211 protein-coding genes, 2 tRNA genes and 3 pseudogenes (1 of these 216 cut by a window edge) are annotated in these 228,596 nt (G+C 65.2%); 115 read left to right on the forward strand and 101 right to left on the reverse strand.

The window, feature by feature from the left end:
• The first annotated feature begins 84 nt into the window (after nt 1–84).
• The 12 genes from tsaB (at nt 85) to J2R76_RS27000 (ending at nt 11,156) form a co-directional block, all read left to right on the forward strand.
• Nucleotides 85–780 (forward strand): tRNA (adenosine(37)-N6)-threonylcarbamoyltransferase complex dimerization subunit type 1 TsaB, encoded by a 696-nt coding sequence (gene tsaB, locus J2R76_RS26945; protein ID WP_168856636.1) that lies wholly within the window; start codon nt 85–87, stop codon nt 778–780.
• Nucleotides 777–1,262, forward strand: coding sequence for a ribosomal protein S18-alanine N-acetyltransferase (gene rimI / locus J2R76_RS26950; RefSeq protein WP_057015309.1), 486 nt, complete (start codon nt 777–779; stop codon nt 1,260–1,262). The genes tsaB and rimI overlap by 4 nt, the downstream gene beginning before the upstream one ends.
• A 77-nt stretch (nt 1,263–1,339) precedes the next feature.
• On the forward strand, nt 1,340–1,792 hold the full coding sequence (locus tag J2R76_RS26955; RefSeq protein WP_016840396.1) for a Fur family transcriptional regulator: 453 nt from the start codon (nt 1,340–1,342) through the stop codon (nt 1,790–1,792).
• Nucleotides 1,793–1,797: 5 nt separating this feature from the next.
• Nucleotides 1,798–2,478 carry an HAD family hydrolase gene (locus J2R76_RS26960; protein WP_057015308.1) on the forward strand — a complete coding sequence of 227 codons (681 nt, stop codon included), beginning with the start codon at nt 1,798–1,800 and terminating at the stop codon, nt 2,476–2,478.
• A gap of 204 nt (nt 2,479–2,682) precedes the next feature.
• Nucleotides 2,683–4,071 carry a tRNA (N6-isopentenyl adenosine(37)-C2)-methylthiotransferase MiaB gene (gene miaB / locus J2R76_RS26965; protein ID WP_253625198.1) on the forward strand — a complete coding sequence of 463 codons (1,389 nt, stop codon included), beginning with the start codon at nt 2,683–2,685 and terminating at the stop codon, nt 4,069–4,071.
• Nucleotides 4,072–4,076: 5 nt separating this feature from the next.
• The gene (locus tag J2R76_RS26970; RefSeq protein ID WP_375166537.1) at nt 4,077–5,147 is read left to right on the forward strand and encodes a PhoH family protein; all 1,071 of its coding nucleotides are present in this window, start codon (nt 4,077–4,079) and stop codon (nt 5,145–5,147) included.
• A gap of 68 nt (nt 5,148–5,215) precedes the next feature.
• Nucleotides 5,216–5,713, forward strand: a complete 498-nt coding sequence (gene ybeY, locus J2R76_RS26975) for an rRNA maturation RNase YbeY (RefSeq protein ID WP_057015306.1) — start codon at nt 5,216–5,218, stop codon at nt 5,711–5,713.
• 1 nt (nt 5,714) lies between these two features.
• The gene (locus J2R76_RS26980) at nt 5,715–6,827 is read left to right on the forward strand and encodes a hemolysin family protein (RefSeq protein ID WP_076824743.1); all 1,113 of its coding nucleotides are present in this window, start codon (nt 5,715–5,717) and stop codon (nt 6,825–6,827) included.
• Nucleotides 6,824–8,437, forward strand: a complete 1,614-nt coding sequence (gene lnt, locus J2R76_RS26985; RefSeq protein ID WP_057015304.1) for an apolipoprotein N-acyltransferase — start codon at nt 6,824–6,826, stop codon at nt 8,435–8,437. Before J2R76_RS26980 ends, lnt begins: the two co-directional genes overlap by 4 nt.
• Nucleotides 8,438–8,698: 261 nt before the next feature.
• Nucleotides 8,699–9,115, forward strand: a complete 417-nt coding sequence (locus tag J2R76_RS26990) for a helix-turn-helix domain-containing protein (RefSeq protein WP_028335515.1) — start codon at nt 8,699–8,701, stop codon at nt 9,113–9,115.
• Between the two features lie 179 nt (nt 9,116–9,294).
• On the forward strand, nt 9,295–10,419 hold the full coding sequence (locus J2R76_RS26995; RefSeq protein WP_057015302.1) for a M20 family metallopeptidase: 1,125 nt from the start codon (nt 9,295–9,297) through the stop codon (nt 10,417–10,419).
• The gene (locus J2R76_RS27000; RefSeq protein WP_057015301.1) at nt 10,416–11,156 is read left to right on the forward strand and encodes a tRNA (guanine(46)-N(7))-methyltransferase TrmB; all 741 of its coding nucleotides are present in this window, start codon (nt 10,416–10,418) and stop codon (nt 11,154–11,156) included. Before J2R76_RS26995 ends, J2R76_RS27000 begins: the two co-directional genes overlap by 4 nt.
• 90 nt (nt 11,157–11,246) lie before the next feature.
• On the opposite strand, the gene J2R76_RS27005 is transcribed toward J2R76_RS27000, so the two are convergent.
• The gene (locus tag J2R76_RS27005; protein ID WP_057015300.1) at nt 11,247–12,089 is read right to left on the reverse strand and encodes a phytanoyl-CoA dioxygenase family protein; all 843 of its coding nucleotides are present in this window, start codon (nt 12,087–12,089) and stop codon (nt 11,247–11,249) included.
• A gap of 265 nt (nt 12,090–12,354) precedes the next feature.
• Here J2R76_RS27005 and J2R76_RS27010 point away from each other — a divergent pair, with 265 nt between their 5' ends.
• Entirely contained in the window at nt 12,355–13,191 is an 837-nt protein-coding gene (locus J2R76_RS27010) for an IS5 family transposase (protein WP_253625200.1), read from the forward strand.
• A 50-nt stretch (nt 13,192–13,241) separates the two neighbouring features.
• Here J2R76_RS27010 and J2R76_RS27015 read toward each other — a convergent pair whose 3' ends face one another.
• Nucleotides 13,242–14,312, reverse strand: a complete 1,071-nt coding sequence (locus J2R76_RS27015) for a DUF2336 domain-containing protein (RefSeq protein ID WP_076824503.1) — start codon at nt 14,310–14,312, stop codon at nt 13,242–13,244.
• A 347-nt stretch (nt 14,313–14,659) separates the two neighbouring features.
• Here J2R76_RS27015 and rimP point away from each other — a divergent pair, with 347 nt between their 5' ends.
• The 11 genes from rimP (at nt 14,660) to J2R76_RS27070 (ending at nt 27,154) form a co-directional block, all read left to right on the forward strand.
• Nucleotides 14,660–15,448: a ribosome maturation factor RimP gene (gene rimP / locus J2R76_RS27020; protein ID WP_016840382.1), complete on the forward strand. Its 789-nt coding sequence runs from the start codon at nt 14,660–14,662 to the stop codon at nt 15,446–15,448.
• 3 nt (nt 15,449–15,451) lie between these two features.
• Nucleotides 15,452–17,068, forward strand: coding sequence for a transcription termination factor NusA (nusA, locus tag J2R76_RS27025; RefSeq protein ID WP_057015297.1), 1,617 nt, complete (start codon nt 15,452–15,454; stop codon nt 17,066–17,068).
• 15 nt (nt 17,069–17,083) lie between these two features.
• A complete protein-coding gene (locus tag J2R76_RS27030; protein WP_057015296.1) occupies nt 17,084–17,770 on the forward strand; it encodes an RNA-binding protein in 687 nt (228 codons plus the stop codon).
• 107 nt (nt 17,771–17,877) lie between these two features.
• Nucleotides 17,878–20,577: a translation initiation factor IF-2 gene (gene infB / locus J2R76_RS27035; RefSeq protein ID WP_253625201.1), complete on the forward strand. Its 2,700-nt coding sequence runs from the start codon at nt 17,878–17,880 to the stop codon at nt 20,575–20,577.
• A 174-nt stretch (nt 20,578–20,751) separates the two neighbouring features.
• A complete protein-coding gene (rbfA, locus tag J2R76_RS27040; protein WP_028343913.1) occupies nt 20,752–21,162 on the forward strand; it encodes a 30S ribosome-binding factor RbfA in 411 nt (136 codons plus the stop codon).
• The gene (truB, locus tag J2R76_RS27045; protein ID WP_253625202.1) at nt 21,162–22,271 is read left to right on the forward strand and encodes a tRNA pseudouridine(55) synthase TruB; all 1,110 of its coding nucleotides are present in this window, start codon (nt 21,162–21,164) and stop codon (nt 22,269–22,271) included. Before rbfA ends, truB begins: the two co-directional genes overlap by 1 nt.
• A 2-nt stretch (nt 22,272–22,273) precedes the next feature.
• Nucleotides 22,274–22,543: a 30S ribosomal protein S15 gene (gene rpsO, locus J2R76_RS27050; protein WP_016844725.1), complete on the forward strand. Its 270-nt coding sequence runs from the start codon at nt 22,274–22,276 to the stop codon at nt 22,541–22,543.
• A gap of 314 nt (nt 22,544–22,857) precedes the next feature.
• Nucleotides 22,858–25,020 carry a polyribonucleotide nucleotidyltransferase gene (gene pnp, locus J2R76_RS27055; protein ID WP_050383431.1) on the forward strand — a complete coding sequence of 721 codons (2,163 nt, stop codon included), beginning with the start codon at nt 22,858–22,860 and terminating at the stop codon, nt 25,018–25,020.
• A 206-nt stretch (nt 25,021–25,226) separates the two neighbouring features.
• Nucleotides 25,227–25,961, forward strand: a complete 735-nt coding sequence (locus J2R76_RS27060) for a superoxide dismutase (RefSeq protein ID WP_076824497.1) — start codon at nt 25,227–25,229, stop codon at nt 25,959–25,961.
• A 123-nt stretch (nt 25,962–26,084) separates the two neighbouring features.
• Nucleotides 26,085–26,561: a GNAT family N-acetyltransferase gene (locus J2R76_RS27065; protein WP_076824495.1), complete on the forward strand. Its 477-nt coding sequence runs from the start codon at nt 26,085–26,087 to the stop codon at nt 26,559–26,561.
• Nucleotides 26,558–27,154 (forward strand): glutathione S-transferase family protein, encoded by a 597-nt coding sequence (locus J2R76_RS27070; RefSeq protein ID WP_076824493.1) that lies wholly within the window; start codon nt 26,558–26,560, stop codon nt 27,152–27,154. The genes J2R76_RS27065 and J2R76_RS27070 overlap by 4 nt, the downstream gene beginning before the upstream one ends.
• Nucleotides 27,155–27,274: 120 nt before the next feature.
• On the opposite strand, the gene fabV is transcribed toward J2R76_RS27070, so the two are convergent.
• The 3 genes from fabV to fabA form a co-directional block, all read right to left on the reverse strand.
• On the reverse strand, nt 27,275–28,447 hold the full coding sequence (gene fabV, locus J2R76_RS27075; protein ID WP_057015291.1) for an enoyl-ACP reductase FabV: 1,173 nt from the start codon (nt 28,445–28,447) through the stop codon (nt 27,275–27,277).
• Between the two features lie 78 nt (nt 28,448–28,525).
• Nucleotides 28,526–29,749 carry a beta-ketoacyl-ACP synthase I gene (gene fabB, locus J2R76_RS27080; RefSeq protein ID WP_057015290.1) on the reverse strand — a complete coding sequence of 408 codons (1,224 nt, stop codon included), beginning with the start codon at nt 29,747–29,749 and terminating at the stop codon, nt 28,526–28,528.
• 43 nt (nt 29,750–29,792) lie between these two features.
• Nucleotides 29,793–30,314 carry a 3-hydroxyacyl-[acyl-carrier-protein] dehydratase FabA gene (fabA, locus tag J2R76_RS27085; protein WP_057015289.1) on the reverse strand — a complete coding sequence of 174 codons (522 nt, stop codon included), beginning with the start codon at nt 30,312–30,314 and terminating at the stop codon, nt 29,793–29,795.
• A gap of 327 nt (nt 30,315–30,641) precedes the next feature.
• On the opposite strand from fabA, the gene irrA reads away from it, so the two are divergent.
• Complete coding sequence (gene irrA / locus J2R76_RS27090; protein ID WP_026192029.1) at nt 30,642–31,133, forward strand: iron response transcriptional regulator IrrA; 492 nt, start codon at nt 30,642–30,644, stop codon at nt 31,131–31,133.
• A 72-nt stretch (nt 31,134–31,205) separates the two neighbouring features.
• Here the strand turns inward: irrA and J2R76_RS27095 are convergent, their stop codons facing one another.
• Nucleotides 31,206–31,733, reverse strand: a complete 528-nt coding sequence (locus J2R76_RS27095; RefSeq protein WP_076824741.1) for an SH3 domain-containing protein — start codon at nt 31,731–31,733, stop codon at nt 31,206–31,208.
• A 345-nt stretch (nt 31,734–32,078) separates the two neighbouring features.
• On the opposite strand from J2R76_RS27095, the gene J2R76_RS27100 reads away from it, so the two are divergent.
• Entirely contained in the window at nt 32,079–33,083 is a 1,005-nt protein-coding gene (locus tag J2R76_RS27100) for a D-glycerate dehydrogenase (protein ID WP_028335496.1), read from the forward strand.
• A 562-nt stretch (nt 33,084–33,645) separates the two neighbouring features.
• Here the strand turns inward: J2R76_RS27100 and J2R76_RS27105 are convergent.
• Together J2R76_RS27105 and J2R76_RS27110 are read right to left on the reverse strand one after the other, a co-directional pair.
• Nucleotides 33,646–34,670 (reverse strand): annotated as a pseudogene (locus tag J2R76_RS27105) (IS110 family transposase).
• Nucleotides 34,671–35,101: 431 nt separating this feature from the next.
• Nucleotides 35,102–36,013, reverse strand: a complete 912-nt coding sequence (locus J2R76_RS27110) for a LysR family transcriptional regulator (RefSeq protein WP_076833835.1) — start codon at nt 36,011–36,013, stop codon at nt 35,102–35,104.
• Between the two features lie 120 nt (nt 36,014–36,133).
• On the opposite strand from J2R76_RS27110, the gene J2R76_RS27115 reads away from it, so the two are divergent.
• Nucleotides 36,134–37,141 (forward strand): aldo/keto reductase, encoded by a 1,008-nt coding sequence (locus tag J2R76_RS27115; protein ID WP_076833833.1) that lies wholly within the window; start codon nt 36,134–36,136, stop codon nt 37,139–37,141.
• 9 nt (nt 37,142–37,150) lie between these two features.
• On the opposite strand, the gene J2R76_RS27120 is transcribed toward J2R76_RS27115, so the two are convergent.
• Nucleotides 37,151–37,954 carry a molybdopterin-synthase adenylyltransferase MoeB gene (locus J2R76_RS27120; protein WP_076833831.1) on the reverse strand — a complete coding sequence of 268 codons (804 nt, stop codon included), beginning with the start codon at nt 37,952–37,954 and terminating at the stop codon, nt 37,151–37,153.
• 224 nt (nt 37,955–38,178) lie between these two features.
• Here J2R76_RS27120 and J2R76_RS27125 point away from each other — a divergent pair, with 224 nt between their 5' ends.
• Nucleotides 38,179–39,552, forward strand: coding sequence for a serine protease (locus J2R76_RS27125; protein WP_076833829.1), 1,374 nt, complete (start codon nt 38,179–38,181; stop codon nt 39,550–39,552).
• A 156-nt stretch (nt 39,553–39,708) separates the two neighbouring features.
• Here J2R76_RS27125 and ggt read toward each other — a convergent pair whose 3' ends face one another.
• The 3 genes from ggt to mutM all read right to left on the reverse strand — a co-directional run bounded on the left by ggt (nt 39,709) and on the right by mutM (nt 42,983).
• A complete protein-coding gene (gene ggt / locus J2R76_RS27130; RefSeq protein WP_076833864.1) occupies nt 39,709–41,388 on the reverse strand; it encodes a gamma-glutamyltransferase in 1,680 nt (559 codons plus the stop codon).
• A 123-nt stretch (nt 41,389–41,511) separates the two neighbouring features.
• Complete coding sequence (locus tag J2R76_RS27135) at nt 41,512–42,075, reverse strand: GNAT family N-acetyltransferase (RefSeq protein ID WP_057020429.1); 564 nt, start codon at nt 42,073–42,075, stop codon at nt 41,512–41,514.
• Between the two features lie 2 nt (nt 42,076–42,077).
• Complete coding sequence (gene mutM / locus J2R76_RS27140; RefSeq protein ID WP_076833827.1) at nt 42,078–42,983, reverse strand: bifunctional DNA-formamidopyrimidine glycosylase/DNA-(apurinic or apyrimidinic site) lyase; 906 nt, start codon at nt 42,981–42,983, stop codon at nt 42,078–42,080.
• Between the two features lie 141 nt (nt 42,984–43,124).
• Here mutM and ubiE point away from each other — a divergent pair, with 141 nt between their 5' ends.
• From ubiE to J2R76_RS27180, 8 genes are all read left to right on the forward strand, one after another.
• The gene (ubiE, locus tag J2R76_RS27145) at nt 43,125–43,886 is read left to right on the forward strand and encodes a bifunctional demethylmenaquinone methyltransferase/2-methoxy-6-polyprenyl-1,4-benzoquinol methylase UbiE (protein ID WP_057020427.1); all 762 of its coding nucleotides are present in this window, start codon (nt 43,125–43,127) and stop codon (nt 43,884–43,886) included.
• Entirely contained in the window at nt 43,883–45,457 is a 1,575-nt protein-coding gene (gene ubiB, locus J2R76_RS27150; RefSeq protein WP_076833825.1) for a 2-polyprenylphenol 6-hydroxylase, read from the forward strand. Before ubiE ends, ubiB begins: the two co-directional genes overlap by 4 nt.
• Nucleotides 45,458–45,526: 69 nt before the next feature.
• A complete protein-coding gene (gene coaBC, locus J2R76_RS27155) occupies nt 45,527–46,993 on the forward strand; it encodes a bifunctional phosphopantothenoylcysteine decarboxylase/phosphopantothenate--cysteine ligase CoaBC (RefSeq protein WP_076833822.1) in 1,467 nt (488 codons plus the stop codon).
• A 51-nt stretch (nt 46,994–47,044) separates the two neighbouring features.
• Nucleotides 47,045–47,503, forward strand: a complete 459-nt coding sequence (gene dut / locus J2R76_RS27160) for a dUTP diphosphatase (RefSeq protein ID WP_076833820.1) — start codon at nt 47,045–47,047, stop codon at nt 47,501–47,503.
• A gap of 519 nt (nt 47,504–48,022) precedes the next feature.
• A complete protein-coding gene (locus tag J2R76_RS27165) occupies nt 48,023–50,533 on the forward strand; it encodes a PAS domain-containing sensor histidine kinase (protein ID WP_076833818.1) in 2,511 nt (836 codons plus the stop codon).
• Entirely contained in the window at nt 50,530–52,053 is a 1,524-nt protein-coding gene (tsaE, locus tag J2R76_RS27170) for a tRNA (adenosine(37)-N6)-threonylcarbamoyltransferase complex ATPase subunit type 1 TsaE (protein ID WP_076833817.1), read from the forward strand. Before J2R76_RS27165 ends, tsaE begins: the two co-directional genes overlap by 4 nt.
• An 87-nt stretch (nt 52,054–52,140) precedes the next feature.
• A complete protein-coding gene (locus tag J2R76_RS27175) occupies nt 52,141–52,461 on the forward strand; it encodes a PilZ domain-containing protein (RefSeq protein ID WP_028337556.1) in 321 nt (106 codons plus the stop codon).
• Between the two features lie 125 nt (nt 52,462–52,586).
• A complete protein-coding gene (locus J2R76_RS27180; RefSeq protein WP_057020444.1) occupies nt 52,587–53,309 on the forward strand; it encodes a nucleotidyltransferase family protein in 723 nt (240 codons plus the stop codon).
• Between the two features lie 12 nt (nt 53,310–53,321).
• Here the strand turns inward: J2R76_RS27180 and J2R76_RS27185 are convergent, their stop codons facing one another.
• Nucleotides 53,322–54,335: a DUF2891 domain-containing protein gene (locus J2R76_RS27185; protein WP_076833815.1), complete on the reverse strand. Its 1,014-nt coding sequence runs from the start codon at nt 54,333–54,335 to the stop codon at nt 53,322–53,324.
• The gene (locus tag J2R76_RS27190; RefSeq protein ID WP_244558982.1) at nt 54,332–55,255 is read right to left on the reverse strand and encodes a hypothetical protein; all 924 of its coding nucleotides are present in this window, start codon (nt 55,253–55,255) and stop codon (nt 54,332–54,334) included. The genes J2R76_RS27185 and J2R76_RS27190 overlap by 4 nt, the downstream gene beginning before the upstream one ends.
• 93 nt (nt 55,256–55,348) lie before the next feature.
• Here J2R76_RS27190 and J2R76_RS27195 point away from each other — a divergent pair, with 93 nt between their 5' ends.
• The 6 genes from J2R76_RS27195 (at nt 55,349) to J2R76_RS27220 (ending at nt 65,106) form a co-directional block, all read left to right on the forward strand.
• Entirely contained in the window at nt 55,349–56,269 is a 921-nt protein-coding gene (locus tag J2R76_RS27195) for a LysR family transcriptional regulator (RefSeq protein WP_076833811.1), read from the forward strand.
• An 80-nt stretch (nt 56,270–56,349) separates the two neighbouring features.
• Nucleotides 56,350–59,496 (forward strand): double-strand break repair protein AddB, encoded by a 3,147-nt coding sequence (gene addB / locus J2R76_RS27200; protein WP_076833810.1) that lies wholly within the window; start codon nt 56,350–56,352, stop codon nt 59,494–59,496.
• Nucleotides 59,490–62,966, forward strand: coding sequence for a double-strand break repair helicase AddA (gene addA / locus J2R76_RS27205; RefSeq protein WP_253625203.1), 3,477 nt, complete (start codon nt 59,490–59,492; stop codon nt 62,964–62,966). Before addB ends, addA begins: the two co-directional genes overlap by 7 nt.
• A 116-nt stretch (nt 62,967–63,082) precedes the next feature.
• The gene (trxA, locus tag J2R76_RS27210; RefSeq protein WP_016847387.1) at nt 63,083–63,403 is read left to right on the forward strand and encodes a thioredoxin; all 321 of its coding nucleotides are present in this window, start codon (nt 63,083–63,085) and stop codon (nt 63,401–63,403) included.
• Nucleotides 63,404–63,499: 96 nt separating this feature from the next.
• Entirely contained in the window at nt 63,500–64,564 is a 1,065-nt protein-coding gene (locus J2R76_RS27215; RefSeq protein WP_256521255.1) for an ATP-dependent DNA ligase, read from the forward strand.
• 83 nt (nt 64,565–64,647) lie between these two features.
• On the forward strand, nt 64,648–65,106 hold the full coding sequence (locus J2R76_RS27220) for a DUF2231 domain-containing protein (protein ID WP_076833804.1): 459 nt from the start codon (nt 64,648–64,650) through the stop codon (nt 65,104–65,106).
• Between the two features lie 5 nt (nt 65,107–65,111).
• On the opposite strand, the gene J2R76_RS27225 is transcribed toward J2R76_RS27220, so the two are convergent.
• The 13 genes from J2R76_RS27225 to aroA all read right to left on the reverse strand — a co-directional run bounded on the left by J2R76_RS27225 (nt 65,112) and on the right by aroA (nt 79,155).
• A complete protein-coding gene (locus J2R76_RS27225; protein ID WP_253625205.1) occupies nt 65,112–65,852 on the reverse strand; it encodes a metallophosphoesterase in 741 nt (246 codons plus the stop codon).
• Nucleotides 65,853–65,899: 47 nt separating this feature from the next.
• A complete protein-coding gene (locus J2R76_RS27230) occupies nt 65,900–67,144 on the reverse strand; it encodes a folylpolyglutamate synthase/dihydrofolate synthase family protein (protein ID WP_253626091.1) in 1,245 nt (414 codons plus the stop codon).
• A 95-nt stretch (nt 67,145–67,239) separates the two neighbouring features.
• Nucleotides 67,240–68,181, reverse strand: coding sequence for an acetyl-CoA carboxylase, carboxyltransferase subunit beta (gene accD, locus J2R76_RS27235; protein ID WP_057020415.1), 942 nt, complete (start codon nt 68,179–68,181; stop codon nt 67,240–67,242).
• 105 nt (nt 68,182–68,286) lie between these two features.
• Nucleotides 68,287–69,123 carry a tryptophan synthase subunit alpha gene (trpA, locus tag J2R76_RS27240; RefSeq protein ID WP_076833796.1) on the reverse strand — a complete coding sequence of 279 codons (837 nt, stop codon included), beginning with the start codon at nt 69,121–69,123 and terminating at the stop codon, nt 68,287–68,289.
• Entirely contained in the window at nt 69,120–70,337 is a 1,218-nt protein-coding gene (gene trpB, locus J2R76_RS27245) for a tryptophan synthase subunit beta (RefSeq protein WP_057020413.1), read from the reverse strand. Before trpB ends, trpA begins: the two co-directional genes overlap by 4 nt.
• A 120-nt stretch (nt 70,338–70,457) precedes the next feature.
• Nucleotides 70,458–71,159, reverse strand: coding sequence for a phosphoribosylanthranilate isomerase (locus tag J2R76_RS27250; protein WP_057020412.1), 702 nt, complete (start codon nt 71,157–71,159; stop codon nt 70,458–70,460).
• A 75-nt stretch (nt 71,160–71,234) separates the two neighbouring features.
• The gene (locus tag J2R76_RS27255; protein WP_253625206.1) at nt 71,235–71,621 is read right to left on the reverse strand and encodes a lipopolysaccharide assembly protein LapA domain-containing protein; all 387 of its coding nucleotides are present in this window, start codon (nt 71,619–71,621) and stop codon (nt 71,235–71,237) included.
• 84 nt (nt 71,622–71,705) lie between these two features.
• Nucleotides 71,706–72,035 carry an integration host factor subunit beta gene (locus tag J2R76_RS27260; RefSeq protein WP_016847379.1) on the reverse strand — a complete coding sequence of 110 codons (330 nt, stop codon included), beginning with the start codon at nt 72,033–72,035 and terminating at the stop codon, nt 71,706–71,708.
• Nucleotides 72,036–72,209: 174 nt separating this feature from the next.
• Nucleotides 72,210–73,187 carry a signal peptide peptidase SppA gene (sppA, locus tag J2R76_RS27265; RefSeq protein ID WP_168856666.1) on the reverse strand — a complete coding sequence of 326 codons (978 nt, stop codon included), beginning with the start codon at nt 73,185–73,187 and terminating at the stop codon, nt 72,210–72,212.
• A 648-nt stretch (nt 73,188–73,835) separates the two neighbouring features.
• Nucleotides 73,836–74,864, reverse strand: coding sequence for an IS110 family transposase (locus tag J2R76_RS27270; RefSeq protein ID WP_057016162.1), 1,029 nt, complete (start codon nt 74,862–74,864; stop codon nt 73,836–73,838).
• Between the two features lie 224 nt (nt 74,865–75,088).
• Nucleotides 75,089–76,798 (reverse strand): 30S ribosomal protein S1, encoded by a 1,710-nt coding sequence (rpsA, locus tag J2R76_RS27275; protein WP_028337539.1) that lies wholly within the window; start codon nt 76,796–76,798, stop codon nt 75,089–75,091.
• A 393-nt stretch (nt 76,799–77,191) separates the two neighbouring features.
• Entirely contained in the window at nt 77,192–77,821 is a 630-nt protein-coding gene (gene cmk, locus J2R76_RS27280) for a (d)CMP kinase (protein WP_057020410.1), read from the reverse strand.
• Entirely contained in the window at nt 77,818–79,155 is a 1,338-nt protein-coding gene (aroA, locus tag J2R76_RS27285) for a 3-phosphoshikimate 1-carboxyvinyltransferase (protein ID WP_253588355.1), read from the reverse strand. Before aroA ends, cmk begins: the two co-directional genes overlap by 4 nt.
• Nucleotides 79,156–79,300: 145 nt before the next feature.
• Between aroA and J2R76_RS27290 the strand changes: the two genes are divergently transcribed.
• The 3 genes from J2R76_RS27290 to J2R76_RS27300 all read left to right on the forward strand — a co-directional run bounded on the left by J2R76_RS27290 (nt 79,301) and on the right by J2R76_RS27300 (nt 80,234).
• Nucleotides 79,301–79,708: a TIGR02300 family protein gene (locus J2R76_RS27290; RefSeq protein WP_057020408.1), complete on the forward strand. Its 408-nt coding sequence runs from the start codon at nt 79,301–79,303 to the stop codon at nt 79,706–79,708.
• 95 nt (nt 79,709–79,803) lie between these two features.
• Nucleotides 79,804–79,879, forward strand: a tRNA-Ala gene (locus J2R76_RS27295).
• A 163-nt stretch (nt 79,880–80,042) separates the two neighbouring features.
• Nucleotides 80,043–80,234, forward strand: a complete 192-nt coding sequence (locus J2R76_RS27300; RefSeq protein WP_253625207.1) for a GIY-YIG nuclease family protein — start codon at nt 80,043–80,045, stop codon at nt 80,232–80,234.
• 54 nt (nt 80,235–80,288) lie between these two features.
• Here J2R76_RS27300 and J2R76_RS27305 read toward each other — a convergent pair whose 3' ends face one another.
• Nucleotides 80,289–80,750: a MarR family winged helix-turn-helix transcriptional regulator gene (locus J2R76_RS27305; protein WP_253625208.1), complete on the reverse strand. Its 462-nt coding sequence runs from the start codon at nt 80,748–80,750 to the stop codon at nt 80,289–80,291.
• A 168-nt stretch (nt 80,751–80,918) separates the two neighbouring features.
• Between J2R76_RS27305 and J2R76_RS27310 the strand changes: the two genes are divergently transcribed.
• From J2R76_RS27310 to J2R76_RS27345, 8 genes are all read left to right on the forward strand, one after another.
• Nucleotides 80,919–81,344, forward strand: coding sequence for an organic hydroperoxide resistance protein (locus tag J2R76_RS27310; RefSeq protein WP_212057979.1), 426 nt, complete (start codon nt 80,919–80,921; stop codon nt 81,342–81,344).
• Nucleotides 81,345–81,533: 189 nt separating this feature from the next.
• Nucleotides 81,534–82,739 carry a CaiB/BaiF CoA-transferase family protein gene (locus tag J2R76_RS27315; RefSeq protein WP_253625209.1) on the forward strand — a complete coding sequence of 402 codons (1,206 nt, stop codon included), beginning with the start codon at nt 81,534–81,536 and terminating at the stop codon, nt 82,737–82,739.
• 290 nt (nt 82,740–83,029) lie between these two features.
• Entirely contained in the window at nt 83,030–84,346 is a 1,317-nt protein-coding gene (gene ugpB, locus J2R76_RS27320) for a sn-glycerol-3-phosphate ABC transporter substrate-binding protein UgpB (RefSeq protein WP_076833789.1), read from the forward strand.
• Between the two features lie 163 nt (nt 84,347–84,509).
• On the forward strand, nt 84,510–85,391 hold the full coding sequence (ugpA, locus tag J2R76_RS27325; protein ID WP_229191596.1) for a sn-glycerol-3-phosphate ABC transporter permease UgpA: 882 nt from the start codon (nt 84,510–84,512) through the stop codon (nt 85,389–85,391).
• Nucleotides 85,391–86,239 (forward strand): sn-glycerol-3-phosphate ABC transporter permease UgpE, encoded by an 849-nt coding sequence (gene ugpE, locus J2R76_RS27330; RefSeq protein ID WP_253625210.1) that lies wholly within the window; start codon nt 85,391–85,393, stop codon nt 86,237–86,239. The genes ugpA and ugpE overlap by 1 nt, the downstream gene beginning before the upstream one ends.
• Entirely contained in the window at nt 86,239–87,321 is a 1,083-nt protein-coding gene (locus J2R76_RS27335) for a sn-glycerol-3-phosphate import ATP-binding protein UgpC (protein WP_057020403.1), read from the forward strand. The genes ugpE and J2R76_RS27335 overlap by 1 nt, the downstream gene beginning before the upstream one ends.
• A gap of 170 nt (nt 87,322–87,491) precedes the next feature.
• Nucleotides 87,492–87,917, forward strand: a complete 426-nt coding sequence (locus J2R76_RS27340) for an Hsp20 family protein (protein WP_057020402.1) — start codon at nt 87,492–87,494, stop codon at nt 87,915–87,917.
• Nucleotides 87,918–87,967: 50 nt separating this feature from the next.
• Nucleotides 87,968–88,237, forward strand: coding sequence for a DUF1150 domain-containing protein (locus J2R76_RS27345; protein WP_016843536.1), 270 nt, complete (start codon nt 87,968–87,970; stop codon nt 88,235–88,237).
• Nucleotides 88,238–88,316: 79 nt separating this feature from the next.
• Here the strand turns inward: J2R76_RS27345 and J2R76_RS27350 are convergent, their stop codons facing one another.
• Complete coding sequence (locus tag J2R76_RS27350; protein WP_057020400.1) at nt 88,317–88,664, reverse strand: DUF6665 family protein; 348 nt, start codon at nt 88,662–88,664, stop codon at nt 88,317–88,319.
• 261 nt (nt 88,665–88,925) lie between these two features.
• On the opposite strand from J2R76_RS27350, the gene J2R76_RS27355 reads away from it, so the two are divergent.
• On the forward strand, nt 88,926–89,483 hold the full coding sequence (locus J2R76_RS27355; RefSeq protein ID WP_253625211.1) for a cytochrome P460 family protein: 558 nt from the start codon (nt 88,926–88,928) through the stop codon (nt 89,481–89,483).
• 17 nt (nt 89,484–89,500) lie between these two features.
• On the opposite strand, the gene J2R76_RS27360 is transcribed toward J2R76_RS27355, so the two are convergent.
• From J2R76_RS27360 to J2R76_RS27370, 3 genes are all read right to left on the reverse strand, one after another.
• Nucleotides 89,501–91,030, reverse strand: a complete 1,530-nt coding sequence (locus tag J2R76_RS27360; protein WP_253625212.1) for an AMP-binding protein — start codon at nt 91,028–91,030, stop codon at nt 89,501–89,503.
• Between the two features lie 123 nt (nt 91,031–91,153).
• Nucleotides 91,154–92,284 carry a DUF5938 domain-containing protein gene (locus tag J2R76_RS27365; protein ID WP_092081095.1) on the reverse strand — a complete coding sequence of 377 codons (1,131 nt, stop codon included), beginning with the start codon at nt 92,282–92,284 and terminating at the stop codon, nt 91,154–91,156.
• Between the two features lie 36 nt (nt 92,285–92,320).
• Nucleotides 92,321–93,124 carry an SDR family NAD(P)-dependent oxidoreductase gene (locus J2R76_RS27370; protein WP_016843541.1) on the reverse strand — a complete coding sequence of 268 codons (804 nt, stop codon included), beginning with the start codon at nt 93,122–93,124 and terminating at the stop codon, nt 92,321–92,323.
• Between the two features lie 364 nt (nt 93,125–93,488).
• Here J2R76_RS27370 and J2R76_RS27375 point away from each other — a divergent pair, with 364 nt between their 5' ends.
• A complete protein-coding gene (locus J2R76_RS27375; protein ID WP_026192040.1) occupies nt 93,489–94,094 on the forward strand; it encodes a TetR/AcrR family transcriptional regulator in 606 nt (201 codons plus the stop codon).
• Between the two features lie 147 nt (nt 94,095–94,241).
• On the opposite strand, the gene J2R76_RS27380 is transcribed toward J2R76_RS27375, so the two are convergent.
• The 10 genes from J2R76_RS27380 to J2R76_RS27425 all read right to left on the reverse strand — a co-directional run bounded on the left by J2R76_RS27380 (nt 94,242) and on the right by J2R76_RS27425 (nt 104,787).
• Complete coding sequence (locus J2R76_RS27380; RefSeq protein WP_253625213.1) at nt 94,242–94,499, reverse strand: DUF86 domain-containing protein; 258 nt, start codon at nt 94,497–94,499, stop codon at nt 94,242–94,244.
• A gap of 35 nt (nt 94,500–94,534) precedes the next feature.
• Nucleotides 94,535–94,831: a nucleotidyltransferase family protein gene (locus J2R76_RS27385; protein WP_057020394.1), complete on the reverse strand. Its 297-nt coding sequence runs from the start codon at nt 94,829–94,831 to the stop codon at nt 94,535–94,537.
• 55 nt (nt 94,832–94,886) lie between these two features.
• Nucleotides 94,887–95,348: a PTS IIA-like nitrogen regulatory protein PtsN gene (ptsN, locus tag J2R76_RS27390; protein ID WP_016843543.1), complete on the reverse strand. Its 462-nt coding sequence runs from the start codon at nt 95,346–95,348 to the stop codon at nt 94,887–94,889.
• Nucleotides 95,349–95,579: 231 nt separating this feature from the next.
• A complete protein-coding gene (gene hpf / locus J2R76_RS27395; protein ID WP_028337939.1) occupies nt 95,580–96,179 on the reverse strand; it encodes a ribosome hibernation-promoting factor, HPF/YfiA family in 600 nt (199 codons plus the stop codon).
• 185 nt (nt 96,180–96,364) lie between these two features.
• A complete protein-coding gene (gene rpoN / locus J2R76_RS27400; RefSeq protein WP_253625214.1) occupies nt 96,365–98,020 on the reverse strand; it encodes an RNA polymerase factor sigma-54 in 1,656 nt (551 codons plus the stop codon).
• A gap of 205 nt (nt 98,021–98,225) precedes the next feature.
• Nucleotides 98,226–99,206 carry an LPS export ABC transporter ATP-binding protein gene (gene lptB, locus J2R76_RS27405; protein ID WP_253588365.1) on the reverse strand — a complete coding sequence of 327 codons (981 nt, stop codon included), beginning with the start codon at nt 99,204–99,206 and terminating at the stop codon, nt 98,226–98,228.
• Nucleotides 99,207–99,547: 341 nt separating this feature from the next.
• Nucleotides 99,548–100,279: an LptA/OstA family protein gene (locus tag J2R76_RS27410; RefSeq protein ID WP_057020392.1), complete on the reverse strand. Its 732-nt coding sequence runs from the start codon at nt 100,277–100,279 to the stop codon at nt 99,548–99,550.
• Complete coding sequence (gene lptC, locus J2R76_RS27415; protein ID WP_057020391.1) at nt 100,276–101,001, reverse strand: LPS export ABC transporter periplasmic protein LptC; 726 nt, start codon at nt 100,999–101,001, stop codon at nt 100,276–100,278. The genes J2R76_RS27410 and lptC overlap by 4 nt, the downstream gene beginning before the upstream one ends.
• Nucleotides 101,002–101,155: 154 nt before the next feature.
• Nucleotides 101,156–101,770, reverse strand: coding sequence for a ribonuclease D (locus J2R76_RS27420; protein WP_076833773.1), 615 nt, complete (start codon nt 101,768–101,770; stop codon nt 101,156–101,158).
• 233 nt (nt 101,771–102,003) lie between these two features.
• The gene (locus J2R76_RS27425; protein WP_253625215.1) at nt 102,004–104,787 is read right to left on the reverse strand and encodes an autotransporter outer membrane beta-barrel domain-containing protein; all 2,784 of its coding nucleotides are present in this window, start codon (nt 104,785–104,787) and stop codon (nt 102,004–102,006) included.
• Between the two features lie 444 nt (nt 104,788–105,231).
• Here J2R76_RS27425 and J2R76_RS27430 point away from each other — a divergent pair, with 444 nt between their 5' ends.
• Nucleotides 105,232–106,497, forward strand: a complete 1,266-nt coding sequence (locus J2R76_RS27430) for an MFS transporter (RefSeq protein WP_253625216.1) — start codon at nt 105,232–105,234, stop codon at nt 106,495–106,497.
• 39 nt (nt 106,498–106,536) lie between these two features.
• Here the strand turns inward: J2R76_RS27430 and J2R76_RS27435 are convergent.
• Nucleotides 106,537–107,747 (reverse strand): annotated as a pseudogene (locus tag J2R76_RS27435) (GNAT family N-acetyltransferase).
• A 255-nt stretch (nt 107,748–108,002) separates the two neighbouring features.
• Nucleotides 108,003–108,899: pseudogene (locus J2R76_RS27440) on the reverse strand (LysR family transcriptional regulator).
• 93 nt (nt 108,900–108,992) lie between these two features.
• Here J2R76_RS27440 and styA point away from each other — a divergent pair.
• From styA to J2R76_RS27455, 3 genes are all read left to right on the forward strand, one after another.
• Nucleotides 108,993–110,243, forward strand: a complete 1,251-nt coding sequence (gene styA, locus J2R76_RS27445; protein ID WP_057020386.1) for a styrene monooxygenase subunit StyA — start codon at nt 108,993–108,995, stop codon at nt 110,241–110,243.
• Between the two features lie 129 nt (nt 110,244–110,372).
• A complete protein-coding gene (locus J2R76_RS27450) occupies nt 110,373–110,900 on the forward strand; it encodes a flavin reductase family protein (RefSeq protein ID WP_076833763.1) in 528 nt (175 codons plus the stop codon).
• 147 nt (nt 110,901–111,047) lie between these two features.
• Nucleotides 111,048–111,263: a hypothetical protein gene (locus J2R76_RS27455; RefSeq protein ID WP_076833761.1), complete on the forward strand. Its 216-nt coding sequence runs from the start codon at nt 111,048–111,050 to the stop codon at nt 111,261–111,263.
• A 116-nt stretch (nt 111,264–111,379) separates the two neighbouring features.
• On the opposite strand, the gene J2R76_RS27460 is transcribed toward J2R76_RS27455, so the two are convergent.
• A tRNA-Leu gene (locus J2R76_RS27460) sits at nt 111,380–111,466 on the reverse strand.
• 146 nt (nt 111,467–111,612) lie between these two features.
• Here J2R76_RS27460 and J2R76_RS27465 point away from each other — a divergent pair.
• Entirely contained in the window at nt 111,613–112,581 is a 969-nt protein-coding gene (locus J2R76_RS27465; RefSeq protein ID WP_076833759.1) for a complex I NDUFA9 subunit family protein, read from the forward strand.
• Between the two features lie 269 nt (nt 112,582–112,850).
• Here the strand turns inward: J2R76_RS27465 and J2R76_RS27470 are convergent, their stop codons facing one another.
• A complete protein-coding gene (locus J2R76_RS27470) occupies nt 112,851–113,657 on the reverse strand; it encodes an undecaprenyl-diphosphate phosphatase (RefSeq protein ID WP_028341730.1) in 807 nt (268 codons plus the stop codon).
• Nucleotides 113,658–113,920: 263 nt separating this feature from the next.
• Here J2R76_RS27470 and J2R76_RS27475 point away from each other — a divergent pair, with 263 nt between their 5' ends.
• The 3 genes from J2R76_RS27475 to J2R76_RS27485 are packed head-to-tail and all read left to right on the forward strand — an operon-like array spanning nt 113,921 to nt 116,584.
• Nucleotides 113,921–114,613, forward strand: a complete 693-nt coding sequence (locus J2R76_RS27475) for a glutathione S-transferase family protein (RefSeq protein WP_057020382.1) — start codon at nt 113,921–113,923, stop codon at nt 114,611–114,613.
• A complete protein-coding gene (gene queG, locus J2R76_RS27480) occupies nt 114,562–115,752 on the forward strand; it encodes a tRNA epoxyqueuosine(34) reductase QueG (RefSeq protein ID WP_076833758.1) in 1,191 nt (396 codons plus the stop codon). Before J2R76_RS27475 ends, queG begins: the two co-directional genes overlap by 52 nt.
• A 34-nt stretch (nt 115,753–115,786) precedes the next feature.
• Complete coding sequence (locus J2R76_RS27485; RefSeq protein ID WP_057020380.1) at nt 115,787–116,584, forward strand: acyl-CoA thioesterase domain-containing protein; 798 nt, start codon at nt 115,787–115,789, stop codon at nt 116,582–116,584.
• Nucleotides 116,585–116,734: 150 nt separating this feature from the next.
• Here the strand turns inward: J2R76_RS27485 and J2R76_RS27490 are convergent, their stop codons facing one another.
• On the reverse strand, nt 116,735–117,202 hold the full coding sequence (locus J2R76_RS27490; protein ID WP_076833756.1) for a nuclear transport factor 2 family protein: 468 nt from the start codon (nt 117,200–117,202) through the stop codon (nt 116,735–116,737).
• 178 nt (nt 117,203–117,380) lie between these two features.
• On the reverse strand, nt 117,381–118,175 hold the full coding sequence (locus tag J2R76_RS27495) for a carboxylesterase (RefSeq protein WP_076833754.1): 795 nt from the start codon (nt 118,173–118,175) through the stop codon (nt 117,381–117,383).
• A gap of 228 nt (nt 118,176–118,403) precedes the next feature.
• On the opposite strand from J2R76_RS27495, the gene infC reads away from it, so the two are divergent.
• The 3 genes from infC (at nt 118,404) to rplT (ending at nt 120,010) form a co-directional block, all read left to right on the forward strand.
• The gene (gene infC / locus J2R76_RS27500; RefSeq protein WP_026192043.1) at nt 118,404–118,943 is read left to right on the forward strand and encodes a translation initiation factor IF-3; all 540 of its coding nucleotides are present in this window, start codon (nt 118,404–118,406) and stop codon (nt 118,941–118,943) included.
• Between the two features lie 432 nt (nt 118,944–119,375).
• The gene (gene rpmI / locus J2R76_RS27505; RefSeq protein WP_008539890.1) at nt 119,376–119,576 is read left to right on the forward strand and encodes a 50S ribosomal protein L35; all 201 of its coding nucleotides are present in this window, start codon (nt 119,376–119,378) and stop codon (nt 119,574–119,576) included.
• Between the two features lie 74 nt (nt 119,577–119,650).
• Nucleotides 119,651–120,010: a 50S ribosomal protein L20 gene (gene rplT, locus J2R76_RS27510; RefSeq protein ID WP_018269297.1), complete on the forward strand. Its 360-nt coding sequence runs from the start codon at nt 119,651–119,653 to the stop codon at nt 120,008–120,010.
• A 17-nt stretch (nt 120,011–120,027) separates the two neighbouring features.
• Here rplT and J2R76_RS27515 read toward each other — a convergent pair whose 3' ends face one another.
• On the reverse strand, nt 120,028–120,438 hold the full coding sequence (locus tag J2R76_RS27515) for a hypothetical protein (protein ID WP_057020377.1): 411 nt from the start codon (nt 120,436–120,438) through the stop codon (nt 120,028–120,030).
• 207 nt (nt 120,439–120,645) lie between these two features.
• Between J2R76_RS27515 and pheS the strand changes: the two genes are divergently transcribed.
• From pheS to J2R76_RS27535, 4 genes are all read left to right on the forward strand, one after another.
• Entirely contained in the window at nt 120,646–121,728 is a 1,083-nt protein-coding gene (gene pheS, locus J2R76_RS27520; RefSeq protein ID WP_253625217.1) for a phenylalanine--tRNA ligase subunit alpha, read from the forward strand.
• 163 nt (nt 121,729–121,891) lie between these two features.
• Nucleotides 121,892–124,300 carry a phenylalanine--tRNA ligase subunit beta gene (gene pheT / locus J2R76_RS27525; protein WP_076833752.1) on the forward strand — a complete coding sequence of 803 codons (2,409 nt, stop codon included), beginning with the start codon at nt 121,892–121,894 and terminating at the stop codon, nt 124,298–124,300.
• Nucleotides 124,301–124,515: 215 nt separating this feature from the next.
• Nucleotides 124,516–125,292, forward strand: coding sequence for a sulfite exporter TauE/SafE family protein (locus J2R76_RS27530; RefSeq protein WP_076833750.1), 777 nt, complete (start codon nt 124,516–124,518; stop codon nt 125,290–125,292).
• A gap of 35 nt (nt 125,293–125,327) precedes the next feature.
• Nucleotides 125,328–126,272: an MBL fold metallo-hydrolase gene (locus tag J2R76_RS27535; protein WP_076833748.1), complete on the forward strand. Its 945-nt coding sequence runs from the start codon at nt 125,328–125,330 to the stop codon at nt 126,270–126,272.
• A gap of 88 nt (nt 126,273–126,360) precedes the next feature.
• On the opposite strand, the gene J2R76_RS27540 is transcribed toward J2R76_RS27535, so the two are convergent.
• Nucleotides 126,361–127,605, reverse strand: coding sequence for an IS4 family transposase (locus tag J2R76_RS27540; protein ID WP_253626092.1), 1,245 nt, complete (start codon nt 127,603–127,605; stop codon nt 126,361–126,363).
• A 335-nt stretch (nt 127,606–127,940) separates the two neighbouring features.
• Nucleotides 127,941–129,350 carry an NAD(P)/FAD-dependent oxidoreductase gene (locus J2R76_RS27545; RefSeq protein ID WP_076833746.1) on the reverse strand — a complete coding sequence of 470 codons (1,410 nt, stop codon included), beginning with the start codon at nt 129,348–129,350 and terminating at the stop codon, nt 127,941–127,943.
• Between the two features lie 199 nt (nt 129,351–129,549).
• Here J2R76_RS27545 and J2R76_RS27550 point away from each other — a divergent pair, with 199 nt between their 5' ends.
• Nucleotides 129,550–130,431 (forward strand): YiiX/YebB-like N1pC/P60 family cysteine hydrolase, encoded by an 882-nt coding sequence (locus J2R76_RS27550; protein ID WP_057020373.1) that lies wholly within the window; start codon nt 129,550–129,552, stop codon nt 130,429–130,431.
• 3 nt (nt 130,432–130,434) lie between these two features.
• On the opposite strand, the gene J2R76_RS27555 is transcribed toward J2R76_RS27550, so the two are convergent.
• Nucleotides 130,435–132,639 carry a TonB-dependent receptor gene (locus J2R76_RS27555; RefSeq protein ID WP_244558981.1) on the reverse strand — a complete coding sequence of 735 codons (2,205 nt, stop codon included), beginning with the start codon at nt 132,637–132,639 and terminating at the stop codon, nt 130,435–130,437.
• 147 nt (nt 132,640–132,786) lie between these two features.
• Here J2R76_RS27555 and nikR point away from each other — a divergent pair, with 147 nt between their 5' ends.
• Complete coding sequence (gene nikR, locus J2R76_RS27560) at nt 132,787–133,224, forward strand: nickel-responsive transcriptional regulator NikR (RefSeq protein WP_076833744.1); 438 nt, start codon at nt 132,787–132,789, stop codon at nt 133,222–133,224.
• Between the two features lie 110 nt (nt 133,225–133,334).
• Here the strand turns inward: nikR and J2R76_RS27565 are convergent, their stop codons facing one another.
• Both J2R76_RS27565 and J2R76_RS27570 read right to left on the reverse strand, forming a co-directional pair.
• Nucleotides 133,335–134,282: a hydroxymethylglutaryl-CoA lyase gene (locus J2R76_RS27565; RefSeq protein WP_076833742.1), complete on the reverse strand. Its 948-nt coding sequence runs from the start codon at nt 134,280–134,282 to the stop codon at nt 133,335–133,337.
• A 7-nt stretch (nt 134,283–134,289) separates the two neighbouring features.
• Nucleotides 134,290–135,459: a CaiB/BaiF CoA-transferase family protein gene (locus J2R76_RS27570; RefSeq protein ID WP_253588376.1), complete on the reverse strand. Its 1,170-nt coding sequence runs from the start codon at nt 135,457–135,459 to the stop codon at nt 134,290–134,292.
• 170 nt (nt 135,460–135,629) lie between these two features.
• Here J2R76_RS27570 and J2R76_RS27575 point away from each other — a divergent pair, with 170 nt between their 5' ends.
• The 3 genes from J2R76_RS27575 (at nt 135,630) to J2R76_RS27585 (ending at nt 139,150) form a co-directional block, all read left to right on the forward strand.
• Complete coding sequence (locus tag J2R76_RS27575; protein ID WP_016840003.1) at nt 135,630–136,553, forward strand: LysR family transcriptional regulator; 924 nt, start codon at nt 135,630–135,632, stop codon at nt 136,551–136,553.
• Nucleotides 136,554–136,976: 423 nt separating this feature from the next.
• Nucleotides 136,977–138,293, forward strand: a complete 1,317-nt coding sequence (locus tag J2R76_RS27580) for an MFS transporter (RefSeq protein WP_253625218.1) — start codon at nt 136,977–136,979, stop codon at nt 138,291–138,293.
• 104 nt (nt 138,294–138,397) lie between these two features.
• Nucleotides 138,398–139,150, forward strand: coding sequence for a sulfate transporter family protein (locus tag J2R76_RS27585; protein ID WP_057020368.1), 753 nt, complete (start codon nt 138,398–138,400; stop codon nt 139,148–139,150).
• Here the strand turns inward: J2R76_RS27585 and J2R76_RS27590 are convergent.
• From J2R76_RS27590 to nth, 6 genes are all read right to left on the reverse strand, one after another.
• Complete coding sequence (locus J2R76_RS27590) at nt 139,147–140,712, reverse strand: DHA2 family efflux MFS transporter permease subunit (RefSeq protein ID WP_375166538.1); 1,566 nt, start codon at nt 140,710–140,712, stop codon at nt 139,147–139,149. The two genes, J2R76_RS27585 and J2R76_RS27590, sit on opposite strands and share 4 nt — an antisense overlap.
• The gene (locus J2R76_RS27595) at nt 140,709–141,221 is read right to left on the reverse strand and encodes an isoprenylcysteine carboxyl methyltransferase family protein (RefSeq protein WP_253625219.1); all 513 of its coding nucleotides are present in this window, start codon (nt 141,219–141,221) and stop codon (nt 140,709–140,711) included. The genes J2R76_RS27590 and J2R76_RS27595 overlap by 4 nt, the downstream gene beginning before the upstream one ends.
• Nucleotides 141,218–142,270 carry a type III polyketide synthase gene (locus J2R76_RS27600; RefSeq protein ID WP_253626094.1) on the reverse strand — a complete coding sequence of 351 codons (1,053 nt, stop codon included), beginning with the start codon at nt 142,268–142,270 and terminating at the stop codon, nt 141,218–141,220. Before J2R76_RS27600 ends, J2R76_RS27595 begins: the two co-directional genes overlap by 4 nt.
• A gap of 140 nt (nt 142,271–142,410) precedes the next feature.
• Nucleotides 142,411–144,039: an MFS transporter gene (locus J2R76_RS27605; RefSeq protein ID WP_253625220.1), complete on the reverse strand. Its 1,629-nt coding sequence runs from the start codon at nt 144,037–144,039 to the stop codon at nt 142,411–142,413.
• Nucleotides 144,026–145,171: an HlyD family efflux transporter periplasmic adaptor subunit gene (locus J2R76_RS27610; protein WP_253625221.1), complete on the reverse strand. Its 1,146-nt coding sequence runs from the start codon at nt 145,169–145,171 to the stop codon at nt 144,026–144,028. The genes J2R76_RS27605 and J2R76_RS27610 overlap by 14 nt, the downstream gene beginning before the upstream one ends.
• A 106-nt stretch (nt 145,172–145,277) precedes the next feature.
• The gene (nth, locus tag J2R76_RS27615; protein ID WP_253626095.1) at nt 145,278–146,063 is read right to left on the reverse strand and encodes an endonuclease III; all 786 of its coding nucleotides are present in this window, start codon (nt 146,061–146,063) and stop codon (nt 145,278–145,280) included.
• Between the two features lie 22 nt (nt 146,064–146,085).
• Between nth and J2R76_RS27620 the strand changes: the two genes are divergently transcribed.
• Together J2R76_RS27620 and J2R76_RS27625 are read left to right on the forward strand one after the other, a co-directional pair.
• Entirely contained in the window at nt 146,086–146,646 is a 561-nt protein-coding gene (locus J2R76_RS27620) for a DUF2244 domain-containing protein (RefSeq protein WP_244558980.1), read from the forward strand.
• Nucleotides 146,647–146,919: 273 nt separating this feature from the next.
• Complete coding sequence (locus J2R76_RS27625) at nt 146,920–147,816, forward strand: bifunctional helix-turn-helix domain-containing protein/methylated-DNA--[protein]-cysteine S-methyltransferase (RefSeq protein WP_076833729.1); 897 nt, start codon at nt 146,920–146,922, stop codon at nt 147,814–147,816.
• 124 nt (nt 147,817–147,940) lie between these two features.
• On the opposite strand, the gene J2R76_RS27630 is transcribed toward J2R76_RS27625, so the two are convergent.
• From J2R76_RS27630 to dnaK, 8 genes are all read right to left on the reverse strand, one after another.
• Complete coding sequence (locus J2R76_RS27630) at nt 147,941–148,564, reverse strand: 2,3-bisphosphoglycerate-dependent phosphoglycerate mutase (protein ID WP_076833727.1); 624 nt, start codon at nt 148,562–148,564, stop codon at nt 147,941–147,943.
• Nucleotides 148,565–148,611: 47 nt separating this feature from the next.
• Nucleotides 148,612–149,424, reverse strand: a complete 813-nt coding sequence (gene dapB, locus J2R76_RS27635; RefSeq protein WP_028341754.1) for a 4-hydroxy-tetrahydrodipicolinate reductase — start codon at nt 149,422–149,424, stop codon at nt 148,612–148,614.
• Nucleotides 149,425–149,495: 71 nt separating this feature from the next.
• A complete protein-coding gene (locus J2R76_RS27640) occupies nt 149,496–149,792 on the reverse strand; it encodes a DUF1330 domain-containing protein (RefSeq protein ID WP_076833726.1) in 297 nt (98 codons plus the stop codon).
• A gap of 21 nt (nt 149,793–149,813) precedes the next feature.
• On the reverse strand, nt 149,814–150,524 hold the full coding sequence (gene pyrF, locus J2R76_RS27645; RefSeq protein ID WP_057020362.1) for an orotidine-5'-phosphate decarboxylase: 711 nt from the start codon (nt 150,522–150,524) through the stop codon (nt 149,814–149,816).
• Between the two features lie 6 nt (nt 150,525–150,530).
• Nucleotides 150,531–151,109 (reverse strand): NADPH-dependent FMN reductase, encoded by a 579-nt coding sequence (locus J2R76_RS27650; protein WP_076833724.1) that lies wholly within the window; start codon nt 151,107–151,109, stop codon nt 150,531–150,533.
• 48 nt (nt 151,110–151,157) lie between these two features.
• Nucleotides 151,158–151,760, reverse strand: coding sequence for a class I SAM-dependent methyltransferase (locus J2R76_RS27655; protein WP_076833722.1), 603 nt, complete (start codon nt 151,758–151,760; stop codon nt 151,158–151,160).
• Between the two features lie 99 nt (nt 151,761–151,859).
• A complete protein-coding gene (gene dnaJ / locus J2R76_RS27660; RefSeq protein WP_050383491.1) occupies nt 151,860–152,987 on the reverse strand; it encodes a molecular chaperone DnaJ in 1,128 nt (375 codons plus the stop codon).
• A 172-nt stretch (nt 152,988–153,159) separates the two neighbouring features.
• Complete coding sequence (dnaK, locus tag J2R76_RS27665; RefSeq protein WP_028335770.1) at nt 153,160–155,061, reverse strand: molecular chaperone DnaK; 1,902 nt, start codon at nt 155,059–155,061, stop codon at nt 153,160–153,162.
• A gap of 566 nt (nt 155,062–155,627) precedes the next feature.
• Here dnaK and J2R76_RS27670 point away from each other — a divergent pair.
• From J2R76_RS27670 to J2R76_RS27685, 4 genes are all read left to right on the forward strand, one after another.
• On the forward strand, nt 155,628–156,563 hold the full coding sequence (locus J2R76_RS27670) for a hypothetical protein (RefSeq protein ID WP_057020358.1): 936 nt from the start codon (nt 155,628–155,630) through the stop codon (nt 156,561–156,563).
• A gap of 84 nt (nt 156,564–156,647) precedes the next feature.
• Nucleotides 156,648–157,358 carry a bifunctional nicotinamidase/pyrazinamidase gene (gene pncA / locus J2R76_RS27675; protein ID WP_057020357.1) on the forward strand — a complete coding sequence of 237 codons (711 nt, stop codon included), beginning with the start codon at nt 156,648–156,650 and terminating at the stop codon, nt 157,356–157,358.
• Nucleotides 157,359–157,380: 22 nt separating this feature from the next.
• Entirely contained in the window at nt 157,381–158,235 is an 855-nt protein-coding gene (locus J2R76_RS27680) for an AraC family transcriptional regulator (RefSeq protein ID WP_076833719.1), read from the forward strand.
• A 68-nt stretch (nt 158,236–158,303) separates the two neighbouring features.
• Entirely contained in the window at nt 158,304–158,729 is a 426-nt protein-coding gene (locus J2R76_RS27685; protein ID WP_076833716.1) for a VOC family protein, read from the forward strand.
• 48 nt (nt 158,730–158,777) lie between these two features.
• Here J2R76_RS27685 and grpE read toward each other — a convergent pair whose 3' ends face one another.
• Together grpE and hrcA are read right to left on the reverse strand one after the other, a co-directional pair.
• Complete coding sequence (gene grpE / locus J2R76_RS27690; protein WP_028341763.1) at nt 158,778–159,383, reverse strand: nucleotide exchange factor GrpE; 606 nt, start codon at nt 159,381–159,383, stop codon at nt 158,778–158,780.
• Nucleotides 159,384–159,548: 165 nt separating this feature from the next.
• Nucleotides 159,549–160,637 (reverse strand): heat-inducible transcriptional repressor HrcA, encoded by a 1,089-nt coding sequence (hrcA, locus tag J2R76_RS27695; RefSeq protein WP_076833714.1) that lies wholly within the window; start codon nt 160,635–160,637, stop codon nt 159,549–159,551.
• Nucleotides 160,638–160,819: 182 nt separating this feature from the next.
• Between hrcA and rph the strand changes: the two genes are divergently transcribed.
• Genes rph through hemW form a run of 3 tightly spaced genes read left to right on the forward strand, consistent with a single transcriptional unit; the run spans nt 160,820 to nt 163,324 of the window.
• Nucleotides 160,820–161,533 carry a ribonuclease PH gene (gene rph / locus J2R76_RS27700; protein ID WP_253625222.1) on the forward strand — a complete coding sequence of 238 codons (714 nt, stop codon included), beginning with the start codon at nt 160,820–160,822 and terminating at the stop codon, nt 161,531–161,533.
• A gap of 11 nt (nt 161,534–161,544) precedes the next feature.
• On the forward strand, nt 161,545–162,180 hold the full coding sequence (gene rdgB / locus J2R76_RS27705; RefSeq protein WP_057020354.1) for an RdgB/HAM1 family non-canonical purine NTP pyrophosphatase: 636 nt from the start codon (nt 161,545–161,547) through the stop codon (nt 162,178–162,180).
• Nucleotides 162,167–163,324 carry a radical SAM family heme chaperone HemW gene (hemW, locus tag J2R76_RS27710; RefSeq protein ID WP_057020353.1) on the forward strand — a complete coding sequence of 386 codons (1,158 nt, stop codon included), beginning with the start codon at nt 162,167–162,169 and terminating at the stop codon, nt 163,322–163,324. The genes rdgB and hemW overlap by 14 nt, the downstream gene beginning before the upstream one ends.
• 192 nt (nt 163,325–163,516) lie before the next feature.
• Here hemW and J2R76_RS27715 read toward each other — a convergent pair whose 3' ends face one another.
• Entirely contained in the window at nt 163,517–164,731 is a 1,215-nt protein-coding gene (locus tag J2R76_RS27715) for a penicillin-binding protein activator (protein ID WP_057020352.1), read from the reverse strand.
• Nucleotides 164,732–164,951: 220 nt separating this feature from the next.
• On the opposite strand from J2R76_RS27715, the gene rsmI reads away from it, so the two are divergent.
• From rsmI to J2R76_RS27735, 4 genes are all read left to right on the forward strand, one after another.
• Nucleotides 164,952–165,905 carry a 16S rRNA (cytidine(1402)-2'-O)-methyltransferase gene (rsmI, locus tag J2R76_RS27720; RefSeq protein ID WP_076833712.1) on the forward strand — a complete coding sequence of 318 codons (954 nt, stop codon included), beginning with the start codon at nt 164,952–164,954 and terminating at the stop codon, nt 165,903–165,905.
• A complete protein-coding gene (locus J2R76_RS27725; RefSeq protein WP_076833711.1) occupies nt 165,892–166,278 on the forward strand; it encodes a YraN family protein in 387 nt (128 codons plus the stop codon). Before rsmI ends, J2R76_RS27725 begins: the two co-directional genes overlap by 14 nt.
• 25 nt (nt 166,279–166,303) lie before the next feature.
• Complete coding sequence (gene gshB, locus J2R76_RS27730; RefSeq protein ID WP_076833709.1) at nt 166,304–167,251, forward strand: glutathione synthase; 948 nt, start codon at nt 166,304–166,306, stop codon at nt 167,249–167,251.
• 187 nt (nt 167,252–167,438) lie between these two features.
• On the forward strand, nt 167,439–168,410 hold the full coding sequence (locus J2R76_RS27735) for an MBL fold metallo-hydrolase (RefSeq protein WP_225642463.1): 972 nt from the start codon (nt 167,439–167,441) through the stop codon (nt 168,408–168,410).
• 95 nt (nt 168,411–168,505) lie between these two features.
• Here the strand turns inward: J2R76_RS27735 and fsrB are convergent, their stop codons facing one another.
• Both fsrB and J2R76_RS27745 read right to left on the reverse strand, forming a co-directional pair.
• Nucleotides 168,506–169,795: a siderophore utilization protein FsrB gene (gene fsrB, locus J2R76_RS27740; RefSeq protein ID WP_253625223.1), complete on the reverse strand. Its 1,290-nt coding sequence runs from the start codon at nt 169,793–169,795 to the stop codon at nt 168,506–168,508.
• A 26-nt stretch (nt 169,796–169,821) separates the two neighbouring features.
• On the reverse strand, nt 169,822–171,813 hold the full coding sequence (locus J2R76_RS27745) for a TonB-dependent siderophore receptor (RefSeq protein WP_076833705.1): 1,992 nt from the start codon (nt 171,811–171,813) through the stop codon (nt 169,822–169,824).
• A gap of 722 nt (nt 171,814–172,535) precedes the next feature.
• Here J2R76_RS27745 and J2R76_RS27750 point away from each other — a divergent pair.
• The 3 genes from J2R76_RS27750 (at nt 172,536) to J2R76_RS27760 (ending at nt 177,068) form a co-directional block, all read left to right on the forward strand.
• Complete coding sequence (locus tag J2R76_RS27750) at nt 172,536–174,074, forward strand: YifB family Mg chelatase-like AAA ATPase (protein WP_141339863.1); 1,539 nt, start codon at nt 172,536–172,538, stop codon at nt 174,072–174,074.
• Nucleotides 174,075–174,193: 119 nt separating this feature from the next.
• The gene (locus tag J2R76_RS27755) at nt 174,194–174,715 is read left to right on the forward strand and encodes a hypothetical protein (protein ID WP_076833695.1); all 522 of its coding nucleotides are present in this window, start codon (nt 174,194–174,196) and stop codon (nt 174,713–174,715) included.
• 103 nt (nt 174,716–174,818) lie between these two features.
• Nucleotides 174,819–177,068, forward strand: coding sequence for a PAS domain-containing hybrid sensor histidine kinase/response regulator (locus J2R76_RS27760; RefSeq protein WP_076833693.1), 2,250 nt, complete (start codon nt 174,819–174,821; stop codon nt 177,066–177,068).
• Nucleotides 177,069–177,241: 173 nt separating this feature from the next.
• Here the strand turns inward: J2R76_RS27760 and coaA are convergent, their stop codons facing one another.
• The 7 genes from coaA to hisB form a co-directional block, all read right to left on the reverse strand.
• Nucleotides 177,242–178,198, reverse strand: a complete 957-nt coding sequence (coaA, locus tag J2R76_RS27765) for a type I pantothenate kinase (protein ID WP_026192056.1) — start codon at nt 178,196–178,198, stop codon at nt 177,242–177,244.
• 35 nt (nt 178,199–178,233) lie between these two features.
• The gene (locus tag J2R76_RS27770; protein ID WP_028341982.1) at nt 178,234–178,557 is read right to left on the reverse strand and encodes a phosphoribosyl-ATP diphosphatase; all 324 of its coding nucleotides are present in this window, start codon (nt 178,555–178,557) and stop codon (nt 178,234–178,236) included.
• 150 nt (nt 178,558–178,707) lie between these two features.
• On the reverse strand, nt 178,708–179,484 hold the full coding sequence (gene hisF, locus J2R76_RS27775) for an imidazole glycerol phosphate synthase subunit HisF (protein ID WP_038382736.1): 777 nt from the start codon (nt 179,482–179,484) through the stop codon (nt 178,708–178,710).
• Between the two features lie 9 nt (nt 179,485–179,493).
• On the reverse strand, nt 179,494–180,222 hold the full coding sequence (hisA, locus tag J2R76_RS27780) for a 1-(5-phosphoribosyl)-5-[(5-phosphoribosylamino)methylideneamino]imidazole-4-carboxamide isomerase (RefSeq protein WP_076833848.1): 729 nt from the start codon (nt 180,220–180,222) through the stop codon (nt 179,494–179,496).
• Nucleotides 180,219–180,869 carry an imidazole glycerol phosphate synthase subunit HisH gene (gene hisH / locus J2R76_RS27785; protein ID WP_028341984.1) on the reverse strand — a complete coding sequence of 217 codons (651 nt, stop codon included), beginning with the start codon at nt 180,867–180,869 and terminating at the stop codon, nt 180,219–180,221. Before hisH ends, hisA begins: the two co-directional genes overlap by 4 nt.
• Nucleotides 180,866–181,396: a DUF2628 domain-containing protein gene (locus J2R76_RS27790; RefSeq protein WP_076833691.1), complete on the reverse strand. Its 531-nt coding sequence runs from the start codon at nt 181,394–181,396 to the stop codon at nt 180,866–180,868. The genes hisH and J2R76_RS27790 overlap by 4 nt, the downstream gene beginning before the upstream one ends.
• Before the next feature lie 86 nt (nt 181,397–181,482).
• Entirely contained in the window at nt 181,483–182,076 is a 594-nt protein-coding gene (gene hisB, locus J2R76_RS27795; RefSeq protein WP_016841476.1) for an imidazoleglycerol-phosphate dehydratase HisB, read from the reverse strand.
• 245 nt (nt 182,077–182,321) lie between these two features.
• Here hisB and hslV point away from each other — a divergent pair, with 245 nt between their 5' ends.
• The 5 genes from hslV to J2R76_RS27820 all read left to right on the forward strand — a co-directional run bounded on the left by hslV (nt 182,322) and on the right by J2R76_RS27820 (nt 186,608).
• Nucleotides 182,322–182,879: an ATP-dependent protease subunit HslV gene (gene hslV / locus J2R76_RS27800; protein ID WP_057020343.1), complete on the forward strand. Its 558-nt coding sequence runs from the start codon at nt 182,322–182,324 to the stop codon at nt 182,877–182,879.
• Nucleotides 182,880–182,881: 2 nt separating this feature from the next.
• Nucleotides 182,882–183,367 carry a GNAT family N-acetyltransferase gene (locus tag J2R76_RS27805; RefSeq protein WP_076833690.1) on the forward strand — a complete coding sequence of 162 codons (486 nt, stop codon included), beginning with the start codon at nt 182,882–182,884 and terminating at the stop codon, nt 183,365–183,367.
• Entirely contained in the window at nt 183,364–183,960 is a 597-nt protein-coding gene (locus tag J2R76_RS27810) for a DUF2585 domain-containing protein (RefSeq protein ID WP_076833688.1), read from the forward strand. Before J2R76_RS27805 ends, J2R76_RS27810 begins: the two co-directional genes overlap by 4 nt.
• Nucleotides 183,961–184,021: 61 nt before the next feature.
• On the forward strand, nt 184,022–185,326 hold the full coding sequence (hslU, locus tag J2R76_RS27815) for an ATP-dependent protease ATPase subunit HslU (protein WP_057020340.1): 1,305 nt from the start codon (nt 184,022–184,024) through the stop codon (nt 185,324–185,326).
• 157 nt (nt 185,327–185,483) lie between these two features.
• Nucleotides 185,484–186,608, forward strand: a complete 1,125-nt coding sequence (locus J2R76_RS27820; RefSeq protein WP_076833686.1) for a hypothetical protein — start codon at nt 185,484–185,486, stop codon at nt 186,606–186,608.
• A gap of 2 nt (nt 186,609–186,610) precedes the next feature.
• Here J2R76_RS27820 and J2R76_RS27825 read toward each other — a convergent pair whose 3' ends face one another.
• The 3 genes from J2R76_RS27825 to J2R76_RS27835 are packed head-to-tail and all read right to left on the reverse strand — an operon-like array spanning nt 186,611 to nt 189,499.
• Nucleotides 186,611–187,204, reverse strand: a complete 594-nt coding sequence (locus tag J2R76_RS27825) for a Smr/MutS family protein (protein WP_076833684.1) — start codon at nt 187,202–187,204, stop codon at nt 186,611–186,613.
• Nucleotides 187,201–188,817, reverse strand: a complete 1,617-nt coding sequence (locus J2R76_RS27830; protein WP_233285960.1) for a murein transglycosylase A — start codon at nt 188,815–188,817, stop codon at nt 187,201–187,203. The genes J2R76_RS27825 and J2R76_RS27830 overlap by 4 nt, the downstream gene beginning before the upstream one ends.
• A complete protein-coding gene (locus J2R76_RS27835) occupies nt 188,795–189,499 on the reverse strand; it encodes a Tim44/TimA family putative adaptor protein (RefSeq protein ID WP_076833679.1) in 705 nt (234 codons plus the stop codon). The genes J2R76_RS27830 and J2R76_RS27835 overlap by 23 nt, the downstream gene beginning before the upstream one ends.
• A gap of 411 nt (nt 189,500–189,910) precedes the next feature.
• Between J2R76_RS27835 and secB the strand changes: the two genes are divergently transcribed.
• A complete protein-coding gene (gene secB / locus J2R76_RS27840; RefSeq protein ID WP_069279084.1) occupies nt 189,911–190,399 on the forward strand; it encodes a protein-export chaperone SecB in 489 nt (162 codons plus the stop codon).
• A 167-nt stretch (nt 190,400–190,566) separates the two neighbouring features.
• Here the strand turns inward: secB and dnaQ are convergent, their stop codons facing one another.
• The 4 genes from dnaQ to J2R76_RS27860 are packed head-to-tail and all read right to left on the reverse strand — an operon-like array spanning nt 190,567 to nt 193,407.
• Nucleotides 190,567–191,292 carry a DNA polymerase III subunit epsilon gene (gene dnaQ / locus J2R76_RS27845; RefSeq protein ID WP_050383510.1) on the reverse strand — a complete coding sequence of 242 codons (726 nt, stop codon included), beginning with the start codon at nt 191,290–191,292 and terminating at the stop codon, nt 190,567–190,569.
• Between the two features lie 30 nt (nt 191,293–191,322).
• Complete coding sequence (gene coaE, locus J2R76_RS27850; protein ID WP_057020333.1) at nt 191,323–191,922, reverse strand: dephospho-CoA kinase; 600 nt, start codon at nt 191,920–191,922, stop codon at nt 191,323–191,325.
• A gap of 29 nt (nt 191,923–191,951) precedes the next feature.
• Nucleotides 191,952–192,560 (reverse strand): Maf family protein, encoded by a 609-nt coding sequence (locus J2R76_RS27855; protein WP_057020332.1) that lies wholly within the window; start codon nt 192,558–192,560, stop codon nt 191,952–191,954.
• 10 nt (nt 192,561–192,570) lie between these two features.
• On the reverse strand, nt 192,571–193,407 hold the full coding sequence (locus J2R76_RS27860; protein ID WP_016841463.1) for a pyruvate, water dikinase regulatory protein: 837 nt from the start codon (nt 193,405–193,407) through the stop codon (nt 192,571–192,573).
• Nucleotides 193,408–193,880: 473 nt separating this feature from the next.
• Here J2R76_RS27860 and hemJ point away from each other — a divergent pair, with 473 nt between their 5' ends.
• Together hemJ and rho are read left to right on the forward strand one after the other, a co-directional pair.
• Entirely contained in the window at nt 193,881–194,303 is a 423-nt protein-coding gene (gene hemJ / locus J2R76_RS27865) for a protoporphyrinogen oxidase HemJ (RefSeq protein ID WP_057020433.1), read from the forward strand.
• 252 nt (nt 194,304–194,555) lie between these two features.
• The gene (gene rho / locus J2R76_RS27870) at nt 194,556–195,821 is read left to right on the forward strand and encodes a transcription termination factor Rho (protein WP_021078151.1); all 1,266 of its coding nucleotides are present in this window, start codon (nt 194,556–194,558) and stop codon (nt 195,819–195,821) included.
• 160 nt (nt 195,822–195,981) lie between these two features.
• On the opposite strand, the gene J2R76_RS27875 is transcribed toward rho, so the two are convergent.
• Entirely contained in the window at nt 195,982–196,221 is a 240-nt protein-coding gene (locus J2R76_RS27875; protein ID WP_244558985.1) for a hypothetical protein, read from the reverse strand.
• On the opposite strand from J2R76_RS27875, the gene mnmE reads away from it, so the two are divergent.
• The 5 genes from mnmE to J2R76_RS27900 all read left to right on the forward strand — a co-directional run bounded on the left by mnmE (nt 196,121) and on the right by J2R76_RS27900 (nt 202,289).
• Entirely contained in the window at nt 196,121–197,446 is a 1,326-nt protein-coding gene (gene mnmE, locus J2R76_RS27880) for a tRNA uridine-5-carboxymethylaminomethyl(34) synthesis GTPase MnmE (protein ID WP_076833677.1), read from the forward strand. The two genes, J2R76_RS27875 and mnmE, sit on opposite strands and share 101 nt — an antisense overlap.
• 240 nt (nt 197,447–197,686) lie before the next feature.
• Nucleotides 197,687–199,570 (forward strand): tRNA uridine-5-carboxymethylaminomethyl(34) synthesis enzyme MnmG, encoded by a 1,884-nt coding sequence (mnmG, locus tag J2R76_RS27885; protein WP_076833675.1) that lies wholly within the window; start codon nt 197,687–197,689, stop codon nt 199,568–199,570.
• 135 nt (nt 199,571–199,705) lie between these two features.
• Complete coding sequence (rsmG, locus tag J2R76_RS27890; protein ID WP_194295419.1) at nt 199,706–200,371, forward strand: 16S rRNA (guanine(527)-N(7))-methyltransferase RsmG; 666 nt, start codon at nt 199,706–199,708, stop codon at nt 200,369–200,371.
• A 31-nt stretch (nt 200,372–200,402) separates the two neighbouring features.
• Nucleotides 200,403–201,254, forward strand: coding sequence for a ParA family protein (locus tag J2R76_RS27895; RefSeq protein WP_028335813.1), 852 nt, complete (start codon nt 200,403–200,405; stop codon nt 201,252–201,254).
• A gap of 144 nt (nt 201,255–201,398) precedes the next feature.
• Nucleotides 201,399–202,289, forward strand: coding sequence for a ParB/RepB/Spo0J family partition protein (locus J2R76_RS27900; RefSeq protein WP_057020329.1), 891 nt, complete (start codon nt 201,399–201,401; stop codon nt 202,287–202,289).
• 106 nt (nt 202,290–202,395) lie between these two features.
• Here the strand turns inward: J2R76_RS27900 and holA are convergent, their stop codons facing one another.
• The 4 genes from holA to J2R76_RS27920 form a co-directional block, all read right to left on the reverse strand.
• Entirely contained in the window at nt 202,396–203,427 is a 1,032-nt protein-coding gene (holA, locus tag J2R76_RS27905) for a DNA polymerase III subunit delta (RefSeq protein ID WP_057020328.1), read from the reverse strand.
• 115 nt (nt 203,428–203,542) lie between these two features.
• The gene (gene lptE, locus J2R76_RS27910; protein ID WP_076833672.1) at nt 203,543–204,100 is read right to left on the reverse strand and encodes an LPS assembly lipoprotein LptE; all 558 of its coding nucleotides are present in this window, start codon (nt 204,098–204,100) and stop codon (nt 203,543–203,545) included.
• A complete protein-coding gene (gene leuS / locus J2R76_RS27915) occupies nt 204,087–206,723 on the reverse strand; it encodes a leucine--tRNA ligase (RefSeq protein WP_076833671.1) in 2,637 nt (878 codons plus the stop codon). Before leuS ends, lptE begins: the two co-directional genes overlap by 14 nt.
• Before the next feature lie 353 nt (nt 206,724–207,076).
• Nucleotides 207,077–208,768 (reverse strand): diguanylate cyclase domain-containing protein, encoded by a 1,692-nt coding sequence (locus J2R76_RS27920; RefSeq protein WP_076833669.1) that lies wholly within the window; start codon nt 208,766–208,768, stop codon nt 207,077–207,079.
• A 109-nt stretch (nt 208,769–208,877) separates the two neighbouring features.
• Here J2R76_RS27920 and J2R76_RS27925 point away from each other — a divergent pair, with 109 nt between their 5' ends.
• The gene (locus tag J2R76_RS27925) at nt 208,878–209,582 is read left to right on the forward strand and encodes a YggS family pyridoxal phosphate-dependent enzyme (RefSeq protein WP_076833667.1); all 705 of its coding nucleotides are present in this window, start codon (nt 208,878–208,880) and stop codon (nt 209,580–209,582) included.
• A gap of 60 nt (nt 209,583–209,642) precedes the next feature.
• On the opposite strand, the gene J2R76_RS27930 is transcribed toward J2R76_RS27925, so the two are convergent.
• Together J2R76_RS27930 and J2R76_RS27935 are read right to left on the reverse strand one after the other, a co-directional pair.
• Entirely contained in the window at nt 209,643–210,428 is a 786-nt protein-coding gene (locus J2R76_RS27930; RefSeq protein ID WP_076833665.1) for a 2-keto-4-pentenoate hydratase, read from the reverse strand.
• Nucleotides 210,429–210,532: 104 nt separating this feature from the next.
• Entirely contained in the window at nt 210,533–211,072 is a 540-nt protein-coding gene (locus J2R76_RS27935) for a L,D-transpeptidase (RefSeq protein ID WP_076833664.1), read from the reverse strand.
• 241 nt (nt 211,073–211,313) lie between these two features.
• Between J2R76_RS27935 and J2R76_RS27940 the strand changes: the two genes are divergently transcribed.
• Together J2R76_RS27940 and J2R76_RS27945 are read left to right on the forward strand one after the other, a co-directional pair.
• Nucleotides 211,314–212,000, forward strand: a complete 687-nt coding sequence (locus J2R76_RS27940) for a response regulator transcription factor (RefSeq protein ID WP_016841446.1) — start codon at nt 211,314–211,316, stop codon at nt 211,998–212,000.
• Nucleotides 212,001–212,057: 57 nt separating this feature from the next.
• Nucleotides 212,058–212,498 (forward strand): cyclic nucleotide-binding domain-containing protein, encoded by a 441-nt coding sequence (locus tag J2R76_RS27945; RefSeq protein WP_076833662.1) that lies wholly within the window; start codon nt 212,058–212,060, stop codon nt 212,496–212,498.
• A gap of 177 nt (nt 212,499–212,675) precedes the next feature.
• On the opposite strand, the gene J2R76_RS27950 is transcribed toward J2R76_RS27945, so the two are convergent.
• From J2R76_RS27950 to J2R76_RS27965, 4 genes are all read right to left on the reverse strand, one after another.
• Nucleotides 212,676–213,491, reverse strand: a complete 816-nt coding sequence (locus J2R76_RS27950) for an exodeoxyribonuclease III (RefSeq protein WP_076833660.1) — start codon at nt 213,489–213,491, stop codon at nt 212,676–212,678.
• Nucleotides 213,492–213,737: 246 nt separating this feature from the next.
• Nucleotides 213,738–214,556 carry an outer membrane lipoprotein carrier protein LolA gene (locus J2R76_RS27955; RefSeq protein ID WP_028335823.1) on the reverse strand — a complete coding sequence of 273 codons (819 nt, stop codon included), beginning with the start codon at nt 214,554–214,556 and terminating at the stop codon, nt 213,738–213,740.
• 99 nt (nt 214,557–214,655) lie between these two features.
• Complete coding sequence (locus J2R76_RS27960; RefSeq protein WP_076833658.1) at nt 214,656–217,130, reverse strand: DNA translocase FtsK; 2,475 nt, start codon at nt 217,128–217,130, stop codon at nt 214,656–214,658.
• Between the two features lie 16 nt (nt 217,131–217,146).
• On the reverse strand, nt 217,147–218,373 hold the full coding sequence (locus J2R76_RS27965) for an aminotransferase class I/II-fold pyridoxal phosphate-dependent enzyme (RefSeq protein WP_253625224.1): 1,227 nt from the start codon (nt 218,371–218,373) through the stop codon (nt 217,147–217,149).
• Between the two features lie 179 nt (nt 218,374–218,552).
• On the opposite strand from J2R76_RS27965, the gene J2R76_RS27970 reads away from it, so the two are divergent.
• Nucleotides 218,553–218,852 carry an NUDIX domain-containing protein gene (locus J2R76_RS27970; protein WP_253625225.1) on the forward strand — a complete coding sequence of 100 codons (300 nt, stop codon included), beginning with the start codon at nt 218,553–218,555 and terminating at the stop codon, nt 218,850–218,852.
• Nucleotides 218,852–219,025, forward strand: coding sequence for a hypothetical protein (locus J2R76_RS27975; protein WP_253625226.1), 174 nt, complete (start codon nt 218,852–218,854; stop codon nt 219,023–219,025). The genes J2R76_RS27970 and J2R76_RS27975 overlap by 1 nt, the downstream gene beginning before the upstream one ends.
• A gap of 164 nt (nt 219,026–219,189) precedes the next feature.
• Here the strand turns inward: J2R76_RS27975 and J2R76_RS27980 are convergent, their stop codons facing one another.
• The 3 genes from J2R76_RS27980 to J2R76_RS27990 all read right to left on the reverse strand — a co-directional run bounded on the left by J2R76_RS27980 (nt 219,190) and on the right by J2R76_RS27990 (nt 221,620).
• Entirely contained in the window at nt 219,190–219,594 is a 405-nt protein-coding gene (locus J2R76_RS27980) for a GFA family protein (RefSeq protein ID WP_028342016.1), read from the reverse strand.
• A 199-nt stretch (nt 219,595–219,793) separates the two neighbouring features.
• The gene (locus J2R76_RS27985; RefSeq protein WP_057020316.1) at nt 219,794–221,242 is read right to left on the reverse strand and encodes an ammonium transporter; all 1,449 of its coding nucleotides are present in this window, start codon (nt 221,240–221,242) and stop codon (nt 219,794–219,796) included.
• A 39-nt stretch (nt 221,243–221,281) separates the two neighbouring features.
• Entirely contained in the window at nt 221,282–221,620 is a 339-nt protein-coding gene (locus J2R76_RS27990; RefSeq protein WP_024583097.1) for a P-II family nitrogen regulator, read from the reverse strand.
• A 658-nt stretch (nt 221,621–222,278) separates the two neighbouring features.
• Here J2R76_RS27990 and J2R76_RS27995 point away from each other — a divergent pair.
• The 6 genes from J2R76_RS27995 to J2R76_RS28020 all read left to right on the forward strand — a co-directional run.
• Nucleotides 222,279–222,524, forward strand: a complete 246-nt coding sequence (locus J2R76_RS27995; protein WP_057020315.1) for an acyl carrier protein — start codon at nt 222,279–222,281, stop codon at nt 222,522–222,524.
• Between the two features lie 4 nt (nt 222,525–222,528).
• Complete coding sequence (locus J2R76_RS28000; protein ID WP_253605675.1) at nt 222,529–223,731, forward strand: acyl-CoA dehydrogenase family protein; 1,203 nt, start codon at nt 222,529–222,531, stop codon at nt 223,729–223,731.
• 1 nt (nt 223,732) lies between these two features.
• Complete coding sequence (locus tag J2R76_RS28005) at nt 223,733–224,656, forward strand: amino acid--[acyl-carrier-protein] ligase (RefSeq protein WP_168856128.1); 924 nt, start codon at nt 223,733–223,735, stop codon at nt 224,654–224,656.
• Between the two features lies 1 nt (nt 224,657).
• On the forward strand, nt 224,658–225,656 hold the full coding sequence (locus J2R76_RS28010) for a DUF1839 family protein (RefSeq protein WP_253625227.1): 999 nt from the start codon (nt 224,658–224,660) through the stop codon (nt 225,654–225,656).
• A gap of 89 nt (nt 225,657–225,745) precedes the next feature.
• Nucleotides 225,746–228,211: a glycoside hydrolase family 2 protein gene (locus tag J2R76_RS28015; protein WP_375166582.1), complete on the forward strand. Its 2,466-nt coding sequence runs from the start codon at nt 225,746–225,748 to the stop codon at nt 228,209–228,211.
• Nucleotides 228,208–228,596: the beginning of an alpha/beta fold hydrolase gene (locus J2R76_RS28020; protein ID WP_253625229.1), read on the forward strand. It continues 1,417 nt past the right edge of the window; the window shows 389 of its 1,806 coding nt (coding positions 1–389); it begins with the start codon at nt 228,208–228,210; the stop codon falls past the right edge of the window. The genes J2R76_RS28015 and J2R76_RS28020 overlap by 4 nt, the downstream gene beginning before the upstream one ends.

Consider the following 228,596-nt stretch of genomic DNA (forward strand, 5'->3'; position numbering starts at 1 on the left):
GCGGCGAATGGCGAGTGGCGAATCGCGAATAGCATTCTCCTCTGGACCCCTGTTCGCCATTCCCTATTCGCCATTCGCCCTCCCATGATGATTCTCGCCATCGATACGGCGCTCGACGCCTGCTCCGCGGCGGTGCTCGACACCACCTCCGGCAATACAATCGCCATTGAATCGCAGGCGATGCAGCGCGGCCATGCCGAGGCGCTGATGCCGCTGATCGCTCGGGTGATGAAAGAGAGCGGCATCGGCTTCGCCGGGCTCGACCGCATCGCCGTCACCACCGGCCCCGGCAGTTTCACGGGCCTGCGCGTCGGCCTCTCGGCGGCGCGCGGCCTGGCGCTGGCCGCAGAAAAGCCGGTGGTCGGACTGTCGACGCTCGCCGCCTACGCTGCGCCTGTCGTCGCCGAGAATGGCGCGGCTGCGATCCTGTCGGCGATCGATGCGCGGCATGATCACGTCTATTTCCAGCTGGTCGGCGGCGACGGCAGTCCGATCATCAAGCCGAAGGTGGCGCCGATCGCGGAAGCGCTCGAGGCCTCCCAACACGGCGCGCTGCATCTGGTCGGCAACGCCGCCAATATCCTCGCCGAGCGCTGGCCCGCCGACGCCGCACCGCCGGTCAAGGTCGACCGGCAGCCCGCGCCCGATATTACCTGGGTCGCCTGGATCGGCGCGGCCGTGGATCCTGAAACCGCGCCGCCGCGGCCGTTCTATCTGCGCGCGCCCGACGCCAAGCCGCCGAAGGACCGGCTCGAAATCAGCACGCCGCGATCGACATGATCGGCTGGCTGTCACGATGGTGGGGCGGCGGTCCGCCCGCGGTCGAGCCCGCATCGCTGCGCGATGCGGCGCGACTCGCGCAATTGCACGGCGCGTCGTTTCATCGCGGCTGGGGCGAAGGCGAATTCGAGGCGATGCTGACCGAGCGCAACACGCTGGTGCACCGGCTGCGGCAGGGACGCAAGGTGATCGGCTTTGCCGTCTCGCGGATGGCGGCGGACGAAGCCGAAATTCTGTCGATTGCGATCGATTCCAATCAGCGCGGCCGCGGCCTGTCGCGCGACCTGCTGCTGACCCATCTCGGCCATCTTGCCGGCCGCGGCATCCGCACCATCTTCCTCGAGGTGGAAGAGAACAATCAGCCGGCGCGACGGCTCTATGAAAAGGCCGGATTCGGCGTGATCGGCCGCCGCGAACGCTACTACAAGCAGCCCGGCGGGGAACATTTGAACGCGCTTCTGATGCGGCGCGACTTGTCGTAACATCGGCGCGATGGCAGAACAGCGCCCTGCTCTGCCATCCAAGGCTCAAGGACTGGCCAAGGACCTACCAAGGACCCATGACGACGGTGAAAATCACGCCTGCGCAGAAGAATACCGGCATCGAGGCGCGCTGCGCCGCGACCGGCATGCGCATGACCGAACAGCGCCGTGTGATCGCACGCGTGCTGGCGGAGGCCATGGATCACCCTGACGTCGAGGAGCTCTACCGCCGCTGCGTGGCGGTCGACGACAAGATCTCGATCTCGACCGTCTACCGCACCGTCAAGCTGTTCGAGGATGCCGGCATCATCGAGCGCCACGACTTCCGCGAGGGCCGCGCGCGCTACGAGCAGATGCCCGAGAGCCATCACGACCACCTGATCAATCTGCGCGACGGCAAGGTGATCGAGTTCACCTCCGAGGAAATCGAGAAGCTGCAGGCCGAGATCGCGCGCAAGCTCGGCTACAAGCTGGTCGATCACCGTCTCGAGCTGTATTGCGTCCCGCTCGACGAAGACAGCAAGTCGTAAGCCGGGTGAGTTTCGACCTCGTCATCTTCGATTGCGACGGCGTGCTGGTCGACAGCGAGGTGATCTCCTGTCGCGCGCATGCGGAGACGCTGACGCGGCACGGCTTTCCGATTACACCCGACGGCGTGCTGAAGCGCTTCCTCGGCGTGTCCGACCGCGAGGCGCGGCGGATCGTCGAGAGCGAGATCGGCCGCGCGCTGCCCGAGACCTTCGAGGCCGAGGTCAAGCACGCGACGCTGAGCTTCTATGCCGACGATCTCAGCGCGATCGCGCATGTCGGCGAGGCGATCGCCGCGCTCGGCTTACCGAAATGCGTGGCGTCGAGCGGCACGCCGGAAAAGATCCATCACGGCTTGACCTGCGCCGGGCTCTACGACCAGCTCGCGCCGCATATTTTCTCCGCCACCCAGGTCAAGCGCGGCAAGCCGGCGCCCGATCTCTTCCTGTTCGCGGCGGCGCAGATGGGCGCCACCCCCGCGCGTTGCGTCGTGATCGAGGACAGCGTGGCCGGCGTCACCGGCGCCCGCGCCGCCGGGATGACCGTGCTCGGTTTTTACGGCGGCAGCCACTGCACGGCGGAACATGAGGGGATGCTGCGCCAGGCCGGCGCGGCCGTCACCTTCGCCGATATGCGGAAATTGCCCGATTTGATCGCCCGGGTGGGGGCCACGGCGAGCGCTGACTGACCCTGCGAGGTCATTCCGGGGCGCGACCGAAGGGAGCGAACCCGGAATCTCGAGATTCCCCGATGCGCAATTGCGCACCGGAGGTTCGATGCTGACGCATCGCCCCGGAATGACGTCCAGACCGCTGGATTTTCCCCGGTTTAAGCTATATTTCAGCCTCGGCGCCCCGATGGCGCCGTTTCCATTTTTCACTCTCAGGGTTCCATGACGACGCCGCGCAAGCTGCACATCAAGTCCTATGGCTGCCAGATGAATGTCTACGATGCGCAACGCATGGCGGACACGCTGGCCGGCGAGGGCTTTGTCGAGACCGCGAGCGCCGAAGACGCCGACCTCGTCATCCTCAACACTTGCCACATTCGCGAGAAGGCGTCGGAGAAAGTCTATTCCGAGCTCGGGCGGCTGCGCGTCGCCAAGGACGAGGCCGCGCGGGCGGGCCGCGAGATGAAGATCGCGGTCGCCGGCTGCGTCGCGCAGGCCGAAGGCGCAGAGATCATCCATCGCGCGCCGACCGTCGACATCGTGGTCGGGCCGCAGAGCTATCATCATCTGCCCGAGCTGTTGAAGCGCGCCAAGGCAAACGGCCGCGCGCTGGAAACGGAATTCCCGGTCGAGGACAAGTTCGGCTTCCTGCCGCAGCCGAAGCCGGATGCGATCCGCGCCCGCGGCATCTCCGCCTTCGTCACGGTGCAGGAAGGTTGCGACAAGTTCTGCACCTTCTGCGTGGTGCCCTACACGCGCGGCGCGGAAGTCTCGCGTCCGGTCGCCAGGATCATCGACGATGTGAAGCAGCTCGCCGACAATGGCGTGCGCGAATTCACGCTGATCGGACAGAACGTCAACGCCTATCACGGCGAAGGTTCCGACGGCCGCGTCTGGCCGCTCGGCAAATTGTTGCAGCGGCTGGCCACAATTCCCGGCGTCATGCGGCTGCGCTATTCGACCAGCCATCCGCGCGACGTCGACGACGCCCTGATTGCGGCACATCGCGATTTGCCCGAACTGATGCCGTTCGTGCACCTGCCGGTGCAATCCGGGGCGGACCGGATCCTTGCCGCCATGAACCGCAAACATACCGCCGACGACTACCGGCGCGTCATCGACCGGTTCCGCGCCGCGCGGCAAGACATTGCTTTTTCATCAGATTTTATCGTGGGCTTCCCCGGAGAGACCGCGGAAGAATTTTCAGCCACCCTCGCGCTTGTCACGCAAATCGGGTACGCTGCGGCGTATTCATTCAAGTATTCGCCACGGCCGGGCACGCCGGCGGCGGAGATGCGGGAGACAGTGTCAGCAGCCGAGATGGACGAGCGCTTGGGGCGGCTTCAGGAATTGATCGACAGCCAGCAATCGGCCTTCAACCGGGCTGCGATTGGCACAACGGTCGATGTGCTGTTCGAGCGCGCCGCGCGCAATCCGGGCCAGATCGTCGGCCGCACCGCCTATCTGCAGCCCGCCCATGTGATGGCATCGCCCGACATCATCGGCCAGGTCCTCCCGGTGAGGATCGACAGCCTCGAGCGCTACAGCCTGATCGGCGAGCTCGCGACGCGACCCGTGCCCGGCCTCATTTCGCAGACCATTGGAGCCTGAAATCCTTGCCCAAAAGCGCATCGGATTCGTCTTCGCTCGCTCCCAGCCGCAAACCTGACCGCGACATGCAAATGCCACCTGAGACCCGGCCCCCTGAAACTCAGGTCGTCATCGATTTCGACGACAACCGCGCGGCATCCGCGCTGGTCGGCCCCTACGGACAGAATCTGGCGCTGATCGAGCGGCGGCTCGGCGTCGTGGTCGATTCCCGCGGCAATCATCTCACCATCGCAGGCTCCCGCGACGGCTGCGACGCGGCGCGGCGCGTGCTGGAGACGCTCTACGCGCAGGCCGTCGAAGGACACGACCTCGATCAGGGCGAGGTCGAAGGCGCGATCCGCGCCGTGATCGCACAGGGCTCGCTGTTCGAATTCGACAACAAGACCGCCAAGCCGACCTTCGAGACCATCAATCTGCGCAAGCGTCCGGTGCGCGCCCGCACCGCGGCGCAGGATTCCTACATCCGCGCCCTGAAGCGGCATGAGCTGGTGTTCGGCATCGGCCCGGCCGGCACCGGCAAGACCTGGCTCGCGGTAGCCCATGCCGCGCAGCTGTTCGAGCGCAAGGAGGTCGATCGCATCATCCTGACGCGGCCCGCTGTCGAGGCCGGCGAGCGGCTCGGCTTCCTGCCCGGCGACCTCAAGGAGAAGGTCGATCCGTATCTGCGCCCGATCTATGACGCGCTGTACGATCTGATGGACGCCCGCGTCGTCGAGCGCGCGCTGCAGGGCAACGAGATCGAGATCGCCCCGCTCGCCTTCATGCGCGGCCGCACCCTGACCAATGCCGCCATCATCCTCGACGAGGCGCAGAACACCACGACGATGCAGATGAAGATGTTCCTGACGCGTCTCGGCGAGAACAGCCGGATGATCGTCACCGGCGACCCGTCGCAGGTCGACCTGCCGCATGGCCAGGCCTCGGGCCTCACGGAAGCCGTGAAGCTGCTCGACGGCGTCGAGGGCATCGCCCAGGTGCATTTCAAGGCCGAGGACGTCATCCGCCATGAATTGGTGGCGCGCATCGTGGCCGCCTATGAGGGATTGCCGCAAAAGCCGGTAAACGCCAGATCTTGAGACCAATAGCTTCGGCCGCGAGCCCGCACGATGCGGGATCCGGCCATAACGCAGATTTTGAAACCAACGTGTCCGCTTTTCCTGCCACCGAGGTTCTCGTCACCGCCGAATGCTGGCAGGCCGAGCCCAATGCCGACGCGGTGATCCACCGCGCCATCGAGGCTGCCGCTGAAATCGCCGATGCCGATGTCGCCGACGCCGAGCTTGCGGTGATGCTGACCGACGATGCCGGTATCCGCACGCTGAACGCCAACTGGCGCAGCATCGACAAGCCGACCAACGTGCTGTCGTTCCCGGCGCTGCAGCCCGAAGGCGCCGGCGGACCCGACGATGCCCCGCGCATGCTCGGCGATATCGCGATCGCCTATGAGACGACTCGGCGGGAAGCCGATGAAGAAGGGAAACCGTTCGACCATCATTTGAGCCATCTCGCGGTGCATGGCTTCCTGCACCTGATCGGTTACGACCACGAGAACGATGACGATGCCGAGGACATGGAGGCGCTCGAGCGCGAGGTCCTCTCTTCCCTCGGCATTCCCGACCCCTATGCGGATCGGACCGCCTGACATGCCGGATTCCGAACCGACCCACGACAACCCGCGCAACGTGAGCAACCTGCCCGCCGTGGTGCATGAGGGCGAGGTGCAGCGCCCGGCGGCCGAGGGCTGGCTGGTGCGCGCGATCCGCACCCTGTTCGGCTGGAAGGCCGGCTCGGTGCGCGACGATTTGCAGGTGGTGCTCGACGCCTCGACGCCCGACGATGTCGGCTTCTCGGCGATCGAGCGCACCATGCTGCGCAACATCCTGTCGCTGAACGAGCGGCGGATCGCCGACGTCATGGTGCATCGCGCCGACATCGTCGCGGTCAAGCGCGACATTCCGCTCGGCGAATTGATGAGCCTGTTCGAGAGCGCGGCGCATTCGCGGCTCGTCGTCTACAACGAAACCCTCGACGACCCCGAGGGCATGGTGCACATCCGCGACCTGCTCGCCTTCATGACCGCGAGAGCCCGCGTCACCGACGCGACCAAGACGAAGCGCAAGAAGCCGTTCCCGGCGGGGCTCGATCTGCGCAGCGTCGATCTCGCGCTGCCGCTGTCGGAAGCCAACATCATCCGCAAGCTGCTCTATATCCCGCCGTCGATGCGCGCGATCGACCTGCTGGCGCAGATGCAGGCCTCGCGGATCCATCTCGCTTTGGTGGTCGACGAATATGGCGGCACCGACGGACTGGTGTCGATCGAGGATATCGTCGAGCAGATCGTCGGCGAGATCGACGACGAGCACGATTCCGACGAGCCGCCGTCCATCGTGCGCCAGCCGGACAGCTCCTTCATCGCCGATGCGCGCGCCAGCCTCGACGATGTCCGCTCGGTGATCGGCGAGGATTTCGTGATCGGCGACGCCGGCGAGGAGGTCGAGACGCTCGGCGGCTACCTCGTATCGTTCGTCGGACGCCTGCCGGTGCGCGGCGAGGTGATTTCGGGACCCGGCAATTACGAGGTCGAGGTGCTCGACGCCGATCCGCGGCGGGTCAAGCGCGTGCGCATCAGCGCGCGCAAGGAACGGCCGACGCCGCGCAAGGAGCGCGAGCGGCGCCGCGAGCAGGCGCCGGACTCCGGAAACCCGCAGGCGAATGACAACCTGCCGCCGCCCGGCGAGGGAGCCGGTCCGCAGTGAGGCTGTCCGACAAGCTCCGATCGATCGGCCTTGCAATCATCCTGACCTGGGGATGGAAACGCGCCGTCCTCGCGCTCGCGGCCGGCGCGCTGTCTGCGCTGGCGATGGCGCCGTTCAACGCCTGGCCGGTTCTGTTTCTCACCTTTTCCATCGCGGTCTGGCTGATCGACGGCAGCGCGGCCGGCCGCTGGCGCGGTCTGCCTGCCGCGGCGCTGTCCGGCTTCTGGTTCGGCCTCGGCTATTTCGTGCCGGGACTGTACTGGATCGGCTACGCCTTCTTCGTCGATGCGGACACCTTCGCCTGGCTGACGCCGTTCGCGGTGCTCGGCCTGCCTGCCTATCTCGCTTTGTTCACCGCGTTCGGCTTCGCGCTGGCGCGGCTGATCTGGCCGCGCGACGCCTCGCGCGTGCTGGCGCTCGCGGTCAGCCTGACGATTTCGGAATGGCTGCGCGGCCATCTCCTCAGCGGCTTTCCGTGGAATGCGTTCGGCTACGCACTGACCGAGCCGCTGGCGCTGGCGCAGACCGCGTCGCTGATCGGGCTCTGGGGCATGACGTTCCTGGCCGTCGCGATCTTCGCAAGTCCGGCCGTGTTGATCGATGGCGCCTCGCGCGGCCGCAAGCCGTGGCGCGCGCCGGTGGCCGCGGTGCTGGTGCTGGCGGCGATGCTGGCGTTCGGCGTGGTCCGCCTCGCGCAGCAGCCGACCAGGTTGGTCGAGGGCGTCAAGCTGCGCATCATGCAGCCCGATCTGCAGCAGGACGCCAAGTTCAACTACTCCGCCAAGGCGGCGGTGATGCAGAAATATCTCACCCTGTCGGATCGCGCCTCCGGGCCGCACGCCACCGGCGTGAAGGATGCCACCATCCTGATCTGGCCGGAATCCGCGTTTCCGTTCTTCCTGACCAAGGAAGCCGACGCGATGGCGCAGATCGCCGACCTGCTGCCGAAGGGAACCGTGCTGATCACCGGCTCGGTGCGCGCGCCCGATCTGCCGCCCGGCGTCCGCGTGACGCGCGCCTATAATTCCATCTACGTCATCGACCACGACGGCAACGTGCTTGCGGTCTACGACAAGCTGCATCTTGTCCCGTTCGGAGAATATCTGCCGTTCCAGGACTGGATGGAGAAGCTCGGCTTCGTGCAGCTCACCAAGGTGCAGGGCGGCTACATTCCCGGCACGATTCGCCGGACGCTCGATATTCCGAATGCACCGCGCGCCCTGCCGCTGATCTGCTACGAGGCGATTTTTCCCGGCAATGTCGTGAGCCGCGACGACCGTCCCGGCTGGATCGTCAATGTCACCAATGACGGATGGTTCGGAATCTCGACCGGCCCTTACCAGCACCTGCAACAGGCCCGGCTGCGCACCATCGAGGAAGGCCTGCCGATGGTCCGCGCCGCCAATACGGGCATCTCGGCCGTGATCGACCCGGTTGGCCGGATCGTCGCACAACTCGGGCTCGGCATCGAAGGCGTGCTCGATGCCGGCCTGCCGGCGGCCATCGCGCCGACGATCTATGCGCGTGTCGGGAACGTCCCCGCCGCTGTGATTGTGATCACAGCCCTGGCGTTCGTGTTGCGGCGGCGGTTTGTGAGGCGAAAAGCCTGAGGGCCGCATATCGCCGGTTGTCGCGAACCCGAAAAAACGTCGAAATTTACCTCAGTATGATTCCACCAGTTGACAGATCGACCGTGCACTTCGCATTGTACGGGTCCACGCGAAATCACAAGCCAAGTCAGCCCCTTTGCGCAAATTGTCCGCATTTCGTCCCGATCCTCCTTGCAGGATTTGACGGCACCGGCGCCTGAGGCATACTCCACTTCCAACTTGCCTCATCCACGGGCGCGCAATCCCTTAGGAGAGTTGGAGATGTCCACCAAAGCGCCCAATCCTGTTGACAAATATGTCGGCAGCCGCGTCCGTATGCGACGCATCATGCTCGGCATGAGCCAGGAGAAACTGGGCGAGGCGCTAGGCCTGACGTTCCAGCAGGTGCAGAAATACGAGAAGGGCACCAACCGCGTCGGCGCCAGCCGGCTGCAGCAGATCTCCGAAATCCTGCAGGTGCCGGTCTCCTTCCTGTTCGACGGCGGCCCGAGCGGGGTCAAGACCGCCGACGGCTTCAGCGAGGGTGCCTCGCCGACCTACGTCTCCGATTTTCTGGCAACCGCCGAGGGCCTGGCCCTGACCCGCGCCTTCACGCGGATTGCGGACGCCAAGCTCCGCCGCAGCATCGTCGAACTTGTCGAGCAGATCGCGGCGCGCGAGGCGGCCGAGCAGGCCTGATTCAGCCATATCCGTTTGAGAGATCGTCAAATCTGGAATATGCCATTCCGGCGCGCGCCAACGCGATGAGCTCAGCTTGAGCATCATCGCGCTTGAGCGCCTCCTTTGAGCATGATTCCTGATCGTGCTTCGGCGCGTGCGCGCAATGACAAAGCGAACTCACAGGCGACGACAACAGCATGTCCAGCAATCCGTTCGAAACCGCCGTGATTCTCGACGGCATCCGCCGCTGGGTCGAGATCGAATCTCCGACCGAGCGGCCCGATCAGGTCAACAAGCTGGCTGATCTCGTCGCGTCGGGCTATCGCGACCTGCCGGCCACGGTGGAGCGCATTGCGGGACGCGACGGCTGCGGCGACCACCTGGTGACGCGCTCGTCCTGGGGCCAGGACGCGCCGGGCATCCTGGTGCTGAGCCATCTCGACACAGTTCATCCGATGGGATTCATCGAACGGTTACCATTCAAGGTCGACGGCGACAGCGCCTTCGGCCCCGGCATCTACGACATGAAGGGCGGAGCCTACCTCGCCCATCATGCGTTCAGGCAGGTCTGCGCCGACGGCGCGCGCCCGCCGCTCGGCATCACCCAGCTCTACGTATCGGACGAGGAGATCGGCAGCCCGACCTCGCGGGCGCTGATCGAGGCCGAGGGCCGCAAGGCGAAATACGTGCTGGTGACCGAGCCGGCGCGCGACGGCGGCAAGATCGTCACCGGACGCAAGGGCGTTGCGCGTTTCGACGTGTTCATCAAGGGCGCGCCGGCCCATGCCGGCACGCGCCCCGAGGACGGCCGCAGCGCGATCCGGGAGCTCGGCAATGTGATCCAGGCGCTGGAGGCGATGAACGACCTGAAGCGCGGCGTCACCGTCAATGTCGGCGTCGTCCGCGGCGGCACCAAGCCGAACGTGATCGCCGAGGAGGCCTATGCGGAAGTCGACATGCGCGTGCCGACGATGGCCGACGCCGACGAGCTGGTGCCGAGGATCCTCGGAATCACCTCACGCACCGAGGGCGTCAGCGTGAAGATATCGGGCGAATTGAACCGTCCGCCCTATGAGAAAAGCAACGCCGGCGCCGCGCTCTACGAGCACGCCAAGGGGCTGGCCGCCGAGCTCGGCTTCGAGCTGGTGGATGTGTTCACCGGTGGCGGCTCCGACGGCAATTTCACCGCGCCACACACGGCGACCCTCGACGGCCTCGGCGTCGACGGCAAGGGCGCGCATACCCATTACGAGCAGCTCTACATCTCGTCGATCGAGCCGCGCGCGCGGCTGCTCCACCGTCTCTATCAAACGCTGCGATGACACCGGCTCCAGGCGACCGCGGCGATCGCGATTCCCCCGACGACGGCGCGATGGCGCATGCGCGCGGCTCGTTCTTCGGACGGCGCAAGGGCCACAAGCTGCGCCCGCATCAGGCCGACCTGATCGACACTCTGCTGCCGCATCTGGCGGTCGACATCTCGGCGCCCGCGCCCGAGGCGCTGACCGAGTTGTTCGATGACGGCATCGAGAATGTCAGGCTCGAGATCGGCTTCGGCGGCGGCGAGCATCTGATCGCGGAGGCACAGGCCTTTCCGGCCACGGGCTTCATCGGCTGCGAGCCCTATGTCAACGGCATGGCGAAGATCCTGACTCAGATCGAGGCGCTGAATATCGGCAATATCCGCCTGTTCGCCGGCGACGCGGCCGAACTGCTGGCCTGGGCGCCGACGCGTTCGCTTGCGCGCATCGACCTGATCCATCCCGATCCCTGGCCGAAGCGGCGGCACTGGAAGCGGCGCTTCGTGCAGGATGCGACGGTCGCTGCGATGACACGATTGCTGCCGCCGGGCGGCGAATTCCGCTTCGTCAGCGACATCGACGACTATTGCGCCTGGACGCTGGCGCATCTGATGCGCTCGCCCGACTTCGCCTGGCTCGCCGAGCGCGCGATCGACTGGCAGCAGCCGTGGCCGAACTACACAATGACGCGCTACGGCGCCAAGGCCGAGCGCGAAGGGCGCAAGGCGGCGTATTTGAGGTTCAAGCGCTTGCCTTGACGCCGTCATTCCGGGGCGTGCGAAGCACGAACCCGGAATCTCGAGGTTCCGGGTTCAATGCTTCGCATCGCCCCGGAATGACGGATATCTTCACGCCTGCCCCGCCAGCCGCGCCTTCCTGACGTCGGTCGCCTCCCACACCATCCGCTTGCCGCGCTCGCGGCCGAGCAGCTCGATCGGATCGTGATTGTCGATGTGGCCGAACTGGCCCTTGTAGACGCTGTAGCCGCACAATTCCTGCAGCCGGCGCGGAAAGCGAGCCGCGGTCTCGCGCGGAATGCCGAGCTGCAGGTTCTCCTGCTGCCGCATCCAGCCCCAGCAATAGGCGCAGGAGAAGGCAAAGCGCCTGGCGTCGCTGCTGTTGGCGCCGCCGCCATGCCACAGCGCGCTGTCGAACAGCATCACGCTGCCGGCCGGCATGGTCGCGGTGACCGCGTCGTACTCCTTGCCGTATTCGGGCGACAAATCGAATTTGTGGCTGCGCGGGATGATCCGCGTCGCGCCGTTATCTTCGCGGAAATCGGACAGCGCCCAGATCGCATTGATCGTGATCGGAATGTGCGGCCGCGGCAACGGGATCAATTGGGTGTCTTCGTGAATCGGCTGCGCTTCCTGGCCGGGCCCGAGCACCAGCGAGCAGAACGACGACAGCAGGCATTCCCTGTCCAGCACGCGTTCGACCACCGGCAGCACGTTGTCATGCAGCGGCACCTCCCAGAACAGATCGTCATAGGTCAGGAGGTTGTTGATGCGCAGCGTCTTGAAGCCTTCGAACGACGTCCTGGCAGGTGCGAGATTGTGCTCGCTCTCGATTCTCAGCACCGCCGCCTTCAACCCCTCGACCAGGTCGGGCGAGGCGGCGCGCTCGATCACGGTGTATCCGTCGTCGCGGATCCGCGCGGCGTGCGTTTGGATGTCGGCGTCCGTCAGCATGGCAATCTCCCTGTTGGCGCTGTGTCGCGCCTTGCGGAAAGCATAGCGGAACGATTTTGGGTTTGGGAAGTGTGCACGATGATCCGTCATGCTGAGGAGGCCGCAAAGCGGCCGTCTCGAAGCACGACGGCCCGGCTGCAACAGCGTGGCCGTGCATCCTTCGAGACGCGGCTGCGGCGCTCCTCAGAGCCTGACTGAAAAATGGGTGAGTGATCTCAGTGGGGTGTGATTCCATCGGATTTGCAAAGATTCGAGGGAGAGCACGATGCCCTGGACCAAGATCACTCGGGAGCAATATCGGCGGGACGATCTGCGTTATGCAAGCGATATGACCGATGCGGAGTGGGCGGTGATCAGACGCCTGTTGCCGCGAGCGAACCGGCGCGGCCGGCCGCGTAAGACGGAGCTGCGTCGTGTGATCGAAGCGATCCTCTATATCGTTTCGACCGGCTGCCAGTGGCGGGCGTTGCCGCAGGAGTTCCCGCCCTATTCGACGGTGCAGGGCTATTTTTATAGATGGCGGGATACAGGCCGGTGGCAGAGGATTGTCAGCGTGCTTGTCCGACGGGCGCGAAAAAAGCTTGGACGGACACCGAAGCCGACGGCAGCCGTGATCGACAGTCAAAGTGCGCCAACCACGCAAGCTGGCGGACCGCGCGGCTACGATGCAGGCAAGCGCATCTACGGCCGCAAGCGGCATATCGTGACGGATACCAATGGCCTCCTCCTTGGGGTTCATGTTCATCCGGCCAACGTTCAGGACTGCCATGGCGCCGTACCGCTGCTGAAGAACGTGCGAATGAACTTCCCCCGGCTGCGCCACGTCTTTGCCGACCGGGTCTACCGCGGAAATCAACTCCTCGACGCGCTCTCAGACTGCGGTCCATGGACTGTCGAGATCGTCGAGCGGCCTCAAGGCGTCAAAGGCTTCCAGCTTCTGCCGAGGCGGTGGGTGGTTGAACGCACATTCGCTTGGTTCGGCAGATGCCGCCGCCTCGCCAAGGACTTCGAGGCGACGGTGGCAACCGAAGCTGCCTGGCTGCTGATTGCACACATCAGGCTCCTGACCCGCAGACTCGCGGCTGCAGCTAAGGTTGGGTGATTTATGAGTCAGACTCTCAGGATGACGGAGCCAAGAGCAGTTAGCGTGAACTAGCGCGACTTCCAGAACTCCACGACGCGCTGCGCCGTCGAGGGCATCAGGCGCACGAAATTCACCCGCGCACCTTCGATATCGGCAGGAGACGGCACGCGGTTCGGCCCGAGCCGCATCAGGATCAGGGCGCGCACGGTCGGCCATTCGAAGCCGATCGTCTTGCTGGCGATCAGGATCGGATCGTAACGGTCGCCGGAGATCAGGCGATCGAGCGTGACGATTTTCACGCCGGCCATCGCGGCGAGCGCCGCCACGCATTCCTCATATTTGAAGGCCTTTGCGAAGCCGGCCACCGCGGCCTCGTTCAATTCGCCGGCGCGATGCAGTGCCAGGATGGCGCGCTGCGCGGCCGTGAAATCGCGGCCCTCGACCTGAACGATCACGCCCTCGATCTCGGTCATCGCCAGCTTGATCTCGGCTTGGCGTTCCGGCTTGGCGACGGCATGCAGACGGCGGCGGATCACGTCGATCGAGCCGGCGAGCAGGCCCTTCAGATGCTCGGGCGGAAGATCATCGCGGCGGCCGATCCGCAGCGTCAGCACGCCGTCCTGGCTGGCGCGTTGCACGAGCGTCGTGAAGGAGGCGTCCGAGAACGCCGCGCCCGCATTGCCGGCCGCGCATCGGATGACGTCGCGATCGCCGCGTCGGACGAGGACGTCGGTCAGCGCAGTCGAGAGCTTCGATCGCTCGGCCATCGCGAGCAGATGGCCCTGGCCCTTGGCATTGGCGATCTCGACCAGCACCTTTTCGTCAATCACCGGCGATCGGCGCAGCAGCGGCCCCGCGATCGCGACCTCGTCGTCGCGGGCGAGCTGCCCGACCAGATGCCGCGGCGCGTTGGCGAGCAGCGCGAGCCGTTCGGCGAGATCGACCCGCGCGGCAAGCTCGGCATGCGGGACCAGGCTGGTCAGCACCCCGTCGAACAGGTCGATATGGTCGGGACGGAAGCTCGCGGCGCCCTGCAGGAACAGCTCGCCGAGCCGCCGCGCGGCCTCGGCGCGGCGCTTGGGGTCGCCGCGGCGAACGATATCGTCGAGTTCCGGGATCAGCGCAGGGGCTGTCGTCATGGGCCTTGTCCAACCGGCGACTTCTGCCGATTTTCGGCAATCTATGGTCTCGTTCGTAAACGGAGGGTTAGATCAATCCGGCATCCGGAGAGCCGTAAAATCGCCTCCCGCCGGACCCGGGGGCCTTGCCGGACCCGGGCAAAAGAGCTATATCCAGCGCAACTTATGGTATCTCATACGATCGCGTAGGAGAGTGGGCCCCCCGGGACCCGCTCTTTTTTATTACCTGACGGGACCCAACGAGGCCGGGTCCGGTTTGGGTAGCGTTAGCGGCCCCTTAAGGCCACCTGAACAACACAACAGACCTCGGCAGCCTTTAAGACCTTAGACAGCCTTTGACACTGGATATGACCGAACCGACCGCCACGTCCGTGGACACCGAACTGCTCGCCGAGCCGCGTCTCGTCGTCGAGCCCGGGGTCGCGGCGCGCGTCGCCGCGGTCGCGGTCCCGGTGCTGCAGGGCATGGGCTATCGCCTGGTGCGCATCAAGGTCTCGGGCGATGCCGGCTGCACCGTGCAGATCATGGCGGAGCGACCCGATGGCTCGATGCAGCTCGAGGATTGCGAGGCGATCTCGCGCGCGCTGTCGCCGGTGCTCGATGTCGCCGACCCGATCGAGCGTGCCTACCGGCTGGAAATCTCGTCGCCCGGCATCGACCGCCCGCTGGTGCGCCGCTCCGACTTCGAGCGCTACACCGGGCATCTCGTGAAGATCGAGATGGCGGTGGCGCATCAGGGCCGCAAGCGGTTTCGCGGCGTGCTTGCCGGCGTCGAGGGCGATGCGGTGCGCATCAGGCGCGACGATCCGCGTCCGGACGAGGACGCCGAGGTTCTCCTGGTGATGGAGGACATCTCGGACGCGCGGCTGGTGCTGACCGATGAGCTGATCGAGGAATCGATGCGCCGCGGCAAGGCCGCCGAGCGCGAGCTGCGCCGCGAGCTCGGCCTCGCGCCGCCGCAACCGGCCCACGCCAAGAAGAGCGATCCGGCGAAGAGCCAGAAGCCGAAACCCAAGCCTGGTGATAAGCCTGCTCACAAGCCCGGCAAGAAACCGGCTCCGACTAACACCAAAAAGCACCGCCTGGCGGCCGAGCGCGCGCGCCGTGGCGAGATCGATCCATCCGAAGGAGACTAAGCCATGGCAGTCAGCGCCAACAAACTCGAACTGCTGCAGATCGCAGACGCAGTTGCGCGCGAAAAGTCGATCGACCGCTCCATCGTGATCGCGGCGATGGAAGACGCCATCGCCAAGGCCGCGCGTGCCCGCTACGGCAGCGAGACCGACGTCCATGCCGAGATCGATGCCAAGAAGGGCGAGCTGCGACTGACCCGACACATGCTGGTGGTCGACGTCGTCGAAAACTCGTCGAACCAGATTTCGCTGCACGACGCGCAGCGCGCCAATCCGGGCGCTCAGGTCGGCGACACCATCGCCGACACGCTGCCGCCGCTGGAATATGGCCGCATTGCCGCGCAGTCGGCCAAGCAGGTGATCGTGCAGAAGGTGCGCGAGGCCGAGCGCGACCGGCAGTACCAGGAATTCAAGGACCGCATCGGCGACATCGTCAACGGCATCGTCAAGCGCGTCGAATATGGCAGCGTGATCGTCGACCTCGGCCGTGGCGAAGCGATCGTGCGCCGCGACGAGATGCTGCCGCGCGAAGTGTTCCGCAACGGCGACCGCGTCCGCGCCTATATCTTCGACGTCCGCCGCGAGACCCGCGGTCCGCAGATCTTCCTGTCGCGCACCCATCCGCAGTTCATGGCGAAGCTGTTCGCGCAGGAAGTGCCGGAGATCTACGACGGCATCGTCGAGATCAAGGCGGTCGCCCGCGATCCGGGCTCGCGCGCCAAGATCGGCGTGATCTCGCGCGATTCCTCGGTCGACCCGGTCGGCGCCTGCGTCGGCATGCGCGGCTCGCGCGTGCAGGCCGTGGTGAACGAGCTGCAGGGCGAGAAGATCGACATCATCCCGTGGTCGCCCGACATCGCGACCTTCGTCGTCAACGCGCTGGCGCCGGCTGAAGTCGCCAAGGTCGTGATCGACGAGGACCGCGAGCGCATCGAGGTCGTGGTTCCCGACACCAATAACCAGCTGTCGCTTGCGATCGGCCGCCGCGGCCAGAACGTCCGCCTCGCCTCGCAGCTGACCGGCTGGGACATCGACATCCTGACCGAGCAGGAAGAGTCGGAGCGCCGCCAGGCCGACTTCGAGAACTCGACCCGCGTGTTCATGGAAGCGCTCAATGTCGACGAGGTGGTCGGCCAGCTGCTCGCCTCCGAAGGCTTCACCTCGGTCGAGGAACTCGCGCTGGTCGATGTCAAGGAACTCGCAGGCATCGAGGGTTTCGACGAGGAGACCGCCACCGAGCTGCAGACCCGCGCCCGCGAATATCTGGAACAGCTTGAGGCGGAACTGGAAGCCAAGCGCAAGGAACTCGGCGTCGAGGACGCCATGAAGGACGTGCCCGGCATCACCGGCAAGATGCTGGTCAAGCTCGGCGAGAACGACGTGAAGACGGTCGAGGATCTCGCCGGCTGCGCCACCGACGATCTGGTCGGCTGGACCGAGCGCAAGGAAGGCGGCGAACCGACCAAGCATGCCGGGTTCCTCGACGGCATCGAGATCTCGCGCGACGAGGCCGAGGCCGTGATCATGCAGGCCCGTCTGAAGGCCGGCTGGATCACCGAGGCCGACCTCGCCAAGCCTGCCGAGGAGGCCGAGGCCGCCGAAGCAGAAACGACGGCTTCGTAAGGAGATGCCCCACGGATGCTGGCTCAGGCTGACCCCGATCTCGACGATGGGCCGCGGACGCAGAAGTCCGCGACCACGCGGATGTGCGCGGTCAGCCGCGAGGTGCGTCCGATCGACGAGCTGATCCGGTTCGTCGTCGCGCCCACAGGCGAGGTGATCCCGGATATCAAGCGCAAGCTGCCCGGCCGCGGACTCTGGGTTTCCGCGTCGCGGCGCAGCGTTGCGGAAGCGGTCCGCCGTCACCAATTTAGCAAGGGATTCAAGCGCGACGTCCGCGTCGCGCCGACCCTTCCCACCGATACCGACACCCTCCTGGTGCGCAGCGTCACCGAGGCCCTGGCAATGGCCGCCAAGGCCGGTCAGGTCGTTTCGGGCTTCGGCAAGGTCGAGGACGCACTCAACCGGAACGAAACTGCAGCCCTGATCCACGCTTCCGACGGCGCGGCGGACGGAATCCGCAAATTGGACGCGATCGTGGGGCAAAGGGGCGAAAAACGTGGTGAATCGCCGGTAATCCCCGTCGTCAATGTTTTGACGTCGGAAGAATTGGATTTGGCACTTGGGCGGTCAAATGTGATACATGCTGCGCTGCTCGCGGGCCCGGCGAGCAAGACGTTCCTGTCGCGCTGCCAGATGCTGGTCCGATACCGGATGGCCGACGACGACAAGACCGCCGAAGCGGCCAGAAATTCCAGAGCGTGATCCGGGAAGGCGGACGCCGTCTTTCCGACCGGTCATGCTCAGCAAACGACGACACGTTGAAGGATTTGTGCGGCAAACGCACAGCGAAACGAGATTAGGACTGCTGAATGGTTGATACCAAGACCCCTGGCGACAAGACTTTGAGTGTCCCGAGCAAGACGTTGTCGCTGAAGCCGCGCGTCGAGACGGGCACCGTGCGCCAGAGCTTCAGCCACGGCCGGACCAAGCAGGTCGTGGTCGAGAAGCGCGGCAAGCGTCGCGTCGGTGGCGATGGTCCTCCCGGCGAGGCGCACGCGCCGGAACCCGTGGTTGCAAAGCCTGCGGCGCCGGCCGCCAGGCCGCCGCTCGGCCGCCCCTCAGGCCCGCCTCCCGGCCAGCAACAGCGTAACACCCGCTCCGGCGTGGTGCTGCCGACCCTGACCGAGGACGAGCGTTCCGCGCGCGCCAGCGCGCTGGCCGACGCCCGTCAGCGCGACATCGAGGAGCGCCGCCAGGCCGAAGAGGAAGCCAAGCGCCGCGCCGTCCGCGAGGCTGCCGAGAAGGCAGAGCGCGAGGCCGCCGAAACCCGCCGCAAAGCGGAAGAGGAGCGCCACCGCCACGAGGAAGAGGCCAAGCGCAAGGCCGAGGTCGAGGCCAAGCGCCGCTTTGGCGAGGGCGAAGCCAAACCCGGCGCTCCGGCCACAACAGCGGCCAGGCCCGCGACAGCCGCACCTGCGTCTGCTCCGCCTGCCCGCGCGCCCGCAGCACGCCCGACCACCACGACAACCGCGCGCGCACCAGCCTCTGCGCCGCGGCCGGCGGCAGTTGCGGCCGGGCCGGACGAAGACGAAGGTCCGCGCCTGGTGCGCCGCCCCGGCGGCGCCGTGCGCCCCGCCGCAGCTCCGAAGACCACCCACAAGCCCGGCCCGCAGAAGGAGCGCGGCCGCCTCACTCTGACCACTGCGCTCAACGCCGACGACGTGCGCGAGCGTTCGATCGCCTCGTTCCGCCGCCGCACCCAGCGCCTGAAGGGGCATGCGTCGAACGAACCGAAGGAAAAGCTGATCCGCGAGGTCACCATTCCGGAAGCGATCACGATCCAGGAACTCGCGAACCGCATGTCGGAACGCGCGGTCGACGTCATCCGCATGCTGATGAAGCAGGGCGCGATGCACAAGATCACCGACGTGATCGATGCCGACACTGCGCAACTGATCGCCGAAGAACTCGGCCACAGCGTCAAGCGCGTCGCGGCGTCCGACGTGGAAGAGGGCCTGTTCGACGTCGTCGACAATTCCACCGACACCGAGCCGCGCTCGCCGGTGGTCACCGTCATGGGTCACGTCGACCACGGCAAGACCTCGCTGCTCGACGCGCTGCGCCACGCCAACGTCGTATCGGGCGAAGCCGGCGGCATCACCCAGCATATCGGCGCCTACCAGGTGCTGTCGCCCGAGAGCGGCACCAAGATCACCTTCATCGACACACCCGGCCACGCCGCGTTCACCGCGATGCGCGCCCGCGGCGCCAAGGTCACCGACATCGTCGTGCTGGTGGTCGCGGCCGATGACGGCGTGATGCCGCAGACGATCGAGGCGATCAATCACGCCAAGGCGGCCAAGGTGCCGATGATCGTGGCGATCAACAAGATCGACAAGCCGGATGCGCGGCCGGAGCGCGTGCGCACCGAGTTGCTCCAGCACGAGGTGCAGGTCGAATCGCTCGGCGGCGACGTCGTCGACGTCGAGGTTTCGGCCAAGAACAAGACCAATCTCGACAAGCTGCTCGAGATGATCGCGCTGCAGGCTGAAATCCTCGACCTGAAGACCAACTCGGAGCGTCCGGCGGAAGGCACCGTGATCGAAGCCAAGCTCGATCGCGGACGCGGTCCGGTCGCGACCGTGCTGGTGCAGCGCGGCACGCTGCGCGTCGGCGACATCATCGTGGCCGGCGCCGAGATGGGCCGCGTCCGCGCCTTGATCTCCGACCAGGGCGAGAATCTCGAAGAGGCCGGCCCTTCGGTGCCGGTCGAGGTGCTCGGCTTCAACGGCCCGCCGGAAGCCGGCGATCGTCTCGCCGTGGTCGAGAACGAAGCCCGCGCCCGTCAGGTCACGAGCTATCGCGCGCACCAGAAGCGCGAGAATGCCGCGGCCTCGATCTCGGGCATGCGCGGCTCGCTCGAGCAGATGATGTCGCAGCTCAAGACCGCGGGCCGCAAGGAGTTCCCGCTGATCGTCAAGGCCGACGTGCAGGGCTCGCTGGAAGCGATCCTGGGCTCGCTCGAGAAGCTCGGCACCGACGAAGTCGCCGCCCGCATCCTGCATGCCGGCGTCGGCGGCATCTCGGAATCCGACGTCACGCTGGCGGAAGGCTTCAACGCCGCGATCATCGGCTTCTCGGTCCGCGCCAACAAGGAAGCGGCGGCCGCGGCCAAGCGCAACGGCATCGAGATCCGCTACTACAACATCATCTACGACCTCGTGGATGACATCAAAAAGGCGATGTCCGGCCTGCTCGCGCCTACGCTGCGCGAAACCATGCTGGGCAACGCGCAGATCCTGGAAGTGTTCAACATTTCCAAGGTCGGCAAGGTCGCGGGTTGCCGCGTCACCGACGGCACCGTGGAACGCGGCGCCAATGTTCGCCTGATCCGCGACAACGTCGTGGTGCACGAAGGCAAGCTGTCGACGCTGAAGCGCTTCAAGGATGAAGTGAAGGAAGTGGTCGCCGGCCAGGAGTGTGGCATGGCGTTCGAGAACTACGGCGACATGCGTGTCGGCGACGTGATCGAGTGTTACCGCATCGAGACGATCCAGCGCTCTCTGTAAGTCCAAATCTTACGAAGCGCAGATCTTGCTAGGCGTTGGGTCCATTTAACTGAAAATGCGACGGCGTGGCCGGACTTTAGTCCGGCCACCAGCGCATCGTCCGATTGAAAGCAAAGCAAGGACATTGATGCCCGCGGCCACGGCTGGCGGGCGCGACGGTTTTGGAAAAAGGTCATGCCCCGTCAAAAGAAGAGTTCCAGCCCCGGCGGATCGCAACGTCAGCTGCGCGTCGGCGAAACGGTTCGCCATGCAGTTGCCGAGATTCTGTCACAGGGTGAGGTTCACGATCCTGATCTGGAAGGCCACATCATCACCGTTCCCGAGGTGCGTATGTCGCCGGATCTGAAGCTCGCCACGATCTACGTGATGCCGCTCGGCGGACGCGACACCGACACGGTGATATCCGCGCTCGAGCGCAACAAGAAGTTCCTTCGCGGCGAGATCGCGCACCGCGTCAACCTGAAATTTGCACCCGACATTCGCTTCCGCGTCGATGAGCGGTTCGACGAGGCGGAGCGCATCGAGAAACTACTGCGGACACCTGCGGTGCAGCGAGACCTTGCACCCGATTCGGACGACGAGTGATGACTGTGATGACGACCAACAGCGTTATCGACGCGAAGGATACCGACGCGCGCGACGCTGAGCGGGATGCTTTTGCCGGCCATCGCACCGACGATGCGCGCCGCACCAACAACGACCCGCGCCAGAAGCAGGGCAGGCAGAACCAGCAGCCGCGCCGCGACAAGCGCGACGTCCACGGCTGGGTGGTGCTCGACAAGCCGATCGGCATGACCTCGACGCAGGCGGTCGCGGTGCTCAAGCGCCTGTTCCAGGCCAAGCGCGCCGGCCATGCCGGCACGCTCGATCCGCTCGCCTCCGGCGGCTTGCCGATCGCGCTGGGCGAGGCCACCAAGACGGTGCCGTTCGTGATGGACGGCCGCAAGCGCTACCGCTTCACGGTGTGCTGGGGCGAGGAGCGCGACACCGACGACACCGAGGGGCGGCCGGTCAGGACCGGCGAGAGCCGGCCGACCGCCGATTCGATCCGGGAACTGTTGCCGCGCTTTACCGGGGTGATCGAGCAGATCCCGCCGCAATATTCGGCGATCAAGGTGCAGGGCGAGCGCGCCTATGATCTGGCGCGCGACGGCGAGACTGTGGAACTGAAGCCGCGCCCGGTCGAAATTCACGAATTAACCCTTGTGGAACATGGCGATAACGGCCAGTCCGTGTTCGAGGCCGAGTGCGGCAAGGGAACCTATGTCCGGGCGCTGGCCCGCGATATGGGCCGGATTCTGGGCTGTTTTGGCCATATCTGCGCCCTGCGGCGGACCCTTGTCGGTCCGTTTACCGAACGGGACATGATTCCGCTGGAACAGTTGGAGGCTTTATGCAATAGAGCCGCGTCTGGCGAGGGCAGCCTCGCCGACGCGCTTTTGCCCGTTGAGACCGCGCTGGACGACATCCCGGCACTGGCCGTCACACGGGCTGATGCGGCAAGGCTCCACAGGGGCCAGGCCGTTTTGTTGCGCGGACGGGATGCGCCCAATACCAGCGGCACAGTCTATGTCACGGTGGCAGGCCGGCTTCTCGCGCTTGCCGAAATTGGCAATGGCGAACTCATCCCCAAGCGCGTGTTCAACCTGAACGGACTGACTGCCGGTCCGGCTCGCAACCATGAAAGTAACTGACGATGTCGATTACCGCCGAACGCAAAGCGGAAGTCATCAAGACGAATGCCAACAAAGCCGGCGACACCGGCTCGCCCGAGGTTCAGGTCGCGATCCTGTCGGAACGCATCAATAACCTCACCGAGCACTTCAAGAGCCATGTGAAGGACAACCATTCACGCCGCGGCCTCCTGAAGCTCGTGTCGACGCGTCGTTCCCTGCTTGACTACATCAAGCGCAAGGACGAGGCGCGCTACAAGGCGCTGCTCGAAAAGCACAACATCCGTCGTTGATTTGAGAAGCACGCGCGCGAGGGTTCGCGCGCGTTTTCGCATGGTCGTCCGTGAACTCGGGCTTTCGAATTGTCGAAAGATGACCATGCGCAGCATGGCAGTCGCGCCATGCACACTAGCGTCCAGCAGCAATCCGGCCGCTGGGCCGGGCAAGATGCCCAGATGACCGAAAGGATGGACGCCATCCGAAATCCAGGGACCATGGCAGGATCGCCGGATGCTGATCGCGACAGCGCATCAGTGTCTCGCCGTCTTGGCATGGTCTTTGTGTTTCAGGGCGCCGTGCTTTCGTGAAACCATGAAAGAAAACCGAAATGTTCAATTCGCATTCCGTCGAAATCGACTGGGGTGGACGTCCCCTCAAACTTGAAACCGGCAAGATCGCCCGCCAGGCCGACGGCGCCGTGATGGCCACCTACGGCGAGACCGTGGTGCTTGCCACCGTCGTTGCGGCGAAGGCGCCGCGCGAGGGCGTCGACTTCCTGCCGCTCACGGTCGACTACCAGGAGAAGACCTACGCCGCGGGCCGCATTCCCGGCGGCTATTTCAAGCGCGAAGGCCGTCCGACCGAGAAGGAGACGCTGGTCTCCCGCCTGATCGACCGCCCGATCCGTCCGCTGTTCGTCGACGGCTGGCGCAACGAGACCCAGGTGATCGTCACCGTGCTCTCGCACGACATGGAGAACGATCCGGACATCGTGTCGCTGGTCGCCGCCTCCGCCGCCCTGACGCTGTCGGGCGCGCCGTTCAAGGGCCCGATCGGCGCCGCGCGCGTCGGCTTCGCCAATGACGAATACGTGCTCAACCCGACGCTGGACGAGATGACCGAGACCCAGCTCGATCTCGTCGTCGCCGGCACCGCCGACGCCGTGCTGATGGTCGAATCGGAAGCCAAGGAGCTCAACGAGGACGTGATGCTCGGCGCGGTCATGTTCGGCCACCGCCACTTCCAGCCGGTCATCAACGCGATCATCGAACTCGCCGAGAAGGCCGCCAAGGAGCCGCGCGAAGTCACCACGATCGACAATTCGGAGATCGAGAAGGAGATGCTCGGCATCGCCGAACAGGAGCTCCGCAAGGCCTATGCGATCCCGGTCAAGCAGGAACGCTATGCCGCGGTCGGCGCCGTCAAGGAGAAGGTGCTGGCGCACTTCTTCCCGGAAGGCCAGGAGCCGAAATACGACAAGCTTCGCGTCGCCGGCGTGTTCAAGGAACTGGAAGCCAAGATCGTTCGCTGGAACATCCTTGACACCGGCAAGCGCATCGACGGCCGTGACGCCAAGACCGTGCGCAACATCATCGCCGAAGCCGGCGTGCTGCCGCGCGCCCACGGCTCGGCGCTGTTCACCCGCGGTGAGACCCAGGCGATGGTCGTGACCACGCTCGGCACCGGCGAGGACGAGCAGTACATCGATGCACTGTCGGGGACGTACAAGGAAACGTTCCTGCTGCACTACAACTTCCCGCCCTACTCGGTCGGTGAAACCGGTCGCCTCGGCGGCACCAAGCGCCGCGAAATCGGCCACGGCAAGCTCGCCTGGCGCGCGATCCACCCGGTGCTGCCGCCGCATCACGAGTTCCCGTACACGATCCGCGTGGTCTCCGAGATCACTGAGTCGAACGGCTCGTCCTCGATGGCTTCGGTGTGCGGCGCGTCGCTGTCGCTGATGGACGCCGGCGTGCCGCTGAAGCGGCCGACCGCCGGTATCGCCATGGGCCTGATCCTCGAAGGTCAGCGCTTCGCGGTGCTGTCGGACATCCTCGGTGACGAGGATCATCTCGGCGACATGGACTTCAAGGTCGCCGGTACCGACCACGGCATCACCTCGCTCCAGATGGACATCAAGATCGAGGGCATCACCGAGGAGATCATGAAGGTTGCGCTTGGCCAGGCCAAGGAAGGGCGCATCCACATCCTCGGCGAGATGGCCAAGGCATTGACCGCGGCGCGCGCCGAGCTCGGCGAATACGCACCGCGCATCGAGACCTTCAAGATCGCCACCGACAAGATCCGCGAAGTGATCGGCACCGGCGGCAAGGTGATCCGCGAAATCGTCGAGAAGACCGGCGCTAAGGTCAACATCGAGGACGACGGCACCGTGAAGGTCGCCTCCAACGATGGCGAGGCGATGAAGGCTGCGATCAAGTGGATCAAGTCGATCGCCTCCGATCCGGAGGTCGGCCAGATCTACGAGGGCACCGTCGTCAAGGTGATGGAGTTCGGCGCGTTCGTAAACTTCTTCGGCGCCAAGGACGGCCTCGTCCACATCAGCCAGCTCGCGTCCAACCGCGTGCAGAAGACCTCCGACGTCGTCAAGGAAGGCGACAAGGTCAAGGTCAAGCTGCTCGGCTTCGACGATCGCGGCAAGACCCGCCTGTCGATGAAGGCGGTCGACCAGGAGACCGGCGAGGATCTCGAGGCCAAGCAGAAGACCGAAGCGCCGGCTGCGGCGCCGCGCGAAGCTGCCGGCGAGTAAGCCAGGGCAAATCGATTGTTACCAAATCGACTGTTACGAAAAGGGCGGCCCTGTGGCCGCCCTTTTTGGTTTGCCGAGATTGGACGCGAATCAATCTCCGCTGATCGGCATGCGCGATTTTGACCCGGCATTGTGACCGGATTCGCTGGAACCCGTTCACAACTCGGGCCTAACATCAGGAAGCTTTCCCAGCACGGAGAACCACGATGTCCTCGATGTCCCGACGCCATTTGATCATCGCAGCAGGCGGCATCGCCGCGGCCGCAGCCGCATCGCGCACGGCATTCGCGCAGGCCACGGCGCAGGTCCCAGCCGGACCGTTCAAGATCGATCCGCTGACCTATCCCACCAATGCGCTGGAGCCGCATATCGACGCCAAGACGATGGAAATCCATCACGACCGGCATCATCAGGCCTATGTCACCAACCTCAACAATTTCGCCAAGGACAATCCGCAGATCGCCGAGAAGCCGGTCGTCGAGGTGCTCGCCAATCTCGGCAGCGTGCCGGAGGCGATCCGTACCGGCGTTCGCAACAACATGGGCGGCCACGCCAACCACACCATGTTCTGGCAGATCATGGGGCCGAACGGCGGCAAGGCGGACGGCGAGGTGCTCGCCGCGATCGATCGCGACCTCGGCGGCATGGAAAAATTCCAGACCGATTTCAACGCCGCCGGCGGGCGCGTGTTCGGCTCCGGCTGGGTGTTCGTCACCGTGACCAAAGACGGCAAGCTCGCGATCGAGACGCGGCCGAACCAGGACAATCCGATCATGGACGGCAAGCGCGCGCTGCTCGGCAACGACGTCTGGGAGCACGCCTATTACCTGACCTACCAGAACCGCCGCCCCGATTATCTCAAGGCGTGGTGGAATACGGTGAACTGGAAGGCCGTGGCTGAGCGCTATGCGGCAGCAAAGGCCGGCACGCTCGGCGTGTGAGCCGCCGGGCTCGCCGGTCGCAAACAACTACGCTAGAGTTGAAAGCTCCGCGAGGCGCTCGCGGGCTTTCACCTTTATGCACCCACAGTGTCGCGCCGCCGGCATCGAACGCGATAGGGAACAATGACGCTGCCGATCATCCGCCCCGCTCGTCCCGACGAACATGACGCGATCGCGCGCGCCTGGATGGCGAGTTGGGTTTCGACCGGGCTCTCACAAGCCAGCGACAACCTGTTGAACGATCTGCGTGTCCGCCTGCCGCGCGAGATCGCTGGTGGCTGGAGCCTGTTCGTCGTCGACGATCGCGGCGCCATCGCCGCCATGCTTGCGCTGCACCTGCCGACCTCGCTGCTCGATCAGCTGATGGTGGTCCCCACCTATCAGGGCCGGAGCCTGGGACGCGAGCTGCTTGCCTTCACGCGCCGGCAGATGCCCGACGAGATCTGGCTGAAATGCGTCCGGGAGAACGAGAAGGCCTGGCGCTGGTACGAGCGCGAAGGCTTCATCTTCGAGAAGGAAGCGCCCCATCCGGTCACCGGCTTCATGATGAAGCACTATCGGTGGATGAGAACAAACCGCACATCGGAGGCTAAGCCATGATCAAGGTGTACTGGTCGCCGCGCTCGCGCTCGTTCTCAGCCATCTGGCTGCTGGAGGAATCCGGCCTGCCATACGAACGGGTGCTGACCGACATCAGCACCGGGGCGCAGAAATCGCCCGATTTTCTCAAGATCAACCCGATGGGCAAGGTGCCCGCGCTGACCGACGGCGACGCGCAGCTCGCCGAGGCCGCCGCGATCTGCGCCTATATCGCCGACCGCTATCCCGAGACCAAACTCGCGCCGGCAGCGACGGACCCGAAGCGGGCGCGCTATCTGCAGTGGCTGTTTTTCTCGCCGAGTTGCATCGAGCCGGCGCTGATCCAGCTCTTCACCAAGCTCGAGGTGCCGACCAGCACCGCGGCATGGGGCAACGCCGCGCAGGTGTTCGACGTGCTCGACGCCGAGCTGCAGAAGGGGCCATGGATCCTCGGCGATCAATTCTCCGCGGCCGACATCGCGATCGGCGCGGGACTGAACTTTGCGGTGCGCGTGTTCAAGATGGTGCCGTCGCGGCCGTCATTCGAGGCCTATATCGGCCGCTGCGTGGCCCGGCCCGCGTTCCAGCGCGCAGAGAAGATCGCGGCGGGGTGAGACATGTAGCCCGGATGAAGCGCAGCGAAATCCGGGGCTCTCTGCCACAGAGGGACTGTCCCGGATGCGCTGCGCTCCATCCGGGCTACGAAGCTGTGATTGCGATGTTTCCCGAACGGCCTAACCCGGCACGACGCGGGGATCGACATCCTGCGTATAGTCGACGCCGTCGATGCCGAAGCCGAACAGGCGCAGGAACTGGCTCTTGTACTCGCCGAGATCGGCCAACTCGCCGAGCGTCTCGGTGGTGAGCAGTGGCCAGCGCCGCGACACTTCCGTCTGCACTTCGGGCGAAAGCTCCCAATCGTCGACCCGGACGCGCTGCGCGTCATCGAGCTCGACGCCCTTACCGAGCTTCGTCCGGAACAGGCGATCAATCTGCTCGATGCAGCCTTCGTGAAGCCCGAGCTGCTTCATCACCTTGAACAGCACGGTGCCATAGAGCGGCACCACCGGAATCGCCGAGCTCGCCTGGGTGACCACGGCCTTCAGCGCGACGACGCGGGCGGCGTCCGCACCGAGCCGGCCGCGGATCGCTTCCGCCTTGCTGTCGAGATCGACCTTGGCGCGGCCGAGCGTGCCGTTCCAGTAGATCGGCCAGGTCAGTTCGCTGCCGATATAGGTGTAGTTGAGCGTCTGGAAGCCCGGCGCCAAAACGCCGGCATCCGCGAGCTGGTCGATCCAGCGCTTCCAGTCGTCGCCGCCCATCACCGCGACGGTGGCCGCGGTTTGCTCCTCGCTGGCCGGTTCGAGCGTGGTCTGGAACACCTCGCCGGTCTCGGTGTCGAGCGTCTTGATCTCGACCGGGGCGCCCAGCGGCTTGATCACCGAACGATAGGTCTTGCCGGTGTCGGGATCAGTGCGGACCGGAGCGGCCATGCTGTAGACCAGGAGGTCGAGCTGCCCGAATTTCTCGCGCACGCGCTCGATGAAGGTCGCCTTCAGCTCGTCGGAGAAGGCGTCGCCCTCCAGCGTGAGCGGCGAGCGTCCGACCTTCTGGGCCTCGATCTCGAAGGCGCGGTTGTTGTACCAGCCGGCGCTGGCGCTTCTCTTTTCCGACGGCTCACGCTCCAGCGACACGCCGATCGTATCGGCGCCGCCGGCGAAGGTCGCGACGATGCGGCTCGCGAGGCCATACCCCGTCGAGCAGCCCAGCACGGCAACGCGCTTCGGGCAGTCGGCGACCGGACCCTGCTTCAGAACATAGGCGATCTGTTCGCGGACATTCGTGGCGCAGCCGACGGGATGTGCCGTCGTGCAGATGAAGCCTCGCACGCGCGGTTCAATAATCATTCCCACCCCATTCCGGATCGTTGCAATGTTCCCATTCGCTGCCTGCGGACCTCCCTCAGCAAGCGAGGAGAGGCGAAATCACGCGTCAAGCCGCCTGAACACCAGCGTCGCGTTGGTACCGCCGAAGCCGAACGAGTTCGACAGCACGGTGTTGAGCTTGGCGTTGTCGATGCGCCTGCGCACGATCGGCATGTCGGCAAACACCGGATCGAGTTCGGTGATATGCGCGCTCTCGCAGATGAAGCCGTTGTTCAGCATCAGCAGCGAATAGATCGCTTCCTGCACGCCGGTGGCGCCGAGCGAGTGGCCGGTCAGCGCCTTGGTCGCCGAGATCGGCGGGCACTTGTCGCCGGTGCCGAACACCTTGCGGATCGCCTCGATCTCCGGCGGATCGCCGGCGGGCGTCGAAGTGGCGTGCGGATTGATGTAGTCGACCGGCGTGTTCACCGTCGACATCGCCATGCGCATGCAGCGCTCGGCGCCCTCGCCTGACGGCGCCACCATGTCGTAGCCGTCGGAGGTTGCGCCGTAGCCGACGACCTCGCCATAGATCCTGGCACCGCGCGCCTTGGCATGCTCGAGCTCTTCCAGCACCACGACACCCGCGCCGCCCGCGATGACGAAGCCGTCGCGGTTGAGATCGTAGGGACGCGAGGCGGTGGCGGGCGTGTCGTTGTATTTCGAGGACATCGCGCCCATGGCGTCGAACAGCACCGACAGCGTCCAGTCGAGTTCCTCGCAGCCGCCGGCGAAGATGACATCCTGCTTGCCGATCTGGATCGTCTCATAGGCGTTGCCGATGCAGTGGTTCGACGTCGCGCAGGCCGACGAGATCGAATAGTTCACGCCCTTGATCTTGAACCAGGTGGCGAGCGTCGCCGACGCGGTCGAGGACATGCCCTTCGGCACTGCGAACGGACCGACCCGCTTCGGGCCCTTGGCGCGCGCGATGTCGGCGGCCTCCACCAGCGTGCGCGTCGACGGACCGCCGGATCCCATGATGATGCCGGTGCGGATGTTGGAGACTTCGTTTTCCTCGAGGCCCGAGTCGCGGATCGCCTGTTCCATCGCAACGTGATTCCACGCCGCACCTTCGGCAAGGAACCGCATCGCGCGGCGATCGATCACCTCGGCAGGATTGAGTGTCGGCGCACCGTGCACCTGCGAGCGGAAGCCGAGTTCGGCGGCCTTCTCCGCGCGCGAAATGCCCGACTTCGCCTCGTAGAGGCTCGCAAGCACTTCCTGGGTGTTGTTACCGATGGACGAGACAATACCCATCCCCGTGATGACAACCCGCCTCATGTTCGCCTCGCCCTGCCTTTATGTTGCCGCATGATGATCCTGCTCAAGATGGAGCCGTGCCCTGCTTGAACAACCCGACCTTCAAGTCCTTGGCGCGATAGATAATCTCGTCGTCCATGGAAAGCCACCCGTCGGCAATTCCAAGCACGAGCTTTGACCGCATCACGCGCTTGATATCGATGTTGTACACAACCTTGCGCGCTTGCGGCAGCACCTGTCCGGAGAACTTCAGCTCGCCGAGGCCGAGCGCGCGGCCACGACCTTCGCCACCGATCCAGCCGAGGTAAAAGCCGACCATTTGCCACATGGCATCGAGGCCGAGGCAGCCCGGCATCACCGGATCATTCTTGAAATGGCAGCCGAAGAACCAGAGATCCGGTTTCACCTCGAGCTCGGCGCGCACCAGCCCCTTGCCGAACTCGCCGCCATTCTCCGAAATCTCGCTGATCCGATCGAACATGAGCATCGGCGGCAGCGGCAACTGGGCGTTGCCGGGACCGAAAAGCTCGCCCCGCCCGCAAGCCAGCAAATCCTCGTATTCGTAACCGCCGCGCCGATCCAGCATCCTCTTTCCACCTCTGATGTCCCGATGAGCGCTTTGCTTGGTCGGACCTTGATCTACCCACGGGAACCGGAATAACCCGTCCCGCATCTTGGCGCTACCTGGGTACGCTACGGCCTGTTATCTCTGCCGAAAGCGCATATGTGGTCCGCGCGCTCTCTAACATAGCGCCAACTGGGCGGCAAAGCGGCATTCCGAGGATAAATGACCGCTTCTCCTTAGGTTTCTACCGCAGCTTGGATTCGTTCTAGTTGCGAAAAACTTGCATCTGATAGGCATCCTTTTTATATTTATGAGGAATATTGCCTGAGTTGGGTGCATAGAGTGGATATGAACGAGGAAGTACCGGCTGTGAACGATGATGCCGTGCACCCGGCTGCCCGGGGCGCTGGGCACCACCCTGCCCTGACCGGCTGTCCGTGGCATGACGTCAACGAAATGTTGCAGTCTGCCGGTCTGCGGCCGACCCGTCAGCGCATGGCGCTGGGCTGGCTGTTGTTCGGCAAGGGTGCCCGCCACCTGACCGCTGAAATGCTGTACGAGGAAGCCACGCTGGCCAAGGTTCCGGTGTCGCTGGCGACCGTCTACAACACCCTGAACCAGCTGACCGACGCCGGCCTGCTGCGCCAGGTCAGCGTCGACGGCACGAAAACCTATTTCGATACCAACGTGTCGACGCACCACCACTTTTATCTCGAGCATAACCACGAGTTGGTCGACATTCCCGACCCGAACCTCGTGCTGTCGAAGATGCCCGACGTGCCCGAAGGCTACGAGATCTCCCGCGTCGACATGGTCGTACGGCTGCGCAAGAAGCGCTGAACCGTCTTACCGTCGATTTGAGTTGTGATGGCCGGGCTCGTCCCGGCCATTTTCATTTGCGGTCGGGGAAGCTCAATCAACCTTCTCGTCGGCGTAGACGCCCCACAGGCGCTGCTGCTCGATCCAGCCGTCGAACCCGCTGCCGGTGACCCGGCACCAGTTATTGGCGCATTTCTTCACCTGCGCGACGACGCCGGCCTGTAGGCGCGCCGCGATCGCGCTGGTGGCGTCGGGACGATCGTAGAGCGAGGCCAGATCGTCCTTGTTCTTCATGGTGACGACGGCGGTGCGGCGCCCGGACAGCAGGGAATGATAGACCCAGCCTTCGGCGCCCTCGGAATCGCGCACCCGGCGCCAGTTCTCGAACTCGGCGGTGATTTCGACCGGCAGCCCCGACCGCGTATAGACCCAGGCGACGTCATTGTCCTTGGTCGGGCCGGCCCGGACGTTCACGTGATCCGACTTCAGGCTGACATAGCGCGGGATCGGCAGGCCGCTGGTGGTGGGGCTCAAATCCTTGGCGGAATGTCCGGGCATGACCGACGCGCTCAGCATGCTTCCGACCAGCGCCACCAATGAACTGAAACGCCAGAACGCCACCATCAACTCGTCTCCTGCCGAAATGCCCAACCCGCACTCGGCGAATTGCAACCCAAACCACGCCCGAAGGCCCCTGCGCCTGCGCCGTTCGCTCCCGCACTGCAAGTCCGAGGGGTTCTTGTCTTGGCCCGGCCTTCTGCTAGAGAGGACGGAACGCCTGAGAGCCAGAACACCCGAATTTGCCCGTCGTTTCGCCTTGGCGAAGAGCCGGGGCAAGCATCGGGGAACCCTAGGAAACGCGAAGGAAACGCCGGGACAGCGCGGCTATCAGCAGTGTCGAACAACCGGGTTAATGAGGCCTCAACGGTTTGCTTTTTGGCAAGCCGCGCGTCATGAAAGCAGGACATGTCGGTGAAGAAAAAGCCTCTCGTCGTCGTCACCCGCAAGCTGCCGGACTCGATCGAGACCCGGATGCGCGAGCTGTTCGACGCCAGATTGAATCTCGACGACACGCCGATGACGCCGGAGCAGATCGCCGAGGCGGCGCGAACCGCCGACGTGCTGGTGCCGACCGTGACCGACATGATCCGCGAGGACGTGATCAATCAGCCCGACTGCAAGCTGAAGATGATCGCCAATTTCGGCAACGGCGTCGACAATATCGATGTCGCCGCGGCGCATGCCCGCGGCATCACGGTGACCAACACCCCGAAGGTGCTGACCGAGGACACCGCCGACATGACCATGGCGCTGATCCTGGCGGTGCCGCGGCGCCTGATCGAGGGCGCCTCGATCCTGACCGAAGGCAGGCAGCACTGGGCGGGCTGGTCGCCGACCTGGATGCTCGGCCACCGCATCGGCGGCAAGCGCCTCGGCATCGTCGGCATGGGCCGCATCGGCCAGGCCGTGGCGCGCCGTGCCCGCGCCTTCGGCCTGCAGATCCACTATCACAACCGCCGCCCGGTGGCGCCCATGATCGCCGAAGAGCTCGGGGCGACCTATTGGGAAAGCCTCGACCAGATGCTGGCGCGGATGGACATCATCTCGGTAAATTGCCCGCACACGCCGGCCACCTATCACCTGCTCTCGGCGCGGCGGCTCAAGCTGATCCGGAAAGAGGCCTATGTCGTCAACACCGCGCGCGGCGAGGTGATCGACGAGGACACGCTGATCAAGCTGATCGAAGCCGGCGATATCGGCGGCGCAGCCCTCGACGTCTATGAGCACGAGCCCGCGGTGAACCCGAAGCTGGTGCGGCTCGCCAAGGCCGGCAAGGTGACGCTGCTGCCGCATATGGGTTCGGCCACCATCGAAGGCCGCGTCGAGATGGGCGAGAAGGTGATCATCAACATCCGAACCTTCCTCGACGCCCACAAGCCGCCGGATCGCGTGCTGCCGAGCATGCTGTAAGCGCTCGTAGCCCGGATGGAGCCAACGGGTCGCGCGAACGCGCGCCCGATGACAGGCTCCGCGCAATCCGGGACCGCTTCTTTCCATAACCTCCCCTTGAAAAGGGGAGGTCGCTTTGCTCGCCAGAGCAAAGCGGGTGGGGATCATCTCTCTCCACGAGCGACGGTGCGTGTGGCTGGACCCCCCATCCCGACCTTCCCCCTTTCAGGGGGAAGAAGAGAGATCTGTAGCCCGGATGGAGCGCAGCGAAATCCGGGGCCTGTATCCGCGGACAGGCCGCCCCAGATTACGCTTCACTCCATCCGGGCTTCTGTAACGGGCCTTGGTTAGTCAATCCCTTTTCGCGTCATCCACTCGCCGGGCACTTGCTTCTGTACGGGATCGGCGCGAAGGCCGTCGCCTGATGGGGTGCATTGAGGAGCCGGCCGGCCAATCTACGGATTGCGTGGTCGTGAGCCACTTCCCGGATGGCGGCCTGACCGGATCCATCGTCCCAGCGGAGGGACTTCGCTCGGGGAGAGCCTGGTGTCGTGGCCCGCCCGGAACCGATTGCTGCTCCTGGCTAGATGGCCTTGGTCATCGGGTTGAACGGTTTGGTGTCGGCGAGCATGCGATGCAGGATCACGGCGAGCTTGCGAGCCAGCGCTACCTTGGCCTTGCGCATGCCTGCGCGCCGGGCGATCCGCATCGCCCAGCTCTTCAATGCCGAGCAATTCTTGACCGGCTTGGTCAGCATGACGTGAGCTGCCTGGTAGAGTGCCTCGCGCACGGAGGCATCCCCGATCTTGCTGATGCGGCCGGTGTAGTCGGTCTCACCGGACTGGTACTTCTTCGGGGTGAGCCCAAAGTGGCTCCCGTGGCCTTCGAGGAGCGGAAGCGCTTCGGGTCGTCGATCGCCGCAGCATAGGTGAGCGCCACGATCGGACCAACGGACGGCGTTGTCATCAGGAGCTTGGCGGATGGATGCGTCCTGGCGAGCTTCTGGGTGTGCTTGTCCAGGCTCTTGAACTCCCGCAGCAGCACCGCATGGGCTTGGAGCAGCGCCGCCGCGACCAACTCCAGTCCGGGATGGCCGGTCACGAGCTCGCGGATGCGTCCGGCGAACGTGCGCTCGGTGGTCGCACCGACCTTCAGGCCAAAACCGCGAAGTATGCCGCGCAGGCTGTTCTCGACATCGCGAAGCTTGGATTGCAGCAGCTTGCGCGCCGTCAGGATGGCGCGGGTCTCCGCCGCGACCGACTTGCAGTGCACCGGCCGGAACCAGCCGAGCCGCATCAACTGCGCGATCCGGCGGGCATCGTTGCGGTCCGTCTTCACCGGCATCGACTTGAAGGCTTCGCGAACGTGCCGCGTTTCCAGCAGCTCGACCGCAAGCCCTGCGTCTCGCAGACCCGCATACAGCCATTGCGACAAGGGGCCTGCCTCCAGCCCGATCCGTTCCAGTACCAGACCCAGCGACCGGAACCAGGCGATCAGCGCCGCCGGCTCGCTCGCAACCTTCGTCTCGCGCAAAATCTTGCCTGTCCCATCGACAAGGCAAACGCTCGAGCATTCCAAAGACACGTCAATTCCTGCATAGTGGTACATGGTCGTCCCTTAATGATGCTTGGAGCGGGCTTGCCCGACTCCGTTGAACACCATCAGTTTGAGGGACGACCGCCTTCCAACCAACAGGCCGCTCGCGAGCGCGCTTCCAAATTGCGCCGTAGCGAGCGGGCGGCCGGCCCGTTACCCCATCTACGGGACGTGGGTAGTCACACGCGACAGCCCTGCCGTCGCAGGGGCGCGCTGCCAAAATATCGAAAACAACCCCATGCAAAGGAGCCGGTGCGGCCGGCGAGGCGCATGCTGTAATCACGCATTCGGTGTCGTCCCTGCGAAAGCATGCGAAAGCAGGGACCCATAACCGCAGGGCCTCGTTGTTGCGAGGGCTGTGGCCCCAGCGCTGCAAGGCAATCCGCATTTGTGGGTACGGGTCCCGGCTCAAGGCCGGGACGACGATGTGGCGAGGTCCTGCTCTACTTCTTCCGTCGCGCCTGCTTGCGCCAGTCGGCGACGAACGACACGAACGCAGCGAGCGCCGGCGGCGGCTGGCGACGGCTCGGATAATAGAGGAACGGTCCGTCGAATGGCGGGCACCAGTCGTCGAGCACGCTGACCAGCGCACCGGATTTGACGCCGTAGCGGACATAGCCCTCGAACGTCGCCCAGTAGCCGACGCCGTCATGGACCGCGCGCAGCGCGAGGCCGAGATGGGTCGCGGTCAGCCTGGCCGGCGGCGAAATCTTCACCACGCGGCCGTTCTTCTCGAACTCCCAATCGAACATCACGCCGTTGCTGAAGCGGCTGCGGATGCAGGGGTGCGCCAGCAGATCTTTCGGATGCATCGGCCGGCCGTGCTTTGCGACATACGCGCTGGACGCCACGATCGCGTAACGTTGCGGCGCGCCAAGCGGAACCGCGACCATGTCCTGTGCCAGGTGCTCGCCGTAACGCACGCCGGCGTCAAAGCCCTGCGCGACGATGTCCACGAACGCACTCTCCGCAACGACGTCGAGCTCGACCCGCGGATATCTGGCGAGGAACGGCGCGATCATCGGCGCCAGCACCAGATCGACCGCGGGCGGCGGCGCGTTGATGCGCAACCGCCCCGACGGCTCGGCGCGCAGGCCGCGCACCTCGGTGATCGCATCGGCGACGTTGACCATGGCCGGCGCGACACGGGCAAGCAGCCGTTCGCCGGCCTCGGTCAGCGCGACGCTGCGGGTGGTGCGGTTCATCAGGCGGACGCCGAGCCGCTCTTCCATGTCGCGCAGGCGCTGGCTGAGGCTGGAAACCGAGACGCGCTGCTCGAGCGCCGCACGCCGGAAATTGCGCGTGCGCGCCACCGCCACAAAGGCGTCGAGATCGCGAAGGTCGAAATCCTGCATTGTTCGATATAGTGAACAAGCCATTCGCGATTGTCCAGCTTATCGTCCGAAACCGTCCGGCCCATATCACCTCGGCATTTAGCGACGGATTTCCGCCGCCAACGTTCGAGGAACATCCACATGGACACACGCAAACTCGGCTCAACCGGGCCCACCGTCGCGGCCCTCGGCCTCGGCTGCATGGGCATGTCCGAGGTCTATGGCCCAGCCGATCGCGGCGAGAGCATCGCCACGATCCATGCGGCGCTCGATGCCGGCATCACGCTGCTGGATACCGGCGACTTCTATGCCATGGGCCACAACGAGATGCTGGTGCAGGAAGCCCTGAAGGACGTCGCGCGCGACCGGCTGACGATCAGCGTCAAGTTCGGCGCGCTGCGCGGCCCCGCGGGTGAATTCGCCGGAATGGACACCCGGCCGGCCGCGACGAAGAATTTTCTCGCCTATTCGCTGCAACGTCTCGGCACCGACTACATCGACATCTACCGCCCGGCACGTCTCGATCCCAACGTTCCGATCGAGGAGACGATCGGCGGCCTCGCCGATCTGGTGAAGTCCGGCTACATCAGACATATCGGCCTGTCCGAGGTCGGCTCCGACACCATCCGCCGTGCTCACGCCGTGCATCCGATCGTCGATCTCCAGATCGAATACTCGCTGATCGAGCGTGGCATCGAGCGCGATATCCTGACGACCTGCCGCGAGCTTGGCATCGGCATCACCGCCTACGGCGTGCTGTCGCGCGGACTGATCAGCGGCCACTGGTCGAAGGAGTCCGGCAAGATCGGCAGGGACTACCGGCTGATGACGCCGCGCTTCCAGGGCGCGAACCTCGATGCCAATCTCGCGCTGGTCGAGCAGTTGCGCGCCGTTGCCGCCGAGATCGGGGCGACGCCGGCGCAGGTCGCGATTGCCTGGGTCGCGGCGCAGGGCAAGGAGATCGTGCCGCTGGTCGGCGCCCGCACCCGCAACCGTCTCACCGAAGCGCTCGGCGCGACCAGGCTGACGCTGACGCAAGCTCATCTCGCAGCGCTGGCGAAAGCCTTCCCGCCGGATATCGCTGCCGGCACGCGCTATGCGGCCGAGCAGATGGCGCATCTCGACAGCGAGAAGCCGGCCAGCAGATAACGGCAGCAATCAGGTGCGATGGGCGCTGAGGTCAGTGATGACAGGCCCATCGCCATTGAGCGGGTTCTGCGGATCGCGCGCGTAGCGCAGGGTTTCGAACCGCATCGCGCGCGCATCCACCATCAGGAGGCGGCCGACCAGGCCCTCGCCGAAGCCGACGATCTCGCGGATCGCCTCCAGCGCCATCATCGATCCCAGGACGCCGGCGAGCGCGCCCATCACGCCGGCCTCGGCGCAGGCCGGCACCGTGCCCGGCGGCGGCGCCTCCGGAAACAGGCAGCGATAGGTCGGATTGAACTCGCCGTCCGCATTCTTCTCATGCGCGCGGATCGTGGTCAGCGAACCGTCGAACTGGCCCAGTGCGGCCGTGATCAGCGGCCGCTTCGCGAGGAAGCAGGCATCGGCGACGAGATAGCGGGTCTCGAAATTGTCGGAGCCGTCGAGCACGAGGTCGTAGTTCGCGCTCAGCGCCATCGCATTGTCGGCGGTGAGCCGCATCGAATGCGCCTCGAACGTCACATGCGGATTGAGCGCATGGATCTGTGCCGCCGCGCTGTCGACCTTGCGCTTGCCGATATCAGACGTCGCATGGATGATCTGGCGCTGCAAATTGGAGAGCGAGACGATATCGTCATCGATCACGCCGAGCCGGCCGACACCGGCGGCCGCCAGATACATCAGCACCGGCGCGCCGAGGCCGCCGGCGCCGATCACCAGCACGGAGGCCTGCTTCAGCGCATTCTGGCCGGGGCCGCCCACCTCGCGCAGCACGATGTGGCGGGCATAGCGTTCAAGTTCGTCGGCACTCAGCATTGTCTCATCTATCCTACCCGTGACCCTCATGGTGAGGAGCGCGGCACGCGCGTCTCGAACCATGAGGCCCGGTCCGTGGCCTCATCCTTCGAGACGCGGCTGACGCCGCTCCTCGGGATGAGGGTTGACGCGCTCCCTGAACCCAGGCGCGGTTGTTGCCGACCAAGCAGATGTGCTTAATTGCCTGGACGTCAATGGTGTCAGTCATTCCCCCCGGATTTGTCATGAGATCGGTGCTTTCGGCAACATTGATGGCCGCTTCCATTACGGTCACAGGGATGGGCATGGCGCAGGCCCAGATGACGCCGCCCTCGACGGCGGGGGCGAAGCCGAAAACCGTGGCGACGGTGCCGATACGCCCCGGGCTGCAGAAGCCGGAGGATACCGCTGGCGCGATGGCGCAGGCCGAGCGGCTGGCGCTGCAATCCGACCTCGCCTGGGTCGGCGAATATAACGGCGCCATTACCGGCGACGTCAGCGAGCGCATGGTCAATGCGATCAAGGAATTCCAGAAGAAGCGCGGCGGCAAGCCGACCGGGGTGCTGAATCCGCAGGAGCGCGGCGTGCTCGCCGACACGGCGCGGCGGAAGCAGGAAGGTGTCGGCTGGCGGATCGTCACCGAGCCGGCCACCGGGGCGCGGCTCGGCATTCCCACAAAGCTGGTGCCGCAGCTCACCAGCGACGCTTCTGGCGCCAAATGGACCTCGCCGACCGGCACCGTCCAGGTGCTGCTGACCCGGCGCAAGGAAGCAAGCCCCGCCACCGCAAAGCTTGCCGAGCAGGAAAGGAAGGAGCCGGCCGGGCGCACCATCGACTACACCGTGGTGAAGCCGGATTTCTTCGTGCTGTCGGGCATGCAGGGCCTGAAGAAGTTCTATCTGCGCGGCACCTTGAAGGGCGACGAGGTCCGCATCCTCACCATCCTCTATGACCAGGCGATGCAGACCACGGTCGAGCCGGTGGTGATCGCGATGTCGAGCGCCTTCAACGCCTTTCCGTCCGCCGTGCAGGCCGGTCCGCCGCCGCGCAAGACCGTCGAATATGGCACCGGCGTAGTGGTCAGCGACGACGGCGCCATCGTTACCGATCGCGTGGCGACCGACGACTGCATCACGCTGACGATCCCGGGCTACGGCAATGCCGATCGGGTCGCCGAGGACAGGGATCACGATCTCGCGCTGCTGCGCATCTATGGCGCGCGCGGGCTGAAGCCGCTCAATATCGCAGGCCAGGCGACGCAGACCGCGCTCGACATCACCGGGATTGCCGATCCGCAGAACCAGGGCGGCGGAGCGGCCGCGAGCAACGTGAAGGCTTCGGCCGCACAGATCGGCGGCGGCGATCAGGCGCTGTCACCGGCGCCGGCGCTCGGGTTCTCCGGCGCAGCGGCGACCGATAGCGGCGGCAGGTTTGCTGGGATCGCGGTGCTGAAACCCGTCATCGTCGCAGGCCCCGCAAACGCGGCGCCGCCGGCGCAGGCCGCGCTGGTGCCGGCCGACACGGTGCGCAGCTTCCTGAAGGCGCATGGCGTCACCGCGTCGGGCGACTCGGCAGACGCCAAGGCGGCCGTGGTCCGCGTGATCTGCGTCAGGAAGTAGAGCTACCTCGCCCCGCTTGCGGGGAGAGGTCGGATTGCATCGCCAGATGCAATCCGGGTGAGGGGGTACAGGTCCATCAATGGACACCACCTCGTGGAGTGAGCCCCTCACCCCACCCTCTCCCCGCGAGAGCGGGGCGAGGGAGCCTAACCAACCTCACCTCAACGCAAAGCGCACCCCGGCGCGGGCGAGGCCGCCGGCAATGCCGACCGGGGTGCCGTCGGCGCGCCAGCAGGCTGCGCCCGACATCGTGCCGTCGGCGTGAAACTGGATCGCGTTCATGCCGCCGGCCACCGTCGGCACGACCTGCACCTTGTGGCCCTTGGCTGATAGCGCGGCGCGGACAGCCTCCGGCACCGCCTGCTCGACCTCCAGCGCATTGCCCTCGGTCCAGACCCGCGGCGCCTCGACCGCCTCCTGCAGGCTCATGCCGTGGTCGATCAGATTGATCAGCGCCTGCATCGCGCTCGGGAAGATGCGCTTGCCGCCGGGCAGGCCGAGCGCGTAGGCGAGCTTGCCGTCGCGCAGCGCCATCATCGGCGACATCGAGGTGGTGACGCGCTTGCCGGCGGCCAGCGACAGCGCGTGTCCCGGCCGCGGATCGAACAGGTTCATGTAGTTGTTCGGCACGGTGCCGAGGCCCGGGATCAGGATCTTGGCGCCGAACAGATTGTTGATGGTCTGGGTGGTCGCGACCACATTGCCCATCGCATCCGCCGCAGTCATGTGCGTGGTGTGCGCGCTTTCGAGCTGGGTGACGCCGGCGCTCCAGGCTTGCGCGCGGTCGGGATCGATCGCGCGGCGGCGCTCCTCGGCATAGGCCTTCGAGGTCAACCGCTCCACCGGCACGTTGATATAGGCGGGATCGCCGCTCGCGGCCGCGCGGTCGGCAAAGGCGATCTTCAGCACCTCGGCAAGATAATGGATCGTCTCGGTCGTGCCGAAGCCGAGCCGCGCGATGTCATAGCCTTCGAGGATGTTGAGCATCTGCGTGATATGCACGCCCGATGCCGCGGGCGGCGGAGGCCCGAGGATTTCCCAGCCGCGGTAGTCGCAGCGGATCGGCTGCCGCTCGACGGTCTTGTAGGTCGCGAGATCCTCCTGCGCGATGAAGCCGCTGCTCTTTTTCATGTAGTCGACCAGGATGTCGCCAAGCGGCCCCTGGTAGAGCGCGTTGTCGCCATGATCGGCGATGTATTTCAGCGTCTCGGCATATTCCGCCTGCACCACGCGCTCGCCGGGCTTCAGCGGCGTGCCATCAGGCAGATAGATCGCCGAGATCGGCTTGTCCTTCAGCATCTCCTCGGCGCCGTCGGTGATGCATTCATGCAAATAGGGCGTCGCCGCATAGCCGCGCGCGGCGTGCTTGATCGCGGGCTGCATCACATCGGCAAGGCTCATGGTGCCGAAGCGGCGCAGCGTTTCGCACCAGGCTTTCAGCGAGCCCGGCACCGCGACCGCTTTCGGCCCGTTCAAATTCTCGTTGCCGACGGTGTCGAACACGTCGTGCGCCGATCCTGGCTTCGAAGTGTAGGTGTCCGGCCGCACCGCGTTCGGCACCGTGCTCTGGCCGTCGATGAAGCGATGGCTGCCGTCGGCGAGACGAATATGCGCCATGCCGCCGCCGATGATGCCGATCATCATCGGCTCGACCACGGTCAGCGTGAACAAGGTGGCGATCGCCGCATCGATCGCATTGCCGCCGGCAGCCAACATCTCGGCGCCCGCGCTCGATGCCAGCGGATGATTGCTCACCACCATGCCGCGGCTGCTGGTGGCCGGCTGCTTCTCGCATTGAAAACTTGTCGCGGCGCGGTCGCGCCAGGCGTCATTCATCGACATGCCGTTCATCGCCATTGTGTTCTCGTTCTTGATGGAGCGATCGCAGCCATGTTCTCCGGCCGCGCGTGCACGGTCAAGCCGCCGCGATTTTCCTCGCGGCGGTATTCGCAAATAAGGTCACGGCTTCGCGCGATCGCGCAACCAGGTCTCGCGCGTCACCTTCCACTTCTCCGCTCTGGATTCGCCATTGTGGTGCGGAAGCTCGACGAAGCCGACGAATTCGGCTCCGGTCTTCTGCTTGACCCGGCGCGAGCCGACGTTGGACGGCGCGTTGCAGACATGGAAGTGATCGAGGCCGAGCGCCAGGAAGGCGAAATCGTTCACCGCCGCGATCGCCTCGGTCATGAGGCCCTGATTCCAATACGGCTCAGCGAGCCAGAATCCGCGATTGCCCTTGCGGCCGTCGGCGCGCGGCCGGAAATTGATGTTGCCGATCGCCTCGCCATCGCGGGCACGCAACACCAGTGCCCATTGATAGCTTTCCTCTCCGGCCGCGATCTTGTCGAGCTCGCGCCTGATAAAGCTTTCCGCGCCGTCGCCGGGATAAGGCCACGGCACCACCGTGGCGAGAGTCTTGATCACATTCCAATTGTTGAAGTGACTCTGGATCGCCGCGGCATCCGACAGCGCAAGCGGCCGCAGGATCAGGCGTGGCGTCTCGATGCGCGGGGTCTCGAACATTGCTACTTCTGGCACTTCGGGCACCAGAACGTCGAACGGCCGTTCTGGGTGAAGCGCCTGACAATACCTTCGCAGCCCGACGTACGGCACGTCTCGCCCTCGCGGTCATAGACCTGGAACGAATGCTGGAAATAGCCGAGATCGCCGTTGGTCAATCGATGGTCGCTGATCGAGGAGCCGCCGGCCTTGATCGCCTGGTTGAGCACCGAATGGATCGCGTCGACCAGCCGCCTGGCGTGGTCGGTCGGCTCGCCCCCGGCAACGCCCTTGCGTTGTCCGGACTTGGTCGCGAGCGTCGCGGCCAATCGCCGCGGCGACAGATGCGAACGAAACAGCGCCTCGCAGACATAGATGTTGCCAAGTCCCGCCACCACGCGCTGATCGAGCAGCGCGGCCTTCAGGCTGGTCTTCTTGTTGTGACAGGAGCGCGCCAGCATCGCCGCGTCGAACTCGTTGCCGAGCGGCTCGGGACCGAGCCCTTTCAGGAGCGGTTCATCCTCGATCGCGTTGCGCGCGATGATCTTCATATAGCCGAAGCGCCGCGGATCGTTGAAGACGACGGCCGCGCCCGACGACATGTGGAACACCACGTGATCATGCACGCGATCCTCGCTGCGCGGATGGTGGAATTGCCCCGGCGTCGCCGCGCCGTCCTGCTTCAGCACGCGGAACGAGCCCGACATGCCCAGATGCATCAGCAGCACGTCGCCGGAGTTCAGGTCCGCCATCAGATATTTGGCACGGCGGCCGAGCCCGGTGATGGTCCGGCCCTCCAGCCGGGCGATAAAGTCTTTTTGAAACGGAAACCGCAAATCCTTGCGGCGAGCCTCGGCCTTGAGGATCGTGGACCCCTCCATGGCCGGTTGCAGGCCGCGGCGGACGGTCTCGACTTCGGGTAATTCCGGCATGGCAGGCATTCACCTTTTGGAAGTGACGTGATAGCGCCATTGCGGCCGCCGCGCTATGGTTTGGCTGGAGCGTTTTTCGAGCCAAGCGGCTACCGGTTCGCGTGAAGAAAACGCGACCAAAAAGGGTAAGAGTTCTGAGTGATGGATCGGCCGGATCAAACCACCCATTTCGGCTTCAGGGATGTGCCCCTGGGCGAGAAGCAGACGCTGGTGAACGACGTGTTTCACAGCGTGGCGTCCCGCTACGACCTGATGAACGATCTGATGTCGGCGGGCCTGCACCGGGCCTGGAAGGACGTCATGATCACGATGCTCGATCCGCCGAAGGGCGACCGGCCGTTCGCGCTGCTCGACGTCGCTGGCGGCACCGGCGACATCGCGTTCCGGGCCGCCAAGACCGCGGGCGCGGGCTTTCATGCCACGGTCTGCGACATCAATGCCGACATGCTCGCCGTCGGCCGCGAGCGCGCCGCGAAGCAGCACCTCGATGACCGGGTGTCGTTCGTCGAGGGCAACGCCGAAACGCTGGGTTTTGCCGACCGCGCGTTCGACGCCTACACCATCGCATTCGGCATCCGTAACGTGCCGCAGATCGACCTCGCATTGCGCGAGGCCTATCGCGTGCTCAAGCCGGGCAGCCGCTTCCTGTGCCTGGAATTCTCCACCGTCGACGTGCCCGGCCTCGACAAGATCTACGATCTGTTTTCCTTCAAGGTGATCCCGCCGCTCGGCCGCGCCGTCACCGGTGACGCCGAGTCCTATCAATATCTCGTCGAGTCGATCCGCAAATTCCCGCGGCCGAACGCGTTCGCCGAGATGATCGGCGCCGCCGGCTTTGCCCGCGTGAAGTGGCAGAGCCTCTCCGGCGGCATCGTGGCGCTGCATTCGGGCTGGCGTTTGTGATCTCTGCACTGACCCACATCACGCGCCTCGCCCGCGCCGGTTTCGTGTTTGCGCGCGAGGGCGTGTTCGGCGTCGTCGATCCCGCGCTGGTGCCGCCGCCCGGGCAGCTCGCGCTGAAGCTGGCGCGGCTGATCGAGCGCCGCTCCGCCAAGTCAGGTCCGCGGTTGTCGCGCGCACTGACGCGGCTCGGACCGGCCTATCTCAAGCTCGGGCAATTCCTCGCCACCCGGCCCGACGTGGTCGGCGTGGCGATGGCGCGCGATCTCGAAGCCCTGCAGGACCGGCTGCCGCCGTTCGCGCAGGAAGCGGCCGAAACCGTCATCACGCAATCGCTGGAACGGCCGCTGCCGCAGGCCTTTGTGCATCTGGGCCCTGCGGTTGCCGCGGCCTCGATCGCGCAGGTGCATCGCGGCGAAATCGAGCGCGACGGGGTCCGGCATCAGGTTGCGGTCAAGGTGCTCCGGCCCAACGTCGCCGCGCGCTTCCGCCGCGACCTCAGCGACTTCTTCTTTGTCGCGCACAAGGCCGAGGCGCATTCCGCCGAGGCGCGGCGCTTGCGCCTGATCGAGGTCATCAACACGATGTCGCGCTCGGTCGCGATGGAGATGGATCTGCGGCTCGAGGCGGCCGCGCTGTCCGAGATGGCCGAGAACACCCGCGGCGATCCGGACTTCCGCGTCCCCGCGGTGGATTGGGATCGCACCGCGCACAGCGTGCTGACGATGGAGTGGATCGACGGCATCGCGCTGAACGATCACGTCCGGCTGGCGCAGGCCAAGGTCGATTTGCCCGATCTCGGCCGCAAGGTGATCCAGAGCTTCCTGCGCCACGCGCTGCGCGACGGCTTCTTCCATGCCGACATGCATCCCGGCAATTTGTTCCTCGACGAGGCCGGCCGGCTCGTTGCCGTGGATTTCGGCATCATGGGACGGCTCGGGCTGAAGGAGCGGCGCTTCCTGGCCGAGATCCTGCTCGGCTTCATCACCCGCGATTATCGCCGCGTCGCCGAGGTGCATTTCGAGGCCGGCTACGTGCCCGGCCACCATTCGGTGGAGAATTTCGCGCAGGCGATCCGCGCGATCGGCGAGCCGATCCACAACCGCACCGCCGAGGAAATCTCGATGGCGAAGCTGCTGACGCTTCTGCTCGAGGTCACCGGCCTGTTCGACATGCAGACGCGCCCCGAGCTGATCCTGCTGCAGAAGACCATGGTGGTGGTCGAGGGGGTGGCGCGCGGCTTCGACCCGAAGCTCGACATCTGGAAGATCGCCGACCCCGTGGTGCGCGAATGGATCACGCAGAATCTCGGCCCGGCCGGCCGCATCCAGGGCGCGATCTCAGGCGCGGGCGAGCTCGGCCGCATCCTCGCCAACTTGCCGTCGATCGCCAACCGCGCCGTCACGGTGCTCGAGCAGCTGGAGACCATGACGCTGGAGGGCCACATGCTGTCTTCGGACTCGATCGACGAAATGGCCCGCGCCGAGGCCCGCAAGGCGCGGGTGCAGACCGTCGGCCTCTGGGTCATTGCGATCGCCTCCATCGCGATCTTTTTCGCGATCCGGGCACACTGATTGCAATGCATGCACCATGTGATAGCATCGCTATCATATTTATTTGAGCATGATGCCTGAGGGCACGCCATGGCCAGCCTGACCATCCGCAAACTCGACGACACGCTGAAGGCCTATCTGCGGCTGCGCTCCGCCAGGAACGGCCGCTCGGTCGAGGAGGAGGTCCGGGTGATCCTCCGGGACCTCGCAGACGGCGGTACGGAGCCCTCCGAGGCGCCCGGCCCAGGTTCCGCGACAGTGGCAGCCCCTGCTCCACGGGCCGCCAGCGTGGCCGGCGAGCCGCGCGTCACCCTGATCATCGGCGGGGGGATTGCGGCCTACAAGGCGCTGGATCTGATCCGGCGACTCAAGGAACGGCACATCCAGGTCCGCTGCGTGCTGACCAGGGCGGCCCAGCAATTCGTCACCCCGCTCGCCGCCAGCGCGCTGTCGCATGAGCGCGTCTACACCGACCTGTTCGACGCCGAGAGTGAGTTCGACGCCGGCCATATCCGCCTGGCGCGGGACTGCGACCTGATCGTGGTGGCGCCGGCGACCGCCGACCTGATGGCCAAGATGGCGCAGGGCCATGCCGACGACCTCGCCACCGCCACCTTGCTGGCGGCCAACCGGCCGATCCTGCTGGCGCCGGCGATGAACCCGCTGATGTGGAACAATCCGGCCACCCGCCGCAACGTGCTGCAGCTCCGCCGCGACGGCGTCCACACCGTCGGCCCCAATGCGGGCGAGATGGCGGAAGCCGGCGAGGCCGGCGTCGGCCGGATGGCCGAGCCGACCGAGATCGCCGCCGCCGCCGACCGCATGCTGCGCCCGCCGCAGCCACGTCCGCTAGCCGGCAAGCGGGTGCTGATCACCGCGGGCCCGACCCATGAGGCGATCGATCCGGTCCGCTACATCGCCAACCGCTCGTCCGGCAAGCAGGGCTTTGCCATCGCCGCCGCCGCGCGCGCCGCCGGCGCCGAGGTGGTGCTGGTGACCGGCCCGGTCGAGCTCGACGACCCCCAGGGCATTTCGGTCATGCGCGTGGAGTCCGCGCGCGACATGCTGCACCGGGTCGAGGCGGCGCTGCCGGTCGACGTCGCGATCTTCGCCGCCGCGGTCGCCGACTGGCGGGTCGCCACCGAGGGCAGCCAGAAGCTGAAGAAGACCGCGGCCGGCATGCCGCCGCTGCAGCTGGTCGAGAACCCCGACATCCTCGCGACAATTTCCAAGCTGAAGGAGCAGCGGCCGCCGCTGGTGATTGGGTTCGCCGCCGAGACCGAGCATCTGATCGAGAACGCCAAGGCGAAGTTCGCGCGCAAGGGCTGCGACTGGATCGTCGCCAACGACGTCTCGCCGGCAACCGGGGTGATGGGCGGCGACCGCAACACCGTTCACCTGCTCTCGCGCGAGGGCAAGGACGTCACCGTCGACTCCTGGCCTGTCATGACCAAGGAGGAAGTCGCGACCGCGCTGGTGTCGCGCATCGCAAGAGCGTTTTCGAGCGAAGTGGTCACCGGTTCGCGTCAAGAAAACGCGACCAAACAAAAGGATTAGAGCATGATCCGATTCAATCGGATCATGCTCTAGAGCCGTAGGAACCGCATCGTGAGCGCCACCATCAAGGTCGAAGTCCATCAACTGCCGCACGGCGCCGATCTCCTGCTGCCGATCTATCAGACCGCCGACGCGGCCGGGCTCGACCTGCTCGCGGCGGTGCCGCAGTCGGCGCCGCTGCTGCTGCTCCCGGGCCGCTACGAGATGGTTCCGACCGGACTGACGATCGCGCTGCCGCCGGGCTACGAGGCGCAGGTGCGGCCGCGCTCCGGCCTTGCCGCCAAATACGGCGTCACGGTGCTGAACTCGCCCGGCACGATCGACGCCGACTATCGCGGCGAGATCAACGTGCTGCTGATCAACCACGGCCATGAGGTGTTCTCGATCCGGCGCGGCGAGCGTATCGCGCAGATGGTGATCGCGCCGGTCACACGGGCCGAGCTGGTTCCGGTCGACGTGCTGCCGGCGACCGGGCGCGGCAGCGGCGGCTTCGGCTCGACCGGACGCTAGTGCGCGACGACTTCACTCGAGCGGCGGCGCCACTTCACCTCGCCCCGCGTGCGGGGAGAGGTCGGAACGCATCGTCAGATGCGTTCCGGGTGAGGGGGAGTCTCCGCGAACGCAGCTATCACCGGATATGCGGAGACGGCCCCTCACCCCAACCCTCTCCCCGTAAGAACGGGGAGAGGGAGCCAAGCGCCTTCGCATCGGACAAGTGTGCGGACGAGCTCGGGAAGATCACGCTTCGTGCGCGCTCTCCGCACCAATACGGAGTCAATTCGCGTAAAATCCGCCCCACCCGGCGGCATTTTTTCACAGGGGATTCTGCGTTCACGGTCTGGACTCTTACTCGCCGAGTCCCGTTGGGACTATTCTGTCTTGATTCGAGCACGACGGGGGGTCTTCGTCGGGCTGTCTGGTCCTGCTTGGGCATGATCGGCGGACAAACGTCGTACGTTTGCCGTGAGGGAACACCGGTCTCCTCTTTTCCGGATCATGCCTTAAGGTTTGTGCGTTCTGGGGCAACATATGTCGGGCGTAGTCGCGGCAATGCGTCGAACCCTGCTGTCATGCACCTCACTGGCGCGCGACGGCATGATTGGGCTCGCCATCACCGCATTGCTGCCAGCCCGCACCGCGTTTGCCGCCGAGAGCCCGGTCGCCCAGGCGATGTCGGATCATTTCGGCTTCAATCACCAGGAGGTCGCGGTCCTCGCGACGTCGCTTGCGCTGGTCGGCTTCTCGGCCGTCGCCGCGATCCTCTTGATGCGCACCCGCGTGCGCGCGACGAGGAACGAGGAACAGCTGCAGTCCGAGATCACGGACCTGCAGGCGCAATCGGACCGGCTGCGCGCGCTGCTGTTCGTCGAGCCGCAGGTCCTGATCTCCTGGGCCGCGGGCGACAACCGGCCACAGATCTCGGGCGACATCTCGCTGGTGATGTCGCAGGAAGGATCGCCGCAACGCGTCCTCGCCTTCGGAACCTGGCTGCCGCCCGAGCCGGCGCTGCAGATGGATCACGCCGTCGACGCGCTGCGCGAGAAGGGCGAGGCGTTCCTGCTCAACCTCTCGACCTCGGCCGGCCGTGCCATCGAGGCGATGGGCCGCGCGATTGGCGGCCAGGCCATCGTGCGGATCCGCGAGCTCGGCGGCCTGCGCCGCGAGCTCGCCGAGTCCAACCTGCGCTACAAGGCGCTGCAGGAGGAAACCGAGCTGCTGCGCGATTTCGCCGCCGCCGCGCCATGGCCGATCTGGGCGAAGAGCCTCGAGGGCAATCTGCGCTATGCCAACGCGGCCTATGTCCGCGCCACCGAGGGCAAGAGCGTGTCGGACGCGCTGCAGCGCAATCTCGAACTGCTCGAAAGCGACCAGCGCGGCGAATTGACCCGCGCGCTGAACGACAATGCCAATTATGCCGCGCGGCTGCCGATCGTCGTCAGCGGCGAGCGGCGGATCTACGACGTGCAGGCGCTCAAGCTCTCCGGCGGCAGCGCCGGCATCGCGATCGACGCCAGCGAAGCTGCGGCGTTGCGCGCGGCGATCGCGCGGATGGTCGAAGCGCACCGGCGTACCCTCGACCAATTGTCCTCGGGCGTCGCGGTGTTCGATGCCGACCGGCGGCTCACCTTCTACAACGAGTCCTATCGGCGGCTGTGGGGCCTCGATCAGGCTTTCCTCGACGGCAACCCCGACGATTCCAGCGTGCTGGACCGGCTGCGCGCCAACCGCAAGCTGCCCGAGCAGCCGGATTTCCGCGCCTGGAAGGCCAAGCTGCACGAGGCCTATCGCGCGGTCGAATCCGAAACCTATACCTGGTTCCTGCCCGACGGCCGCGCCATCAGCGTCGTCACCACGCCGAACCTCGAGGGCGGCGTCACCTATCTGTTCGACAACGTCACCGAGAGCCTCGACCTCGCGCGCCGCTACGACCGCCTGACGCGGGTGCAGCGCGAGACCCTGGATAATCTCGGCGAGGCGGTCGCGGTGTTCGGCAGCAACGGCCGCGCGGAACTGTTCAACCCGCCCTTCGCCAAGATGTGGAAGCTGCCGGCCGACGCGCTGCAGGGCGAGCCGCATATCGAGGCGGTGGAAGCACTGTGCCGGCCGCTGTTCGACGACGCCCTGACCTGGCGGACGCTGCGCGAGCAGATCACCGCGATCGAGAACCGCGCCCAGGTCGCGCTCAAGCTCGAGCGCAAGGACGGCAGCGTGCTGAATTGCATGACCATCCCGCTGCCCGACGGCAAGACCCTGCTCGCCTTCCAGGACATCACCGACACCGAAAATGTTGAGCGGGCGCTGCGCGAGCGCAACGAGGCGCTGGAAGCCGCCGACCAGATGAAGGTGGATTTCGTCCACCACGTCTCCTACGAGCTGCGCGCACCGCTCACCACCATCATCGGCTTCGCGCATTTCCTCAGCGATCCCTCGACCGGACCGCTGACGCCGAAGCAGGCCGAATATCTCGACTACGTCACCAAATCGACCAACGCGCTGCTGGCGCTCACCAACAACATTCTCGATCTCGCCACCATCGACGCCGGCGCGATGAAGCTCGAGCTCGGTCCGGTCAATATCGGCCAGGCGATCGAAGCCGCCGCCGAAGGCATCCAGGATCGCCTCGCGACCGACCGCATCACCCTCAAGGTCGATATCGAGCCCGACATCGGCGCCTTTGTCGGCGACGAGCGGCGCGTGGTGCAGGTGCTGTATAATCTGCTCGCCAACGCGGTCGGCTTCTCGCCGCACGACGCCACCGTCACGATCAGCGCCCACCGCACCGAGCACAGCGTGGTGTTTGCGGTGACCGACGCCGGTCCCGGCATTCCGGCGGAGATGCGCGACAAGGTGTTCAACTGGTTCGAGAGCCATTCGCACGGCTCGCGGCACCGCGGCGCGGGCCTTGGCCTGTCGCTGGTCCGCTCCTTCGTCGAACTCCATGGCGGACGGGTGCGCGTCGATTCGACCGTAGGCCACGGCACGACCGTGACCTGCGACTTCCCGATCGACCAGACCGCACACCGCAACGCTGCTGAATGACGGCGACCTCGACATTCTCGGTGGCACTCGCGAACGAGACCGCGACAGCAGAGCTGATGGCCGACCTCGCGCTGCTGATCGGCGCCGGCGACGTCATTACGCTGTCCGGCGATCTCGGCGCCGGCAAGACCACGGCCGCGCGCGCGTTGATCCGCTATCTCGCCGACGACGACGCGCTGGAGGTACCGAGCCCGACCTTCACGCTGGCGCAGAGCTACGAGCTGCCGTCGTTTCCGCTGGTTCATGCCGACCTCTACCGCATCAACGACGCCGGCGAGCTCGAGGAGATCGGGCTGTCGCCGCTGCCCGACGACATCGTGGCGCTGATCGAGTGGCCGGAGCGCGCGCCCGACGCGATGCCCGCCGACCGCATCGATATCGCGTTCAGCCATCGCCCGGCGCTCGGATCGGCGGCACGCGCGGCCGAGATCACCGGCCATGGCAAGGGCGCGGCGAAGGTCGCGCGGCTCAACGAGCTGCGCCAGTTCCTCGACCGCGCGGGCTTTCTCAATGCCCGGCGCGAACGCATGCCGGGCGATGCCTCGACGCGCTCCTATGCGCGGCTGCGCAACGACGACGGCACCGTCATCCTGATGAACTCGCCGCGCCGTCCCGACGGCCCGGCGATCTACAGCGGCCAGTCCTACAGCGCAGCGGTGCATCTCGCCGAAGACGTCAGGCCGTTCGTCGCGATCGGAAACGGCCTGCGCAAGCATGGTTTCTCGGCGCCCGCGATCCGTCACATCGATCTCGGATCCGGCTTCCTTATCACCGAGGATTTCGGCGCCGAGGGCGTCATCGAGGGCGACCCACCGCAGCCGATCGCCGAGCGTTACGAGGCCGCCGTCGACATGCTGGCGGCGCTGCACCGCGAGGTGCTGCCGGAGCAATTGCCGCTGACGTCGGACGAGAGCTACGACATCCCGGTGTTCGACATCGACGCCTGGCTGATCGAGATCGGGCTGATGCTGGAATGGTACCTGCCAGACCGCGGCGCGCAGCCGAGCGAGGAGCTTCGCGCCGAATTTCTCGGGATGTGGCGCGGCCTGCTGGAGAAGCCCGCAGCCGCACCGCAGACCTGGGTGATCCGCGACTTCCATTCGCCGAACATCATCTGGCTTGCCGAACGCACCGGCATCCTGCGCGTCGGCGTCATCGATTTCCAGGACGCGCTGCTCGGCCCCGCGGCCTATGACGTGGTGTCGCTGCTGCAGGATGCCCGGATCGATGTGCCCGAGCAGCTCGAGCTGTCGCTCTTGACCCGCTACATCAAGGCGCGGCGCGCGACCGATGAAAGCTTCGATCCGGCCGGCTTCGCCGAGCTCTATGCGATCATGTCGGCGCAGCGCAACACCCGCCTGCTCGGCACCTTTGCGCGACTCAACCGCCGCGACGGCAAGCCGCAATATCTCAAGCACCAGCCGCGGATCTGGACCTATCTCGAGCGGTCGCTGGCTCACCCCGCGCTGACCAGCTTCCGCATCTGGTACAAAGCCAACGTCCCTCCTCCAGTACCGTAGTTTACGGGTTGTTAGCCTGGCCTCCCCTAAGGTTGCGGAGCCCGCACCTGATCCATGGCGCGGCCGGATCTGGAGCGGGACCACACGATGGGGACGGAACGACGCAAGGGCGATCGTGTCACGTTTGAGCGCGGCATAGCAGCGCACATGATGGGCATCGACGGCACCTGGCGGCGCGACTGCACCATGGAAGACGTGTCGGAGACGGGCGCCAAGCTCTCCGTCGACGGCTCGGTCGAGGGCCTGAACCTGAAGGAGTTCTTTCTGCTGCTGTCGTCCACAGGATTGGCCTATCGCCGCTGCGAGCTGGCATGGGTCAATGGCGACCAGATCGGCGTCAACTTTCTCAAACAAGGCGACAAGAAGAAGAAAACCGCCAGACGCGGCACGCAAGCTGCCGACGTCTAGGCCAGGGTCGTCATTGCCGTCTTGCGGCCGTCATGTCTCGTGACTATGGCGTCTGATTGATGTGCTTGCCGAATCGCCGTGATATGATCGGCGCATGAGAGATGATGACCGAGAATATCCGGAAGATGCCCGTCACTCCCCATAAAGCCATGGTGCTCGCTGCGGGCCTCGGCGTGCGCATGCGCCCCCTGACCAACACGATGCCGAAGCCGCTGGTCAGCGTCGCCGGCCAGCCGCTGCTCGACCATGTGCTCGACAAGCTCGCCGGCGCCGGCGTCAGCGAAGCGGTCGTGAACGTGCACTATTTGCCTGACCAGATCATCGAGCACGTCAAGCCCCGCAGCCGTCCGCGCGTGATCATCTCCGACGAGCGCGACCAGGTGCTCGGCACCGGCGGCGCGGTAGTGAAGGCGCTGCCGCTGCTCGGCGATGCGCCGTTCTATCATCTGAACGCGGACACGATGTGGATCGACGGCGTGCGCTCCAATCTGGCGCGGCTCGCGGAAACCTTCGATCCCGCGCGGATGGATATCCTGCTGCTGATGGCGCCGACCGCTACGAGCATCGGCTATGGCGGGCGCGGCGACTATTCGATGTTGCCGGATGGCGCGTTGCGCAAGCGGCGCGAGCACCAGGTGGTGCCGTTCGTCTATGCCGGCGCCGCGATCATGTCGCCTGCGCTGTTCGCCGACGCGCCGGCCGGCGAGTTCTCGCTGACCAAGATGTTCGACCGCGCCAACGAGCAGGAGCGGCTGTTCGGCCTGCGCCTCGACGGCGTCTGGATGCATGTCGGCACTCCGGACGCGATCCAGGCTGCGGAAGAAGCTTACCTGGAAAGCGTCGCGTAGGCGGCGCCTTCGTCAGCCATCGGCGTCGATCGCGAGCACCGCGAAGCTCGCAAGCCAGTGTTCACCCATATAGTCGCTGGCGATATACGGCAGGCCGGCGTCGAGATGCCGGCGCGCGGCATCCTGCAGGATCGGACGGCGCGCATCGGCCGCCGGCAACGCACCGGCCAGCGCCCGCCAGCACCATGCGCGGCTGAGATTGAGCCCGTCGAGATGTGCCAGCTTGCCATCCGAGCGATCGGTGACCGTGGCGGGCCGGAACAGGGTTGCGGGTTCGCGCAGCTCGAGCCGCGGCAGGAAGCGGTCGAACCAGGGCAGGAAGTCACCCGGTGCCAGCAGCCGGCGCATGCACTCCGCTTCGATCAGCGCGGACGACTGGAAGTCATCACCGCTCGGCTCACCCCAGGCGGGGCAGTCCTGATCGGCGCCGTACCAGCGCAGCGCTGTGTCGCGCAACAGCGCACTGAGCGCATCGTCCTGTGTCACCGCGGCGTAGTCGGCTGCCATGCGCAGTCCGAACGCGGTGTTGAAATGGGTGCCGACCCGCACCGGATAGGTGGCGAGCGGCAGGAAATCGCGGTAGCGCTGCGCGAAGATCTCGGCGAGCGGAGCGATCCGATCGCGCCAGTTGGTGTTCTCGACGAGCGAGAGCTCTGCGGCGAGCTTCAACAGCCAGCCCCAGCCGTAAGGCCGCTTGAAGCCGCGCGCGGTCGGGGCGGCGAGATAGCTGCATTCGGCCGCGATCTTCTCCGCAACGAACTGCGCGTCGAACAGCGCGCGGATATCGTCCGCCGCCTCGGATGAGGGATAGCGGCGCAGCAACCGGGCAAGCATCCAGTAGCTGTGGACGCAGGAATGCCAGTCGTAGCTGCCGAAGAACACCGGATGCAGCTCGCGCGGCGTGCGCGCATCCTGCGGCCCCGCCAGCACGTGATCGGGCTTGTTCGGATATTCGCGCGTGACATGGCCGAGCGCGATGCGCGCGAAACGGACGGCGAGGTCTTCGGTCAGGATCGTCGCGCTCATGGTGAGGCATTCTCCTTGCGCTCGCGGCGAACAAGCATCTCGATCAGCCGCGGCGTCATATAGATCGGAAACTGCGTGGCGGCGAAGAACAACGCCGTCATCGGCGACACCGCGGCGCCCATCGCCGACCAGACCAGTCCGACATTGCGGTTGCCGAGAACGAGGCCACTTGTCAGCCGTGCAGCCAGATTGCCCGGCGTGAGCAGCGCGCCACACAATTGCAGGGCAAGATTGCAGGCGAAGGCAAGGCCGACGCAGGTGAACGCGGCGGCCGGTTGCGCTTCGATCTGGGTGCGCACCCCGGCCATGGTGGCGATCGCGAACAGCAGCAGCGAGGCCAGCACGAGCGCGTCGATGATGCGCGCATGCTGCACCAATCGTGCAGCGGCCTGACGGCGCAACAGCAACGCCAACGCGCCGGCGCCGCCAACCAGGAAGACCAGCCGCGTCGCAAGCGCCAGCGGATCGAGCGCGAGACCGGCAAATCCCGCGGCGATCAGCGGCACGGTAACCGGCGCCAGCGCCATCGACAGCAGCGTCACGGCAAGCGGAATGGTCGCATCGAAGCCGAGCATGCGCGCGACGGCCGCCGTGCCGCTCGACGGTGGCGCACACACCGACAGCACCAATGCGACGATCAGCTCGGGTCGAAAGCCGGCGCCGCGCGCGGCAAGGCCGACTGCAAGCGGGCTCGCCAGCATGGCCAGCGCCGGCAACAGCAGCCAGACCAGCGGCCGCTGCAACGCGCGCCGGAACGCCGTGCCGTCGACCTGGAGGAAGGTGCCGAGCACCAGGACGAAGATCGCCGCCGCCATCAGCGGGCGGGCGCCGTCCGCCAAGGCGGGGAAAGCCAATCCTGCCAGCACGCCGATGATCAGCAGTGTCGGCCCGCTTGGCACCAGCCTCGCAAATCTCGCCAAATTCCTGGGTCCCGTCGTCATGTCCGGCCAATGAGCATAGGCCGGGGCAAATCATTGTTGAAATCGATTATTCTTATAAGCATTATTGCTATAATGAATTTATCCGCCGTCGATCTCAACCTGCTGGTCGCCTTCGAAGCGCTGATGGAGGAGCGCCACGTCACCCGGGCGGCCGAGCGCATCGGGCTCGCCCAGCCGTCCATGAGCAGCGCGTTGCGAAGGCTGCGTGCGCTGTTTGCGGACGAACTGTTCCTGCGTGCCGGCGCGGGCATGCAGCCGACCGAAAAGGCGCTGGCGCTGGCCGGGCCGATCGGCGACGCGCTGCGGCAAATCCGGAGCGCGCTGGTGCCCGATCAGGGCTTCGATCCGGCGATCGCGCGACGGCGCATCACCATCGCCGCGACCGACTACGGCGATCTCGTCGTGGTGCCGGAATTGACCCGGCTGCTGCGCATCGAAGCGCCCGGCATTGACCTTGCGGTGCGCCCGCTCACCGATGCGACGGTGGCGCTGGCGAAGCTGGAGCGCGGCGAGCTCGATGCCCTGATCGGCGGGCACCTGCCGGACTCGCCGCGCTGTGTCCGGCACCGGCTGTTCGAGGAACGCTTCGTCTGCGTCCGCGATACCACGCGCACGAACCGATCGGAGCGCCTCAGTCTGGAAGATTACGCGACCTTGCCGCACGCGCTGTTCTCGGCGGCCGGCGGCGATGGCCTGCCGAGCGTGATCGACGCGCTGCTGGCGCGCCATGGACTGAAGCGACGGGTGGCGGTGACGCTTGCGCATGTGGTGGCCGTTCCGTTCGCCGTGGTCGGCACCGATCTGATCGCCACGATGTCCGAGCGCATCGCCCGGCGCTTCACGCATCTGGCCGACATTGCCGTCGTCGCGCCGCCGATCGACATCCCCGCCTTCGCGATCGACCTGATCCATACGAGCCGCGCCGCCCGGGATCCGGCGCTGCGCTGGTTCCTGGATGCCGCCGATCGCTGCGCCGGCCGATTGCGATATTGAGCGGTGACGGTTCTCCGACAGGGGTGGCTAACGACGGTCGCCGCTCCCTATATTGGCGCCGGATTCGAATCAGGCAGCCCATGCGCGTCTTCAGTGTTCCCGTTTCTGCGCCGTTCCTGCGGACCGTCATCTCGGCGCTGGTCGATGGCCGGCTGGTCGCGGGATTCGAGGCGCAGAGCGATCCGGCAAGGCTCGCCAACGCCACGCTGTATCTGCCGACCCGCCGTGCCGGGCGGCTGGCGCGGGAAATCTTCCTCGATGTGCTCAAGTCGGACGCCGCCGTGCTGCCGCGCATCGTCGCGCTTGGCGACATCGATGAGGACGAACTCGCCTTCGCCGACCAAAGCGAGGACGTCGGCGGCGCCGCGCCGCTGGAGATTCCGCCAAGGCTGGGCGAGCTCGAGCGCCGGCTGACGCTGGCGCATCTGGTCGCCGCCTGGGCGAAGACGCCGGTATCGGCGCCGCTGGTGGTCGGCGGGCCGGCCTCGACGCTGCAACTCGCCGGCGATCTGGCGCGGCTGATGGACGACATGGTGACGCGCCGCGTCGACTGGCGCGCGCTCGACCGCCTGGTGCCGGACCAGCTCGACAAATACTGGCAGCACTCGCTCGACTTCCTGCGCATCGCGCGCGACGCCTGGCCCAGCTACCTCAAGGAGATCGGCCGGATCGAACCCGCCGCGCGCCGCGATCTGCTGATCGAGGCGGAGGCGGCGCGGCTGACCGCGCACCACGCGGGCCCGGTGATCGCGGCCGGTTCGACCGGCTCGATGCCGGCGACGGCGAAATTCCTGCACGCGGTGGCGAAGCTGCCGAACGGTGCCGTGGTGCTGCCCGGGCTCGACACCGATCTCGACGAGGACTCCTGGGACACGATCGGCGGCGAGCGCGGCGACGACGGCAGGTTCGTAACGCCGCCCTCGTCGAACCATCCGCAATTCGCGATGCACGCCTTGCTCGACCGCTTCGGCATCACGCGCCGCGACGTCGAGAGCCTTGCCGAGCCGGCGCCGCTCGGCCGCGAGGTGCTGGTGTCGGAGACGATGCGTCCCTCGACCGCGACCGCGCAGTGGCACGACCGGCTGGAACGGCCGGAGATCGTGGCGCGGATTTCCGCCGGGATGACCAACCTCACCGTGGTCGAGGCGCCCAATCCGGAAATGGAGGCGCTGGCGATCGCGGTTGCGATGCGCGAGGCGCGGCATCTCGGCAAATCGGCCGCGCTGGTGACGCCGGATCGCGCGCTGGCGCGCCGCGTGATGGCGTCGCTGACGCGCTGGAAGCTCGAGTTCGACGATTCCGGCGGCGATGCGCTGATCGAGACGCCGGCCGGCGTGTTCGCCCGCCTGACCGCGGAGGCGGCGGCCAAGGGGCTGGAGCCGCCGACGCTGCTCGCGCTGCTCAAGCATCCGCTGTTCCGGCTCGGCGGTTCGCGTGGCGCGCTGCGGCGCGCGATCGAGGTGCTGGAGATCGCGCTGCTCCGCGGCACGCGGCCGCAAGCCGGGACCGGCGGCCTCGCCCGCGACTTCGCGCGCTTCCGCGCCGAGCTGGTCAAACTGCACGGCGGCGAGACCTCGTCGCTGCACGCCATGGAGCCGCGCGCCCGGCTGCGCGACAACGAGCTCAACCGGGCGCAGGACCTGATCGCCAGATTGCAGGCGGCGCTGGCGCCGCTCGAAGGCATGGCGTCGTCAAAACCCTATGATTTCGCGGAGTTGGCCGCGCGCCACCGCGAGGCCCTGATCGCGCTGTCCGGCGACCAGAACGGCGTTGCCGTCGTGTTCGAGGAGCGCGCCGGTGCGTCGCTGGCGTCTGCGTTCGACGAGCTGCTCGCCAAGCAGCAGCCGAGCGGGCTGATGACGCCGCTCGCCGATTATCCCGAGGTGTTCCAGACCGCGTTCGCCGACCGCATGGTGCGGCGGCCGGAATCGGCGCGCGCGCAGCTCAACATCTTCGGCCAGCTCGAAGCACGTCTCACCGAATCCGATCGCGTCATCCTCGGCGGCCTGGTCGAGGGCGTCTGGCCGCCGGCGCCGCGGATCGATCCGTGGCTGAGCCGGCCGATGCGGCACGAGCTCGGGCTCGATCTTCCCGAGCGGCGTATCGGGCTTTCCGCGCACGACTTTGCGCAGCTGCTCGGCCATGACGAGGTGATCCTCACCCACGCCGCAAAAGTCGGCGGTGCGCCGGCGGTCGCCTCGCGCTTCCTGCATCGGCTCGAAGCGGTCGCCGGCGAGGCGCGCTGGAAGGCCGCGACATCGGCCGGCGAAACTTACGTGCAATATGCCGCCGAGCTCGACCGGCCCGACAAGGTCGAGCCGATCCCGCAGCCGGAGCCGCGGCCGCCGCGCGAGGCACGTCCGCTGAAGATGTCTGTCACCGCGATCGAGGACTGGCTGCGCGATCCCTACACGATCTATGCGCGCTACATCCTGCGGCTCGATCCGCTCGACCCCGTCGACATGCCGTTGTCGGCGGCCGATCGCGGCTCGGCGATCCACGAGGCGCTCGGCGAGTTCACGCAGGTCTATGCCGACGCGCTGCCTGCCAACACCCTGCTCACGTTGCGCGAGATCGGGGCCAAATATTTTGCGCCGCTGATGGAGCGGCCCGAGGCGCGAGCGCTGTGGTGGCCGCGCTTCCAGCGCATCGCAACATGGTTTGCCGAATGGGAGCAGGCCCGGCGCGGCCAGATCGAGGCCATCAAGGCCGAGATCCGCGGCGAGATCGGCATCCCGCTCGACGATGCCAGGACCTTCACGCTCTCGGCGCGCGCCGACCGCATCGAGCGGCGCGATGACGGCAGCTTTGCGATCCTCGACTACAAGACCGGCCAGCCGCCGACTGGCAAGCAGGTGCGCATGGGCCTGTCGCCGCAGCTCACCCTGGAAGCCGCGATCCTGCGCGAGGGCGGCTTCGCCGACATCCCGGCCGACTCCTCGGTCGGCGACCTCGTCTATGTCAGGCTGAGCGGCAACAATCCGCCGGGCGAGCAGCGTTCGCTGGAGCTGAAGATCAAGACCAACGACACGCCGCAGCCGCCCGATGAGGCCGCCGACAGCGCGCGGCGCAAGCTCGAGGCCCTGATCCGCGCCTTCGACGACGAGCAGCAGGCCTACACCTCGCTGAACCTCTCGATGTGGGCGAACCGCTACGGCGCCTATGACGACCTCGCACGCATCAAGGAATGGTCCGCCGCCGGCGGCCTGGGGATCGAGGAATGGTGAAGGCGCCCCGTCCGATTCCGCCCGCCGTGCGCGACGCGCAGGCGCGCGCGTCCGATCCGAAAGCGTCGACCTTCGTGTCGGCCAACGCCGGCTCGGGCAAGACCCACGTGCTGGTGCAGCGCGTCATCCGGCTGCTGCTGTCGGGCGTGCCGCCGGAAAAGATCCTCTGCATCACCTTCACCAAGGCCGCGGCGGCGAACATGGCCGAGCGCGTGTTCACGACGCTTGGCCATTGGGTGACGCTCGACGACGCCGGGCTCGACGCCGCGATCCGCGAGGCCGGCATTGCCCATCCTTCCGCCACGCTGCGGCGCGAGGCGCGCAAACTGTTTGCCTGCGCGCTGGAGACCCCCGGCGGCTTGAAGGTGCAGACCATCCACGCGCTGTGCACCCGCCTGCTGCAGCAGTTTCCGTTCGAGGCCAACGTGCCGGCGCGCTTTGCCGTGCTCGACGACCGCGACCAGAACGAGATGATGGAGCGCGCCAATCTCGCGGTGTTCCTCGAAGCCTCGCGGATTCCCGACAGTCCGATCGGCCGCGCGCTGCGGACGGCGATGGCAAATGCCGCCGACGTCACTTTCAAGGAGGTGGTCCGCGAGGCCTGCCTCAGCCGCGACCATTTCATGGCCTGGACCGATGCCGCCGGCAACGCCGCGGTCGCCGCAGCGCAGATGTCGGCCGCGCTCGGCGTCTCCGCCGATGATCGCATCGAGGAGGTCGAGCGCGAGATCGTCGACGGGCCGAACCTGCCGCGCGCGAGCTGGAAGGAGATGGCGACGCTGCTCGATACCAGCAGCAAGGCGGATCAGAAGCAGGCCGAACGGCTGCGGAGCGCGCTGACCTTCACCGGTGCAGCGCAGGTCGACGAATATCTCGGCGTCTTCCTGACCGATGAACGCGCCCCGCGCGCGTCTGTCGTCACCAACAGTTTCATCAAGAAGAATGCGGTCGCGGGCCATCGGTTCGAGGCGGAGATCGATCGGCTCGGTCCCTTGATCGAACGCCGCCGCGCCGTGGTCGCGCGCGACCGCACCGAGGCGCTGATCCACATCGCGACCGCGGCCGCCGCGCACTATCGGCGCGAGAAGGTGGAACGCGGCCTGCTCGACTATGACGATCTGATCGACAAGACGCTGGCGATGCTCGACCGCGTCTCGTCGGGCTGGGTGCATTACAAGCTCGACCGCGGCGTCGATCACGTGCTGATCGACGAGGCGCAGGACACCAGCCCGCGGCAATGGGACATCGTCGCGCACATCATCTCGGAATTCACCTCCGGCGCCGGCGCGCGCGACGGCCTGGTGCGCACCGTGTTCGCGGTCGGCGACGAGAAGCAGTCGATCTTCTCGTTCCAGGGCGCGGCGCCGCGCGAATTCGACCTGCGCCGGCGCGAGCTGAAGCGGCGGTTCGAGGAGGCCGGGCTGAAATTCGACCCGGTGTCATTCACCTATTCGTTCCGCTCGGGGCCGGTGATCCTGCACTCGGTCGACCATGTGTTCCGCGAGCAGGAGATCTTCCGCAGCATTCATGCGGTCGAGAACGGCTACCCGATCCACAACGCGATGGCCGATGCCGGCCCCAGCCTGATCGAGCTCTGGGATCTCGCGGTTGCCGACGATCGCCAGGACATCGAGGGCTGGCGCGCGCCGTTCGACGGCGTCTCGGTGACCAGCCCCGAGGTGAAACTTGCGCGGCGCATCCAGGCCGAGATCAAGCGCCTCGTTGCCAGCGGCACCATGACCGGCAGCGCCGGTGGACGGCGGCCGCTCAGCTACGGCGACATGCTGATCCTGGTGCGGCGGCGCGGCAACGCCTTCGACGCGGTGATCCAGGCGCTGAAGCACGCGGGCATCCCGGTCGCCGGCGCCGACCGGCTGAAGCTGACCGAGCACATCGCGATCATCGACCTGATGAACCTCGCCGACGCGCTGCTGCTGCCGCAGGACGATCTCGCGCTCGCGGTGGCGCTGAAGAGCCCGCTGTTCGGCCTAGACGACGACGATCTGTTCAAGCTGGCGTACCAGCGTCGCGGCTCGCTGCGCGAGGCACTGGCCGCGCAGGCGCCGACCGATGAGCAATTTTCGGCCGCGCTGCGCCGTCTCGAACAATGCGAGCGCCGCTTCGCCCAGGAGACGCCGTTCGCGTTCTACGCCTGGCTGCTCGGCGGCGATGGCGGGCGGGCGCGCATCCTGCGCCGGCTCGGCCATGAGGCGAACGACGCGCTCGACGAGTTCCTCGAGCTTGCGCTGAGCTATGAGCGCAAGGCGCCGGCCTCGCTGCAGGGCTTTGTCGCCTGGCTGCGCGCCGCCGACACCGAAGTGAAGCGCGACATGGAGATTTCGCGCGACGAGGTCCGCGTCATGACCGTGCACGGCGCCAAGGGCCTCGAGGCGTCGGTGGTGTTCCTGGTCGACACCACGACCTCGCCGTCGGACACGCAGCGGCTGCGGCTGATCCATCTGCCGCAGGGCAACGCCGCGCCGAACGCGCCCGGCGTCGTGGTGTGGGCCGGCAAGAAGGCCGAGGATCCGCCCGGCGTCGCCGAGGCGCGCAAGGCGATGCTCGGCGACACCGAGGACGAGTATCGCCGCCTGCTCTATGTCGCGATGACCCGCGCCGCCGACCGGCTGATCGTCGGCGGCTGCATGCCCGGCAACATGAACACGGTGCGGAAATCGTCCTGGTACGATCTGATCACCAAGGGGCTCGCCAATTCCGGGCTCAAGCTCGAGGAGCTGGAGACGCCAGGCGGCAAGGTGATGCGCTATTCGCGGCCGGATGACGTCGCCGATCTCACCGGTGCGACTGCGTCGGCGGCCGCGGTGCCGATCGCATTGCCGTCCTGGCTGCGTGCTGCGGCCGCACCGGAAGCATCGGCGGCGAGCATGCTGCGTCCGTCCGATCCGGCTGATGACGACAGCCATCCGATCCGAACCGGCGAATCGGTGCTGCTGCGTGCCCGCGCCCTGCAACGCGGCACGCTGGTGCACCGGCTGCTGCAGTCGCTGCCCGACGTCGCCCTCGAGCGGCGGCGCGCCGCCGCGCTCGGCTTCCTCGCGCGCAATGCCGACGGCTGGAGCGAACAGGAGCAGGTCGCGCTCGCCGATCAGGTGCTCGGCCTGATCGGCGATCCGCGCTTTGCCGCCGTGTTCGCGCCCGGCAGCCGCGCCGAGGTCTCGATCGTCGGGCGGCTGGAGCGGCCGGGCCAGCCGAAGGCGCTGGTGTCGGGCCAGATCGACCGCCTGGTGGTGACGCCGACCGACGTCCTGATCGTCGATTTCAAGACCAACCACGCTCCGCCCAGGACGGCAGCCGAGGCGCCCAGGGGCTACGTCCGGCAGCTCGCGCTGTACCGCGCGGTGCTCGCCAGGCTTTATCCCCAGCTGCCGGTGCGGGCCGCCCTGCTCTGGACCGAAACGACTGAAATCATGGAGATTTCCGCCCCCGCGCTGGACGCCGCCCTGGCATAAGTTCATGTCGGCGTGAGCAAGCTTGACCCGGCAAGGGGGCGTTCATAGGTTTGACCCATGCTCCCGGGCGCGATTCCCAACCGCGCCCTTTTGTCTCAACCGAACGAGGTACTCACATGGCCGTTGGCAAGGTTTCTGACGCCGATTTCGAAGCCGAAGTGCTCAAGGCGACCGGGCCGGTGGTCGTCGACTTCTGGGCCGAGTGGTGCGGCCCCTGCCGCATGATCGCGCCCGCTCTCGATGAGATTTCCGGCGCGATGGGCGACAAGGTCAAGATCGTGAAGCTCAACGTCGACGAGAGCCCGAAGACCGCATCGAAGTATGGCGTGATGTCGATCCCGACCCTGATGATCTTCAAGGGCGGCGAGATGGCGTCCCGTCAGGTCGGCGCCGCGCCGAAGGCCAAGCTGCAGCAGTGGATCACTGCTGCGGTCTGATCCCGCTTCTTCTGATTAATAAATTCGTGCACGGCCGGCGGATTCGCCGGCCGTTTGCGTTGGGACCGTGTGTGTTGCGTTTGAAGGTCCCGGCACTTGCCCTCCCCGCGTCAAAAGCCCGCTTCCAGGTCCACGCCGCTCGTTGCGATGGAGGCGCGCTCGGTCGATGCCATCCCGCGCGGCAAGGAGTGGCAGTACGAACCCAAGTGGGACGGCTTCCGTTGCTTGCTGAAACGCGAAGGCCGCAAAGTCGACCTGCGCTCGAAATCCGGCGAAGACCTCGCCCGCTACTTCCCGGAGCTGGTCGCCGCGGCGCTGAACGTGAAGGCCAGATCGTTCGTGCTCGACGGCGAGATCGTGGTGCCGCACGGCCGAACGTTCTCCTTTGACGATCTCCTGCAGCGCATCCATCCTGCCGCCAGCCGGGTGACGCGGCTCGCACAGGAAACGCCCGCCTTGTTTCTGACGTTCGATCTCTTGGCCGCGCCAACCATGAAGAAGCTTTCCGGCCAGCCCTTGAGCAAACGACGACCGCAGCTCGAGGCGTTCGCCAAGTCGCAATTGAAATCCAATTCCAGCTTTCGGCTATCTCCCGCGACGACGAGCTACGCGCTTGCCAGGAAATGGCTGGCGCGATCCGGCGGCGGCTTCGACGGCGTAATCGCCAAGCGCCTGGACCTGCCCTATCAGGCCGGCAATCGCGACGGCATGCAGAAGATTAAGAGGTTTGGGAGCGCCGACTGTGTGGTCGGCGGCTTTCGCTACGCCACCAACAGGATCGGCGACCGTCAAGTGGTCGGCTCGCTGCTGCTCGGCCTCTATGACGACGACGGCTTGTTGCATCATGTCGGCTTCACCTCCGCAATCAGGCAACAGGACAAGGCGGCGCTCACCGACCGTCTCGAGCCGTTGATTGCAAAGCCCGGCTTTACCGGGAATGCGCCGGGCGGCCCGAGCCGGTGGTCGACCGAGCGCTCGGCGCAATGGTGTCCGCTGAAGCCGAAGCTCGTGATCGAGGTCTGCTACGACCATTTCAGTGGCGATCGTTTCCGCCACGGCACCTCGATCCTGCGCTGGCGTCCGGACAAGGCGCCGAAGCAATGCTCGTTCGAGCAACTGAAGCAGAAGGCGGCCGACCCGATGAAGCTGTTGAGGGGATAACGGCACTGCCGTTGCGGTGCAGCGAATAGGAACCCGGACAGGCAGTCGATGTTGAGGGATCAAATGGCCCTCAGGAGGGACCCATGTCGAACCCCAGATCAACCGCGCAGGTCGCGGGACATCCTATCCATCCGATGCTTATTCCATTTCCAGTCGTATGCTTTGTTTTGACCTTCGTTGCCGATCTCGCTTTCTGGAAGACGGGCACTGACTTCTGGGCCAGCGCCTCGCTCTGGCTGCTTGGCATCGGCTTGATCATGGCCGCGCTCGCCGCCATCGCCGGCGTGATCGATCTCCTCGGAGACGATCAGGTCCGCAATCTTTCCGATGCATGGCAGCACGCCGGCGGCAATGTCATCGCGGTGCTGATCGCGCTCTACAACTGGTATTTGCGCTTCGAGCACGGCGCATCCGCCATCGTGCCGACCGGTCTCGCGCTATCGTTCATCGTGGTCCTGATCCTGCTGTTCACCGGCTGGAAGGGCTGGGAGATGGTCTATCGCGAGCATGTCGGCGTCTCGGATGAGGCGCATATCCATTAGGCAAGTCAGCGAATCCATCCCGTCGCCAGCGCCGAGGCGAGTTCGGCCTGGCCGTGCTGCCGCGCCAGCGCCGCCATTGCTGCGTGGTCGTAGGGGATGTGGCGGAAGGTTACGTCCCAGCCACCATCGACCTGTTCGAGGATCGCATAGCGCGCATCGGGCGAACCGGCCTCGACGACATGCGGATGCGGCTTGCCGGCGCGATAGCCGGGCGAGCCGACGCTGCCGGGATTGACGATCAGCCGGCCGTCGCGAAGTCGCATGGCGCGCGCGGTATGCGTGTGTGCGCAGAGGATCAGCGATTGCGGCACGCCGGCCGCTCTCGCCTCGATCGCTTCCAGCGGGGACATGCAGACTTCGCCGCCCGGCAGCACCGTCTCGAGCCAGTAGGTCTCGTCATCCTGGGGCGTTGCATGACAGAGGAAAACCTCGTCGCGATAGATCGAATTCGCCGGCAGCGTGCGCAGCCAGTCGAGATGCCGCGGCTCGAGCTGGGTATAGGTCAGCCGCTCCCAGGAGCCCATTTTCTCATGCGGGCGGTCGATCAGGTAGCGGTCGTGATTGCCGAGCAGATGGACCGCATCGAGCGCCATCAGCGTATCGATGGTGGGGCGGGCGTCGAGCGGCCCGCTCACCATGTCGCCGAGGTCGACGATGTCGGAAATGCCCTGCGCGCGGATGTCCGACAGTACGGCTTCGAGCGCGAGATGGTTGCCGTGGATGTCGGCGATCGCAGCAAAACGCATGATGCTCGTCCTCCCTCATGCGCACCGCATCCGGGACGCGTCACCTGTTATGCAGGAGGCGTGCCGTTGGCCGCAAGCACGGGACCGGCCAGATACAGCGAGCCCGTGATCAGGATGCGCGGCGGCACCTCGTAGGCCAGCGCAGCAAGCCGCCGCAAGGCGGCGGCGACGCCATCAGCGATCTCGACCCGCATGCCGAGCGCGCGCGCGGCGTCCGCCAGCCTGTCCGGCGCCATGCCGTTGTCGCGGCCGGGCACCGGGACCGCGATGATGTGGCGGGTCAGTCCGGCGAAATTGGCGAGGAATGCGTCGGCATCCTTGTTGGCCATCATCCCGACGATCACCACCAGCGGCCGCGACACGCGCTCCTCCAGATCGCCGAGCGCAGCCGCCGCGACGCGGCCGCCCTCGGCATTGTGTCCGCCGTCGAGCCAGACCTCGGAGCCCTGCGGCCCCTGTCCGACGAGAGTGCCGGAAACCAGCCGCTGCATTCGCGCCGGCCATTCCGCATTGACGATGCCGGCTTCAAAGGCCGCGATGTTGAGCTTGAATGCGTCGATCGCGCGCAGGGTCGCGATCGCAAGGCCCGCATTGTCGAACTGGTGCCGGCCGAACAGTTTTGGCGCGGCGAGATCCAGCAGGCCGCGCTCGTCCTGATAGACCAGCCGGCCGCGCTCGACGCCGACATGCCATTGCTGGCCGGCCGCATGCAGCGGCGCGCGCATGCGGTTCGCCTGCGCCTCGATCACGGCCATCGCATCCGGCGCCTGCTCGGCACACACCACCGGCACCTTGCGCTTGATGATCGCAGCCTTCTCGCCGGCGATTGCCGTCAGATTGTCGCCGAGGAATTCCATGTGGTCCATGCTGACCGGCGTGATCACCGAGGCGAGCGGCGCCTCGACCACATTGGTCGAATCGAGCCGGCCGCCGAGCCCGACCTCGAGCAATGCGACGTCGGCCGGATGCTTGGCGAACAGGCAGAACGCCACCGCCGTTTCCATCTCGAAGATGGTGATGGGACTATCGGCGTTGATGCGCTCGCAGTGCTCGAACGTCTCGCGCAGCTCTTCGTCGCCGACCAGCTTGCCGCCGCCGACGGCGCCCAGCCGGTAGCATTCGTTGATCCGCACCAGATAGGGCGAGGTGAAGACGTGCACGCGCAGGCCGGCGGCTTCGAGAATCGCGCGCAGATAGGCGATGGTCGAGCCCTTGCCGTTGGTGCCGGCGACATGGATCACCGGCGGCAGCTTGCGCTCGGGATGATCGAGCCGCTCCATCAGGCCGCGCATGCGATCGAGGCTGAGATCGATGCGCTTGGGATGCAGCGCCGATATCCGCGCGATCAACGCCTCGAACGAGGCTTGCGGTGAGGTGGCGCTTGCGGTCACGCGTGCGGCGCGGCCGGCACCGTCTCAGGCGCCGTGACGATCTGGGCCGGCTCGGTGACCGCGGCCTTGGGCTTCGATGCGGATTCGAGCGCCGGCGCCTTGGTCAGCAGGCGGCACAGCCGCGCCAGCGTGGCCTTCATCTCGTGGCGGTGCACCACCATGTCGACCATGCCATGCTCGCGCAGATATTCGGCGCGCTGAAAGCCGTCCGGCAGCTTCTCGCGGATGGTCTGCTCGATCACGCGCGCGCCGGCAAAGCCGATCAGCGCACCGGGCTCGGCGATCTGGATGTCGCCGAGCATCGCATAGGACGCGGTGACACCGCCGGTGGTCGGATTGGTCAGCACCACGATGTAGGGCTGGCGCGCCTCGCGCAGCATCTGCACGCCGACGGTGGTGCGCGGCATCTGCATCAGCGACAAGATGCCTTCCTGCATCCGCGCGCCGCCGGATGCGGCGAACACGATGAAGGGCGACTTCTTCTCGACCGCGAGTTCGAGCCCGCGCACCATGGCTTCACCGGCGGCCATGCCGAGCGAGCCGCCCATGAAATCGAAATCCTGCACGGCGACCACGACGCCGGCACCTTCTAACTTGCCGTAGCCGACCTTGATCGCGTCGTTCAGCCCGGTCTTGGTGCGGGCGTCCTTGATACGGTCGACATATTTGCGCTCGTCGCGGAATTTCAGCGGATCCGCCGTCACCTCGGGCAGCGCGACGTCGAACCAGGTCTCGTTGTCGAAAATCGACTTCAGCCGCGCCACCGCGCCCATGCGCATGTGGTAGTTCGAGCCGGGGATCACGAACTGGTTGGCCTCGACGTCCTTGTAGAACACGAGCTGCCCGGAATCCGGGCACTTGATCCAGAGGTTTTCCGGCGTCTCGCGCCGCAGGATGTTGCGGATCTTCGGCCGGACGACGTTGGTGAGCCAATTCATGGTTCGCTCCGAAATGCGGATCGGTTCCGCACCAGCTGGATATATGGCGGGCCGGGCGAGCCCGGCAAGCCGCCATCGGCGGCCTTGTTGCCGCAAAAATGTGGCTTATTCAGCGGCCTGCTTGGCGCCCCGGACCCCCTGCGCCAGCGCCGACACCAGGTCCGCCACCGCGCTCACCGTCTTCGGCGTCGCACGGCCCTCGGCATCGAGATTGGCACGCACCACATCGACGATCGCGGTGCCGACCACCGCGCCGTTGGCGTTCTCGGCGATCGCGCGCGCCGTCTCCGGGGTGCGGATGCCGAAGCCGACGCAGACCGGCAGCTTGGTGTGCCGCTTGATGCGGGCCACGGCTTCCGCGACCACCTTCGAATCGGCCGTCGCGGCGCCGGTGATGCCGGTGATCGAGACGTAATAGACAAAGCCCGAGGTGTTGGCGAGCACCGCCGGCAGCCGCTTGTCGTCGGTGGTCGGCGTCGCCAGCCGGATGAAGTTCAGCCCGGCCTTCATCGCGGGGATGCAGAGCTCGGTATCTTCCTCCGGCGGCAGGTCGACGATGATCAGGCCGTCGACGCCGGCGGTCTTGGCGTCGGCCAGGAAGCGGTCGACGCCGTAGATGTAGATCGGATTATAGTAGCCCATCAGCACGATCGGCGTGGCGTTGTCCTCCTTGCGGAAGTCGCGGACCATCGCCAGCGTCTTGCGCAGCGTCATGCCGCCCTTGAGCGCGCGCAGGCCCGCGGCCTGGATCGACGGGCCATCGGCCATCGGGTCGGTGAAGGGCATGCCGATCTCGATGACATCGGCGCCGGCCTTCGGCAGCGCCTTGAGGATGTCGAGCGAGGTCTTGGCGTCGGGATCGCCGGCCATCACGAAGGTGACGAAAGCGGAGCGGCCCTGCTGCTTCAGCTCGGAGAAACGTGCGTCGATACGGGTGGTCACTTCTTCCTCGCCTTCAAGATGTCGCCGACCTGCGGCACGTCCTTGTCGCCGCGACCCGAGAGGTTGACCACCATCAGGTGATCCTTCGGCCGCTGCGGTGCGAGCTCGGACAGTTTCGCGATGGCGTGCGCTGATTCCAGCGCGGGGATGATGCCCTCGAGCCGCGACAGCAGCTGGAATGCGGCCAGCGCCTCCTCGTCGGTCGCCGAGAGATACTTCACGCGGCCGGTCTCGTGCAGCCAGGCGTGCTCCGGGCCGATGCCGGGATAATCGAGGCCCGCCGAGATCGAATGCGCTTCCTCGATCTGGCCGTCGGCGTCCATCAAAAGATAGGTGCGGTTGCCATGCAGCACGCCGGGACGGCCGCCGGCCAGCGAAGCGGCATGCAGCTGCGTCAGTCCGTGACCGGCAGCCTCGACGCCGAAGATCTCGATCAAGGGATCGTCGAGGAACGGATGGAACAGGCCCATCGCATTGGAACCGCCGCCGATGCAGGCGATCAGCGAATCCGGCAGGCGGCCCTCGGCCTCCTGCATCTGCTTGCGTGTCTCGTGGCCGATGATCGACTGGAAGTCGCGCACCATCATCGGATAGGGGTGCGGACCCGCCACCGTGCCGATGCAATAGAAGGTGTTGTGCACGTTGGTGACCCAATCGCGCAGCGCGTCGTTCATCGCGTCCTTCAGCGTGCGCGCGCCCGACTGCACCGGGACGACCTTGGCGCCCAGCATCTCCATGCGGATCACGTTCGGCTGCTGCCGCTCGACGTCGACCGCGCCCATATAGACCACGCATTCGAGCCCGAACCGCGCGCACAGCGTCGCCGTCGCCACGCCATGCTGGCCGGCGCCGGTCTCGGCGATGATGCGCTTCTTGCCCATGCGGCGCGCGACCATGATCTGGCCGAGCACATTGTTGACCTTGTGCGAACCGGTGTGGTTGAGCTCCTCGCGCTTCAGATAGATCTTGGCGCCGCCGAGATGCTCGGTGAGCCGCTCGGCGAAATAGAGCGGCGAGGGCCGGCCGACATAATCCTTCAGATAGACATTCATCTCGGCCTGGAACGCCGGATCGGCCTTGGCGTCGGCATAGGCTTTTTCGAGATCGAGGATCAGCGGCATCAGCGTTTCCGCAACGAAGCGTCCGCCGAAAATGCCGAAATGCCCGCGCTCGTCGGGACCGCTGCGGAAGGAATTGGGCAGATTTGGATTCATCGAACCATCAGTTCTTCTTGCCGGCTTGCGGCGCTGTTTCCGTTCCCTCGCCCCGCTCTTGCGGGGAGAGGGCTGGAGTGAGGGGTTTCTCCAATTGCTCGATCATCGTTGCAGCGCCCCTCACCCGCCCGCGCGTTGCGCGGTCGACCTCTCCCCGTGAACGGGGAGAGGTGAAGAAGGCTGGATTGCGCGCGCGGCGCGGATGAAGGCGCGGATCAATTCGGGATCCTTGACACCGGGCATGCGCTCGACGCCTGACGAGACATCGACGCCGCCGGCGCGCGTGACGCGGACGGCTTCAGTGACGTTGTCGGCGTTGAGCCCGCCGGAGACCATGTAGGGCAGCGCAAGATCGAGATTTTCCAGCACGTGCCAATCGAAGGGCGCGCCGAGGCCACCCGGCCGCGTGGCATCCTTCGGCGCGCGGGCATCGAACAGGATGCGATCGGCAACACCGGCATAACCCGGCAGCGGCGCGAGGTCGGCCGACGTCTCGACCGGCAGCGCCTTCATCAGCGGCAGGCCGAACTTCGCCTTGATGTCGCGCAGCCGCGCCGTGGTCTCCTTGCCATGCAATTGCAGGATATCCGGCCGCAGCGTCTCGACGATGTTTTCCAGGATCGCATCGTCGGCATCGACGGTGAGGGCGACCTTGACGGCGCGGCCCTTGGCGCGGCTGCCAAGCTCGCGCGCGGTCTCGAGGCTGATGTGACGCGGCGACGGCGGAAAGAATACGAACCCCACCATATCGGCACCGCCTTCAAGCGCGACGTCGAGCGTCTCGCGCGTGGACAGGCCGCAGATTTTGACGAGCAGGGGCATGGTCTCGAAACGGGTCTCAAAACGGGTTGTCGGGCGACCGGAACCGGGGTGAACCCTGGTCCGGTGGGGCGGGTTCTACAACGTCGCGCCCTGCTTGTCTCGCCCGGCGGCCCCGTAAAAGCCGAGTTGCGCCGGGGCCGGACGGCGCTGCGCGTCGTCCCGGGAGGCGGCGGCCTTGAGGTCGGCGAGCTCGGCGCGGACATGGCGAGCGTCAGCCTCGTGCTGCCGGGCCGCGCGGCGCCAGCGCCTTTGCTTGAACCAGGTTCCGATGCCGCCCGCGAGCACGCCCAGGATCGCGGAGGCGATGATGACGACGAACAACGGCAGCGTGACCGCAACCGTCGGGGTCACCGAATTGAAGGGATCAAACGACACCGTCACCCAGTGACGGTTAGCGACTGCAAAAATGATGAAGATCAGACCGAGCGGAACGACGACCACTGCCGTGAAGAACTTTCGCATGACCATCTCTCGCAGCGATGGAGCAAATGCGGGCATATCGCCCGCAACACGGCAACGCCTGACGTCGCGCCTTAGGCGTCGGCCTTAAGCATCAGCCTTGGGCGCATCGACCTTGGCGGCGCCCGCCTCGGTCACGTCGCGGTTGAGGCGCTCGCGCATTTCCTTGCCGGTCTTGAAGAACGGCACGCTCTTCTGGTCGACCGGCACATGCTCGCCGGTGCGTGGATTGCGGCCGGCGCGCGCCGGGCGGTGCTTCACCGAGAATGCGCCAAAACCGCGCAACTCGACACGGTCGCCACGTGCCAGCGCTGCGACGATTTCATCGAGAATCGCATTCACAATGTTCTCGACATCCCGCTGATAGAGGTGCGGGTTGTGCTCGGCGATACGCTGAACAAGTTCGGATTTGATCATCGAAAGTGGGATCCGGGCTCTTGCGGAAACCCATTTCCGTGAAAATGCCGTGCACTGTCAAGACGCTAAATCGATTTAGGGCGTCGTGAAATCACGTGACAAATAGCCCAATTGGGGCATGCGGCGATTCCCGCAAAGCGGGAATAGCCTGACGAGCACGCCTTTGGCAGCCGATCAGTTGGTTCCAGCCGGGCTCCACAGCGCCAGCATGCCGTCAAGCCCGAACCGGTCGACCGCCTCGGCCACGCCGCCCTGCTCGATCCGCCGCGCGATCGCACCAAGACCGAACGCATCGAGCGTCACGGACGCCGCCGTGCGCAGGAAGGTCAGATCGCCGAACCGCGGATTAAGCTTGTAATTGCGCACCGGCAGGTCGCTTTTGACCTTCTTCTCGGCAACCAGCCAGGCGATCGCGGTCTTCTCATCCCCCAGCTGATCGACCAGCTTGAGATCGACCGCCTGCCGGCCGGTGAAGACGCGACCGTCCGCGACCTTCTCCAGCAGGTCATCGTCCATGCCGCGCCGTTGCTTCACCAATCCACGGAACCATGCATAGGAGTCCTTGACGAGACCGTCGATCGCGGCACGGGCCTCCGGGCTGGTCGGCTCGAAGCCGTTCGGCGCGGCCTTCAGCGGGGAAGATTTGATCTCCTCCATCTTCACGCCGACAGTCTTGAGCAATTCCGAAACGTTCGGATACTGGAAGAGAACGCCGATCGAGCCGACCAGCGAGGTCTGCTGGGCGACGATATGATCGGAGGCGATCGCCGTGATGTAGCCGCCCGAGGCGGCCAATCCCTCGACCACGACGACAAGCGGCTTCTTCGCCTTCAGCTGCATCAGCGAGTCGTAAAGCTGCTCGGAGCCTGCGGTCGTACCGCCGGGCGAATTGATGTGCACGACAACAGCCGCATAGCTCGACTTGCCGAGCCGCTCCAGCGCCTCGACGCGATCCTGGTCGCTGCGGATCAGTCCGTCGATATTGACCCGCGCGATCGTGTTCGATGTCGAAAAGGTGCCGCGCCCGCCGGCGGCGATCACGCCCACGCCGACGATGGCCGCGATCGCAATGACCGCGGCGGCGACGCGCCAAAACGTCAGTTTGCGCCTGATGCGGCGACGATCGACGATCACGTCCGAATCCAGCGACATCCGATCTCTCCAGAAATGGTCAGCGCGCAATCCGCGCGTTTTGCAGTCGCAGCGTCACTATCAGCTTAGCCAAATACATCAATTGCGACGCAATATGAAGAAAACAAGGCCCGGTATTCGGAGGCACTCGTAGCCCGGGTGCACGTGCGCTTGATCCCGGCCGCGCCCTAACCTCCCCTTGAAAAGGGGAGGTCGCTTTGCTCGCCAGAGCAAAGCGGGTGGGGATCAGCTCTCTCCATGAGCAGCATCGCCTGTGGCTGACCCCCATCCCGTCCTTCCCCCTTTCAGGGGGAAGGGGAAGACAAATCCGTAGCCCGGATGAAGCGAAGCGTAATCCGGGAGGCTTCAGCAGCACGGATAGAAAGTCCCGGATTTCGCTTCGCTTCATCCGGGCTTCTGTAACGGGCCTTGGTTAGTCAATCCCTTTTCGCGTCATCCACTCGCCGGGCACTTGCTTCTGTACGGGATCGGCGCGAAGGCCGTCGCCTGATGGGGTGCATTGAGGAGCCGGCCGGCCAATCTACGGATTGCGTGGTCGTGAGCCACTTCCCGGATGGCGGCCTGACCGGATCCATCGTCCCAGCGGAGGGACTTCGCTCGGGGAGAGCCTGGTGTCGTGGCCCGCCCGGAACCGATTGCTGCTCCTGGCTAGATGGCCTTGGTCATCGGGTTGAACGGTTTGGTGTCGGCGAGCATGCGATGCAGGATCACGGCGAGCTTGCGAGCCAGCGCTACCTTGGCCTTGCGCATGCCTGCGCGCCGGGCGATCCGCATCGCCCAGCTCTTCAATGCCGAGCAATTCTTGACCGGCTTGGTCAGCATGACGTGAGCTGCCTGGTAGAGTGCCTCGCGCACGGAGGCATCCCCGATCTTGCTGATGCGGCCGGTGTAGTCGGTCTCACCGGACTGGTACTTCTTCGGGGTGAGCCCAAAGTGGGCTCCCGTGGCCTTCGAGGAGCGGAAACGCTTCGGGTCGTCGATCGCCGCGGCATAGGTGAGCGCCACGATCGGACCAACGGACGGCGTTGTCATCAGGAGCTTGGCGGATGGATGCGTCCTGGCGAGCTTCTGGGTGTGCTTGTCCAGGCTCTTGAACTCCCGCAGCAGCACCGCATGGGCTTGGAGCAGCGCCGCCGCGACCAACTCCAGTCCGGGATGGCCGGTCACGAGCTCGCGGATGCGTCCGGCGAACGTGCGCTCGGTGGTCGCACCGACCTTCAGGCCAAAACCGCGAAGTATGCCGCGCAGGCTGTTCTCGACATCGCGAAGCTTGGATTGCAGCAGCTTGCGCGCCGTCAGGATGGCGCGGGTCTCCTGCGCCGCGACCGACTTGCAGTGCACCGGCCGGAACCAGCCGAGCCGCATCAACTGCGCGATCCGGCGGGCATCGTTGCGGTCCGTCTTCACCGGCATCGACTTGAAGGCTTCGCGAACGTGCCGCGTTTCCAGCAGCTCGACCGCAAGCCCTGCGTCTCGCAGACCCGCATACAGCCATTGCGACAAGGGGCCTGCCTCCAGCCCGATCCGTTCCAGTACCAGACCCAGCGACCGGAACCAGGCGATCAGCGCCGCCGGCTCGCTCGCAACCTTCGTCTCGCGCAAAATCTTGCCTGTCCCATCGACAAGGCAAACGCTCGAGCATTCCAAAGACACGTCAATTCCTGCATAGTGGTACATGGTCGTCCCTTAATGATGCTTGGAGCGGGCTTGCCCGACTCCGTTGAACACCATCAGTTTGAGGGACGACCGCCTTCCAACCAACAGGCCGCTCGCGAGCGCGCTTCCAAATTGCGCCGTAGCGAGCGGGCGGCCGGCCCGTTACCCCATCTACGGATGCCCCAAAGCAAAGGGCCCCGGCTTGCGCCGGGGCCCCGATTGTTCGCCTCAAATCGCGCGAACGCTTACTTGTCGGTGCCGCGGTTCTTCAGCGCGGTGCCGAGGATATCGCCAAGCGTCGCACCCGAATCGGAGGAGCCGTACTGCGCGATGGCTTCCTTCTCTTCGGCGACTTCCAGCGCCTTGATCGAGACCTGCACCTTGCGGGCCTTCTTGTCGAACTGGATGACGCGGGCATCGACCTTCTCGCCGACGGCGAAGCGCTCGGCGCGCTGGTCGTTGCGGTCGCGGGCCAGCTCGGACCGCTTGATGAAGGTGGTGAACTCGGTGCCCGAAATCCGGACCTCGATGCCGCTCTCCTTCACTTCGAGCACTTCGCAGGTCACGACCGCGCCCTTCTTGACGTCGCCCGGCTCGGCGAAGGGGTCGCCTTCGAGCTGCTTGACGCCGAGCGAGATGCGCTCCTTCTCGACATCGACATCGAGCACCACGGCCTTGACCATGTCGCCCTTCTTGAAGTTGTCGATGACCTGCTCGCCCGGAAGCTTCCAGTCGAGGTCGGAGAGGTGGACCATGCCGTCGACATCGCCCTCGAGACCCAGGAACAGACCGAACTCGGTCTTGTTCTTGACCTCGCCCTCGACCACCGAACCGACCGGGAACTTCTCGACGAAGACTTCCCAGGGATTGCGCATGGTCTGCTTGAGACCGAGCGAGATGCGGCGCTTGACCGAATCCACTTCCAGCACCTGCACTTCGACTTCCTGCGAGGTCGAAACGATCTTGCCGGGGTGCATGTTCTTCTTGGTCCACGACATCTCGGAGACGTGGATCAGGCCTTCGATGCCCGGCTCGAGCTCGACGAACGCGCCGTAGTCGGTGATGTTGGTGACGCGGCCGGTGAAGCGGGCACCCAGCGGGTACTTGCCTTCGATGCCCTGCCACGGATCATCCAAGAGCTGCTTCATGCCGAGCGAGATGCGGTGCGTCTCGTGGTTGATCTTGATGATCTTGACCTTCACGGTCTGGCCGATGGTCAGCACCTCGGTCGGGTGGTTGACGCGGCGCCAGGCGATATCGGTCACGTGCAGCAGGCCGTCGATGCCGCCGAGATCAACGAACGCACCGTAATCGGTGATGTTCTTGACCACGCCGTCGATCACCTGACCCTCTTCGAGGTTCTGCACCAGCTCCTGGCGCTGCTCGGCGCGGGTCTCTTCGAGAACCGTGCGGCGCGACACCACGATGTTGCCGCGGCGGCGGTCCATCTTGAGGATCTGGAACGGCTGCGAATTGTTCATCAGCGGCGCAACGTCGCGGATCGGACGAATGTCGACCTGCGAGCGCGGCAGGAAGGCCACCGCACCGTCGAGGTCGACCGTGAAGCCGCCCTTGACCTGGTTGAAGATGACGCCGTTGACCTTTTCGTTGTTCTGGAACGCCTTCTCGAGCTTGCCCCAGCTTTCCTCGCGGCGCGCCTTGTCGCGCGACAGCACGGCTTCGCCGAGCGCATTCTCGATACGGTCGAGGAACACCTCGACTTCGTCACCGACCTTGAGATCGCTTTCACGGCCGGGGCCGGCGAATTCGCGCAGCGCAACGCGACCTTCGGTCTTCAGGCCGACGTCGATGACGGCCATGTCCTTCTCAATTGCAACCACCTTGCCCTTGATGACCGAGCTTTCCTGCAAATTGCCGCCGGCAAAGGACTCATCAAGCATCGCCGCGAAGTCATCGCGGGTGGGAGTATAGGAAGACGCAGAATTCGAAACCATTTGTTCTCCAGATGCGGGATCTCGCCGGCCGTTCGGGTTGATGGGCGCACCGTGCGTGAAGTGTCGGGGTTCCGCAAACCCTGACGACCGCTCATTGCAGGAGGTGCAACAGCGGGCCGGCAGCAAGACTGCACGTTCGGTACGTATGATTGATCCGGAGCCTGAAACGAAAATATCGACGGCAAGACCTGGGAGCGGGCGTTCCTCCAGATGCGGCGTTGGTTTCGTTTGAGATTGGTTCAAACCCATCGCCGGCCCGCTCAGACACGGCCTCGACATCGTCGATGCTGCTCCGAACGGCGCTGATATAGCCCTGCATGCGACTTTCGGCAAGCAGGAAATGCCCCATTTTGCTGGGTTTTCGGGCCGAGAGCGACGCGACGGCCCGCGATTCTAGCGCCTGGCGCGCGCGGCCTCGACGATGGCGATGGCGGCGCGGACGCCGGCCTCAATGTCCAGATTTGAATTGTCCAGCGTGTGGGCGTCCGGAGCCGGCCGCAGAGGCGCAATCGCCCGGTTCTTGTCTCGCTCGTCGCGCTTGAGGATGTCGGCGAGCACCGCCTCTTCGTCGGCGTCCTCGCCGCGGGCGCGCGCCTCCAGCGTGCGCCGCCGTGCCCGCACGCGGGGGTCGGCGACCACGAAGATCTTCACGTCGGCATCCGGGCAGATCACAGTGCCGATGTCGCGTCCATCCAGCACCGCACCGGGCGGATCGGCGGCAAACTGGCGCTGGAAGTTCACCAGCACCTCACGAACCTGCGGAATCGCCGACACCACGGAGGCGGCATCGCCGACCTTCTGGGTCTTCAGGATCGGATTGCCGAACTTTTCGGGGTCGAGCTCGAGCGCCGCGGCCACGGCCAGCACCTCGTTGCTGAGCTCGGCACCAGCTTGAATCATCGCATAGGCCACCGCACGGTAGATCACGCCGGTGTCGAGATGACGATAGCCGTAGTGGTGGGCGAGCCGCTTGCCAAGCGTGCCCTTGCCCGAGGCGGCGGGTCCGTCGATGGCGATGATCATGCGAAATCAGCTCCGAGCGCGCGCATCATCGGGATGAAATCCGGAAAACTGGTGGCGATGAAGGCGGTATCGTCGATTTTCACCGGCCGATCGGAGGCGCAGCCCATCACCAGCGCCGACATCGCGATGCGATGATCCATATGGGTGGCAACGAGGCCGCCGCCTGGAACATGGCCGCGGCCCTCGACGATCAGATCGTCGCCGGAGACCTCGACCTTGACGCCGTTGACCCGCAGCATGTCGGCGGTGGCTTCAAGGCGGTCGGATTCCTTGACGCGCAGCTCCTGCAGGCCGCGCATGATCGTGGTGCCCTCGGCGAAGGCGGCCGCGACCGCCAGCACCAGATACTCGTCGATCATCGACGGCGCGCGCTCCGGCGGCACTTCGACACCCTTCAGCTTCGAGGCGCGCACACGCAGCTGCGCCATCGGCTCGCCAGCATCGCCGCGCACATCGCTCTCCTCGATCGAGGCGCCCATCTCGCGCAGCGTGGTGAACAGGCCGGTGCGCAGCGGATTGGTCATCACGTCTGAGAACACGACATCGGACCCTTCGACGATCAGTGCGGCCACGATCGGGAATGACGCGGAGGACGGATCGGCGGGCACCACGACGTTGGCGCCGTGCAGCTCGGGCTCGCCGTGCAGCGAGATTCGCCTGCCGTGGCTGCCTTCCTGCTCGGAGGATATCTCGGCGCCGAAATGCTTCAGCATCAGCTCGGTGTGGTCGCGGCTTGCCTCCTGCTCGATCACCGTCGTGATGCCGGGCGCGGAGAGCCCCGCCAGCAACACCGCGGACTTGATCTGGGCCGAGGCGACCGGCGTCTTGTAGACGATCGGCACCGGATAGCGGGCGCCGTGCAGGGTGAGCGGCAGCCGGCCGCCCTCCCTTATGTCGCTGGTTCGGGCGCCCATCAGCTCCAGCGGGTCGAGGATGCGGCGCATCGGCCGCGAGCGCAGCGAGGCGTCGCCGTCGAAAATGGCGGCGATCGGGCAACCGGCCACCGCGCCCATCACCAGCCGGCAGCCGGTGCCGGAGTTGCCGAAATCGAGCGGCGCGGCAGGCTGGGCGAAGCCGCCGACCCCGACGCCGGACACCGACCAGGTAAACGGCGCCGTCCGCTCCACTTTTGCGCCGAGCGCGCGCATGGATTTGGCGGTATTGAGGACGTCCTCGCCCTCCAGGAGGCCGGAAATGCGGGTTTCGCCGACCGAAAGCGCCCCCAGGATCAGGGCGCGGTGGGAAATCGATTTGTCGCCGGGAACGCGGACCGTGCCGGCCAGGGGGCCGCACGCGCGCGATTCCAGCGAGGTCGGGGTGTCAGAATGGGCCAAGATTGTGTCCTCTCGCGTCGCGGCAGGTATCACATAGGCAACACCGCGTCACGCGCCCGTCAAATGCGCGCAGACCGCTATTGACAGCGGCTCCTCAACTAGCCAAGTGAAGCTCCGTTTTTCAGGAAAATTCTGGGATTACCACGTGGCCAAGTCCGAGCTCGGAACCAAGCGCATTTGCCCGACCACGGGCAAGAAGTTCTACGACCTCAACAAGAATCCGGTGATCTCGCCCTATACCGGCGAAGTCGTGCCGATCGCGCCGATCGCCCCGCCGCGGGGCCGTGGCGCCACGGTCAGTTCGCCTGCGACCGCAGCCGACATGCCGGAGCCCGCCGAGGCCGAGGAGATGGTCTCGCTCGAGGAGGCTGATGCCGAGGAGAACACCGGGAAGGTCAAGGCCCAGGTTCCCGAATCCGAGGACGATATCGAGGTCGATGAGACCATCGACGACGATGACGACGACGATTCGACCTTCATCGCCGACGAGGAAGAGGGCGATGAGGACGTGACCGACATCATTGGTGACGTCGGAGGCGACGAAGAGACTTGAGATCGGCGCCGATCTATGATCAACGGTGCTGCCGCGCGAGTCGTCCAGGCCGCGCGGACCGGGATCGATCCCCCAGGATCATCCCAACTGGATAAGGGGCCATAGCTCAGCTGGGAGAGCGCTTGCATGGCATGCAAGAGGTCGGCGGTTCGATCCCGCCTGGCTCCACCAGCCTTCGCTCGCTTCGCGAGCTTCGGCTCGGCAAGCCCGGATAGTCCATCGTAGCGAAGTGAGCGAAGGCTGCCGCGGCGTAGCCCGAAGGGCGGAGCCGGGCTCTCTCCGAAATCCGAATGCGTTAGCATCCACCCCATCAGCCGTGTGTTGGGGGGAACAGATGAAATACGTTTACATTCTCGAGAGCCTTGATTGCCTGCACTTCTATGTCGGGATTACCGATCTGCGGGCTAGACTGGCTAAGCACAATGCCGGGGAAGTGCCCCATACATCCAAATTTGGACCGTGGCGGCTCAAGACCTACGTCGCTTTCAGCGACGAGAAGCAGGCCGTCGCTTTTGAAAATATCTGAAGTCCGCATCCGGCCGCGCCTTCGCCAAGAAGCGCCTAACCGCCCCGACCGCCCCTACTCCCCCAGCACCGCATTCAGCCGGTCGCGCAGCGCGACGATCTCGTCCTTCATCGCCATCAGTTCGCCGACGGTGCAGTCCGAGGCCGCGAGGATCAACTGCGGCACGGCCTTGGCCTTTTCGCGCAGCGCGTGGCCCTGCGGCGTCAGCGCGATCAGCACCACCCGCTCGTCCGCGGTGCTGCGGGTCCGTTTGATCAACTCCGCCGCCTCCAGCCGCTTCAAGAGCGGCGTCAGCGTGCCGGAATCCAGGAACAGGCGCTCGCCGAGGTCCTTCACCGCGACGTCGTCGCGCTCCCACAGCGCTAGCATCACGAGATACTGCGGATAGGTCAGCCCGAGCCGGTCGAGCAGCGGCTTGTAGACGCGGTTGAAGGCGTGCGCGGTCGAATAGACCGCAAAGCAGATCTGATTGTCGAGCCGCAGCGCCTGATCCGCGGCCGTCGGTTTCCTGGCCATGATTCCCATCGAATCCATCTCGTTTCCGGGTCATTCTGGGCTCACGGGACCGCGGATTCAATTGCGAACAATTAAATGTGAGACCGCATATTTTATATTGTGCGCAATCTATTTGCGTGCAATACATGCGTCATCGAATTCAAGCTCAACCCACCAAGGGAGACCACGATGTCTGTGAACGTGCTCTACAAGACCAGCGCCAAGGCAACCGGCGGCCGCGACGGCCATGCGGCGACGCTCGACGGCGCACTCGACGTCAAGCTCACGACCCCGAAGGAGCTCGGTGGCGGCGGCGGTGCCGGCAACAATCCGGAGCAGCTGTTCGCGGCAGGCTATGCCGCCTGCTTCATCGGCGCGATGAAGTTCGTGGCGTCGCAGGGCGGCCCCAAGGTTCCCGCCGACGCCTCGGTGACCTCGACGGTCGGCATCGGCCCGCGCTCGGAAGGCGGGTTCGGTCTCGCCGTCGAGCTCGCGGTGTCGCTGCCCGGCCTTGCGCGCAGCGATGCCGAAGCGCTGGTCGAGAAGGCCCACCAGGTGTGCCCCTATTCCAACGCGACCCGCGGCAATGTCGACGTCAAGCTGAGCGTCGTCTAATTCCACATCACGCAATGGTCCGCCGCAACACGTGGCGGACCATTGCTCTTTCAGCGGCGCGTTCGCTTGGCGAACGCATGCGCCGTCTGCTGCATGGGCCTGCGCCGACGGAAGCATTGCTGCCCCGGCTGAAGACCGTTAGCTCTGGGACCCTCGTTATCTGATCCCAACTGAGCGAAGGTTGCTTCCATGAATACCCCAGCGGCTACGGGCGCGATGACCGGCCTGCGCGTGGTCGATCTGACGCGCGTGCTCGGCGGTCCGTATTGCACCCAGATTCTCGCCGACCACGGCGCCGACGTGATCAAGGTCGAGCCGCCCGCCGGCGACGAGGTGCGAGACTGGGGTCCTCCCTTCCACGAAGAAGACGCGGCCTATTTCGTCGGCATCAACCGCAACAAGCGCTCGATCGGCCTCGACCTCGCTTCCGAGGGCGGACGCGCGGTGCTGATGAAGATGCTCGAGACCGCCGACGTGCTGATCGAGAATTTCAAGCCCGGCACGCTCGACAAATGGGGCATCGGCAACGACGCGCTGCGCGCGAAATTTCCGCGCCTCGTGCATTGCCGGATCTCCGGCTTCGGCGCCGACGGCCCGCGCGGCGGCAATCCCGGCTATGACGCGATCATCCAGGCGATGACCGGCATGATCGCGGCGACCGGCTCGCCGGAGAGCGGCCCGATGCGGATCGGCGTGCCGCTGGTCGACATCACCACCGGGCTCTACGCCACGATCGGCATCCTGATGGCGCTGTCGGAGCGGCAGCGCTCGGGGCTCGGCCAGTTCATCGAGACGACGCTGTACGAGACCGGGCTCGCGATCATGCATCCGCACACCGCGAACTACTTCATGCACGGCAAGCCGCCGTCGCTCACCGGCAACGAGCATCCCAACCTCGTGCCGTACGCGATCTTCCCGACCAAGACCGACAACATCTTCATCGGCGTCGGCAATGACGGAACCTTCCGCAAGCTCGCCAAGGAGATCGGCAAGCCCGAGCTCGGCACCGACCCGCGCTTTGCCCGCAACAAGGACCGCATCGCCAACCGCGATGCGCTCCGCGTCGAGCTGGCCGCGGTGTTCAGCCAGCACGAGGCCGAGCCGCTGTGCAACCGGCTGCTCGCCGCCGGCCTGCCGGCTGGCCCGGTGCAGAAGATCGACCAGGCGCTGACCAACCCGCACACCATTCATCGCGGCGACGTCATCGAGAAGGATTGGTACAAGGGCGTCGCCTCGCCGATCCGCCTCGAACGCACCAAGCCGAACCTGCGCCGGACGCCGCCGAAGTTCAGCCAGCACGCCGCGGAAGTGCTCGGCGAGTTCGGCTACTCGAAGGACGAGATCAACGGCCTGGTTGAGAAGGGCGTGGTCTGCGGTCCCCAGCGCAAGCGCTAAAGGCGTTTTCGAGCCTGTCCCGCACGTGATGCGGGATGCGCACCGGTTCGCGTCAGGACAAAGCTGGAGCGTCGGCCCGTATCGAACCGGCCGACGCATCAACACTGCGGTGCAACGTCGCGTTTGGCGCTGCACCGCACGGAGCCGGCTGCGGTCTTCGCCTTTTTTACCGCTTCCCTTCGCTTCGGCTTCCCCCCTACCATGACTTTCGTTTATACGGTCATTTGAACGTCATCCGGCGCTGATAACGCGCGCAACGAAAGATGATGTTCCAATTGGGAGGGGTTTTGATGTTCTTTCGACGACTAGGCGCTGCCGCGGCAGCCGCTGCCGCGCTTGCATTCGCGTCGCCCGCGTTCGCGGTGACCGAGATCCAGTGGTGGCACGCGATGACCGGCGCCAACAACGACGTCATCGTCAAGCTGGCCAACGACTTCAACGCCTCGCAATCCGACTACAAGGTGATCCCGACCTACAAGGGCGGCTACGCCGACACCATGAACGCCGGCATCGCCGCGTTCCGCGCCGGCAACGCGCCGCATATCATGCAGGTGTTCGAGGTCGGCACCGCGACGATGATGGCCGCCACCGGCGCCGTCAAACCGGTCTACAAGCTGATGGCCGACGCCGGCGAGAAGTTCGATCCGGGCGTCTATCTGCCCGCGATCACCGGCTACTACTCGACCTCCAAGGGCGAGATGCTGTCGTTCCCCTTCAACTCGTCGTCGACGGTGATGTGGATCAATCTCGATGCGCTGAAGAAGGCCAACATCGCGGAGATTCCGAAGACCTGGCCGCAAGTGTTCGACGACGCCAAGAAGCTGAAGGCAGCCGGCTATAACACCTGCGGCTTCTCCGGCTCGTGGGTCACCTGGGTCAATCTCGAACAGCTCTCGGCCTGGCACAATGTGCCGCTCGCCAGCAAGGCCAATGGCCTCGACGGCTTCGACACCGTGCTCGAATTCAACGGCCCGCTGCAGGTCAAGCATCTCGAGAGCCTCGTCGAGCTGCAGAAGGACAAGACCTACGACTATGCCGGCCGCACCAACACCGGCGAAGGCCGCTTCACCTCGGGCGAATGCCCGATCTACCTGACCTCGTCGGCCTTCTTCGGCAACGTCAAGGCGCAGGCCAAGTTCAACTTCACCGCGGCGCCGATGCCGTATTATCCCGACGCCAAGGGCGCGCCGCAGAACTCGATCATCGGCGGCGCCTCGCTCTGGGTGATGGGCGGCAAGTCGGCCGAGGAATACAAGGGCGTGGCCAAGTTCCTGACCTTCCTCTCGGACACCGACCGCCAGGTCTGGATCCACAAGGCCTCGGGTTATCTGCCGATCACCAAGGCCGCCTACGCCAAGGCCAAGGAAGAAGGCTTCTACAAGGACCAGCCCTATCTCGAGACCCCGCTGCTCGAGCTCACCAACAAGGAGCCGACCGCGAATTCCCGCGGTCTGCGCCTCGGCAACATGGTGCAGCTGCGCGACATGTGGTCGGAGGAGATCGAGCAGGCGCTGGCCGGCAAGAAGACCGCCAAGCAGGCGCTGGACGCCGCCGTCGAGCGCGGCAACCAGATGCTGCGGCAGTTTGAAAAGACCGCCGTCCGCTGACATGATGCCTTCGGGCATGATCCGGAAAAGTGCGAAGCGGCTTTCCGAAAAGATCATGCCCAGACGACAAGCTAAAGCGCGATGACGATCCAAGCTCATCTCATCGCGCTTTAGGGCGATCAACCGGCAGGCCGCATCCGCGGCCTGCCCTTCCTCCGAGCCCATGCAAAAGCAAGCGATTTTCCAGTCAAAGCTGTTGCCTTACGCGCTGGTTGCCCCGCAACTCGCGATCGTCCTGATCTTTTTCTACTGGCCGGCCGTGCAAGCGGTGATCCAGTCCTTCCTGCTGCAGGACGCCTTCGGCCTCTCCACCAGCTTCGTCTGGTTCGAGAACTATCTCGAGCTGTTCAAGGACCCGGCCTATTTCGCGGCGATCGTCCGGACCTTCGTGTTCTCGTTCGCGATCGCGGTCTCCTCGCTGTCCTTCGCGCTGCTGCTCGCGGTCATGGCTGACAGGCCACTGCGCGGCTCGACGCTGTATCGCACGCTGCTGATCTGGCCCTATGCGGTGGCCCCGCCGGTGGTCGGCGTACTCTGGGTGTTCATGCTGCACCCCTCGCTCGGCGTGCTGTCGCGCTATCTGCGCGCCATGGGCATCGACTGGAATCCGCTGCTCGACGGCGACCAGGCGGCGGCCCTGATCATCCTCGCCGCGGCCTGGAAGCAGATCTCCTACAATTTCCTGTTCTTCCTCGCCGGGCTGCAGAGCATCCCGAAAAGCGTGATCGAGGCCGCCGCGATCGACGGCGCCCGGCCGATGCGGCGGTTCTGGACCGTGATCTTCCCGCTGCTGTCGCCGACCATCTTCTTCCTCTTGGTCATCAACATCGTCTACGCCTTCTTCGACACTTTCGGCATCATCGACACCATGACCCGCGGCGGTCCCGGCAAGGCGACCGAGACGCTGGTTTACAAGGTCTATACGGACGGCCTGCTCGGCGGCAATCTCGGCTCGTCGGCGGCGCAGTCGGTCATCCTGATGGTCATCGTCGTCATGCTGACGGCGATCCAGTTCCGCTTCGTCGAACGCAAGGTGACCTACTGATGGTCGAGGAGGAAGGCTTCCAGCGCTATCTGGCTCACGCCATCCTGTGGATCGGGATCGCGATCGTCGCCTTCCCGGTCTATCTCGCGCTGGTCGCCTCGACCCAGGACAACACCGTGATCGCCAACGGCCAGATGTCGCTGCTGCCCGGCGGCCATTTCCTCCAGACCTACTACCAGACGCTGTTTGTCGGCACGAGCGGCTCGACCCGCGAGCCGGTGCTCCACATGATGCTGAACTCGCTGGTCATGGCGCTCTTGATCGCGGTCGGCAAAATCGCGATCTCGATCATCTCGGCCTACGCGATCGTGTATTTCCGGTTTCCGTTCCGGATGGCGATCTTCTGGATCATCTTCATCACGTTGATGCTGCCGGTCGAGGTACGCATCTATCCGACCTACAAGATCGTCGCCGATCTGCATCTGCTCGACAGCTATGCCGGCCTGTCGCTGCCGCTGATTGCGTCGGCCACCGCGACGCTGCTGTTCCGCCAGTTCTTCATGACCGTGCCGGATGAATTGCTGGAGGCTTCGCGGATCGACGGCGCGGGCCCGTTCCGCTTCTTCTGGGATACGCTGCTGCCGCTGTCGCGCACCAACATGGCCGCGCTGTTCGTGATCCTCTTCATCCTCGGCTGGAATCAGTACCTCTGGCCGCTGTTGATCACCACGCGCGACGACATGCAGACCATCCAGGTCGGCATCCGCAAGATGATCACGACGACGGACGCGCTGACCGAATGGCCGATCGTGATGGCGACCGCGTTGCTCGCGATGCTGCCGCCGGTGTTCGTCGTCGTCGTGATGCAGAAACTGTTCGTGCGCGGATTGGTGGAGACGGAAAAGTAATGGCTAACGTCACGCTGCGCAGCGTCCGCAAGACCTATCCCGGCGGATTCGAGGCCATCAAGGGTGTCGATGTCGACGTCGGCGACGGCCAGTTCTGCGTGCTGGTCGGCCCATCCGGCTGCGGCAAGTCCACGCTGCTCCGCATGGTCGCGGGGCTCGAGACCATCACCGGCGGCGAGATCGACATCGGCGGCCGCGTCGTGAACCAGGTCGAGCCTGCTGATCGCGACATCGCGATGGTGTTCCAGAACTACGCGCTCTATCCGCATATGAGCGTCTACAACAACATGGCCTACGGCCTGCGCAACCGCGGCATGGCCGAGGCCGAGATCAAGACCCGCGTCGAGGAAGCCGCGCGCGTCCTCGAGCTCTCGCCGATGCTGGAGCGCAAGCCGCGCCAGCTTTCCGGCGGCCAGCGCCAGCGCGTCGCGATGGGCCGCGCCATCGTGCGCCAGCCAAAAGTGTTCCTGTTCGACGAGCCGCTGTCGAACCTCGACGCCAAGTTGCGCATCGCGATGCGGGTCGAGATCCGCAAGCTGCAGCGCCGGCTCAACACCACATCGATCTACGTCACCCACGACCAGCTCGAGGCGATGACGCTCGCCGACATCCTCGTCGTCATGAACGGCGGCCAGGTCGAGCAGATCGGTAATCCGCTGGACATCTACCAGAAGCCGGCGACCACCTTCGTCGCCTCCTTCATCGGCGCCCCGCCGATGAACCTGATGCCGCTGCGCGCGGACGAGCTGAAGTCCCAGATCACGGGCGCCGACGGCGCCGGCATTGTCGGGATCCGGCCGGAGGATTTCGTGATCTCGAGCGAGACCGCATCCGGCGGCGTCGCGCTTGGCCTTACGGTCGAGGCGATCGAGCATGTCGGCGCCGAGACCTTCGTCTACGGCAGCCGCCAGCGCGAGGAGCAGGGCGTTGCCGCCAATCCGGGCGAGCTGCCGCCCGGTGAGGTGATCGTCCGGGTTCCCGGTGTCTCGGGTCCCGCCATCGGCGAGCGGATCCGGGCCGTCGCCCCCCGCGACAAGCTGCATCTTTTTACCGCCGATGGCCGCAAGCGCGTCGGGGAGTAACCGATCGGGAAGAATTTACCCCCATGTTGCGGGCGTTTAGGCTGGTTTCGGGGCTGCTTGAACGCTATCCAGATCGCCCCCATATCCCTCACTGACCGGAGGCCAGACGGCCCGCCGGTTGCATGGGGCGCCGCAAGGGCCCCTCAAAGTCGCTTCGAGAGGACTTTGTAATGTCTCGTGTTCCATCGTTGTCCAGTCCGTTCCTTCTGGGATTCGACGAGATCGAGCGTGCGCTCGACCGCGTCGTGAAGGGCGCCGACGGCTATCCTCCGTACAACATCGAGCGGTGCGACCGTACCAACGGGCAGCCTGAGCGGCTGCGCATCACGCTGGCGGTGGCGGGCTTCACCCGCGACCAACTCGATGTAACTATTGAGGAAAATCAGCTCGTCATCCGCGGCCGCCAGCAGGACGACAAGGCCCGGCAATACATCCATCGCGGCATCGCCGCGCGCCACTTCCAGCGCACCTTCGTGCTGGCGGAGGGGATGCATGTGCTGGGCGCGGATCTGAAGAACGGGTTGTTGTCGATCGACCTGGCCAGGCCGGAACCTGAACGGGTCATTAAGACAATCGCTATCAATGAGCACGAATAATAGAAACAACGAGCGGACTCGACCGCTTATCTGACTGAGGAGTCGAGACCATGAGTGAACTGAGTACCACCACCATCGAATCCGAGAGCGTCACGCCGGAAGCGCTGGCCCATCTGGGCGAAGGTCATATCGCCTACGTGAAGCAGGTCCGCTCCGAGGACGTGCCGGATCTCTTTCCGCAAGCGCCGAAGATCGCGCCGGGCCTCAAGCTGTTCGCACTGCACGCCGCCGACGGCACGCCGATCATGCTGACCGACAGCCGCGAAGCCGCGGTCGCAAATGCGTGGAGCAACGAGCTGCAGGCCGTCAGCGTCCACTGACGCAAATCTACGGCTGAATTCAGCATCCGCGAATTCAATGCGCGGGCCTGCTTCGTCACCGAGGGGGCCTGCGCATTTTTTATGGCGATGAGGTCGACGTGGCGAGCATCGGGCCCATGCTGAGCTGCACCTCGCCGGGCACGTTGTAGTCGCGCATCAGCATGCGGTTGTTGCGCAGCCCGCAGGCTTCCCGCTGCACCACGAACATCCAGAGCGCATGGCCGGCCTCCCGCACCAGGAGGCGCCGTGCCTGTTGTGTTGACGTCGATGTTTCAGCGCGCGGATGGGCGGCATCGAACTCGCGCAGCCTGGCGAGTGCCTGTTCCAGCGCGCGGCCCATGCGGCCGAGCGCACTCGCCCTCTCTTCGGCGAGCTCGTAAGCGAGAACGTCGACGGGAACGCGATCAAGGCGAAAATCGCGGGACATCAGTCATCCCTGGTTCGTTGCGCGCGTCCGTCTTCCGGCGTCATCGGCTGGTTGTCAATAGGTGCTCGTGTCTTCGATCGCCAAGCGAAAGCTCGCTCAACTTGAGCAATTCATTGCGCAGCCTTGGGCAGCGGACCATGGCCGCGGCTCCATTTCGCTCCGTGCATTTCCGTGCTGTAATAAGTTCCCGCGAGAAGCACTGCGACAAGGAATTTCCAGCACGAATCATTCGCCGCCAAATCGATTGAAGGAGATGCGACCATGCAGAAGAGCTCGCTGATCAATCTCGTTGCTTCGGTGTCGATTTCCGTCCTCGCGACAGGTGTCGCGATTTCCGCGCAGGACAAGTACAGCCTGCAGGTGCCCAACGGTCTCGCGTTCTCCGAGTTCAGGGGATACGAGGACTGGCCCGTGATCGCGATCAGCGAGAACGAAGGCGTCATCGCCGCGATCCTGGGCAATCCGGCGATGATCGGCGCCTTCCGGGAAGGCATACCCGGCAATGGCAAGCCGTTCCCGGATGGCGCCAAGATGGCGAAGATCCATTGGATCCCGAAGAAGCAGGAGGCGTATCCCGGTCAACCGACGGTGCCGGGTGCGCAGCATGACGTCGACTTCATGGTCAAGGACAGCAAGAGGTTCGCAGACAGTGGCGGATGGGGATACGGCGCGTTCGAGTATGACGCGGCGTCAGATGTGTTCAGGCCCGCCACTACGGCGGACAATCCGCCGCAGGAAAACGACGCGAAGTGCGGCCATGCGTGCCACACGGTGGTACAGAATCGCGACTACGTGTTCACCGAGTACGGCAAGAGGTAGACATCGGATCGCACGGGCTAGCGTTGCACCAGCCGCGCGCGGATGTCCGGCTTCAGCACCTTGCCGACCTTGGAACGCGGCAGATCGTCCCAGACCTCGATCTGCTTCGGCGTCTTGATGCTGCCGATCTGCTGCTTGACGAAGGCGGCGAGCCCGCTCGCGTCGACAGTGTGGCCGACGCGCGGCTGCACCACGGCGACGATCCGCTCGCCCCATTTGTCGTCGGGCAATCCGATGACGGCGCAATCCTGCACCGCCTCGTGGGCGCGCAACGCGTTCTCGACCTCGATCGAATATACGTTGAAGCCGCCGGTGATGATCATGTCCTTGGCGCGATCGACGATATAGAGATAGCCGTCACCGTCGATGTAGCCGATGTCGCCGGTGTGGTGCCAGCCATGCGCCGAAGCCTCGCGCGTGGCCTCGGGGTTCCTGTAGTAGCCTTCCATGACAAGCGAGCCGCGTACCACAATCTCGCCGCGCGATCCCGCCGGCAACAGCTTGCCGTCGCCATCCATGATGCCGGCCTGCACCAGCGGGCCGATCCGCCCGGCCGACGAGAGTCGCTCCATCGCGATGGTGCCGTCCGGATTGTAGTGATCGGCGGGCGGCATCATCGAGATCATCATCGGCGCCTCGGTCTGGCCGAAGAGCTGCGCCATCGGCCCGATCCGCTTCAAGGCTTCCGCTAGCCGCGTCGCCGAGATCGGTGCCGCGCCGTACCAGAAGCATTGCAGCGAGCTGCGATCGGCCGCGTCGAGCCCGGGATGATCGAGCAGCATGTAGATCACGGTCGGCGGCAGGAAGGTGTGGGTGACGCGGTAGCGCTCGATCAGCGCCAGGAACTCGCCGATGTCAGGGTGGTGCATGATCACGACCCGGCCGCCCAACGTCATGATCGGGAAACAGAGCACGCCGGCGGCATGCGTCAGCGGCGCCAGCGCGAGATAAATCGGGCGGCCCTTGAACGGATAGCCCATCAGGGTCAGCGCGGTCATCGCCTCGATGTTGCGTCCCGACAGCATCACGCCCTTCGGCTTGCCGGTGGTGCCGCCGGTCCCCGGGATCATCGCGAGATCGTCGATCGTGGCGCGCTGATAGACATCATCAGTAAGCCCGCCGAGCCAGCGCTCGAATGACGGCGCGAACGGCAGCTCGGCGTCGAGACAGACCAGCGCGCGCAGCTTGGGCAGGTCCTGCCGGACCGCCTCGACCATCGGCGCAAAGCTGGAATGAAACAGCAGCAGGCTGCAATCGAACTGATCGAGGATGAACTTGTTCTCGGTCGCCTCGTTGCGCGGATTGATCGGACACCACACGGCAGCCGCGCGCGAGATGCCGAACACGCAGGCGAAAGCGAGCGGATCGTTGCCGGACAGGATCGCGACCTTCTCGCCCGGAGAGATACCCGACCGCTCGAGCCCGCGCGCGATCCGGTAGCTCAGCCGCTGCACCTCGCCATAGCTGAGGTCGCGCCCGTCCATGGTGAGACACGGCACGTCGGCGCCGAGCGAGGCACCCTTATCGAGATAATCGATGAAGCGCATGGCAGGTCTCGCGCAAGAGGCGGGTGACGCGCTACTGCGTCACCCGCGGAAGGTGCGTTTTCGAGCAAAACGAAAACGCTTCAGGGAAGGAGTGTCGAGCCCCGATCCGAGCGGGGCTCAAGCTCAATCATGCACGGTCAGGACCGGCTTGCCGACCAGCCCAAAACTGCGCAATTGCCCGAGCAGCTCGCGATGGCCGAACGCCTGACAGCCGGAGGCGAACCCTACACGCTTGGGCGGCTGCTGCAGCAGGTGCGCGGCAGCATAGGCCTGCAGCATGCCGGTCTGCTTGTAGTTGCTGTTGCCGTAGATGACGCAGTGCGCGCGCCCCAGCGGGCCGGAGGCATACACCGAATCCAGCGACTTGTTGACACGCGGGTTCTCGCGCGGCGGCATGGTGTTCATCACGCCGGCAGCGGTCTGTGCCAGCGCGGCGTAGCGCTCGTCGGGCTTCATGTCCTTGGTCGCCTCCAGCGCGGCGGCGACGATCTGCGGCACGCCCAGCATCAGCGCGCGATTGAACACGCCGCCCAGCACCTTCACGTTGGCCACGCGCGGATCCTGCTTGAACCACACCGGGTGCGACGTGCCGCCCCACGGCAGCGCCAGCGCCAGCTCGTGCTGGCCGGGGATGGCGAGGTTGTAGAGGCCGGCATCGGGCTGATGCTCGACGTACTTGTTCTGCTCCAGGTAGTAGGCCTTGGCCATCGCGGCGTTGACCAGGATGGTCTGCGTCGAGGCGATGGTCGGGCTGCCGCCCCAGAACACGGCGATATCAAGTGTGTCGAGGCCGGGCGTTTCCAGGCACAGCTGCGCGGCGATCTCGCCGGTGGTGTACATCTGCGCGATGCCCGGCGCCAGCAGCAGGCCGGCATTGGCGAATTTCGTGCCAAACTCCTGCTCGAGCGTGATCAGCCAATCCTGCTCGCCGGTCGTGTCGGTGTAGTGGCACCTGGCAGCCAGGCAGGCCTGCACCACCTCGCCGCCGAACTTGGCGAAGGGGCCCACGGTGTTGAGCACCACCGAGGCGCCCTTGAACAATTCAGTCAGCGCGGCCACGGTGTGCGGCACCGACACGACCTCGTAGTCGGCGGTCTCGATGCCGGCCACGTTCGACTTCATCGCGGCGTTGAGCTTCTCGGCGCTGCGGCCAGCGGCGATGAAGGGGATGTTGTACTCGCGCAGATATTCGCAGACCAGCCGGCCGGTATAGCCGGAAGCGCCATAGACGATGACGGGCTTCTTGTCGCTCATTGCGATCCTCCGAAATGCTTGTTGTCGGCTTTGTTGCTACATGCCCATGCCGCCATCGACCGGCAGGCCGATGCCAGTGATGAATCGCGCATCGTTCGAGCACAGGAACACGGCGGCGTCGGCGATGTCGGAGACCTCCGCGAGCTTGCCGAGCGGCGTCTGCTCCACCACCGAACCGACAGCGGCGTTGACGTCGGGCGCGAGACCGATCTTCACGATGTCGTTGGCGAGCTGCAGGCCCATGTCAGTCGGGATCAGGCCTGGATAGATGCAGTTGACGCGCACGCCATAGCCGAGCTTGCCGGCTTCCATCGCGCCGACCCGCGTCATGCGGTCGACCGCGGATTTGGTGCCGGAATAGACCGCGATGCTCGGGAAGGCGATCGTCGCCGCGACCGAAGCGATATTGACGACCGCGCCGCCCTTGCCCGCGGCGCCGCCCGGCCGCATCGCGCGGAAGGCGTGCTTCATGCCGAGCACGGTGCCGACGATGTTGACGTCGCACATGCGGCGCGCGTCCTCGGCCTTGATGTCGGCGACCAGCGACGTGATCTCGATGCCGGCATTGTTGATCAGGATGTCGAAGCCGCCGAGAGTTTCGACCGTCGCTGCGGCGGCCCGCTCCCATTGCGCATCGTCAGTGACGTCGAGCTTGACGAAGCCGGTCTTGACCCCGGCCTTGGCGATCTCGGCGGCGCTGGCCTTGCCGGCGTCATCCAGAATGTCACCGATCATGACCGCGGCGCCGGACCGCGCCAATGCCTGCGCGATCGCCGCGCCAATCCCCCGGGCGCCGCCGGTGACCAGGGCTTTCCTGCCTTCAAGGCTCTTCCCACTCATGACGTAGTCCTCCCTTTGCTTGCCGATTGATGGTGGTGCTGACAGAGGCAGCGCGGGCCGGGGCCTGCGCATTTGGAGCGCAATGGTGATCGCGGCCGGCGTCGGCAGGGCGCAGCGTTGGCGTGCCCGGCGGTGCATCTCCTCCTGTTTCTCGATTGGTCAGCCGTCTTGACGGTTGTCCAAATTTATTGCGCCAACCCTCATCCAGGAACTTGACACTTGTCAAGTCTGAATTTGACAAGTGTCAAAGAGGATGATTGTGAAGAGATGGAGCGCGCCGCGGTCGCCGCGGTATAGTTGCTCGAGGGAAGAAGCAGAGGGAAGGCACGGAATGGCGCGGCAAGCGACAGGAGCGGCCCAACGGGTGGCTGTAGCGGCCGAGGCGCTGCGCGACGAGAAGTTCAACGCGCGGCGCGTCGAGCTCGCGGAGGCCGCGCTGGAGACGCTTGGCGAGCTCGGCTTCGCGCGCACCAGCCTGCGCGAGATCGCGCAAAACTCCGCATTCACGCACGGCGTGTTTCACTACTACTTCAGCGACAAGCTCGATTTGATCTGCTGCTGCGTCCGCCACTACAAGGCGAAATGCGTGACGCGCTATGACGAGGTGGTGACGACAGCACGCAGCCGCGACGAATTGACCGAAGGTTTTCTCGCCAAGCTCGCGGCCACGCTCGAAAACGAAGCGCGCATGCATCGGCTCTGGTACGATCTGCGCTCGCAGGCGATGTTCGAGCCGGCGTTCCGCAAGGACGTGCTCGAGATCGACAAGAGCCTGGAAGCGATGATCTGGCGCATCGCCACGCGCTACGCCGAGCTCGGCAACAAGCGGCCGGCATCGTCACCGGCGGCGCTGTACGCGCTGTTCGACGGCCTGTTCCAGAGCGCGCTGCTCCGGCATCTCGCCAATGACGAGAAGGCAATCCCCGATCTGCTCGACGAGGTTCGCCGTCTGCTGCCGACGATCTGCTGAGAGGTTTGCGAACGCTCCGTAGCCCGGATGGAGCGCAGCGTAATCCGGGACTGAACTATCCGCAGTTAGAGTAGCTCCGGATTGCGCTTCGCTCCATCCGGGCTACGGACTACTCCAATGAAGCCTTGAGCGCCAACAGCGCGGCCTTCAGCGGTGGTAGATCATCCTTGACCTCGTGGCGTCAACGCGCTGGTAATCATGCCGCAAGATGTTGCCTATGCCTGCGATGTCTTTCCAGCGGACATTCTCGTGCTGAGCCTTTAACTCGCTGCCGAGGTGGCGGCTCGCTTCCGAAATGACTTCGATTCCGCGTTCAATTGCGGAGCGCAGCAGCCACGAGCGCTCGTAGTCGCGGATGGATTTTCCTGCCAACGCCTTTTCGATGCCACGGATGCTTTCGAGCATGTCGTGGATACGAAGCAAGGGGAGCGCACGATCATTCAGAAAACCCGCGTTGCCTCCGCCTCGATCCGCTCTCGAATCAGTGGATGAAGTCCTTTGCGTGTGGTGAGATCGACTTCGACGCCGAGACTCTCTTCGAGCAGTCGCTTGGTCGCGACCAGGTCGAGAGCATTGAACCGGCTGCGAGGATCGTAGTCCACGAAAAGATCAATATCACTCCCTGCACGAGCCTCGTCGCGCGCAGTCGAACCAAATAGATACAGCGAAGTCGCCCCGAGTGCCTTGATGGCATCGGCCTGGTCACGGAGCTTCCTGAGGGCTTCGGTTCGCGTCACGAACGAACTATACCACGGGCCGCCAAGCGCCCGCAAAATCGTACGGCAGGCGGCCTTACGCCGCGCTCGCCGGCGGCAGTGCGAGCACCGAGTAGATCGCCTGGGCGTCGCGTGAGGCGCGCAGCTTCTTGGCGACGTCCTGGTCGCGCAGCAGGCGGGCGATCCGCGCCAGCGCCTTGAGATGGTCGGCGCCGGCGCCTTCCGGTGCGAGCAGCAGGAAGATCAGGTCGACCGGCTGGCCGTCCATCGCCTCGAAATCGATCGGGCGCTCAAGGCGGGCGAAGAAGCCGAACAGCTTCTCCAGCTTGGGCAGCTTGCCGTGCGGAATGGCGACGCCATAGCCGACCGCCGTGGTGCCGAGCTTCTCGCGCTGCAGCAGCACCTCGAAGATGGCGCGCTCATTCTGCCCGGTCAGAGCGGAGGCACGCGCGGCGAGTTCCTGCAGCGCCTGCTTCTTGCTGATGACTTTCAAAGCCGGGAGAATCGCCTCGGGTGCGACCAAATCGGTAATCGGCATTGGGACGTTCCGAGGTGAATGACCGTCAGGTTGCGAAATAGGCTTTACAGCGGCGGCGTCAAGAAGATGAGGTGGGATGCGGGCTTAGCCCGGGTCCGGTTGGCAGGGCTTCTACTCCAACGTATCGGCGGTGCCAACACCTGCGAACCCTGTTCCGCCCCCCTTGTTCCTGGAGGCGGCGGACCATAAGCAGGGCCGGCTTCGGACGTCAATGCCATCTGCCAACTATCCTCAAGGGCTCACCGCCGGCGGATCGACCCAGCCGACATTACCGTCCGTACGGCGGTAAATGATGTTCAACCGGCCGCTGCCGCCATGCTGGAACACCAGGCAGGAGGCGCCGGTCAGATCGAGCTCCATCACGGCTTCGCTGACCGACAGCCGCTTCAGCGCGGTGGTTGCCTCGGCAATGATCACCGGGCTGTATTCGGTGACCTCGTCCTCGTTCTCGGGCGCCTCGATGACGTAGCTCGGCGCGTCGAGCCCGACGCCGTTCAATTCGGCGAGCGCGGCCGTCGCGGCATAGGTCTTGCGGGCGGAGCGATCCTTGAGCCGGCTCTTGTAGCGGCGCAGGCGCTTCTCGATCATCAAGAGCGCGGCGTCCGCGCTGGCATAGGCGTCGGTGGCGTTGGATTCGGCTTCCAGCGTGATGCCGGAATCCAGATGCAGCGCGCAATCGGTTCGGAAGCCGAAGCCATCCTTGCTCAGCGTGATGTGACCCGAATAGTTGCCATCAAAATACTTTCGCAGGACCTCGTCGGTGCGCTCGCTGACGCGCGCGCGAAGCGCCTCGCCGATGCTGATGCTCTTTCCCGAGATTCGAAGGGTCATTTGATGCCTCAATTGCTGGATGCCTCGATCACTCTTGCAGGAGCATGATGCTTGCTGGGCTTCCGGTTACCTCCCTTTCTGGACGACGTTCGACCTGGAAAGATTGAGACTATCCCGATTTGGCGCGAACGCAACGAGCGCATGGCCCGGTCCGTACCCGAACGGGGTCACGCTCAAGAAGTAACCTAAACGGAGGCCGTGTCGCGCGACCGGTCGGACGAGGAGGCAGGAGCCGAAAGGGCATTACCGAGCATGCTCTGTTTGTCACGGCGGCGCTGCACCGAGGATGGTATCCGCATCGCCTCGCGATACTTCGCGACGGTACGGCGGGCGATATCAATGCCCGAGGCGCGCAAACGTTCCACGATCGTGTCGTCGGACAGGATCGCCGACGCGGCCTCGCCGTCGATCAATTGCTTGATGTGATGACGCACCGCTTCGGCCGAATGCGCCTCGCCGCCGTCGGCCGACGCGATCGAGGCGGTGAAAAAATACTTCAATTCAAAACTGCCGCGATTGGTCGCCATGTATTTGTTGGCGGTGACGCGCGACACCGTCGATTCATGCATCTGGATCGCGTCCGCGACCGCCTTCAGATTGAGCGGCCGCAAATGCGCGACGCCATAAGTGAAGAAGCCATCCTGCTGGCGGACGATTTCGGTCGCGACCTTCAGGATGGTGCGGGCGCGCTGATCGAGCGCGCGGACCAGCCAGGTCGCGTTCTGCAAGCAATCGGTGAAATACGACTTGTCACCGTCCTTGCGGATCGTCTTCGACAGTTCAGCGTAATAGGTCTGGTTGACCAGCACGCGCGGCAGAGTGTCGCTGTTGAGCTCGACATGCCAGCCGCCGTCGGGACCCGGACGCACATAGACGTCGGGCACCATGGTTTGCGTTCGCGCGGTGCCGAACTTCAGTCCGGGCTTCGGGTCGAGCCGGCGAATCTCGGCGATCATGTCGGTGATGTCTTCGTCGTCGACGCCGCAGAGCTTTCGCAAGGCCGCGATGTCGCGCTTGGCGAGCAGGTCGAGATGCTCGACCAGCGCCTGCATCGCCGGATCGTAGCGATCGAGCTCGCGCAGCTGGATCGCGAGGCATTCGCTCAGGTTTCGCGCGCATACGCCGGGCGGATCGAACTTCTGCAGCACGGCGACGACCTCGTCGACCGCTTGCTGCGACGCACCGAGCCGCTCGGCGGCCTGGCCGAGATCGGCCGGCAGGTAGCCGGCGTCGTCGACCAGGTCGATCAGATACTGCCCGATCATGCGCTGCGCCGGCGCCGAGAACGCGACCGCGAGTTGTTCGGCGAGGTGGTCGGCAAGCGTCAGCTCGGCGGCCACGAAAGCTTCGAGATTGTACTCGTCGTCGCTGGAGGCGCCGCCGCCCCATTCGGTGTAGACCGATGGCGGTGCATCCTGCGCGGCGCGCGCCGCCGCCTCCGCCGGCTCCTCGGAAAACACGTTGTCGAGGCGGGTATCGAGCGTCTGCTCGATTTCGGCGCGGCTGCCGAGGTCGCGGTTCAGCCATTCCTCCTGGCCGGGATCGAATCCGGCCTCGCCGCCTGGGCCTGCGGCCATGTCGGAGGCGTCGCCATCGTCCCCATAGCTGCTGGAACCGTCGGAATCGCCGTAGTCCGGCCGCTCCATGGCGGGCTCGCCCGCCACCGGCGGCTCCGGTCCGTCGGCCGCCCGCTCCAGCAGCGGATTGCGCTCCAGCTCTTCCTCGACAAAGGCCGACAGATCAAGGTTCGACAGTTGCAGCAGCTTGATCGCCTGCATCAGCTGCGGCGTCATCACCAGCGACTGCGACTGGCGGAACTCTAGTCTTTGGGTCAGCGCCATGGAGGCAAGAACGATCCTAAAAGTTGGCTCGATTCTTGCTTATATTAGTCCGAAGCCCTTGTACACGGCTTGACGGATTGGAAAATAGCGATAACCGCGATCAGCAAAAGTGGACGCCCCTGTTTTGCGTCCGATCGCGCGTCAAATTCTTTAATTAGCGCATGATCTTATCGCCAAACCGCTTCACACTTTGGCGGATCATGCGCTACAGGCGGAATTCCTCGCCAAGGTAAAGCCGACGTACATCGGGATCATTAACGATCTCCTCCGGGCTTCCCTCAGTCAAGATTTCACCGGCATAGACGATATAGGCGCGGTCGGTCAGGCCGAGCGTCTCGCGGACATTGTGGTCGGTGATGAGCACGCCGATGCCGCGGTTGGTGAGATGGCGGACGAGGTCCTGGATGTCGCCGACCGCGATCGGGTCGATGCCGGCGAACGGCTCGTCGAGCAGCATGTAATTGGGGCGCGTCGCCAGCGCGCGCGCAATCTCGACGCGGCGGCGCTCGCCGCCGGACAACGCGATCGACGGGCTCTTGCGCAGCCGCGTGATGTTGAACTCGTCGAGCAGCGAATCCAGCTCGTGCTCGCGCTTCTTCTTCGAGGGCTCGACGACCTCGAGCACCGCGCGGATGTTCTGCTCGACCGACAGGCCGCGGAAGATCGAGGCTTCCTGCGGCAGATAGCCGATGCCAAGGCGCGCGCGCTGATACATCGGCAGCTTGGTGACGTCGTGGCCATCGAGCTCGATCGCGCCGCGATCGGCCTTGATCAGCCCGGTGATCATGTAGAACACGGTGGTCTTGCCGGCGCCGTTGGGCCCGAGCAGGCCGACCGCCTCGCCACGGCGCACATAGATGCTGACGCCGCGCACGACCTGGCGGCTGCCAAAACTCTTTTCCACGCTATGCACAGCCAGATAACCCGGCCGCTTGATCAGCTGCGGCGCGGCGGGCGCGCTGTTCCTGGCCGGCCTCGCCCGCGCCAGCGCTGCTGCCGGTTGGGATCGCGGCAGCTCGACGCCGGGAGCCGACGCGGCGCGCGCCATCGGCGGCGCGTCGCGCACTGGAGACGTCAGCATCTCGCCGAACTGGTCGTCGAGCGCCGTAATGTCGTCATGCGAGCGCGCAAATCCGGTACTGCGTTTCGCAGAGCGCCGCCGGAACATGCCGAGAAAATCCACCATCCCCGCTTCGCTTCAGCCTTTCACGGTGATCCCGCGACCTCGCCTGCGCATCGATCGATTCGCGTGCGAAGCCGCAAGCATGAGCCGGAAATCTGAATACCGGCCTTCCCGCGCGACAAAAGCGGACGCGTTTGCGCGGAGATCATGCTCGAACAACACGGCAAAGCGCGATCACCCGCGCCTTGAATGAATGGATGCCCCTGTCCCGGCCAACATATTCCCCTCGAGGCGCATTGTTCGGCCGGGCCGCTGCAGTAGATACAGTCTCGCCCCGCCGGCTTCAACCACGCGGCCGCAGAATATTATCTAACTGATTGATTCTGCTTGACCTTACGTGAAGCTTACTTGGACTTGCCGCCGGGAAGCAGCTGCATCGGCGACGGGGCCGGGGCTGAGCCGGGGGCGGCCGGCGTGCCGCACTTGCCGCTCTGTCCGCCCGGCGACTGGATGAACAGGCCCTGCACCTTGCCATTGTCGGCTTCGACGCGCGAGACGCCGGTGGTCATGTCGACCAAAAGGCGGTCGCCGCGCAGCACATTCTGGCACTGGGTCAGCACCACCTGGCTGCCGCCGCCGCCAAGCATCGTGATCAGATTGGTCTTGGTGTCGAAGATCGCGGTCTCGCCGGTGACGACCTGATCCTTCTGGGTCACGACGACATTGCCCTTCGCCTCCAGCCGCTTGATCGAGGAGGCGCCGCCGGGGCCCGGGGTTGCCGTCTGCATCGGCGCGGCGCCCTTGGCGTTTGCCCCCTTGGTGCCGGCCGGGGCGGGCGCCGGCGCCTGGGTCGATTTATCCTCGTAGAACACGACCAGCGTCTTCGACGTCATGGTGGTGTCGCCCTGCACGACCTTCACATTGCCGGCGAAGGTCGCCTCCTTTTTCTTGTCGCGCATTTCGAGCGAAGCAGCCTCGATCTGGATCGGCTGGTCGCGGTTCTGCGAGAAGCCCTGCATGGCGTTGGGCACGCCGCTCATCGAGCCCTGCGCGAACGCGGCACTCGCGGAGAAAAGCGCGAGCAGGAACGCCGCAATTGCCATGCCGTGCGGAAAACGTCTCATCATCAAAATCATTTCGTGTTGGCGGATTTGCGCGGCTTCGGCGGCGGCGGCGGTGGAGCGGGCTCGGCAGGCGGGGCAGCATTGTTGTCACCAAGCTTGTCGAGATTCATCACGACATTGCCTTCGAACCGCACCAGCTCGCCGCTGTTGTAGATCCGGAGCCTGTCGGCGGTCAGCGTGCCGTCGAGCAGCTTGACGTCGACATGCTCGTCCGACGACACGTTGCCCTTGTTGATGTCGACGAAGGCCTGCGTCAGCCTCGCCTCATAGCCGGTGGACGACTGCAGGAAGATGTCCTGGCGCAAGTCGAGCAGCTGCTTCTTGTTGTCGAAGAAGCCGGTGCGCGCATCCATCGTCACCGTCGACCGATCCTGCTGCGCCACCTTGGCGCGGATCGTCTTCAGCTCGACATGGTCGGGATCGGTGACATCCTGGATCGCCGCCTTGGCCCACATTTCGTAGGGCCGTCCGTCGTTGGAGAAGCCGGCGATATGCGGCGCTTCCATCGTGATCTTGGTGCCGGACACGACGAGGTTATCCATCTCGAGCGGCAGCTTGGGGATCAGGTCGTGGAACGGATTGAAGAGTGCGATGTAGATGATCACGGCCATCGCCAGCCCGACCATCGCGGGAACCGCGACGCGCAGAATCCGCACCATGCGACTGTGCCGCGCGGCGGCGGCAAAGCGCGCCTCGAGGCCCGTGACATAGGCTGGATTCTGAACCGAATTCACCTGAGCTCCAGAGGCGCGAAACTGCCCCTATTCTAGCCGGAGCCGCCCGAATATGCAGCCCGGACCTCACCTCGCGCCCCCGCAGCGGACCACGCGTGAACAGTTTGGCCGAAACGGGGCGGAACTGCCCCGGCCGAGACGAATTCGGCGCTCATCATGAATGGGCGAAAATGTCCTCGGCCTCCCAGCCGTCGAGATCGAGCCTGGCACGGGCGGGAAGGAAATCGAAGCAGGCCTGGGCGAGATCGGTCCGTCCCTCGCGCGCGAGCATGACGTTCAACTTGTCGCGCAGCGCATGCAGGTGCAGCACGTCGGAGGCCGCGTAGGCGAGCTGGGCCTCGCTGAGGCTTTGCGCGCCCCAGTCGCTCGACTGCTGCTGCTTCGACAATTCGACGTTCAGCACCTCGCGCACCAGATCCTTCAGGCCGTGGCGATCGGTGTAGGTGCGCGACAGCCGCGAGGCGATCTTGGTGCAATAGACCGGCGTCGGCATCACGCCGAACGTGTTGTAGAGCACCGCGACGTCGAACCGTGCGAAATGGAAGATCTTGGTGATCTTGGGATTGGCGAGCAGCGCCTTCAGGTTCGGCGAATCGGTGTGGCCCTTCGGAATCTGGATCACGTCGGCGGTGCCGTCGCCGTTCGACATCTGCACCACGCAGAGCCGGTCACGGTGCGGATGCAGCCCCATGGTCTCGGTGTCGATCGCCACCGAATCGGTGTAGCGGGACAGATCGGGCAGGTCGCCGCGATGCAGGCGGATGGTCATGCTGTCAAAAACCTCGTCGAATCGCTGTCGGAATAAACTACCGTCCAATCCGCCGACAGGCGAGCACGCGCCAGTCTTCGGATCGCGCATTGGTATCGGGGCCCGTCAGGGCCGGACACGAGCAGCGGGAATCCTTAATTGTTCCGGCACAGATAGTTCAGGGTGTACCGCCATTGTGCAGCGGAGACAATGGGTTGCTGTCCCCGCCGCGCGCCCCCCACGAGGGCGCGCCGTCATTGCCAGCTGACGCGGAGGCCGAAGCGGCCGGTGATGTCCTCGCGATGGAGGCTGTCCACCGAGGTCGTGTAGTCGGCGCTCGCATAGGCGCTGATCGTGCGATTGAGCTGCGCGGAGACGCCGGCACCGATCTCGACGGCGGTGCCGCGGCTTTGCACGCCGATCAGGTCCGTCGTCGCGAAGGCGATGCTGCGGTCGTTCGCGGCCGTGTGCCAGAGATTGGCCTCGAGATACGGACGCAATTCGGTCGTGCCGACGACGAAGGTTGAGGGAATGCGCACGCCGAGCCGCCCGGTCAACGTATCGGCACTGCCGAGCGCGACGCTCGAAAACATGTCGTTGAAGCTGTCGAACGACTGGCGCTGCCATATCAGCTGCAACTGCGGCTCGATCGCGAGAAAACTGTTCAGCGGGATCGGCGCGCCGGCTTCCAGCGATGCAGCGACGCCGGTGCCCGACACCCGTGCGCCGACCTGACGATCCGACTGCGGGCTTGCGCCGTAGAAACTGCCCATCAGCACGGCGCCGACATACCAGCCCGACGGGCCGACATGGGTCCAGTAGCCGCCGATGTTCTGGCTGTCGATCGAGAGCGTGCCGGTGCGGACGTCGTTCAGGCCGAGCGCGAAGCCGCTGATGTTGCCGCTGGCCCAGCCATACGCATAGAAGAAGCCGGCGCGATCATGATGCTCGGGCGCGGACTGGAAGCGCAGGATGTCGACGCCGACCTGCACGCCGGCCATGGTGCCGTCGAAGGCGGGGCTGACCGTGCTGGCCCAGCTCTGCGAGCTGTGCGAGCCATAGGCACGCGCCCACGCCGCCGACTGTTCGCCGCCGCTGGTCAGCAAGGCCTGATCGCCCTGGCGCTGATGGAAGGTGCCGAGCGTCGCCAGCCCGAGCTTTTGCGCCACCTGCGGCAGCGCCGAATAGACCGACACCTCCTCACGGTAGAGCTGGACCGGCGCGACGCCCGCCGGCGGCGGCGTCAGCGACGACAGATCCTCCGCAGGCAGCCCCGGAGGCGGCGGCACCACGTTGGGCGATAAAGGCGGCGCCGGCGCGGGCGCAGCCGGCGGCGCAGGCGAGGCCGTGCCGGGCAACAATGTCGAGCGCAGATACCAGTTGTCGGCGCTGCCGGCGGAGACGCCGCCGCGGAACAAGAGATATTCGTGCGCGCCCGCTACGACGGCGTTGGAGAGGCCGAACGCGCCCGCAGCCGTGGTGCCGCCGTTGACGGCCTGCACCACCATGATGCCGTCGGCGGTGGTCAGCGCGCCCGCGCCGCCGGCATTGGTGACGGTCACCGCGGTCGAGCCCGACGCATTGCCGCCGGAGATGACGAGCCGATCCGACGGCGACCCATCGCCGCCGAGCACGGTGCGCAGATAGAGCCCGCCGCCATTGCCGACATAGTTGCCGGCAATGGTCAGGCTGTTCGCCGCGGTAGCGCCGCCATTGGTCAGGTTGATGACGCCGGCATTGGTGACGGTGATCGGCGGGCCGCCCGGAAACGGCGTGATCGACGGATTGGCGCCGTTGCCCGCCAGCAGGCTGGTGCCGGCCGCGATCGACACATTGCCGGTCAGCGACGTCTGCAGCGTCAGCGAGCCGCTGTTGACGAAGGTGTTGGCGAAGGTGCCGGTGCCGGCCCAGGTCCAGTCATTGCCCTCCATCGTCAACGTCTGGAATCGCGCGAACGCATTGTTGGCCGTGCCGCTGCCTTGCAGCCGCACCTGGTTGTTGCCGCCGCCGCCATCGGCAAGCCCGACGATCTGCGATCCGGTTTGCAGGATCAAATTCACCGCACCGCCGCCGCCCGCGAGCGCCGTACCGCTGTTGCCGGCGATCAGGCCGGCATTGACGATGGTGGTGGCGCCGTTGAGCGTGCGGATCGCGGGTCCCGCCTGGCTGATGATCTTGCCGCCGGCGAGGTTCTCGATGCGGGCGGTGAACGACGATCCGGCGGTGTTGGAGAACACGCCGTCGGCATTGACGCCGCGCGCCTCGATCATGCCGCTGTTGCGCAACACACCCGCATTGCCTTGCATGAACACGGTGTTGTTGGCGGTGCCGCCCGCGTCCCCACCGGTCGTGAGCAGCGTGCCGGTATTGGTGATGGTCGCAAACTGGCCGGCGGAGAAGATCGCACGGGCGCCTGCGCCGGCCGTGGTGATGGTGCCGCTATTGGTGAAGGTGTTGCTGTCGCCGGTCTGCACATAAAGGCCGTGCGATTGCGGGCCCTGGGTGGTGATCGTCCCGGTATTGATCAGCGTGTTGTTGTTGTGCTGCGTGAGACCGGTGATGGCAAGGCCGCGCGAGGTGCCGTTCTGCGTCGTGATCGCACCGTTATTGATCAGCGTGTTGCCGTTGCTGCTGGCGGCGATCGCATTGCTGCCGGCGCCCGAGGTCGTGATCACGCCCGACGCGCCGTTGGTGAAGACGTTGCCGTCGCCGCTGCCGAAGATGCCGGTGCCACCGCCGCTGATGGTCAGCGTGCCGTTATTGGTGGCGGCACTGCCGGAGACAAGCCCGATCGCGGTCGCTCCGGCGCCGGGCGTGATGCCGGCGCCCTGCAGCACGTTCACGGTGACGTTCGAGCTGCCGGCAGCGGCCTGCACGCCGGCCGGCGAGGGATTCGGCGCTGCGGTCGAGCAGGTTACCGTCTGCCCGCTCGCCGGCGCGAGACTGTCGCAGGCGGCAAACGCCGGCGACGTGGACAACAGGCAACCGCCACTTAGAGCCGTGCACGACAGGATCGCCGCGAGCCGCGAGGAAACCATGCCCTTACTCCAACGTCGGCGCGAAGCCGAGCCCCCGGCCCCGCGCCACCTGCTACCCCCGCCCCGCTCTCAGCTCCGCTCCGTTCAAGCTTGAAACGATTTGCAGCGACCTGTTGCGCGGTCGCCACAGACAGAACCATGAGATGTATCCGCACGATTCACACCCTTGGCGTGCGCACGCTTTCAAGGTTGTGAAGTACAGCATTCACCCGTTGCAGTTATCGACCGACACAACCGGAAACAATCGCCATGGCGTCTCGGGTGCGCCGCTGTCCCCATTTTCTCGCCAAGTTCGACGTGGGCACGCGGCCAAGTCGGGGCCAAGTCATTGCCGCGACGCGTTCAATTTCGAGGGAACTGTTGCCCGCGCGCCCCCTGAAATCGGGCCGCGCCGACCCTATTTGTTGCCAGCCCGAACCCGCCGTCCCAAATGAAATGAGCCTTATGTCCGACCAGACCATCGCCGCGCCGATCGACGACCAGCAGGAGCGCGGCTTCTCGCGCTACCAATCGTTCCTGATCGCGCTGCTCGCCTTCACGCAATTCACGCTGATCCTCGACTTCATCATCATGTCGCCGCTCGGCGCCATCCTGATGCCGTCGCTGAACATCACGGCCGGGCAATTCGGCGTCGCGGTCTCGGCCTACGCGTTCGCGGCCGGGATTTCCGGCGTCCTCGCCGCCGGCTTTGCCGATCGCTTCGACCGCAAGCGGCTGCTGCTGTTCTTCTATGTCGGCTTCATGCTCGGCACCGTGCTCTGCGCGCTGGCGCAGAATTTCCACGTGCTGCTGCTCGGCCGCATCGTCACCGGCGTGTTCGGCGGGGTGATCGGCTCCGTCGTGCTTGCCATCGTCACCGACCTGTTCCCGCTGCAACAGCGCGGCCGCGCCATGGGCATCCTGCAGACGGCGTTCGCCGCGAGCCAGGTGCTCGGCGTCCCGGCCGGCCTGTTCCTGGCCAATCACTGGAACTGGCACATCTGCTTCGTGGCCATCGTCGGCCTGTCGATTGCCGCGATCGCGGCGATTGCGATCGCGATGCACCCGGTCGATGCCCATCTCAAATTGCAGCACGACAGCAATCCGTTCCGCCATCTGATCGCGACCGTCGGCCAGCCGCGCTACACGCTGGCTTTCCTGGTGACCACGCTGCTCGCGACCGGCGGCTTCATGCTGATGCCGTTCGGCAGCGCCTTCACGGTGCATAATCTCGGCATCGACATCGTCCACCTGCCGACGATCTATCTCGTCTCGGGCCTGTTCAGCATCATCATCGGGCCGCTGGTCGGCCGCGCCAGCGATGCGTTCGGCAAATATCCGACCTTCGTGTTCGGCTGCGTGGTGTCCGTCATCATGGTGCTGATCTACACCAACCTCGGCCACGTCTCGCTGCTGACCGCGATCCTGGTCAATGTGCTGATGTTCATCGGCATCTTCTCGCGCATGATCCCGTCCCAGGCCCTGATGTCGGCGATTCCCGACGCCAGCCAGCGCGGATCGTTCAGCGCGATCTCGGCCTCGGTGCAGCAGCTGTCGGGCGGGCTGGGCTCGGTCTTTGCGGCGGCGATCATCGCGGAAAATCCCGACGGTTCGCTGCTGCATTTCGACCGGCTGGGCTACATCGTCGTCGCAACGACCATCATTTCGATGATCGCGATGTATTTCGTGCAGCGGCCGATCGCGCGACGCGCGGGCCGGCGGATCGTGTGACGGCAGGGCCGCTCGTTCCGGCTACGCGGGCTTCGGCAGCTACATTTGAAGCAAGGAAACGAGAGGAATTGCGCAGAATGCTTTGTCAAGCAAGGCCTTGCGAAGGCGCTGCGCAACGCCGCGGAGCTTCGGATGGTGTTCCACCAACCGCTTGGTGCGGTCCACCGCGGACATCACTCCGGCGGCCTGTCGGCCGAGCCTGGTGAGCGGAATGAAGCTGTCGAACAATGGCTCGTCGTCCTTGCAGAACAGCCGCTTGTAGTCATGCGAGCCGAGGCCGAAGTCGAAGGCGCGATAGTGCCGGCCGGCAAAATGATGGATGATTTCCTGCATCAGGAGCAGGCCGGGACTGAGTTTCGCGTTGTCTGACAAAGTGTAGGTGTTGAACATCGTCGAGAAGCGGTGGCCATCGGCAGCCAAGGCGAAGATCGCGATCACTTCCTCGTCGCATTCGAGCGCATGGATTTCGATGACACGGCCGCCGTGGGACAGCCTTGTCGTGCAGGCGGCGCGGATGAATTTCTCCACGGCGCGTTCGGCGAACACGTTGGACACCTTCCGCTCGGCCAACCGCTCCGACTTCACGCGGAAAAACCAGTCGAGCAGGCGGGCGATATCGGCATCAGTGGAGGCAACGTGATAGCGGTAGCCGGTCAGCTCCAGCAGTTTGCGCTGCTTGAGCTTCATGCGGCGGGAGGGATTGCCGGTCAGGTTCGCGGCCGTTGCGCCCGGCTCGATTGTGCGCATCGGGCAGTTCAGACCAGGGGCTCATGAGGCAGCAGCGCCACCGGGTTTTGCACGCCGCGCCACTGCGCCGGCTGCTGGCGCAACGCCAGCACGTCGACTTTGTCACGCTTGGCGAGCATCGCCATGAATGCGTGGAGATCTGCCTTCGTGGCACCCAAGGCGAACCCACGCTCCCACAGGCCCATATTGAAGGTTGCGTGCTCGCCGCCCATGAAGCTCGCGCGGCGCACGCCGAGAGCCGTTTGCAGGGCGAGCGGCAGCAAGCCCCGTGGTTGGCCATCGCCGTCACGCGCGATGACGATGAAAGGCGACAGTCCCGCGCGCTCACCGACCTCACGCTGCCACGGGGCGAGGAAGTCGAACCGCTGAAAGGGCGTGATGGAATGGCTCGAGTTCTCAAGACTCCGCCAGATCGTCTCGGCGGCGTCGAGATCATGGACGACGTCGACGGCGGCGATGCGCGCTGATTGAGCTCGCGCCGTCCGGCTTTCGATCGCGATCATCGCCAAGCTCTGTCGTGGTGCATAGTCGGAGCGCGGCTGGGGCCGTCCAGTCGGCGCCCGATCTGAGCGTAATTCGATGTCGGGACAAAATTGGCAAAATGCCGCAGGACGAGAGAACTGGGATTACCTCCATCGTTTATTCGTTGGTCATGAAGCTGTCGCTTCGCGCGACGCGCGGGCCGACGGATCGTGTGACGGCAGGGGCTGCGGCGGCGATCGCCGGCGTTCTCAAATTCCCAGCATCGGCCGACGTGTTCAGCCAATCGCAAACATGTCGGCACGCTCAATGATCAGATCGCGGAATAGTCTCGCGCGGTGCGACATCCAATGCGGGTCAGGATAGACGAGATGCATCGGTAGCGATGGTACCGCATAATCCGGCAGCAGATGAACAAGCCGGCCTGCGGCGATGTGTTCGACGGCGCACCAGCTTGGCAGGACCGCGACGCCGAGCCCCTCAACCGTCGCGAGCGTCATCACGTCGGCGTCGTCGCAGGTCATGGACGGCGCGATCTCGACCACATGGCGGCCGGTCTCGGCTTCGAACGTCCACTGATTCCGCGGCGACAAGCGTGAATACGTTACGCTCGGCATGCGGCGCAGATGGTCGGGGAGGAGCGGGGCTTGATGCCGTGCGAGCAGTGAAGGGGCCGCCACCAGGAGGCGCTTGATGGTGCCGACGCGCCGCGCCACCAGCGAGCTGGAGTTCAGCATTCCGATCCGAATTGCCAGCTCCGTCCCGGTCTCCACCAGGTCTACGAACTGCTCGGTGAAGCTCGCATCGAGCCGCACGTCGGGATAGCGGCGAAGATACTCTGCGAAAATGCCGCGGAAAAAGTAGCGACCGAACGAGGTCGGCACAGTGATCCGCAAGGTCCCCGACGGACTGCGAACCCGGCTCTGCGCCGGCGTGCTGGCACTTTCCAACAGCGCGACGATATCCTTGGCGAGCTTGAGCACGCGATCGGCCTACGGCGTCGGACGAACCTTGCGCGTGGTGCGGACGAACAGCCGGCAGCCGAACTCCGCCTCCAACAACGCCACGCGCTTGCTGATGGCCGGCTGTCCGAGGCCCAGATCGCTCGCGGCCTGGCTGAAGCTGCCGGCCTCCATCACGCGAATGAAGGTTTGCAGCGCATCGATTCGATCCATGCATTCCTCCCAGGAATTTGTAATATTCTTATCATTCCCTACATGGACACAGTCGATCCGGTCTAGCCTCTCGGTAACCAGGGAGGATCAACAATGAACAAATCGATCGGGATCGTCGGCGCCGGAATCGGGGGCCTGCATCTGGCTCTTTATCTCCAACAGCATGGGATCCAGGCGACGGTGCTGACCGACCGCACTCCGGAGCAGTACGCCTCGGCGCGGCTGATGAACACGGTCGCCCATCACAGCGTCACGATCGCGCGTGAGAACGAACTAGGCGTGAACCATTGGGATGACGCCGCCACGATCTACCACCACCACGACCATTTCTTTAATTTCCCAGGCAACGGGCTGCTGTTTCGCGGCGCGTTCAAGAAGCCGAGCCGGGCAGTGGATTACCGCATGTACCTGCCCGCGCTGATGAGGGATTTCGAGCATCGCGGCGGCAGCATCGAATATGCCAGCATCCAGGACGACGACATACCGGCTCTGGTTTCACGCTTTGACCTTCTCGTCGTGTCGACCGGCAAAGGTGCGCTCGGGCGAATGTTCGCCCATCGGCCGGAGTTGTCCCCCTACAGCCAGCCACAGCGCCTGCTCTGCGTGGGCCTCTATGACGGCGTCGATCACGGCAGCCCGGACGGTGACGACCCGCGCGGTGTCACGCTCTCGGTGTCGCCCGGACATGGCGAGATGATCGTCATTCCGACGCTGTCATTCAGCGGCATGAAGACGGCGCTCCTGATGGAGAACATTCCCGGCGGCGACATGGCCGATCTGGTCTCGCTGAGCTACGACGCGGACCCTGCAGCCTTCCGCCAGACAATTCTCGACAAGCTGGAAAAGCATCATCCGCACACCTACAACCGGATCGACACCCATCGCTTCGGGCTTGCCCAGCCGCTCGACCTGCTGCAAGGCGCGGTGGTGCCGACCGTGCGGCAATCGTCGGTCGCCTTCGATGGTGAGAAATTCGCCGTCGCGCTGGGCGACGTACATTCAGTGGTCGACCCGCTGATGGGCCAAGGCGCCAACATCGCCTCCTACGCCGCCTTCGAACTCGGCAAGGCGATCGTGGAAACGGTGGCCTTCGACGCACGCTTCGTTGAGGAGGTGGATCGCGCCCGCGAAAATCGCGTGTTCGCGGCTGCGCGCTGGACGAATCTGATGCTGCGGCCGCCGTCCGAGGCGATGGGTCGGCTGATCCTCACCATGGCGCAGGACCGAGAACTCTGCGACGAGTTCACCGATAATTTCAACTACCCGGAGCGTCAGTGGGATCGTGTCGCGACCGACAAGCGCATCCACGCTTGGATCGACAGGCGCGCGCCGCTCGCTGCCTGACGCAACAATGATCGCGAGCCGGCCGTACGGTCCACTTGCACCAGGCCGCGACTGCGTGCCGACAAACCATCTCTCGAACCACACGCCGAAAGGCGCGACCTCTTGCGGTTTCGCCATGGAGCGCGATCGATGAACCCGCATCCCGATCCGGCGAGCTTCCGGGCGGCCGCTGCGCGATTCCCCACAGGCGTGACAGTCGTGGCGAGCATCGACCGCGACGGCACTCCGGTCGGCATGACGGCCAACAGCTTCACGACCGTCTCCACCAAACCGCCGACCGTGCTGGTCTCGGTGATGCGAGGGCGGACCTGGCAGGCGATCATGGATTCGAAGCGTTACGCCGTGAATGTCCTTCACGCGGAAGATCTCGCACTCTGCGCGCACTTCTCCGGCAGGCCGCAGGCCGAAAGCTCGCCATCGCTGGTCAACCGGGAAGAGTTTCCCGTCCTGTCGCAAGCGATCGCCCAGTTCGCTTGCGACGTGGTCCGGTCAATTGACGTCGCCGACCACACGCTGTTCATTGGCGAGGTCCGCTGGTGCCGGCAGCGAGACGGTTCCCCGCTCGCCTTTTATTCCAGCCGATTCTGCAACGGGCTCGGCATGACGATCGAGCCCGCGGAGGCAGTCGCCTATCCCGCCGACGGATGGGCGATCTAAGGCGAAGCGCGAAGCCTTCGCGCGACGACCCCTGGAGAACCCGAAATTTGCGGCGCACTGGAGCGGTGGCGCCACGGGGGAACGATCGCAAGCGCCAGCTGAGCAGGGTGCCTGCCAAGCTCGTCAAGCCCGTCCTGAGATGGTGGAATGAAGATCGGGGACAGAGTCGAAGTCGTGGCGATTCCAGATTCGCTACCGGAATACACGGGAACGCGGACATTCTTCACGAGGTGTCTCGGCCGCCATTTTCCGACCGTCGATCTCAAGGGAGAACTGGTCGAACTCGAAGTCGGCGAGGTGGTCGAGGAGTCCAGCTACATGCACTCGATTTGGATCGAACGAGAATACGTCCGTCGCGTCTAACGACGAGAAATGAGGGCCAACGGTAGAATCGCTGTCTCGCCTCTACCCTCGCTGGGTGATGGCTTGCCCGCACCCACCCCCCGGATACTGAGCGATTTCAATCGCTTAAAAGGGGGTGGTGCCCAGGAAAGGACTCGAACCTTCACGGCCGTTAAGCCACTGGCACCTGAAGCCAGCGCGTCTACCAATTCCGCCACCTGGGCATGTGGAGCGGCTTAGTAAGGATCGGTTGCGCGCTTGTCAAATTCGCGATTGGAAATTCAAATACCCTGTACAGGATAAGGCCGATGGCGTATCGCCAGACGGTTAACCTACGTCAATCGCTCTCGAATCCCACAGGAATCACCCCATGGCATCGAACCTGGACACGCTGGTCACGGTCTTCGGCGGATCGGGTTTTCTGGGGCGGAACGTGGTCCGGGCGCTCTGCAAGCGCGATTACCGCGTCCGAGTCGCGGTGCGGCGGCCCGAGCTAGCCGGCCATCTGCAGCCGCTCGGCCGGGTCGGGCAGATCCATGCCGTCCAGGCCAATGTGCGCTACCCGGCCTCGGTCGAGGCGGCGATGCGTGATTCGCATATCGCCATCAACCTGGTCGGCATCCTGGCCGAGGGCGGTGGGCAGAGCTTCGATGCCGTGCAGGTGAAGGGCGCCGAGACCATCGCCAAGGCGGCGGCCGCGGCCGACGGGCGGATGGTCCATGTCTCGGCGATCGGGGCCGACGCGGATTCGCCCTCGAGCTATTTCCGCGCCAAGGCGGGCGGCGAGGCAGCGGTGCTGGCGGCGTTGCCGTCGGCCACCATCATGCGGCCGTCGCTGCTGTTCGGGCCCGAGGATCAGTTCACCAACCGCTTTGCGGCGCTGGCACGGATGTCACCGGTGCTGCCGCTGGTCGGCGGCGGGGTCAACACGGTGCAGCCGGCCTATGTCGGCGACGTCGCGGACGCCGTGGTCCATGCCGTGGACGGCGAGGCGAAGCAGGGCGCAGCTTACGAGCTCGGCGGGCCGGAAGTGCTGACCATGCGCGAGGTGATGCAGATCATCCTCAAGATCACCCAGCGCGATCGCATGCTGGCGCCGCTACCGTTCGGCCTCGCCAAGTTCCAGTCGTACTTCCTGCAGTTCGCGCCGGGGCCGTTCACGCTGACGCCGGACCAGGTCGAGATGCTGCGTTCGGACAATGTGGTGTCCGACGCCGCCAAGGCCGCCGGCCTGACCTTCGCAGGCCTCGGCATCTCGCCGGATTCGATGGAAGCGATCGCCCCGCAATATCTCTGGCGCTTCCGCGCGACGGGTCAGTTCCAGAAGAAGAGCGCGTAGGCAGCTCTCTCCACCTGTCGTCCCGGCCAAGCCAACGGGTCGCGCGAACGCGCGCCCGATGACAGGCTCCGCGCGAGCCGGCACGGCACCACTACGTTTTTCCCACGCTACCAAGCCCTTCCCCGTCATCCCCGCGCAAAGGCTTTGCCTTTGTCGCTGGAGGTGCGAGCCTCGAAGGATGAACGGCCGGGATCGGGGCCGTCGCCCTTCGAGACGGCCGCTTTGCGGCCTCCTCAGGGTGGCGGTGATGGGATGGTGTCCGTCGCGCCTTACCGTCCCATCGCCAGCGCGATCAGGCCGAGCGTGCCGACGATCACGCGCCACCAGGCGAAGAAGGTGAAGCCGCGGCGGGTGACGAAATTGAGGAAGGCCCGCACCACGATCATCGCCGTGATGAACGACACCACGAAGCCGACCGCGATGACGCTGAGATTGTCGGAGGTGAAGTCGGCCCGGTTCTTGTAGAAATCATAGGCGAACGCGCCGACCATGGTCGGGATCGCGAGGAAGAACGAGAACTCCGCCGCCGAGCGCTTGTCGGCGCCGAGCAGCATCGCGGCCACGATGCTGGCGCCCGAGCGCGACACGCCGGGAATCATCGCCAGGCACTGCGCGACGCCGATCCAGAAATACATCAGCAGCGGGAAGCGGGTCGCATCGTCCTCGTACACTTTGAGATCGAGCTGATCGACCCACAGCAGCACGGCGCCGCCGACGATCAGCGTGAAGCAGACCACCCACGGATTGAACAGGAACTCCTTGATGTATTTGCCGGCGATCAGGCCGATCACGACCGCGGGCAGGAACGCCACCAGCACGCCGATCACGAAGCGGCGGTCGTCGGGATTGGTGAACATTCCGAGCGCCACGCGCCACAATTTGACGAAGTAGAGCGCAAGGATCGCGAGGATCGCTCCGAGCTGGATCAGGATCGCAAAGCTCTTCCAGAAATTGCCTTCGCCCAGATTGAAGAAGCGCTCCGCAAGCAGCAGGTGGCCTGTCGAGGAGACTGGCAGGAACTCCGTGACGCCCTCGATGATGCCGAGAATCACCGCCCGCAGCATATCCGTCATCATGTTGTGGCCTGCCCTGTGTGGAAAACGGGATTCTTCTCGCTTATTCGTACATTGGCCGCAATCGCAAAAAATCGTCAAACAATGGGTTACCCGGCCGATTTGCTGAGCTATAGCGTTTTTGTGACCCGCACCATCTGCGGGGATGGCTACCGGTTTGCGTGCTGACGCGACATAGAGACGACCGGAACTAGTCTGGCCAAAGCACAGGTCCAGACCGCACAGGTTGATGATTTCTTAAGCGCCGCGAAACTACCAAGGGCTTCATGTACACGCTGTATCACCATCCGTTCTGTCCGCATTCGCGCTTCATTCGGCTCGTGCTCGGCGAGTATGGGCTCGATTTGCGCCTTGTGGAGGAACGGGTGTGGGAACGGCGCGAGGCGTTCCTGGCGCTCAATCCGGCAGCCACCACGCCGGTGCTGATCGCCGAGAGCTTTCCGCCGATTCCGGGTGCGCCTGTGATCGCCGAATATGTCGACGAGACGCACGGCCTCGATGCCGGCGATCGGCGGCTGTTGCCGACGTCGACGGCCGAGCGCGTCGAGGTGCGCCGGCTGATGGCGTGGTTCAACGAGAAATTCTTCGAGGAAGCCTCCAACCCGCTGGTGACCGAGCGGATCTACAAGCGGTTCATGAGCGAGGATAATGGCGGCGGCCCGCCGGCGCCCGACATCATGCGCGCCGCCAAGGTCAATGTGCGCTACCATCTGAGCTATATCGGCTGGCTGGCGAAGACGCGGAACTATCTCGCCGGCGACCGCCTGACCTACGCGGATCTCGCCGCCGCGGCGCATCTCTCGGCGATCGACTATCTAGGCGACGTGCCATGGAGCGAGGACGACGCGGCAAAGTCGTGGTACGCGCGGGTGAAGTCCCGCCCGTCGTTCCGCCCGCTGCTCAGCGAATGGCTGGCGGGGGTGCCGGCGTCGCGCACCTATGTGGATCTCGACTTCTGAACCCGGCGGTCAGGCTCTCCCCTTCCGATCTCAAGGCAGCGCTTCAGCGCGAGGCGCATGCGCTCGGCTTCGACGCCGTCGGCTTCACCGCGCCTGATGCGACCAGCGAGCCCGGAAAATATTTCCTCGAATTCCTCGGCTCCGGCGGCCATGGCGACATGGACTGGCTCGCGGCCAATCCGGAGCGGCGCACCGATCCGCGCGTGCTGTGGGGCGGCGTGCGCTCGATCATCATGCTCGGCGTCAATTACGGGCCCGACGACGACCCGCTCGACATCCTTGCACGCCGGTCGCATGGCGCGATCTCGGTCTATGCGCAGGGCGACGACTATCACGACGTGATCAAGAAGCGGCTGAAGGTCCTGGCGCGCTGGCTCGCCACGATCACCGGCGATGAGGTGAAGGTGTTCGTCGACACCGCCGCTGTCATGGAGAAGCCGCTTGCCCAGGCAGCCGGCATCGGCTGGCAGGGCAAGCACACCAACCTCGTGTCGCGCGAATTCGGCTCGTGGCTGTTTCTCGGCGCGATCTATTCGGCTACCGAGCTGCCGCGCGATGTTGCCGAGGCCGATCATTGCGGCAGCTGCCGCGCCTGCCAGGACATCTGTCCGACCGCGGCGTTCCCCGCGCCCTACAAGCTCGATGCGCGGCGCTGCATCTCGTATCTGACGATCGAGAACAAGGGTCCGATCCCGCACGAATTCCGCAAGAGCATCGGCAACCGCATCTATGGCTGCGACGATTGTCTCGCGGTGTGTCCGTGGAACAAGTTCGCGCAAGCGGGGCGCGAGCAGAAGCTCGCCGCGCGCGATGCGCTGCGGGCGCCCGCGCTTGCCGATCTCGCACGGCTCGATGATGCCGCCTTCCGCGCGCTGTTCACAAAGTCGCCGGTCAAGCGCATCGGCCGCGACCGCTTCATCCGCAATGTGCTGATCGCGATCGGCAACTCCGGTGACGCAAGCCTTGTCGGCGAAGCGCGGCGTTTGCTCGACGACGCGAGCCCGCTGGTGCGCGGCGCCGCGGTGTGGGCGCTGTCGCAACTGACCGCCCGCGAAGCATTCGCGGCGCTGGCGTCGCGGGCTGGCGGCGAGCGCGACGTCACCGTGCAGCAGGAGTGGCGCGCGGCCACCGCCTCTTGATTTCATCGCGCCATTCCCGTCATGGTCGCACGCCATGACAAACCAGCCCTTCTTCACCAGGCACGGCGACGGCTTCATGCCGACGGCCGTTGCGAACGGACCGTGGAGTCCGGAATCCCTGCACGGCCGCGTCGTGATCGGCCTCCTCGCCTTCGTCATCGAGGAGCGCCACGGCTCCGACGAATTCGTCCCGGCGCGGCTGACGGTCGACATGTTCCGGCTGCCCAGCATCACGACGCCGATCGAGGTGACGACCAAGCTCGTGCGCGACGGCATGCGCATCAAGATGATCGAGGCCGAGTTTGTCTCTGGCGGCACCAGCATGGCGCGCGCCTCCTGCCAATTGTTGCGCCGGACGGAAAATGCCCCCGGCAATGTGTGGTCGCCGCCGAACTGGAACGTGCCGGCGCCATCAGACATTCCGAAGCCGACCGATCCGAGGCTCGGCATGAACGGCAAATGGGAGACGCGGCCGATCGTCGGCCATATGGGCTCGCTCGGCGAGCGCCGGCTCTGGATGAGCGAGGTGCGCGAGCTCGTCGCGGGCGTGAAGATGACGCCGTTCGTCCATGTCGCGACCGGCGCGGATTTCGCCAGCCCCTTCGCCAATGCCGGCGACCAGGGGCTCGGCTACATCAACAGCGACGTCACGATCTATCTGCATCGCTTGCCGGTGACCAACTGGATCGGCTTCGAGGTGGTCAACCATCACGCCACGGACGGCATCGCGATCGGCGAATGCTGGCTCTATGACGAGAAGGGTCCGATCGGCACCTCCACGGTGGCCGCGCTCGCCCAGCGCAAGCCGATGACCAATCCGCCGCCGCCATGATTGTCATTCCCCGGTGCGCAATTGCGCACCTGAGGGCGATGCGCAGCATCGAACCCGGAATCCATCGGGCCGTAAAGACCAACGGAGAAATGGATTCCGGGTTCGCGCTTCGCGTGCCCCGGAATGACGACGGGGGGATTGAGGCTTAGACTAAGCCAGATGCCGCTGCATCTCCGGCCGCGCTTTCAGCTCCGCGCCCTGCTTGCCGACGATCTTGGCGATCCGCTTCGGCGCGAAGTTCAAATCGACGAAGGCCGGCGCGGTGTTGGCGACCTCGTGGTACTCCGTGATCTTGCCGTCGCGCAGCCGCATGATCGCGACGCCCTCGAACATCGCACGCGCGCCCTTGGCTTCCGGCAAGGTCGAGCGGTAGCTGAACGTGTAGCGCGCGTAGAGCGTCGTGCCATCGCTCACGGGATCATGCATCACCCAGCGGAAATCGGTCGCGGTCCGGTAGAACCAGTCGTCGATCATCTCGCCGATTTTGCCGTGGCCCTTGAAGGCACCGTAGAACACATCGTGATAGACGCCGTCCTCGGTGAAAAGGCTAGCGAAGGCCTTGCCGTTGCGCTGTTCGACCGCGTCGCAGAACGCGCGCAGCATTGTTGTCGTGTCCATTGGTAGTCTCTCCCGGCTCCTCGCTTCTTCTTCCCTCTCCCCTTGTGGCAGAGGGTGGATCGAATGAGCGAGAGCTCATTCGAGACGGGTGAGGGGTCTGTGTCCGCGGAGAGAACCCCTCATCCGGCGCGGACATCGTCCGCGCCACCTTCTCCCACAAGGGGAGAAGGAAAAAAGCTTAGCCGATCTCCGCCACCGCGGCGATGATGCGGGCGATGTCCTGCGGACGCGACAAGCGGTGGTCGCCGTCCTGGATCATGGTGAGCACGACATCTTCAGCCGGCAGGCGGTGCACCAGCGCGAAGGCGTGCTTCCACGGCACGTCGGGATCCTGCGCGCCCTGCAGGATGCGCACCGGGCAGCCGACGTCGATCTTGCTTCCGAGCAGCAAATGTTTGCGGCCCTCCTCGATCAGATTGCGTGTGATCGGATAGGGCGTGCCGTCGCCATAGTCGGACGGACGCAGCCACATGCCCTTGGCCTCGATCTCGGCGCGGACCTCCGGCGAGAAGGCCTTCCACATCAGCTCCTCGGTGAAGTCGGGCGCCGGCGCGATCAGCACGAGGCCGGCGAGCTGTGCCTTCCCGTTCCCGCGCCTGGCAATCTCGCGTGCGAGCAGCAGCGCCATCCAGCCGCCCATCGAGGACCCGATCACGACCTGCGGCCCACTGCAGAACTGCGAGAACACGGCCACGCTCTCCTCGAGCCAGCGGCCGATGGTGCCGTCGGCGAAATCGCCGCCGGATTCGCCGTGGCCGGAATAGTCGAACCTGACGCAGCCGCGGCCGTGCTCGGCCGCCCACGCATCGAGCGCCAGCGCCTTGGTGCCGGCCATGTCGGACTTGAAGCCGCCGAGCCAGAACAGCCCGGGATTGCTGCCGGCACGGGCCCGCACCGCGATCCGGCGCGCCTCGCTGCCCTCGCCGACCTCGATGAAGGCAGGTTCCTGTTCCGATGCGGCGGTTTGGCTCATGGTTCGGTCACTCGCGTGTCAGGCATCTGCTTTTCAATTGTCGCGCGGCACCGGTCAACGGCTGCGACCCCTGCCTTGCGGAGCAGACGAGCCCGCTATATGTGCCGGGCGTGGCCAAAATGCCTCGCAATTGGCGGTTTTGCCGCTTAAGAAGCGAGTTCGCTTGCCCGTTGCAGCATCTTGCTTCAAAATATCCGCCTTCCCTTTCACAACTTTGGAGAGTTACCCATTCGCCGTCCCAATAGAGCCCCGCCCACAGTCGCCAAAGAAGGGCCGCGCACCAATGACGAGATTCGCAACGCACAGATCCAGCTGATCGATGCGGAGGGTGTCAATCAGGGCACCGTCGAAACCATGGTGGCCATCAAGATGGCCATGGAAGCCGGCATGGATCTCGTCGAGATTTCGCCGAATACCAGCCCTCCCGTCTGCAAGATCATGGACTACGGGAAGTACAAGTATTCCGCGCAGAAGAAGGCTGCCGAAGCTCGCAAGAAGCAGAAGGTCGTCGAGATCAAGGAGATCAAGCTCCGCCCGATGATCGACGATCACGACTATGACGTGAAGATGCGCGCGATGCAGCGCTTCTTCGAGGAAGGCGACAAGGTCAAGATCACCTTGCGCTACCGCGGTCGTGAGATGGCGCACCAGGAGATCGGCACCAAGCTGCTGGACAAGGTGAAGGCCGACGTCGCCGAATTCGCCAAGGTCGAGCAGGACGCGAAGTTCGAGGGCCGCCAGGTCGTGATGGTTCTGGCGCCACGCTAGTTCGAATTTGTCGCTTTGTTGAAATGAAATGGCCCGTCAGGCGATCTGGCGGGCTGTTTCGTTTCCGTAGCCCGGATCCACCTCCCCTTGAAAAGGGGAGGTCGCTTTGCTCGCCGAGCAAAGCGGGTGGGGATCTGGTGCCCCCGCAGACGGGATCGCTTGCGGCTGACCCCCATCCCGACCTTCCCCCTTTCAGGGGGAAGGGGAAGACGGTTCCGACCCCGATTTCGCGCCGCAAACGTTGCAAAACCGCCGATCCTCTGTCATAAGCCGGGCCTTCGCCGCCCGGCTGATCAAGGGCTGCCGTGGCGACGTCTGGTGCAGGTTCTTTCAATTCGGAAAAAACCTTAGCACTTTCAACGCTCTAACGAGCATTTTAGCCGGCCGGACGCCTCTCGGGGCGATTTTCGTGCTGTGCGACAGGAGAGCCAAATGCCCAAGTTGAAGACCAAGTCGGGCGCTAAAAAGCGCTTCAAGGTGACCGCCACTGGCAAAGTCATGCACGCCCAGCGCGGCAAGCGCCACGGCATGATCAAGCGGACGAAGAAGCAAATCCGTCAGCTCCGCGGCACCCGCGTGCTGTTCAAGACCGACGGCGACAACGTCAAGAAGTACTTCTTGCCGAACGCCTGATCGCACCGATCGCTTGAACCCTCGCCGCGACTGCGCGGCGCCCCGTCACCTCTTCCAGATCAAGGATTTCCGTCATGTCTCGCGTCAAACGCGGTGTGACCGCTCACGCCAAGCACAAGAAAGTCTACAAGGCCGCCAAGGGCTATTACGGCCGCCGCAAGAACACCATCCGCGTCGCCAAGCAGGCCGTCGAAAAGGCCGGCCAGTACGCCTTCCGCGACCGCAAGCGCAAGAAGCGCACCTTCCGCGCGCTCTGGATCCAGCGCATCAACGCCGCGGTCCGTCCGTTCGGCATGACCTACAGCGTGTTTATCAACGGCCTCTCCAAGTCGGGCGTCGTCGTCGACCGCAAGGTGCTGTCGGATCTCGCGATCCACGAGCCGGTTGCGTTCCAGGCGATCGCCGAGAAGGCCAAGGCCGCGCTGGCCGCCTGAATCCTGGCGGGGCGGCCCTAACGCGATTTGGGGCCCGCCTTCAGCGCCTTCTGCGAATAGCGCTGGGCGACGATCGCCCGGCAGAACGCCGTGAACGAGCGGTACATGGTGCCGCTTTCGTGGTCGTATTTGTGGTCGCAGCGCTTGAGCTGGCCGGCATAGGCCTTCTTCTGCGACGCTCCGAGGCCGGACAGGAAGTCCCCCTCGCACCTCTTCTCGACCACGGCGCCGAACTGGACGTCTCCGCTGGCGCCGTATTCGCACGCCTCGAAGATCTTCATCGCGCGGTTGCAGCTCGGCGCCTTCTGAAGCTCCGCGATGATGTCGTCCATCTGGGTCGATTTGGCGGGACATTCCTCGGTCGCGGCATGCGCCGTGGTGAGCATCAACAGCACCGCCGGCACGGCCAGGCAAGATCGCAGCAACATCGCGTGGGCCTCCTTGAACTCCCCTTGGGTAGCCCGGCCTCCGCGCGGGGTTCAATGCTGCCGGCCACCGGCTCGAAATGACCGGCTTTTCGCTTGACGTTACCGCCTTCGGGCGGCGACAACCCAGCCGAATTTTGGCGCATGGTACCGGTTCGGGTAGCGGTTCTTCCCACCGGATCATGCTCCGCTCAAGCGCAGGAATTGACCGTGTCCGACCTCGCAACGCTCGAACAATCCATCCTCGACCAGATCGCCTCAGCCGCTGACGAGGCCGCCCTCGAGGCGGTCCGCGTCTCGGCGCTCGGCAAGAAGGGCTCGATCTCGGCCTTGCTCGCCACCCTCGGCAAGATGTCGCCGGAGGAGCGCAAGACCGAAGGCGCGAAGATCAACCTCGCCAAGGATGCGGTGACGCAGGCGCTCGCGGCCAGGCGCGACGTGCTGAAAGCGGCCGCGCTCGATGCGCGCCTCGCCGCCGAGACCATCGACGTCACGCTGCCGCTGCGCGAGGCGCCGGCGGAGACCGGCCGCATCCATCCGTTGAGCCAGGTCTGGGACGAACTCACCACGATCTTCGCCGACATGGGCTTTGCGGTCGCCGAAGGTCCCGACATCGAGACCGACGACTACAACTTCACCAAGCTGAACTTCCCCGAAGGCCATCCGGCGCGCGAGATGCACGACACCTTCTTCTTCAACCCGAAGGAGGACGGCTCGCGCATGCTGCTGCGGACCCACACCTCGCCGGTGCAGGTGCGCACCATGCTGACCCAGCAGCCGCCGATCCGCGTGATCTGCCCGGGCCGCACCTATCGCATCGATTCCGACGCGACGCACACGCCGCAATTCCATCAGGTCGAGGGCCTCGTGATCGACAAGGGTTCGCATCTCGGCCACCTCAAATGGATCCTGCACGAGTTCTGCAAGGCGTTCTTCGAGGTCGACCACATCAACATGCGGCTCCGGCCGTCGTTCTTCCCGTTCACCGAGCCGTCGCTCGAGGTCGACATCCAGTGCCGCCGCGACAAGGGCGAGATCCGCTTCGGCGAGGGCGAGGACTGGCTGGAGATTCTCGGCTGCGGCATGGTGCACCCCAACGTGCTGCGCGCCTGCGGCCTCGATCCCGACGTCTACCAGGGTTTTGCCTGGGGCATGGGCATCGACCGCATCGCGATGCTGAAATACGGCATCGCCGACCTGCGCCAATTGTTCGACAGCGACGTGCGCTGGCTCAGCCACTACGGCTTCAAGCCGCTCGACATCCCGTCGATCGCGGGAGGGCTGAGTACGTGAGTCAGGTTCTCCTTGACCTACGTCGCGCTCTCTCCGACAGCGCAACGTCCTTCCGAGCAAGTGGCTTACGCCTCTCCCCAATCCTCCCCCGCAAAGGGGGAGGGAGCCCTGCCGCCGTCGCAAGCACGCTAGTCAACACCAACAAGAACCGAGGCATGCAGCCGTGAAGTTCACCCTCTCCTGGCTGAAGGAACATCTCGAGACCGACGAGCCGCTCGACAAGCTCGCTGACAAGCTCACCATGATCGGGCTCGAAGTCGAGAACATCGAGGACAAGGCGAAGGCGCTCGCGCCGTTCACCATCGCGCGCGTGATCTCGGCCGAGCAGCATCCGAATGCGGACCGGCTGCGCGTGTGCATGGTCGACACCGGCGACGGGGCTGAGCCGGTGCAGGTGGTGTGCGGCGCGCCGAATGCGCGAGCCGGGCTGATCAGCGTGTTCTCGCCGCCCGGCACCTACATCCCCGGCAAGAACATCACCCTCGGCGTCGGCACTATCAGAGGCGTCGAGAGCCGCGGCATGCTGTGCTCGGCGGCGGAATTGCAGATCTCCGAGGATCACGACGGCATCATGGAGCTGCCGGCGGACGCGCCGCTCGGCAAGGGCTATGCCGACTGGGCCGGGCTCGGCGATCCCACCATCGAGATCAATTTGACGCCGAACCGGCAGGACTGCACCGGCGTGCACGGCATCGCGCGCGATCTGTCCGCCGCCGACATGGGCAAGTTCAAAGACCCCGGCATCAGGCCGATCAAGGGCGAATTCCCCTGCCCGGTCGAGGTGAAGGTGGAAGACGCCACGCTGTGTCCGGGCTTCGCGCTGCGGCTGGTGCGCGGCGTGAAGAACGGCCCGTCGCCGGAATGGCTGCAGAAGCGGCTGACCTCGATCGGCCTGCGCCCGATCAACGCGCTGGTCGACATCACCAACTTCATGACCTACGACCGCGCCCGCCCGCTGCACGTGTTCGACGCCAAGAAGGTGCAGGGCAACCTCACCGTCCGCCGCGCCAAGGACGGCGAGACGCTGCTCGCGCTCGACGGCCGCACCTATACGCTCGACAGCAACATCTGCGTGATCGCCGACGAGCACGGCGTCGAATCGCTCGCCGGCATCATGGGCGGCGAAGCCTCGGGCTGCGACGACAACACCACCGACGTGCTGATCGAATCGGCGCTCTGGAACGAGATCAACATCGCGCAGACCGGCCGGAAGCTCGGCATCAATTCGGACGCGCGCTATCGCTTCGAGCGCGGCGTCGATCCGGCCTTCATGGTGCCCGGGCTCGAGCTCGCGACCAAGCTGGTGCTGGCGCTGTGCGGCGGCACGCCGTCCGAGAACGTCGTGGTCGGCAAGCAGTTCGGCGAGGATCGCGTCATCGACTTCCCGCTCAGTGAAGTGAAGCGCCTCGCCGGCATCGAGGTGCCGCTGGTCGAGGTGAAGCTGATCCTCACCCGGCTCGGCTTCATGCTGGCCGGCAACGGCCCCGTGGTGAAGATCGCGATCCCGTCCTGGCGCACCGACGTGCACGGCAAGGCCGACATCGTCGAGGAGATCGTGCGCATCGTCGGCGTCGACAAGGTGCCGATGACGCCGTTCGAGCGCGGCGAGGAGCCGCGCAAGCCGGTGCTGACGCCGATGCAGCTGCGCACCCGCCGTGCCAAGCGCGCGCTCGGCGTGCGCGGCATGGTGGAAGCCGTGACCTGGTCGTTCATCACCAATGACGCGGCAAAACTGTTCGGCGGCGGCCAGAGCGAGCTCGTGCTTGCCAACCCGATCGCGGCCGATCTTTCCGACATGCGGCCGAGCCTGCTGCCGGGCCTCGTCGCGGCGGTTCAGGCCAACATCAATCGTGGCTATCCCGATGTGGCACTGTTCGAGGTCGGCCAGGTGTTCCGCGGCGACCGCCCGGAGGACCAGTTGGTCGCCGCCTCCGGCGTGCGCCATGGCTTCGCCTCGTCGAAGGGGATCGGGCGGCACTGGGCCGGCTCGGCTGCGGCGGATGCGATGGATGCCAAGGCCGACGCCTTCGCCGTGCTGGCGGCCGCCGGCGCGCCGATGCAGGCGCTGCAGATCGTCCCCGGCGGTCCGGCCTGGCTGCATCCGGGGCGCTCCGGCACCATCCAGATCGGCCCGCAGAACGTGCTCGGCACTTTCGGCGAGCTGCATCCGCGTGCGGCCGAGGCGCTCGGCGCCGACGGCCCGATGATCGTGTTCGAGGTGATCCTCGAGCGCATCCCGCAAGGCAAGCAGCGGGCGACGCGCGCCAAGCCGGTGCTGGAGCTCTCGGCATTCCAGCCGGTGTCGCGCGACTTCGCCTTCATCGTCGATCGCAGCGTCAAGGCGGGCGACATCGTCCGCGCGGCGCAGAATGTCGACAAGAAGCTGATCACTGATGTGACCGTGTTCGACGTCTACGAAGGCAAGGGCATCGACCCCGACAAGAAGTCGATCGCGATCGCGGTGACGATCCAGCCGCGCGAGAAGACCATGACCGACCAGGAGATCGACGCGGTCGCCGCCAAGGTCGTCGCCGATGTGACCAAGAAGACCGGCGGCACGCTGCGCGGGTGATGTGAACCACAGGCGGTCTATTGCACCGTCACCCTGAGGAGGCCGCGTAGCGGCCGTCTCGAAGGGTCGACGGCCCCGCCTGTGGCCGTGCATCCTTCGAGGCTCGCTCTGCTCGCACCTCCAGCGACAAAGGCGAAACCTTTGCGCGGGGATGACGGGTCTGAGTAGGGGCGCTTTGAGTTGCCAGCCAGCTAGTCGAATCTCGTTATCCTTTCATGACCTCCTTCAGCCTGATCCCCTCCGACATCTCGACCAGCATCGCGCTCGCGATTTGCGCGATCGCCTTCGTGTCGGGCACGGCGCGCGGCTTCTCGGGCTTCGGCTCGGCGCTGATCTTCATGCCGCTCGCGAGCAGCGTCGCGGCGCCGCGGCTGGTGGCGGCGCTGCTGCTCGTCATCGACTTCATCGCCGCCACGCCGCTGCTGCCGAACGCCTGGACCCACGCCGACCGCAAGGCGACCGCGGTCATGGTCGCCGGCGCGCTGGTCGGCGTCCCCATCGGCACCTATTTCCTGACCGTGCTCGAGCCTGTCACGACGCGCTGGATCATCTCCTGCTTCGTCGCGGTGCTGCTCGCACTGCTGCTGTCGGGCTGGCGCTATCACGGCAAGGAGCACGTCGCCCTCTCCGTCGGCGTCGGCGGCCTCTCCGGCTTCTGCAGCGGCCTCGCGCAGACCGGCGGCCCGCCGATCGTCGCCTACTGGCTGGGCCGCCCGATCTCGTCGGTGATCTCGCGCGCCAATATCGTGCTGTTCTTCGGTGCCTCGGACTTCTTCTCGCTGGTCAGCTACTGGTTCACCGGCCTGATCACGATCGAATCGGTCAAGTTCTCGCTGATCGTCGGCCCGATCTACGGCATCGGAGTCTGGTTCGGCGCCGCGCTGTTCGGCAAGGCGAGCGAAAATGTGTTTCGCGCGATCTGCTACGCGCTGATCGCGGCTGCCGTCATCGTCGGCCTGCCGGCGCTTGATGGCATCCTGCGCGGCGGCTAGGGTCGCAGCACAAAAAAGAGACCAGGGAGACACCGATGATCGATCGCCGCAACGCATTGAAACTGGCGCTCGGCAGCGCCGCCGTGCTCGCGGCACCGGGCGTGCGCGCGCAAACCGACAAGGCGCGGACCCGCATCGTGTTCCTCGGCACCAAGGGCGGGCCGCGCGTCGGCAACGGCGCTTCGAACCCTGCCAATCTCGTCGTCGTCAACGATACCCCGTTCGTGATCGATTGCGGCATGGGCGTCAGCCGCCAGCTTGTGCGCGCGGGCGTGCCGATCCCGCAGGTCAAGTACATCTTCATCAGCCATCATCATTCCGATCACAATCTGGAATACGGCAATCTGTTCTACAACGCCTGGGCGGCCGGCCTCTCGACGCCGATCCATTCGTTCGGCCCCAAGGGCATCGAGGCGATGACCAAGGAATATTGGGAGCTGAACAAGTTCGACGTCGAGACCCGGATCGAGGACGAAGGCCGCCCGGACCCGCGCAAGCTGCTGATCGCGAAAGACATCAGGGACGACGGTGTGGTGCTGAAGACATCGGACGTCACCGTGACCGCGTTCCGCACGCCGCATCCGCCGATCACGGATAACTTCGCCTACAAGTTCGAGACCCCGGACGGCACCATCGTGTTCTCCAGCGACACCGCCTACAACCCGAAGCTCGCCGAATTTGCCAAGGGCGTCGACGTGCTGGTGCACGAATGTCTCTATGTCCCCGCGGTCGATCGCCTGGTCGCCACGACCAAGAACGGCGCCACGCTGAAGAAGCATCTGCTCGACAGCCACACCTCGACCGAGGACGTCGGCCGCATCGCAGCCGCCGCCGGCGTGAAGACGCTGGTGCTCAGTCACTTCGTCCCCGGCGACGATCGGCAGGTCACCGACGATGACTGGACGAGGGACGTGAAGAAGAACTATTCCGGCCGCATCGTGGTGGCCAAGGATCTAATGGAGCTGAAGCTGCCGGTGTGATCGGACAAATCATGTCGCGAGAATGCGGATTCATGACCACCTGCTGCGCAACATACTCGGTGCCGTCCCTGCGAAAGCACTAGTGCATCTACACGTTTGTCGGGCCATTTGCGAGGATTTGGAAGCGGGCCATTCCGGTGTGGAAGGTGATTGGTCCAGGTGGACGGTGGGAGGCGTAGCCGGTCCATCCGCCGAGTTTTGCGATGATCCATGCCGCCCAAGCAAGAGTGTTGGGGCGATGGTGGTTTTTCTGAAGCTCGGTGCGACCTTTCATGGTTTTGTTGATGGCCCTGAGCGTCTCGATCTCTTCTGCGGTGAAGACAAATTCAGCCGGCAATTCTTCGCCACTGTTGCGGGCCTGAACGAGTTGAATGACGATACATGCCGCTCTGGTGGCGACCGCCACGAGCTTGATCAGGCCTTCGGCGCTCTCGATCTGACTATCCTCGATGCGCAAACCCTGGCTCTTCAGCGAGCGAAAGAGTTGCTCAATGATCCAGCGCTGGCGGTACCAGGAGACGATCTGCCAGGCGTCTTTAACGGTGGCGACCGGATGAGTGGTCAGGAGCAGCCAGCGAATGGGCTCCGCACCTCTCGGCGGATGCAACTCGACCACTTCTACGAAGCTGAGTTTGATGCCCTCCGCCAAGTCGGTGACGCCGGGCCTCTGCGGCCGCTTGAGCACGACGGTTCCGAAGCGCATCGAGAGATGGGCCTGCCGGCCGCGCCGATCCATTCGCTGCGGCAGATCGATCACCGCGTTGTCGCAGAAGCGGCTCCGCTCGACCGCCTGATAAAGTGTGTCGCCATCGACCAGCGCATGGTCGTGCATGGCACGCGACAGAAGATGGACATTCTCAGCTGGCGTCAGCGCCCAGTGAGCAAAGAAATCCCCCTCGCGGTCGTTGACGACGGTGATCATGCGGGCATCTGCCAGGACGTCGCGGCCTTGCTCGGCGGCCGTCACCCAGCGCGCCGACTCCTTGTCGGCCAAGGCGCGCCGCTCATGCGGGATTTTTACCTTGCCTTTGCGCGTCCAAACGTTGCCGCCAGTAAGGCCAAGACAGACCCCGCTGTCGGCATCCACCGCCATCATCGCATGCAACAGCACGCCGCGAGCATTGCCCTTGCCGACTTTGCCCAGCCCGCGCCGCCGTCCCGCCTGGGTCTGGAACTTGACCTCGCTCGTATCCTGGATCGCCAGCACATGACGCCCGCTGACCGCAGTCCGCGTCTGCGTGTTCCAGCCCTCAATCAATTTATCGATCGTGACTTGGGGGTTGTTCACAAACCGCCAGAACGTCATATTGGCAGCCCAATCGCCCCGGGCCATCTGGCGCAAGCAGACGCTGCGCGTGCAAAGCATAGCCCGGAGAAGCGTCGCCCCCTTTTGTCGAGACGAACGTCCCCGAACTCACCCAAAGACAAATCCGGCTGCATCGCTGGCGCTCCTTCGAATCAAAGCGCCAGTGAGAGAATCATACAACATGCTGCAGAGACGCCACTTCTTGCTGCACCGAGTCAATCTGTCGCGCCCCAAAACCGTGTAGACACGCTAGTGCTTTCGCAGGGACGACATCTGTCGTGCGGCAGCACTCGCCACCAAATCAAATCATCGCACACACGACGGTAAGGCCGGCCGCGCTCAACCGTCACCTCACCCGACCGTCAATTCATCGCCCCGGAGCGAGGCGACGTGCGGCGCTTGTGTTTTGCGGCGGGCGCTGCGGGCGCCGGTGTCGCTTCCTTCGCCCCGCCGATCCTGCGCAGCGCGGCGTCGGCGGCGCGCTCGCCGCTGTCCCAGGCGCCGTCGATGGTGCCCCACAGCGTCTCATGGGTGGCCTCGCCCGCGAGATACATCGCGCCGATCGGCTCGGCCAGGATTCGGCGCGAGAATTGTGCGCCGGGTGCAGCAGCCGACATCGCGCCCATAATGAAGGGCTGCGCATTCCAGCGCGTCGCGCTGGTCTTCTTCACGGCGGCGCCGACCTCGCTGCCATAGAGCTTGGTCAGCCATCCCACTGCGAAAGCCGACATCGCCTGCTCGCCCTGCGCCGACAGGTCGCGGCCGAACGAGCCTGCGACGTCGATCGTACACAGCGAGGAGCCTGCAATATTGCCGTAGAGCAGCGCCGTCTTGGTCGAATTGCTCTGCTCGATGATGACGTCATCGCGCGACAGTCCGAGCGGATTGCCGGGGATCTGCAGCGCGATGCGATCGTAGCTGCCGAGGCTGAGCTTGGCGGCGGCATCGAGCGCGCGCTTCGGAAGCTCCGGCGCGAATTTGATATTGCCGCTCGCGAGCACGTTGCTCGACACCGTGACGATGGCGGCGCGCGCGGTGATCTTGCCGGAGGGCGTCTCGACCATGACGTCGCGATTGCTCCACAGGATACGCTGCGCCGGCGTCGACAGCGCCAGCGGCAGTCCTTCGCCGAGCTTTGCGATCAGCGCGCCGAGCCCCTGCCGGCAAGCGATCGCGGTGTTGCGATCCTGCGCGCGCACCTTGTCGACGGCGGAGAGATCCTTCAGATCCTTGCCGCAGAAATTGGGCCCGAGCAGGAATTCCGCGGTGCCGGCCCAATCGCCGAGATCCTTCGGCATCGCAGCGGCGCAGGCGATATCGGCCTTGCGCCCAGCGTCGTCGATGGCGCGATTGGCGCGCACCAGCGCCGCCAAAAACTCCTCGGTCTCGCCGGGGCGGGCATAGCGCCGGCCGATGCGAATCTTCTGCCCCGCAGGCGCCGTGACGATGTCGAGGCCCGCGGAGCGGGCCAGCCGGATCATCGGATTGGTCTCGGGATTGTGCATCCAGCGCGCGCCGCGGTCGAACGGCACGCCGAATGTCGATGCATCGGTCTGGCAGCGACCGCCGACCTGGCCCGCCGCCTCCACCACGATCACCTTGCGGTTGGCGGCAACGATCCGTCGCGCCGCGGCAATGCCTGCGGCCCCTGCGCCGATCACGACGATGTCGGCCTCGCGCGGCGGCGGCGCCGCAAGCACCCGGCCGCCCAGCGCAGGCACCAGCGCGAAGGCTGCGGACGCCGACAGGAAATCGCGGCGGGTCACGGTCATGACATAGCTTCTGGCATGGTTTCCGGGGACTTGCGGAGAACGGGAACGCTTCGCGAACTGTGCCGCATCTCACCGACCGCAGCAACCATCACGGTAAATCAATCATGATTGATCCGCCGATGGCATGAACTAAATTGCAACAGCTTGCGACCATGATTAAGTGAAACACAAGCGGTCATAGAACCGCTGGGGGAAATCCATGGGCGTAATGCTCGATACCGTCGGTAAATGGATCGCGGGGTACCTGCAGAAGGAAGTCCCCGGTTACGAGCCGTTCACGCCGAGCGACCCGGACCATCTGCGGAGCATCATGCAGCCCGGCGACGTGCTGCTGGTCGAAGGCAACAACCGGATTTCCGGCATCATCAAATACCTCACGCAGTCGACCTGGTCGCACGCCGCGCTGTTTGTCGGGCCGATCGACGGCGCGTTCGAGCCTGACGGCGAACAGCATGTGCTGATCGAGGCCAATATCGGCGAAGGCGTGACCTCCGCGCCGCTGTCGAAATATCTCGCCTACCACACCCGCCTCTGCCGTCCGGTCGGACTGTCGTTCGAGGACCGCACCACGGTGTGCCGCTACGCCATCAACCGCATCGGCTTCGGCTACGACACCAAGAACATCGTCGATCTCGCGCGCTATCTGTTTCCGCTGCCGATCCCGCAGCGCTGGCGCCGCCGCATGATCGCGTTCGGCTCCGGCGATCCGACCAAGATCATCTGCTCGGCGCTGATCGCGCAGGCGTTCGACGCCGTGCGCTATCCGATCCTGCCCAAGATCACGCGCGCCGCCAGCCGCAAGGCGCGCCGCGAGATCCTGCATATCCGCGATTCTTCGCTCTACATGCCTCGCGATTTCGACATCTCGCCCTATTTCGAAGTCGTCAAACCCACCATCGTGCACGGTTTCGACTATACGGCCCTGCACTGGGCCGACAAGCAGAAGCCGCTCCAGGAGGTGGCGGGCGAATTCGGTGTGTTTCCAGAACGTAAGTCGCCGCCGCTTGTTCCTGAAGCGACTGACGAAGAGACGGCGCTTCCGGCTGCGGAAATGACCGCGGAAGGTCGCGCGCCGGTGTGACGATCAGAACGTTGCCGCAAGCGTCAGCCGAACGGCAAGCGGCTCGGCAGGATGCACATGGCGGTCGGCGACGCCATCGATCGGCTCGCCCGGCAGCCGCGACAGATAGTAGTATTCGATCTGGTTGGTTTGCGCGTTGAAGAGATTGAGGACGTCGAGCTGCAGCCGCATCCCGTTGTCGAATTTGTAGCCGGCGCGGGCGTTGACGATGAATGACGACAGCGAGCGCACGCTGTCATCCTCGATCAGCGGGCGCGGGCCGAAATAGCGGGCGCGCAGGCTGCCGAACCAGCCGGTCTCGCGGCCGAAGGTGACGCCGCCGCTGGCGACCCAGGCCGGCGCACCCGGAATGAAATTGCCGGCCGGATCGACATCCGTGAAGCGGGCGCGGGTATAGGCGAGGTCGAAATCGAGGCTCACCCACGGCAAGAGCTTGTACTGGTTGGTCCACTCGACGCCGACGCGCCGGCTCGGCCGGCTCGGCTCGGTGGTGCCGGCATCGCCGACGAACAGCAGCTCGGAATCGAAATCGAGCACGAACACGGCGAGCGACGAGGTGAGGCCGTCGATCGCCCTGGTGCGGATGCCGAGTTCGGCGCCCTTCGAGCGCACCAGCAGCGGCACGCGCTCGAGCGGCGTCACCTTGTCATTGGGATCGACGGTGATGGTCGCGCCCCTGATGTCGTTGGAATGCAAGCCGAAGCCGGCATTGCCGTAGAACTCGGTCCTGGACCAGGGGCCGAGCACGATGCCGGCCTTCGGGCTCGTCATCGCCGCCTGGGCGTTGCCGGAATTCTGCGGCGTGTCGCTCAGCACATGGCCGGCAAAATAATCCTCGCGGATGCCGACCGTGGTGCGCAGCCAGTCGGTCCAGCGCGCGGTGGTATCGGCCCACAGCGCGACGCTACCCTCCTGCACCTGGTCGTTGCGCACGCTGGACAGGATCTCGCGCTGCACGGTCTTGAACAGACCGACATTGATGTCGTCGTAGCGGGTCTGCACGCCGACCCGGGTCTGCGTATCGACGCCGGCGAAACGAAGGTCGAAAGCATGGCTGGCGTCGAGGCCATAGACGGTGCGCCTGTCGGTCTGGCTGAACTGGTCACCGTTGACGGGGTCGTCGAGGAAATAGGTGAAGTTGTTGTCAAGCTGCAGCGACGAGCGGATCACATAGGCGTTGAGCTTGCTCTGCCCGTAGTCGCTGGACTGCGCCCAGTTGCCGGACAGGCTGAAGCGGCTGGCGGTGCCGCCATCGGTCGGATCGAGCGTGCCATAACGGCCGATCAGGCCCTGGTCGATCGCACGTTGCGCGACCTGGTCGGTCGAATTCCAGCCATTGGAATAGGCCATCGCGGTCAGCGAGAAGCCGTCGGTCGCGGTACCCTGGCTATAGCGCAGTACGCCGTTGAGCTTGCGAATGTCGTCGGGCACGTCCCACGGGCCATTGTATTTGTTGGCCTCGAAGGCTGCGAGCAGCGTGCCATCGCCGGCCTTGGCCGAGCTGGCTGTCATCGCGCGCAGATAGCCGAAGCTGCCAACCGTCAGCTCGGCGATGTTCTTCGGCAGTGCGTTCAGATAATTGATGTCGACCGCGCCGGCGGAAGCGAAGTCGCCCTTGTCCGCGTAGTATGGACCCTTGCGGACATCCATCGACCGGATCAGCTCCGGGATCAGGAAATTGATGTCGGCATAGCCCTGGCCATGACCATGGGTCGGCATGTTGACCGGCATGCCGTCGACGGTGATGGCGAGGTCAGTGCCGTGATCGAGATTGAAGCCGCGCAGAAAATATTGATTGGCTTTGCCCTCGCCGGAATGCTGAGTGACGATCAGACCCGGCACCACCTCCAGAACTTCGCCGACGCGCGAGATCGGCCGCGCATTCACCTCGTCGCCGCTAATCTGCCGCGCGCTGGCGGCGGTCGGTTGCAGATCGGACGCGGACACGGTCGCCGAGCCGCCGGTGATTCCGTCGCTCGCAGCGGTGGGTTGACTTGGTTGGAGCGCGGCAGGCTTGCGGCCGCCGCTGGCGACATGGCGCGGACGCCGGGACGGTCTGGCGTGCCTGGGTGGCGCCTGGTCCGGCGACGTTACCGTCACCGGCGGCAACTGGCCGGGCACGGTGGCGACCGCCTGCGCTTCGGCGGCCGGCGCAAATGCTGCAATGGACGCGGCGGCGGGAAATATCCGCCATGCAGTACGACGCAACGCCCATGCCCCCGCATGATACCTGTTACAGTCACGCGACGACCGCACCAGTCCAACCAACCTCGGCAAAGCGACGCTAGCAAGCACAGTATGACGTTACAAGAAAAATGTCATACCGCCAGGCAATCGAGCCACCACGGATAATCCATGCAACGCATCACCATCACCATCGAGGATGACCTGCTCGCGGAGATCGACGCCGCCGCCGAGGCGCGCGGCTATCAGAACCGCTCCGAGATCATCCGCGATCTCGCACGCGCCGGCTTGCAGCAGAGCGCGGAAGAGGCGCCGTCAGGGCAATGCGTCGCGGCGCTGGTCTATGTCTACGACCACGCCGCGCGCGATTTGTCGAAGCGGCTGGTGCAGAATTTCCACGGCCATCACGACCTGTCGCTGGCGACGCTGCATGTGCATCTCGACGACGACAGCTGCATGGAGGTGACGGCGCTGAAGGGTGCCAGCAGCGAGGTCCGCCATCTCGCCGATCACGTCATCGCCGAACGCGGCGTGCGTTACGGCCGCGTGGTGATGATCCCGACCGCCCCGGACAAGAAGCCGCGCAAGCGGGGGCACGGGCACGATTGAGAGCGTGTCGTCTCGTAGCCCGGATGGAGCGCAGCGAAATCCGGGAAGCTCCGTCTGCGGGCGAGGCCCCGGATTTCGCTTCGCTCCATCCGGGCTACGCAATGAATACGCTACGCCGCCCTCGCCTTGGTGCCGCGCGGCAGGCCGGCGCGGGCGAGACCGCCATAGAGCGCCTCGTTCGGCATCTCCGATTTCAGGATCGCGCGCACCTCGACCAGGCGATCGAGATCGATGCCGGTCGGAAATCCCTTGCTCTCGCAGAGAAAGACGAGGTCCTCGAACACGACATTGCCGGTGGCGCCCGGCGCGAACGGGCAGCCGCCGAGGCCGCCGAGCGAGCCGTCGAGCACGCGGGCGCCCTCATCGAGCGCGGCGGAAGCATTCGCGATGCCCATGCCGCGGGTGTCGTGCAGATGCACGCAGACCGGCTTCGATCCCGCGATCTTCACCGCGCCCCGCGTCAGCTCGCCGACCTGCTTCGGCCCGGCATAACCCACCGTGTCCGCAATCGCGACCATGTCGACGCCGACCTCGTAGAGCTTCTCGGTGAGGCGCAGCACCTCGTTCGGATCGACGGGACCGACGATCGAGCAGCCCAGTGCCATCGAGATCGCGGCATTGACCAGCGGCTTGTGCGCGCTGGCATCGCGCAGCTCGCAAAGCCGCTTGATGTTCCCGATCGCGGATTCGCGCGAGCGGTTGGCGTTGGCCTGGCTGTGCTCCTCGGTCGCCGATACCACCGAGGCGATCTCGGCAACGCCGGTGGCCAGCGCCTCGTTGACGCCGCGCTCGTTCAGCGCCAGCGCGACGCCGTGCGCCCCGGGCAGCGCGGCGATGGAGGCGACCACGTCGCGGACATCGACGAATTGCGGGAAGGTCTTGGCCGGCAGGAACGAGCCAACCTCGAAATGCCGTACGCCGGCGGCGTATTCATCGCGCACCCAGCGCTGTTTCGCCGCGGTCGACGGGAACGTCTTCACGAGTTGCAGCCCGTCGCGCAGGCCGACCTCTCGCAGGCTCACCTTGTCGCTCGGATAGATATCGTGGACACGGGTCATGTCAGCCTCATGCAGCGTTTCCGGTTGATGAAATCGTCTGTTGTGTGAGCTCGGCGCGCACCGCTTCGGTATCGGCGCCGAGCACCGGCACCTTCAGACCTTCGCCGATATTGCGGCCGTTCCATTCGAGCGGCAGCGCGGGGACGCGGAACGGCTTGCCGTCGGCGTTCACGTTGTTGACCAGCCCGCCGGGACGCAGCACATGCGGATCCCCGAGCAGATCCTCCGGCCGGTTGATCGGCGAGAAGCAGATGTTAAGCGCGTCGAGCCTCGCCGAGAGGTCCGCCACGTTCCAATCCTTGATCACCGCGGCAACGCGCGGAATGATCCGGTCGCGCGCCATGATGCGGTCCGTGGTCGAGCGCAGCGTCGGATCGTCGGCGAATTCCGTGAGGCCGAACTCGCGGCAGAAGCTCTGCCAATGACCTTCGGTGACGACGCCGATGAAGATGCGATCGCCGCCGGCGGTATCGAAGATGTCGTAGATCGGCCAGGCATGCTCGCGTTCCGGCATCGAGCGCGGCTTGCGTCCGGTCATCTCGTACTCGACCATGTGCTGGGCGACCAGGAACAGGCAGTTCTCGAACAGGCCGATGCGGATGTCAGCGCCGCTCCTGTCGCCGCCACGCTTCTGATAGAGCGCGGCGAGGATCGAGATCACCCCGAACATGCCGCCCATGATGTCGTTGGCGGAGGAGCCGACGCGCTGCGGCTTGTCGCGCGTGCCGGTCATCGCCGCGAGCCCCGACATCATCTGCACGACCTCGTCGAGCGCCGGCCGATGATCATAGGGACCGGACAGAAAGCCCTTGTGGCCGGCGATGATCAGCTGCGGATATTTTTGGCGAAGCTCCTCGGCGCCGAGCCCCTGCTTGTCGAGCTGGCCGTCGCGAAAATTCTCCAGGAACACGTCGGCGCTGGCAAGCAGCCGGTGCATCGTGTCGCGGTCCTCGGGCTTGGCGAAGTCGAGCACCACGCTGCGCTTGCCGCGGTTGAACAGCGGGAAGAACGACACTCCCATGCCGCCGAGCGAACGGGTCTTGTCGCCAGCGGGCGGTTCGACCTTGATCACCTCGGCGCCGAGTTGCGCCAGGATCATGCCGCAGGTCGGCCCCATCACCATGTGGGTCATCTCGACGACCCTCACGCCTTCCAGCGGCAGTCCGTTCCCGGTCATCGGTTTCTCCGTGCTCGTTGCGCTCTTGTTCTGACGCGTTTCTTCACGCGAACCGGTATCCGCTTCGCTCGAAAACGCTTTGTGATCGGCGCAGGTTAGGCTTCCGCACGCTATCTGAAAAATATAATCTGTCGAATAGAGTATTCGTGGTTCTAGAACGCTGAACCCTCATGGATTCGCGCCAGCTTCGCTATTTCATCGCGGTTTACGAGCAGCGCAACCTGTCGCGGGCGGCGGATCAGGCCAACGTCGCGCAATCCGCGCTCAGCCACCACATCGCTAATCTGGAAGCTGAATTCGCCACGCCGCTGTTCGAGCGCAAGCCACGCGGCATGGAACCGACCGCGGCGGGCGAGCGGCTCTATGAACATGCCCGCATCATCCTGCGCGCGATGGCGGCGGCCGAGCGCGAGATCAAGGAAGGCGCCAGCGTGATCGCCGGCGATATCTCGATCGGCATGGCCAATTCCGGGATGAAGGCGATCGGCGTGCCGCTGATGCGCACCGTGCTGACGAAATATCCGAACCTGAAGCTGTCGCTGACCGAGAGTCTCTCCGGCGCGACGCTGCTGCATCTGCTGAGTTCCGAGGTCGACCTCGCGCTGGTCTACAATCCGCCGTCGGAAAAGGACCTCATCGCCGAGCCGGTGCTGGAGGAACAGATGTTCTGCGTCGGCACCGAGAAGCTGATCGGGAAGAAAACGCCAATCACCTTCGAGGAGGTGACGCGGCTGCCCCTGATCCTGTTGCGGTACGGACTATCGGCGCGCGCGCTGCTGGATGATCCCGTGCTGCTGAAGCGGCTCGAGGCCAATGCGATCATGCATCTCAACTCGACCAGCGGCATGATCGGCGCGCTGACCGCGGGCTTGGGCTGCACGATCGCGACGACGCATTTCGTCAGCGAGCCATTGAAGGCACGATCGCTGGTCGCGCGCGAAGTCATCGAACCAAAACTGACCCGCACGCTCTATCTTTGCCGCTTGCGCAACCGCCCAATGACTTACGTCATGGAGGAGATGTGCCGCCTGATCCGCGCCCTGATCGCAGACCAGGTGGGCCGCGGCGCCTGGGAGGCGACGCTGCTGATCTGAATGTATGACCCAGTGGTTGCACAGGTTCAGTGTCGTCCCTGCGAAAGCAGTGACCCATAACCACCGAACCGCAAAGTTGCGCACCAGTGGGACGACGAGTCCCTTTCACGACACCCGCCGCGGAGTATGGGTTCCTGCTTTCGCAGGGGCGACAGTTGAACAAGCCGTTTGAAAGGTGAATCAATGCAACCCTCCCCCCTGAGTTCGAAAATATCGAACGATTCCTTCGATATGTTCGTCTGGATTTCTGGCTCCCGGCTGCCAAACATGCGCGACCGGCACGCCTTCGCAAGAAGGGCGGCCGTTGCACCATTCGGGGAGGACCATCATGAGCGCCGTCGAACTCGGCTCGGTCGCCGATCTCGCCACCACGACAAGCGGACCCGACCAGATTTCGCGACGGCTCGAGGCGCTGCCACCTCCTTGTATGTCTGGCGGCTGGTGATCCTGCTCTCGCTCGGCGGCTGCTTCGAAATCTACGACCTGTTCTTCACTGGCTATATCGCGCCGGGCCTTGCCCGCAGCGGATTGATGACCACGACGACGCAGGCGTTCTTCGGCTTCTCCGGGATCGGCGCCTTCGTCGCGGCGACCTTCGCCGGCCTGTTCGTCGGCACGTTCTGCCTCGGCTTCCTCGCCGATCGCTTCGGGCGCAAGGCGGTCTTCACCTGGTCGCTGCTGTTCTACAGCGCCGCATCCGTGATCATGGCGTGCCAGACCACACCCGGCGGCCTGCTGCTGTGGCGCTTCATCGCCGGGATCGGGATCGGCATCGAGGTCATCACCATCGACGCCTACATCACCGAGTTGGTGCCGAGCTGGATGCGCGGCCGGGCGTTTGCGATCAACCAGGCGGTCATGCTGTCGGCGGTGCCGATCGTCGCGGCACTCGCGTGGTGGCTGGTGCCGCTCTCGCCGCACGGCATCGACGGCTGGCGCTGGGTCGTGCTGATCGGCGCCGCCGCCAGCATGATCATCTGGGTGCTGCGGCTCTACGTTCCGGAAAGCCCGCTCTGGCTGGCCCGCCATGGCCGCGCTGCCGAGGCCGAGACAATCATGCGGACGCTCGAAGCCGCATCGCCGACGGCGGCGCCGCGCCCGACCGCGACGGCAGCGATGGCGCCGGCAGGTGCGCCGGCCGAGACCGGCTATGCCGACCTGTTCAGGCCGCCCTACGCCTCGCTCGTCGTGCTGTTCATGATCTTCAATCTCTGCCAGGCATTCGGCGTCTACGGCTTCTCCAACTGGGTTCCGGCGCTCTTGGTGCAGAAGGGCATCAACGTCACCAAGAGCCTGCAATATTCCTTCATCATCGCCTTCGCCTATCCGCTCGCGCCGCTCTTGGCCGCAACCTTCGCCGACCGCTTCGAGCGCAAATGGATCATCTGCGGCGCGGCCACCGCGATCTCGGTGTTCGGTCTCGCCTTCTCGCAGCTCACCGAGCCGGTGCTGCTGATCGCCAGCGGCGTGCTGGTGACGGGGGCCAACATGACGCTGTCCTACGCCTATCACGCCTACCAGACCGAGGTGTTCCCGACCGCGATCCGGGCGCGCGCCGCGGGCCTCGTCTATTCGATGAGCCGGCTCAGCGCGACCTTCTCCGGCTTCATCGTGGCGTTCATGCTGAAGGAGGCCGGCGTCGGCGGCGTGTTCGGCCTGATCACCGCGGCGATGGTCATCGTGATCATTGCCATCGGTGTCTGGGGACCGAACGTCCGCGGCAGGCCGCTCGACGCCTAGAGCATTTCGCTCGAAAACGCTCTCGCCGCGGCACAAACGGCACTTGCCGAAGCCATATTGGGTGTCTACCTCTCGCGGGTCATTTGTGCAGAGGTAACCCAGTCATGTTAGCCGCCGCCGTCAAGGCGCTTTCGCAAATCCTGTCGCCGCCGATGCGCTCGATCCTGTGGCGCTCGATCGGGCTTGCGCTGGTGCTGATCACCGTGCTGGCGATCGGATTGCAGCGGCTGCTGAGCTGGTTTGCCGACTATGGAGAGGTCTGGGCCGAAGGCATGCTCGGCCCCAATTTCCATTCCACGCTGCACGTGCTGTCCTGGATCGTCTCGATCTCGGCGGGCCTTGGCGTCGTGCTCGGCGGCATCTTCCTGATGCCGGCGATCACCTCGCTGGTGGCGAGCCTGTTTGTCGACGACGTCGCCGACCATGTCGAGCGCGAGCATTATCCGGCCGACCATCCCGGCGTGGCGCTGCCGGTGACGCTCGCGACGATCGAGGGCGTCAAGACCGCGCTGCTGACGATCCTGGTCTATCTGGTCGCGCTGCCGTTCGTGCTGTTCGCGGGCGCGGGCTTCATCATCTTCTTCCTCGCGACCGCCTGGCTGCTCGGCCGCGAGTATTTCGAGCTTGCGGCGATGCGGTTCCGCTCGCCTGATGACGCCAAGGCGATGCGCAAGGAGAACGCGGCGACGGTCTTTACCGCGGGCCTGTTCATCGCTGCCTTCGTCTCGATCCCGATCGTCAATCTGGCGACGCCGCTGTTCGGCATGGCCTTCATGGTGCACATGTACAAGCGGCTGTCGGGCCCGCGGCGCGAGTTGATCGAACCGGCGCGGCGAACCAACGTGTCCTCGGTCTAGGTGGTATCCGGAAGCTCGGGCAGCGATGCCGGCACCCGATCGCTTGCGAAGGGCACGAGCAGCAGTCCGACGATCGCCACGCAGGCGAGCATCGCCCATGCTTCGTTCACGGTGAGTGCGAGCGACGCCCGTTCGACCAACGGCCGGATGAATGCCACCGTGGCGTCGTCCGGCAGACCCGGCGGCCGGTCGATCAGCAACTTCGGATCGAGCCCGATCGCCTGCGCCGCAGTGACATCCCCCGCCAGCAGGCGCAGGCGGAAATCCTCGCCATAGATCGGGCTTCGCCCATAGAGGATGGTATCGATCAGGGCGATCCCGATCGCGCCGCCCAGATTGCGCATCAGATTGAACAGTCCGCTGGCGTCGGCAATGTCCGCCTCCGGCAGGGCGCCCAGCGCAATGCGCGTCGGCGGTAGCAGGCAGAACATGATCGCGACGCCACGCACGACCTGCGGCCAGAACATCTCGCCAAAATCCGCCGTGCGCGGCTGAATGGCGCTCCAGCCGAGGCCGAGCGCGAACAAGGCGAAGCCCGCGCCGGTCAGCCGCCGCGCGCCGACGCGGCTTTCGAGGATCGCCGCAAGCGGCGCGGCGGCGAGCTGCGCAACCCCCGTGACCAGCATGATCGTGCCGATCTCGAAGGCGTCATGGCGGCGGACGAAACCGAGGAATACCGGCATCAGATAGGTCGATCCATACAGGCCAATGCCGAGGCAAAAGCTCAGTGCGCAACCGATCGCGAACGGACGCCGCTTGAAAAGCGTCAATTGCGCGATCGGATCCACCGCGCGGAGCGTGCGCCGGATCAGCAATGCCATCCCGGCAATGCTTCCGATCAGCAGGCCGAGACCAGGCATCGACGCCCAACCGCGTTGCGGCGCTTCCTTCAGACCAATCATGAAGCTTGCGAGCGTCGCTGCGAGCAGGACAAGCGACCATTTATCCAGTCTGGAGAACGCCCGAAGCTGCACGCCTTCCCTCGGAAGCAGCAACGGCGTGACCGAGGCCGCCGCCGTTCCCGGAACCAGATTGATCAGGAACAGCCATGGCCACGACCAGGTCTGCGTGATCCAGCCGCCGACGACGGGTCCGACGGTCGGCGCGAGCACCGCGACGACGCCGCCGATCGTGGTGGCCACCGGATGAAGCCGCGCCGGGAACAGCGTGAACACGGCGGAGAACACTGCGGGGATCAGCACGCCGCCGGAAAATCCCTGCAGCACGCGAAACGCCAGCAGCGCGGCAAAGCCGCCGCTGAGGGCGCAGCCGACCGAGGCGGCAGTGAACAGGCTCACCGCAAGCGCGAACAGCCATCGCAACGACAGCGCATGCGTGAAGAGGCCGGTCAGCGGGATCGCGATCACCTCCGCGATCAGATAGGCGGTCTGGATCCAGCTCATCGCCGCCGGCGAGATCGCTAGCGCGCGCTGGATCGTCGGCAACGAGGTTGCGACGACCTGGATGTCGAGAATCGCCATGAACATGCCGAAGCACATCAGGAGAAAGCCGGTCCAGGTCGCAGCCGATGGGCCGTCGGTTCGGTGATCCGCCTTGCTCATGGCGTGCTTGTGCGCGGCCAATCGGAGACGGAGAGCGCGCGGTTCTCGATCCGAATCCGGACCGCAAGCACCGCGAGATTGAGGAGGGTAAAGATCAGCGCCAATCGCGGCAGGTGGAGCGCGAGGGGAAGAAGTGCGATTTCACCGACCACGACGGCGTAGTTTGGATGCGGGAAATATCGGTACGGCCCGGATGCGACCAGCGGCGCGCCCGGCAGCACGACGATTCGCGTGGTCCATCGCGGCCCCAGCGCGACGAGGATCCATATCCGCAAGCCTTGCAGCACCAGGAAACCCGCCAGCGCGGCCAGATTGACGTCCTGGTCGCGGCCCCAGATCCACAGCGCGGTCAGCCAGCCGGCGTGAACCAGGACAATGAGCGGGTAGTGATTGGCGCCGACCTCGACCGCGCCTCGTGCGAGAAGCCGCTCGGTGTTGCGACGTGACAGCACGAGCTCGCCGAGACGCTGCAGCGTGACCAGCAAGAGGATGACCGACGCGAAGCTCACGCCGCGTGCCTGAGCGCAACGCAGCTGAGCGTGAAGCCCGGCCCGAGCGCCGTGAGCAGCGAGCGCGGCGGCAATCCCTTGGCGCCGGCTCGTTCGAGAACAAAGAGAACCGTCGGGCCCGACATGTTGCCGCAAGCCGCGATGACGTCGCGTTCGTGATCGAGCGTGCCCTGATCGAGCGCGAGTGCCCGCTCCAGCGCGGCGATGACCTTGGCGCCGCCGGGATGGCAGAGGAAGCGGTCGATGTCATCGGCGGTCAGCTGCATCCGCGCCAGGATTTCGGCGACGGCTGGTCCAACATGGTCGCGGACGAAATCCGGAATGGTTCGCTGAAAGACCACGCCGAATCCTTCCGGATCGACCGTCCAGCCCATGATGTCGAGCGTATCCGGCCACAGCTTTTCGCCCATCGCCTCGATCCGCGTCGCGCCACCGTCGCCGGCACGCAGCACGATCGCGGCCGCGCCATCGCCGAACAGGCTGGCCGCAACGATATTTGCCTTGGTGAGCTCGTCGTGCCGGACCGCGAGCGTGCAGAGTTCGAGCGCAACCAGCAGCACGTTCGCTCCCGGCCGCGCTTCGGCCAGCCGCGCCGCGATCGACAGGCCCGACACGCCGCCCGCGCAGCCCAGGCCGAACACCGGCACGCGCGACACATCCGTCCGCAGACCGAGCTTGCCGGCGACGCGCGCCTCCAGCGTCGGCGTGGCTATACCCGTCGAGCACACCGTGACCACGACATCGATGTCCCCGCCGGTCAGGTCGGCGCGCGCAATCGCCTTGCGGGCCACGTCGACGTACAGCGTCTCCGCGCCCTCCAGGAACGCCAGCGTTCGCTCCGGCCAGCCGCGCCGTTCGAGATACCATTCGATCGGCTTGACGCCGTAGCGATGCTGGATGCCGGTGTTGGCGAACAGGCTGGAGAGCGTCTCGAATTCGGCATAGCGATCGGCGAGGAGATTGCGCGCGGCCTGCAGGACCTGTCCCTGATGGAATAGATGCGGTGGAACCGCCGTCGCCAGGGAAACAAGCGCGGCCGTCTGCTTTATCTCGATCATCATGGCTCCATTTCCCCCGCTCTTGGAACCGCGCGATGAGCAAAATATTTCAACACGCCTGCGACATCGCGCGAGCGCCGCATTCACTATAAATTGACCCGGCGCCGATATCCGCGCCGCCTCTTCGAAAATCAGGAAGCGGTGACGCCCAGCCTGCGCATCGCGCTCTTCACCAAGCCGAGCGGCGCCGGCGACAACGGGCCCTGCGGCGCGCGCGTGATGAAGGCGACCAGGACCAGCGCCAGGATCGCGAGCCAGAAGCACAGCCAGAAGCCGTCGATATAGGCGAGCGTGTTGGCCTCGCGCTGCACCAGCGCCGCCAGCGTGCCGACGGCGCGCCCCGTCGCCGTCCCAATGCCGTGGCCGGAAAATTCACCCGCCAGCCGCTTGAGCAGGTTCACGACGTCGATATCGCCATTCTGGACGTGCTGTCCGAGATAGTTCGAATGGATCTGCTCGCGGACCCGCAGCCAGGTCCCCATCAGCGCGACGCCGATCTCGGCGCCGCCGAGGCGCATGATCTGGATATAGGCCGCGAACGCCGTCGCCCGCGACGGATCGGAATTCGACAGCGCCATGATGATGATCGGCAGCAGCGTGAACGCCTGCCCGATCGAGGTGAGCAGGACGACGCCGACAAAGTCCTCGCGCGCCCAGACGTGGCTCAGCTGCGTGCCCCAGAGATTGGCGGCTGCGAACGCCGAGAAGCCGAGCACCACGACGATGCGCGGATCGAGGTGGCGCAGCAGCAGGATCGAGATCGGCACCAGCACGAACATCGGCGGCGCGCCGTAGGTGAACAGCAGCACGCCCGACTGCTCCGGCCGCAGCGCGCCGACGGTGCCGAGGAAATTCGGCACCAGCGACGAATTCGACAGGCTGGTCAGCGTGTACAGCAGGATGACGACCAGCGAGAGCCCGATATTGCGCGAGAACAGCACGTTGAAATGCGCCCAGGGCCGGCGCGCGATCATTTCGTTGATCATGAAGGCGACGATCAACAGCCCGCCGCCGATCAAGAGCGCCATCACCGTGCCTGACGAGAGCCAGTCCAGCCGGTTGCCCTGATCGAGCCCGGCATAGACCATCGACACCCCGGCGCCGAGCAGCAGCATGCCGCCCCAATCGGCATGGTGCAGCAGGTCGCGATTGACGGGTTCTTTCGGCGTGCCGAGATACACCATCAGCCCCATCAGCGGCGCGATCACCACGCCCTGCCAATACAGCCACTGCCAGCCGAGATGCTCGACATAGAAACCGACCAGCGAGCTTGACGAGTCGAGCGCGAAGCCGACGCGGATCGAGTACATCGCAATCGCCGGCAGCCACCATCGGATCGGCAAATTGCGCAGGATGATCATCAGCGTCGCCGGCACGAAGGTGCCGAGCAGCATGCCGTGGGCGATGCTGAGCGCGATCAGCGTCGTGTAGTCGCGCACGAACGGGATGGTCAGCGAGACCACCGCATAGACCAGGCTCGGAATGCCGAGCACGCGGCGCAGGCCGAACACGGTGGCAAGCCAGGCCACCGCAGGCGCGACGAAGATCTGCGAGCCGATGGCGGCCGTCGAGAGCCAGGCGCCCTCGTCGAAGCTGAGCGAGAACGCGCCGCGCAGATCGGGCAGGCCGACCGAGGTCAGGCGGCTGTCGAAATTCGCCAGAAACGCGCCGAGCAGCACGGCGACGACCGCGAACAGCGGATAGCGCGCGACGTCGCCGCGCGAGACCGGACCACGGTCGCGGTCGTCACTTTCCGCCATTGGCGACCGCCTCGCCGGTGTCGATCCGCGTGACGACCGACATGCCCGGCAGCAGGCGCTCGAGCAAGGGCTGGCCCTTGTCGAAGTGGATACGCACCGGAATGCGCTGCACCACCTTGGTGAAATTGCCGGTGGCGTTATCGGGCGGCAGCAGCGCGAATTGCGATCCGCTTGCCGGCGCGATGCGCTCGACGACGCCGCGCAGCCTTTGGCCCGCGAACGTATCCACGGTGACCTCGACCGGCTGGCCCGGCTTGACGTTGGTCAGCTGGGTCTCCTTGTAGTTGGCGATCACATAGACGTTCGGCAGCGGCACGACGTTGATCAGATTGGCGCCGATGTTGACGTAGTCGCCCGGCTGCACCTGGCGCTCGCCGGTGACGCCGTCGAACGGCGCAACGATCTTGGTGTAGCCAAGCTTGAGCTTGGCCGATGCCAATAGCGCCTTGGCGGCGTCGAGGTCGGCGGCACGCTGCTTCTTGGTGCCTTGCAGGACCTCGAGCTGATGGCGCTGTGCCGCGATGACAGCGCGGCTGGCGCGCACGTCGGCCTCCGCCTTGGCGTAGGATGCGGTCGCCTGCTCGAGCCGCTGCCGCGTGCCGGCGTCGGTTTGCGACAGCGACTGCTGACGCTCTTCCTCCTGACGTGCCAAGGTCTGCTGCGCCTCCGCGGACAGCCGCGCAGCTTCGGCCTGCGCGATGGTTGCGTATTGCAGCTCGACCTGGTTGTTGAGGTTATCGAGCACGGCCTGCGCACCGACCACGCCGGCCTCGGCCTGCGCCACCTGCGCCTGATAATCGGCGGGATCGATCTGCACCAGGAGATCGCCGGCCTTGACGTGCTGGAAATCGGAGACGGCGACGGTGAGCACCTCGCCGGACACGCGGCTGGAGAGCTGGGTCAATTCGGCGCGCACATAGGCATCATTGGTGGTCTGGATCGTGGCGCTGCCGACCCAGGCATCCCAGCGGCTGGTCGCCACCGCGACGAACACCAGCGCGACGAGCACGACAAACAGCGGAATCGCGAAACGGCTCCAGAAGCCGCTTGCCGAAGGTTGCGCCTTGGCAGGCGCCGCAGCAGTCGCGGTCTGGCTGGCGGGTGACGGACCATCTTCAACCTGCTCTGCCACACCGCACTCCCTCAATCACCCACCGGAACAGCCGACGAACCTATCACGCGGACCGGCATCCACTTCGCTCGAGAACGCCCTGATAGCACATGACGACGATCATGCCTCAGACGGTCTTTTCCGGCCACCGGCAGAGATCATTGATCAGACACACGTCGCAACGTGGACCGCGGGCGAGGCAGGTGTAGCGGCCATGCAGGATCAGCCAGTGATGGGCGTGCAGCATGAACTCGGTCGGGATCACTTTTTCCAATCCCAGCTCGACCTCGAGCGGCGTCTTGCCGGGCGCGAGCCCGGTGCGGTTGCCGACGCGAAACACATGGGTGTCGACCGCCATCGTGTGCTCGCCGAACGCCATGTTGAGCACGACATTCGCGGTCTTGCGGCCGGCGCCGGGCAGCGATTCGATCTCGGCACGCGTGCGCGGCACCTCGCCGCCGAACTCGGCGATCAGCTTCTGCGAGAGCGCGATGACGTTCTTCGCCTTGTTGCGATAGAGCCCGATGGTCTTGATGTAGTCGCGCACTTTGTCCTCGCCGAGCTCAAGCATCTTGTCCGGCGTGTCGGCGACCGCGAACAGCGCTCGCGTCGCCTTGTTGACGCCGGCGTCGGTCGCCTGCGCCGACAGCACCACCGCAACGAGCAGCGTGTAGGGATTGAGGTGCTCGAGCTCGCCCTTGGGCTCGGGATTGGCTTTGCGGAACCGGTCGAAGGCCTCGTAGACCTCCTCCGATGTCCATGGCTTTGACTTTACGGTTGGCTTGGCGGCCTTCTTGGCGGCCTTCTTTGCCCCGCGTTTGGGCAGCAGCCTTGCCGCATTCGCAGGCTTCTTCTTCGGTGCGGAACGAACGCTTGATGTGCTGGCGCGTTGAGAGCGGATGATTTTGGCCATGAACCGGATATACTGATAGGCCATGACCGCAGGCAACGACTTTGATCCGGGCGAAGACCGCAGGGCCAATGATCTCGCGGCTGATGCCGCTGAGGCCGAGCCCAAACTGTTCTCGGCATTGCTGACGCCGCACCGCTCGCTGAATCGCACCGGCTTTATCGTGCTGATGTCGTTCGTCACCGTGGTCAGCTTCATCGCCGGCGCGGTGTTCTGGTGGCTCGGCGCCTGGCCGATCTTCGGCTTCTTCGGCCTCGACGCGCTGGTGATCTATTGGGCGTTCAAGGTCAATTTCCGCTCCGCCAAGGCGAGCGAGGAGATCACCGTCACACCGTCGGAACTGCGGGTGCGCAGGATCAGCCATCGCGGTCATGTGGCCGAATGGGTGCTCAATCCGCTCTGGGTGCGGTTCGAACAGATCTCGCATGAGGAGTTCGGTATCGAGCGGCTCTATCTGGTCTCCCGGGGCCGCCGGGTCAGCGTTGGCAGCTTCCTCGGACCGGACGAAAAGGCCAGCTTCTCCAAGGCCTTGACGGCGGCGCTCAACGCCGCAAAACGCGGCCCGACTTACAACCCCATCCACTAGTGTGCTGAATGCGAAGTTCGTGCGATTTCGCGGCAACCACTTTCACGAACTTCGCATTCATAAAGCACACTAGAATCAAAGGTTTGCTAGTGTCCTTATCGAATCCGAAGTTCGCTCCGAAAGTGCGGCAAATGATGCGAACTTCGGATTCGGGACACTAGTCGAGCTTACTTTTGAGCATGATCTCGTCGGAAAACCGGTCCCCACTTTTCCGGATCATGCTTGTCAGAAATCGGGTGGTTTGGACGCGCCATGGCTCCTAAATCAGACACCATGATGACACTCGCCATACACGACCAGCGCCTGGCCAAGCCGGGCCTCCAGAGCGCCGCGCTGCGCGACTATGACTCGGTTCGGCGCGCCATCGCGTTCATCTCGGAGCATTGGCGCACACAGCCGACCATCGAAGCGATGGCCGATGCCGCCGCCGTCACGCCGGATGAATTGCACCATCTGTTCCGCCGCTGGGCCGGGCTGACGCCGAAGGCCTTCATGCAGGCGCTGACCCTGGACCACGCCAAGAACCTGCTGCGCGATTCCGCCAGCGTGCTCGATGCGGCACTCGACTCCGGCCTGTCAGGGCCGGGACGGCTGCACGACCTGTTCGTCACGCATGAGGCGATGTCGCCGGGCGAATGGAAGACCGGCGCCGGCGGCATGACGCTGCGCTACGGCTTCCATCCCTCGCCGTTCGGCACCGCGATCGTGATCGCGACGGATCGCGGGCTTGCGGGGCTTGCCTTCGCCGATCACGGCGACGAGCAGACCGCATTCGCCGACATGAAGCGGCGCTGGCCGAACGCGAGCTATGTCGAGGACACCGACGGTACCGCAGCATTGGCGCAGCGCGTGTTCGATACAAGGTTGTGGCGGGCGGACCAGCCGCTGCGCGTCGTCTTGATCGGCACCGACTTCGAGGTGCGGGTGTGGGAGACGCTGCTCAAGGTCCCGATGGGCCGCGCGGTCAGCTATTCCGACATCGCCTGCAAGATCAACAGCCCGAAAGCCTCGCGCGCGGTCGGCGCCGCGGTCGGCCGCAACCCGGTGTCGTTCGTGGTGCCCTGCCATCGCGCACTCGGCAAAAGCGGCGCGCTGACCGGCTATCACTGGGGCATCACCCGCAAGCAGGCGATGCTGGGCTGGGAAGCCGGCCAGGTGGGGTTGCACTAACCTCTATCTCGTCATTACGGGATGGTCCGAAGGACCAGACCTCAGGTGCGCAATTGCGCACCGGGGAATCTCGAGATTCCGGGTTCGATGCTGCGCATCGCTCCGGAATGACAACATCAAACCTCTACCCCGCGAGATCGACCTTTGACGCTACGGTGGAATCGGCATTGAGCCGATAGATCACCGGCGCGCCGGTGGCGAGTTCGCGCTTGAGGATCTGCTCGGGCGTCAGCTTCTCCAGCACCATGATCAGCGCGCGCAGCGAATTGCCGTGGGCGGCGATCAGCGTGCGCTGGCCGCGCAGCACACCGGGCAGGATCTCCTGCACGTAATAAGGCAGCGTGCGCGCCAGCGTATCCTTCAGGCTTTCGCCGCCGGGTGGCGGCACGTCGTAGGAACGGCGCCAGATCAGAACCTGGTCCTCGCCCCACTTCTTGCGGGCGTCGTCCTTGTTGAGGCCGGAGAGATCACCGTAATCGCGTTCATTGAGCGCGAGATTCTTCGTGGTCGGCAATCCGGTCTGGCCGATCTGCTCCAGCATCAGCTTCAGCGTGTGCTGCGCACGGGTAAGATCGGAGGTGAACGCGACATCGAACGACAGGCCCTGCGCCTTCAGCTTGCGGCCGGCCTCGTTCGCTTCGTTGACGCCCTGCTCGGTGAGATCAGGGTCCTTCCACCCGGTGAACAGGTTCTTCAGATTCCAGTCGCTCTGACCGTGACGAACGAGCACAAGGAGACGATCACTCATTTCAGATTCCGTTTTCGCTTAGCCTGATTTCATTCCGTCGAGCGGTGTCAGTCGCTCAACCCGAGGACGTCGGCCATCGAATACATGCCGGGCTTCTTGCCATGCGCCCACAGCGCTGCCTTCAGCGCGCCCTGCGCGAACAGCGCGCGATCTTCCGCATGGTGCGAGAGCGTGATGCGCTCGGAGGGGCCGGCAAAGATCACGCTGTGATCGCCGGCCGCGGTGCCGCCGCGCAACGAGGCAAAGCCGATATCGCCCGCGCGCCGCGCGCCGGTGAGACCATCGCGGCCGCGCGCCGAATGCTGATCGAGCGCGATCTTGCGTCCCGCGGCCGCGGCTTCGCCGAGCATCAAGGCGGTGCCCGACGGCGCATCGATCTTGGACTTGTGGTGCATCTCGAGAATTTCGATGTCAAAGCTCTGGTCGAGCGATTGCGCGACGCGCTTGACGAGCGCGGCGAGCAGATTGACGCCGAGGCTCATATTGCCTGACTTCACCACGATGGCGCGGTTGGTCACGCTGCGGATCACCGCATCGTCGGACGGCGACATCCCGGTGGTGCCGATGACGTGAACAAGGCCGCGCTCGGCCGCGATCGCGACGTTGGCGATGGTCGCGGCCGGCACGGTGAAATCCAGGATGCCGTCGGCGCCGGCCGACATCGACCACAGATCGGCCGACAGCTTGACGTCATTGGCGGGGAGGCCGGCGAGCACGCCTGCGTCCTTGCCGAGCAGTTCCGAGCCCGGCGCTTCCAGAGCGCCGACCAGCACCGCCCCCGGGGTTTCGGAAATCACCCGGGTCAGCGTGCGGCCCATCCGGCCGCCGGCTCCCGCAACAATCAGACGCATGTCAGCCATGGCTCACCTCTCCACGCGATATAGCGAGCCAAGGCTGTTCCGGCAACCGAACCGGCTACCCGATGTGCGGACTATGGGCTGTCGTACCCCTCGATGATGATGAGGTCGGCGATCGAATGCGGCTGCCGCACCTTGATGTTGGCTTGGTATTCCGGCGATTGGTAGCAAGCGAGCGCGGTCGCGTAATCGGGGAATTCGATCACGACATTGCGGGAGCGGCTCTGGCCCTCCACGCCGGTGAACTTGCCACCGCGAACGATGAACTTGCCGCCGAATTTCTGGAAGATGGCGGGGTTGGCCGCCATGTAGGGCTTGTAGCCTTCCTCATTGTGAACGTCGACGCGTCCAATCCAGTATCCCTTCGCCATCTCTGTTCTCCCTCTTGTTGTTCAGGCGAGCGCCTGGGCGATTTCGGCGTGAATGGCTTCGGCTGATGCCTTCGGGTCGGCGGCTTCCATCACCGGACGTCCGACCACGAGATAGTCGGCGCCGGCGGCAATGGCGCGAGCCGGCGTCATGATGCGCTTCTGGTCGCCGGTCGCCGAGCCTGCGGGGCGGATGCCCGGGGTCACCAGGTTCATCTGGTCGCCGACGATCTTGCGCAAGGCGGCGGCCTCCTCGGGCGAGCTGACGAGGCCGTCAACGCCAAGCGCCTGCGCCTGTTTGGCGCGCGCTTCGACGAGATCGGAGACGTTGAGGCGATAGCCCGCCGCATGCAGATCGGTGTCGTCGTAGGAGGTCAGCACCGTCACCGCGAGGATCTTCAGGCCGGAGCCGGCGCGTGCCTCGACCGCCGCCTTCATGGTCTGCGGGTAGGCATGCACGGTGAGGAAGGTCGCGCCAAGCCCGGCGACGCTTTCGACCCCGCGCGCGACGGTGTTGCCGATGTCGTGCAGCTTCAGATCGAGGAAGACCTTCTTGCCGCTGCCTGCAAGCTGCTTCGCCAGGATGAGGCCGCCGGCATAACCGAGCTGATAGCCGATCTTGTAGAAGGTGACGGCATCGCCGAGCCGGTCGATCATCGCCTCGGCGCTGGCGACGGACGGCAGATCGAGCGCCACGATCAACCGGTCTCTTGGAGCGATCCTGGCTGGCTGCATGTCACCTCACATCATGCGTTGGGATTGGTCGATCAGCTGCCGCACCAGCGCCTGCATCGCGTCGATGTCGGCTTGGTGCTTCAGATGATCCATATCGTCATAGGCCTGCTCGGCGAATGACAGCGCGAGCTGGTTCGGGATCACGGTGGCGCGGCACGCCGACAGGATCAGGCGCAGCGCCGCGAGCGCGCGGGTGCCGCCGAGCCGGTTGCCGGATGCGGCTGAGATCGCGAACGCGCGGCCGTGGAACACCTGACCTCGCACCTCATGCGGATCCTGCACGCGGCTCACCCAGTCGATCGTGTTCTTCACCAGCGCCGGCACCGAGGAATTGTATTCCGGCGTCACGATCAGCACGCCATGATGGGCGCCGATCATCCGTTTCAGATTCACGGCATGCTGCGGCACGCCGGATTTCGCCTGCAGGTCGCCATCATAGATCGGCAGCGGAAAATCGCCGAGCGAGATGCGGGTGACGTCGGCGCCGGATTGCGCCAGTTCGTGCGCCAGCACGGCAGCCAGCTTCGCATTGAGCGAGCCTGACCGAAGCGATCCGGGGATCACGAGGATTTTCAGCGCGGACATTTTGAAATCGCAGGTAAGGCGCTCGCCCGGCGCGACGGCGCCGGGTGGTCAGCCCTTGCGATACACCCAGACCCGCGCGGGCGGAAGGTTCATCCAGATCCGCTCGGAGGCCTCTGTGGACACGCCCGGCAGCGACTTCGGAATCGGAGGCACCACCGAATAGGTGAACTGAATGAACGGCGCGCCGGGTGCGAGCGCCAGGAAAGCGTCACGGACCAGCCTCAGGCGGGTCAGCATCGGCTTGGTGACGAGCGGCAGGCCGGAGACCACGGCCGAGGCGGGAGATTTCAGCACCTCCCACAGCGTATCACGGAGCGTATAGGCGTCCCCCTGGACGACCCTGGCGTGCGGATAACGTTCGCGCAGCAACGCGCAGAAGCCGGGATTGTATTCGACCAGGACGAGACGCTTCTGGTCGACGCCGTGCTCGATCAGCGCGTTGGTGATCGCCCCGGTGCCGGGTCCAAGTTCGACGACCGGCCCCTCGGCGTCGCGATCGACATATTGCGCCATGGTGCGGGCGAGCAACCGTCCGGACGGCATCACCGCGCCCATATGCAGCGGCTTCTCCATCCATGAACGGAGAAATCGAACCTCGTCGTCGAGACGGAGGGGCTTCTTCGACGCACGCACGGACGATTGCAAAGGCATGTCGCTACCAGGCGGGGACCGCACAATCGAGCGGTTGTCAGAAAACAGTCACAAAGACGTATAGATCGAAGTCGTTACGGTCAAGCATAACGACTGCGGCTAGACGGAGCGATTGCCAAAGAAGTCCTTGACCTTAGAGAAGAAACCCGCTGCCTCCGGCTGGGTTGCGCCGGACGACAGCTTTTCGAACTCCATCAGCAGTTCTTGCTGCTTCTTGGTCAGATTCTGCGGCGTTTCGACCACGACCTGGACATACATGTCGCCGGTCTGGCGCGAACGGAGCACCGGCATACCCTTTGATGCGATGCGGAATCGCCGGCTGGACTGGGTGCCGGCCGGCACCTTCACCTTGGTCTTGCCCTTGTCGATGGTCGGCACTTCGAATTCGCCGCCGAGCGCTGCGGTCACCATCGAGATCGGCACGCGGCAGTGCAGGTCGGCGCCGTCGCGCTGGAAGAATTGGTGCGTGGTCAGCGACAGGAAGATGTAGAGGTCGCCGGGCGGTCCGCCGCGGACACCGGCCTCGCCTTCACCGGCGAGACGAATGCGGGTGCCGTCCTCGACGCCCGGGGGAATGTTGACCGACAGCGTGCGCTCGCGCGTCACCCGGCCGGAACCGGCGCATGAGGTGCAGGCATCCTCGATCATCTGGCCGCGACCCTGACAGCCGGGACAGGTCCGCTCCAGCGTGAAGAAGCCCTGGGCCTGCCGGACACGGCCGGCGCCGCCGCAATGCGAGCAGGTCTTCGGCTTGGTGCCGGCCTTGGCGCCGGTGCCCGAGCAGGATTCGCAGGTGACCGAGACCGGAATCTCGATCTGCGCGGTCTTGCCCTGGAAGGCCTCCTCGAGCGTGATCTCCATGTTGTAGCGCAGATCGGCGCCGCGCTCGCGGCCGCCGCTGCGGCGCTGCCCGGCCATGCCGAACAGGTCCTCGAAAATGTCGGAGAAGGATGAGGCGAAGCCGGCGCCGAAGCCGGGGCCGCCACCGCCCATGCCCTGCTCGAAAGCGGCATGGCCGAAGCGGTCATAGGCGGCGCGCTTGTCGCCGTCCTTCAGCACCTCATAGGCTTCGTTGATTTCCTTGAACCGGACTTCGCTGGTGGCGTCGCCCGGATTCTTGTCCGGATGCCATTTCATCGCGAGCTTGCGGAAAGCCGATTTGAGCTTGGTCTCGTCCGCGTTCCGCTCAACCTCGAGGGTCTCGTAATAGCAGCGCTTGGTGGACATCCTTCAATTCCGTCCGAAGTTCATCGCGATCGCCAAAGATTGCGCCGACGATTGCGTCAAGGATTGCGCCTGTCTGGAAGATGCAGCGATCGCCTTAAAGAAAAATGACCCCCACTCCTCCGAGACGCGGCGCGTGCTCATTGGTGTGAGGGTCATGATCGCAAATCCGCGCTTAAGCAGACTTCTTGTTGTTCTTGTCGTCGTCCACCTCGGTGAACTCCGCGTCGACAACGTCATCCTTAGCAGCGTCCTTGGCCGCATCGGCCTCGGCCTGCTGCTTGTACATGGCCTCGCCGAGCTTCATCGAAGCCTGCGCCAGCGTGTTGGTCTTGGCCTTGATCGCCTCGGCGTCGTCGCCCTTCAGCGCTTCCTTGAGGTCGCTGACGGCGTCTTCGATCGCGCGGCGCTCGGTGTCGGCGATCTTCGAACCGTGTTCGGCCAGAGCCTTCTCGGTCGAGTGAACCAGCCCGTCGGCATGGTTCTTGGCGTCGACAGCCTCGCGGCGCTTCTTGTCCTCGGCCGCGTTGACCTCGGCGTCCTTGACCATCTTGTCGATGTCGGCTTCGGACAGACCGCCGGATGCCTGGATCCGGATCTGCTGTTCCTTGCCGGTCGCCTTGTCCTTGGCCGAGACGTTGACGATACCGTTGGCGTCGATGTCGAAGGTCACCTCGATCTGCGGCATGCCGCGCGGAGCCGGCGGAATACCCATCAGGTCGAACTGGCCGAGCATCTTGTTGTCGGCAGCCATTTCACGCTCGCCCTGGAAGACCCGGATGGTGACAGCGCCCTGATTGTCTTCGGCGGTCGAGAACACCTGGCTCTTCTTGGTCGGGATCGTGGTGTTGCGGTCGATGATGCGGGTGAACACACCGCCCAGCGTCTCGATGCCCAGCGACAGCGGGGTCACGTCGAGCAGCAGCACGTCCTTGACATCGCCCTGCAGCACGCCGGCCTGGATCGCAGCGCCGATCGCGACGACCTCGTCGGGATTGACGCCCTTATGCGGCTCCTTGCCGAAGAACTGCTTCACGACTTCCTGGATCTTCGGCATGCGGGTCATGCCGCCGACCAGCACCACTTCGCCGATCTCGCCGGCGGTCAGGCCGGCATCCTTCAGCGCCTTGCGGCACGGCTCGATGGTCTTCTCGACGAGATCGGCCACCAGCGCCTCGAACTTGGCGCGGGTCAGCTTCATCGTCAGATGCTTCGGACCGGTCTGGTCAGCCGTGATGAACGGCAGGTTGATTTCGGTCTGCGTGGTCGACGACAGCTCGATCTTGGCCTTCTCCGCAGCCTCCTTCAGGCGCTGCAGGGCAAGCTTGTCGTTGCGCAGGTTGATGCCCTGTTCCTTCTGGAATTCGTCGGCGAGATAGCCAACCAGGCGCATGTCGAAATCTTCACCGCCGAGGAAGGTGTCGCCGTTGGTCGACTTCACCTCGAACACGCCGTCGCCGATCTCGAGGATCGAGACGTCGAAGGTGCCGCCACCGAGGTCGTACACGGCGATCGTGCCGGACTTCGACTTGTCGAGACCGTAGGCGAGCGCGGCAGCCGTCGGCTCGTTGATGATGCGCAGCACTTCGAGGCCGGCGATCTTGCCGGCGTCCTTGGTGGCCTGACGCTGCGCGTCGTTGAAATAGGCGGGAACCGTGATGACGGCCTGCTCGACCTTCTGGCCGAGATGCGCCTCAGCGGTCTCCTTCATCTTCTGCAGAATGAAGGCCGAGACCTGCGAGGGCGAATAGGTCTTGCCATCGGCTTCGACCCAGGCGTCGCCGTTCGATGCCTTGACGATCTTGTAGGGAACGAGCTTCTTGTCCTTCTCGACCATCGGGTCGTCATAGCGGCGGCCAATGAGGCGCTTCACCGCAAAGAACGTACGCTCGGGATTGGTCACCGCCTGGCGCTTCGCCGGCTGGCCGACGAGGCGCTCGCCATCGTCAGTGAAAGCAACGATCGACGGCGTCGTTCGCATGCCCTCGGCATTCTCGATCACCTTGGCGTTCTTGCCATCCATTACGGCGACGCACGAATTCGTGGTGCCGAGGTCGATCCCAATGACCTTACCCATGGTTTTGATATCCTCTTTGCTACGGCAGGTTGGTTGGGCCCTGACGGCGCTCCGTACCGAACCCCCAGACGTTCACATACTCGCGATATTGCGACGGTGAGCCTGATATAGGAGAGAGGGTCCTGCCCGCAAGGACTGGACGCAACGTTGAGGCCTGAAAAGACTGACGTTTGAAAGATTGTGTCAGCCCGGCCGCAGCGCCGGTTCAAGCCCGATCCAAGTTAACAAATCGGCAATGATGCGGCCCGCTGGCGACCGCGAACATCCGCTGCACGACGTCCGCGCTGTTGAGTGAACACTCACAAACGTCGTATGCGGAAGCGGGCGCAGGCCGAGGGCGCGCTGTTTGGCCGCTGGTGGCCGATCGTCGGAAACGTGGGGAAACTGGAAAGTGCCGGCCAATCGGGACGAAAAGCCCCTGGAATCGGGCCTGCAGGCCCGGAGCGCGGCTTTGGCGGCCTGTTGCAGGGTCATCAAAACCGCTAAAAGCGGTCCGACTGAAAGAGGCCATCCAGCCCTGCACCGGCCCCGTTGCGCGGCCACCAAGCAAAACCGGTAGATCCCCCATGACGCCTTTTCGACTTCTCGTTGCGGTTGCCTTGCTGCTTGCTGCCACCTGTCGTGGCTTTGCCGCCGACGTGGTGTTTCCGCCGGGCGCGCATGTCGGGATGAAGCCGCTGGTGGGCCTCAACCGCGCCAAGTCGTTCATCGGCTTCGAGACCGAGGACCAGGGCGTGAAGGTCTTGATCGCCGATCTGCCCGCGGACGCCTACAACGAGGTCGTGAGCGCCTTCAAGGCCAACCCGGCCGGTAGCGGAAACATCAAGCCGGAGAGCCTCGAGACGCCGGCGGGCCTCGCCTATTACACCGTGGAGAGCGCGCGTGACGGCACCACCAATGTGCGGCGCTATTCCATGATCCTGCCGGGACCGACCTTCTCCGGCTATGTCGCGGTCCAGGTGCCGGAGAACGCGAGCAAGATCTACACCGACGACGCCGTGCGGCAGATGTTCGCCACCGCCCAGATCCGCAACGAGGTGCCGGTCGACGAGCAGCTAAGCATGATGCCGTTCAAGGTCACCGAGCTGAGCAGCTTCAAGAATGTCCGCATGCTGGCGCCGGGCGCCGCGCTGCTGATGGCCGACGGCGACGACAAGGGCCTTGAGACCAAGCCCTTTATGCTGCTTGGCATCATCGGCTCGGCCCCGGCCACACCGGATGATCGCGGCCGCTTCGCCCAGCAGATCGCCACCACGATCCCCGGCGTGCGCGACGGGCGGATCACCATGTCCGAACCGATCCGGATCGACGGCCAGCCCGGCTTCGAGACGCGCATCGACGCCGTCAGCGGCAAGGACAATACCCCGGTGACCATCGTGCAGTGGCTGCGGTTCGGCGCGCAAACATCGATGCGCATCATCGGCAGCTCCCCGCGCACCGATTGGGAGAAGGCCTTCCCGCGCTTCCGCGCGGTGCGCGACGGCATCCAGCCGCGCGGCTGACAGGCCCGCCGAAAAATCGGACTTTCGCAGCTCCACGAACGGAACTAGCCTCCTCGTGCAATTATCAAAGCGAGGAGGGGCGCGATGCCGGATCGACGACAGGTTGTTGCAGGCCTCGGTACGCTGGCGCTTGCCGCGCTGGTTCCAAAACATCTCTGGGCGGCTGCGATCAAGCCCGACGACGGCTCCGCGCTGCTCGTGATCGACGTCCAGAACTGCTTCCTGCCCGGCGGCAGCCTTGCCGTGAAGGACGGCGAGCAGGTGGTGCCGGTGATCAACCGGATCGCCAAGAGCTTTGCCAATGTGGTGATGACGCAGGACTGGCACACGCCCGGACACATCTCCTTTGCCTCGACCCATTCCGGCAAGAAGCCGTTCGAGACCGTCGACCTTGCCTATGGCAAGCAGGTGCTGTGGCCCGACCACTGCGTGCAGGGCACCGACGGCGCATCGCTGTCGAAGGAACTCGCGATCCCGCAGGCCGAGCTGATCATCCGCAAGGGTTTTCACAAGGACGTCGACAGCTACTCCGCCTTCACCGAGGCCGACGGCAAGACCACCACCGGGCTCGCCGCCTATCTCAAGGCGCGCAACGTCGAGCGGGTTTTCGTGGCCGGGCTCGCCACCGATTTCTGCGTGGCATGGACCGCGCTCGATGCGCGCAAGGCCGGCTTCGAGACCTATGTGGTGGAAGACGCCTGTCGCGGCATCGACACCCAGGGATCGCTCGCCAAGGCCTGGGACGACATGGCCAAGGCCGGCGTCAAGCGCATCCAGTCCTCGGATATCGCGTAAGACGCAGCCTCGCGAGATTCGCATGGCCGAGCCTGCGTCACCTCATGCATTCGATCTCGCGCAGCGCCTGCCGTCGCCGCGCATGGCTGGCCTGATCGTCCGGATCACCGGTTATCGCGAGACCGCAACGGGCCGGTTCGCGCAGCGGCAGACCGCGCCGCTGATCGTCCCGCTGATCATCAGTTTCGGCTCGCCGTTCCTGATCGCGCTGTCGCGCGAGCCCGGTGCGGCCGATCGTCAGCTCAGCTTCGCCGCCGGCCTGCATGCCGGGCCTGTCTACATCGAGTCCGACGGGCGCGCCGCCTGCGTGCAGGTCGATTTCACCCCGCTCGGCGCCTACGGCTTCTTCGGCGGCGCCGTGACCGACCTGGTCGGGCGCATGGTCGATATCGACGATGTGCTCGGCCATGATGGCCGTCGTCTGCGCGAACAGCTCGGCGCCGTGACCTGCTGGCAGCGCCGCTTCGACCTGATCGAGGCGTTCGTGCTGCGCCGCGCCGGCCACATGCCGTCTCCCGAAGTCGCGTTCGCCTATCGAAAACTGGCGCGTTCGGCCGGCGCTATCAGCATCACGGCATTGGCCGACGAGATCGGCTGGAGCCGCAAGCATCTGGCTGGCCGGTTTCGGTCCGAACTCGGCCTCGCCCCCAAATCGCTGGCGCGCATGATGCGGTTTCACCGGGCGAGCCGGCTGGCGCAAAGCGGCGCAGCGCTCGGCTGGGCGGGGATCGCGGCGGAAAGCGGCTATGCCGACCAGGCCCATCTCGCCCGCGAGTTCGTCGAATTCGCAGGCGAACCGCCAACCGCCTGGGCGCGCCGCCGGGCGCTGACCGACCGCCGGCTGGTTCACGCCGGCGATGGGCTGGCGGACTGGTAACAAACCTTCAAGCCAACGCCGCGTTGCCCCGTGCAGGATGGCGCCGTCAGCCAAGGAGGTGAGCGACCATGACGCACGACATCGAACCGCCCCGCATCTACCCGACCCTGCGCTGCAAGGATGCCGAGGCGATGACCAATTGGCTCACGACGGTGCTTGGGTTCACCGAACACGTCGTCTACCGCGATGGCGGCGTGATCCATCACGCCGAGCTCGCCTATGGTTCCTCGATGCTGATGCTGGGCCAGAGCCGCGACGACGCATATGGCAGGCTGGTCGGCGACCTCGACAACCGCCGCACCGACTCGATCTATATCGCCGTCGACGATCCCGACGCGCTGTACGCGAAGGTCAAGGCTGCCGGAGCGAAGATCGAGATGGAACTGCGAAACACGGATTATGGCAGCCGCGACTTCGCCTGCCGCGATCCGGAAGGAAATCTCTGGAGCTTCGGCACCTATTGGCCGAAGGCACACGAGAAGCCGCGACCGTGAGCCCGCGCAATCCGCGAGCTCACAGACGGGTGTCCGGGATCGGACGGATCAGGCGGTGATGTCGGCGGTCGGGGCGGCCTTGGCGCCGCCCTTGGAGACGCCGACCAGCGCCGGACGCAGGATGCGCTCGCCGATCATGTAACCGGCCTGCACGACCTGCACCACGGTGCCCGACGGCACCGACGGATCGGGCACCTCGAACATCGCCTGCTGGAAGTTCGGATCGAACTTCTCGCCGATCGGGTCGAACTTCTTGACGCCGTTCTTCTCCAGCGCGTTGAGCAGCGAACGTTCGGTCAGCTCGACGCCTTCGATCAGCGCCTTCAGGCCGGGATCGGCGGCTTCCTTGGTCTCGGCTGGCACCGCATCGAGCGCGCGCTGCAGGTTGTCGGCGATATCGAGCACGTCGCGGGCAAAGCCGGTGATGCCGTAGGTCTTAGCGTCGGCGACCTCGCGGCGGGTGCGCTGGCGGAGATTCTCCATCTCGGCCAGGGTGCGCAGCGTCCGGTCGCGCGCCTCGGCGAGCTCCTTGGTCAGCGCCTCCGCCGATCCGGCCTCGGGCTCGTCAGGCATGATGTAGGGTTTCGAGACCACGGGCTCACCCGTCGGCGCCGAATTCTCGGTGTTGTCATTGGCCCGGTTCGGATCGGTCATGGCTTGCCTTCTCGAAAAGTCGCGTCGGTTCAAATCTTGGGGATTGCTTGCCGGGATATCGTGCTTTGGCCGGCGAAAATCAAGCGCAACATACCGGTCTCGGGAACAGGAATCTCCGGCTTGGGTGAAGAAAACCCGTCAAATGAAAGCGAAATCGCCCTCCGGTCAGCCGCCCAGCATCTTGCTGACGATGCGCGCGGCATAATCGACGGTCGGGATCACCCGCGCATAGTTCAGCCGCGTCGGTCCGATCACGCCGAGAACGCCCACGATCCGCCCCTGGGCGTCGCCGTAGGGCGCGATGATGGTCGAGGAACCCGACAGCGAGAACAGCTTGTTCTCCGAGCCGATGAAGATCCGCACGCCCTCGCCGCGTTCGGCGCGGCCGAGCAGATCGATCACCCCGCGCTTGGTTTCGAGATCGTCGAACAGCGACTTGATGCGCTCGAGATCGTCGAGCGCGTGCAGGTCCTCGAGCAGATTGGCGTGACCGCGCACGATCAGCTGGCGGTCCTCATTCTCGCCGCCGGACCAGCTCGCGATGCCCGCCGTGACCACCTTTTGCGTGAGCTGATCGAGCTCGGCGCGATTTTGCGTCAGTGCCGTCTCGAGCTCGAGCCGCGCTTCGGCCAGCGTCCGGCCGCGGATCCGCGCATTGAGGAAATTGGTCGCCTCGGTCAGGGCTGAGGATGGAACACCCGGCGGCAGTGCCAGCACGCGGTTTTCGACCTGGCCGTCTTCGCCGACCAACACGACCAGCGCCTTCTCCGGCTCCAGCCGGACGAACTCGATATGCTTCAGCCGTGCATTCGACTTCTGCGTCAGCACCACCGCCGCGGCGCGGGTCAGTCCCGACAGCCGCGTCAAGGCTTCGCCGAGCGCGGCCTCGACGGATTGCGCGCGGCCGACGGCCGCAAGCTGGGTCTGGATCGACTGACGCTCGGCCTCGGTGAGGTCGCCGACCTGCATCAGCGCGTCGACGAAGAAGCGCAGCCCGAGTTCGGTCGGCAACCGGCCGGCGGAGGTGTGCGGCGCATAGATCAGGCCGAGTTGCTCGAGATCCGACATCACATTGCGGACCGAGGCCGGCGACAGCGGTAATGCGATCAGGCGCGAAATGTTGCGCGAACCGACCGGCTCGCCGGTTGCGAGATAGCTTTCGACGATTTGACGAAAAATGTCGCGCGAACGCTCGTTGAGCTGGGCGAGCCCGGCATGCGGCGCGATCAGGCCAATCGGATCGTGGTGAGTCACACTCCAGTCCCTCACAATTGCTGCATAATTTGTCGATCCGGGAGGCCGATGACAAGCATGCATTCGGCCCCCTCGTACCGGACCCCACCGGGGCCGAAAACCCTCGCCAAAACCCTTGCCGCTGCCCCTTCCCGCTCCTACAAGCACGGCCAGCCAATTTTCTCGGATTTCTGGAGGATTTCATGCGGCCAAGCCGCCGTGCACCCGACGAACCGCGTCCCGTGTCGCTGGAACGCGGCGTCGTCAAATATGCCGAGGGTTCCTGCATGGTGAAGTTCGGCGACACCCATGTGCTGGTGACCGCCACGCTGGAAGAGCGATTGCCGCCGTGGCTGAAGGGCCAGGGCCGCGGCTGGGTCACCGCCGAATACGGCATGCTGCCGCGTGCTACCCTGGAACGCACCCGCCGCGAGGCCTCGGCCGGCAAGCAGGGCGGCCGGACGGTCGAGATTCAGCGGCTGATCGGCCGCTCGCTGCGCGCGGCCGTCGATCTCGAGGCGCTCGGCGAACGCCAGATCACGGTCGATTGCGACGTCATCCAGGCCGACGGCGGCACCCGCACCGCCTCGATCACCGGTGCCTGGGTGGCGCTGGCCGACTGCATCAACTGGATGAAGACCCGCAACATGCTGAAGACCAACGTGTTGCGCGACAATGTGGCGGCGATCTCCTGCGGCATCTACCAGGGCACGCCGGTGCTCGATCTCGACTATGCCGAGGATTCCGAAGCCGACACCGACGCCAATTTCGTCATGACCGGCGACGGCCGGATCATCGAGGTGCAGGGCACCGCCGAGAAGACGCCGTTCTCGGAAGGCGAATTCCTGGCGCTGATGGCGCTGGCGCGCAAAGGTGTCGCGCGTCTGGTCGACTTGCAAAAGATCGCGGTGGCGTAGTCAGATTGGTCATGCACCGCCGAATCACCGGAAGGCTCGTCATCGCCACCCATAATCCCGGCAAGCTTGCCGAGATGCGGGAACTGCTGGCGCCGCACGGCGTGGAGGTGGTGTCGGCCGGCGAGCTCGACCTCGCCGAGCCCGAGGAGACCGGCGACAATTTTCGCGCCAACGCGGCGATCAAGGCGATCGCGGCAGCGAAGGCGACCGGACTGCCCGCCTTCGCCGACGATTCCGGCCTCGTGGTCGATGCGCTCGACGGAGCGCCCGGAATCTACTCGGCGCGCTGGGCCGGCGAGGGCAAGGACTTCATGGCGGCAATGACGCGGATCGAGCGGCTGCTGCAGGAACGCGGCGCCACCGCACCGGACCGGCGCAAGGCGCACTTCGTGTCGGCGTTGTGCGTGGCCTGGCCCGACGATCATCTCGAGCAGGTCGAGGCCCGCGTCGATGGAACCCTGGTCTGGCCGCCGCGTGGCACCGCCGGCTTTGGCTACGATCCGGCCTTCCTGCCCGACGGCTACACGCGGACCTTCGGCGAGATGACCAGCATCGAGAAGCACGGCCTGCCGCCGCTCGGGCTCGGCCTGTCGCATCGCGCCCGCGCCTTCGTGAAGCTCGCGGAGATCTGCCTTGAGCCACGCTGACCGAGAAGCCTTCGGCGTCTACGTGCACTGGCCGTTCTGCCTGTCGAAATGCCCGTATTGTGATTTCAACAGCCATGTGCGGCATGCGCCGGTCGACGAGGAGCGTTTCGTGCGCGCGTTCGCCCGCGAGATCGAGACGACGGCCGCGCGCGTGCCGGGGCGGCAGGTGTCCTCGATCTTCCTCGGCGGCGGCACGCCGTCGCTGATGCAGCCGAAGACCGTCGGTGCCGTGCTCGATGCGATCGGCAAGCACTGGCAGGTGGCGCGCGATGTCGAGGTCACGCTCGAGGCCAATCCGACCAGCGTCGAGGCGACGCGCTTTCGCGGCTATCGCGCAGCCGGCGTCAACCGCGTCTCGCTCGGCGTGCAGGCGCTCGATGACGCCTCGCTGAAAGCGCTAGGCCGCCTGCACACCGCGCGCGAGGCGCTCGACGCGGTCGCGATCGCGCGCTCTGCGTTCGACCGTTACTCGTTCGATCTGATCTATGCCCGCCCCGACCAGACGCCGCGGATGTGGGCCGATGAACTGAAGCAGGCGATCTCGGAAGCGGCCGAGCATCTGTCGCTCTACCAGCTCACGATCGAGGAAGGCACGCCGTTCTTCGGGCTGCATGCCGCCGGCAAATTGCAGACGCCGGACGAAGCGACCGCGCGCGCGCTCTACGACGTGACGCAGGAGGTCTGCGCCCGCGAAGGGTTGCCGGCCTATGAGATCTCCAATCACGCCCGCGCCGGCGCGGAGTGCAAGCACAACCTCGTCTACTGGCGCGGTGAGGAATATGCCGGCATCGGCCCGGGCGCACATGGAAGGCTCGACATCGATGGCGTCAGGCACGCGACCGCAACCGAGCGGCGCCCCGAGGCGTGGCTGTTGAACGTCGAGGAGCGCGGTCACGGCGTCGTCAGCGATGACAGCCTCAACAGCGAAGAACGCGCCGACGAGTTTCTGCTGATGGGGCTGCGGCTCGCCGAGGGCATCGATCCCAAGCGCTATGCGAAGCTCTCCGGCCGCCAGCTCGACCCGCACCGGATCGCGATGCTGCGCGAGGAAGGCGCGATCGCCGTCGACGCCGACGGACGACTGCGGGTGACGACGTCGGGATTCCCGGTGCTCGACGCGGTCGTTGCGGATCTCGCCGCCTAGAACCTATCCCGTTCCGATTGAATCGGAACGAGGCTCTAGATTCTTGTTTCGACGCGTTTTCTTCACGCGAACCGGTATCCACTTCGCTCGAAACCGCTCTAGGTGCACGCTGCCAAATATCGAAAACAACCCCATGCAAAGGAGCTGGCGGGTGCCGGCGCTCGACAAGGCAGCTTGACCGCCCGACGAAAATCAAGCGCCAAAGCTCTTCGGCGAGCCTGCCACCGGCGTGCTGCCGCCTGAGGCCACCTTCATGACCGCAAGGCCACGCTCATTGGTGCCGTCGGAGCGGAAGCGGAACAGACCGTCGATACCGGCAAAGCCGGACGGATTGGTCAATGTCTCCGGCGCAAAGCGCTGCGCCCCTTGCGTGCGCGCGAGCGCCGCCATCAGCGCCACGGCATCATAGGCAAGCGTCGCGGTGCGCACGGGCTCGCCGCCATATTTGCCGCGGTAGCGGCCGGCGAAGCTGCGGAAGCCGGACGGATCGGGCGCGGCGTAGAGGCCACCCTGCAAGACGGGGCTCGCGAACACCCGCGGATTGTCCCACAGCCCGGTGCCGAGCAGCTGGATGTTGCGCAGATTGGCGCCGGCTGCGGTCAAGGCATCGGCGGTCGCGACCACCGAATCACCATCGTCGGCGATCAGCAGCGCATCGGCTTGGCCGAGCGCCTGCGCCACGGTTCGCGCCGGCGTCGCGCGATCGGCGCCATATTTCTCGAATGCGACGACGCGGCCGTTCTTGCGGCCGACCGCCTGCTTGAACGCGGCCTCGACCACGTTGCCATAGGCGTTGTCCGGCACCATCGCGGCGAACGAGCGCTTTCCGATCCCCGCCGAGTAGTCGACGATGCGGTTGATGTCGGACTCCGGCAGGAAGCTCAGCAGATAGACGCCGCGCCCGGCCACGCTCGAATCGGTGGAGAACGCGATCACCGAGGTTCCGCGCGGCCGCGTCAGTTGCGCGACGGCCGGCACCGAGCCTGCGAACAGCGGTCCCAGAATGATCTCGGCGCCTTCGGACAGTGCCTGCTGGGCACCCTGCGATGCGCCCTGCGGGCTGCCGCCATCGTCCTTGATCAGGAGCTGGATGTTCGGGTTCTGAAATTCCGCCAGCGCCATTTCGGCCGCGTTCCGCATCGACTGGGCGGCAAGCCCGGCATTGCCGGACGCCGACAGCGGCAGGATCAGGCCGATCTTGACCTGCCCGGTGCCGACCGCCTGCGGCTGCTGCTGCGGGCCGGCAGGACCGCCTTCCTGGTTGCCGCCGAACGGGCTGGAAAACTGGCTCAAGCTTTGCTGCACGCCGGAACAGGCCGTCAGCAGCGGCGCGCCCACGATGAGGCCGAGCGCGGTCCGCCGGGTGGTGCCCGACGGCGGGGACTTGCGGTGATGCGGGCCTTCCATCGTCTCTCTTCTCTTGGCCGACCGTGATCAGCCAGGACTCCATCCAGCTCTGATGAGGCGGGTGGATTCAGGCATATTCTCGGCGAATAGTTAACTAAAACAAAAGGATTATGGCCCCGCGGCGCCCTTGCCGCGGCCTCCATTTCCCCCGTCAGCCAGCGTTCCGTCACCGCCGTTTGCGGATGTGGCGCAAGCGCCGCCATCCCTCTAGATTGGCATTATGCGCGCAAAAGCCAGTTCCCTCCACAGTTCGGATGCCACGACAGGCGCTGCGGCCAGAACATTTTCGATCGGCGGCCAGCAATTGGCCGCGCCAAGGGCAGCACCCGGGCTCCATCTGGTCGCGACCCCGATCGGAAATCTCGCCGACATCACCCTGCGCGCGCTGGAAACGCTGGCCGGTGTCGACGTCATCGCCTGCGAGGACACAAGGATCACGCGCCGGCTGACCGAGCGTTATGCGATCGCCGCGGAGCTTGCGCTCTACCACGAGCACAACGCGGCCCAGGCCCGTCCAAAAATCCTGGAGCGGCTGGCGCAGGGCGCCGCGATCGCGCTGGTTTCCGACGCCGGCACGCCACTGATCTCCGATCCCGGCTTCAAGCTGGTGCGCGACGTCTGCGCCGCCGGGCATGCCGTCATCGCGGTGCCGGGGCCATCATCGGTGCTGACGGCGCTGTCGGTCGCGGCATTGCCGACCGACCGGTTTTTCTTCGAGGGATTTTTGCCCGCCAAGGAGCACGCGCGCCGCGCCCGGCTCAACGAGCTGGCGAGGGTCGATTCGACGCTCGTGATGTTCGAATCCGGCAATCGCGTACAGGACACGCTGCGCGATCTCGCCGCGATCATGGCCGGCCGCGATGCCGCGATCTGCCGCGAGCTGACCAAGCTGCACGAGGAGATCACGCGCGCGCCGGTCGCCGCGCTGGCGGCAGGCGCGGACGCGCTGGAAACGCGCGGCGAGTTCGTGCTGGTCATCGGACCGCCGGCCGATGATGCCGGGGTGATGGACCAGGATACGCTCGACGATCTGCTGCGGGCGCAACTCGGCCGCGGCAGCGTCAAGGATGCGGTCGCCCATGCGGTCGAACTGTCGGGCCGGCCGCGCCGCGAGGTCTATGCCCGTGCCCTCGAGCTTGCGAAGACCATCGGGGACGGCAATGGCGAAGACTGACAGCGCCTCGCCCGAGCGCGTCGCGGCGTTCCGGACCGGCATCTCGGCGGAGAGCCGCGCCGCAGCGCTTCTGATCGCCAAGGGCTATCGCATCCTGGCACGACGCTTCCGCACCCCCTTTGGCGAGATCGACCTGGTGGTGCGCCGGCGCAATCTGCTGGCCTTCGTCGAGGTCAAGGCCCGGGCCAGCCTCGACGACGCCGCCTATGCGGTGACGCCGCGGCAGCAGCTGCGCATCATCAATGCCGCCCAGGCCTGGCTGATGGCGCATCCCGAACATGCCGAATTCGAGCTCAGATTCGACGCCGTGCTGATTGCGCCGAAGAGCCTGCCGCGCCATCTGTTAGCGGCATTCGACGCCAGCCCTAATTAACCTCAAGACCTCGCGGGACACGCTTATGAAATTGAAGATCGCCGTCCAGATGGATCCCATCGCGCGCATCAATATCCGCGGCGATTCGACCTTTGCGCTGCTGCTCGAGGCGCAAAAACGCGGCCACGACATTTCCTACTACACGCCCGACAAGCTGTCGCTGCGCGGCGAGGAGCTGGTGGCGCCGGTGCAGCCTCTCACCGTGCGCGACGAGGTCGGCAATCACTTCACGCTGGGCGAGCCGAAGCGCGAGGCGCTCAACGGCTTCGACGTCGTGCTGCTGCGGCAGGATCCGCCGTTCGACCTCGCCTACATCACCTCGACCCATTTCCTCGAGCGCATCCATCCGAAGACCTTGGTCGTCAACGACCCGGCCAGCGTGCGCAACGCGCCGGAAAAGCTGTTCGTGATGAATTTCCCGCAGCTGATGCCGCCGACCCTGATCTCGCGCGATCTCGACGAGATCAACGCATTCCGCGACCAGCATGGCGCCGTCGTCATGAAGCCGTTGCACGGCCATGGCGGCGCCGCCGTCTTCCGCGTGATGCCGCAGGACATGAACTTCGGCTCGCTGTTCGACATGTTCTCGGTCACGTTCAAGGAGCCCTGGGTGATCCAGCGCTTCCTCCCCGAGGTGAAGCATGGCGACAAGCGCATCATCCTGGTCGACGGCGAGTTCGCCGGCGCCGTCAACCGCGTGCCGGCGGCGGACGATCTGCGCTCCAACATGGTCCGTGGCGGCGCAGCCACGGCGACCGAACTCTCGGATCGCGAGCGCGAAATCTGCGCCACGCTCGGACCGGCGCTGCGCGAACGCGGCCTGCTGTTCGTCGGCATCGACGTGATCGACGGCAACCTGACCGAGATCAACGTCACCTCGCCGACCGGCATCCGCGCAATCCAACGGCTCAATGGCCCCGACGTCGCGGCGATGATCTGGGATACCATCGAGAAGAAGCGCGCCGCGAAATAATCCTCCCTTGTGCGCCGCACAGCTGGCTGAAATTTTAGCCAGCGTTCGATCGCGCATGCGTTCTCCTTATTCTTCTTGCCAGCTTGCGCGGGCGAGGGCAGCATCCGCTTGCCTGCGTCAGGTCAAGCAGCGGGTCAACGCGCGGGCACAACGCGAAAATCTTATAAAAATTCTGGAGGAAGACGTTATGACGCTCAATGTCTCACGACGATCCTTGCTCGCGCTCGGTGCCGGTCTCGGCGCCAGCACCCTGCTCGGGGGCACCGCACAGGCACGCGCGCCAAAGCTCGGCACGCAGACACCCTACTGGCACCGCTTCATGCTCGGCGAAGCCGAAGTGACCGTCGTATCCGACGGGCCGCTTCCGCTCGGCGACCCCTCCGGCACCTTCACCGGTGTGCCGAAGGAGGAGGTGAAGAAGATGCTCTCCGACAACTTCCTCTCGCCCGACAATGTCGTGCTCGAGCAGAATTCGCCGATCGTCAACACCGGCGACAAGCTGATCCTGTTCGACACCGGCATGGGCACGTCGCAACTATTCGGCAAGACCACCGGGCGGCAGCAGAAGAGCATGCAGGAAGCCGGCATCAAGCCGGAGGACATCGACGCCGTCGTGCTGTCGCACGCGCATATCGATCATATCGGCGGCATCGTCGGCGCCAACGACAAGCCGTTGTTCCCGAATGCGCAATATTACATCGCGCAGAGCGATCTCGAGTTCTGGACCGACGAAGGCAAGATGGGCAGCCCGTTGAAGGATTTCATCGTGCATGCCCGCAAGAACCTGCTGCCGGTGCGCGACCGCATCGTGTTCTTCAAGGACGGCCAGGAATTCCTGCCCGGCGTGACGGCAATCGCAGCGCCCGGCCACACCGTGGGCCACACCATCTTCATGGTGAGCTCGGGCGGCAAATCCTTCGCCTTCCTCGGCGACCTCTCGCATCACGCGGTGCTGCTGCTGGAGCGTCCGCGGATGGAGTTCTCCTACGACACCGATCCGAAGCAGGCGGCGGCGTCGCGGGTCAAGCTGCTGGAAATGCTGGCCGCGAACAAGACGGCCGTGATGTCCTATCACTTCGCCTGGCCGGGCTACGGCCATGTCGCCAAGGTCGGCGAAGGCTTCCACTACTATCCGGAGCCGATGCAGATGAACCTGTGACGGACTGATTGCGAAGACGGACTGCCTCGGGAGCGGCCGCCGCCGCTCCCGAATGCATTTGCCGCCCGGTGTAAGGAGTGCACGGGGCGCCCGGCCTATTCCGCCGGCGCAAGGCGGCTCGCGGAGCGAGTGCGCATCGTCTCTCGCGCGCCAATCCGCGCACGACGTTTGCGCCACCAGATCACGACGCCCGTCACCGACAGCGTCGCAACCACCAATCCCATCAGCGAGATCAGGATGCGCCCGGGCAGGCCGGCGATCCGGCCGGAATGCAGCGGAAACTGCATCTGCACGAACACGTCGGCCGCTGTGCCGACCCATGGCAGCCGCTCGCCGAGCGGACGGCCGTCCTCGCTGTCGTAGTAAAGCTGCGCCGGCCCGACGCCCGCGGCGCCATGTTCGTCGCCCGGCTCGAAGAATGCGACCGCATAGACGCCATGCGCCGGACCATAATTGATCGAACCGGCCGGTGTGGTCCAGCCGCGCGCCTTGCCGTCGGCCGCGGCGCGCGCGGCGATCTCCGCATAGGTGATCCTCGGCTCGATCGGATCGTCGAGATGACGATATGGTCGCTGCTCGTAGGGTGTCGGCGTGTAGTTGGACACGGTCTTCATCAACGGCGAGAACACCTCGAAATAGAGGTTCAGCGAGAATGCCGTGAATGCGATCACGAACAGCAAGGCCCAGGTCCACAGGCTGAAGGCGCGATGAATGTCGAAATTGATTCGATAGGCGCTGCCTGAGGTCTTGATCTTCCAGGCCGGTGCCCAGCGGGTCCAGAAACTCTTGCCGCGTGCGGCCGGTATCGCCGCCGCCCGCTGCGCCCTTGCGCGCCGCCGCGACGGCAGGGTCAGGTAGAAGCCGACGAAACAATCGATCGTCCAGATCACGGCGATGACGCCGAGGAAGCGCATGCCCCAGCGATCGCTGCCCCAGAATTCAGGGATATGCATCGTGTAATGCAGCTTGTAGAGGAATGAGACGAAGTTTTCGCGGGTCACCGGCCAGACCGCGCCCCAATAGCGGCGTCCGAGCTCGGCGCCGGTGTTTGGATCGAGAAAGACCTGGTTGTAGTCGAGCGCGTAGCGCTTGCCGGTCGCCGGATCGATCCGCGGCAGCACGAAGAACCACAGCGACTCGCCTTTCTCCGCCGTCATGAACATGTGGACGACGCGGGCGCGATGATCGCGCTGCTCGATCAGCCGGGCGAGCTCGACGGACTGGATCGCCGGTCCGGAGCTCGTCACCTCGAACAGCTTCCTGTTGAGCACATCGTCGATCTCGTGGTCCCACGAGATGATCGCGCCGGTGATGCCCGAGAAGAACAGGAAGGCCGCGGTGAGAAGGCCCGCCCAGCGATGCAGTCGTCCGAAGATGGGTCTCATGGGGATTTCAGCAAGTTGTGGGGTGATCACCAGCGATAGGTCAGCTTCGCGATCGCCTTGCGGCCCTCCGCGTAGAAGCAGCTGGTGTTGCCGTAGCAGGCTGCCACGTAGCGCGTATCGGCAAGGTTGGTGACGTTGAGCGAGAGGCGATAATTGTCCCTGGTATAGGCGACGAGCGCATCGACGACCGTCGACGCCGGCACCTTGAAGGTGTTGGCGTCGTCACCGAACGTCGATCCGACATAGCGGACGCCGGCCCCGAACTGGACGCCGGCGAGCGGGCCGCCCTGAACGGTGTAATCGCCCCACAGCGAGAAACGGTTGAGCGGCACCGTGGTCGGCGCCTTGCCGACATTGACGGGATCCTTGGTGACTTCAGCGTCGACATAGGCGTAGCCGCCGCGGATGTTGACGCCCTCGACCAGCGTCGCGGTGCCCTCGAGCTCAACGCCGCGCGACCTGACTTCGCCGGTCTGCTCGGCGAAATAGAACGGCGGGGCGTAGGTGACGACGTTGGACCGGGTCAGGTCGAAGGCGGCCAGCGTGATCAGCGCATTGATGCCGACCGGCTGGTACTTGACGCCGATTTCGTACTGCACGCCGGACTCCGGCTTCAGCAGCTCGCCGGCGGCATTGGTGCTCAGCACCGGCAGGAATGACTCCGAATAGCTGAAATAGGGCGCGATGCCGTTGTCGAAATTGTACATCACGGCGGCGCGACCGGTGAATGCCGAGGCGTCGGTCGACGTCGACGTTTTCGCGAGATTGTTGTCGAGGTCGGTGGTGACGAAATCCTGCCGCCCGCCAAGCAGAAACGACAGCCGGCCGAGCCTGATCTGGTCCTGCAGATAGAGGCCGGCCTGCGACTGCTTGATGCCGGTGTCGTCATACGGTCCGTTGTTGGTCCAGCTGTTGGTATAGACCGGCGCGAAGACGTTGAGCTTGCCGGTGCTGTAGCTCGAGGCCATGTCGCGGAACGAGGTGTTGCGGTAATCGACGCCGAACAGCGTCGTGTGGCTCAGCATGCCGGTGACGAACTTGCCCTGCAGCTGGTTGTCGACCGCGAAGGAATCGATCGTCGAGCTGCCGCCGGCGCCGCCGCGCGACAGCAGGCCCGCGGCTTCGTCGGCCGCCGATGCATAGCCGGTGCCGTAGAAGCTCTTCTGCTCGTTGTGCATCCACGAATAGCGCAGGTTCTGGCGGAAGGTCAGCGCCTCGTTGAAGTCGTGCGACAGCATGTAGCCGACCGAGGATTGCTCGGTGTCGAACTGGTTGAAGCCGGGCTCGCCGACGAAGCGCGTGTTCGGAATGTAGCGGCCGTTATTGGCCCAGACGGTGCCGGACGGCGGCAGGAATTGCAGGCCCCAGCCGGTGCGTTCCTTCTGGTAGTTCGCGAGGAAGGTGATCGTGGTGTCCTCGTTCGGCTTCACGGTGACGGCGGGCGCGATGAAGACGCGATTGTCCTTGGTGTAGTCGACCTGGGTCTCGCCATCGCGCGCGACGCCGGTCAGGCGCCACAGCACCGTCCCTTCCTTGTTGGCGCGGCCGCCGATGTCGAACTCGCCCTGATAGCGGTTGAAGCTGCCGCCCGACAGCGACACTTCCCCGAACTCGCGTGCAGTCGGCAGCTTGCTGACATAGTTGAGGATGCCGCCGGTGCCACTGCCGCCGAACATCGCCGAGGATGGCCCCTTCAGGACCTCGAGGCGCTCGGCTCCGTACGGATCGAGCCCGAGGAAGTGCACATAGTTGCTGCTCGGCAGCCGCAGGCCGTCGAGATAGAGGCCCGGCATCGTCATGTCGAAGCCGCGGATCTGCAGGCCGCCGAAGCGGGTGTCCGAGCCGCCATTCACGTCGCCGCTGACGCCTGCGGTGTAGCGCAATGCCGCGCCCACCGATTCCGCACCCTGGTTCCTGATCTGGTCGGTCGTGACGACCGAGATCGATTGCGGGATTTCGATCAGCGGCGTGTCGGTCTTGGTCGCCGTGCCCGAACGCGTGGCAACGAACCCGACCACCGGACCGCCGGCTCGCTCGCCGGCGCCGGCACCGGATCGTGCCGCAGCTGGCGTCGTCGCCTGCTGGGATCGAGCCACACGATTGGCGCGGCTCGCGCGTGCGGCCACCGGACGACGAACCGGTTTTGCATTCGCAGTGATCGCGCGCTGCTGAGGCGCGTCCACGCTCACCGGCGGCAGTTCCGATTGCGCGTCGGCGCGTTCGGTCGCGACTCCTGCGGCAAGGACGGCGGCGGTACATAGACCGATCGTTCGCAGCGCTGGATGTTGACGGGTGGAATGCGAAACAAGTCGACCGATCACGCGAAGGCGCCCCTGATGTCAGCCTGGATGGATTTGTGATCCGGCTCTACAGCGCGGGGCTCGCGAGTACAGACCTCGGCAGTTGGAATAGATCGAGACTGCGCGCGCGATCAGCGTGCGATCGCTGAAACAGCGGGGAAATCGACGACGCGCTGCGACAATAAGCGCGCGATGCTCGTCGTGCTGGAATGATTCTTGAGAATGATTCCTGCAGTTGTCGACGATGCGAGCTGTGTTCGATCGCGCGAGGCGCGCGTCATGGCGCCGACGCCCGACGCCTCCGCGCCGGCCGGAAACGGATGCGCCGCGCGGTGAACTGGTACCGGGCGACCAGCCCTCGGCGCCGCGAATGTTCCTGTAATGTTCTTGCACTTGCCGCCCGGTTCCGCTACCTTCGATTGCGGAAGAATAGGGGCAGCATGGTCCAGCGCGTTTCCACCGTCGCATTCGAGGGGATCGAGGCCCGCGCGGTCGACGTGCAGGTGCAGGTCGCGCCGGGATTGCCGGCATTCGCAATAGTCGGCCTGCCCGACAAGGCGGTGTCGGAAGCCCGCGAACGCGTGCGTTCGGCGCTGATCGCCTCCGGCCTCGCGCTTCCCGCCCGCCGCATCACCGTCAACCTCGCACCCGCCGACCTGCCCAAGGAGGGCAGCCATTACGACCTGCCGATCGCGCTCGGCCTGATGGCGGCGATCGGCGCGATCCCGCCGGATGCGCTGAACGGCTTCACCGTGCTCGGCGAGCTCGGGCTCGACGGCTCGCTCGCGCCGGTGGCGGGCGTGCTGCCCGCGGCAATCGGCGCCAATTCGCGCGACGAGGGATTGATCTGCCCGGCCGCCTGCGGCTCGGAAGCCGCCTGGGCCAGTCCGGACATCCAGATCATCGCGGCAGATTCGCTGATCCAGATCGCCAACCACTTCAAGGGCACGCAGGTGCTGTCGCGGCCGCAACCGAAGGTGCATGAGCGCGAGGAAACGCTTTTGGACCTGCGCGACATCAAGGGCCAGGAGAGCGCGAAACGCGCGCTCGAGATCGCCGCCGCCGGCGGTCATCATCTTCTGATGATCGGCTCGCCCGGCGCCGGCAAATCGATGCTGGCGGCGCGACTGCCCTCGATCCTGCCGCCGCTGTCGCCGTCGGAGCTGCTCGAAGTCTCGATGATCGCCTCGGTTGCCGGCGAGATCCGCGACGGCGCCCTGACCGCGCGACGCCCGTTCCGCAGCCCGCATCATTCCGCCAGCATGGCCGCGCTGACCGGCGGCGGCATGCGCGCCAAACCGGGCGAGATCTCGCTGGCGCATCAGGGCGTGCTGTTCCTCGACGAATTGCCGGAGTTCGATCCGCGCGTGCTGGATTCGCTGCGTCAGCCGCTGGAGAACGGCGAGGTTTCGGTGAGCAGGGCCAACCACCGCGTCACCTATCCGGCGCGCTTCATGCTGGTCGCAGCCATGAACCCGTGCCGTTGCGGCCATGCCTATGAACCCGGCTATTCCTGCAAGCGCGGCCGGCTCGACCGCTGCACCGGCGACTACCAGATGCGGATCTCCGGCCCGCTGATGGATCGCATCGACCTGCGGATCGAGGTGCCCGCCGTGACCGCGGCCGATCTGATCCTGCCGCCGCCGGCGGAGGGATCGGCCGAGGTTGCCGCCCGCGTCGCGGCCGCGCGCGACATCCAGCTCGCGCGCTATGCGGCTGCCGGCATGCCGCATGTCCGCACCAATGCGGAAGCGCCGAGTTCGCTGCTCGAGACCATCGCGCAACCCGACGCGCATGGGCAGAAGCTGCTGCGCGAGGCCGCCGACAACATGCACCTCACCGCGCGCGGCTATCACCGCGTGCTGCGGGTGGCGCGCACGCTTGCCGATCTCGACGGCGCCGAGACGATCGGCCGGCTACATCTCGCCGAAGCGCTGTCTTATCGTGCATTGGCCGACGATTTGCGCCGCGCGGCGTGATCTCCGCCGGCTTCCGGCCGGTGCCCGCCGCGTCAACGTGACAGTAACCACTCTCATTTACGCTCCGCAAACCATAAGCACCGCGATCGGCGGCAAGCTTGGGTCGAGCGAGTTGTGTCATGTTGCGTTTGAAGATTTTGACCTCGGTGGTCCCCCTTGCCGTGGCCGCGGTCCTTGCCCGCGCCGAATTCCTGCCGGGCCCGCGGCCCTGCATCGAGGTGGGCGGCGCCACGATGCAGATCGCATCGATCCCCTGGCTGGCGCAGCTTCACGTCAGCTTCACTGACGACCCCAGCCAGGCCACCGTCCGGGTCCAGATCGCCGACAGCGCCGACGCCGCCGACTTCACCGTGATCGACGACATCGACGACGCCGAGGCCGGCGCCTGCGAGAGCAGCGCGACGGCGCAGCTGATCGGGATTTCCGGCGATGCCTCGGCAACCGGCCCCGTCATCTATCTGACGCGTGATGCTGGCCCGTCCGACTACCGTGTCTTCGTGCAATCGAAGACGTTCTCGGTGCGGGATGCCGCGGCCTTGATCGTCAGCGCCCGCGGCGGACACCGCCGACTTGAAGCCGCATCGCCCGCACCTGACACGCGCGTCCCGAACCGGGTCATGGCGGAATTAACCTCCCACTAACCCTGTTCTGAGGGCAGCGCGAAATGGCCACCAATTTCAAGCACTTTGCAAGCTGGCCGACGCATCGTCAGCGCCAGATCAAGCTGTCTCAGGGTCACCATTGATGGGGCGTTTCTTCCGGATCAAGTTGCGCCTTCGCCGCTTCCTCCGGCGCCATTCCTGGCTCGCGACGATCGTGCGCTCGTTCACGATCTTCTCCGTCGCGTTTGGCAGCGCCTTCGGGTTCATTTCGGGCGCGCTCTCGCAACAGAGCGGCTACGATCCCAATGCATTCGCGATCGGGGTCAGCTTCCTGTTCGCGCTCGCCTGCCTTTGGATCGTGACGCTCGGCATCCGCCTGCGGCTGATGCGCAAGCGGCTGCGCACCATCGCCATGCACAATGAAGCGATGGCCGACCGCAACTGGGAACTGCAGGAGGCCGAGCAGCGCGCCTCTACCCTGTTCGAGGCGCAGGACGATTTGATCGTGCTGCGCGACCTCGACGGGCTCATCACCTATGCCAACGATGCCTATTGCGAGCTGGCGCAGAGGCCCCGCAGCGAATTGATCGGCAGCACCGCGACGCTGAAGGTGCTCGAACAAGGCGACACCGCGCTCGAATCCAACGGCACGCGGGTCTACGACCAGAAGATCGAGGGACCGCTCGGACCGCGCTGGATCGCCTGGCGTGAAGGCCTCGTGCGCAACGATGCCGGCGCGCCCGCGGAAATGCAGAGCGTCGGCCGCGACGTCACCGACCGCACCGAGAGCGAGCGCGCGCTCGCCGAAGCGCGCGATCAGGCCGACGCCGCCAACCGCGCCAAGTCGCGCTTCCTTGCGATGGCGAGCCACGAGATCCGCACCCCGCTGAACGGCATCATCGGCATGAGCGGATTGCTGATGGATACGCAGCTGACGTTGGAGCAGATGACCTACGTCAAGGCGGTCAAGACATCCGGCGACGCGCTGCTCGCGCTGATCGAGGAGCTGCTCGATTATTCCAAGATCGAGGCCGGCAAGATCGATCTCGAACACCGCGCGTTCGCGCTGTCCGGCCTGATCGAGGACATCACCGAGCTGCTGGCGCCGCGCGCGCAGACCAAGGGCATCGAGATCGCCGCCTATGTCGACGAACGGCTGCCGATGCAGGTGACCGGCGACGCCGCGCGGCTGCGTCAGGTGCTGCTCAATCTCGCCGGCAACGCCATCAAGTTCACCGCGACCGGTGGCGTGGCGCTGATCGTCGAGCCCGGCATCTGGCCGAACGAGATCAGCTTCCTGGTCCGCGACACCGGCATCGGCATCGCGCCGGAAGCGCAGCAGCGCATCTTCCGGGAGTTCGAGCAGGCCGACGACCGGATCGCGCGCAGCTATGGCGGCACCGGCCTCGGCCTCTCGATCAGCGACCGCATCGTCAAGCGGATGGGCGGCCGCATCACGCTCGCAAGCACGCCGGGCGCCGGCTCGACCTTCGAGGTGTCGATCCCGCTCGTCGCCGCCGATACCGGCGAGGCCAACGGCTTCGCCGCGCCCGACTTGACGGGACAGTCGATCATGCTGGTGGCGCCACACAGCATCGAGGTCTCGCTGATCTCGCGGCGGTTGCAGCGCTGGGGCGCACAGACCTGCATCGTGTCGGATGCCAACGTCGCCGAGGCGCTGCTGCCGGAGCGGAGCTGGCATGCGGTGCTGATCGACCACACGCTTGGCACGCCGACGATGGAGGCGTTTGCCGACGCCTCCCGCCTCCATGCAACCCATCGCATCGTGATGTTCACGCCGGCGACGCGGCAGGACCTTTCGGCTTCCGAGTCAGCCATGTTCACCGGCTACCTGGTGAAGCCATTGCGCGCGTCGTCGCTCGCCGCGCGCCTGACCGCATCGCCGGAAGTCGCTGCGCCGAGCCTTGCGATCGAGGCGGCCGCCGAGTCCGCGCCCACAGCGCTTGCATCCGCGCTGCCGGACAAGGGGTTCTCGATCCTGGTCGCCGAGGACAATGAGATCAACGCGCTGTTGATGCGCTCGCTGCTCACCCGGCTCGGCCACAACGTGGTCATCACCACCAATGGCGAGCAGGCGATGGAGTCCTGGCTGTCGGCGACCTCAGCCGGCACGCCCTATGATCTCGTGCTGATGGACATCCAGATGCCGCGCCTCAACGGCATCGAGACCACCAAGCAGATCCGCACCCATGAAGCGGCACAATCCGTCCGCCGGACCCCGATCCTGGCACTGACGGCAAATACGCTGGTGGAGGACCGCTATGCCTGCTTCGAAGCCGGCATGGACGGCTTTCTGATCAAGCCGCTCGACCGCGAAAAGCTGGAAGAAGCGCTCGCGGGCCTCGCCGCCGCACGGCACATTGCGGCGTAGCAGCCAATACCTCGGTGTCGTCCCTGCGCAAGCAGGGACCCATAACCACCGAAGCCAGTTTTACGCCCGCTGGGGCTACAGCGCTGCAAATCACAGACACCTGTGGCTATGGGTCCCCGCGTTCGCGGGGACGACAGCTGTGATGTGGCGCGTTCGCTGGAATGCGGTGCCGGCTACAGCCGGCGCAGCGCGACCGACTGCACCACGTGGTCGGCGCCCTTCTTCAGGATCAGCGTCGCGCGCGGGCGGGTCGGCAGGATGTTGTCCTCGAGATTGGCGAGGTTGGTGCGCTCCCAGATCGCGATCGCGGTCGCCGTTGCTTCCTCGTCCGACAGCGGCGCGTAGCGGTGGAAGTAGGACCTCGGATCGGTGAACGCGGTGTCACGCAGCGCCAGGAAGCGCTTGATGTACCACTCCCGCAGCACGGCCTCGTCGGCGTCGATATAGACCGAGAAGTCGAAGAAGTCGGAGACGAACGGCACCGCCTTGCCGTCGCGCGGCAGCCGCCCGGTCTGCAGCACGTTGACGCCCTCGACGATCAGGATGTCCGGCTGGTCGATCTCGACCCATTTGTTCGGCACGATGTCGTAGGTCAGATGCGAATAGACCGGCGCGCGCACGCGGCGCCGCCCCGCCTTGATGTCGCTGAGGAACGACAGCAGCGTCGGCAGGTCGTAGCTTTCCGGAAAGCCCTTCTTCTGCATGATGCCCTGCCGCTCGAGCACCGCGTTCGGAAACAGGAAACCGTCGGTCGTGATCAGATCGACCTTCGGCCGCGGCGACCAGCGCGCCAGCAGCGCCTGCAGCACGCGAGCCGTGGTCGACTTGCCGACCGCGACGGATCCGGCGACACCGACGATGTAGGGCATCTTGCGGTCGCGGATGTTGAGGAACTGGCGCTGCGAGTAATACAGCCGCTGGGTCGCATCGACATAGATCGAGAGCAGCCGCGACAGCGGCAGGTAGATGTCCTCGACCTCCTGCAAATCGAGGCGATCGTGCATCGAACGCAGGCGATCGAACTCGCCGGGCTCGAGCGTCATCGGCGTATCGTCACGCAGATGCGACCATTGCTGGCGCGTGAAGATGCGGTAGGGGTTGTACTGTTGATCTGGTGCCCGGATGTCCATGAGGCTGCCCCTCTCGATGCGCTCGATCATTTGCGCTAGTCGCGCTTGCGCGACGCCTTCTCTTCCAGTCCCGACATCGAGGTGCGCTTCTCCAGCGCGGCCTCGACGTCCTCCAGCTTCACGCCGCGGGATTTCAACAGAACCAGCAGGTGAAACACGAGATCGGCACTTTCGGCGATGAGGTGATCGCGGTCATTCTCGACCGCGGCGATCACGGTCTCGACCGCTTCCTCGCCCAATTTCTTGGCGCAATGCTCCGCGCCCTTGTCGAGCAGCTTGCGGGTGTAGGACGCCTCACCGCCCGTTGCAGCGCGGGCGTCGATGGTGGCGGCCAGATCGTGGACCGTGAAACGCGACATCAACTCAACTCAAGCATGCACAGCGGCACCGCACGGGTACCATCCCTTAGGTGGGGACTTAGCATTTTTGTGACAAGGAGTCCCAGCTCTCCCTGTTTGAGCGTGGTCTTCACGGAAAACCGGTTTCCACTTTTCCTGACCACGCTCACGCTAGGGATCGAGCCGCATCGGCAGGCCGGCGCGCACCATGTGATCCTTGGCCTGGCGGATAGTGAATTCCCCGAAGTGGAAGATCGACGCGGCCAGCACGCCGGTGGCGTGACCCTCGCGGACGCCGTCGACCAGGTGGTCGAGATTGCCGACACCACCGGACGCGATGACCGGTACGGGGACACTGTCCGCGATCGCCCGGGTCAGCGGCAGGTCAAAGCCCTGCCTGGTGCCGTCCCGGTCCATCGAGGTCAGCAGGATTTCGCCGGCGCCGAGCGAGACGACCTCCTGGGCGTACTCGATGGCGTCGATCCCGGTGGCATTCCGTCCACCATGGGTGAAGATCTCCCAGCGGTCCGAGCCGCCGGCGCGCTTGACCCGCTTGGCGTCGATCGCGACCACGATGCATTGCTCGCCGTATTTCTCGGCCGCTTCCTTGACGAATTCGCGCCGGCTGACGGCCGCTGAATTGATCGAGACCTTGTCGGCGCCGGAGCGCAGCAGGGTCTTGATGTCGTCGACGGTGCGGACGCCGCCGCCCACGGTCAGCGGCATGAAGCAGGCTTCCGCCGTCCGCCGCACCACATCGAGCATGATGCCGCGGTTTTCATGGGTGGCGGTGATGTCGAGGAAGGTGAGCTCGTCGGCACCGGCGGCGTCATAGGCGATCGCGGCTTCGACCGGGTCGCCGGCGTCGCGCAGATCGACGAAGTTGACGCCCTTGACCACGCGCCCGTCCTTGACGTCGAGGCAGGGGATCACGCGAACCTTGAACATGACCTCCTCCTAAGCGCCGCGGATCAGCTGAAGGGCGGCGGCCGGATCGAGCCGTCCGTCATAGAGCGCACGGCCGACGATCGCGCCGGCCAGCTTCTTCGCACGCGGCTCCAGCAGCGCCTTGACGTCGTCGATCGAGGCAAAGCCGCCGGAGGCAATCACTGGAATCGAGATGCGGTCGGCGAGCGCGATGGTGGCGTCGAGATTGAGGCCCTTGAGCAGACCGTCGCGGGCGATGTCGGTGAAGATGATCGCGGCGACGCCGGCATCCTCGAAGCGCTGTGCGATCTCGAGCGCGGTCACGTGCGAGGTCTCGGCCCAGCCTTCGACCGCCACCTTGCCGTCGCGCGCATCGAGACCGACCGCGACGCGGCCGGGGAATGTGTTCGCCGCGCCCTTCACGAGCTCAGGATCGCGCACCGCGGCGGTGCCGATGATGACGCGCGTGATGCCCTTGTCGAGCCAGGCCTCGATGGTCTTGAGGTCGCGGATGCCGCCGCCGAGCTGCACCGGCATGGTGACGGCCTTCAGCATCGCCTCCACCGCATGCGCATTCATCGGCTTGCCGGCGAAGGCACCGTCGAGATCGACGACGTGGAGATATTCGAAGCCCTGCGCGGCGAAGCTCGCCGCCTGCGCCGCCGGATCGAGATTGAACACGGTGGCGCGCGCCATGTCGCCCTGCTCCAGGCGCACGCACTGGCCGTTCTTCAGATCAATCGCTGGAAAGAGAATCACGGCTTCCACTTCAAGAAATTGGCGATCAAAGCGAGGCCGAAGCGCTGGCTCTTCTCGGGGTGAAACTGGGTGCCGATCGCGGTGTCCTTGCCGACGATCGCGGTCACCGGCCCGCCATAGTCGGCGCGCGCGAGCACGTCCGCCTCATTGGCGGCGTTGAGGTGATAGGAGTGCACGAAATAGGCGTGACGTCCTTTCGGCCCGAGCGGCAGCCGCTCCAGCACCGGATGCTCGCGCACCATGTCGAGCGTATTCCAGCCCATATGCGGGACCTTCAGGCTCTCGTCGCGCGGCTCGATCTTCTCGACATCGCCGCCGATCCAGTTGAAGCCCTCGGTGATCACGTGCTCCTTGCCGCGCGTCGCCATCAGCTGCATGCCGACGCAGATACCGAAGAACGGCCGGGCCTTGACCCGCACCGCCTCGGTCAGCGCCTCCAGCATGCCGTCGACCGCGTCGACGCCGCGGCGGCAATCGGCGAACGCGCCGACGCCGGGCAGCACGATGCGATCGGCGCGATACACCGCATCGGGATCGCGCGTCACCTTGATGGCTTGCGGATCCTCCATGCTGCGCGCGGCGCGCTCAAAGGCCTTGGCCGCCGAATGCAGATTGCCGGAGCCGTAATCGATGATTGCAACGGTCATCGCGTTCCTCCTGGCTCTGGAAACAATCCGATGATGCCGCCTTGCGGCATCGACGGGGGTTTTGAGAATGACTGACCCGGAACGTCGCGGGTCGGCGGCGGCGCGCCGCGATCGACGGAGCGCTGATCGTGGACGGCGCCGCGATGCCGCGCGGTCCAGCGCGCGAAGAAGCGGCGCTCGGCGGCCTCCGCATCGTCGCCCACGACGATGTCGATCTGGCGCCACCTGCGCCGCGACAGCGTCCAGCGCTGCAGGGTCGCGGCCTCGAGGCCGAGCAACACCATCAGCACCAGGTCGACGAAGAAGATCGCGCTACGGCCGACGCCAAGCTTGGCCAGCGCGTAATCGATCACGAAAGTAAGAACGAACCAGCCGATCAGCGCCAGCCAGAGCCGATGCCAGGCCAACCAGATCACGCCCGCAACCGCGGCCCAGAAATGGAAGCCGTCTCGCACGAAGACGAACTTGTCGGTCGCCGCGAGATCGGCGCCGTTGGCCACGGGGGCATGCACTGTATAGACCGGCATCGAACGCTCCGCCGAGGATGGACTCTTAGTTAAAGCACGATCTTTCGGAAAACCGGCATCCACTCTCCCGGATCATGCTCCAGAGATCAGCCGCCGAGCTGACCCTTGGTCGAGGGCACTTCGCCCTGGGCACGCGGATCGATCGCAATTGCCGTCCGCAGCGCCCTCGCCAGACCCTTGAAACAGGATTCGGCGATATGATGGCTGTTCTCGCCATATAGGGTCTCGACGTGCAGAGTCACGCCGGCGTTCATCGCGAAGGCGTTGAACCACTCGCGCACCAGCTCGGTGTCGAACTCACCGATCTTGTCGCGCGGGAATTCGGCCTTGAACACCAGCACCGGGCGGCCGGAAATGTCGATCACGACGCGCGAGAGCGTCTCGTCCATCGGCATGTGGATCGAGGCATAGCGGGTGATGCCGGCCATGTTGCCGAGCGCCTGCTTCACGGCCTGCCCGAGCGCGATCCCGACGTCTTCGGTGGTGTGGTGGTAATCGACATGGAGATCGCCATCCGCCTTCACCGTGATGTCGATGCGCGAATGCCGGGCCAGGAGGTCGAGCATATGGTCGAAGAAGCCGATCCCGGTCGAAACCGTGGATACGCCTGCTCCGTCGAGGTTGACCGTCACCTCGATGTCGGTCTCCTTGGTCTTGCGCTTGATGGTTGCGGTGCGCATGAAAATTGAGCTTTCCCGTGCCGAAAACGCCGGTCTTTTAACAGGCTGATGTCACCTTCGCTACTGCGGGATGACCTCGAAACGCCCCAACTTCCGGCCATGGTGACCGGAAATCGTTGTCGATCTGGTTCTGCCGCGCTTTCCTCACGCGAACCGGTGCCCACTTCGCCTGAAAACACGCCGATTTCGTCCCGATTGTAACCCCCTGCCCGACCGCCTAAATCTGCCCGGAAGAGAGGTAACCTATGCAAGCATCCCCAAATGAGCTGCCGGTCTGGCATGGCACCACGATCTGCACGGTCCGCAAGGGCGGCAAGGTGGTGATTGGCGGCGACGGGCAGGTCTCGATCGGCCAGACCGTGATCAAGGCCAATGCCAAGAAGGTCCGCCGGATCGGCAAGGGCGACGTGATCGGCGGCTTTGCCGGCGCCACCGCCGACGCCTTCACCCTGTTCGAGCGACTGGAAAGCAAACTGGAGCAATATCCGGGGCAGCTCACCCGGGCGGCCGTCGAGCTCGCCAAGGACTGGCGGACCGACCGCTACCTGCGCCGGCTGGAGGCCATGATGATCGTGGCCGACAAGGACGTTTCCCTGGTGCTGACCGGCACCGGCGACGTGCTGGAGCCCGAATCAGGGGTCATGGCGATCGGTTCCGGCGGCAATTACGCCCTCGCCGCGGCCCGCGCGCTGGTCGATACCGACAAGGACGCCGAGACCATCGTCCGCCGCGCCCTGGATATCGCCGCTGATATCTGCGTCTACACCAACCGGAACGTGACGATCGAGACGATCGGCGGCTGAGCATGGCCAGCCCCTATCATTTCCGCCCGATGACGCCGGCCGACCTGCCGCTGGTCAAGCAGTGGCTGGCGTTGCCGCATGTCCGGGAATGGTGGGGCGATCCGGCCGAGCAATATGCGCTGGTCAGCGGCGACCTCGATGAGCCGGCCATGGACCAGTTCATCGTCGCAACCGATGCGTCCGATTTGGGCTACATCCAGTGCTACGACCTGACGGCGTGGAATTCCGGCTTCGGGGTCCAGCCTGAGGGCACGCGCGGGGTCGACCTCTTCATCGGCGAGCCCGACATGATGGCAGGTGGCCACGGCTCGGCGCTGATCCGCGCCTTTGTCGATGACCGGCTGGCGCAGGGCGCGCCACGCATCGTCACCGATCCCGATCCGGCCAATGCGCGCGCGATCCGCGCCTACGAGAAGGCGGGTTTTCGAAAGATGGGTATGGTCGACACGCCGGACGGGCCGGCGCTGCTGATGGCGCGCGACGCATGACGATCGCGCACAAGCCCATCACCGGCGTTTCAGCGCGGCATTGGCTGGCGATCGCGGCAGCACTGCTCGTGCTGCAAGCAGCGCTGCTTTATGCGATGGGCCGTCTTCCGATCTGTGCCTGCGGCTACGTCAAGCTCTGGCATGGCTCGGTTCAGAGCTCGGAGAACTCGCAGCACATCGCCGATTGGTACACGCTGTCGCATGTGCTGCATGGCCTGCTGTTCTACGGTCTGACCTTCCTCCTGTTGCCGCGCCTCGCCTGGCCCGGGCGGCTGATTGTCGCGATGCTGATCGAAGGCAGCTGGGAGCTCGTCGAAAACTCCAACTGGATCATCGAGCGCTACCGCGCCGGCACGATCTCGCTGGACTATTACGGCGACACCATCGTCAATTCGGTGTCGGACACCCTTGCGATGGTTGTCGGCTTCCTGCTGGCGCGCAAGCTGCCGATCGCGGCGACCGTCGCGCTCGGCGTGTTGTTCGAAACCGTGCTGCTGCTTCACATTCGCGACAATCTGACACTGAACATCATCATGCTGATCCACCCGTTCGAGGCGATCAGGCAGTGGCAGGCCGGGCCGCCGATTCTTTAGGGGACCATGCCTTGGGGGACTGCCGCTTGCCGAGACCGCGATTCCAACCTAGCTAGAGCCAATGACTCACTTCTCTCCCCGTGAAATCGTTTCTGAACTCGACCGCTTCATCGTCGGCCAGACCGACGCCAAGCGCGCCGTCTCGATCGCGCTGCGCAACCGCTGGCGGCGGCTGCAGCTCGCCGGTTCCCTGCGCGAGGAGGTTCTGCCCAAGAACATCCTGATGATCGGGCCGACCGGCGTCGGCAAGACCGAGATCGCGCGGCGGCTGGCCAAGCTCGCCGGCGCGCCGTTCCTCAAGGTCGAGGCCACCAAGTTCACCGAGGTCGGCTATGTCGGCCGCGACGTCGAGCAGATCGTCCGCGACCTCGTCGAGGTCGCGATCGCACAGACCCGCGAGCGCAAGCGCAAGGACGTTCAGGCCCGCGCCCAGCTTGCCGCCGAGGAACGCGTGCTGGACGCGCTGGTCGGCCCGGGATCGAGCCCGGCGACGCGCGAGTCGTTCCGCAAGAAGCTGCGCGCCGGCGAGCTCAACGACAAGGAAATCGAGATCGAGACGCAGTCGGGCGGCAGCGGCATGCCGATGTTCGAAATCCCCGGCATGCCCGGCGCCCAGATGGGCGCGATCTCGCTCGGCGACATCTTCGGCAAGATGGGCGGACGCAGCAAGACTCGCCGCCTGACGGTGGAGGGCTCGCACGAAATCCTCGTCAACGAGGAATCCGACAAGCTGCTCGACACCGATCAGCTGGTGCAGGAGGCGATCAACGCGGTCGAGAACAACGGCATCGTGTTCCTCGACGAGATCGACAAGATCTGCGTGCGCGAGAACCGCGCCGGCGGCGACGTCTCCCGCGAGGGCGTGCAGCGCGACCTGCTGCCGCTGATCGAGGGCACCACGGTCTCGACCAAGCACGGCGCCGTCAAGACCGACCACATCCTGTTCATCGCCTCGGGTGCGTTCCATATCGCCAAGCCGTCGGACCTTTTGCCGGAGCTGCAGGGCCGCCTGCCGATCCGCGTCGAGCTGCAGGCACTGACCCGCGACGACATGCGCCGGATCCTGACCGAGCCGGAGGCGTCGCTGATCAAGCAATATGTCGCGCTGATGAAGACCGAAGGCGTCACGCTCGACATCACCGACAATGCCATCGACGCGCTGGCCGATGTCGCCGTGGCGGTGAATTCCACGGTCGAGAATATCGGCGCAAGGCGGCTGCAGACGGTGATGGAGCGAGTGCTGGACGAGATCTCCTTCACCGCGCCCGATCGCCACGGTGAGACCATCCAGGTCGACGCCGACTACGTCACCAAGCATGTCGGCGACCTCGCCAAGAACACCGACCTGAGCCGATTTATTTTGTAGGCGGCCACCATAGTCGTCCCGGCGAAAGTCGGGACCCATAACCCCGACAGTCCGCGGTGACAAAGACTCGGGCCGACATTCCTTCTAGAACTACCTTCGGTGGTTATGGGTCCCAGGTCGCGCTTCGCTTGCCCGGGACGACAAGAGTGGGCGATCGATGAATCTGCGGGTGTGGCAAAACCCCTGGCGCCTGATGCTGGCTGTCAATGCGGCGGTGCTGGTCGGCGTGTTCCTGCACAAGATCGCGCTGCCGCCCTTCGTTCCCTACATCCATCTGCTGGTCGACTATCATTACGGCTTCACCAAGCGCGCGCTGGTCGGGGCGATCGTGTCGCTGTTCACCGACAAGGTGCCCGTATGGCTGGTGTTCGCGCTGGCCGGCGCGATCTGGCTGGTGACGCTGGGGCTGTTCATCAAACTGTTCCGCCGCACATTCGGCTTCAACGACGCGCATTGGCCGTTGTTCGTCTTCATCGCGGGCTCGCCGTTCTTCCTGAAGAACTTCATGCACACGCTCGGCCATTTCGACATCTATGGCTGTGCGCTGACGATCGTGCTGCTGCTGATCCCGGCGCGCTCAGTGGCGTATGTGCTGATTGCCGCGCTGTTCTCGATCCTGCTGATCCTGGTCCATCACATCTTCGTCTTGATGTATGTGCCGACCATCACGGCGATCGTGGTGCTGCGCTTTTATCTGGTGCAGGGCGTGACGCCGCGGAACGCCGTCTTCGGCATCGCAGCGCTCGCAGGGATCGGCATCCTGTTCCTGGTCGCGCAATTCGCTGGCACGGTCGACGTGCCCTATGACGAATTCATCCGTCATCTGCAGAGCCGGATGGCCGATCCGTCACGCACCGACCTGCTTCAGTTCGGCTACATCTGGTACCAGCCGCTGTCGAAGGAGTTCGCCGACACCTGGGCGCGCATGCCCTCGAACATCCTGGGCGTTCCGGTGTTTGCGCTGCTGATCTGGCTGCACACGCCGCTGTGGCGCTATTTCGCGCGACTGATTGGCGCGCTCGCGAGTGAACTGCATCGCCGGATCGTGCTCGGAGCGCTCGTTGTGATCAGCGCCGGCTATTTCGTGATGTTCGTGACCGTGTTCGACTATTCGCGCTGGATCTCGAACTGGGCGGTCTGCATGTTCCTGATGCTGCATGCCACCAGGATGCTGCCGGCGTCGAAGGACGTGCCGGCGATCCCGTCGGACGACCGCAAGACGACGATATCAGGCTGGATCGTAACGCTGATCCCGCGCGTCGGGATCGTCCGCCCGTTTTAGCTTTAGGCTCGCGCGCGCCGGACACGCACGTAAAGCGCGCCCTCGCCGCCATGGCCGACATGCGCTTCCTCGAAGCCGACAACCAGCGAGCGGAATTCCGGCAGGCTGAGCCATTCCGGGACCTGGCGGCGCAGCACGCCGCGTTCGGAATCGAGACCACCGACCTTGCCCTTGCCGGTGATGACGAGCACGAAAGTGAGCCCGTCGCTGTGCGCGCGCTGCAGGAAGGTGAACAGCACGCGATGCGCGCGCAGCTGGGTCATGCCGTGCAGATCGAGCCGCGCATCGATCTCCTGCCGGCCGCGCGAGAGCTTTGCACGTTCGCGACGGCCGATCGGCGCCAGCGGCGGCGCGTGCGGGCGTTGCGCCGGCGCAGCCTTGACCGCTGTCGCCGGCTTGACCGGGATGGGTTTGGCAATCGCGTGATGGGTGGCCGGGTCAGAGGCGGCGGCGGGGGCCTTCGCGGCGACCGGCCGCTTGCGCAGTGGCTTGACCTGCTTTGCCACGCTCTCCCAGAGCGCGCGCTCCTCTTCGCTCAGCGCGCGCTTGCGCCGCGACGGCGCGGACAGATCGGGGATCGGCGCGGGTCGTTTCATTGATCGCGGTAATGGCGATAGCGCCGGAAGCGCCGCTTCTCCGGTTGCGGAATATCGGGCCGGGCGACCGGCAGCGGCACCGGTTCTGCCACAGGTGCGGCCTGCGCGACAGGGGTCGTCGCTGCCGGCGTTGCGGGCGCGACATCCTTCGCGGCCGGGTTCCTGGCGGCGCTATTGCCTGAGTCTTTCACCGCGCTTCTGGCGATGCCGGCGGTCGGCACATCCGCAGCCTTCGCCGCCGGCTTGTCCTTCGGCGGCTCGGTCTGCGGAAACAGCTTTGCGATCTTGGCCGAGGGCCGCTCATCCGGGAGAGGCAGCTTGTGGCCGCGCGCGACAGGGTCGAGACCCCTCGGCACCAGCATGACGAACTGCATGTTGTGCCGCAGGCGGCCCGAGACCTTTCCAGCTTCCGCGCCGGCGCCGAAATAAAGATCGGCGCGCGCCGGGCCGACGATCGCAGAGCCAGTGTCCTGCGCGATCATCAGCCGGTGGAACGGCGTCTTCGACTGCTCGGATTCGATCGGCAGCTCGCCGGCGATGAAGAACGGCGTGCCGTAGACATGCAGCGCCTTGTCGACCGCGATCGAGCGGCCCGGCGTCAGCGGCACGCCCTGCGCGCCGACGGCCTCGTCCTTGTCGGACAGCGGAACCTCGCGGAAGAAGACGAAGGAGCGGTTTTGCCGGCGCAGGTCCTTGGCGCCGTCGGGGTTCTGCTCCATCCACTCCCTGATCTTCTGCATCGACATCTGATCCTTCGGGATGATGCCGCGGTCGATCAGGACGCGTCCGACCGGCGTATAGGGATAACCATTATGCGCGTCGTAATTGATGCGCAGCGTGATGCCGTCCTCGAGCTTGATCCGCGCCGAGCCCTGGATCTGCGCGAACAGGAGATCGGTCTGGCTCTTCAGCCAGCAGATCTCGAGCCCGCGGCCGGCGATCGCGCCGTCCTCGATCTGGCCGCGGTCGTAATAGGGCACGAGCTTGCGGCGGCCGATCTTGCGATACACCGCGCCGCCATTGGGCAGCCCGACCGAATTCTGCGTCTTGCCGCGCACGAACAGGTTGGACGGACGGCGATAGACCGGCACGTTGTAGACGTCGGTCTGGGTCCGCGATCCATCGAGCACCGGCTCGTAGTAACCGGTGACGAAGCCGGCGTCCTCGCCGAGCCGCGAGATACGCAACGGCACGAAATTCTGCTCGAAGAAGTCCTTCGCCTTGACGCCGTCGCTCAGCGCGAGTCCCTTGGCGATCCGGCAGGGATCGCGCAGCGAGCTCCCGAGCGCTTTCGAATCTGCAGGCGCACCCTGCTGGGCCGCGATCGGCTTGCAGCTGGTGCGAAACGCCTTGTAGGCCGCGAGATGATCGTCGGCGCTCCAGCCGGCGACGTTGGACCAGGCGAGCGGCTCGTACTGGCTGCCGCTGACCTGCAGCGGCATTTCCAGATTGGGATAGGGGATCGGGTGGCTATGCTCGTGTCGCGGCGGAGGGTGCCGGCTTGATCTGTAGCGCGCGGCAATCGCTGCGGTGGAGCACAGCACCGCGAGCGCGCAGCACGCCACCGCGAGCCGCCCGTAGCTGAGATGCTTAGTGAGCGCTTCCAGTGCCAACCAGCTTCCAATTCGGATCGCGGGAAGTCGAGTCGCGGGCGAATGTCCAGATATCGGTGATGTCGGCGACCTTGTCCGGGCTGCCGTCGACGATGGTGCCGGCCTTATCGCGCGTGACCGAGATCATCTGCGACACGAAGCGGACGGTGAGCTGGGTCGAGCGGTCGCGCGTCTCCGCGCTGACGATCTCGGCCTTGTCGATCGAGACGAACCGCGTCTCGGTCTTCTGCTCGTGCTTCTCGCGATCCTTGATTGCGGCCTCGAAGCTTTCATAGACCTCGGTCGACAGCAGGTCGCGCAGCGCGCGGCGATCGCCATTGGCGAACGCCAGCACGATCATTTCATAGGCCGAGCGGGCACCTGAGAGGAAATGCCGCGGATCGAACGAGGAATCCTGGACGGCCACCGCGTCGAGACCCTGCGCCAGCGCCGTGCCGGGCTCGGCGATGCCCTTCCAGCGTTCCGTGGGCTCGACCGGCTCGGTGGGCGCCGCCGAGGCCGGCTGGTCGATCACCGATCCGGGGATCGGAACGACGTTGTTGTCCTGACCGCGCTGCACGACGTTGGGCGCGGCGCGATCATAAGGCGGCCGCTCGCTTCCCGTGCGCTGTCCGAGAACGCTGCGCAGGCGCAGGAAGATAAACACGGCCAGCGCCAGGAAGATGATGGTGTAAATATCCACGTCGAATTCGCTTTCTGGTCTCTGCCGGCAACGGGCCGGCCGTCAAAGCGTTCCCGGTCGGGAACAGCAGAGATCACATCACCGATAGAGTCCGAAGATGTAGGCACGAAACTATGCCCGGCCAATGGCGCTTTTTGGCACGGGTATTGTAGCGCGTTTTGACCCCCGGGGGAAACCGTTCCTTTTCAGGAAATCGCGCATCTTCAATAATTTAGGAAGCTGTTAAGAGATTGTGCAGGCTTGCGCGCGCTGCCCTTTGTCGGGAGAATTCGCCGCCGGCCCGCCCTTTCGTCGTCCTTGTGGACCGAGCCGGGCCTATGATAGCCACTCGCCCGGCATCGGCATTCTCAACACCTTAACGCGTGCCGTCGGACATTCTGTCCATCGAGCGCTGCTCCAGGAGACATTTTCATGACCAATGGCAACGGCGCCCCCGTCGAACAACCCGCTCCCCAGCTCAACGTACTGGCGCAGTACACCAAGGACCTGTCGTTCGAGAACCCGAATGCGCCGGCTTCGCTCGGCCAGCAGCAACAGCAGCCGGCGATCAACATCCAGATCAACGTCTCCGCCAACAACCTGTCGGAGAACGAGTACGAGGTGATCCTCTCGATCGAGGGCAAGGCCGAGACCGCAGGCAAGGTGATGTTCAGCTTCGACCTCGCCTATGCCGGCGTCTTCCGGATCGTGAATGTGCCGAAGGAGAACCTGCACCCGCTGGTCATGATCGAGTGCCCGCGGCTGCTGTTCCCGTTCGCACGCGAGATCGTCGCGACCGCGGTCCGCGACGGCGGCTTCCCGCCCTTGTTGCTCGACCCCGTCGATTTCCTCGGTCTCTACCGCCAGAACATGGAGCGGCAGGCGGCCGCCCAGGCCGCTCCCGGCGTCAAGCCGAGCTGAGTTCTAAACTCGAAAAAATGTAACACGCGCGGAAGTGTGATCCGTCATCCTGAGGAGCCCGCGCTTGCGGGCGTCTCGAAGGATCGACGGCCCGACTGCGGCCGCGCATCCTTCGAGGCTCGCTCCGCTCGCGCCTCAGGATGACGGGGATAGAGCGCAATAGGGGCTCAAGCCGCCGGTGCTGCAGCAGGCGCTGGCGGCGGCAGGTAATCGTTCCAGATCGGCTTGTCGCCGAGCGTGGCAATGAAGGCCCTGTGGGCCTCTCGATCGGCGTCACTGACCCGCGCGAGTAGCGGGGTTTCGCGCTGCCGCCGCGGCGTATCACCACTATGGCCGCCCGCGCGCGCATCCGACGTTTCCGATGCCAGGATCAGCTGCGACTGCCGCGCGCCGATCAGATCGATATAGACCTCGGCCAGCAGCTCGGCGTCGAGCAAGGCGCCGTGCTTGGTGCGGCGGGAATTGTCGATCTGATAGCGCGAACAGAGATCGTCGAGCCGGTTCGACACGCCGGGATGCTTGCGCCGTGCCAGCAACAGCGTATCGACCAGCTGGTCCTTCGGGATCGCCTTCCGCTTGATGCGGTCGAGCTCGGCGTTGATGAAGCTGATGTCGAACGACGCGTTGTGGATCACCAGCGGCGTATCGCCGATGAAGGCCAGGAACTCGTCGACCACTTCAGTGAACAGCGGCTTGGAGGCCAGGAACTCGGTCGACAGCCCATGCACGGCGAACGCCTCCGCCGGCATGTCGCGCTCGGGATTGATGTAGACGTGGTAGGTCTGTCCCGTCGGCATGCGGTTGAAAATCTCGACGCAGCCGATCTCAACCAGCCGGTCGCCGCGCAGCGGATCGAGGCCAGTGGTTTCGGTATCGAGAACGATTTCGCGCATGACGTGAATGAATCCGAAAAGGCGGGCGAATCAGGCGCGCCGCTTCGGCATCTTAACAACCTCGGCCAGAATGTCGCGGATACGCGCCCGCACCGGATCTAGGCCGTGCGAGGTATCCACTATGAAATCCGCGCGTTTGCGCTTCTCGGCGTCCGGCATCTGCTTGGCGATGATGGCGTCGAGCTTGGCCGCATCCATCGTGCCGCGGGCCAGCACCCGCTCGCGCTGCAGTTCCGGCGAGGTGGTGACGACAACGACGGCATCGACACGCTTCTCGCCGCCGGTTTCGAACAATAGCGGCACGTCGACAACGACGATCGGGTTACCGGCGGCTTCCGCATCGGCGAAGAATTTCTGGCGCGACGCGCCGAGCATCGGATGCACGATCTGCTCGAGCTGCTTCATCGCAGCAGGATCGTGTACCACGCGCGCTGACAGTTTCGCGCGATCGACCTTGCCGCCGGCGGTGGTGCCGGGAAAGGCGGCCTCGATCGCCGGCGCGGCTTCGCCTTCGTAGAGCTGATGCACGGCCGCATCGGCGTCATAGACCGGCACGCCGGCCTCCATGAACAGTTTGGCCGTGGTGGATTTCCCCATCCCGATCGAGCCGGTCAGTCCAACTATTAACATCGGTTCAGCATCTCTCCCGTCGCCACGCCTCACACCGCGAGCAGTTTCTCAGCACGCAGGAACGCAAGCAGCGACAATAGCGGCAGGCCGAGGATGGTGAAATGGTCACCTTCGATCCGCTCGAACAGATGCACGCCGAGGCCCTCGAGCTGGTAGGCGCCGACGCTGGTCATCACCGCCTCCCCGGCATGGTCGAGATAGCTCTCGATCTCGTCGGCGGCGAGCCGCCGCATCGTCATGCGGGCCACACCCACATCGCTGAACAGGACCTTTCCATCGCGTGCGACCGAGACGGCGGAATGCAGCTCATGGGTCCGTCCGGCGAGCAGGCCGAGCTGCTCGGCCGCCTGCGTGCGGCCGGCGGGCTTGCTGAACATCCGTTGCCCCAGCGCCAGCGTCTGGTCGGCGCCGACGACATATTGACCGGGCCTCTGCCTGGAGACGAACAACGCCTTCTCGCGCGCCAGGAGCGATGCGATCTCGCCCGGGGCCGAAAGGCCGGAATTCTTCTGCACCGCGCGTTCATCGATGTCGGCCGGCAGCGCCTCGAAATCGAGGCCGGCATTTTCAAGCAGCATCTTTCGCGCGCGGCTCTGCGACGCGAGGATCAGCTTCTGTGGGCCGCGCCAGATGCTCATGACGTGGGAATCATTCCGACGGCCGCGCGCGCTGGCGGTCGTTGAAGAGTTTCATCACCGCGGCCGCGGTCTCCTCGATCGAACGCCGTGTGACGTCGAGCAGCGCCCAGTTGAATTTCGCGCTGAGGCGCCGGGCAAAGGCGACCTCGTCGGCTACCGACTGCTTGTCGATGTAGGTGTCATTGTCGCGGTCGCCCATCGTGAGCAGGCGGTTCTGCCGGACCTGGATCAGGCGCTCGGGCGTCGCATGCAGGCTGACCACCAGCGGCTTCTTCAGGGTCTCGAGCTGGTGCGGCAGCGGGATGCCCGGCACCAGCGGCACATTCGCCGTTCGGATGCCGCGGTTGGCGAGATAGATCGAGGTCGGTGTCTTCGAGGTGCGCGATACCCCGACCAGCACGACATCGGCCTCCTCGAGGCCTTCGACATGCTGACCATCGTCATGCATCATCGTGTAGTTCAGCGCATCGATGCGGCGGAAATATTCCGCGTTCAGCACGTGCTGCGCGCCGACGCGCCCGGTCGTCGCGGCACCCAGATACGCCTCGAACAACTGCATCACCGGCCCGATGATCGACAGGCTCGGAACGTTGATCTCCTTGCACTTGCCCTCGAGCCGGCCGACCAGATCCTTCTCCAGCAGCGTGAACAGGACGATGCCGGGCGATTCCTCGATCTCGTCGAGCACGCGATCGAGCTGCTTCTGGCTGCGCACCAGGGGGTAGACATGCTCGACCGCGGTCACATTGGCGTATTGCGCGGCGACCGCGCGCGCCACGGTGATTAACGTCTCGCCGGTCGAGTCCGACACCAGATGCAAATGGAAGTAGTTGGAGGTCGTCGGCACCAGAGCCCCTGTCTATCCTGTGAATCCCTGTGGAGGTCGAGGAGAAGAATCCGGGTCCATGGCCAGGCCCCTGTATATCTCGCCCCCTTCTTCACAGCACGTCGCAAAAGGATAAGTCGACGTCATGGCGGAGATGATAGTGAAGCAGTGTGGATTTGTCTCTTCATAAGCTGGCCATAGAGGCGCACAACCAATTGAGTCCTGCGACAGATTCCGGATATCCGCCGCCGCCGACCGGAATGTTGAGGGATGTGAACAAGCGCGCAGCAACCGCTGGACCGGATTGCATGAGTCAAATTCACTGCCATTAAGACTCAAACCTTAGATTCTAAAATTAATTAGGTTTAGGAGAGCCGTGTGTGCGGATATGTATCCGTCCCTCGCCGGCGAAGCCTTGCGCGCAGCGCTGAGCCCTCCCGAACTGTTCCCCGAAAGGCATCACTGCGATGTTCGACTGGATCAACGCCCTGCCGATCTATGCCTGGGTCAAGGCCCTGCACATCGTCGCCGTGATCTCGTGGATGGCCGGCATGCTCTATCTGCCGCGGCTGTTCGTCTATCATTGCGAGGCCGAGGTCGGCTCCAGGCAGTCCGAGACCTTCAAGATCATGGAGCGGCGGCTTTTGAAGGGGATCATCAACCCCGCGATGATAGTGACCTGGCTGGCCGGGCTTTTCCTGGTCTGGGCCGGACACTGGTACCTATCCGGCTGGTTTCACGTCAAATTTGCGCTGGTGCTCGCCATGTCGGGTATCCACGGCTTTTTGTCCCGCTGCGTGAAGGATTTCGCCGCCGACCGGAATCAACGAACCCAGAAATTCTATCGTATTATCAATGAGGTGCCGACGGTTCTGATGATCCTGATCGTGATCATGGTGGTGGTGAAGCCGTTCTAGACATCACGATGGTCAAGACGCATGCTTCAGTCCTTCTTGCGAAGGACGAATCGATTTTCTATATAGGATTTATCCCACCCCACGCAGGCGGATGTGGTCGCGTTCCGGTTCTTTTCGGACCGGCGCCGCATCAGGTTTGAAAGCCCAAACGGCACTTTCCTGGCTGAGACCTGCGGACCTTCCTTTGGCGTCCGCTTTTTCCAGAGCCACCTCGCACCCCTTCCCTACCTACTTCCTCACAGGACGACCCCAATGCGGGAAATCAAACTCCAGGACCTCAAATCGAAAACGCCGGCCGAGCTCGTCTCGTTCGCGGAAGAGAATGGGGTCGAGAATGCCAGCACCATGCGCAAGCAGGAGCTGATGTTCGCAATTCTCAAGCAGCTCGCGATCGCCGAGACCGACATTATCGGTGAGGGCGTTGTCGAGGTGCTGTCCGACGGCTTCGGCTTCCTTCGTTCGCCCGACGCGAACTACCTGCCCGGTCCCGACGACATCTACGTTTCGCCGTCGCAGATCCGCCGTTTCGGCCTGCGCACCGGCGACACGATCGAAGGCCATATTCGCAGCCCGAAGGAAGGCGAACGCTATTTCGCGCTGCTGAAAGTCAACACGCTCAATTTCGAAGATCCGGAAAAGTCGAAGCACAAGGTCAATTTCGACAACCTCACGCCGCTGTTTCCCAATCAGCGTTTCCGCATGGAGCTCGAGGATTCCACCAAGAAGGACCTTTCCGCCCGCGTGATCGATATCGTCGCGCCGATCGGCAAGGGCCAGCGCGCGCTGATCGTGGCGCCGCCGCGCACCGGCAAAACGGTGCTGATGCAGAACATCGCGCACTCCATCACCGCCAATCATCCCGACTGCTATCTGATCGTGCTTCTGATCGACGAGCGTCCGGAAGAAGTCACGGACATGCAGCGCTCGGTGAAGGGCGAGGTGGTGTCGTCGACCTTCGACGAGCCTGCGGTGCGTCACGTCCAGGTCGCCGAGATGGTGATCGAGAAGGCCAAGCGCCTCGTCGAGCACGGCCGCGACGTCGTGATCCTGCTCGATTCGATCACGCGCCTCGGCCGCGCCTACAACACCGTCGTGCCGTCATCCGGCAAGGTGCTGACCGGCGGTGTCGACGCCAACGCGCTGCAGCGGCCGAAGCGCTTCTTCGGTGCCGCGCGCAACATCGAGGAGGGCGGTTCGCTGACCATCATCGCGACCGCGCTGGTCGATACCGGCAGCCGCATGGACGAAGTCATCTTCGAAGAGTTCAAGGGCACCGGTAACTCCGAACTGATCCTCGACCGCAAGGTTTCGGACAAGCGGACCTTCCCGGCGATCGATATTGCCCGTTCCGGCACCCGCAAGGAGGAGCTGATCACTGATCCGCAGGTGCTGAAGAAGATGTACGTCCTGCGCCGCATCCTCAATCCGATGGGCACCATGGACGCCATCGACTTCCTGCTCGACAAGCTCCGCAATACGAAGAGTAACTCGGAATTCTTCGATTCCATGAACACCTGAGGCCACGGCCGAAAAGAACAGGCGCTCCGCACAAACGGGGCGCCTTTTTTCATGCTGCGGATTTGCTGCAGCGAAGTGCAGCATAAAGGGAGCGGCTCCCCCCACTAACTTTTCATTTAACTATCTGAATTTATTTATATTTATATCGTAGCTTTGTGAGCTAGCTGACGACACCCGCAGCAAAATTGCTGCGCGGCTGCTTGCAGTGAAACCAGACGATGCTGCGCTGCAACATTCTGAGGAAGGCGTGCGAAATCGAAGCGGCATTGCCTTTGCCGATTTGCTGGAAGAAATAGGCGATGCATCCACGCGACCAGACTATTTTCGCGTTATCCTCGGGGCGGCCGCCGAGTGCGATCGCCATCGTCAGGTTGTCTGGCCCAATGGCCGAGTCGGTCATTGCAGGACTGGCGGGCAAGACGCCGGTGCCGCGGCTGGCGACCCGCGCGCTGCTCCGCGATTCGAACCATCAACCGATCGATGACGCGGTCGTGCTGTGGTTTCCAGGCCCGGCCAGTGCCACCGGCGAAGACGTCGCCGAATTTCATGTCCATGGCGGACGCGCGGTGTTGGCGGCGATGTTCGATGCGATCGCGGCATTCGACAATGTGCGGCCGGCCGAGCCGGGCGAGTTCACCCGGCGGGCCTTCGAGAACGGCAAGCTCGACCTGACCGAGGCCGAGGGCCTCGACGACCTGATCCACGCCGACACTGACCGTCAAAGGCGCCAGGCGCTGCGCCAGCTGAAGGGGTTGCTCGGCGACCGCGCGCGGGACTGGCGCGAGCGGATCATCGCGGCGTCGGCGCTGATCGAGGCCGGCATCGATTTCTCAGACGAAGGCGATGTGCCGGCCGAGCTGATCGGGTCGGCGCTCGAGAAAATCCGCGCGCTGCATGATGAGATCAAGCAAGTCCTTGCAGGGCAGGGGCTTGGCGAGCGGTTGCGCGACGGCCTGGTGGTCGCGATCGCCGGTCCGCCGAATGTCGGCAAATCAACCCTGATCAATCAGCTCGCCAAGCGCGAGGTCGCGATCGTCTCGCCGCATGCCGGCACGACCCGCGATGTGATCGAGGTGCAGCTCGACCTCGACGGCTATCCGGTGACGGTCATCGACACCGCCGGCATTCGCGAGACCGACGACCCGGTGGAGCAGGAGGGCGTCCGCCGCGCCCGCGCCCGCGCCGCGGAGGCGGACCTGGTGCTGTGGCTGGCCGACAGCGGCGATGCAAAGGCGGGACATGGCGGAGCGACGCCGACCTGGCTGGTGCGAAACAAGATCGACCTCGTCAGGACCATGACGGGCGAGGGCGGCAGTTACCCCGAATTCAGGATCTCGGCTGCTCGTGGCGATGGGTTGTCAGAGCTGATCGCCGCGCTGGTCGGGTTCGCTCAGGACTATTTTGGAACCAGCGAAGGCGGCTTGATCAGTCGGACGCGGCAGCGCGGATTGTTGCAGGAGACGGTCGAATCCCTTCAGCGCGGCATCGACGTGGTCGGGCAGGGCGAAGAACTGGCGGCAGAGGAACTCCGGCGGGCCGCTTTCTCACTCGGTCGTCTGCTCGGCCGGGTGGATGTTGAAGACATCCTAGATGTCATCTTCCGCGAGTTCTGCGTCGGGAAGTAGCGGGCGCCCATCTTGTTTCACGTGAAACATGGTTTCGATCTGGTTAAGGAACCCTCATCCTGTTTCACGTGAAACAATTGCCAATCATACAGCCGCACTGTTTCACGTGAAACGGTCCCATCCGTCATTGCGGGCGAAGCGAAGCAGTCCATATTTGCCTTTGCCTCGGGCTTCGGTCTCAGAGCGGCGATCCCAACTTCGTTCTTCCGGCTTTCATGACTCCACGATAGAAGTCCCGGCATGACTTCCAGGGCAGACTCATTTGACGTCATCGTCATCGGCGGCGGCCATGCCGGCTGCGAGGCCGCGAGCGCTTCTGCCCGGATGGGCGCAAAGACCGCCTTGGTGACCCATCGTTTCGCGACGATCGGCGCGATGTCGTGCAATCCCGCCATCGGCGGGCTCGGCAAGGGCCATCTGGTCCGCGAAGTCGATGCACTCGACGGTTTGATGGGCCGGGTTGCCGATGCCGGTGGCATCCAGTTTCGCATGCTCAATCGTCGAAAGGGTCCGGCGGTTCGGGGCCCCCGGGCCCAGGCCGACCGCAAGCTCTATGCGGCCGCGATGCAGGCCGCGATCGCCGAGACCGCGAACCTCAGCGTCATCGAAGGCGAAGCGGATGGACTGATCGTCGTCGACGGTCGCGTGACCGGCATTCGTCTGGGCGATGGCTGCCGGCTATCGGCGGGGGCGGTTGTCATCACGACCGGGACCTTCCTGCGCGGTCTGATCCATCTCGGCGAGAAGAACTGGCCGGCGGGCCGGGTCGGCGAGGCGCCGGCCATGGGCCTGTCGGCTTCCTTTGAACGGGCAGGGTTTGTGCTCGGCCGGCTCAAGACCGGAACGCCGCCGCGCCTCGACGGCACCACGATCGACTGGTCCGCGGTCGAAATGCAGCCCGGAGACGAGCCTCCGGAGCCGTTTTCGGTCATGACTGACCGGATTACGACCCCGCAGATCCAGTGCGGCATCACCCGGACCACGCCGGCGACCCACGAGGTGATCCGGGCCAATGTGCATCGCTCGCCGATGTATTCCGGCCAGATCAAGAGCTCCGGACCGCGCTATTGCCCCTCGATCGAGGACAAGATCGTCCGCTTCGGCGACCGCGACGGTCATCAGATCTTCCTGGAGCCGGAAGGGCTCGACGACACCACGGTCTATCCGAACGGCATCTCGACCTCGCTGCCGGAAGAGGTCCAGCTTGCGATCCTCGCCAGCATCCCGGGCCTCGAGCGGGTCAAGATGGTCCGGCCGGGCTATGCGATCGAATACGACCACGTCGACCCGCGCGAGCTCGATCCGACCCTGCAGACCAAGCGTCTGCGCGGGCTTTTCCTGGCCGGCCAGATCAATGGCACCACGGGCTATGAGGAGGCCGCGGGGCAGGGTGTTGTCGCCGGACTCAATGCCGCGCTCGCTGCCGGCAGTGCAGATCCGATCGTGTTCGACCGCGCCGACGGCTATCTCGGCGTGATGATCGACGATCTCGTGACCCGCGGGATCACCGAGCCGTATCGCATGTTCACTTCGCGCGCCGAATATCGGCTGACGCTGCGTGCTGACAATGCCGACCAGCGCCTGACCGACAAGGGCATTGCGCTCGGATGCGTCGGAACGGCGCGCGCCGAGCGCCATCGGACCAAGATGGCGGCGCTGGAGGCGGCCAAGCGGCTGGCGAAATCGCTCGCGATTACGCCGAATGAGGCCGCCAAGCACGGGCTCGCGCTCAATCGCGACGGCCACCGCCGGTCGGCCTTCGAGTTGCTGGCTTACCCCGAGATCGAGTGGCCCGCGGTCCGGGCCATCTGGCCGGAGCTGTCGGCCATTGACCCTGCGATCGCGGTGCATCTCGAGATCGATGCCAAATACGATGTCTATCTGAAGCGCCAGACCGCCGATGTCGATGCCTTCCGGCGTGACGAGGGTCTGGTTCTGACCGACGTCGACTATGCCGATGTTCCCGGTCTTTCGAACGAAGCGCGCGTCAAGCTGCAGAAGGCGCAGCCGCGGACGGTCGGGCAGGCGGGCCGGATCGACGGCATGACGCCGGCGGCATTGGGTATCCTGGCGGCCTATCTGCGGCGCGAGGCGCGACGGAAGACTGCGAAGGCCTCTGCCTGACGTTTCACGTGAAACGGCGGCGGCCCTCGTCATTGCGAGGAGCGGAAGCGACGAAGCAATCCATCGCTTCCTCACGCGGCACTACGGATTGCTTCGCTTCGCTCGCAACGACGAGCTCGACCGGCATTCCAGAGAATGGCTTCAATTTCGCAATCCGCCGAACTCAGTGTCTCCGTCAAGGACAAGGCCGCGGCGCTCGCGCTGACGCCTGTTTCACGTGAAACAGAGGCACGGCTCGACCGCTACGTCGCCCTCCTCCTGGCGTGGCAGGCCAAGACCAATCTCGTCGCGCCATCGACGCTGCCGACCCTCTGGACCCGCCACGTCTCCGATTCGCTGCAGCTCCTGAGTCTGGCGCCGACGGCGAAGTCGTGGGTCGATCTCGGTAGCGGCGGCGGCTTCCCCGGCGTCGTGCTGGCCTGCGCACTGGCCGAAACTCCGGGCGCGTCGATTCATTTGGTTGAGCGAATCGCCAAGAAGGCGGCATTCTTGCGCGAGGCGATACGGGTGACGGGCTCGCCGGGGACGGTGCACCTGGCTGATATCGGGGATACTGTGGATAGAATCCCGGGGCCCATCGATTGCGTCACCGCGCGGGCGCTGGCTCCGTTACATCAACTCATCGGCTTTGCGGAGCCGTGGGTCAAAAAGGGCGCCAAGGCGCTGTTTTTGAAGGGTCAAGATGTAGAGGCTGAATTGACCGAGGCCACTAAATATTGGATTATTGAGCCAAAGCTACACTCCAGCCGGACCGGCGGACAGGGCTGGATCGTCGAACTCGGGTCAATCGAGCGGCGCTAGGGGACTCCGCGAGAGCAAATGGTATTTTGGTATGACTGTGATGGACGAGGTTTATCAAGAGGATAAGGCGTCCCAGCCGCCTGGCCATCCGCGCATCCTGTCGCTCGCCAACCAGAAGGGCGGCGTCGGCAAGACCACCACAGCGATCAATCTTGGGACCGCACTCGCTGCGATTGGCGAGCGCGTCCTGATCGTCGATCTCGATCCGCAGGGCAACGCCTCGACCGGCCTCGGCATCGATCGCCGCAACCGCAGCTGCTCGACCTACGACGTCCTGATCGGCGAAGCGCCGCTGCGCGATGCCGTGGTCGCGACCGCGGTGCCGCGGCTGCACATCGCGGCTTCCACCATGGACCTCTCCGGCCTCGAGCTCGAGCTCGGCACCACGCCGGGCCGCGCGTTCCGGCTGCGCGATGCGATCGCAGGATTGAACAACAATGTCTCGCCGGAAGCCGACTACACCTACGTGCTGATCGACTGCCCGCCCTCGCTCAATTTGCTCACGGTGAATGCGATGGCGGCGTCGGACGCGATCCTGGTGCCGCTGCAATGCGAGTTCTTTGCGCTCGAAGGTCTGTCGCAATTGCTGCAGACCGTGGAGCAGGTGCGCTCGACGCTCAATCCGAACCTGTCGATCCACGGCATCGTGCTGACCATGTTCGACTCGCGCAACAACCTCTCCAACCAGGTCGTTGCCGACGTGCGCCAGTTCATGGGCGACAAGGTCTACGACACCATGATCCCGCGCAACGTGCGTATCTCCGAGGCGCCGTCCTACGGCAAGCCGGTTCTGGTCTACGACCTCAAATGTGCCGGCAGCGATGCGTATCTCAAGCTCGCCACCGAAGTGATCCAGCGCGAGCGCGAGCTGCGCACGCATTGATGTTGCGTAGGATGGGTAGAGCGAAGCGAAACCCATCACTCTCATTGCGAGCCGCGATGGGTTTCGCTTCGCTCTACCCATCCTACGTTTCTTTTGAAATTCAAGTCTGGAGTACTGCGTGTGAATCCAAGGGAGCTCGCAACAATGGCCGATGAAGCGCGTTCGCGACTGGGGCGCGGGCTGGCAAGCCTGATCGGAGATGTCGGCGGCGAGGCGGCCGCGCATGTCGAGCGGCCGCGCAACCAGCGCAAGGTGCCGATCGAATTCCTCAAGGCCAACCCGCGTAACCCGCGGCGCACCTTCGCCGACACCGAGCTCGGCGAGCTTGCCGATTCGATCAGGCAGCGCGGCGTGATCCAGCCGATCGTGGTGCGTGCGATCAAGGGCGCGCAGGACCGCTACGAGATCATCGCCGGCGAGCGCCGCTGGCGCGCCTCGCAACTCGCCGGCCTGCACGAAGTGCCGATCGTGCCGGTCGAGGTCTCTGATTCCGACGCGCTCGAGATCATGATCATCGAGAACGTCCAGCGCGAAGACCTCAATGCGATGGAAGAGGCGCAGGGCTATCACGCGCTCGCCGACGAGTTCAAACGCAGCCAGGAAGACATCGCCAAGATCGTCGGCAAGAGCCGCAGCCATGTCGCCAACATGATGCGGCTGACCAAGCTGCCCGTCGAGGTGCAGGCGCTGATCTCGAAAGGCGATCTCTCCGCCGGCCACGCCCGCGCGCTGATCGGCGTGCCGGATCCGCTCGCTGCAGCGAAGCGCATCGTCGCCGAGGGTCTCAACGTTCGCCAGGCCGAGGCGCTGGCGCATGAGGAGGGCGTGCCGGAGCGCAAGCCGCAGAAGGCGCGCAGTGGCAGCGCGGCCAAGGTCGACAAGGATGCCGACACGCTGGCGCTCGAGAAACGCGTCAGCGATGCGCTCGGCCTTGCCGTTACCGTCAGCCATCGCGATCCCGGCGGCACCGTCCAGATCAGCTACCGCAACCTCGAGCAGCTCGACGAAGTGGTGCGGCGGCTGGAGGGCGGCTAGCGGTTTCGTCATTCCGGGCGCGCGTCAGCGCGAACCCGGAATCTCTTTTTCCACATCTCTGGATTCCGGGTTCATGCTTCGCATGCCCCGGAATGACTTCTTCAATTTACCCCCGCCGCTTCGCATTCGCCGCGATCGAGAGCAGCGCGCGCTGCGCGATGACGGCGGCGAGCGAGGCCTGCTTGCGCATGTCGAGTGCCGCGGTGGCGAGCTGATCGATCACGTTCACCAGCCGCGGCGGCGTGAAATTGCGCAGCGCGATCTCGACCGCGGGTTTGCGCGAGAAGTGCAGCCGCGGGAATCCGCCTTCGAGCACGGCTGACGCCGGCGTGCCGTCCGCGATCGCGAGCGCTGATTTGTGCAGCCATGCCGCCTGGCGCTGCGCGGCCGAGATGATCACGCCGGGATAGGTGCCGGCGACCATTGCCTTGGTGAACTCGCTTTCGACCAGCGCGGCGTTGCCGGCGAAGGCGCCGTCGACGATCGGGTCGAGCTTCAGCTCGGAGGCGTCGGACACCACGGTCATGACGTCCTCGAGCGTGATCTCGCCCTTGCCGTGCGCGAACAGCGCCAGCTTGCGCAGCTCGTTGCGCGAAGCCATGCGGTCGCCGCCGAGCAGCGACATCAGTACCGCGCGCGCATCCTGTGCGAGCCGCAGATTCGATGCGCGCAGCTCGTCCTCGATCAGCTTGGTGAGATCGCGCTCGGTGTCGGGATAACAGCCGATCGCCACCGCATTCTTGGCGCGCTCGCAGATCTTGCGCAGCGGCGATTCCGGCCTGAGCTCGCCGGCCTCGATCACGATGCGGCAATCCCTGAGCGCCGTGGTCTCGGTCAGCGTCTCGACGCCACTCGAGAAGTTGCGCGAGCCGGCGCGGACGCGGATGGCGCGGCGGCCGCCGAACAGCGGCACCGTCATGGCCTCGTCGACCAGCCGCGACGGCTCGGCGGCGAGCTCGTCGCCATCGAGCCGCACCAGCGAGAATGGATCGTTGGGATCGTCGACCGCGGAGGCCATCAGCGCGTCGGCACGCTCGCGCACCAGCCCGAGGTCCGGGCCGTACAGCAGGATGATCGGACGGCCGGCGTCAGGCCGGGCGAGGAAGCTGTCGATCTCTTTTCCGCGAAGCGCGACCATCTCGCCTTAAACTGTCATTCCGGGGCGCCTCGTCAGAGGCGAACCCGGAATCTCGATCCATCATCTCCAGATCCCGGGTTCGCGCCGGTGGCGCGCCCCGGAATGACCTCCCGCCTCAGGTTCCGGTGGAGAAGAAGGAGGCGAGGCGGGTCTGGATGTTGTCGGCGATCTCCTGCGCGGCGCGGTCCTCGGCGTCGCGGAAGGCGCGGGCGCGGGCGAAGCGCTGGTAGGAGCCGGGCATGTCATAGGACACGCGCGAGAACGTGGTGCCGGTCATCACAGACTTGTTCGACGCAATCTCGATCAGGTTGAACTGGGCGTCGATGGCGTAGTTCTCGCTGGTCGGCAGCGCAGTGGCCGGATCGATCATCAGCGAGGAGCGGCTGGTGTTGAAGCGCAGCACCAGCCGATGCGTCGGCGGCATGCCGGTGGCGGTGCCGTAGAGCTTGAAGGCGAGGGCGTTGCGGACCTCGACGCCAACCCGGGCCTCGCGCGAGGCGTTCGGCTTGTCGACCGGCGGAACCTCGACGCCCATCAGCTTTTCGCGCAGCGCGGACGACTGGCCGTCGAGGGTACGCTCGGCATACATCGGCTGGAAGCATCCGGCCGTCAGCGCGGCCAAGGCAGCCACGGCCACGAGCCGGGCGGCGATCCTGATCCTAGCCGACAACATTGACGATCCTCATGGGCACCACGATCACCTTGCGGACGGGTTTGCCGCCCAAGGCGGCTTTTACCGCATCGAGCGCCAAAACGGCAGCCTCTATATCCGCATTTTGGGCCGCCCGTGGCACGGTAACATCACCTCGTTTTTTACCGTTGACCTGGACAACCAGGGTCACGCTGTCTTCGACCAGCAAATCGCGCTCGATTTGCGGCCAATCGGCCTCGGAAACCAGCCCGGTCTGGCCCAGAACCACCCAGCACTCCTCGGCCAGATGCGGCATCATCGGCGAAAACAGCTGCACCAGGATGGTCGCCGCCTCCTTGACGGCCCAAGAAACTTCTGGAGCCAGGTCCGGCGCCGGCTTGTCGCCCTTTGCCAGCACCTCGGACAGCGCATTGGCGAACTCGCGGATATGGGCGAGACACACGTTGAAATGCAGCCGCTCGATCCCGGACGACACCTTGTCGAGCGCGCCATGGGCGGCCTTGCGCAGCGCCAGCGCCTCGGCTCCGAACGTGGCCGGCCGGGCCGCCGGCGCCGTCTTGGCAATCTCGGCCGATTCGTTCACCAGCCGCCACAGCCGCTGCACGAAGCGTGAGGCGCCCTGCACGCGCTCGTCGCTCCAGATCACGTCGCGGTCCGGCGGCGAGTCCGACAGCATGAACCAGCGCGCGACGTCGGCGCCGTAGCTCGCGATGATGTCGTCGGGGTCGACGGTGTTCTTCTTCGACTTCGACATCTTCTCGATCGGGCCGATCGCGACGTCCTCGCCGGTCGCCATCAGCACCGCGCGGCGGCCGTTGCCGCCAACCTCGATCTTCACCTCGGCCGGCGTGACCCAGCTGCCGTCGGCCTTCTGGTAGGTCTCGTGCACCACCATGCCCTGGGTGAACATGCCGGCGAACGGCTCGCTCATGTCGACGTGGCCGGTGGCCTTCATCGCGCGGGTGAAGAAGCGGCTGTAGAGCAGATGCAGGATCGCGTGCTCGACGCCGCCGATATACTGATCGACCGGCATCATCCGGTTGGCGACCGCAGGCGTGGTCGGCGCGGTCTCGTTCCACGGGTCGGTGAAGCGCGCGAAATACCAGGACGAGTCCACGAAGGTGTCCATCGTGTCGGTCTCGCGCACGGCCTTGGCCCCGCACTTCGGGCAGCTGACGTGCTTCCAGGTCGGGTGATGGTCGAGCGCGTTGCCCGGCTTGTCGAAGCTGACATCCTCCGGCAGCGTCACCGGCAGCTGGTCGTCGGGCACCGGCACCACGTCGCATTTCGGGCAGTGGATCACCGGGATCGGGCAGCCCCAGTAGCGCTGGCGCGAAATGCCCCAGTCGCGCAGGCGGAAATTCACCTGCCGCTCGCCGACCGGCGCATTACCGCGGACTTCGCTTTCCAGCCGCTTGGCGACCTCTTCCTTGGCCGCTTCGATCGTCATGCCGTCGAGGAAGCGCGAATTGATCATGCGGCCGTCGCCGTCATAGGCGACGTCGGTGATGACGAACGTCTTCGGGTCCTGGCCCTCGGGGCAGACCACCGGCACATTGCCGAGATTGTACTTGTTGACGAAGTCGAGGTCGCGCTGGTCGTGCGCCGGGCAGCCGAAGATCGCGCCGGTGCCGTATTCCATCAGCACGAAGTTCGCGACATAGACCGGCAGCTTCCAGCTCGGATCGAACGGATGCACCGCCTTGATGCCGGTGTCGAAACCCTGCTTTTCTGCGGTGTCGATGATCGACTGCGCGGTGCCGATCTTCTTGATGTCGGCGATGAACTCCGCGAGCTTCGGGTTCTTCGCGGCAGCCGCTACCGCCAGCGGATGATCCGCCGAGATCGCCATGAACTTGGCGCCGAACAGCGTGTCCGGCCGCGTGGTGAAGATCTTCAGCTCGCTCTCGCCGGCCGGCGTGGTCGCCGCATCCAGTGCAAAGCGGATCAACAGGCCCTCGGAGCGGCCGATCCAGTTGCGCTGCATCAGCCGCACCTTGTCGGGCCAGCGCTCGAGACCATCCAGCGCTTCCAGGAGCTCCTGCGAGTACTTCGTGATCTTGAAGACCCACTGGCTCATCTCGCGCTGCTCGACGACGGCGCCCGAGCGCCAGCCACGGCCGTCGATCACCTGCTCGTTGGCGAGCACGGTCATGTCGACCGGATCCCAGTTCAGCTTGCGCTTCTCGCGCTCGGCGAGGCCGGCGCGCAGCATGTCCAAAAACATCTTCTGCTGATGCTTGTAGTAGCTGGGGTCGCAGGTCGCGAACTCGCGCGACCAGTCGAGCGACAGCCCGATCGACCGCAGCTGCTTCTTCATCGCGGCGATGTTGTCGTAGGTCCAGGCCTTCGGCGCCACCTTGCGCTCGATCGCGGCATTCTCCGCCGGCAGGCCGAACGCGTCCCAGCCCATCGGGTGCAGCACGTTGTAGCCCCTGGCGCGCATGAAGCGGGCCAGCACGTCGCCGAGCGTGTAGTTGCGGACATGGCCGATATGGATGCGCCCCGACGGATAGGGGAACATCTCGAGCACGTAGTATTTCGGCCGCGGATCGTCGTTCTTGGAGGCGAAGATCGCCTTTTCGTCCCACAGGCGCTGCCAGCGGGGCTCGGATTCACGGGCGTTGTAGCGTTCGGCGGTCATGAAATCGCAGGGATTTTGGGTGGCTCTGGGTGATTTTCGGGCCCCGTCCGGGGACGGCGGACTAGGCCACAAAAGCGCCTGCGCGGTCAACGGCTTGGGGCCTCCAAACGTCCCATCCCCTCGCGCAGCCGCCCTGCCGCTGTCGCAGGGGGGCGCCGTCTGCAGCCTTCTCGACGTCCTGGCGAAGGCCTGGACCACAGAGCTTTGTCGAGGAAGGGATCGTGGCCCCAGCTTCGCGCAATAATAAACGGTGGGGGTAATGGGTCCTAGGCTTCGCCAGGACGACGCTGAATATGCGGCGTCGCCGATGGTCATGGTTCCGCGCTCATGGCGCGGCTCGATCACGCACGATCTCAACTCGCCAGCGCCATCCCGGCTTCGTCCAGCGTCTGCAGGAAGCCGTGCTCGATCACGGCATTCCTGCCGCGGCGCTTGGCGGCGTAGAGGGCGGCATCTGCAGCTTCGATCAGGTCGCCGGGGCGCTGGGTCTCGTTCGGTCTGGTCGTCGCGACGCCGACGCTGACGGTGACGACGCAATGGCTCGAGGACGCGTGCGGCACGGCGAGGCCGAGCACCGCGGTGCGCACGGTCTCGCCGATCGCGAGCGCATGCGCGGCGTCAGTGTTCGGCAGCAAGAGGCAGAATTCCTCGCCGCCATAGCGGCCGGCGAAGCCCATGGTGTCGGCGGCGATCCCCGACAGCACTTCGCCGATTCGGGTCAGGCAGGCATCGCCTTCGGGATGGCCGTAGGTGTCGTTGTAGAGCTTGAAGTGATCGACATCGATCATCATCAGCGACAGCTCGCATTCATATTGCTGCGCCCGCATCCACTCGAAGTCGAGCCGGCTCTGGAAGCCGCGGCGATTGGCAAGGCCGGACAGCGCATCGATCGAGGCCATCACGGTGAGACGATCGTTGGAGGCGACCAGCTCGCGCTCGCGCTGGCTGAGCTGCGCCGCCATCGCGTTGAAGGCACGCGCCAGCGGCACGAATTCCGCCGGCAGCTTGTGCTTGGCGACGCGCGCCGACCAGTCGCCCTCGCCGAACCGCCGCGCCATGCCGGTCATCAGCTCGATCGGATGGATGACGAGTCGCTCGGCGCCGACCAGGGCGCCCAACAAGACGAAAAGGCAGACAAATCCAAGCTGCAGATAGGCGGTGCGGATCTCGCGGTTGATCGCCGCGGTCACCTTGGCCTCGTCCATGCTCACGATCAGCCGGGACTGCGTGCCGGCGATGCGCGCGAAGCTCAGCGTGCGCTGTGCGCCGTCGGACGCGGTGAACGACACCGAGCCGGACGGCTCGTCATAGCTCAGCGCCTTCTCGGCGATCGCTGCCATCAGCGGGATGGTGTCGAGCGAGCGGCCGATCAGGCTCGCATGATCGGCGGGCGCGGCGATCACGACGCCGGTAGAGTCGACCAGCACGGCCGACATGCCGGGCTGGCCGCCGAGATTGGCCATGATCTGCGACAGCCAGTCGATATTGATGCCGGCGACCACGACGGCATCCTGCTCCGGATTGATCGCGGCCACCGGATACGCGGCCATCATCATCGGGCGGCCATTGGTCCTGCCGCGCAGATAGTCGCTGAACACGAAGTCGCGGTTGTCCTGCGCCTTCTTGAAATATTCGCGGTCGCCGACATTGAGGCCGACCTGGACGTTGAGGGTCGAGCACTGCACCAGCCCGTCCCTGGAGACGAACATGATGCTGCGGATCCAGGGCAGCACCGTCGGCAGGCTGGCGCGCAGCACCTCGCAGCTCTGCGCGATGCCGCCGGAGGCGCGGATATAGGCGGCGGATTTCAGCATGGTCTCGACCGAGGAGACCACCTCGCGCTGGGTTTCCGCGGCATGCGCGGTGAGGCTGGCATAGCCGGCCGCGGCCTGCGCGATCTGCTTGCTGCGGGAATCCTCCAGCGTGCGGACGCGGTCCAGCATCAGGGGCGCGACCAGCATCAGCGCAAGCAAGGCCAGCCGGGCACGAATTCCCAGAACCTTCTTGAGCCTGACCCGGTTGCGGTTGAAAGTGACGCCCGACATTCTATTCCCTTGCCCGTGCGCAAGTTAGAATGCAGGGCTTCAAAAAGCCTTTCCCGAATTTGGTAAAATTCGAGCCAACCCCCCGCACCTGTCAGAGAACGGCACAAGCATGACGCAAAGCCCGACCACGCCGTTACCGGCCGATTCACCACATGGCCTCGCCGCCGTCGAACGCGAGATCGCCCATGCCTGCAAGGAAGCGCGGCGCGACCGCATGTCGGTGACCTTGATCGCGGTGTCGAAGACGTTCGCGGCCGACGCAATTTTGCCGATTATCGGCGCCGGACAGCGCGTATTTGGCGAAAATCGCGTGCAGGAGGCCAAGGGCAAGTGGCCGGCGCTAACCCAGGCTCATCCGGGATTGCAGCTGCATCTGATCGGACCGTTGCAGTCGAACAAGGCCAAGGAGGCCGTCGCGCTGTTCGATGCGATCCATTCGGTCGATCGCGCCAGCATTTGCGAAGCGTTAGCCAAGGAAATCAAAAATCAAGGCAAGCACCCGGAACTGTTCGTCCAGATCAATACCGGCGAGGAGCCGCAGAAGGCCGGCGTGGCACCGCAGGACGCAGATACCTTCATCGCGGCATGCCGTGACACCTACGGCCTGCAGATATCAGGACTGATGTGCATCCCGCCGGTCGACCAGGCGCCGGCGCCGCACTTTGCGCTCTGCGCCAAGATCGCCGCGCGCAACGGGCTGACGAATCTCTCGATGGGCATGAGCGCGGACTTTGCCGTCGCGATCCAGATGGGGGCCACCCATGTGCGGGTGGGCTCGGCGATCTTCGGGACGCGGACGGTGCCGCATAACTGACTGTCGTCCCGCTGCTTTCGAAAGCAGGGACGACAGCGGTGTGTGTGGCGCGTGCGCGGCCTACACGAACCGCACCGACACTTTTCCGATCGCGCCAAAATCGGCGGCGAATTTATCGCCGGCGGTGATCGGCAGCGGGGGATGGCAGGTGCCTGTGGTGACGACTTCCTCTGCCCGCAAGGTCAGCCCGAGCGCGCGCAGCTCGTTGGCGCACCAGGCGAGCGCTGCGCAGGGATCGCCGAGCACGTTCTTGCCGTGGCCGATATAGCGCTCGCCGCGCAGCGTGATGACCGGGCGGTCCTCGACCAGGTCGATCGCGCGCCAGTCGGCCGAGGTTGCGGGTCCGAGCACGAACAGATGCGCGCAGGCATTGTCGGCGATCAGCTGCGCCTCGCCGGCGGCGACAAAATCGGCGAAACGCGAATCCGGAATCTCGATCGCCGGATGCAGCGTCCCGACGGCCTCCAGCACCTCCTGCACGCTGTACGGCGTCGTGCGCGGCGCGAGATCGCGCGCCATGCGGAAGGCGTATTCCGGCTCGCCGACGCGCATCTCGTTGCCCTGCATCGACGCGGTGCCGCCATCCGGTATCACCGTCTCGGCAAGGATGCGCCCGGCGAGCGGTCCGGCGACATTGATGTGCTTCTGGCCGGCCGCGCTGGTCGCCGCGATCTTCCAGCCGAACAGTTTTTTGCGCGACGTCTTTTCCAGTTCGGCCTGCACCGCATAGCCCTCGGCGCGATCGCGCGGCCGAATGGCGACATCGAGCGCTGCGAGCTTGGTGCCGGCGTGCCAGTGATCGTGCAGGACCTTCGAGGCGGCGGCGATCTTGTTGTTGTCGAGCATGCTGTTTCGCTCCCCGCGGGAATTATTTTCTGGTGTGCACGATCTCAGCACAAACGCGTCGCGTCTGTCGCGCGGGAAAAGCGATGTTCAGCCATTCGACAACTCTAGCCGATGATGATCCTGGTCTGCGGCGACATCCGCCGCAACAACCGCAGCATCGAGGCCTTCGTCATCGAGACGCAGCCCGCGGTCGGCGAGAAGTTCGGCCGCGCCAGATGCAGGAACACCGCGCTGCCGCGGCCGGCGACGCGCGGCGCGGCGTTGTGATCGATCTCGACAATGAAGTCGTAGAGATGATCCTCGCGGGTCAGGCGGTCGCCGCCCTGCTCGCGGTCGAGCCGGATCGGCTGGTTGTAGTGACGGTCGGCGGGGTCCTCGCACCAGGCGTCCTCGCGGCGGATCGGCCGGGTCGGCAGGAAAGTCGCCGGACGCTGGTGCCGGTCGGCGCGCCACCAGAGCTGGCGCGGATGGAAGACGCCGCGCGGCGTGCCGCCGTCGCCCTCGCGCTTGTTGGCGAGGATTCCGCCGCGTCCGAGCGCCACCGGCACGGTCCAGCCGTCAGCCGACAGCCAGCCCCGGCGCGGGTCGCCGGCGGCTGCTCGGACCTCGATGATGGAGAGCGGTCGATCACGTTTGGCTGTCATATAAGTGATTGAAATAGCTGACCTTCCCTTAAGAATCGTTCCAAACTGAGCTTGCCTTGGAGGTTCAGAACATCCTATTTCCCGGCATTACAGGACATTCACGTCCTGCCCCGCCGGATTTGAGGTAGACTGCGTTGCCTTGTGAATCGGTAACAATCGCCTACCTGAACACATATCTAGCCGATGTTACGGCCATAAGCGTCCTCTGCTTCTGACCGCCCGCCCCCGAAGGATTGTACCTATGGCCAATGCCCGCAAGATCTTGATCGTGGATGACGATACCGATCTGCGCGATACGCTGGTCGAGCAGCTGTCGCTGCACGAGGAATTCGAAGCCTCCGCAGTCGACACCGGCGCCAAGGGCGCCACTGCCGCCAAAGCCAATTCCCCCGATCTGGTCCTGATGGACGTCGGCCTGCCCGACACCGATGGCCGCGAAGTGGTCCGCTCGCTCCGCAAGGGCGGCTTCAAGGCTCCGATCATCATGCTGACCGGCCACGACACCGATTCCGATACGATCCTGGGGCTCGAATCCGGCGCCAACGACTATGTGGCGAAGCCATTTCGCTTCGCGGTGCTGCTGGCCCGGATCCGGGCGCAGCTCCGCCAGCACGAGGCCAGCGAGGACGCGGTGTTCTCGGTCGGTCCGTACTCGTTCCGGCCCGGCTCGAAGATGCTGACCGGCGCCAATGCCAGGAAGGTGCGGCTGACCGAGAAGGAAACCGCGATCCTCCGCTTCCTCTACCGCGCCGGCCAGATGCCGGTGTCGCGCGAGACGCTGCTCCAGGAAGTCTGGGGCTACAATTCCGGTGTCACCACCCACACGCTGGAAACCCACATCTACCGCCTCCGCCAGAAGATCGAGAAGGACGCCGCCAACCCGGAAATCCTGGTGACGGAAGCCGGTGGCTACAAGCTGGTGCCGTGATACGCTTTGCGCTCAACGATTCGTGAAATCGAGGCGCACCGCGGTTACCGGACCTGAATGTCGATCGATGATGACGTAGCCCTGCTCGAGCGGGTCCCGACAATGCGTCTGTTGGGCGAAAGCTCCTTGCGCATGCTGGCGATCGGCTCCGAGCAACGTGATTTCAACGCAGGCGACGTGCTGTTCAAGGCCGGCGACGCCGCGGACGCCGGCTATGTCGTGCAGCGCGGCACCTTCCGCGTCGAGGAAGGCGGCGCCGAGATCATCGCCGGTCCCGGCGCGCTGATCGGCGAGCTCGCATTGATCGTCGCGATGAAGCGGCCATCGACCGCCACCGCGCTGGAGCGCGGCTCGGTGATCCGAGTCGCGCGTAGCTTGTTCCAGCGCGTGCTGGAAAGCGATCCCGCCGCGGCCCTTCGGCTACGCGACGAGCTCGCGCTGCGCACCAGCCAGCTCGCAAGCGATATCCTGATGGCGGGCGGGAAGCTGAGTACGTGATCTTTCCGCGCGTCATTCCGCAAGTTCATTGAACCGTCACCTGAGGTGCGAGCCTTGCGGCGCAATTGCGCCGCTGGGCGAGCCTCGAAGGGTCGACGGCCACCAGCCGGGCCGTGCACCCTTCGAGACGCGCGTTCCGCGCTCCTCAGGATGACGGGTCGAGGGTCGGCGGCGCACTTAAACCTCCATCACCGCCGTCACCGGCACGTGGTCCGACGGGCGCTCCCAGCTGCGGGCGTCGCGGGTGATCTTGAAATCGCTGACCTGATCCTTCAGCGCGCGCGAGACCCAGATGTGATCGAGCCGTCGGCCGCGATCGCCGACGGTCCAGTCCGCCGCGCGGTAGCTCCACCAGGTGTAGACCTTTTCCGACATCGGGATCCGCTCGCGCGCGATGTCGAACCATTCGCCATGCGCCTGCGCGGCGAGCAGCTTCTCGGTTTCGACCGGCGTGTGCGAGACCACCTTGAGCAGCTGCTTGTGCGACCACACGTCGTTCTCATGCGGCGCGACGTTGAGGTCGCCGACCAGGATGTGGCGGTCGTCGCCGCGCGGATGCAGCGGCTCGCAGGCCTTCATCTCGTCGAGGAATTGCAGCTTGTGCTCGAATTTCCGATTGAGCGCGGGATCAGGAATGTCGCCGCCGGCCGGCACGTAGAAATTATGCAGCACCAGCGGCTTTGACAGCTGCGCCTTCTCGCCGAACGACACCGAGATGTGCCGTGAATCGATCTTGTCGCAGAACGTCCTGATGTCGGTCGTCTCGAACGGCAGGCGCGAGACGATAGCGACGCCGTGATAGCCCTTCTGTCCGTTCAGCGCGACGTGTTCATAGCCGAGCCGCTTGAAGCGTTTCAGCGGAAACGCATCGTCGATGCATTTGGTCTCCTGCAGGCACAGCACATCCGGCCGCGCGCTCTTGATGAACTTGGCGACGGTGTCGATGCGCAGGCGCACCGAGTTGATATTCCAGGTGGTGACGGAGAACCGCATGAGAGGTGCGTCTTAGCACGGTTCTCGGTGCGGATTTCAATTGTCCACAGGGAGGCTCCCACCTCGCCCCGCTTGCGGGGAGAGGTCGGATCGCATGGAGCGAAGCGCAATGTGATCCGGGTGAAGGGACTCACCGCGTACTCGCGTCTTTCGGATTCGTGGAGGCAGCCCCTCACCCAACCCTCCAAGAGCGAGCTTCGCTCGTCTCGACCCCGCAAGAGCGGGGCGGGGGAGAAGGAAAGGCGATCAGCCCGGCGAGGTGCCGGGATAGGTCGTGAAGTCGATCTTGAACAGCGCCGGATCGGGCTTCTGCGTCGCGTCGAGATTGTAGACCGCAACTGTCGTGTCGTAGCCCTGCGGGTCGGTAACGGTCCACTGCTTGAGCTTGCCGTCCTTGGCGCCGATCATCAGCAGGAAGCGGCTGGTGCCGACCAGCGCCTGCTTTTCCTCGATCGTGATGCTGACGAACACGTCGTCGGCGGTGACGCTGATGACGTTGGTGTCCTTCATCAGGTCGATGCGGTCCGACAGCAGATAGCGCAGCGGGGTCTGCGACAGCGGATAGACGTCCTGGGTGGCGAGCCTGCGGTCGCGCACCGCGACCGAGGAGCCGTCCGCGATCACCTCGATCGGGCTCGGATCGTCATATTCGAAGCGCAGCTTGCCGGGCTTCTGGATGTAGAAATCGCCCTTGGTCTTGGTGCCGTCGGGGCCGACCTGGACGAAATTTCCGACCAGCGTTTGCAGCGACGAGAGATAGGCCGAGACCTTGGCAGCCTGCGCCTTCTGGTTGGCGTCGAAGGTCTGGAAGATGTTGGCGGGCACGTTGCGGCGCGGATCGGGAATCACCGGGTTCGGCGGTGCCTGGGTGGCGCCCGTCGTCGTCGGACCCTTGTCCGCATTGGTCTGCGCGCCAGCGTCCTTCTTTGGCGCAGCCTTGGATCCGGCGTTGGGCGCGGGCTTCGGGGGCGGCGCATTCTGCGCAGTCGCAGCGCCGGCGATCGCGGCGGTGACGAGAAGAGCGAGCGCAGTGCGCGTGCCGCGGTCAATGAGGTGTTTTGCCATCAGATATGTCAGGTCTCTGTTCGACGTCGTCCCGCTGCGCCGGATTTTATCCCGCCTCTTCCGAGGGAGATATGGTTTTTCCGTGATGATCGTCCCCGATCAGAACTGGCCTTCTTCCTCCCCGACCAGGATTTCGCGCTTTCCGGCGTGATTCGCCGGACCGACGATGCCCTCAAGTTCCATCCGCTCCATCAGCGAGGCCGCGCGGTTATAGCCGATCTGCAGCCGGCGCTGAATGTAGGAGGTCGACGCCTTGCGGTCGCGCTTGACGATCGCAACCGCCTGCGTGAACAGATCGCCGCCGCCGTCGCCGCCCATGCCGGTGGCATCGAACACGGCGCCGTCCTCGTCGGTCGGCTCTTCCGCGGTGACGGCTTCGAGATACTCCGGTGCGCCTTGCGTCTTGAGGTGACGCACGACCTTCTCGACTTCCTCGTCCGAGGCGAACGGTCCGTGCACGCGGCTGATGCGGCCGCCGCCCGCCATGTAGAGCATGTCGCCCTGGCCGAGCAGCTGCTCGGCGCCCATCTCGCCAAGGATGGTGCGGCTGTCGATCTTCGACGTCACCTGGAAGGCGATCCGGGTCGGGAAGTTCGCCTTGATCGTGCCGGTGATGACGTCGACCGACGGACGCTGCGTGGCAAGGATGACATGCAGGCCGGCGGCGCGAGCCATCTGTGCGAGGCGCTGCACCGCGCCTTCGATATCCTTGCCGGCGACCATCATCAGGTCGGCCATCTCGTCGACGATGATGACGATGTAGGGCAGCGGTTCGAGGTCGAGCTTCTCTTCCTCGTAGATCGCCTTGCCGCTCTCTTTGTCGAAGCCGGTGTGGACGGTGCGCGTCAGCTCTTCGCCCTTGGCCTTGGCTTCGACGAGGCGCGCATTGTAGCCGTCGATGTTGCGCACGCCGAGCTTGGCCATCCGCTTGTAGCGCTCTTCCATCTCGCGCACGGCCCATTTCAGCGCCACCACCGCCTTCTTCGGATCGGTGACGACGGGCGTCAACAGATGCGGGATGCCGTCATAGACGGAGAGTTCGAGCATCTTCGGATCCACCATGATCAGGCGGCATTGATCCGGCCGCAGCCGGTAGACCAGGCTCAGGATCATGGTGTTGATCGCGACCGATTTGCCGGAGCCGGTAGTGCCGGCGATCAGCATATGCGGCGTGCGCGCCAGATCGATGATGACGGGGTCGCCGCCGATCGTCTTGCCGAGGCACAGCGGCAGCTTCGCAACCGAATCGACGCTTTCCTTGGCGACCAGAAGCTCGCGCAGATAGACCTTCTCGCGATGCGCGTTGGGCAGCTCGATGCCGATCGCGTTACGGCCGGCGACGACCGCGACGCGGGCCGACAGCGCGCTCATCGAGCGCGCGATGTCGTCGGACAACCCGATCACGCGCGACGACTTGATGCCGGGCGCCGGTTCGAGCTCGTACAGCGTGACCACCGGGCCGGGATTGGCCTTGACGATCTCGCCGCGCACGCCGAAGTCCTGCAGCACGCCCTCGAGCGAGCGCGAATTGGCTTCGAGCTCGGCCTTGCTCAGCGGCTGTCGATCGCTGGCTTTCGGCGCGCTGAGCACGGAGACCGAGGGCAGCTCGAACTTGTCGGAATTCTTCTTCTTCGGCTCGGCCTTCTTGCGCGGGGCGCGGGCGGCGGGAGCTTCGTCCTCCTCGTCCTCCTCTTCCTCATCGTCGTCGAAAGCTTCAGCCTCGTCCTCATCATGGTCTTCATGCGCGGGCGCGATCGAGGGCGCCGGGCGGCCGCCGCCGATATTCGGCTCTTGGCGCTCGAACGCAGCGCTGCGGCTCTGGGCTCCGCTCGAGACCAGCGATTTGTAGGCGGTGGTCAGCAGCCAGCCGAGCCGCGCTTTGGCGCTCATCAGCGCATGGAACAGCCAGCCCAGCGAGACCGAGCTGCGGTCGTTGTCTTCTTCCTCGACGAACGGCTCGTCGTCGTCGGAGATCGGCGTCAGCTCGTCGTCCTGCTCCTTGGCACCCCAGCCGCAGGCGAACAGGAAGCTTGCCGCCATCGCGACGAACAGGATCAGGCCGAGCACGACGCGATAGATGAAGCCGGGCGGGCCGAACACGACGGCCGGCGCACGCAGCAGCGCGTCGCCGACCACGCCGCCGAGCCCGGTCGGCAGCGGCCATGCGGTGTTGTGCGGCCAGCAGCTGGCGAAGCCCGCCGCGATCACCGTGCACAGGATCCAGCAGCCGAGCCGCAGCGCCTCGCGGTCGAACGGGCGATGCGTCAGCATCCGCCAGCCCCACACCGCGACCGGCAGCAGCAGCATGATCGCGCCGAGACCGAGAATCTGCATCAGGAGGTCGGCGCCGATCGCGCCGGGATAGCCGAGCACGTTGCGGATCGCGCGCGAGGTGGCGTGGCTCAGCGACGGATCCTGCACCGACCAGGTCATCAGCGCCGCCGTGATGGCGCCGGACAGCGCGATCAGGCCGAGCCCGGTGAGTTCGCGCAGCCGTCGCGCCAGCGCCTCGCGGAGCGAGAGCGGCAGATGGCCGACCAGGGGGATGACACGTTCGATCGCTGGCATACTCAATCTTCGCGCTTCGCGATTAACCCAGGGTTTCGACCAGGCGATGCATCGCCTCGGCCGTCGATTCACTGTCGGAGACGAGCGCAAGGCGGATATAGCCCGCGCCCGGATTGGAACCGTCGTTCTGCTGGCGCGCCAGATAGCTGCCGGGAATCACGCGCACGCCGGCGTCGCGATAGAGCCTGACCGCCGCAGCCTCGTCGCCGCCGCGCTCGGAGACGTCGAGCCAGACGCAGAACCCGCCGGCGGGACGCTTGTAGCCGTAGCGGTTGCCGAGGATCTGGTCGGCGAAATCGAACTTGATGCGATAGAGCCGGCGGTTCTCCTCGACATGCGCCTCGTCGCTATAGGCGGCGACCGCGACATGCTGCAGCGGCACCGGCACCTGCGGTGCGGCGACATTGCGCAGCTCGTGGAATGCGGCCAGAAACTTCCTGTCGCCCGCGGCAAAGCCGACGCGCATGCCCGGCAGGTTCGAGCGCTTCGACAGCGACTGGAACGCCACGACATTGCTGAAGTCGGGACCGGCGCATTCGAGAACGCTGCCCGGCGCCTCGCGGGTGTAGATTTCCGAGTAGCACTCGTCGCTCAGGATGATGAAGCCATAGCGATCGGCGAGCTCTTTCAGCCGTGTGAAGTAGGCGCGCGAGGCGACCGAGCCCTGCGGATTGGCGGGCGAGGCGATGAAGAACGCGACGGTGCGCGCCAGCGTCGCCTCGTCGATCGAATCGAGGTCGGGCAGGAAACCGTTAGCGAGCGTGGTCGGCAGGTAGATCTGCTCGCAGCCGGCCGCGCGGGCGCCGGCGCCATAGGCCGGATAGAACGGGTTCGGCATCAGGATCGCCGGCCGGCCCTTGCGCGGCGCGACGTAGCGCGAGGCTGATATCGCGGCAAAGAACAGCCCCTCGCGGCTGCCGTTCAGCACCATCACCTCGCTCTCGGGATCGACCGGCCGCGGCAATTGGAACCGGCTTCCCAGCCAGGTCGCGACGGCGCGGCGGAATGGTTCGATGCCCTTGGCGATCGGGTAGCGGCCGAACTCGGCGGTATGCTTTGCCAGCACCGGTCCGACGAAATCGGGCACCGGGTGCTGCGGCTCGCCTAATGACAGCGTAATCAAGGGCTTGGCAGGCTGATACGGCGCCAGCAGCTCGGTCGTGCGCAGGAAAGGGGAACGCTCGGCCTGGCCGGCGGATGCGACATCGCCGGCGCCCTGCGCCAAGCCGGATGAGGCGGTCATTGCCATGATTGAAATGCCAGCACTTTCACTGCGGTCGGAGGGTAGGGGCGCCGACCGTAAACCGATCAAGTCACCATAGATAGGGCGAGGTTAAGACGCGATTAACCATCGGCGGTGCGGCACGATCGGCCGACGCGTGATATCCGCGCTGATCCCAAGGCACCGCATCGAAATTGCTCCGAGACATGATCCACCGCCGCGCCGTCCGGGCGCTCCTCATCACCGGCGAGCGCGAAGTCCTGCTGATGCGGATTCGCTCGCCGCACGGCGGCGACTGCTTCTGGATCGCGCCGGGCGGCGGCGTCGAGGGCGACGAGACGGCTGAAGCGACGTTGCAGCGGGAACTGGCCGAGGAGTTGGGGCTGATCATTTCGAGCCCGGGCCCGCAATATGGCGGCGGCACCACACCTTCAACTGGGGCGGCAGGCGGATTTCCCAGAAAGAGGAATACCGGATCGTTCATGCGGATCGCTTCACGCCGGTGATGGCCGACGAGGCCGAGGCGCGCGTGCTCGATTGCTTCCGCTGGTGGTCGATCGCCGACCTACCCGGTGCGAGCGAGCGCCTGACGCCGCTGTCGCTTGCCGACATCTTGGAGCGCTATTTGTGCAACGGCGCGCCAAGCGAGCTGCCGGATGAGGAAGTTTTGATCGACTGACGCGGCTCCATGGCGTGACCCACAACTTGTCATGCCCGGGCTTGACCCGGGCATCCATCGACTAAGCCAGAGTCTTGCGAAGCGGGATGGATGGCCGGGGCAAGCCCGGCCATGACGATTCCAATTTTCCGGTCCATCCGGGCTACGCGCGCGATGGGTGACGGCTACCGCGCCGGCAGCTTCTCGAACGACGGCTTGCCATCGGGCACATGGTGGAAGGTCTGCTTGTCGCAGGTGTAGATCGTCATCTGCGGGGTGAACACCGAGGGGTCGTCGAAGGTGCCGACCTTCAGGATGGTGGCGGGCAGGCCCGGCACCTTGGTCACGAGATGCGTGCCGCATTCCGGGCAGAACTCGCGGGTCACGGCGCGGTCGAGATCCTTGCGGGTGAACTGCTTGGGCTCGCTGGCGGTGTATTTGAAGCCGGTGGTCGGCATCGCCATGAACATGTTCGGTCCGCCGCCCGTGATGTACTGGCATTCGCGGCACAGGCACTGCGCCGCCATCATCGGCTCGCCCTCGGCCTCATAGCGCACGTTGCCGCAGTAGCATCTGCCTTGCACCTTCATGACGTCCTCCCGCTTTCGTTGTTTGTAGCCTGTCATTCCACAATGGCAGGCAATTCCGACAATATTTTCTCAAGCAGCGGAAAAAAGAAAGGGGCCCCAGCTTGCGCTGGAGCCCCTCAACGGTCCGGACATTGCCGGGTATGTGCCCGAACCGTAGTTCTGGACCCGGCCCCGGAGGGAGCCAGAGTCCCGGGAGAACTCACATGTTGTAGGCGCGCTCCGTGTGCTCGGTGATGTCGAGGCCTTCACGTTCGGTCTCGACGTTGGCGCGCAGGCCGACGATCACGTCGACGATCTTGTAGAGGATCGCCGAACCGATGCCCGACCACACCAGCGTGGTGCAGACGCCCCAGACCTGCGAGATCATCTGCGCCGCGAAGTCATAATCGGCGACCTTCGGCGGGATCGCGGTGTAGTCGATGATGCCTGCACCGCCGAGCGCCGGGTTGACCAGGATGCCGGTGCCGAGCGCGCCGACGATGCCGCCGACGCAGTGGACGCCGAACACGTCGAGCGAGTCGTCATAGCCGAGCGCGTTCTTCACGACCGTGCAGAAGAACAGGCAGACCACGCCGACCACGAGGCCGAGCACGATGGCGCCCATCGGGCCGGCATAGCCGGCCGCCGGGGTCACCGCGACGAGGCCCGCGACCGCGCCCGAGAGCGCGCCGAGCAGCGAGGGATGGCCCTTGATGATCCATTCCGCGAACATCCAGGCCAGCGCCGCCGCGGCAGTGGCCACGAAGGAGTTGGTCATGGCGAGCGCAGCGCCGCCATTGGCTTCGAGGTTGGAGCCGGCGTTGAAACCGAACCAGCCGACCCAGAGCAGCGAGGCGCCGATCATGGTCATGGTCAGCGAGTGCGGAGCCATCAGCTCCTTGCCGTAGCCGGTCCGCTTGCCGATCAGCAGCGCGCCGACCAGGCCGGCGATACCCGCGTTGATGTGCACGACGGTGCCGCCCGCGAAGTCGATCGCGCCCTTCTTGAAGATCCAGCCGGCATCGGCGTTGATCTCGTCGAGCTTGGCCTGCGCCGCGGTCTTCGCCGCGCCGTCAGCCGCGGCGGCGAGCGCCTTGGCGGCATCCTGGATCGCGTCCGGGCCCGGCCAGTACCAGACCATGTGCGCGATCGGGAAATAGATCAGCGTCACCCAGAGCGGGATGAACAGCGCGATCGCCGCGAACTTCATGCGTTCGGCGAAGGCGCCGACGATGAGGGCCGGCGTGATCGCCGCGAACGTCATCTGGAAGCACATATAGATGAGTTCCGAGATGTTGGCGTCGACCGAGAAGGTCGCCGCCTTCGAGTCCGGCGTGACGCCCATCAGGAAGGCCTTGGAGAAGCCCCCGATGAAGTCGGAGCCGCCGGTGAAAGCGAGGCTGTAGCCGTAGAGGGCCCAGAGCACGGTGACGAGGCAGACCGTGTAGAACACCTGCGCCAGCACCGAGAGCATGTTCTTGGAGCGGACCAGGCCGCCATAGAACAGCGCGAGGCCCGGGATGGTCATCAAAAGCACCAGCACCGTCGAGGTCAGCATCCAGGCGTTGTCGCCCTTGTTGACGGTCGGCTCGGCGTAGGCGGCGGTCGCGGCGAACAGGCCGACTGCAAGGGCCGCCAGTCCCGCGCCATAGGGACGCTTGAACGTCATGTTATTTCACTCCTGAGGTCTTAAGGTTTGAGCGCGAAATCAGAGGGCCGCGGCATCGGCCTCGCCGGTGCGGATGCGCACGGCGTGTTCGAGGCTGATGACGAAGATCTTGCCGTCGCCGATCTGGCCGGTCTTGGCGGCGGAGGTGATGGCGTCGATGGTCTTGTCGACCTGATCGGAGTTGACCGCGACCTCGATCTTGATCTTCGGCAGGAAGCTCACGGCATATTCGGCGCCGCGATAGATTTCCGTGTGACCCTTCTGACGGCCGTACCCCTTGACTTCCGTCACCGTGAGACCGTGAACGCCAATGGCGGTCAGGGCGTCACGGACCTCTTCCAGCTTGAATGGCTTAATGATCGCCATAACAATTTTCATGAGTCCTATCCCCGCTTGGGCCCGGTGCGAATGAACACCGGGAGTTTCGACTGAGGTTCACCACGCGGAGGACATCCACTACGCGGGCACAGCCTGGAGCCTTAGAATCAAATGCCGTGCCAAACGGCCGGAGCTCGCTAATGGATTATGAATCCGGACCTTTTCCCGCTTTACGGGTGGGAGGTGCCCCTGCGCTATTCCGCCGCGCCTAAAATATGGTCAGACCTGTCTAGAACGCAGGCACGGCTAACTCCGGACACAATTCTGCTCAGCCGCGGGGCAGCAGGCGGTATCCGGCGAGGGCTTCCGGGCTCGCCCCGCGGTCCGCGAACACCCTTTCGATCATTTCGCCATTGGCGTCTGTCGGACGATTGCGCGATGGGAATTTGATGTTGGGCTTCATCGGCTTGTTTGGGTTCCCACCCGAAACGGGACCGGCGCGAAGACAGTTGCGGGCATCCTCGCCGCGTCGTTCTGCGCGAAGCGGACAAGGGCTCGCATCAGGTACGCCCGCCCGGACAGCAATGCTGGACTTTTGCCGGCGCTCGTTACCGATCGTTAGCTGTCTGTAACATTGTCGTTCCGGCGTTAACGCCGCGGTTGCCGTCGTTGCGCTATTGCCGCCGCATAAGAACTTCAATGACAGGTGGGGCAACCAATGATTGATCGTATCCGCGCGCTGCTCGAGCAGCAGCCGATGATTTCGCTGGATTTCAACACAATCACCGACGACACGAATCTCTATGACGCGGGGCTGACATCCTTCGCCACGGTGCAGGTGATGCTGGCGCTCGAGGAAGAGTTCAACATCGAATTTCCCGAGGCGATGCTCACGCGTCGGACCTTCTCGTCGCTCGCCAACGTCGCGGACGCCGTTTCACGGCTGACACAGCGGGCGGCGTAAGACCATGAGCGTGGTGAGAAAGATAGAGCCCGTGCCGGCCTCTGCCGCCACGCCGGCCGAGCGCATGCGTCGGGTCGCCAAGGTCGCGGCGCAGCAGGTCGATGCGGTAGACCGTGAGGGCCGCTTCCCGGCCGATACCATCGAAGCATTGAAGCGCGAGCGCCTGCTCGGCGTCGCGATTCCCGTCGAGCATGGCGGGGAGGAATTGGGCACGATGGAGATCGCGGAGCTGATCGTTCAGCTCGCCCAGGCCTGCGGCTCGAGCGCCATGATCTACGCCATGCACCAGATCAAGACGTCGAGCTTCGTCAGCCATGGCGGCGCCAGCGACTGGCATCTGGCCTATATGCGCCGCATTGCGGCGGAGCAGTTGCTGATGGCCTCGGCGACCACGGAAGCCGGCATCGGCGGCAATCTGCGCAATTCGATCTGTGCGGTCGAAGTGGCAGACGGCCGCTTCTCGCTGACAAAGGAAGCAACCGTTATTTCCTACGGCCGCCACGCCGACGCGATTCTTGCCACGGCGCGGCGCGCTCCCGACGCGGCAAGCTCCGATCAGGTGATGGTTGTCATTCCCGCGGACCTGAACCGCACGCTGGAGCGCACCTCCGTATGGGATACGCTCGGAATGCGCGGCACCTGTTCGGACGGTTTTCATCTCGTCGCGCACGGTGACGCGGCGCAGATTTTCCCCAAGCCGTTCTCGGAGATCGCGGCACAGTCGATGCTGGCGAGCTCGCATATCTTCTGGGCGGCGACCTGGTTCGGTATCGCCACCGATGCCTTCAATCGCGCGCAAGCATTCGTCAAGGCTGCGGCGCGCAAGCAGGCGGATGGAAGTCTGCCGCCGGGCGCGCTTCGGCTCGCCGAGGCGGCCGCCCTGCTTCAGGAGATGAAGGGTCATCTCACGGCCGCCATTGACCGCTTCGATGCGGCCAAGGGCAATGACGACGCGCTCTCCTCGATTGGCTTTACCGCCGAGATCAACGCGCTGAAGGTCGCCGCGAGCGAGAAGGCCGGGGCGATCGTGCGGCTCGCCATGCTGATCAACGGCATCGTCGGCTACAAGAACGGCACGCCGTTCAGCGTCGGCAGGCATCTGCGCGATGTGAGCTCAGCGCCGCTGATGATTTCGAACGACCGTATTCTTTCCAACACCGCGACGCTCCTGCTGATGAGCCGCTTTGACACCAGCCTGAGAGGTTGAGATGGACGCCAAGACGTTCGATGCCAAGAGCCTGCTCGACACCCTGTTCGACAAGAGCATCCTGTTCAAGACCGGAGTAGACGGGCTTTATGGCCGCTCCGGCGTTTTCGAAGACGTGATCGAGCGCTTTGAGCGGCTCGTGACCAGCATCGGAGCGCCAGACAAGGCAACCCGCATCCACTTCCCGCCGGGCATGAGCCGCGCCACGCTTGAAGGCAGTGGCTATATGAAAAGCTTCCCCCAGCTTGCAGGCTGCGTGCATTCCTTCATGGGCGGCGAGCGCGAGCATGCGCAGCTTCTCGGCATGATGGCTGCGGGAGAGGACTGGACCGAACTGCAGCAAGCGACCAACGTCGTGCTGACGCCAGCCGCCTGCTATCCGCTCTATCCGACCGTTGCCGCGCGCGGTCCGGTGCCCGATGACGGTGTGCTGTTCGAGCTTTCCTCTTACTGCTTCCGTCATGAGCCTTCCCAGGATCCCGCGCGCATGCAGCTGTTCCGCATGCGCGAATTCGTCCGCATCGGTACGGCCGAGCAGGTGTGCGCCTTCCGGGAAAGCTGGCTGGAGCGCGGCAAGGCGATGATCGAATCCCTCGACCTGCCCTGCGAGGTTGATCTCGCCAACGATCCGTTCTTCGGTCGCGGCGGCAAGATGATGGCCAACAACCAGCGCGACGAGGGACTCAAGTTCGAGCTGCTGATCCCGGTGACCAGCATCGAGAAACCGACGGCCTGCTTGTCCTTCAACTATCATCGCGACCATTTTGGCCAGACCTGGGGCCTCAAATTCGCGGATGGCAGCCTGTGCCACTCGGCCTGCGTCGGCTTCGGGCTGGAGCGCGTGGCGCTCGCGCTGTTCCGCCATCACGGCCCTGACGTCGAGGCATGGCCGGCTTCCGTGCGTGACACGCTTTGGGGCAACTGAAATGCAGAGTGCCATCGCCGGGCTCGATCCGGCCGACTACAAGCCGCACCGGCTACACGATCCGGAGCGGCGATGGCCGCAGACCAACTGCTATGTCGATCTTCTGATCGAAGTCATGCATGCGAACGGGAATGACCCGGTCGCTGCGCTCGGCTTCACCGTGGCGCAGGATTTCGAAGGCGACCAGTTCACGTTCTTCAAATTCCCGACGGCCGACCTGCAGCGATTGGCCGGCCTGGATATCCAGGAACTGTCCGTGTTCGATCGTCTGGAGGCGCACGTTCTCAATCAGATCGAGCGCGGGCGGCTGCCGCTGGTCGAGGTCGATGCCTTCTACCTGCCCGATACGAAGGGCATCACCTATCGCAGTGGCCATTCCAAGACGACGATCGGCGTCAACGTGCTCGATCCCGGGCGCCGCCACATGGCCTACTTCCACAACGACGGCTACTTCGCCCTGGACGGCGAGGACTATGACGGCATTTTCGAGCAGCGCAACGGCGCGCCGGCCGGCGGCCTGCCGCTGTTTCCCTATGCCGAGTTCGTCAAGTTCGACACCACGCGCCCCTCGCGCGATCCGGTCAGTGCGGCCACGGAAATCCTCGCGCAGCATCTCCGGCGCAGGCCGAAGCGCAATCCGCTCGATGCCTATGCGGCCGTGTTCGGCGGCCATGCCGAGGCACTGGCTGCCCGGTCACCGGAGTATTTTCACATCTACGCCTTCAACACATTGCGGCAGGTGGGCGCCAATTTCGAACTCCTCTCCAGTCATCTGGAATGGCTGGGACGGCGCGGCGAGACCGGTCTGGCCGAGGCGATCGAAGCCGCCGCGGCAATCGCCGAGGGCGCCAAGGTCATGCAATTCAAGCTCGCCCGCGCCATGGCCCGGCATCGGTTCGATGGGCTCGCGGACGCCATCGGGCCGATGGCCAAGGCCTGGCAAACGGTGATGGACGCTCTGGACAGTCGCATGGCGGATCTCGCCAGCAAGGCAGCGTAGGACCGGCCTGCCGGCCATGGGAATGCATGTGTATGGACGCTTTGGTGTCGACGACCGACACGGCCGAGCCTCTGGACAGCGGCTGGTGCATGGTCGTCTCGCCGGCCGGCGCGTGGGCGTCTCCGGCGGCGATCGACGGCAGCGCCGAATGGCTGGAGGCGGCGTGCCCCGGCACGGCCGCTGCTGCGCTGGAACGGCTTGGCCGCTGGGACCGCAACCATCCCACTCCGCTGCACGACCAGGACGTCTGGTATCGTCGCCGGCTCGATGTCGCCGGCCCGGCCCGTCTCGTATTTGACGGCTTGGCGACGGTTGCAGAGGTCTGGCTCGACGATCGCCTCGTGCTGTCCTCGACCTCGATGTTCGAGCGCCATGATGTGGCCCTGACGCTTGCCGGCGGCGAGCAACTGGCCATCGCATTCCGCAGCCTCGACCGCCATCTGGAAACCCTGACCGGTCCGCGTGGGCGCTGGCGGCCGCGCATGATCGACGATCAGCGGCTGAGGCTCGTACGGACCACGCTGATCGGCCATATGCCGGGTTGGTGCCCTGGCTTCGACATCGTCGGACCATGGCGACCGATCAAGCTGATCCGCGATACCAACCGGCAAGGCGTGCGCGATGTGCAAATGCAGGCCGACCTTGCCGGCACAACAGGGCATCTTTCCATCGCGATTACGCTGGACGAGCCGTTTGATGACGCGCCGGCCACGGTCGCCTGCGCGGGCGCTGTCGCCGCATTGACCTCGGAGACAGCGACGCGGCTGACGGCGAAACTGGATATTGCGAACGTTGCGCCATGGTGGCCGAGCAGCCATGGCGATCCGGCGTTGCACGAGGTTGTCGTCACGCTCGGCTCGATGCGAGTAACGCTCGGCCGCGTCGGCTTCCGGCATATCGAGATCGATCGCGGCACCGACGGACGCGGCTTTCGGCTGGTCGTCAACGGCGTATCCGTCTTTTGTCGTGGCGCGGTGTGGACGCCGTCCGACCTGGTGCGGCTGCCGTCTTCACGCGAAGAGATCGCGCGCGACCTCGATCTTGCACGACGGGCGGGCGTCAACATGCTCAGGGTCGGCGGCACGTTCGTCTATGAGAGCGACGCATTTCACGAGCTTTGCGACGAGATGGGCATCCTGGTCTGGCAGGATCTGATGCTCGCCAATTTCGACTATCCGGCGAAGGACGAGGCCTGGTGCGCGTCGCTCTCGCGCGAGGTCGGGAATTTGCTCGGGCGGCTCAGGCATTCGCCATCACTCGCCGTTCTGTGCGGCGGCAGCGAGGTGGCGCAGCAGGCGGCGATGATGGGCATGCCGATGTCGATGGATCCGACGCCCTGGTTCGACAAGGTGGTGCGCCCCATCGCTGAAGCGAAGCGTCCCGACCTGGTGCTTGTGACGTCATCGCCATCCGGCGGCAACCTGCCTTTCACGGCTGATGGCGGGCCGATGCATTATTACGGGGTCGGCGCCTATTGCCGGCCGCTGGATGACGCGCGCCGGGCCGAAGTGCGCTTCGCGAGCGAATGTCTTGCCTTTGCCAATGTGCCTGACCAGGCAACGCTGGATGCGCATCTGCCGGTGCCGCCGGTGCACGATCCGCGCTGGAAGGCGGGTGTGCCGCGCGACGTCGGCGCGTCGTGGGACTTCGAGGATGTGCGCGAGCACTATCTGGAAACGCTTTTTTCCGTCGACGCGCGCCGGCTGCGCATCGAAAATACCAGACGCTATCTCGAGCTCTCCCGTGCGGTGACGACCGAGATAGTGGAGCGCACCATCGACGAATGGCGCAGACCCTGTTCGCCGACGGCTGGAGCGCTGCTGTTCTTCTGGAAGGACTTGCGGCCGGGCGCGGGTTGGGGCGTGGTCGATTCGACCGGCCGGCCTAAGCCCGTCTGGCACGGGCTGAGGCGGGCATTTGCCCCGCTACGGCTGATCCTGAGCGACGAGGGCGTCAACGGGCTGACCGTCCATGCCGTCAACGATACCGCGCAGACCGTTCGGGCGACATTATCGCTGACCTGTCTGCGGGACGGCGTCACGCCGGTGGTGTCGGCGCGCCAACCGATCAGCGTGCCGGCGCACGGCGGCCTGTCGCTTTCGGCCTTCTCGGTACTCGGCGCCTTTTTCGATATTTCCTACGCCTATCGCTTCGGGCCGCCCGGCCATGAAGTCACCGTTGCAAGGCTGGAAGGCGACGACGGGAAGGTCTTTGCCGAGGCCTTCCATGTGCTGCCGGGTGTCATGACCGCGCAGCGCGACGTCGGCCTGACTGTGAGTTTGGTGCGTCGGAAGGACGCGTGGCGGCTGCGGCTGGCCTGCAAACGCGCGGCCTACCACGTCTCCGTCCAGGACGATCGGTTCGTTCCAACGGAGAACAATTTCCACCTGATGCCGGGCATCGAGCGGGAGGTCGGCCTTGACGGTCCGTCCCTGGCGACACCTGGCGGCGCGGTGACAGCGCTCAATGCCGATCGCGACGCGAGCTACGAGGTGCCGAGAGCGGAAGAATTGGAAGTCGTGCGGACAAGGGAGTCCGCCGGGAGCATGACATGAAACCAGTTGTCTTTGCCGATACCATCGGCTGGCTGAACGTAGCGAAGGGGCGGCGGGGCGTTGTCATAGCCGGCGCGCATGGTCATGAGGATCTGTGCAGTCGCCGATTCCTGAAGCTGTTGTCCGACAGGGCGGCCGCGGGGGGCCTGCCTGTCCTGCTGTTTGACTATCCCGGTTGTGGCGACGCTGCCGGCGACCATTCGGCGCCGGGCCGGGTGATGGCCTGGACCGCAAGCATCGGCGCGGCGATCGACCGGTTGAAGCGGGATTGCGGCGTGGAGGATGTCATCCTCGCCGGCTTCCGTCTCGGCGCGCTGCTGGCCCCGCTCGCTGCGGCGGGGCGGGACGACGTGGCAGGCCTTGCGCTGCTTGCGCCACCGAGTTC

The sequence above is a fragment of the Bradyrhizobium sp. USDA 4532 genome (assembly GCF_024171315.1).
In the GTDB taxonomy this organism is placed as follows: domain Bacteria; phylum Pseudomonadota; class Alphaproteobacteria; order Rhizobiales; family Xanthobacteraceae; genus Bradyrhizobium; species Bradyrhizobium australafricanum.

Coding starts and splice junctions, on each gene's coding strand:
- J2R76_RS27100 (WP_028335496.1), top strand. CDS start 32,079: ATGTCGGTGAAGAAAAAGCCTCTCGTCGTCGTCACCCGCAAGCTGCCG.
- J2R76_RS27165 (WP_076833818.1), top strand. CDS start 48,023: ATGTCGGGCGTAGTCGCGGCAATGCGTCGAACCCTGCTGTCATGCACC.
- J2R76_RS27565 (WP_076833742.1), bottom strand. CDS start 134,282: ATGACCCGTGTCCACGATATCTATCCGAGCGACAAGGTGAGCCTGCGA.
- J2R76_RS27725 (WP_076833711.1), top strand. CDS start 165,892: ATGGCGAAGACTGACAGCGCCTCGCCCGAGCGCGTCGCGGCGTTCCGG.
- J2R76_RS27490 (WP_076833756.1), bottom strand. CDS start 117,202: ATGGACACGACAACAATGCTGCGCGCGTTCTGCGACGCGGTCGAACAG.
- leuS (WP_076833671.1), bottom strand. CDS start 206,723: ATGACCGCCGAACGCTACAACGCCCGTGAATCCGAGCCCCGCTGGCAG.
- J2R76_RS27195 (WP_076833811.1), top strand. CDS start 55,349: ATGAATTTATCCGCCGTCGATCTCAACCTGCTGGTCGCCTTCGAAGCG.
- J2R76_RS27530 (WP_076833750.1), top strand. CDS start 124,516: ATGACCTCCTTCAGCCTGATCCCCTCCGACATCTCGACCAGCATCGCG.
- mnmG (WP_076833675.1), top strand. CDS start 197,687: ATGACTTCCAGGGCAGACTCATTTGACGTCATCGTCATCGGCGGCGGC.
- J2R76_RS27185 (WP_076833815.1), bottom strand. CDS start 54,335: ATGAGCGCGACGATCCTGACCGAAGACCTCGCCGTCCGTTTCGCGCGC.
- J2R76_RS27770 (WP_028341982.1), bottom strand. CDS start 178,557: ATGTCGCGTTTCACGGTCCACGATCTGGCCGCCACCATCGACGCCCGC.
- pyrF (WP_057020362.1), bottom strand. CDS start 150,524: ATGCAGCCAGCCAGGATCGCTCCAAGAGACCGGTTGATCGTGGCGCTC.
- J2R76_RS27005 (WP_057015300.1), bottom strand. CDS start 12,089: ATGCTGACGGACGCCGACATCCAAACGCACGCCGCGCGGATCCGCGAC.
- J2R76_RS27370 (WP_016843541.1), bottom strand. CDS start 93,124: ATGAGTGGGAAGAGCCTTGAAGGCAGGAAAGCCCTGGTCACCGGCGGC.
- J2R76_RS27495 (WP_076833754.1), bottom strand. CDS start 118,175: ATGAGCCAAACCGCCGCATCGGAACAGGAACCTGCCTTCATCGAGGTC.
- coaE (WP_057020333.1), bottom strand. CDS start 191,922: ATGTTAATAGTTGGACTGACCGGCTCGATCGGGATGGGGAAATCCACC.
- J2R76_RS27230 (WP_253626091.1), bottom strand. CDS start 67,144: ATGCGCGGCCTGATGGAGCGGCTCGATCATCCCGAGCGCAAGCTGCCG.
- rph (WP_253625222.1), top strand. CDS start 160,820: ATGCGGCCAAGCCGCCGTGCACCCGACGAACCGCGTCCCGTGTCGCTG.
- pncA (WP_057020357.1), top strand. CDS start 156,648: ATGCCGGATCGACGACAGGTTGTTGCAGGCCTCGGTACGCTGGCGCTT.
- J2R76_RS27935 (WP_076833664.1), bottom strand. CDS start 211,072: ATGACAGCCAAACGTGATCGACCGCTCTCCATCATCGAGGTCCGAGCA.
- queG (WP_076833758.1), top strand. CDS start 114,562: ATGGCTGGCGGGGGTGCCGGCGTCGCGCACCTATGTGGATCTCGACTT.
- fabA (WP_057015289.1), bottom strand. CDS start 30,314: ATGCTGGATCGGCGCGGCGGTTACGAATACGAGGATTTGCTGGCTTGC.
- truB (WP_253625202.1), top strand. CDS start 21,162: ATGACTGTGATGACGACCAACAGCGTTATCGACGCGAAGGATACCGAC.
- rbfA (WP_028343913.1), top strand. CDS start 20,752: ATGCCCCGTCAAAAGAAGAGTTCCAGCCCCGGCGGATCGCAACGTCAG.
- J2R76_RS27340 (WP_057020402.1), top strand. CDS start 87,492: ATGTCTCGTGTTCCATCGTTGTCCAGTCCGTTCCTTCTGGGATTCGAC.
- fabV (WP_057015291.1), bottom strand. CDS start 28,447: ATGATTATTGAACCGCGCGTGCGAGGCTTCATCTGCACGACGGCACAT.
- J2R76_RS27015 (WP_076824503.1), bottom strand. CDS start 14,312: ATGACGACAGCCCCTGCGCTGATCCCGGAACTCGACGATATCGTTCGC.
- rsmG (WP_194295419.1), top strand. CDS start 199,706: ATGGCTTCAATTTCGCAATCCGCCGAACTCAGTGTCTCCGTCAAGGAC.
- trpB (WP_057020413.1), bottom strand. CDS start 70,337: ATGAATCCAAATCTGCCCAATTCCTTCCGCAGCGGTCCCGACGAGCGC.
- hslV (WP_057020343.1), top strand. CDS start 182,322: ATGCAAGCATCCCCAAATGAGCTGCCGGTCTGGCATGGCACCACGATC.
- nusA (WP_057015297.1), top strand. CDS start 15,452: ATGGCAGTCAGCGCCAACAAACTCGAACTGCTGCAGATCGCAGACGCA.
- nth (WP_253626095.1), bottom strand. CDS start 146,063: ATGGCCAAAATCATCCGCTCTCAACGCGCCAGCACATCAAGCGTTCGT.
- J2R76_RS27975 (WP_253625226.1), top strand. CDS start 218,852: ATGGCCGACGAGGCCGAGGCGCGCGTGCTCGATTGCTTCCGCTGGTGG.
- accD (WP_057020415.1), bottom strand. CDS start 68,181: ATGAATTGGCTCACCAACGTCGTCCGGCCGAAGATCCGCAACATCCTG.
- fabB (WP_057015290.1), bottom strand. CDS start 29,749: ATGAGGCGGGTTGTCATCACGGGGATGGGTATTGTCTCGTCCATCGGT.
- ugpB (WP_076833789.1), top strand. CDS start 83,030: ATGTTCTTTCGACGACTAGGCGCTGCCGCGGCAGCCGCTGCCGCGCTT.
- J2R76_RS27760 (WP_076833693.1), top strand. CDS start 174,819: ATGGGGCGTTTCTTCCGGATCAAGTTGCGCCTTCGCCGCTTCCTCCGG.
- J2R76_RS27175 (WP_028337556.1), top strand. CDS start 52,141: ATGGGGACGGAACGACGCAAGGGCGATCGTGTCACGTTTGAGCGCGGC.
- J2R76_RS27920 (WP_076833669.1), bottom strand. CDS start 208,768: ATGTCGGGCGTCACTTTCAACCGCAACCGGGTCAGGCTCAAGAAGGTT.
- J2R76_RS27750 (WP_141339863.1), top strand. CDS start 172,536: ATGGTCCAGCGCGTTTCCACCGTCGCATTCGAGGGGATCGAGGCCCGC.
- J2R76_RS26990 (WP_028335515.1), top strand. CDS start 8,699: ATGTCCACCAAAGCGCCCAATCCTGTTGACAAATATGTCGGCAGCCGC.
- J2R76_RS27070 (WP_076824493.1), top strand. CDS start 26,558: ATGATCAAGGTGTACTGGTCGCCGCGCTCGCGCTCGTTCTCAGCCATC.
- J2R76_RS27355 (WP_253625211.1), top strand. CDS start 88,926: ATGCAGAAGAGCTCGCTGATCAATCTCGTTGCTTCGGTGTCGATTTCC.
- J2R76_RS27455 (WP_076833761.1), top strand. CDS start 111,048: ATGAAGATCGGGGACAGAGTCGAAGTCGTGGCGATTCCAGATTCGCTA.
- J2R76_RS27475 (WP_057020382.1), top strand. CDS start 113,921: ATGTACACGCTGTATCACCATCCGTTCTGTCCGCATTCGCGCTTCATT.
- J2R76_RS27680 (WP_076833719.1), top strand. CDS start 157,381: ATGGCCGAGCCTGCGTCACCTCATGCATTCGATCTCGCGCAGCGCCTG.
- ggt (WP_076833864.1), bottom strand. CDS start 41,388: ATGAATGACGCCTGGCGCGACCGCGCCGCGACAAGTTTTCAATGCGAG.
- J2R76_RS27110 (WP_076833835.1), bottom strand. CDS start 36,013: ATGCAGGATTTCGACCTTCGCGATCTCGACGCCTTTGTGGCGGTGGCG.
- hisB (WP_016841476.1), bottom strand. CDS start 182,076: ATGCGCACCGCAACCATCAAGCGCAAGACCAAGGAGACCGACATCGAG.
- mnmE (WP_076833677.1), top strand. CDS start 196,121: ATGCATCCACGCGACCAGACTATTTTCGCGTTATCCTCGGGGCGGCCG.
- J2R76_RS27350 (WP_057020400.1), bottom strand. CDS start 88,664: ATGTCCCGCGATTTTCGCCTTGATCGCGTTCCCGTCGACGTTCTCGCT.
- J2R76_RS27940 (WP_016841446.1), top strand. CDS start 211,314: ATGGCCAATGCCCGCAAGATCTTGATCGTGGATGACGATACCGATCTG.
- J2R76_RS27995 (WP_057020315.1), top strand. CDS start 222,279: ATGATTGATCGTATCCGCGCGCTGCTCGAGCAGCAGCCGATGATTTCG.
- rpmI (WP_008539890.1), top strand. CDS start 119,376: ATGCCCAAGTTGAAGACCAAGTCGGGCGCTAAAAAGCGCTTCAAGGTG.
- J2R76_RS27620 (WP_244558980.1), top strand. CDS start 146,086: ATGACCGCAGGCAACGACTTTGATCCGGGCGAAGACCGCAGGGCCAAT.
- fsrB (WP_253625223.1), bottom strand. CDS start 169,795: ATGAGACCCATCTTCGGACGACTGCATCGCTGGGCGGGCCTTCTCACC.
- lptB (WP_253588365.1), bottom strand. CDS start 99,206: ATGGTGGATTTTCTCGGCATGTTCCGGCGGCGCTCTGCGAAACGCAGT.
- sppA (WP_168856666.1), bottom strand. CDS start 73,187: ATGTCGCTGGATTCGGACGTGATCGTCGATCGTCGCCGCATCAGGCGC.
- J2R76_RS27310 (WP_212057979.1), top strand. CDS start 80,919: ATGTCTGTGAACGTGCTCTACAAGACCAGCGCCAAGGCAACCGGCGGC.
- pnp (WP_050383431.1), top strand. CDS start 22,858: ATGTTCAATTCGCATTCCGTCGAAATCGACTGGGGTGGACGTCCCCTC.
- J2R76_RS27965 (WP_253625224.1), bottom strand. CDS start 218,373: ATGGCAATGACCGCCTCATCCGGCTTGGCGCAGGGCGCCGGCGATGTC.
- J2R76_RS27450 (WP_076833763.1), top strand. CDS start 110,373: ATGAACCCGCATCCCGATCCGGCGAGCTTCCGGGCGGCCGCTGCGCGA.
- ubiE (WP_057020427.1), top strand. CDS start 43,125: ATGGATCGGCCGGATCAAACCACCCATTTCGGCTTCAGGGATGTGCCC.
- J2R76_RS27540 (WP_253626092.1), bottom strand. CDS start 127,605: ATGGCCCGGGGCGATTGGGCTGCCAATATGACGTTCTGGCGGTTTGTG.
- J2R76_RS27305 (WP_253625208.1), bottom strand. CDS start 80,750: ATGGCCAGGAAACCGACGGCCGCGGATCAGGCGCTGCGGCTCGACAAT.
- J2R76_RS27410 (WP_057020392.1), bottom strand. CDS start 100,279: ATGATTTTGATGATGAGACGTTTTCCGCACGGCATGGCAATTGCGGCG.
- J2R76_RS27365 (WP_092081095.1), bottom strand. CDS start 92,284: ATGAGCGACAAGAAGCCCGTCATCGTCTATGGCGCTTCCGGCTATACC.
- J2R76_RS27420 (WP_076833773.1), bottom strand. CDS start 101,770: ATGACCATCCGCCTGCATCGCGGCGACCTGCCCGATCTGTCCCGCTAC.
- J2R76_RS27225 (WP_253625205.1), bottom strand. CDS start 65,852: ATGCGTTTTGCTGCGATCGCCGACATCCACGGCAACCATCTCGCGCTC.
- J2R76_RS27950 (WP_076833660.1), bottom strand. CDS start 213,491: ATGCGGTTCTCCGTCACCACCTGGAATATCAACTCGGTGCGCCTGCGC.
- J2R76_RS27755 (WP_076833695.1), top strand. CDS start 174,194: ATGTTGCGTTTGAAGATTTTGACCTCGGTGGTCCCCCTTGCCGTGGCC.
- J2R76_RS27945 (WP_076833662.1), top strand. CDS start 212,058: ATGTCGATCGATGATGACGTAGCCCTGCTCGAGCGGGTCCCGACAATG.
- hslU (WP_057020340.1), top strand. CDS start 184,022: ATGACTCACTTCTCTCCCCGTGAAATCGTTTCTGAACTCGACCGCTTC.
- J2R76_RS27255 (WP_253625206.1), bottom strand. CDS start 71,621: ATGCGAAAGTTCTTCACGGCAGTGGTCGTCGTTCCGCTCGGTCTGATC.
- secB (WP_069279084.1), top strand. CDS start 189,911: ATGACCAATGGCAACGGCGCCCCCGTCGAACAACCCGCTCCCCAGCTC.
- J2R76_RS27625 (WP_076833729.1), top strand. CDS start 146,920: ATGATGACACTCGCCATACACGACCAGCGCCTGGCCAAGCCGGGCCTC.
- rplT (WP_018269297.1), top strand. CDS start 119,651: ATGTCTCGCGTCAAACGCGGTGTGACCGCTCACGCCAAGCACAAGAAA.
- J2R76_RS27060 (WP_076824497.1), top strand. CDS start 25,227: ATGTCCTCGATGTCCCGACGCCATTTGATCATCGCAGCAGGCGGCATC.
- J2R76_RS28010 (WP_253625227.1), top strand. CDS start 224,658: ATGCAGAGTGCCATCGCCGGGCTCGATCCGGCCGACTACAAGCCGCAC.
- cmk (WP_057020410.1), bottom strand. CDS start 77,821: ATGATCATCGCCATCGACGGACCCGCCGCCTCGGGCAAGGGCACGCTT.
- J2R76_RS27345 (WP_016843536.1), top strand. CDS start 87,968: ATGAGTGAACTGAGTACCACCACCATCGAATCCGAGAGCGTCACGCCG.
- J2R76_RS27300 (WP_253625207.1), top strand. CDS start 80,043: ATGAAATACGTTTACATTCTCGAGAGCCTTGATTGCCTGCACTTCTAT.
- tsaB (WP_168856636.1), top strand. CDS start 85: ATGATGATTCTCGCCATCGATACGGCGCTCGACGCCTGCTCCGCGGCG.
- J2R76_RS27125 (WP_076833829.1), top strand. CDS start 38,179: ATGAGATCGGTGCTTTCGGCAACATTGATGGCCGCTTCCATTACGGTC.
- J2R76_RS27545 (WP_076833746.1), bottom strand. CDS start 129,350: ATGACCGTGACCCGCCGCGATTTCCTGTCGGCGTCCGCAGCCTTCGCG.
- J2R76_RS27575 (WP_016840003.1), top strand. CDS start 135,630: ATGGATTCGCGCCAGCTTCGCTATTTCATCGCGGTTTACGAGCAGCGC.
- addB (WP_076833810.1), top strand. CDS start 56,350: ATGCGCGTCTTCAGTGTTCCCGTTTCTGCGCCGTTCCTGCGGACCGTC.
- rho (WP_021078151.1), top strand. CDS start 194,556: ATGCGGGAAATCAAACTCCAGGACCTCAAATCGAAAACGCCGGCCGAG.
- lptE (WP_076833672.1), bottom strand. CDS start 204,100: ATGTTGTCGGCTAGGATCAGGATCGCCGCCCGGCTCGTGGCCGTGGCT.
- J2R76_RS27515 (WP_057020377.1), bottom strand. CDS start 120,438: ATGTTGCTGCGATCTTGCCTGGCCGTGCCGGCGGTGCTGTTGATGCTC.
- J2R76_RS27590 (WP_375166538.1), bottom strand. CDS start 140,712: ATGAGCAAGGCGGATCACCGAACCGACGGCCCATCGGCTGCGACCTGG.
- J2R76_RS27855 (WP_057020332.1), bottom strand. CDS start 192,560: ATGAGCATCTGGCGCGGCCCACAGAAGCTGATCCTCGCGTCGCAGAGC.
- J2R76_RS27470 (WP_028341730.1), bottom strand. CDS start 113,657: ATGATGACGGATATGCTGCGGGCGGTGATTCTCGGCATCATCGAGGGC.
- J2R76_RS28015 (WP_375166582.1), top strand. CDS start 225,746: ATGGTCGTCTCGCCGGCCGGCGCGTGGGCGTCTCCGGCGGCGATCGAC.
- rdgB (WP_057020354.1), top strand. CDS start 161,545: ATGCACCGCCGAATCACCGGAAGGCTCGTCATCGCCACCCATAATCCC.
- dnaQ (WP_050383510.1), bottom strand. CDS start 191,292: ATGCGCGAAATCGTTCTCGATACCGAAACCACTGGCCTCGATCCGCTG.
- ugpA (WP_229191596.1), top strand. CDS start 84,510: ATGCAAAAGCAAGCGATTTTCCAGTCAAAGCTGTTGCCTTACGCGCTG.
- J2R76_RS27485 (WP_057020380.1), top strand. CDS start 115,787: ATGACAAACCAGCCCTTCTTCACCAGGCACGGCGACGGCTTCATGCCG.
- trxA (WP_016847387.1), top strand. CDS start 63,083: ATGGCCGTTGGCAAGGTTTCTGACGCCGATTTCGAAGCCGAAGTGCTC.
- J2R76_RS27180 (WP_057020444.1), top strand. CDS start 52,587: ATGCCCGTCACTCCCCATAAAGCCATGGTGCTCGCTGCGGGCCTCGGC.
- J2R76_RS27120 (WP_076833831.1), bottom strand. CDS start 37,954: ATGCTGAGTGCCGACGAACTTGAACGCTATGCCCGCCACATCGTGCTG.
- grpE (WP_028341763.1), bottom strand. CDS start 159,383: ATGACCGATCCGAACCGGGCCAATGACAACACCGAGAATTCGGCGCCG.
- hisH (WP_028341984.1), bottom strand. CDS start 180,869: ATGACCGTTGCAATCATCGATTACGGCTCCGGCAATCTGCATTCGGCG.
- J2R76_RS26955 (WP_016840396.1), top strand. CDS start 1,340: ATGACGACGGTGAAAATCACGCCTGCGCAGAAGAATACCGGCATCGAG.
- rimI (WP_057015309.1), top strand. CDS start 777: ATGATCGGCTGGCTGTCACGATGGTGGGGCGGCGGTCCGCCCGCGGTC.
- dnaJ (WP_050383491.1), bottom strand. CDS start 152,987: ATGTCCACCAAGCGCTGCTATTACGAGACCCTCGAGGTTGAGCGGAAC.
- J2R76_RS27925 (WP_076833667.1), top strand. CDS start 208,878: ATGACGCAAAGCCCGACCACGCCGTTACCGGCCGATTCACCACATGGC.
- J2R76_RS27955 (WP_028335823.1), bottom strand. CDS start 214,556: ATGGCAAAACACCTCATTGACCGCGGCACGCGCACTGCGCTCGCTCTT.
- J2R76_RS27570 (WP_253588376.1), bottom strand. CDS start 135,459: ATGACCGGGAACGGACTGCCGCTGGAAGGCGTGAGGGTCGTCGAGATG.
- rpoN (WP_253625214.1), bottom strand. CDS start 98,020: ATGGCGCTGACCCAAAGACTAGAGTTCCGCCAGTCGCAGTCGCTGGTG.
- rimP (WP_016840382.1), top strand. CDS start 14,660: ATGACCGAACCGACCGCCACGTCCGTGGACACCGAACTGCTCGCCGAG.
- J2R76_RS27010 (WP_253625200.1), top strand. CDS start 12,355: ATGCCCTGGACCAAGATCACTCGGGAGCAATATCGGCGGGACGATCTG.
- gshB (WP_076833709.1), top strand. CDS start 166,304: ATGAAATTGAAGATCGCCGTCCAGATGGATCCCATCGCGCGCATCAAT.
- addA (WP_253625203.1), top strand. CDS start 59,490: ATGGTGAAGGCGCCCCGTCCGATTCCGCCCGCCGTGCGCGACGCGCAG.
- styA (WP_057020386.1), top strand. CDS start 108,993: ATGAACAAATCGATCGGGATCGTCGGCGCCGGAATCGGGGGCCTGCAT.
- J2R76_RS27970 (WP_253625225.1), top strand. CDS start 218,553: ATGATCCACCGCCGCGCCGTCCGGGCGCTCCTCATCACCGGCGAGCGC.
- J2R76_RS27630 (WP_076833727.1), bottom strand. CDS start 148,564: ATGAGTGATCGTCTCCTTGTGCTCGTTCGTCACGGTCAGAGCGACTGG.
- J2R76_RS27065 (WP_076824495.1), top strand. CDS start 26,085: ATGACGCTGCCGATCATCCGCCCCGCTCGTCCCGACGAACATGACGCG.
- J2R76_RS27640 (WP_076833726.1), bottom strand. CDS start 149,792: ATGGCGAAGGGATACTGGATTGGACGCGTCGACGTTCACAATGAGGAA.
- J2R76_RS27805 (WP_076833690.1), top strand. CDS start 182,882: ATGGCCAGCCCCTATCATTTCCGCCCGATGACGCCGGCCGACCTGCCG.
- J2R76_RS27360 (WP_253625212.1), bottom strand. CDS start 91,030: ATGCGCTTCATCGATTATCTCGATAAGGGTGCCTCGCTCGGCGCCGAC.
- infB (WP_253625201.1), top strand. CDS start 17,878: ATGGTTGATACCAAGACCCCTGGCGACAAGACTTTGAGTGTCCCGAGC.
- J2R76_RS27535 (WP_076833748.1), top strand. CDS start 125,328: ATGATCGATCGCCGCAACGCATTGAAACTGGCGCTCGGCAGCGCCGCC.
- irrA (WP_026192029.1), top strand. CDS start 30,642: ATGAACGAGGAAGTACCGGCTGTGAACGATGATGCCGTGCACCCGGCT.
- miaB (WP_253625198.1), top strand. CDS start 2,683: ATGACGACGCCGCGCAAGCTGCACATCAAGTCCTATGGCTGCCAGATG.
- J2R76_RS27425 (WP_253625215.1), bottom strand. CDS start 104,787: ATGGTTTCCTCGCGGCTCGCGGCGATCCTGTCGTGCACGGCTCTAAGT.
- J2R76_RS27605 (WP_253625220.1), bottom strand. CDS start 144,039: ATGGCGGAAAGTGACGACCGCGACCGTGGTCCGGTCTCGCGCGGCGAC.
- J2R76_RS27115 (WP_076833833.1), top strand. CDS start 36,134: ATGGACACACGCAAACTCGGCTCAACCGGGCCCACCGTCGCGGCCCTC.
- dnaK (WP_028335770.1), bottom strand. CDS start 155,061: ATGGGTAAGGTCATTGGGATCGACCTCGGCACCACGAATTCGTGCGTC.
- J2R76_RS27820 (WP_076833686.1), top strand. CDS start 185,484: ATGAATCTGCGGGTGTGGCAAAACCCCTGGCGCCTGATGCTGGCTGTC.
- J2R76_RS27650 (WP_076833724.1), bottom strand. CDS start 151,109: ATGTCCGCGCTGAAAATCCTCGTGATCCCCGGATCGCTTCGGTCAGGC.
- J2R76_RS27270 (WP_057016162.1), bottom strand. CDS start 74,864: ATGTACCACTATGCAGGAATTGACGTGTCTTTGGAATGCTCGAGCGTT.
- J2R76_RS27655 (WP_076833722.1), bottom strand. CDS start 151,760: ATGCCTTTGCAATCGTCCGTGCGTGCGTCGAAGAAGCCCCTCCGTCTC.
- J2R76_RS27430 (WP_253625216.1), top strand. CDS start 105,232: ATGTCCGACCAGACCATCGCCGCGCCGATCGACGACCAGCAGGAGCGC.
- J2R76_RS27465 (WP_076833759.1), top strand. CDS start 111,613: ATGGCATCGAACCTGGACACGCTGGTCACGGTCTTCGGCGGATCGGGT.
- J2R76_RS27550 (WP_057020373.1), top strand. CDS start 129,550: ATGGGCGTAATGCTCGATACCGTCGGTAAATGGATCGCGGGGTACCTG.
- J2R76_RS27135 (WP_057020429.1), bottom strand. CDS start 42,075: ATGTTCGAGACCCCGCGCATCGAGACGCCACGCCTGATCCTGCGGCCG.
- J2R76_RS27810 (WP_076833688.1), top strand. CDS start 183,364: ATGACGATCGCGCACAAGCCCATCACCGGCGTTTCAGCGCGGCATTGG.
- J2R76_RS27220 (WP_076833804.1), top strand. CDS start 64,648: ATGTCGAACCCCAGATCAACCGCGCAGGTCGCGGGACATCCTATCCAT.
- J2R76_RS27790 (WP_076833691.1), bottom strand. CDS start 181,396: ATGCCGGTCTATACAGTGCATGCCCCCGTGGCCAACGGCGCCGATCTC.
- J2R76_RS27825 (WP_076833684.1), bottom strand. CDS start 187,204: ATGAAACGACCCGCGCCGATCCCCGATCTGTCCGCGCCGTCGCGGCGC.
- rpsA (WP_028337539.1), bottom strand. CDS start 76,798: ATGGTTTCGAATTCTGCGTCTTCCTATACTCCCACCCGCGATGACTTC.
- J2R76_RS27315 (WP_253625209.1), top strand. CDS start 81,534: ATGAATACCCCAGCGGCTACGGGCGCGATGACCGGCCTGCGCGTGGTC.
- tsaE (WP_076833817.1), top strand. CDS start 50,530: ATGACGGCGACCTCGACATTCTCGGTGGCACTCGCGAACGAGACCGCG.
- J2R76_RS27980 (WP_028342016.1), bottom strand. CDS start 219,594: ATGAAGGTGCAAGGCAGATGCTACTGCGGCAACGTGCGCTATGAGGCC.
- J2R76_RS27380 (WP_253625213.1), bottom strand. CDS start 94,499: ATGCTCGAAAGCATCCGTGGCATCGAAAAGGCGTTGGCAGGAAAATCC.
- rpsO (WP_016844725.1), top strand. CDS start 22,274: ATGTCGATTACCGCCGAACGCAAAGCGGAAGTCATCAAGACGAATGCC.
- J2R76_RS27670 (WP_057020358.1), top strand. CDS start 155,628: ATGACGCCTTTTCGACTTCTCGTTGCGGTTGCCTTGCTGCTTGCTGCC.
- coaBC (WP_076833822.1), top strand. CDS start 45,527: ATGGCCAGCCTGACCATCCGCAAACTCGACGACACGCTGAAGGCCTAT.
- J2R76_RS27250 (WP_057020412.1), bottom strand. CDS start 71,159: ATGCCCCTGCTCGTCAAAATCTGCGGCCTGTCCACGCGCGAGACGCTC.
- J2R76_RS27685 (WP_076833716.1), top strand. CDS start 158,304: ATGACGCACGACATCGAACCGCCCCGCATCTACCCGACCCTGCGCTGC.
- J2R76_RS27985 (WP_057020316.1), bottom strand. CDS start 221,242: ATGACGTTCAAGCGTCCCTATGGCGCGGGACTGGCGGCCCTTGCAGTC.
- hisF (WP_038382736.1), bottom strand. CDS start 179,484: ATGTTCAAGGTTCGCGTGATCCCCTGCCTCGACGTCAAGGACGGGCGC.
- coaA (WP_026192056.1), bottom strand. CDS start 178,198: ATGGACATCCGGGCACCAGATCAACAGTACAACCCCTACCGCATCTTC.
- J2R76_RS26995 (WP_057015302.1), top strand. CDS start 9,295: ATGTCCAGCAATCCGTTCGAAACCGCCGTGATTCTCGACGGCATCCGC.
- ptsN (WP_016843543.1), bottom strand. CDS start 95,348: ATGCCGATTACCGATTTGGTCGCACCCGAGGCGATTCTCCCGGCTTTG.
- J2R76_RS27000 (WP_057015301.1), top strand. CDS start 10,416: ATGACACCGGCTCCAGGCGACCGCGGCGATCGCGATTCCCCCGACGAC.
- nikR (WP_076833744.1), top strand. CDS start 132,787: ATGCAACGCATCACCATCACCATCGAGGATGACCTGCTCGCGGAGATC.
- J2R76_RS27900 (WP_057020329.1), top strand. CDS start 201,399: ATGGCCGATGAAGCGCGTTCGCGACTGGGGCGCGGGCTGGCAAGCCTG.
- J2R76_RS27335 (WP_057020403.1), top strand. CDS start 86,239: ATGGCTAACGTCACGCTGCGCAGCGTCCGCAAGACCTATCCCGGCGGA.
- dapB (WP_028341754.1), bottom strand. CDS start 149,424: ATGGCTGACATGCGTCTGATTGTTGCGGGAGCCGGCGGCCGGATGGGC.
- holA (WP_057020328.1), bottom strand. CDS start 203,427: ATGGTCGCGCTTCGCGGAAAAGAGATCGACAGCTTCCTCGCCCGGCCT.
- J2R76_RS27895 (WP_028335813.1), top strand. CDS start 200,403: ATGACTGTGATGGACGAGGTTTATCAAGAGGATAAGGCGTCCCAGCCG.
- J2R76_RS27715 (WP_057020352.1), bottom strand. CDS start 164,731: ATGGAAGGCCCGCATCACCGCAAGTCCCCGCCGTCGGGCACCACCCGG.
- hpf (WP_028337939.1), bottom strand. CDS start 96,179: ATGACCCTTCGAATCTCGGGAAAGAGCATCAGCATCGGCGAGGCGCTT.
- J2R76_RS28000 (WP_253605675.1), top strand. CDS start 222,529: ATGAGCGTGGTGAGAAAGATAGAGCCCGTGCCGGCCTCTGCCGCCACG.
- J2R76_RS27030 (WP_057015296.1), top strand. CDS start 17,084: ATGCTGGCTCAGGCTGACCCCGATCTCGACGATGGGCCGCGGACGCAG.
- J2R76_RS27735 (WP_225642463.1), top strand. CDS start 167,439: ATGACGCTCAATGTCTCACGACGATCCTTGCTCGCGCTCGGTGCCGGT.
- ugpE (WP_253625210.1), top strand. CDS start 85,391: ATGGTCGAGGAGGAAGGCTTCCAGCGCTATCTGGCTCACGCCATCCTG.
- J2R76_RS27260 (WP_016847379.1), bottom strand. CDS start 72,035: ATGATCAAATCCGAACTTGTTCAGCGTATCGCCGAGCACAACCCGCAC.
- mutM (WP_076833827.1), bottom strand. CDS start 42,983: ATGCCGGAATTACCCGAAGTCGAGACCGTCCGCCGCGGCCTGCAACCG.
- J2R76_RS28005 (WP_168856128.1), top strand. CDS start 223,733: ATGGACGCCAAGACGTTCGATGCCAAGAGCCTGCTCGACACCCTGTTC.
- J2R76_RS27990 (WP_024583097.1), bottom strand. CDS start 221,620: ATGAAAATTGTTATGGCGATCATTAAGCCATTCAAGCTGGAAGAGGTC.
- J2R76_RS27930 (WP_076833665.1), bottom strand. CDS start 210,428: ATGCTCGACAACAACAAGATCGCCGCCGCCTCGAAGGTCCTGCACGAT.
- J2R76_RS27875 (WP_244558985.1), bottom strand. CDS start 196,221: ATGACCGACTCGGCCATTGGGCCAGACAACCTGACGATGGCGATCGCA.
- rsmI (WP_076833712.1), top strand. CDS start 164,952: ATGCGCGCAAAAGCCAGTTCCCTCCACAGTTCGGATGCCACGACAGGC.
- J2R76_RS26980 (WP_076824743.1), top strand. CDS start 5,715: ATGCCGGATTCCGAACCGACCCACGACAACCCGCGCAACGTGAGCAAC.
- J2R76_RS27585 (WP_057020368.1), top strand. CDS start 138,398: ATGTTAGCCGCCGCCGTCAAGGCGCTTTCGCAAATCCTGTCGCCGCCG.